Here is a 230,686-nt window from a genome sequence, read left to right on the forward strand (position 1 = left end):
ACTTTCCGCAAGGAAAGTGCAGCGTCGAAAGCATAAACTTGGCACTTTCCGTGGGGGAAAGTGCAGCGTCGAAAGCATAAACTTGGCACTTTCCGCAAGGAAAGTGCAGCGTCGAAAGCATAAACTTGGCACTTTCCGTGGGGGAAAGTGCAGCGTCGAAAGCATAAACTTGGCACTTTCCGTGGAGGAAAGTGCAGCGTCGAAAGCATAAACTTGGCACTTTCCGTGGGGGAAAGTGCAGCGTCGAAAGCATAAACTTTGGCACTTCCCGCAATAGAAGGGCAGCGTCATAAGTAAACAACAAGTTTCGCCTCGTGCGAAACGGAGTTGATTGGCGGCATGCACAATGGCAAAGAAGCGACCGTTGCCGGCTGCTCTTACTACCGTATGCAGGGCGGCTCGGCCAACATGACGCGTATTTTACAGGACATTCCAATTTATGGTGGGAGATGATGAAATGAACCGGCTTTTTAGTAGACGCATCACCTCAGAATATGCAGTAATGAGTCTAATTTTGCTCACCGGGGCGGTGTTGCTCCTATTTGCCATGGGAGAGACGAAGCAAAACGATGAGCCGGATTGGGTCAATATCGAGGAAGAAGTAGAGTCCACGTTGACCATGCTGGCAGCAGCTGATTCGGAATCCGGTGCGGATCATGCGGCATCTAGCCAAATAGACACGCAAGAAGCCAAGGGTACAACCGTCTCGGCAGATACGGCGGGACAGGACGCTGCCACCACCGTTTCGGCTGTTGCTCCCGAGCCAACGACAGCCGCTTCCGCTAATCCTGCTACCGTCACGGAGGCTGCGGATCAACGGATTGATATCAATCGCGCGACTGCCGAAGAACTTGACACGCTGCCGGGCATCGGCGCGGCCAAGGCGCAAGCGATTGTGGAGGACCGGACGAGCAACGGTGCCTATCGGAAGGTGGAGGATCTGCTGCGCGTCAAAGGCATCGGCGATAAAATGCTTGAGAAAATAAAGCCGCTCATTGTCGCATTGCCGTAATTGTGCGACAATAAGTAGATTAGAATGGACCAGGACGCAGAATAACTCGACTAACAAGCAGACGAGAAGATTTGTGAAGGTTAGCAGAAGGAGAACGACAGATGGTTACGATCGCCCACGAACAGGTTCGCAAAGATTGGGACACTTACTTTATGGATATCGCTTATATGGTTTCAACCCGGTCACGCTGTCCGAGAAGACATGTCGGTTCTGTGCTAGTCCAGGGCAAGAAGCTGCTGGGTACAGCCTATAACGGGGCTCCTATGGGTGTCTCTGATTGCTCGGAAGCAGGCTGCATGATAGTCGAGGAGTTCGAGCTGAAGATAGTGGATGACGTGGAGCAGGTCACGAAGAAGCAGCGCTGCATTCGGACGATCCATGCGGAGCAGAATCTGCTGCTCTTCACCGACCGGATCGATCGTGAAGGATCGACGGTCTATGTCACGGATCAGCCATGTTGGACTTGCGCGAACATGCTGGCTAATAGCGGCGTGCGGGAGATTGTGTTCCACCGCTCCTACCCGAAGGATAGCGAGAAGGTCATCACATTGATGGCGCAGAAAGGCATCACCTTCCGTCAACTGGATGGTTATTCGCCTCCGGAACAAGCAGGCGTCAGCGTTATTTCTTAAATGAGATTAGAATCGATTCGAAGCGAGGAAGAACCTCCGGACAATCCGCCTGAGACGGCGATGTTCGGAGGTTTTTTTGTTTGCGGGAAAGGAGGGAGTCCGATGTTGAATCGGCCGATCGTCATCGTCACCCTATGTTGGATTCTCGGCAGCGCCGCCGCCGCTTATCTGACGCAGGCAGGACGGATTGCTGCAGGCGTATCGCTTGTTCTGCTCCTTCTGGTGCTCGTCTTGCGGGAGCGGAGAGGGCGTTGGACAGCGGCGATTTGCCTGGCAGCATTCTGCCTGGCCATGGGGCAGCGCGCCTGGACCGATATGCAGAACGCGACAAGACTTACGGATTTGCTGACGGAATCAGAGCGAGATTCGGCTTATGAAGCTCCTTTTTCAAGCGCGGCAGGAACGATTGTTTCGCCTGTTGAGGTCGATGGTGACCGTGCTCAGTTCAAGATTGCCGTGGAATCGATAACGATAGACGGACAAGATGAGACAAGCCAGCTTTCGGGCGAGCGGATGCTCGTACAATTGAAGCTCACGGAACAGCCGCAGCAGGAGGTTGCGGCACATTGGGAGCGAGGCAATCGGGTGCAGATCCGAGAGGGAGTGTTGGAGCGTCCCAGTACGGCTACCAATTTCGACGGTTTCGATTATCGCGCTTATCTCGTCAATCAGCGGATCCATTGGCTGCTAGCGGCGACGGATACTTCTTCTGTTCACGTAAGCGATACTCAGGGATACGATACAGTAAGGCTGCTAGGGATGATCGATCGATGGCGGGAAGAGCTGGGTGACCGCGTCGATATGCTGTATCCCGAAGATCAATCCGGCTATATGAAAGGGCTCGTTCTTGGTATTACGGATGATCTGGATCCCGACCGGTACAGGCAGTTCTCTCAACTCGGACTCACGCATATTCTGGCGATTTCCGGGCTCCATGTAGCCGTATTCCTGTTTATTGTCGGTCTTCTGCTGAAGCTGCTTCGTCTGCCTAGGGAGAAGATTACGGTGCTGCTCATTGCCGCAGTCCCCTTCTACGTGCTTATCTCCGGCGGGTCGCCGTCTGTTATTCGCGCAGGGCTGATGGCAATGCTCGGGTTAGCTGCGGCAAGGCTTGGCCGTCTGAAGGACGGGCTTCATCTGCTTGCCGCCGCTGCTTTGCTGATGCTTATGTGGAATCCCTATATGCTGCACGACGTCGGATTTCAGCTTTCGTTTCTCGTAACAGCGGGTCTGATTCTTGGCGTGCCGCCTGCGCGCAAGCTGCTCCCTCAGAGCAAGCGTCTGCAATGGCTCTATGATTCCATTACCGTTACGGTCGTCGCGCAGCTGGCGTCCTTCCCGTTGACGATCTTTTACTTCAACCAATTTAATCTCTTATCGCTGCCGGCCAATCTTGTCCTGGTCTCGTTTATCAGCTTTATCGTTATGCCTCTTGGCGGGGCTTCGCTCGTGCTTCATACATGCTGGGCTCCTGCCGGGAAACTGGTTGCCCAAGCGGCCATTCTCATGAATGAAGGGACATTCAAATTGATCGACGGCCTAAGCACCATACCGTTCGGCCGTACAATTTGGGCAACGCCGCCAGTTGGCTGGATTGTCCTGTACTATGCCGGTATTCTTCTGTTTCTAGTGGTGGCCGGACGGAGAGCGGAGCGTCGGCGTGCCGACAAGGTTACCGTCGATTCGCAAGAGGAAATTACGATCCCGCTCGATGGGCGGCAGGCCGCTCCCTCAAATGACAGCCGGACGGAAGGCTCTCGATCGCGCGGCTCGCTGGCTGCTGGCGGACTATCTCTGGTTGGTGTCTTGAGCTTGCTAGTCTGGGCGTATCACCCAGATGCGCTGGACCGCAACGGGAAGGTGAGTTTTCTGGATGTCGGGCAAGGCGACTCCGTCTTGATCCGATCGCCGGAGGGGCGCCATATCCTTGTTGACGGCGGCGGTTCCGTCAGCTTCCGGAAGGTGGACGAATCATGGCGCAATCGTCGCGATCCATATGAGGTCGGGCTGAAGACCGTCGTGCCGTTGTTGCTGAAGCGAGGCGTTCAGGAGATCGACATGCTGGTTCTGTCCCATTTGGACACCGATCATATTAAAGGACTGCAAGCGGTTGTCAAAGGGATCCCCGTGAAGCAGGTGCTATGGAACGGAACGTTGAAAGACTCGGATGATGCGATTGCCTTAATGAGCCTGCTTGTCGAGCGGAACATCCCGATGTATGAAGCTCGGATGGGGGCGTCATGGCAGATTGATTCGCGCACCCGGATGACGGTGCTGTCGAGTACCGCTGATAAGTCGTCGGGCGACGAGCACGCACATGAACATGAACCCGAGTCTGAGTCTGTGCCTCTGGTCGATGATCAGAATGGGGAAAGCGTCGCTTTCCTGCTGACGATGAACAAGCGCTCGTTCTTGTTCGCCGGCGATGCGGATGCCAAGGAGGAAGAACGGATTATCGGGCAGCTCCAATCCACTACGGAAGGCGCAGCTGCTCTTACTGGCGCAGCAGCGGGGATGAATGGCGGAGGAACGAGCATAGGCGTCGATGTGATGAAAGTTAGCCATCACGGGTCCAAAACCTCTTCAACCGAAGGCTGGCTTCATTATTGGAAACCGCGGATAGCGGTGATTTCCGTAGGGCGCAACAATACATACGGGCATCCGAATGCAGGTGTTCTGGATCGTCTTGATCAGGCGGAGGCTCATGTGCTGCGGACAGATGACGACGGTGAAGTGCAGCTAAATGCGGATGCGGAGGGAATACTGACGTACAGGGCCAAACTTGAAGCTTCCAATCTGCAGAATTGACATGGCTTCGACCGGAATGGTACGATTTTCCTATCTGTGTGAAAACTTAAGCAAAGGTTGCCAAGGCCGATCTGCATGAACCTGGCTGCCGAACATAATGAGCTTACATACTTACCGTGGGAGAGGATGGAAGGTATGGACAAAATCGTAGTCGTCAATCCTGTTAAAGATCATCATCTGGATCAGATTAGAGCTGCCGCGCCTGCATTTGAGCTAGTCGCGAGCGATGTTCGTTTCTCGGAGCAAGAGCTGCTGCACCATTTGGAAGACGCTACGGTTGTAGTAGGCTGGAATGCGGTAACCGCAAGCTTCCTGCGCCAGCCGAATGCCCGCGTACGATGGATTCAGCATTGGGGAGCAGGCGTGGAGCATTTGCCTCTAGCGGATATTCAGGCGCGGGATATCGTGTTAACCAATGCGACCGGCGTGCACGCGGCGCCGATCTCGGAGACGATATTCGCCATGCTGCTTGCGTTCACCCGTCAGCTGCATACCGCGATTCGCAGCCAGCAGGAGCGCAGTTGGGGCAAATACGGCGAGCTTGGCGAGCTGCATGGCCGTACGCTCGGCATTATCGGAGTCGGTGCGATCGGCGAAGAGACGGCAAGGATCGCCAAGGCGTTCGATATGCGCGTCCTCGGCGTTCGCAGATCTGGCCTGGCAACGCCGAATGTGGACCGGATGTACGATATGCCGCAGCTTCACGAGCTGCTGAGCGAGAGCGATTTTGTCGTCAATTGCTTGCCGCATACGGCGGAAACCAAGCACATAATGGACAAGGCGGCCTTCGACGCCATGAAAGATGCGTCCTACTACATTAATATTGGCCGCGGCGCAACAACCGATACCGCAGCGCTCCTGCAGGCTTTAACGGACGGCAAACTAGCCGGAGCGGGCCTCGACGTGTTCGAGGAGGAGCCCCTGCCGGCGGATCATCCGCTATGGCAGATGGAGAACGTCATCGTGACGCCGCATAATGCGGGCAGTACATATCGCTACACCGATCGGCTGATCGATATATTCACGGCCAACCTGGAGCAGTATGCGGCAGGTATTACGCCATCGATCAACCGGGTTGAACTGAAGCTTGGTTATTGACCTAACCTAAGTCCGATGCGCTGACGCGGCTCAAAGATTCGTCTCCGCTACCGTTCATACGCAGCGGCGGACCTAATCTATACGGTTATTTCTTTTTTTGTTATTCTAAAGGTTGGGAAAACGGTCTTTACCTCACCGTCTAGCCCAACCTTAAATTTTTTCAAAGATTTTTTATTTGAACCTGCAACATAACGGCGTGCCTTCGCGTCTGTAAGGTTGCAAGAGAGGGGGATCCTTCGTGGTAGAGCCCGGCCTCATAAAAGCTGCACAAGCAGGCGACAGCGATGCTCTTATTTCTCTATTGCGAGAGATTGAAAACCATGTTTACCGGACAGCCTACTATATACTAAACAACGAGCAGGATGCGATGGATGCCGCGCAAGAAGCGCTCATCCGTATATATACAAAGATCGGTTCGTATGAAGAGAAGGCCCAATTCAAAACATGGGTGCAGCGGATCGTAACGAATATTTGTATCGATAAATTCCGCCGCAGCAAGCCGACCATATCGATTGACGAGCATGAGATGGTATTCCGCGATACGCATAGTGTTGAAGAGGAAGTGCTGGCAACCTACGCCAGCGAAGATATCCGCAAAGCCATTGACAAGCTTCCAGAGCACCATCGAGCAGTCGTCGTGCTGCGGTATCTGCAGGATTTCTCTTACAACGAGATCGCCGATTCGCTTGACCTGCCGTTAAACACGGTCAAATCCTATTTATTCCGGGCAAGACAACAGCTGCAAACTTACTTACATGATTATCAGAAAGGTGGTGTCCGAGGATGATGTGTCAAGAGGTGATGGATGATATGCAAAGACAGCTTGACGGCGATCTTGATGATCAAGAAAGCGAAGCCTTGATGACTCATTTGCGGCATTGCCCAGAATGTGCAGAGATGTTTGACCGGCTGCAGCTGCTTTCAAGCGGGCTGGAAAATTTGCCGAAGGTCACACCGCCGTACAGCCTGGTTGACGCGATTCTGCCACGGCTTGCCGAACTGACTCCGGAAACGAACACCGACATGGACAATACCGCTGCAGCACCGTTGCTGCCGCTTGCCGATACAGACAAGGCGCCGATCGAACGACGCGTGCAACGCCCAAGACGATGGTTCGACCGCTTCTCCATGCGGGCGCTCGGCGGCGTCGTGGCCGCTGGACTCGTAGCCGGGTTGTTCCTCGTCACGTACAATGCGGGCAATACCGGAGACGGGCTGAGCACGGCGCAAGAATCGGCGTCCTCGTCGACCGATGACGCCGCTGCAGATACTGGAGCGGCCACGTTCAAAAGCAACCTGGTAACGGAAAGCGCGACGTCGGAGCCGATGGCCAAAGAGCTTGCTTCAGATGAGGAAGTGAGCACATCCTCGGCAGATAACGACAAGCCGGCCACAGATGAACCGAAGGAGCCGGAAGATATCTACCGCAATGCAGAGCAACCGAGCACATCCCAAGCTGAACGGTCGGATGGCAGCAATAGCGGCGGCCAGGCACAGACGGACAGCGCGGATGAGGTAGCCGATGGCGCGGGCAATTCGCCGAACCAGAGCTTCACCGCCCAGCCGGATCCGGCCATGCAAGCCGATTCCGTCGACCCGGCGGATAAGGAAGTGAAGAGCTTCGGGGCTTCGAGTTCAGACGAGGAGCAAGTGCAAGATAATAAAGCTCAAATTAACGGCATTACGCAGATCGCCAACGATTTCGTGTCGCCCGATGGCCACTACAAGGCTTCGATCGACCCCGATGCCAATATACTGAACATCTATGTACAAGCGGATATGATGTTTGTGCTTCATACCGAACCTGCTCCAGGCGGAATCGGATCCATTGTATGGTCAGAAGACAGCAAATCGTTGACCTATGAGGCCATTGCCGAAGATGGAACAAGCACCTCGTACCGGATCGATGTAGAGGCAGGTACGATTACTCCGCTGCAAAATACGCCATAATATGACGGGAAAGATGCACACTTAGTGGGATACCTGCGTATACTGTATTATCGATACAACGTGAGAAGGCGCAGCCTTTACGTCGTATGACCATTCGCAGCACAGTACCATGGGCTGCCTGCTGTTGAATGTTTATATAGATGTTTAGGGACAGAGGGATGAAGCGATCAGCTTCATCCCTCTGTTTGTTTTCATCCGCGGGCGGCGTAGTTGTCAGAAGCGCTGGTGCCAAGCCTGTGCGGGACATGGTATGATAGGACAAGTGAATTCGCTGCTAAGGGGGAGACGGGAATCGAACTAAGGGATGCAATGAAAGAATGGAAATCCGGGACATTCCGGCCGGTATATGTCTTGTATGGTCAAGATCGTTACCGGATGCGCCAATTCGTCGCAGGACTGACGGAGAAGCTGCTGCCGGAGGAAGAACGTGAGCTGGGGCTCGTGAAATTCGATATGTCGGAGACGCCGGTCGAGGAAGCCGTTGCAGAGGCCGATACGCTGCCATTCTTCGCTTCGCGTAAGCTGGTCATCATTCGGGACCAATCGGTGCTTACCGCGGCCGCAAGCGCCAAGGAAGGCGGCAAGATCGATCATCAGACGGCAAGCCTGATTGAGTATATCAACAACCCTTGCGACACATCCGTGATTGTCTTCCAAGTTATGGCGGAGAAGATGGATGAGCGGCGCAAGGTCGTGAAGCTGCTGAAGGAGAAAGGCGCCTGTATCGCGTTCGCGGAGTTGAACGAGCATGAACTGCTGCAGTGGACGATGAAGCGGGCGGAGGAACAGAAGCGGACGATGCGCCGGGAGGCGGCAGAGCTATTGCTTGCCCGGACCGGCAAAAACATGCAGCAGCTGGCGCAGGAAGTGGACAAGCTGTGTCTGCATGCAGGCGAAGGCGGTGCCATTGACGAATTAACCGTCGAGAAGCTGATTGCGACGACGGTGGAAGAGGACGTCTTTGCGCTGATCGATGCCATGGCTTCCCTTCAGGTTGACCGCGCGCTCAAGCTGTATGCCGACTTACTGTTGCGCCGTGAGGAGCCGATCAAGATCGCTGCCCTCATCGCCAGTCAGCTGCGCATTATGCTGCAGGTGAAGGAGCTTGAACAGCAGAGCTACTCGCCGCAGCAGATGGCCGGCCAAATCGGCATACATCCGTTCCGGGTCAAGCTGGCTTCTGAGAAGGCCCGCAAGTTCAAGGTAGCTACGTTAGGCAAGCATCTGAATGCCATTGCCGATCTCGACTACCGAATGAAGACCGGTCAAGTGGATAAGACGCTTGGACTGGAGTTGTTCCTGTTATCGCTTGCGGCTTCTTAAGTAGGCTGCGCCGCAAGCGCATACTCCGGATCGCAACCGGCCTCACAACAAAAAAGTCCTGCCATTCTCGCAAGGAGAGGGCAGGACTTTAATTCATTTATTAAGCTTGCGCTACCAGAGCGTTCAGCTTTTTAGCAAGACGAGACTTTTTGCGGGCAGCCGCATTTTTATGGATCAGGCCTTTAGTCACTGCTTTGTCCAGCTTTTTCGTAGCAGTGATCAGAGCTGCTTTAGCAGCATCTACATCAGTAGCTACAACAGCTTGGTCAGCAGCTTTAACAGCCGTGCGGAGCGCGGATTTCTGCGAAGCGTTCAAAGCGCGGCGTTTCTCGATCGTTTTGACGCGTTTCACAGCGGACTTAATGTTTGGCATTGCATTCACCTCCCGTAAAAGGAACAACCTTTGTAACAACATAACTTTAGATATTCTATCATGCACATGTCCAAATTGCAAGAGCCCAACAACGGCTTGCCGAAAGCCATCACAAGGAAGGAACGCGGGCGATTCGAATAAGATTAGGGAACATGGTCCACCCTAACCACAAACGGATATGGAAGGGGCACCTAGCGGATATGGAAGAGCTTGACCTGCAGGAGTACTCGGTTAGCATCGACTTGGCGCTTGAGGCCAAAGAATGGGCGGAATCCGGCGGCGCCGGCCCTATCCCAGGACTGGTCTCCGAATTCACCGATAACGATGGCATTAAGATTACCCGTCTGGAAGTTCAGAACGACCAAGGCTCCCGGGCGATCGGCAAAATGCCGGGACATTATATCACCTTCGAAGTCCCGGAGCTTCGCAAACAGGATACAGGACTGCAGGATCGCGTAGCTACGGCGCTTGCGCAGGAATTCTCATCGTTCCTGGAGCGGATCGGCGTAGGGAAGAATTCAAACGTGCTCATCGTGGGCCTAGGCAACTGGAATGTAACGCCGGACGCCTTGGGACCGCTCGTCGTGGAGAACGTTATGGTAACCCGCCATTACTACGAGCTGATGCCGGATCAGGTTGCGCCAGGCTACCGTAACGTGAGTGCCGTAGCGCCAGGCGTGCTCGGCATTACGGGCATCGAGTCGAGCGAGATCGTCCAAGGTATCGTTGAACGGACGAAGCCGGATGTCATTATCGCGATTGATGCGCTGGCCTCCAGAGCGCTGGAACGGGTCAATACGACGATCCAGATCGCGGATACGGGCATACATCCCGGATCCGGTATCGGGAACAAGCGCCGCGGCTTAACGAAGGAGATTCTCGGCGTGCCGGTTATTGCGATCGGCGTTCCGACGGTCGTTTATGCATCCACGATCGTGAACAACAGCATCGATCTGGTTCGCGAACATTTGCAGCAGCATACCTCCAAGACGGACTTCGGCTTACTCGATTCGATAAGCGAGCAGGAACGCCTTCAGCTTGTAAGGGAAGCTCTTGGGCCGCTCGGCCAAGATCTGCTGGTAACGCCGAAGGAAATCGACCAGTTTATCGAAGACATTGCGAACATCATCGCAAGCGGACTCAATGCCGGGCTGCACGAAGCGGTCGACTCCTCGAACGTCGCTGCGTATACGCATTGATAAGCCAAGAAAATACCTATAACGGGGCCGCTTACAGAGGGTGTCAGAATAGCGCTCCGCACACTCGTGCGGGGCGCTTTTGTGCATAGTCATGAATGAAGCGATTACATGTGGCGCAGCTATTTACATCCTTGATTCTTCTGTGCTATAAACCAAGAATCAAGCGTCATATATCGCACTATTTCTACATAATCCGCCATACGAAGGTCCTATCTTCCTAAGTCTAACGCGGTATGTAAGATCGGTGATTTGGGAGGGAAGCCTCATGAAGAGGGAGAGACGAAGCAAGTCTATAAGTTGGCTGAATCCGCTGTTTGCGCCTGGGGTAGCCGTCATGAAGCGGCTGACCTACCTGATGAAGTTTCTCTTGATCGGCATACTGCTGCTTGTCCCGCTTATCGCGGTGTCGGCTCTTTATGTGACGAATAACGGTGAGGATCGGAAGATACATCAGCAGGAGTTGGAGGGCATGGAGTACCTCGGCAAGATCGAGCCTCTGTTAACGCTTTTCGTCGAACATCGTTCATGGTTCACGGCCGATACAAGGGACGCGGAGCAGACGAAGGCGATCGAAGCCGTCCAGCAGCAGATCGCATCCGCTGTAGCGGCGGTAGATGCCTATACGGCACAATCCGGAGTCGAGATCGGCACGGACTCCGATTGGAAACGGGTCAAGCAGGGCTGGGAAGAGATCCAATCTAGCACGGCTGAGCTTTCAGCGACGGAGAGCTTAAGCTGGCATCAATCCCTAATCGAAGATACGGTTGCCATGATGACCACTGTGCGGAATAAGAAACATCTCGTGCTCGATAGCGATCTATCGAATTATTATTTGAAAAATAATGCAACCAAGCTGCTCCCTCAACTGCTCGTTCAACAAGGCGAGCTGCAGGCTTATGCGAAGTATTTGCTGTATAAAGGCGATCTGGACGATTCCGACCGCAAGTCGCTCTCGGCGCTGCTAAGCGCTATCGAGATCACTTCGCAGCAAATCGCACAAGAGACCGCCGCAGCCATAACGGAGAGGGCCGAGCTGAAGGAAGCTCTGACTACGCCGCTTAATGCGAGCACGGGAGCGACTGGCGCGATGGTGGCGTCCGTTACTTCCAGTATGGTGAATACGTTCAGCGTGACGCTGGGGGCGGAAGACCTCGATGGCTTGTTAACGAGCGCGATCGACGCCAACAAGCAATTGCTGGCCGGCGAACGGGACGCTTACACGGGAATACTCCATGAAGCCATTGACGATGCAGATCGGGAGCTGCTGCTGCTTCTTGTTGTCATGATCATGATCGTATTGATCGCGCTATACTTTTTCGTAACGTTTTATATTTCCGTTCGACGCCATGTGATCGAGCTCCGTAACGTATCCGAACGGCTCGCGGCAGGCGATCTGACCGTGCGGGCTAGCCTGGCTACGAAGGATGAGATGAAGGATATTGGCGTAGCCTTTAACGATATGGCGCAAGCCTTCCAACGCATGATTGCCGCGAGCAAACAAATGTCGGTCAAAGTTGTTGAAGCCTCTGAACAGCTGGCTGCCGCTTCGGCCGAATCTGCATCAGGCAGCGAGCGCGTTGCCAGCGTGCTGCAGGATATAGCAGGCGGCGCCGTCGAACAGAACGAGGCAGCGATGACGACATCCCGCGCTATGGAAGAGATGGCGCATGGAATCGACCAGGTTGCCGCCGCGTCGATGGCGGCTTCCGAATCGGCCGCCGATGCGGAAGGTGAGGCTGGGGGCGGCATGCAGACGGTGCGGGCAGCGGTGGCGCAGATGGGGGCGATCGGACAATCGGTCGGAGAGTCGGCAACCGTCATCGGGCAGCTAGCCGAGCAAGGCAAGCAGATCGATGCTATCGTCAAATTCATATCGGAGATCGCTTCGCAGACCTCGTTGCTTGCGCTGAATGCTTCCATCGAAGCTGCGAGAGCAGGAGAGCATGGAGCAGGGTTTATGGTGGTCGCATCCGAGGTGAAGCATCTGGCAGAGCAGACGAAGCAGTCGACCGGTCAGATCATCGGGGTCGTCCGTTCTATTCACGGGCTTAGCGAACAAGCGCTTCGCGCGATTGATCAAGGCGTAGCCGAGACGGGTAAAGGCCGAACCATGATGGAACAGACGGAATCCGCCTTCCATCGTATTCTGGAGACCGTCCGCCACGCGGCCAACCAGATGCAGGATGTATCGGCTGCGTCGCAGCAAATGTCGGCCAGCACGCAGCAGGTCGCGTCGGCTACCGGTCAGATGGTTAATGTGGCCGCATCGGCCAAGTCTCACACGCAAGAAGCTTCCGCTTTCTCGGAGGAGCAGCTTGCGATCATGGAAGAAATCTCCGCGTCCTCGGAATCGCTGCGGATGTCCGCACTTGAGCTGGAGCGCATGATCGACAGATTCAAGGTCTAATTCAATAGGTTTATTCATGAGATCGACGTGCCGTTACGGTGCGTCTTTTTCTATTTGCGGACCAGTATTGCTCCCTCCTGTTCTCTATTCTCTCAATTCAATCTATGAAAGGTTCTATTAATCGAAGATGTCCCATAGGTTAGTAGTGGCCAACAACTTGGAGGGGGCGCATGCAATGAGGAAGCAAACGATTATGACGTGGAATCTAGGAAAAGGAAGCCGGCAGCTGAAGTCGCTGCTCGTAACCGGACGGATGTTTATGCTGCTGTCACTCGGTTCGATGGTCATGGTGTTGGTTATCGGGGTAGGAGCTATCATTCAACAGAAGTCGTCGTCTTCGCCTGTCTCTTCCATGAAGGGGTTCGCAGCCTCCGTCTCGGAAGGGACATTTAACGATATACTCGCGATGGAAATGCCGGGGGCTGATGATGGCAGCACGTCTTCCTCGATCTCGACGAAACAGATGAGCGCTTTTCTGGTCCAAGTGCTGACCGATATTAACCCGAATGATCCGAAAAGCTTGCTCGCCCGGGAATATCCGGGCATGAACGCCGAAAGCGCCGTGCTTATACGTCCAGGAGAGACGGCCGGGACGACGGTTGAGCCGGAAGACAACGCGCCGATTCATGACGGCAGCGACGATCCGGTAAGCGACCCGGCGGTCGAGGGCAACAATCCTGGCGGCGACGGATCGGGCCGGCCAAGCCCGGACGCCGATGAGGATTTCAGTACGGACGGCGGCAGCGCGGCAGGCGGCGCCGGCGGGCAGACGAATACGCCGGAGACGCAGCCGGACAAGACGCCGGCGAAGCCGACGACCGGCAGCAAAAAAGTCGTGTTCATTTATCACTCGCATGCTCGCGAATCATGGAATCCGGTGCTTGGCAAGACGGTCGAGGATCCGCAGTCCACGACGAAGAATATCTCCCTGCTCGGCAAGCGGTTGGCTCAGAAGCTGGAGGAGCAAGGTATCGGGGCAATCGCTTCGGCGACGGATTACCCGACGGCGATCAAGGATTACCGCTGGGTGCTCTCCTACAAATATTCGAAGAAGACGGTAACCGAGGCGATGGCCGCTCATAGGGAACTGCAGTATTTCTTCGATATCCACCGCGATTCGCAGAAGAAAGATCTGACGACGGCCACGATTAACGGCAAGACTTATGCGCAAGTCTTTTTCATCATCGGTCACGGCAACCCGAACTGGAAGAAGAACGAGGCGTTCGCCTCCGAGATTCATACCGCGCTGGAGAAGGCCTATCCGGGTATTTCGCGCGGGGTTTGGGGCAAAACTTCTGCTAACGGCAATGGCGAATACAACCAGTCTGTCTCGCCGGACAGCGTACTGATCGAGGTCGGCGGCGTGGATAATACGCTGGAAGAATCGAATCGGACCATCGACGCGTTGGCCAAAGTAATATCGGATATGTACTGGAAAGATGAGAAAGTAAGCACGAAAGTAGCAAGTTAACGACCATAATGGTTAAAGGAGGAAGTGCGAATGCGCCGTCAACCGCTGCAATGGGCAATGCTTGGAGGAATGATCGTCTTGGTGGTCATGTTCGGAATCGATCTGGCGACTAGCGGAGTGGAGCGAATCTACGGGCCTGTCGAGCAATCGGAGGTCAAAACCATCGGAGAACAGACACCTGTTAGCCAGACACCAACCGGCCAGGCATCTGCTACGGCAGGCGGCGCGCTTTCTCTCGAGCAAACGGCGTCGTCCGCATCGGCCGAGGTGGAACAATTCCCGCAGCAAACGGGCACGGGCAGGACAGTGGGCGAAGCGCAGCGCGATCCGGAAGGGAAGCGCCGCACGGAGGTCGTGGAGGTGCCGGCAGAGAACGAGCGGCTGCCGGGCATACCGGATCTGCACGAAGATACGACGGTCAATAAACTGGCTGACGGGACGGCCGGCGTGCTGCAGACACTGTCTAATCAAGGGATACGATTCGTCGTGTCGTTATTCGAATCCGTTACGGATTGATGGTAACCACCCAAACTGATATAATATGTAGAATGGCTAGCAATATCGTAATTTTGGGGGTTTGGCATGACGGACGTTCGTGACCGACAGAAGAAGATCCGGAACTTTTCAATCATTGCCCATATTGACCACGGCAAATCGACATTGGCGGATCGTATCTTGGAATACACGGGAGCATTGACCTCCCGCGAGATGCAAGAGCAAGTGCTCGACCAGATGGACTTGGAACGGGAACGCGGCATTACCATCAAGCTGCAGGCCGTTCGCCTGAACTACAAGGCAGACGATGGCGAGACGTATATATTGAACCTGATCGACACGCCGGGACACGTCGACTTCACATACGAGGTATCCCGGAGTATGGCCGCTTGCGAAGGCGCGCTGCTCGTTGTTGACGCGGCGCAAGGTATTGAGGCTCAGACGCTTGCGAACGTTTATCTGGCGCTCGATAACAATCTTGAAGTGCTGCCGGTTATCAACAAAATCGACCTTCCGAGCGCGGAGCCTGAACGGGTGAAGCAAGAGGTCGAGGATGTCATCGGCCTGGACGCGAGCGATGCTGTACTGGCTTCCGCCAAAGCAGGCATCGGCATCAAAGAAATTTTGGAGCAGGTAGTCTCCAAGGTACCGGCGCCGACGGGCGATCCGGACCAGCCGCTTAAGGCGCTTATCTTCGACTCGCACTACGATCCGTACAAAGGCGTTATCGTCTACGTGCGCGTCGTTGACGGCAGCATCAAAGCCGGCAAGAAAATCCGCTTCATGGCGACAGGCGCCGAGTTCGAGGTAATCGAAGTAGGCGCGTTCAAGCCTCGTATGGGGATCGTGGACGAGCTTGCCGTCGGCGACGTAGGCTTTGTCGTAGCGGGTATCAAGAACGTGAAGGATACGCGCGTCGGCGATACCGTAACCGAGGCGAAGAATCCTGCGCCAGAACCGCTGCCGGGTTATCGCAAAATCAACCCGATGGTATACTGCGGTCTCTACCCGATCGAGACGCAGGATTATAACGATCTGCGCGATGCGCTCGAGAAGCTGGAGCTTAACGATGCATCGCTCAGCTATGAGCCGGAGACTTCCACGGCGCTGGGCTTCGGCTTCCGCTGCGGATTCCTGGGTCTGCTCCATATGGAGATTATCCAAGAGCGGATTGAACGTGAATTCAATATTCCGCTCATCACAACTGCGCCGAGCGTTATCTATAAAGTAACGCTGACGAACGGCGAGACGATTTCGATCGACAACCCGTCCAACTATCCGGAAGTGGGCAAGATCGATTTTGTCGAGGAGCCTTACGTCAAAGCTGGCGTCATCGTGCCGAACGATTATGTAGGCGCGATCATGGAACTGTGCCAGAATAAACGCGGCGAGTTCGTCAACATGGAATATCTCGATACGAATCGCGTAACGTTGACTTACAATATTCCACTGTCGGAGATCGTCTACGATTTCTTCGATCAGTTGAAATCGAGCACCAAGGGCTACGCTTCCTTCGATTATGAGCTGTCCGGCTACCGTCAATCGAAGCTCGTGAAGATGGACATCATGCTCAACAACGAGCAGGTCGACGCCTTGTCCGTCATCGTGCATCGCGATCGCGCTTACCAGCGTGGACGCATAATCTGTGAGAAACTGAAGGATCTTATCCCTCGCCAGATGTTCGAAGTTCCGATTCAAGCCTCGATCGGGAATAAAGTTATTGCGCGTGAGACCGTTAAAGCGATGCGCAAGAACGTCCTGGCCAAGTGTTACGGCGGTGACATCAGCCGTAAACGGAAGCTGCTCGAGAAGCAGAAGGAAGGCAAGAAGCGGATGAAGCAAGTAGGCTCCGTCGAAGTGCCGCAGGAAGCGTTCATGGCGGTATTGAAAATTGATGAATAGAGGATGAATGGTTTGTGTTCCCTTTCGGAAGAAAGGGAATACAGCATTCATCCAGCATTCGTCCAGATGATTGGTTTGCGTTCACCATCGTAAGATGGAGAATGGAGCATTCATCTCGAAATTAACTTTTGTGAGGAAGGGTCACCGCGTGTGGCCCTTTTTCAATGAATGAAAGGGGGCAGAAGGAATGCTGCTTCACTCGCCTCGCGCGTTGTATATTCACATTCCGTTTTGTACGAACAAATGTCATTATTGCGATTTCACCTCCTATGTCCTGAAGGGACAGCCGGTGGATGAATATTTGGATGCGCTCGAGCGGGAGATGGCTCGAACCGTCGCCGTCATGCCGCCTGAGGAAATTCATACCGTATTCGTGGGCGGAGGAACGCCGACCGTGCTGACCCCGCCGCAGATGGAGCGGTTCCTGGCCTCGGTCAAGCGGCACTTCCCGCTCGTCCCCGGGGTAGAGTTCTCGATGGAAGCGAACCCGGGCACGGTAGATCCCGACAAGCTCGCCGCGATGAAAGCGGGAGGCGTCAACCGGATCAGCTTCGGCGTGCAGTCGTTCGATAACGGCTTGCTGGAGCGGATCGGCCGCATTCATAACGTGGACGACGTGTACCGGAGTATCGAGAATGCCCGTGCAGCAGGCTTCAATAACCTGTCGATCGACCTCATGTTCGGCTTGCCCGGGCAATCGGTGGAGACGTTGGCGGACAGCGTGACGCGTGCGCTTGCGCTGGAACTGACGCATTATTCGCTGTACGGTCTCAAGGTCGAGGAGAACACGCTGTTCCATAAGCTGTACGAACGCAATGAACTGCCGCTTCCTCCGGAAGAGGATGAGCTTGCCATGTACATGCATCTGATCGATCGTCTGACCAGCGCCGGGTACGGCCATTACGAAATCAGTAATTTCGCGAAGCCGGGATTCGAGAGCCGACACAACATTACGTATTGGCGCAATGAGCCTTACTACGGCCTTGGTGCCGGCGCTCACGGGTATGCTCGGGGCGTGCGCCATATCAATATTAAAGGGGTTCAGCCGTACATTGATGCCACGCAAGAACGGCTGCCGCAATTAAGCAGCGGCGAGGTGGACGAGCAGGAAGCGATGGAAGACTTTATGATGGTCGGACTTCGTATGCTTAGCGGCGTATCGAATGCGGATTTCCAGCTCCAATTCAACGGGCGGTCGCTGCAGGATGTGTTCGGCGGGACGATTGACCGGTTGGTGGCAGCCGGTCTGTTAGAGACAACGGAGGGGAATGGCGGCGGCTACAAGCTATCGGCCAAAGGCATTCCGCTCGGCAATGAAGTGTTCGGCGCTTTTCTGGAAGGCTAGGAACCGATAGCGAGGCTTTTGAATAACTTGATACAAAAAATAAAGGGCCGCCTGCAATCATCCTCATAAGATGATGCAGGCGGCTTTTTGATGGCATTACGGCATGCCTTTCGCTTCATTAAAGGCAGCGGATCCTCCCTTAGGGATGCTGAGCGACTGCCAAGCGGTAGACCGGAACGCTTTGGCTACGTACACGAGCTGGCCGACATGATACCCGTAATGCGCGATTTGGCGGTGAATCGCTTGAAGGACCGTATGGCGTTCGCCGCGGATCAACACCACTCTGGTGATGTCGTCGGGCTTGAGCGCTTCCAGTGCCGTGAAGAGAGCCGACCAACCAAGCTCCCAGCGGTGCAGCAGCTCCTCCGGCGAGGCGCCGTCGTCTTCGAATTCGGCATCGCGGTTACGGCTTGCTTTTTCGCCGTCGGTAGTCAAGAAGTCGGTCCATCTCGAGATCATGTTGCCGGACAGATGGTTAATGATAATGGCGATATTGTTGGACTCGGGCTCACTTGCCCAGTGGTAGCCGGCCTCGGGGAGTTGGCTAAGAGCGCGGTCGCCCAGTTTCTTCAAGCCGCGAAAATCGGCGATCGATAGTGATAACACATGGGAAGCGAGAGTACTTACACCGGCAGTCTTATGATCATGCATCAGCGTACACCCTTTCTGTCCTTTTCCATTATCATACAGCTGCCTGGCCGGAAGGGATAGTTAATTAATTTTATCGGACCGATAAAGAAGGGAAGGAACGAGCCGGCAAGGGGCGGGAGTGGGTTCGCCCAAAATAATTCTTGTGTACTCATACGCTCTGATGTATATTTATTCATATTGAAAAGAAGACGATGACACGAGCGGAGGCGACAGACGTGAAGCAGGCAGTGGTAACTTGCAGAAAAGCGACGACAGAAGACGTCGACATGTTATATACATTAATAGAAGGTTATGCGAAGCAAGGTATTATGCTGCCCCGCTCGCGCGCTGCGCTGGAGAGACAGATCGATACGTTCATCGTAGCGGAGGTAGACGGCGAGGTAGTGGGCTGCGGTTCCTTGTTCAAGCTCGGTTCGGATCTGCTCGAGATTCGTTCGCTTGGCATGACCGACGGCTACAGAGGACTTGGGATCGGCAACAAGATCGTCGAGGCGCTGATTGAGGAAGCCAAGGAACAAGGCATTCATAAGGTTATGGCGCTGACTTACGCGGACAATTTCTTCAAGCGGAACGGATTCGAGGTCGTGGACAAAGAGATCTTCCCGGAGAAAGTATGGACCGATTGCGTCAATTGCCCGAAGCAGCATGCCTGCGATGAGATCGCTGTATTGAAGCGTATCTGACGATGGATAGAAGCCACCTGAACCGCTCGTTCTGAAGAGAACGGCAAGGACAGGTGGTTTTTTGCGAGCAAGGACCGGAGTGAAGGAATGAATTTGCGCTTCGAATTGAAAAATAGGAACGTAAAACAGAGTTCGCGGAACTACGGAGCAAGGGCGCTACGGGATAAAATTCAACGCCTAGAAATATGAAAGCTGACTTGACAATGTTCGAGGTGGTTTGGTATTTTTGTATTAGTGATTAGCACTCGACGACACTGAGTGCTAACGAAAGGAAAGACGGAAAGTCAGGATGAGGATGACAGGAGGGATTCGGATGCTAACGGAACGTCAACGAATGATTTTGAACGCGATCATAGACGATTACATCCGCTCGGCGGAGCCAGTCGGCTCTCGCAGCATTTCGAAGCGGGGCGATGTCGGGTTTAGCGCGGCAACGATACGTAACGAGATGGCTGATTTGGAAGAGCTGGGTTTTCTTGAGCAGCCGCATACCTCTGCAGGACGCGTCCCCTCCATTAAAGGCTACCGTTATTATGTCGACCATCTGGTTAAGCTGGGAGAAGTAAGCGATCAAGATCAGCAGAAGATCCGTTCGTTCTTCACCGAGAAAATGAATCAGATGGAAGAGGTCATCCAGCATGCTGCGATGATTCTTTCAAGTTTGACCAACTATACGTCAATTGTACTCGGACCGGAGTCGTTCGCGAATTCGCTCAAGCATTTCCAACTTGTGCCGATCAGCGATGACGCAGCCGTGGCGATTATCGTCACGAATACCGGCCATGTCGAGAATCGGACCGTGTCTATTCCGCCTGATATGTCGATGTCGGATATCGAGCGTGCGGTCAACATCTTGAATACGAAGCTGACCGGCGTGCCGATCTCGCGCCTGAAGTCGAAGGTGCATACGGAAGTCGGCCAAGAGCTTGGCCGCTATGTCGACCAATGCGAACGGCTGTTGGCCGTGCTCGACGAGGCGTTCAAGACCGACGACGAGAACCGCGTCTACCTGAGCGGGACGACTAATATGCTGACGCAGCCCGAATTCAAGGATGTTGACAAGGTCAAGACGCTGCTCGATTTGTTCGAGGAGACGCCAACGCTGATGCGGATGTTCGCTTCCCAATCGCATGCGAACGGCATACAGGTCAAGATCGGCACGGAAAACTCGCATGAGGCAATCAGCAATTGCAGTTTGATTACGGCGACGTATTCGTTAGACGGCGTATCGGCCGGCACGATCGGCATTCTCGGACCGACCAGGATGGATTACGCCAAGGTGATCGGGTTGCTCGATCTGCTGTCCAAGGATATGGCTGTGCTGCTTGGCCGCTGGTACAAATGACCCTTATATTCGAAGCAGGAGGTGCGATCGTCACGTGAGCACGAATGAACAACCGGTTACTGAAGAACAGATCCAGGAAGAGACGCTAGAAACCGCTGAGCCGGTTTCCGCTGATGAAGCACAGGCTGAGCAAGGCGACCTTGCGGAAGACTCGCGCATCGCCGAGCTGACGAAGCTTGCTGAGGAGAATCAGCAGCGGTACTTACGCGCACAAGCGGATTTCGATAACTTCCGCCGCCGCACGCAGAAAGAAAAGGAAGAGCTTGCGCAGTACGCTTCGATGAAGCTGATCACGCAGCTGCTGCCGGTTGTCGACAACTTCGGCCGCGCGCTCGAAGCGGCGAAGAACGGCGGAGATACGGAATCTTTCTCCAAAGGCGTCGATATGATTTTCCGCCAGCTGGAGCAAGTGCTGGATCAAGAAGGGCTGAAGGCGATGGATACAGTCGGCCAGCCGTTCAACCCTGATTTCCATCAAGCGATTATGCAGGTGGAATCCGACGATCACGAAGAAGGCGTCGTGGTTGAGGAAGTTCAGAAGGGGTATACATTGAAGGACAAAGTGCTTCGCCCCGCAATGGTTAAAGTAAGCGGCTAACAGTCGCTGAACATACACAATAACGAATCGATAACGAACCGATATTTAAGGAGGATCATCCCATGAGTAAAGTAATTGGTATTGACCTTGGTACAACTAACTCCTGCGTCGCTGTTATGGAAGGCGGCGAGGCTGTCGTAATTCCGAATCCGGAAGGCAACCGCACGACACCATCCGTCGTAGGTTTCAAAAAAGACGGCGAGCGTATCGTCGGTGAATCCGCGAAACGTCAAGCGATCACGAATCCTGATCGTACGATCATGTCGATCAAGCGCCACATGGGCACGAACCATAAAGAAGTGATTGACGGCAAAGAATACTCGGCGCAAGAAATCTCGGCCATCATTCTGCAAAAACTGAAATCCGATGCTGAAGCTTACCTCGGCCAAACGGTAACGCAAGCAGTTATCACCGTGCCGGCTTACTTTAACGACAGCCAACGTCAAGCAACGAAGGATGCGGGCAAGATCGCAGGCCTGGAAGTGCTGCGTATCGTCAACGAGCCGACGGCTGCGGCGCTTGCTTACGGCCTTGAGAAGTCCGAAGACCAAACGATCCTCGTCTATGACCTGGGCGGCGGTACGTTCGACGTATCGATCCTGGAACTGGGCGACGGCTTCTTCGAAGTTAAAGCAACTAGCGGCGACAACCACCTGGGCGGCGACGACTTCGACCAAGTGATCATCGACCACCTGGCAATCGAATTCAACAAAGAGCATGGCATCGACCTGCGTAAAGATAAAGCGGCTGTACAACGTCTGAAGGATGCTGCCGAGAAAGCGAAGAAAGAATTGTCCGGCGTGCTGACATCGACAATCTCGCTTCCGTTCATCACCATGGTTGACGGCGTGCCTCAGCACTTGGAGACAACTCTTACTCGCGCGAAATTCGAAGAACTGTCCGCAACATTGGTTGAGCGTACACTGGCGCCAACGCGCCAAGCGCTGAGCGATGCAGGTATGACGGCTTCCGATATCGACAAAATCGTTCTTGTCGGCGGTTCGACTCGTATCCCGGCCGTACAAGACGCGATCAAGAAGCTGACAGGCAAAGAGCCGCACAAAGGCGTTAACCCGGACGAAGTGGTTGCCCTTGGCGCAGCAGTTCAAGCGGGTGTCCTGACAGGCGACGTGAAAGACGTAGTCCTGCTCGACGTTACTCCACTGTCGCTCGGTATCGAGACGGCTGGCGGCGTATTCACGAAAATGATCGACCGCAACACGACGATCCCTACAAGCAAATCGCAAGTGTACTCCACTTATGCGGATAACCAGCCTAGCGTAGAGATCCACGTCCTGCAAGGCGAGCGCCAAATGGCTGCTGGCAACAAAACGCTCGGCCGCTTCACGCTTGGCGACATCCCGCTCGCACCGCGCGGCGTACCGCAAATCGAAGTTACTTTCGATATCGATGCGAACGGTATCGTTAACGTATCGGCGTTGGATAAAGGGACTGGCAAGAGCCAGAAAATCACGATCACATCTTCGAGCGGTCTGTCCGACGAAGAGATTGAGCGCATGATGAAAGACGCGGAGCTTAACGCGGAAGAAGACCGCAAGCGCCGTGAACTGGTTGAAGCGAAGAACAGCGCCGACCAACTCGTCTACTCCGTGGACAAAACGATCAAAGACCTAGGCGATAAAGTAGACGCCGGCGAGATCGCAAAAGCGGAAGAAGCGAAAGAAAAAGTGAAAAAAGCGCTGGAGTCCGACGACCTGGAAGTGATTAACGCAGCGACTGCGGAGCTGACGGAGATCGTCCAACAGCTGTCCGTGAAGCTCTATGAGCAAGCGCAAGCAGGTCAAGCAGCGGAAGGCGCTGGCGAAGCGTCCGAAGCGAAAGGCAAAGATAATGTTGTAGACGCCGACTACGAGGTTGTTGACGACAAGAAATAAGGAACGCTGATAAACGGTGCGTCGTCTCTTCAAAAATGAAGGACGGCGCAGCCGTTTTTCCTGTGTCTATGGTCAGAGAGGCCGGCGGGGTTAAACAAATGGACGGGGTGAACGGGTTTTGGCAGATAAGCGGGATTATTATGAGGTACTAGGACTTGGCAAGGATGCTTCAGGGGAAGACGTTAAGAAGGCATACCGTAAATTGGCTCGTCAATATCATCCGGACGTAAACAAAGCGGAGGATGCGGAAACGAAGTTCAAAGAAGTGAAGGAAGCTTACGACGTCCTTAGCGATGACGGCAAACGCGCAACCTATGATCAATACGGCCATGTCGATCCGAACCAAGGCTTCGGCGGCGGCGGACAAGGCGATTTCAACGGCTTCGGCGATATCTTCGATATGTTCTTCGGCGGTGGCGGCGGACGTCGCGATCCGAATGCGCCGCAGCGCGGTAACGACCTGCAATATACAATGACGATCGAGTTCAAGGAAGCGGTATTCGGCAAAGAAACGGAAATTACGATTCCGCGGACGGAATCTTGCGATACTTGCCACGGCTCGGGCGCGAAGGCTGGAACGAAGCCAGAGACTTGCTCGGTATGTAAAGGCTCCGGCCAACAGGAAGTCGTGCAGAATACGCCGTTCGGACGTATGGTTAACCGTCGGGCATGCTCGAACTGCAGCGGCACGGGTAAAATCATTAAGGAAAAATGCGGTACCTGCCATGGCGCAGGCAAAGTGAAGCGTCAGCGTAAGCTAAATGTCCGCATTCCTGCTGGCGTGGACGACGGCGCACAAATCCGTCTGAGCGGCGAAGGCGAATCCGGTCTGCGCGGCGGTCCGTCCGGCGATTTGTATATCGTCATTCGCGTCAAATCGCATGAATTCTTCGAACGCGAAGGCGACGATATCTACTGCGAGGTTCCGCTTACGTTCGCGCAAGCGGCGCTCGGCGACGAGATCGAGATCCCGACATTGACGGAGAAAGTGAAACTGAAGATTCCTGCGGGCACGCAGACGGGCACCTATTTCCGCCTCAAGGGCAAAGGCGTACCGCGTCTGCGCGGCTACGGCCAAGGCGATCAGCACGTGAAGGTAACGGTTGTGACGCCGACGAATCTGACCGACGAGCAGAAGGATCTGCTGCGTCAGCTGGCCGGGGTAAGCGGCGGTCAGACCCAAGAGCATCATGAATCGATCTTCGACAAGATGAAGAAGGCGTTCCGCGGCGACTAGCGTTTATCGCGTAAGCATAGTTTCGGCTTTGCTTGCCCATCCTAATCGAGGTGCTCGTATTATACGGCAATCGCTAGGAAGGGGCTTTCGCGATGACAGAACAAGAAAAGAACCACCTCAATCACAGCAATCTACCGATCGGCAAGAACGAGGATGTGGAGTTCTCCGAGGAGCTTGCGGATGAGGCGGACCGTGAAGCGATGAAGCGAGCAGAAGCTGCTGACGCTCGCGCCGAACAGGCATAAGGGAGCGTGAATGAGGTGCCAACCCGCATTCATGCGACCTTCCCGGCCGGAACGGGCACGAGGGAAGCGGAACTAAAGCTTCAGGCGCTTCGCGCTCTGGATGTACAAGGCAGCGGCGACGGTTCGTTGTCGGCGACCGTCGGCGACGAGTCCGTCGACCTCGCCTTGCATGTCATTCAAGAAATCGGCGGTACGACCGAGACGGAATGAGATTCGCTTAACTAGCCGGCAAGTGGCCGGTTGCTTAAGGTAAAAGGCTGTGTGCGTTATAACCGTGCAGAGAAAGCCGGGTATGCGTACACGGCCTTTTTTTGTGCGTGCAGCCCGATCTGTTGTAATATAGAGATTATGAGCGAAATGAACTATAGCGCAGGAGGAATTACATACATGAAGTGGCATGAAATTACGATTGAGACGATGGAAGAAGCACAAGAAATGATCTCCAATTTCCTGCATGAGCTGGATGCGGGAGGCGTATCCATTGAAGAATCGGGTACGCTGAACAAACAGCGCGACACGTCGCTGGGCCAATGGTATGAGCACCCGCTCAACGATATTCCGGAAGGTCATGCGATTATTAAGGCCTATTTCTCCGAGACGGTCGATCCGGACGGAATCATCGCCACGATTCGCCCGCGGATCGAGGAGCTGCGCCAGTACGACATAAACCCTGGCGATTTCGTCATCACCAAGGCGTTGGTGGACGACGAAGACTGGGCAACGGCGTGGAAGCAATATTTCAAGCCGATTCGGGTTTCCGAGCGGTTGACGATCAAGCCGACGTGGGAAGAATACACGCCTGCTCCGGATGAACGCATCATTGAGTTGGACCCAGGAATGGCGTTTGGAACGGGGACGCACCCGACGACCGCACTTTGCCTGCGCACGTTGGAATCCGTTATACGCGGGGATGAAGAAGTCATCGACGTCGGCACGGGATCCGGCATTCTGGCAATCGGCGCGATGAAGCTTGGCGCGAGACGTGTATTGGCACTTGATCTCGATCCAGTAGCCGTATCGTCTGCGACCGAGAATACGCGCCTGAACGGACTGGAAGCCGACATTCAAGTCTACTTGAGCGACCTGCTCGGCATTCTGGAGAGCAACAATGGGCAGCAGGCGGAGATTCAAGTTTCCGTACCGGTCGATGTTGTCGTGGCGAATATTCTGGCCGAGATCATTTTGCTGTTCATCGACGATGTATACGCGGCGTTGAAACCGGGCGGTACCTATATCGCTTCGGGTATCTGGAAGAACAAAGAAGAAGACGTTGAAGCAGGTCTCATCGCGGCTGGCTTCACGATCAAGGACCGCCAGCGTGACCAGGACTGGATTGCGTTCGTGGCGGTTAAGCCGGAATAGTCTTACAAGGGAACGATATTACAAGGACGAGGGCGCAGGAGTCTTCGTCCAATTAGCTGGGGGGCAAAGGAAAAGGTGAATTTTCTTTGGTATCCGCTTCAGGATCTGCCATTTATCTTTATCGTACTCGTCATGTCATTCACGATTCACGAGTTCGCGCATGCCTACAGCGCCTATAAATTCGGAGACCGAACGGCTTATGATGCCGGCCGGGTCACGCTTGATCCACGCTCCCATCTCGATATATTCGGTACGATCCTGATCTTAATTGCCGGATTCGGCTGGGCTAAGCCGGTACCGGTCAATCGGGGCAGATTCAAGTATCCTCGATTGATGGGAATCATTGTATCGGCTGTTGGTCCTCTGAGTAATTTATTGTTGGCCGTAATTGGAATGCTGTTGGTTTACACCCTGAACCAGACAGGTGTATTAGGTTCGGTGTCGCATGGCACGTTACAGGCGATCTCTCATTTTACTTACTATTTGATCAGTACGAACCTCCTTCTGTTCCTCTTTAACTTTATCCCGCTGCCGCCGCTGGACGGATACCGAATTATCGAAGATCTGGTTCCGCTGAGCGTGCGCCATAAGATGGATCAGAACACGCAGTGGGGGATGTTCATCTTCCTGCTTCTTGTGTTTATCCCTCCGTTAAGACAGCAGACATTGGACCCGTATCTGGGCTTATGGCCGGACATTTGGGCCTTTATAGCCATTAACTTACAGTCGATTTTCGATCCGGTGGAATGGAGCGTCTTCTGGCGGGACTTCTAGACGTATGACGATCGTGTGATGAGATGCGATCCATATTCCCCCAAACGTTTAAACATGTAGCGTCACGGGAATAAAACGTGTATGATGTAGGTTGAGATTTTTCACAGTTTACGATGAAGGGTTCACACAGATATGCAGCGATATTTTGTAGCGCCGGAGGATATGAGCGAACATTCGGTCGTGCTGACCGGCGAAGATGCCCACCATGCGGCCCGCGTTATGCGGATGGAGACCGGCGAGGAATTCCTCGTCAGCGATGGCACCAACCGTACGGCCAGAGCGGAGGTAACCTCCATTTCGCCATCCCGCGTTGAAGCGAAGATTGTCGAGTGGCTGCCAATGAGCGGTGAGCCGAAGTGGTCGGTGACCGTGGCGCAGAGCTTGCCGAAGGGTGATAAAATGGAACTTGTCATTCAAAAAGGTACGGAGATCGGCGCGGTACGATTCGTTCCGTTCGAATCGGAGCGAATTATCGTTCAATATGATGCGAAGAAGGAAGCGAAGCGGCTGGAACGTTGGAGCAAGATTGCCAAGGAAGCAGCCGAGCAGGCGCACCGCAGCCGGATTCCGTCCGTTGAAGCGGTACAGTCATGGAAGGAACTTATCGCTTCGATCGCAACATATGATGTAGCATTGTTTTGTTATGAGAAGGAAGGCGGATCTAGCAGCGCAGGGCTTCGGACTGCCCTTCGTGCAGAGATAGAGCGTCATGGGGATGCGGAGCAGCTGAAAGTACTGCTGATCGTAGGTCCGGAAGGCGGCTTTACCGAGCGCGAAGCGGCGGAGGCGGAGGAGGCTGGCGCAGCTGTCATCGGTCTTGGATCGCGTATTCTGCGTACCGAGACTGCAGCAATGGTCGGACTTTCCTGCTTGATGTATGAATCCGGAGAAATGGGAGGCGTTTGACGACATGCCGTCAGTTGCTTTTTACACACTGGGCTGCAAAGTTAACTTCTATGATACAGAGGCGATCTGGCAGCTGTTTAAGAACGAGGGTTACGAACAGGTTGATTTTGAGACGACGACAGCCGATGTATACCTCATTAATACGTGTACGGTGACGAACACGGGCGACAAGAAGAGCCGCCAGATTATTCGCCGTGCGATCCGTCGCAATCCGGACGCGATCGTTGCGGTAACGGGCTGTTACGCGCAGACATCGCCAGCCGAGATTATGGCGATCGAAGGGGTCGACCTTGTTATCGGCACGCAGGACCGGGACAAGCTGATGGACTACGTGACGCAGCTGCAGAATGAACGCAAACCGGTCAATGCGGTCCGCAACATTATGAAGACGCGTGAATTCGAGGAGCTGGACGTACCGGACTTTGCGGATCGGACGCGCGCATTCCTGAAGATTCAAGAAGGCTGCAACAACTTCTGCACGTTCTGCATTATTCCTTGGTCCCGCGGTCTCTCCCGCAGCCGTGAAGCGGAGAGCGTCCTTAATCAAGCGAGACAGCTCGTCGCTGCCGGTTACAAGGAAATTGTCCTGACGGGTATTCATACGGGCGGATACGGCGATGATCTGGAGAACTATAAGCTGTCGGATCTGCTGACTGACCTGGACCAAATCGATGGTCTGGAGCGTATCCGCATCAGTTCGATCGAAGCGAGCCAGATTGACGCGGACATGATCGAAGTGCTGAATCGTTCGACCAAAATGTGCCGCCACCTGCACATTCCGCTCCAAGCCGGCGATGACACCGTGCTGAAACGGATGCGCCGCAAGTATACGACCGCGGAGTTCGCGGAGAAGATCCGTTTGCTGCATGAGGCTATGCCTGGCGTGGCGATCACGACGGACATCATTGTAGGCTTCCCGGGCGAAACGGACGAAATGTTCGAAGCCGGCTACCGCTTCATGGAAGAACTCAAGTTCGCCGAGATGCATGTCTTCCCATACTCGAAGCGTACGGGTACTCCGGCTGCGCGTATGGAAGATCAAGTGGATGAAGAAATTAAGAATGAACGCGTACATCGCCTGATCGATCTGTCCGAACGGATGCAGCTGGAGTATGCGCAGCAATTCGTCGGCGAAGTGGTCGATGTCATTCCTGAGCGTGACTACAAAGGCGCGCCGGGCAGTGGCAAGATTATGGGTTACTCCGGTAACTATATTCAAGTCGTATTCGAAGGTTCCGAATCGCTCATCGGCCAGCTGTGCCGCGTGAAGATTACGGAAGCGGGCGTGAACGAATGCCAAGGCCAGCTCGTCCGCGTGATGGATGCGGCATCCGCTACGGTTCGCGGCAACGAGACGAACACGTTCGTTTATCCTAAAGCGCAGTAATGCCTTGAACGGGCAATGTATAAATAGACATGGATTCTTGCGAGGATTCTGCCTAAGGCCCGGTAAGTTCGGATCTTACGGTAGAATCCTTGCTCTACATTTACGTCCTTTACGAAGTTACATAGCAAGGAGGGAGACTTACGATGAAGGAGATATCGGCTGGCGGCGTCGTCTACCGCAAAGTGGACGGCAAGCTGCAGATTCAGCTCATTCAGGATCGTTACGGCAAGATTTCCTTACCTAAAGGCAAGATGGAGCCCGGCGAAACGGTGGAGCAGACCGCATTGCGCGAGATTGTCGAGGAGACCGGGATGGAAGGTATGATAATCGCGCCGATCGATCAAATTAAATATAAGTATAATCATGAATCCAAAGGTTCCGTCGACAAAGAAGTTCACTACTATCTGGTCGAAGCCATCGGCGGGAAGCTGCAAGCTCAAGTCGAAGAAATTCGCGGGGTGGAATGGTTCGAGCCGATGGAAGCGTGGCGCAGGCAGCGCCAGTCCGGATATAGTAATAACGACCAAATTTTGTCGGGCGCGCTCAAGCTGCTCGGCTTGGAGGTTCAAGGCTAATGGCTGAAAGTTGGGTACCGGGAACTCCGATTGCCAAGTTTATTGACCACACGCTGCTGAAGCCTGGGGCAACGGAGAAATATATCGTCAGATTGTGTGAGGAAGCAGCTCAGCATCAGTTTTACAGCGTATGCGTGAATGGCTCCTGGGTATCGCTCTGCCGCGATCAGCTGGCGGGTACCGGTGTCCATATTGCGGCCGTAGTCGGCTTTCCTTTAGGAGCGATGGCGACGAAAGCGAAAGTATACGAGGCGCAAACGGCTGTAGAAGACGGCGCGACGGAGATCGATATGGTATTGCCGATCGGAGCGGTCATCGATGGGCGTTACGGGGTAGTGTCGCATGATATCGCGTCCGTGGTGCGTGCCGTTGAAGGCTCAGCTATCGTGAAGGTCATTCTGGAGACCGGCATGCTGAACGCCGAGCAAAAAGCGGAAGCTTGCCGCGTAGCCGAAGCCGCGGGGGCCCATTACGTGAAAACATCCACCGGATTCGGCACCGGCGGCGCAACCGAAGCGGATATTAAGCTGATGCGGGCTTCGGTCACATCCTCCATTGGGGTCAAAGCTTCCGGCGGCATCCGGGACGCGGAGACGGCGATCAAGATGCTGCAGGCCGGGGCCAACCGGCTCGGCACGAGCGCTGGCGTAGCGATCGTTACTGGACTTTCATCCGTCTCAGCTTCGGAAGGTAACAGAGCGGAAGGGCAAGAAGAGAGCACGCAATATTAAATATGGTCTGCGCGTGCGCGATCTGAGCGGCTGGTGACGTCGTCATCATCGCAACAACCGCTTGCAGCTCTCTGGTGAACGGCGCGAACAGGACGGCGCCGCCGACATTGAGCACGACATGCGACCACGCGACGAATCGGCCGGCCTTGGAGCCGCTGTAGGATACGAGCAAAGCGGTGACGCAGGTACCGATATTGGCGCCTAGGACGATCGCAATGCCGATCGGGACTGGCATGGCGGACACGGCTGCGAGTCCCATAATAATGGCGATTACGGCCGCGCCGCTGTGCACGGCTGCGGTAAGCACCGCTCCGGCGGCAATCCCCCAGATGACGCTTCCTTCAGCGCGTCCGAGGAAGGCGCTGAAGAAGGAGCTGGCTTCGACAGCCGGAGCGACGGATTGCATGAGCGCCATGCCGATGAGGAGCAGGGCGAATCCGCCGACCACGACGGACGTGCTGCGGACAGGCGGCCAGAATCGGCTGCCGGATGGTCTGAGCCCGGCTTGGCTGAATGAGAGTTTGGTTCTTCTTAAGGTGCCTAGCCCCAGCTCGCCGGCCAAGACGGTTACGAACCAACAGCCGAGCGAGATGAGGAGCAGCGGCCAGCCGAGTTTGCTGATGTTGAGACCGATCAGTTCGGTAGTCAGACAGGTGCCGATGTTGGTGCCAAGGATGATGCCGAGCGTCCGCGGAAAGGTAAGCAGCCCCGCATTGACCAAGCCGATCGTCATGACGGTAACGGCCGTACTGCTCTGCAGCACGGCCGTTGTTGCTGTTCCGATGAGCAGCCCGTGCAGCGGCGTGGCGGTCATTTGTTCGAGAACGGTCTGCAAGTGATGGCCGACGGAGCGATGAAGCGTCAGCTCCATCGCTTTTAGTCCAAGCATGAAAATCATGAAGCCGAGAACCATCGGAACAACGATGGAGTTAAGCATGGGGCAGGACTCCTTTGTTTGGCGGAATCGGAGCATTCGTAACGATACATATGCCAATTCAGGTACAAGCATGACAAGCATATTAGTAGGTGAGGCATGAGGAGAGGGCGGTAGAAGAGGAATGGAACGTGTTAGAGCGGTATTGAAGAAGGAACGCAGGAAGAGGCTGGAGAGCGGACATCCGTGGGTATTCGCTAATGAGATCGACCGGTTGGAAGGGGAAACGACGCCGGGATCGCTTGTGGACGTTTTCAGTCATCAAGGCCGCTATCTGGCGACTGGGTATTGGAACCCCAAGTCGCAGATTCAGGTTCGGATCGTAAGCTATAAGCCGATTGAAGCGATGGATACGGTATTCTTCCGCGAGCGGTTTAAGCAATGCGCCCAGCATCGCCGCCGTTTCGTGAACGGGGAAGACTGCCGGCTCGTTTATGGGGAAGGCGATTTTCTGCCAGGGTTGACGGTGGATCGCTTCGGCGGTGTGCTTGTCTTGCAGCTGCTCACCCTCGGCATGGAGATATGCAAGGATGCGATCGTGGAGGCGCTAATCGACGTATTCGCGCCGCAAGGCATCTATGAACGCAGCGATGTCGGCGTGCGAGCGCTGGAAGGGCTTGAGGAACGCACCGGGGTCCTATACGGCGACTGCCCGCGAATCGTGGATATACAAGAGAACGGACTTCATCTGGAAGTCGATATCGTAGAAGGCCAGAAAACCGGTTATTTCTTCGATCAGCGTGAAAATCGGGATTCGATCGGACCGCTTATGCTTGGATGGGGCGAACGCAGCGGCATCGGGCTGCAAGAACGCAAGCGCGAAGAAGTACCTGCTGAAACGCCGATGATTCCGGTCGAATCGCCGGCGTTGGCTGGCGACGACACCGGCGTCATGCAGGACGCCGCATCGAACGTGCTCGTGCCGGTGAACGCGAACGGCAAAGTCGTTACCTTCCCATATTGGGATGGCGCTACGGTGCTGGAATGCTTCGCGCATACGGGCAGCTTCACGCTCCATGCATGCAAGTATGGTGCGAAGAAAGTCACCTGCCTTGATGTGTCCGAGCATGCGATCGAGACGGCAAGAAGGAACGTCGAGCGCAATGGCTTCACCGATCGCGTAGAGTTCGTCGTCGCCGATGCGTTCGATTACTTGCGCACCCAAGTGAAGGGGCTCGAGGAGCGGGCTGAGCGTGCGCGCGCGGCAGCAGGCGGCAAGGCGGATACGTCCAAAGCTTTGTCCGGGGCCGGGCGCACATGGGATGTCGTCATTCTCGATCCGCCAGCCTTCGCCAAGACGAAGCAAGCCGTACCAGGCGCCATCCGCGGTTACAAGGATATTAACCTGCAAGGGCTGAAACTGGTGAATGAAGGCGGTTATCTCATCACCGCGAGCTGCTCGTACCACATGAAGCCGGATCTGTTCTTGGAGACGATTCAGGCGGCTGCTGCAGACGCAGGCAAGATTCTTCGTTTGATCGAGTGGCGCGCGGCGGGTAAGGATCATCCGCAGGTCGTCGGCGTAACCGAGGGGCACTACTTGAAATTCGGAATTTTCGAAGTGCGGAGCCGTTCGTAACCGAACGTATTCGCCTGTAGCAAGGAGACACGGTTGGCGTCGTCCTCCGGCGGCCAGCGCGCGTATACTTTCCTTAATATGTTGAAAAAGGCTTCCTGCCTGATGAGCTCTTCATGAGCTTGCATCTGGCAGGAAGCCTTTTTGGTTATTAGTAAGCGCCTTGCGCGCTGGATGTCTGTTTATGGTGACGCATCTTGACGATGATCTTGCGGATGCTCTCGCCCGAGAGATGGAACTTGCGTTCAAGCTCGGTTACGGTCGATCCGTCCGTAAAGCAGCGGTAAATCTCTTGATTGCGGATGGTCAGCTGTTCGCGTGAGCCGCTCTTCTCGCCCCAGGCGGCACGCTGTTCTTGCGGTTTTGGAATATAGATCAATTCGCCCTGAATATAGCTCTGAAGCTCCTTGAGCAGGCTAGGGGGCAGCACATCTTTTCCATTTTTGTAATTCACGGTAAAGCTCCTCCTCGGATGGGTATTGAACGTAGTTACCTGCAAGCATCGTTACAGTCCATACCATGCTTAGCCGCCTCCTTTCAGATGTTGAAATACAAAAATCACGATACGTAGCCGGTATCGTGTCCAAGCTGCGGGCGCTAACTCTTGCCCGAGTCAAACGAGGAATCGTGTATGAAGAGAGGCGGTCTCCCGCCTCCCCGTAAGACTTCCGCTGATTAAGCGGAAATCACCTCAGCGCTTTTCAATGCAATCAGCTCCTTTCGCGCAATATTTCGTCGGCCCGACATCTATATTAACTCATTTTTTCCAGGAACCTGCAAGCGAAAAAACAATTATAACCATTCTGTGCGGCGGGGCGGAAGCATGTCCTGCTTTCCTTGACACCTTTCGTAAAACGATGAACGATTTACCTCCGCGAGAATCGAACGTTTGTTTGCATATTCGGATGAAATGGGAGGCCCGCTATGATAGAATAGGAGAATCGAAAACTAGACAATGAGGTGATCGCATGGCACTCCGATTCGTAATCGGCCGATCCGGCGCGGGGAAGACGCATCATTGCCTGCAGGAAATATCCCGCAGGATGCAGGAGCAGCCGGACGGGCCGCCGCTCATCATGCTCGTGCCCGAGCAGGCGACGTTCCAGACCGAATACGCGCTGCTAGGCGGAGATCAACGCGGGACGATCCGCGCGCAGGCGCTGAGCTTCCGGCGGCTGTCGTTCCGGATTATGCAGGAGACGGGCGGAACGGCTCTCGTCCCGATTAACGAGAGCGGCAAGAACATGCTTTTATATAAAATCGTGAACCGGTTGCGCAGCGATCTGTTGCTCTATCAGGGCAGCGAATCGCAGCACGGCTTTATCGAGCGTCTCGGCGAGCTGATGACGGAATGGAAGCGGTATGGCGTCGACGGGGAGATGTTGGAGCGGTTCGCGGCGGAAGGCTACGCAGGCGCTTCCAGCTCGTTGCTCAGCCGCAAGATGCATGATCTTCAGAAGATGAACCAGGCACTGGAGCAGGAGCTGGCAGGACTGTACGTGGATGCCGAAGATTATTTGAGCTGGCTCGTCAAGGGACTAGGCGATGCGCCTTCGATGCGGGAAGCGCAAATCTGGATCGACGGATTCCATGGCTTTACGCCGAAGGAATACGAGGCGCTGGCCGCGATCATCCGCCATGGCGCCGAAGTGACGGTTACGCTCAATCTGAATCGTCTGTACGCCCAAGGCGAGCAGCCGCATGAGCTGGACATGTTCCGTTCGACCGCGGAGACCTACTTGAAGTTATGCGAGCTTGCGGAACAAGCCGGAATCGAGCTCTTGCCGCCGATTATGCTGGCAGGCGATCCGCCCTACCGATTCCGCGGCCGGCAGATGCTGGCCCATCTGGAGCGGCATTACGAGGACCGCCGTACGCTGCGGCTGCCGGAAGGCGAGCGTTATGACGACACCGTCTCGCTCTTCGCCGCCGCTAACCGGCGTGCCGAAGTCGAGGCGGTTGCGCGCGATATAACGAAACGCGTTCGGACCGAAGGGTTGCGTTATCGGGATATTGCGGTCATGGTGCGCAATGCGCCGGATTACGGCGACTATCTGAAATCAGTATTTGCAGATTACGATATTCCATTCTTCATGGACCAGAAGGAAGCGGCGCTTCATCATCCGTTGTCCGAGTTTATCCGTTCGGTGCTCGAGATTGCCGTTCGCGGGTGGCGCTACGAGGCCGTATTCCGCTGCATCAAGACGGAGCTGCTCATACCGGACAATGACGGGTCTATTAATCGCGAGACGTTCGATCTGCTGGAGAATTACGCGCTTGCGGCAGGCATCGACGGCTATCGCTGGCTGAATCCGGATAAGTGGCGGCCCGTCGTCCGCGATACGCTTGAGGGCGACCCTGTCGCCGCGGGCATTCAGGAACAGCAAATTTTCAGCGCGGTTCTGACGGCGCGCAACGCGGTCGTGCCGCCGATCGAGGGTTTTATCCGCAAGCTGAAGAAGGCTGCGGCCGTTAGACAGATGTGCGAGGCATTATACGAGCTCTTATACGATATCGGAGCGCCTGACCGACTGGAGCGCTGGAGCAGGCAGGCCGCTGCGAGCGGCGATATGAAGAAGGCCAGAGAACATCGGCAGCTGTGGGATGCCGTCTTGGATTTGCTCGACCAATTGACCGAGATGACAGGCGATCAGGCGCTTCCGTCCGAGTTATTCGCCGGCATGGTGGAGACAGGCCTGGAAGGGTTGAAGTTGGCGTCCGTTCCGCCGTCTCTCGATCAAGTGCTGATCGGCAGCATGGACCGGACCCGCTCAGGGAAGGTCCGTTTCTGTTATTTGCTCGGCGCGAACGATGGCGTTATGCCGCAGCGCATCCAAGAAGATGGCGTGCTTACCGAGCAGGAGCGCGAGACGCTGGGACAAGCAGGGCTGGTGATGGCGCCGAGCGTCCGCAGAAGGCTGTTGGATGAACGTTTCTTGATCTATAACGCCTTATCGACGCCAAGCGAGCACCTTTGGGTGAGCTATCCGATGGCTGATGAAGAAGGCAAGAGCCTGCATCCGTCCGAGGTTATTCGTCATATCAAGCAGATGTTCCCGGGGATTCCGGAGCGCCTGCTTGCCATCGAGCCGGTGAGCGGCATGGATGAAGCGGATCAACTGGGCTTCGTATCGCATCCCGAGCGCACGCTCTCGTATTTGATCAGTCAACTGCGCAGCTGGCGTCAAGGCTTGCAGATTGCCCCGGTTTGGTGGGAGGCATTCAACTGGTATGCCGTAAGGCCCGAGTGGCAGAATCGCTTGCAGCGGCTCATCGCGTCGCTCGATTATGAGAACCAGGAGGCCTTTCTCTCCAGCGAAACGGCGGACCTGCTATATGGCCGCGTGTTGCGGGGCAGCGTGTCGCGGATGGAGCGGTTCGTATCTTGTCCGTTCCAACATTTTGCCATCCATGGCCTGCGCCTGAAGGAACGCGAGGTATTCAGGCTTGCGGCGCCGGATATCGGACAGCTGTTCCATGCGGCGCTGAGCCGTCTGACCGAGACGCTCGGCGACAACTTCGGACAGTTAAGCGTGGAGGAAATCCGGGCGGCAGCGGCCGGAGTCGTGGAGGAACTGGCCCAGCGGCTTCAATCGCAAATTCTGTTCAGCAGCAGCCGCCATCAATATGTGGCAAGGAAGCTGCGCGACATTATCGCTCAGGCGGCCGTTATTCTAAGCGAACATGCCCGCCGGGCGGAATTCAAACCGATCGGGCTCGAGATCGGCTTCGGACCTGAAGGTCCGCTGCCGTCGGTGCGCATTCCGCTGAAGGAAGACCGCACCCTCGAGATGGTCGGACGGATCGACCGGGTCGACGCGGCCAAGACCGAAGACGGCCTGCTGCTGCGCGTCATCGATTACAAGTCCAGCGCCAAACAGCTGAAGCTCGAAGAAGTGGCCTACGGGCTGGCGCTTCAGATGCTTACGTACTTGGACGTTCTCGTCTCTTCCGCGCCTACATGGCTCGGAGAGCCAGCCAAAGCTGCAGGCGCGCTCTATTTCCATGTGCATAATCCGATGCTCTCGGGCTCGAATGCGATCTCAAGGGAGAAGGCGCAGCTTGACATTCTCAAGCGCTTCAAGCTCAAGGGGCTTGTTCTTGCGGACGAAGAGACCGTGCGGAAGATGGACGGCAGCTTAACGACCGGCTACTCCGATTTGCTGCCGCTCGCGATGAAGAAGGACGGCGGTTTCTACAGCACCTCGTCCGTCGCCACTGAGGACCAATGGGCGACGCTGCGCCAATCCGTCCGTTCGACGCTCAAGCGGATCGGCAACCGTATCGTGGAGGGCGACGTCTCCATCGCGCCTTATCGCCTCGGACCGCGGACGCCGTGCCAATTCTGTTCGTACAAGCCGGTCTGCCAGTTCGATCCGCTTATCGAAGGCAACACGTATGCCAAGCTGTACAAGCCGAAGAAGGACGAGGTATGGGGTCTGCTGGCTGCAGGTAGCGAAGAAGCGGTTGAGGCTGAAGGTTCGCTTACCGACGGCTATACATCTACCCGAGAGGAGGAACGGCGCTAATGGTTCAGACATCGCTAAGCAAGCCCGCGGGCAGTACGTGGACCGATGATCAGTGGAAGGCGATCGTGACGAGCGGCAGCAATATTCTTGTTGCCGCCGCGGCAGGGTCGGGTAAGACGGCCGTCCTGGTCGAACGCATTATACGCAAAATATCCGCCGATACCGATGTTGACCGTTTGCTCGTAGCAACGTTCACGAAAGCCGCTGCCGCCGAAATGAAGGAGCGGATCCGGATCGCGCTCGAGAAGGAACTGGTCGCTAATCCCGGTTCGGAGCATCTGCGCAAACAGCTGGCTTTGATGGGGCGGGCTTCGATCACGACGCTGCATTCCTTCTGTCTTGATGTCATTCGCAGGTACTACAGCCTGATCGGATTGGATCCCGGCTTCCGGATTGCGAACGAGACGGAGGCGGAACTGCTGCGCATCGATGTGCTCGATACCTTGTTCGAAGAACGGTATGTCAACGCGGAGGCGGGCGGAGCGGGCGGCGTTGCTTTCGCGGAGCTGGTAGACCGCTTCGGCGGGGAGCGCGGAGACGAGCCGGTCTACGGGCTCGTCATGAAGCTGTATCATTTTGCGCAGAGCAATCCGTGGCCTGGGGCCTGGCTGCGCGATACGGCCGAATCGTTCCGCATAGCGGATGCGGTTTCGCTCGGCGCTTCGCACTGGGTGCAAGGACTGAGGGAAGTAGTGGCGCTCGAGCTCGAAGGTTCGCTCAGCCTGCTGCAGCAAGCGCTGGACGTGACCCGTATGCCGGCTGGGCCGCATGCGTACGCGGCGTCCTTCGACGAGGATCGTGGCGTCGTGGAAGCTTTGCTCGCTAAGGTGAGGAACCAGCCATGGGAGACCTGGCATGAAGCGTTCGGCAATTTCGCATTCGGCAAACTGAAGAGCCAGCGCGGCGACGATATCGACAAAGCGCTGCAAGAGCAAGCAAAGGAACTGCGGGAAGCGGCCAAAACGATCGTCGGCGACTTGAAGGACAAGTTCTTCGTCCGTACGCCGGAGGAGTTCGCGGCCGAACTGCAGGAATTGGCCCCGCTTATGAGCACGCTCTCGGATCTGGTCATCGAATTCGGCGCCCGTTTCGAGGCGGCCAAGCAGGAGCGCGGCCTGATCGACTTCGGGGATATGGAGCACTACTGTCTGCGCATCCTGCGCGATCCTTCGTCTACGCCGGCTCGCACGGTGCCCTCTTCCGCCGCGCTCGAATACCAGCGCCAGTTCGATGAGATTCTGTTGGACGAATACCAAGATACCAATATGGTGCAGGAAGCCATTGTCGATCTCATCGCGAAGCCGGGCAAAGGCAACCGGTTCATGGTCGGTGACGTGAAGCAGAGCATCTACCGGTTCCGGCTCGCCGAGCCCAACTTGTTCCTGCAGAAGTATAAAGCATACGGAAGCACGGATGGTTCGGTAGATGTCGAAGAATTCGAAGCCGACGATTCATCGCGCGTAAGCGCGGAGGAAGTTGGAGGGGGTCAGCCGAAAGAGGAAGCTAAGGCGCCGCATCGCGGCATCCGTATCGACCTTGCACGCAACTTCCGCAGCCGGCAAGAGGTCGTGGACGGGGTGAACAGCGTCTTCCGCGCCATCATGCGCGAGAAGGTCGCGGAGATGGACTACGACGAACGGGCCGAACTGGTCTGCGGCGCGTCCTATCCCTCTGCGAGCGATGGCGGATCTCCGCAGCGGTATGCGATCGAATTCGCGCTGCTAGACCGCGGCAGCGGCAGCGATGATGCGGATGAGAAGCAGGCCGAATCTTCCGAGCCAAGCGAAGAGCAGGAGGGCGGCACGACCGGCGAACCGGCCGAGGACCTGCAAGTGGTGCAGCTCGAGGCGCGTTATATCGCACAGCAGATTCTTCGTCTGAAAGGACTGGGTCCGGAAGTCGAGGGCGAGCAGAACGCGTTCCGTCCATTCGATGGACGCAAAGGGAGCAAGCGTCCTCTTGCGTGGCGCGATATCGTTATTTTGCTGCGCGCGGATAAGCAGTGGGCGCCGGTCATTATTGAAGAGCTGCAAGCGATGGGCATTCCTGCTTACGCGGAACTGGGCAGCGGGTATTTCGAAGCGACGGAAGTGGAAACGGTACTCTCGTTGCTGCGCGTGATCGACAACCCGTATCAGGATATTCCGCTGGCAGGCGCGCTCCGGTCGCCTATCGTCGGTCTTCATGCCGAAGATCTGGCGCGCATACGGATATCTGCCGGCCGCGTCTCTTATTTCGATGCGGTCCGCCATGCGGAATCGGATGAATCGCTGCCGGCTGCGCTGCGGGGCAAGCTGACGGAGTTTCTCGTCGCGCTCGAACGCTGGCGGGAGGAAGCGCGCTCCGGCGCGCTGGCCGAGCTGATCTGGCGCATTTATCGCGAGACGGGCTATTACGATCTTGTGGGCGGCATGCCGGGCGGCCTCCAGCGCCAAGCCAATCTTCGCGCCTTGTACGACCGGGCTAGGCAGTATGAAGCGACTTCCTTCAGAGGATTGTTCCGCTTCCTGCGGTTCGTCGACCGGATGCGCGAGAACGGCGGCGATCTGGGGACGGCCCGGGCGCTCGGCGAGCAAGAGGATGTCGTTCGGATCATGTCGATCCATAAGAGTAAAGGCTTGGAATTCCCGGTCGTGTTCGTCGCAGGGCTTGGCAAGCAGTTCAACAAACAGGATTTGAACGCTTCCTTCCTGATGCATAAGCAGCTGGGGTTCGGGCCCAAATTCGTGGATATCGACCTGCGCGTCACGTATCCGACGTTGCCGTTCCTGTCCATTCGGGAGCAGATGCGCAAAGAAACGTTGGCCGAAGAGATGCGGATTCTCTATGTTGCGCTCACCCGCCCGAAAGAAAAGATGTTCCTCGTCGGCACGACCTCTGATGCGGCAAGCCTGCTCGAGAGGTGGGAAGGCGCTTTGGACATGAACCGGGAGCTTCCGGATTTCCGGCTGTCCCAAGCCAAACGGTTCATCGACTGGGTCGGTCCGCTCGCGATGTATGGCGGCGCGGAGGTGAAGGTTTATCAAGCTGACAGCAGCATGGAGCTGCATGAACTGCCCGCGAGCGAGGGAGCAGGCAGTTCCGGTAGCGAATTAGATTCAGTTTTATCGGTAGCGGAAGTTGTACCACTACCCGAACGTCGCAGCGGTGCTTCCTTCGAAAGCTGGACGACGGGCATCGTGCCGGCTTCTGCGTTAGGCCAAGAAGCGGCAGCGGCTGTCGAGGAAGACGAAGCGGCGGCAGCCGAGTACGAAGCAAGGCTGCAAGCGGTCCGTGAGCTGATTCCGATCTCGGAGTCGCCCGAGACGGCCGAAGAAATCGACGAACGGCTAAGCTTCCAGTACCCGTTCCGCAATGCGACCGTCGTAGCGGCCAAAACGTCCGTTACCGAGATGAAGCGGATGCACGCAGAGGTGGAGGCAGATGAGGATTCGGCGCGATTCCCGTTTGTCGATGATGCACCTGTAGGAGCAGACGGGGCTGCGGAATCGGAAGGATTAACGGCGGGGTCAACGCAAACGGCCGACGAACCGACGGAAGAACGGTTCGGGCAAGTGGAGCTGTTCTTCGGCGACGCGGCGGAGTTTACGTTGCAGGAGTTGGCGGTAGGTGCGGAAGCGCAGATCGCGGTACCGTTCGCATCGGCAGACGCGGCAAACGATTATACGTTCCGGCTTCGCAGGCCGAAGTTCATGGAAGAGGCGAAGCTTACGGCGGCAGAACGGGGAACCGTCAGCCACTTGGTCATGCAGCATATGCCGCTGGACCGGGAAGTCGATGAGCCATGCGTGCAGGCGACGATCGAATCGTTGATCGAACGAAGCATGCTGACAGCCAAACAGGCCGAAGCCGTTGATGTAACCGCGGTGGCTTCCTTCTTCCGGGAGCCGGTTGGCCAGCGCATGCAGCGAGCGGGATGGGTTCGGCGGGAGACGCCGTTCAGCTGCACCTTCCCGGCAGGCAAGGTGTATCCGCATGCGGAGGCTTCCTCGTCGGAGGAGCCGATTCTGATCCAAGGGGTTATCGACTGTCTGTTCGAGGACGAAGAAGGCTTGGTCCTGCTCGACTACAAGACGGATCGAATCGCGGGCAAGGACCCTGAATTAGCGGCAGAGCGGCATCGGTTCCAATTGACCTTGTACGCGGATGCCATTCGGACCATTCTAGGCAAGCCCGTCGATGCTTGCTATGTCTATTTTCTCGATGGGGGCAAGGCGGTTCGGTTGTTCTAGAGAGAGGCTCTTGCGCGTGTTGGACGCGGAAGACCAGAGATGAACGGAGGAGAAACATTGCGTATATTGCATACCGCGGATTGGCATTTCGGGCGAACGCTCGAAGGCCGCAGCCGCTTGGAGGAACAGGCGGCGTTCGTCGACGAGCTGGCGAAGCTCGTTCAGGAGGAAGCGATCGATCTGGTGCTGCTGGCTGGGGACGTGTATGACTCGGTCAACCCGCCGGCCGCGGCGGAGCAGCTCTTCTATGAGGCGCTGTCGCGTATATCCGATGGCGGGAAACGCACGGTGGCCGTCATTGCAGGCAATCACGATCACCCGGAGCGAGTATCGGCTTCGGCGCCGCTCGCGGCGAAGAGCGCGATTCATTTGGCAGGAATGCCGACCGGCGAGCCGATTCTCGTCGATGTCAGCCGGACGGGGGAGCGGGCGGTAATCGCCGCGCTGCCATATCCATCGGAGTCGCGGCTGCGCGAGTTGCTGAGCGAGGAGACGGACGAGACGGCGCTGCGAAGCGCCTATTCCGAGCGAGTAGGCCGTCTCATGACGCGCCTGGCTTCCCATTACAGACCGGACACGGTCAATCTGGCAATGAGCCATATCTACGTGCTTGGCGGACTGGAGACGGATTCCGAGCGTCCGATACAAGTCGGCGGCGCATATACCGTAGACCCAAGCGCGCTGCAAGCGGGCGCCCAGTACGTGGCGCTCGGACATCTTCATCGCCCTCAGCGCGTTGCTGGCGATGAACGGATGCGCTATAGCGGATCCCCGCTCGCGTACAGCTTCTCCGAAGCCGGACAAGCCAAGTCCGTAACCGTATTCGACGCGAGCCCAGGTGCCATCATTCAGCCGCAAGAGATTCTGCTGAGCTGCGGCAGGCCGCTCGTCAAGTGGCAGGCGAAGGGCGGCCTGGCCGAAGTGCATAGCTGGCTGGACGAAGGCAGAGACCTCCGCGCCTGGATCGATCTGGATATCTGGATGAATGAAGCGATGACGATTACCCAGATCCAGCAGCTGCGCAAGCAGCATGAAGGCTTGGTCCACATCCGGCCGATTTATCCCGAGATGGAGGCGTCCTCGGCCGAGGATAGCCGCAGCCGCGAGCAGCTGCCTGCAGAGGAGCTGTTCCGGCGTTTCTTCGCCAAGCAGACCGGCGGCGCGGAGCCGGATTCGGAGACGATTCAAGTGTTCCTGGAGCTTATTGCAGAAGACGACTCGGATCCGCAAGGCGCGATTGCTGAAGGAGGCGAATCTGCATGAAGCCGATATTATTAAGACTCAGCGGACTGCAAAGTTACCGCGAAATGCAGGAGGTCGATTTCGCGCGGCTATGCGAGGCGGGCGTATTCGGCATCTTCGGCAATACGGGGAGCGGCAAATCGAGCATTCTCGATGCGGTGACCCTTGCGCTGTATGGTAAAGTCGAGCGTGCGGCCAATGGAACGCAAGGCATTATGAACCAATCGGAGAAGCAGCTGTCGGTCGCGTTCACCTTCGAGCTCGCCGGCGGGGGAGAGCAGCGCCGTTACCGAGTAGAACGCCAGTTCAAGCGGGGCGGCGAAGTTTCTGTCAGTAATACGCTCAGTCGGTTCATCGAGTTGACGGACGATGGAGAGATCGTGCATGCCGATAAACTGGCGGACGTCACGCGTATGGTCGAGCTGCATATTGGACTTAGCATGCAAGACTTTACCCGCGCGGTCGTGCTTCCGCAAGGCAAGTTCGCGGAGTTTCTGTCGCTGACAGGCAAGGACCGTCGCCAGATGTTGCAGCGGTTATTCCGTCTCGAGCGGTTCGGCGACGGTCTGGCCCTGAAGCTGTCTCAGCGAATGAAAGTGGCAGAAGCGGCGCTTAACGAAGCGGCTGCCGAGCAACTGGGTCTCGGCGATGCTTCAGATGGCGCGATCGAAGCGGCTTCGGAGCGCCAGCAGGAAGCGTCCGTGCTGTCCGGGCAAGCTCGATCCAAGCTTACTGCCGCTGAGCAGCTTCATGCGCAGCAGCTGCAGATCAGGCAGCGTCAGGACGAGCTTCGGAAGGTGGAAGCCAAACAGAACGCCCTGCAGGCCAGTTCGGCCCAAGTGGCTGCGTTGGAAGAGGAACTGAAGCGTCTTGCGGCAGCGGAGAAACTCATTCCGTTTCTCGACGCGCTTCAAGCCGCCGAGGCAGCTTCCGTAACTGCTCGGCAGCGTCTTGCGGCTGCCGAACAAGCTTATGTCGCGGCTGAAGCCTCTGAGCAGGCCGCAGCTGCGCAGGCAGCTTCGGCAGAGCTTGAGGCAGCGGCCGCCGAGCCGCGTCTCGCCCAACGTCTGGAGCAGCTGGCCGGCGCTCAGCGACTGGAAGCCGAGACGCAAGCGTTGGCGGCAGCCGAGCAAGATATCTCGGCGCGTCATAACCAGGCGGCCGAACAACAGCGGAATTATGCCGAGCAAGCGTTGAAGGCGGAAGATCTGCTCGCCCGCGCTCAGCAGAGACAGCAGGAAGTCAAGCTGGAGTTGAAGCAGACCGAACTTACGGCGGACGAACGTAATACACGAAGTCTAATGGCCAAACGGCTTATGCAGCTGCAAACGGTGCAAGGGCAGCTTGACTCTGCCCGCCGGGAAGAGAGTAGCCAACGCGCCGCGCTCAAACAAGTCGAAGATAGGAAAATGGCTGCGCAAGCGGCCGTCGCTACCGGCATGGCTTCCCTGCGCGCGGCAGCGAATGCTTTGAACCCGATCGTACAACAGCTTAGCAAGCAGGAAGATGTCCTTCAAGCTTTGCTTGATCAACTGCCCGAACGGATGGAGCGGGTCAAGAGCGAATACCTCGCGCAGCAGCGCCTGCAGCTGGCCGCTCAGCTCTCGGAAGGGTTAAAGGCAGGCGAGCCATGCCTCGTATGCGGCTCTTGCACGCATCCAAGTCCGAACGCCGGCGATCATGAGCATAAGGGAGCGATCGCAGAACTCGAGCTTGAGATCGCGGGATGGGAACGCCTCTCCCAGCACGGGCAGCAGCTTAAGTTCAAGCTGGCGACGGCACGGGGGAAAACGGAGCATGCGCTTGAAAGGCTGCAGGAGTCTTTATTGTCCGCTGATTCCGTTAGCGGCGATCAGGCTGCGTCAGCAAGTGCAGACGCTGCTCAATCTTACGGTATGCTGGAAGCTGCGGCAACGGCTGAGCTTCGGCTTGCCTCCGAGCCACGGTCGTCCGTACCGCTGTCGGAGCTGGAGGCTTATATTCGCCAGGCAAGGGAGTGGCTGGTGAAGCTGGAGAACAGCATGACGCAAGAAGAGAACAACTGGAGTCGTCTTCGCAGCCAAGTGCTTGAGGCACGGCGTGCAGCGGACGCGATTGCGGTAGAACAACGTTCCTTGCAAGCGGTCGGGGATGCCGCGGCTGCCAAAGCTAACGAGTTGGCCAAGCAGCTCGAAGAAGAGACGACCGTATGGCTAGAGCAATTCCATAATCCGTTCGTCCCTGAACAGGCGCAAGCGGACATCGATGCTTATGAGCAACGCGAGAAGCAAGCCGAGGAGCTCAGAGGCAAGCTGGACGTCAGCGTCACTTTCATCGAAGACAAGACGAAAGCACGGGAGACGCTCCGCCAATCCGAACAGCAGGCGAGGCTTGCGATGGTCGAGCTTGGCGCACGTCTGGAAGGGCAGCGCCAACAGCTGGCGGAGAAGAGTGAGCAGCTTCATGCGATTACTGGCGGCGTGCAGACGGCCGTTCTTATTGCGGCCTCCGAGCAGGAGCTCACCCTGCTCCGCACTAAGCTCACGGCGTTGAAACAGGCAAGCGTACGGGCGCAACGGCTGCTGCAGCAAGCCGCAGAGGAGCGGAGCGCCGCGCAGGAAGGCGAGAAGTCGACGAAGAACCGCGGTCAGGAATGCCGATCAGCCTGGGAAGCGGCGCTTACGGAATCGCCGTTCACTGGACCGGATGATCTGCAGCAGCTTCGGCCGCTGCTGAAGCAGCAGGCGACGATCGCTTCCCAGATCGAGCAATACCGCAAGACCGAGCGAGAGCTGACAGGGCAGATCGCTATGCTTCAAGAGCAGTTGGACGGTCGGTCGGTAACAGATGAGGCTTGGGAGGCTTGCATCGCTGATTTGGCTCAAGCGCGAGCTGCCGGTGAAGAGACGCTGCAGCAACTAGCCAAGGCCCAGCGGGATCTGGAAGACTTGCAGAGCAAGCGCGAACGGTGGCTGGCACTGGAGCAGAAGCGCTCCGCGATGGAGTCGCTATGCGGCAGATTGAAGTCGCTGCAGACCGTATTCCGCGGCAACGCCTTCGTGGAATACGTGGCGGAGGAGCAGCTTGTCCAGGTATGCCGCGCGGCTTCCGAACGGCTTGGGTACTTGACGAAGCGCCGTTATGCGCTCGAGGTTGACTCCGGCGGCGGGTTCGTCATCCGCGATGATGCGAGCGGCGGAATTCGCCGGCCGGTATCGACGCTTAGCGGCGGCGAGACGTTCCTGGCCTCGCTTGCGCTCGCATTGGCTCTATCCGGCCAAATCCAGCTTCGGGGCAAATACCCGCTGCAGTTCTTCTTCCTGGATGAGGGTTTCGGCACGCTGGATCCCGAGCTGCTCGATACCGTCATTACTGCGCTGGAGAAGCTGCAGAATGACAAATTATCGGTTGGCGTGATCTCGCACGTTCCGGAGCTTAGAGCGAGGTTGCCTAGAAGGCTCATCGTGACCGCAGCGGAACCTTCCGGCCGCGGCAGTCTGGTCGCGCTGGAGACGATGTAGCCATCTTGTGAACTTTCCTTGTCAGCGGTTGCATCCCTAGGCAGAAACAGGTAACTTAGGCTGTAAGCGAAGCATACGAGCAATCGATGACGGCGCAAGTTTACTTGTGGGGGTTAATCGTTGTGACTGAACAGGACAAGCCGAAACGTTCCTATTTCGTACCGGCGCTGCTGCTGATTATCGTCATCAGCTTAACGGGCAATATTGTTCTTTATACGAAGACGATGCTGAATAATCAGGATGATTGGGCAAGGCGCGGGCATACGATCATCCATTCCGGCGTCCAGCTGCAGCAGCATATCGATAAGGTACTCTCGACGATACAGTCGCTCGAGACTGCTTCCGATGTTCCAAGCCGACTGGAGGCCAAGAGCAGCGTATCTTCCGCCTTTGACAGCCTCAATGCGGTCGAAACGTTCTTCGCGGAGGCCGAAACGTCGAACGGCGCGCCGCTCCAAGCAGAACGCCGCACAGCGTCCGAGTTTCTCGTGCAAGCCGAGCAATCGCTCGTCGACCTGGGCAACCACGAAGGAACGCTTACGGCAGAGGAGAAGGCGTACTTAGCTATGCTAAAGTCGACGTACACGAAGTTGAAGGAGAAAGCAGACGGCTTTATTTATACCGATGATGCCACGCGTGAGGAAGCATTGACCGCTCGCGCGGATAAGCGTTGGGTCACCATGGCCTCAGAGCTTCAGACGATCATGAACGAACCGGAGCAGATGGTCTTCGGCGGATCGAAATAATGCCGGCAAAACGCCAAAAAACCTTGGTATCTATAATCGATACCAAGGTTTTTTGTTGTGCGATATAACACGCGTTCCGCTCTTTGAAGGGCGCGCCTAACAATTGCCGATCGTCTTATTCGTGAATGGCAGTCAGCAGCTTGCCGAGTGCTTCCATAGCCTGTTCTTCTTGCTCGCCGTCGATTTCAAGCGTCACTTCGTCATGTTGGGCGATGCCGAGAGTCAGCATGGCGATCGAGCTTTTGCCGTTTACTTTCTTCCCTTTGCTGAGGACATCCACTTTGCAAGGGAATGTGCTCGCGGTCTGAACGAAGGTTTTGGTCGGACGGACGTGGAATCCGGTAGGGTTCGTGATAACAAAGTTTTGAGTTAACATACAGTTTTCGCTCCTTTTACATGCTCTTGTACATGTTGAATCACTTCTTCTTGGGTTTGCATTAGGATGGCTTCTTCAGCAATCTTCGCCCATTCCGCTTGGGACAGTTGGCCGATCAGCTCGCGAGTCGCAAGAATCGATCCTGCGCTCATGCTGAACTCATGAAGGCCAAGGCCGAGCAGCAGCGGCACCGCATTCGGGTCGCCGGCCATCTCGCCGCACATGCCGACCCACTTGCCTTCCGCTTCCGCGGCACGGATAACCATGCGCACAAGCCGCAAGATGACAGGGTGGCAGGGCTGATACAGATAAGACACGGTGTCGTTCATCCGGTCGGCTGCCATCGTATATTGAATGAGGTCATTGGTGCCGATGCTGAAGAAATCGACTTCCTTCGCGAAGAGGTCGGCCGCGATCGCCGCCGCCGGCACTTCGATCATCATGCCAACTTCGATGTTCTCCGCGATCTCGACGCCTTCAGCCACCAGCTTGCTGCGTTCTTCTTCAAGCAATCGTTTTGCTTCACGCAGTTCGGATAAGACGGCAATCATCGGGAACATGATTTTCAGGTTGCCGTACCGGCTTGCCCGCAGCAAAGCGCGCAGCTGCGTGCGGAAGAGGTCTTCGCGAGTCAGGCAGAACCGCAGCGCACGCAGACCGAGGAAAGGATTGCTTTCTTTCGGAAGTTCCAAGTAAGGCAATTCCTTATCCCCGCCGATATCCATCGTCCGGATGACGACCGGTTTGCCTTTCATGCTCTCGAGCACATATTTATAGCTCTCGGTCTGTTCGGCTTCGGAAGGGAAGCTGTCCCGGCCCATATAGAGGAACTCGGTCCGGAAGAGGCCGATGCCCTCCGCGCCGTTCTCGATGGCTTTGACCACATCGACCGTCTGGCCGATGTTGGCTGCCAGCTCGACGCGCGCGCCATCGGAAGCGATGGTAGGCATTTCCTTGAGCTTCGCCAGTTCCGTTTTACGCGACTCATATTGTTGCTTCTTCGATTCATAAGCTTGTAGTTGCTCCGAAGTCGGATCAATAATAATAAGTCCTTCAATCGCATCCATAATGACGTTCGTGCCGCTCGGGATATTCAGTACTTCTGCGCCTACGCCTACGATCGCCGAGACATCGAGCGAGCGCGCCATGATCGCGGAGTGGGAGGTGCGGCTGCCGATTGCCGTAACGAAGCCTTGCACCGCATCTAAGTTCAGCTGCGCGGTATCCGATGGCGCCAGATCCTCGGCAATGATGATACACGTGTCGTGAATTTGCGATAAATCCTGATGCGGTTCGCCTAACAGATGGCTCGTGACGCGGCCCGCGATATCGCGAATATCAGCCGCGCGCCCGCGCAGAAGTTCATTGTCCATCGACTCCAGAACTTCGATGAAAGTTCCGGCTACTTCATGCAACGCATATTCGGCATTGATGAATTCGTCGGCGATTTTCTCAATCGCGGCGTCGATAAGCTCCGGATCTTCAAGCAGCATCAGATGCCCTTCGAAAATCTCCGCTTTATCCGCGCCGAGGCGCTGTTCGGTCATCGCACGGATCGCTTCCAGCTCTACCTTCGATCGTTCAACCGCCTGCCGGAAGCGTTCCTGTTCTTCTGCGGCATTCGTCACGGATACGCGGGTTGGAGCGGGTCTAGCTCCTTTTAACGTGATTACTTTGGCAATGGCATACCCGGGTGACGCGGCGATACCTTTTAATTGTCGGCTCATTGATTCATACCTCCATGCGTGCGTTAAGCTTGCTGCTTGACCTGGTTATATGCGGCTTCCAGCGCTTGGTGGAGCGGATGGTCGGCAGCAAGGCCCGTATAGCGGGTAATGGTGCTGCTAAGACCGCTCTCCTTCAGCGACGATTGAATTTCAACGGCCTCGGGATCGTCTGCGTAATCAAAATGCAGCGCTGCAGCCATTCCTTGAACAAGATGTTCGGTCTTCAAGCCGTACTCGGCGGCAAGCATTGCCGGACGGACCAAGCGATCGCTCGGGGACAGCTTCCGGATCGGCGAACGGCCGACGCGCTCGACTTCATCGCTGAGGTAAGGGTTCGTGAAGCGTCCGAGAATTTTTTCGATATATTGGTCATGCTGAGCGGAATCAAAATCGTATTTATGAATAAGGACGGCGCCGGTCTCTTGCAAGGCAGCGCGAACCTCCGCGCGGATCGCTTCTTGTGCCATGGCCTCTTGAATCGTCGAGCATCCGCGAAGGTAACCATGATAAGCCGCGACGCAGTGGCCGGTGTTGACGGTGAACAGCTTCCGTTCGATGAAAGGCTCGAGACCTTCTACGTAGTGCACGCCTTCTATCTCTTGGAAGCCCGGCAGCGTCGCGGAACGGTCAACGACCCATTCGTAGAAAGGCTCGACAGTCACGTGAAGCGGATCTTCGTGATGCTGAAGCGGAACGATCCGGTCCACGGCGGCGTCCGGGAAAGCGATGCTGCGGTCGGCTACGGCATGAAGCTCTGCAGGCAGATGGCCGTATACGAGTTCCTTCAGCTGGGTGCTGCCGCCGATGGCATTCTCGCATGCAATGACATGAAGAGGGGCGGTAACGGACGCGGTAAGTCGCTTCTCGATGCCTTGCGCGATGGTACCGGCGATATGCTTCAGAATATGGACGCCTACAGCCGTTGTAACAAGGTCGGCTCCAGCGATGGCTTCGGCGACGAGCGCCGAGTTCTTGCCGTCGATGGCGTTCACGTTATGGACCTCGATCATTCGGCCGCTGCCATCCGCAAGCTCGACGGTATAGCTGCCTTTAGCTTGAATGGCCCCTACGAGAACGTCGCTGACATCGACGAACGTGAGCTCATAACCAGCCTGCGACAGCAGCAAGCCGATAAAACCGCGGCCGATATTGCCGGCCCCGAAGTGGATGGCTTTCATTTACTCCATCCCCTTTTCGAAAATCTCGATCAGGGCTTGCTCAGATTTGGCGCCGATGATGTCAGCCATGTTGTCTTCGTCCGATACGAGCATCGCTACGCTAGTGAGCAGGTCGAGATGGTCATCGCCGACGGCCGCAATGCCGATCACGAGATGAGCGGGTTCGCCTTCACCGAAATCGACGCCTTCCGGAAGCACGACAACGGATAGGCCAGTCGAACGAACCAGGCTTTTTGCTTCATTCGTGCCGTGGGGAATCGCCAGACCGCCGCCCATGTATGTGGAGAGGGAGTTTTCGCGCTCGATCATTTTGTCGACATATTCGCTTGGGACATGGTCAGCTTCGACGAGCAGATTGCCGGCGATGCGGATCGCCTCATATTTGTCTTTCACCTGTACATTCAATTTCACTTTGTTTACGGACAGTATGCTCATGTTAAACTCTCCAATCCAATGTGGTTTTTAATTAACTTCTCCAATTCGGTTGCTATGTAGTGACGTATCGTGCCCGCGTCACTTTCTCTTAAGTGCATCATCATCTCCGGCGACAGCAGCATCGCGCTAATTTCGCTTAAGATAGCTAATCCCGGCTTACTCAATTGTTTGGGGGCAAGCATGAGCAGCAGATGTCTGACCTGATCTTCGGGTTGGCTGCCGAGCGCAAGCGGCTCCTCCAGTCTAAACAACAACAGTAAGGGAAAAATAACCTCGTCGCTCCGGGTATGAAGCAGCGCCAGATCGGTATCCGGAATGCGCTGGCTGCCATGCTGTTCGCGTTCGAGCAGCAATCGGGCAACGGCCTTCGCGTTGCGAATTGCGCCGCACTCGTAAGCGATCCCGGTTACGCGTTCGAATACCGATTCCATTCCGTTAATCCCGGCACGGCTTAACATCGTTACGTCAAAACGCTCTAGCAGCGAGATCGTCTCTTGCGCTTGATCCCGCATGAGAGCAAGACGCGTGGTTGCCCCTTCAGGAGGGGGTGGAGATAGCATGGCGGCAGGCTGCAGCGCTGCCGGTTCATGATGAGGCAGGTGCCGAATGAATTGCCGCAATCGCTCGGTTTCTTCTTGGGTAAGAAGCGGGCTGAGCTTGATATAACGGCTGCGTTCAATCGGCAAGTCGACCGTCGATATAATCAAATCGTACTTTTCCTCCGCAATGCGAGAGGCTTCGAACCAGGATACCCGGCCGATCAGATCGATCTGCGGCAGCTCTTTCGTGATCCGGACGGCGAGCATCTGGGAAGACCCGATTCCGCTCGTACAGACGAGCAGGGCCCGAACATGCCGGGTGACAAGCGTTGCACGTTCCAGAGAAGCGCCAAAATGCATGACGAGGAAGCCGATTTCCTCTTCCTGAACCGAGAGTTGAATGACCTCGGAGGCCGCATGGCGGACCGTCTCGAACAGATCGCTATAATCCCGTTTGATCTGGGGCAGGAGAGGGTTGCGTATTTTTTGCCCGCTGGCGATTCGTGCTAGCGCAGGTTCCAGATGATGCAGCAGTCCTTCAATAAGCGAGCGGTCGCGGATCAGGGGCATGAACAGCTTCTCTTCCACATAACGGACGAGCCGTATGACCGTATCCATCAACTCCAAGTGAGCGGGCAGCGGCAGTTCGGTTGGCAAACGCACATCCCAGTGATGAAGCAGGCCGGAGAGATAAACCATTTCCTGCTCCGGCAGCTGCATATCCAGATATCCGCAGAATAGCTGCAGTTTCTCTTGCGCGAGCGTATCATCCAACGAGACGAGCGGAGTGGTCCCTGCCACAAGTCGCCCATTCTGAATGCGGGTAATCGCAACGGCAAGCTGAATGACCAGCTGCGTGTAGCTTTCCTCCGACAGCACGGTCGGGTACAGCTCCTCCAGACGCCATAGCGCCTTCTCGACTAGAAGGAAGTTCGAGCGGTTGATAAGCTCGAGCAGCCGTCCTTTCACAATAGAAACAGGCGCTTGACCGGACTGATCGAATAGATCCGCGTCATCCAGCTGCATCTGAGCGAGCTTCACAATCACTCGCCGAAAATCTTTCTCAGGCCCCGTCAATGCCACGCCATAACCGCGCCGTCGTTCCAGCGTAAGACCGGATTCGCCTAGCATAAGCTCGATTTCGTCCAGGTCATGGCTGATCGTCGGAATCGCCACTTGGAGCTCATGCGCCAGCGTGAATAGTTTGGTCGGTTCCGTATCTTCGATTAAGCGGCAGAGGATATACGTTTTGCGGTCCTCGGCGGAATAGCCCGTTGTGAACATCGCCTCCAGCGTTTTGCGAAAAAGCTCGATCTCTTCGGGATTGGCTTTCACTTGAATGCCCGATCCGGATTTCTTCACGAGCTTGATCTGGGCGGAGGCGAGGATGGTTTCTGTTTCTTGCAGCTCACGATGTACGGTGCGAGGACTGACTTTAATCTCCTCTGCAATCTCCGCGACAGTCATGCCGTCGACCCTGCTAAGCAGCAACTCGACGATTTGCCGTTGTCTGGTTGATACTTTCATCGCATACCACCCTCGTGGCTCGAAATGAAATGGACGTAACGCTTTTGGCCGCAGCCAAAAGCGTTACGTCGAGTACATGAATGTTAGCTAAGACGTTTCACAAGCTCGTCGTACTCCGGACTCTTCAAGAAGTTGTCGATCGAGATATGCTCAGCGGATGGAGCCTTTGATTTAGCGCGATCCGTCAATGTCTTATGCGTGATGACGATGTCGGCGTCTGCCGGAATATCGCTGATCGCCGTGTTGGTGACCGTCACCGGAAGACCGGCGGTCGTCATTTTCTTGCGCAGGATCGATGCTCCCATTGCGCTGGAGCCCATGCCGGCGTCGCAAGAGAAGACGATTTTGCGAACTTCTGCTTTCGTCTTTTGGCCGGTAGCAGTTTCCGGAGCAGCGTTAATCTCTACGTTGACTGCCGTAGCTGCCGCTGTTGGGGATGCAGCTGCGTTGCCGGCATTTTTCATCTGCTTCATTTTCGCGGATGCTTGTTCCAATTCGTCTTCTTCGGACTCCGTCTTGCGTGTCGTCTTCAGAAGCAGGGCAGCGACGAGGAACGATACGACAGCCGCTACAAGGACGCCGGCGAACATGCCGAGATAGCCGCCTTTAGGCGCCATGGCAATGTAAGCGAAGATACTGCCCGGCGATGGTGCCGCAACCAGGCCTGCGTCAAACAGGGAGAAGGTTGCCGTACCTGCGACGCCGCCTGCGATCGCAGCGAGCAGCAGACGCGGGTTCATAAGAATGTACGGGAAGTAAATTTCGTGAATACCGCCGAAGAAATGGATGATCGCGGCCCCTGGAGCCGATTGCTTCGCCGAACCGCGGCCGAAGAAGCAGTACGCCAGCAGAATGCCAAGACCAGGGCCTGGGTTCGATTCGAGCATGAAGATGATGGATTGACCGGTCTTGGCCGCTTGATCCAGGGCGATCGGGCTAAGTACCCCATGGTTGATCGCATTGTTCAGGAACAATATTTTGCCCGGCTCGATCAGAATGTTCGCCAGCGGCAGCAGGTGATTGTCGATCAGGAAGTCGACCCCGTGCGCAAGCCCTTTGCTGATCGCCTGTACGACAGGCCCGATTGCTTTGAAGGCGATAATAGCGAGAATACCGCCGATAATACCGGACGAGAAGTTGTTGACGAGCATTTCGAAGCCGGATTTGATCTTGCCTTCGACCGACTTATCGAACTTCTTCAGTACCCAGGCTGCCGCAGGACCGACGATCATGGCGCCCAGGAACATCGGAATTTCCGAGCCGATAATAACGCCCATTGTCGTTACGGCGCCGATGACGCCGCCTCGCGTGCCGTGAATCATCGTACCGCCGGTGTAACCGATCAAGAGCGGCAGCAAATACTTAATCATCGGATCGACGAGTTTAGCGAGCTCCTCGTTCGGGATCCAGCCGGTCGGGATGAAGAGGGCTGTAATAAGACCCCAAGCGATGAATGCGCCGATATTCGGCATTACCATTCCGCTTAAGAAACGCCCAAACTTTTGCACTCCAACGCGAAGTCCTTCTTTACGTGATTGTGCGGACACTTCATTCATCAGGTAATCCTCCTTGTTCTATGTCCCCGTATCCTTATCGTGTGGCATTAGGTGATGACGTAATCGTACTGGAAACGCTTTTACGCATCAATCAAAGGAAAAGGAGGTTTCGTCATGAACGCTGTTGCCAACATTTTTGTCGGGCGGACGCCATGAAAAAGGCCAGCGAAACCGAAGCTTTCGCAGCTTTAGTCCACTGGCCCTTTGCGCCTGTAGGCGGCAGGCGTATTCCCGTAATGTTCCTTAAATACCTCAATAAAGTAGCTCAAATTGTTAAACCCGACGTCAAGCGCCACTTCCATCATTTTCTTATCGGTCTCGCGAAGCAGGATGGCGGCTTGCTGCATCCGGTATTGGTTCAAATATTCCATTGGGCTCTTAGCCGTTATTTCTTTGAAGAATCGGCAAAAATAAGCTTCGCTCATGGATACGAGGCCGGCGAGTTGGCTTAGCTTGATCGGCTCGCTGAAGTGCTCATGCATGTAATGCAGCACCGACTTCAATCGCTCGATCCGGTAATCGTCCGTGCTTCGCTGTCTCTGGGCAGGAGCAGGGCCTTCAGTGAGCATGTAGAGCTTGGCCATGATGAGCAGCAGCATTCCTCTTGTCGTCAGTTCGTAAACCGGCGGCTTCTGGACATTAAGCTCAATTAACGTTTCGAGGAGCGTAAGCAGCTCCGCGGCATGGGGCACGGCATGCGTCAGATGGACCGGCGCTATTCGCTTCTTCTGCACGATCGGCTGTATGTAATGCTCCAAGGTCAAATCGATCGCACCGCTGCCGAGCAGCTCCGGATGGAACACGACGGCGATGAAGGAGCAAGGCTCGCTTCCGAGGACGGATCCGGAATGGAGATCGCCCGAAGCGACGAAGATCGCTTCCCCTGCGGCTACCTCGTAGTCTGTGGCATCGACCCGGAAGACGGCTTGGCCGGCAGTAACTAGGAGCAGCTCCATTTCGTCGTGCCAATGCAGATCGAGCAGCGGTTCGTCAGGCGGGCAGACGATCGGATAGATACTGATCGGATAACGCGCGTTGCCGTGGATGCGGGCTTCCTTCAGCGTCGCTTTATTCATAGGTGACACTCCTTACAAGGTCAAAATATTGATATTATTGAGCAAAATCTATAAAGAATTTCAATCCAAAGGTCAATATTATTATAGTATAAGAAACGGAGGGATTCGACTTGAAATTTACCGACGGTTACTGGATGACCAAAGAAGGCATTACGATGCACAACCCGGTCGAAATTCGCGATTTGCAGGTGGAAGGGCAGTCGATCTCCATCGATGCCGCTTGCAAAAACGTTCGCATAAAAGGCGATACGCTCAACGCGCCGCTGCTTCACGTTGACTTAAGCTCCCCAAGGAAAGATATCATACGCGTACGCTGGACGCACCATGCCGGCGAACAGGCGAAGGGGCCTCATTTCGATATTTTCCCCGAGCATGGATTTAGCCCGGAAGTGAAGGACGAAGAGGCGGCGATCACGCTCACGAGCGGCGGCCTAAGCGTTAAGGTGGACAAGCAAGGGCCATGGAATCTTGCGTTCACGAACTACGGTAAATACGCGACGGGATCGAGAAGCAAACGCACGGCATACTTAAGAACGCAGGAGAAAGAAGCGTTCTTCCGCGAGCAGCTTGACCTCGGCGTCAGCGAGCGGATCTACGGTCTTGGCGAGCGTTTCACGCCGTTCGTGAAGAACGGCCAAGTGGTCGACATCTGGAACGAGGATGGCGGCACGAGCAGCGAGCAAGCGTATAAGAACGTACCTTTCTATCTGTCGAGCGAAGGCTACGGCGTATTCGTTAACCACCCGGAGCGCGTCTCCTTCGAGATCGCGTCCGAGAACGTATCCAAGGTGCAATTCAGCGTACCGGGCGAGACGCTCGAGTACTTTATCGTCGGCGGCGAGACGCTTAAGGATGTGCTCGCGAACTACACGGCGCTGACCGGCAAGCCTGCGCTTCCGCCAGCTTGGTCGTTCGGCCTGTGGCTGACGACTTCCTTCACGACTGATTACGATGAAGCGACCGTGAACAGCTTCATTCAAGGGATGGCAGACCGCGATTTGCCGCTGCATGTCTTCCACTTCGACTGTTTCTGGATGAAAGAGTACCAGTGGTGCGACTTCGAGTGGGATCCAGCCGTATTCCCGGATCCGGTCGGCATGCTGAAGCGCCTGAAGGACCGCGGGCTCAAAATCTGCGTATGGATCAACTCCTACATTGCGCAGAAGTCGCCGCTGTTCAAGGAAGGCAAGGAAAAGGGATACCTCGTCAAGCGTCCGAACGGCGACGTATGGCAGTGGGATATGTGGCAGGCCGGCATGGGTCTGGTCGACTTCACGAACCCGCATGCGGTCCGTTGGTACCAAGATCATCTGCGCCGCCTGGTCGATATGGGCGTCGATTGCTTCAAGACCGACTTCGGCGAGCGCATCCCGACGGATGTCGTCTACTTCGATGGCTCCGATCCGGTCAAAATGCACAACTTCTACACGCAACTGTACAACAAAGCGGTCTTCGAAGTGCTCGAAGAGAAGCTTGGCAAGAACGAAGCGATGCTGTTCGCGCGTTCCGCTACGGCCGGCGGCCAGCAATATCCGGTTCACTGGGGCGGCGACTGCTCGGCGACGTACGAGTCGATGGCAGAAACGGTCCGCGGCGGCCTGTCCCTGGGCCTGTCGGGCTTCGGGTTCTGGAGTCATGACATCAGCGGCTTCGAGAGCACGGCTCCGCCGGATATCTACAAGCGTTGGGTAGCGTTCGGCCTGCTGTCCTCGCACAGCCGCCTGCACGGCAACGAATCGTACCGGGTGCCTTGGCTGTTCGACGAAGAGGCGGTAGACGTGTTGCGCCATTTCACGAAGCTGAAGAGCCGCCTGATGCCTTACCTGTTCGACAAAGCGGTAGAAGCGTCCCAGAAAGGGCTTCCGGTCATGCGTGCCATGGTGCTCGAGTATCCGGAAGATCCGACTACGCACTCGCTCGATCTGCAATATATGCTCGGCGATAAGCTGCTCGTCGCGCCGATCTTCCGCCCTGACGGCCGCGTTCAATACTATGCGCCTGAGGGCCGCTGGACGAATTTCTTCACCGGCGGAGCGATTGAAGGCGGCAAATGGCATACGGAGAACCATGACTACATGAGCCTGCCTCTGCTTGTCGCGCCTAATACGCTGCTGGCTGTTGGCGCGAACGACCAGAAGCCGGACTATGACTATCAAGACGGCATTACGTTCCAGTTGTTCGAGCTTGCGGATGGCGCTACTGCGACTGCGCCGGTCTATACACTTGGCGGGGAACTGGTCTACGAGGCCAAAGCCGAACGTACTGGCGGCACGATTATCGTAACGGCAGAAGGAGCCTCCAAGACTTGGTCCGTGCAGCTGCGCGGCATCTCTTCGGTAGCTGCAGTGGAAGGCGCAACCGTCACGGCGAACGAGCAGGGCGTCCTGCTGACCGCTTCCGAAGGCTCTCAACGCATCGTCATTACGCTGTAAGAGCGCTGAACAATAGAAGAAGGGTGCTCGCTTCCGATCTAGCGGAAGCGGCACCCTTATTTGTGTATATTTTATGATCTTGGCATGAAACTAGCGCCGCCTTAACAGGCGGCGCTAGTTGTTCTATTTCGTATATAAGCTATGTATGGGATTAGATTTTGACGCGGCGAGCCGTGACATAGTTCTTCGTCCAATAGCTGGTGTTCAGACTGCTGATCGTTACGCCCTTGCTGCTGGAGCTATGGAGCATTTTGTTGTTGCCTGCATAGATGCCGACGTGGCTGATGCTCTTGCCGTTCGTCTTGAAGAACACGAGATCGCCTACGCTTAATGAGCCTTTATCGACCTTGGTGCCGACCTTGGCTTGTGCGGCAGAGGAGCGGGGGAGCGCGATGCCGCTATCCTTGAATACGTATTGAATGAAGGACGAGCAGTCGAATGCACTTGTGATGCCGCTTTTGACGCCGAATTGATAAGGGGTTCCGATATATTCCTTGCCAAAGTCGATTAACGCGAGCGATTCTTCCGTAGCGGCCTTGGAATGGCCGGGTGCCGCGATCGAGATGAAGACAAAACCTGCTGCGGTCAGCAGAGCTATATGAACCAGTTTCAGAAGTTTCCAAGTTCCATGAGTGTTAGGCATTGTTCTTGTTGTCCCTCCGTTTTGTTAATCTTTGTTCATCTTCGGTCTTGTTAATCTTTGGTGTTGTGATTCCCAGTATAGCACCAAAAAATATGACTGATTTTTCCATAAACGGCGCAAACCAAAGGCTGGCTTCGATTCTGAGCCCTTTATGAGATTTCCGTGAGAATTCTCTCATAATAGATTCATTGAATCTAAAGAAGGTTTAATAATTTGGCCAAGCTCTATGGACATAAGGGATCTTGTCTATATACTGGGCTCTTGGAGTTTCCGCCAATGCCCATTTTCTCCCTGTTCAGTAGCCTCTCGCCTACAGGCGAATATCATGAGACTATAGCAACGCAATCGACCTGGGAGGGACGTAAACGAATATGGAAAATGCAGGTTCCGTATCACCGATGACAACCGCGCCAGCGAAAACGCCGACTGGTCCGGTTATGACAGCACCGGCTGGCAAGGCGCCTACAGCGCCAATTACGATGGAGATGCCGCAAATGACATCGGCACCAGTGCCGGCAATGCCGATCATGCAGCTGCCGATCTCGGCGCCTGTGGTGACGATGGAGAAACACGAGATGAAGAAGTTCTGCAAAGAACATATGCATCGCTACGTGCTTGTCCACACGAAAGACGGCTGGTGCGTCGACGGCTTCGTCGAGCATATTGACGAAGAAGTCGTATGCATCGCCGTACCGCATAACAGCATCGGAATGGATCCGCGGGCTTTCCTGCCTTATCCTCCGGGCTACCCGTATCCGCCGCTCTACCCGTATCCGTATTATCCGCGCCGCCGGTTCTTCCGCCAGATTTTCCCGCTCACCGCTCTGCTTGGCCTTTCGCTGCTGCCCTATTATTAATGGCCCGTTAGCGGAGAAACATGCTGTGCCGGCAGCCCCTCGTGGCTGCCGGAATTTACAGATTGGACGAGCCACCCATTTTTCGCTATTATGTAAGGAGTAGTCAAAAGAAGGCCATCGCTTGCGCATTGGCGGATTCGGTGCTGGGCTACGGAGAGGGGGCGTATAAGATGGATTGTATATTTTGCAAAATAGTCGAAGGCAGCATTCCTTCCACCAAAGTGTTCGAGAATGATCGAATCGTTGCGTTTAACGATATCCAACCGGCCGCTCCCGTACACGTGCTCATTATTCCGAAGAAGCATATTCCGACGATGAACGACGTCACGGAGGAAGATGATGCATTGATGGCGGAGATTTTCGCTGCCGGCAGGCAAATTGCCAAGGAACTTGGTGTCGATGAATCGGGCTATCGCCTAGTAAACAACTGTAATCCCGACAGCGGACAGCTTGTTTATCATCTGCATATTCATTTGCTCGGTGGGAAGCCGCTTGGCCCGCTTATTGGATAATGTGACGAATCACATAACAATATAGAAGTCCAAGTTGACATAGGCTTCTGCTATAGCCTATAATGTAGTTTGATAAACCGTGTATGTTCTTCTTGGACGGTCTGTTTCGGAGGGAGGGAAAACTGGTGTCTGAAACTAAAGTTCGCAAAAACGAGACAATTGATGCTGCACTTCGCCGCTTCAAACGTTCCATCGCTAAAGATGGCGTATTGGCAGAGGTAAAGAAACGCAAGCATTATGAGAAGCCTAGTGTAAAGCGCAAGAAAAAGTCCGAGGCTGCGCGTAAGAGAAAGTTTTAGGAGGATCCTTCCACAATGAACCTTAGCGAACGACTGAACGACGATATGAAACAAGCTATGAAGGCTCAAGAGAAATTTAAGCTGACAACGATTCGTATGGTGCGTGCATCCATTAAGAATCAGGAGATCGAGCTTAAGCGTCCTCTTGAAGATGCCGAAGTGCTTGACATTCTAAGCCGTGAGGTCAAACAACGTAAAGATTCCCTCCAAGAATTTGAGAAAGCCGGCCGCGATGATCTTGCCAAAGACCTCGCAGCAGAAATTGAAATTATTAGTGCATACCTGCCCACGCAGCTCACCGAAGAAGAAATCAAAGTGATTGTTCAACAGACCATCCAGGAAACCGGTGCTTCTTCGAAAGCCGAAATGGGGAAAGTCATGACCGCCCTGATGCCGAAAGTCAAAGGGCTTGCAGACGGTAAACTAGTAAACTCGCTTGTGCAGCAATTTCTGCAATAACATAGGCTGAACGCCAAACACTCCCCGCAAGGGGAGTGTTTTTTCGTCTTATGGACTAAAATGAAACGAAATTGACACATTTAACGTATAGTGTCACACATCAGTCAAGGGGGGACGGTATGGTTCAACGTACAATAAGGCCGCCAGCACGATGGCTGCCGATGTTCCTGTTGATGCTTATCAGCTGCATGCTGGCGCTGACGGGCGCAGCCGCCGCTGAGAGCGCTTCATCGGCGGGACCGGCAGTATATGTCGTCAAGGCGGAGCAGACCGTAGAGACAGGGCTGGAGTCGTTCCTGGAACGGGCGTATAAGGAGGCGGAGGAAGCGCGAGCCGACCAGGTGATCCTTATCCTGAACACATTCGGCGGACGCGTGGACAGTGCGGAAGCAATCGGGCATCTCGTACGAACGAGCAAGGTGCCGACGACCGCATTCGTGCAAGGCAAGGCCGTATCGGCAGGAACTTATATCGCGCTGAATGCCAAGTCGCTTGTCATGCAGCCAGGCAGTACGATCGGGGCAGCTGCGGTGGTCGATGGTTCAGGCGATCTGATCGACAATCCGAAGACGGTATCGTTCTGGACGAGTGTGATGATGGAGGCAGCCCGTCAAAACGGACGCAATCCGGATATCGCGGCTGCGATGGTCGACCCTGGCATGCAGCTTACGCTAGACGAAATCGGCAAGACAAAGAAAAAAGGCGATATTCTGACGCTCACGGCAAGTGAAGCGATTAAAGTCGGTTATGCGGAATACACAGCTGCAACGCTAGAGGAAGTGCTGCAGCACAATCAGTGGGAGCAGAGAACGATCGTGGAGGTAGAGCCAACAGGCGCCGAACGCCTTGCCGAATTCCTCACATCGCCGCTCCTGATGACCTTACTGCTCATTATCGGGATCGCGGGAGTCGCGATCGAGCTGTTCGTACCTGGCTTCGGCTTCCCGGGGATCATCGGGACATTGGCGTTTGCCCTTTATTTCTTCGGACATTACGTAGCCGGATTCGCCGGGATGGAGGATGTCGTGCTGTTCGTCATCGGCGTTGCGCTGCTGATCAGCGAGGTGTTCGTGCCAAGCTTCGGCATATTGGGCATTCTCGGTTCAGCTGCAATCGTAGCCGGCGTGTTGATGGCCTCGGCCGATGTGGAGACCGCACTACTGTCTTTGGCGGTTGCGCTTGTGGCGGCAACGGTTATTGTGGTCCTGATCGCGAAACGGTTCAAGCATCGAGGGGTGTGGAATCGCTTCATACTAAGCGATAAGCTGACGACCGAGGAAGGGTATGTCTCGAATATCAATCGGGTGGAGCTGATCGGGCGCACAGGCGAGACGCTCACGCCGCTTCGTCCATCGGGAACGGTGGTTATTGACGGCAGCCGGGTAGATGTCGTCACTTCGGGCGAATTTATTCCGGCAGGGTCGCGTATTGTTGTGCTGAAGGTGGAAGGGACGCGTGTCGTCGTGGCGACAGATACGAAGTCGAATCTGCTGTAAATTGAATACATCTAGGAGGCGGTACATTTGGATCCAATCGTAAGTATTATCATCATCGCGGTAATCGCGATCATTGTTCTATCGGTGTTCTTGAGTTTCTTCCCGATCATGCTCTGGATCTCGGCGCTCGCTTCGGGCGTGCGGATCTCGATCATCACGCTCGTCGCGATGCGGCTGCGCCGCGTCATTCCAAGCCGGATCGTCAATCCGTTGATCAAGGCAACGAAGGCGGGACTTGGCTTAACGATCAATCAGCTGGAAAGCCACTTCCTGGCAGGCGGTAACGTAGACCGAGTTGTCAACGCGCTTATCGCTGCGCAGCGCGCGAATATCGAGCTGGTCTTCGAGCGTGCGGCTGCGATCGACCTGGCCGGACGAGACGTGCTTCAGGCCGTTCAGATGAGCGTTAATCCGCGCGTCATCGAGACGCCGATCGTTGCTGCAGTCGCGAAGGACGGCATCGAAGTAAAAGTTAAAGCGCGCGTAACGGTTCGCGCGAACATTGAACGCCTCGTCGGCGGCGCCGGAGAAGAAACGATCATCGCCCGCGTCGGCGAAGGTATCGTCACGACGGTCGGCTCCTCCAACTCGCACAAAGACGTTTTGGAGAATCCGGATTTGATCTCACGTACCGTACTTGGCAAAGGGCTCGACGCGGGCACGGCCTTCGAGATTCTATCCATCGATATCGCGGACGTGGACGTAGGCAAGAACATCGGGGCGCACTTGCAGACCGAGCAAGCCGAAGCGGACAAACGGATTGCCCAAGCGAAAGCGGAAGAGCGCCGTGCAATGGCCGTCGCGCAGGAGCAAGAGATGAAGGCTCGCGTCGTCGAGATGAGAGCGCGCGTCGTTGAGTCGGAATCGCAAGTACCGCTGGCAATGGCGGATGCCCTTCGTACGGGCAAGATCGGCGTGATGGATTACATGAACCTGAAGAATTTAGAAGCGGATACCCAGATGCGCAATTCCATCGGGAAACCGGACGCATCTTCATCCGATAAAGATGAACACTAGATTTCTATGGACGAAATAGACGGTTCAATCACCGTAGGAGGTGAGTAACGCTTGAACCAGCTCATTCAACTGCTGCTTGAGAATATTTATGTAGTCGTTATTGCTGCAGGTTTTCTCCTTTCGCTGTTGTCCAAGGCCCGCAAGTCCGGCAGGTCCCCCGTAAGAATGCCGAGCTTCGGGGGAAATCCTGGATCCGATTCGACGAGGCATCATGATCGGTCTGATGAAGCAATGGAAGATCATTCCGATGGAATGAATCGCCCGCAAACTTGGGATCAGGTGCCGGGAGAAAACTCAGCCATGGCTTCCGAATACGGCGCCAGGCACGAGCGGCGGCCTTCGCCTTTCCAATCGGGAAGCGCATCTTCTTACGACGGATCTTCGTCCCGAATTAAGAGAGGAGCCGCGCCAGCTTCATCGTCAACTGAGCCGAAGGTCGAAGAGCCTGCCTTCCGCATGCCGGAACGCGATGAATTGCGCAAAGCGATCATCATGGCCGAAGTACTCGGTCCGCCGCGCTCTAAGCGCCCTATACGCCGCTGATTCGGCTGCGGCATTCCTGTGAATAGATGAACGTCTTCTTGGCCTTTGGGCGCTTACAGCGCCTCTTAAGGTCCTAAGAAGGCGTTCTTTTTGTTTTGGGCCAAAAGCGTCATGAAACCGCCTCTGAGCGCATAGGTTGGTACAGTACGGGAAGGGGGCAATGAGCCAACTATGGGCCGCTTTAACCGCAAACTCCGCAAAATGGCCGCCGATCTGCTGGATTTGCCACAGGACGTCGTATTCGACCTGCCCCGGGTGACAATGATCGGAGACCGCCAATTGTATATCGAGAACCATCGCGGTGTGCTTCATTTCTCAAGCGATAAATTACGGCTTGCGCTCAGCAAAGGCGAGCTTGAAGTTACAGGGGACGGATTGGTCATTCGTACGATCTGGACCGAAGAAGTATTCATAGAGGGTCAAATCAAGCATATCGCCGTTCATGAATAGCCCTCGGCAATAAGAACAGGTCAAAGGAGGAGAAGAGATGAATGCCTCGTGGTTGCAATGGGTGCGCGGAATCGTAACGGTTCGGCTTCGCGGAAATCAGCTCGAAACACTCGTCAACCGCGCGCTGGCGAGCGGACTACAATTGTGGTCCATTAGCCGGACAAGCGGGGGGGAGCTTGTATGCAATGTGACGGTCGGGGATTTCTTCAGACTCCGTCCGTTGCTGAAGGAGACCGGATGCCGCATGCATGTCACGACGCGCAAAGGGATGCCCTTCTGGCTGAAGCGGGCGGAGAAACGCATTTTTTTTGGCGTAGGGCTTGTCTTGTTTTTCATCGGCATGTTCTTGCTCTCTTCTTTGATCTGGACGATTGAGGTAAAGGGCAATGACAAAATCTCCGAGGAGCATATCCTTGAAGTGGCCAAGCAGGAGGGGCTGTACCCGTTCCAATGGTCGTTCAAGCTGCCGGAAATCAGCGATCTGCAGAAGTCGATGACACGCGATCTGCCCGGCGCCGCATGGGTAGGCGTGGAGAAGCGGGGAACGAAGATTACGATTCAGGTCGTGGAGACGAAGACGCCGGATACGACGCCTCCGGTCGATCCGAGGCACATTATCGCTTCCGCCGATGCGGTCATAACCGATATTCAGGCGGAGACAGGCCGTCCGGTCGTCAAACGCAACGAGAAGGTCAAGAAAGGCGACATCCTGATATCCGGCATTCTCGGCGATGAGAATAATACGAAGAACGTGCCAGCGCAAGGGGAAGTAAGAGGGCTCGTGTGGCATGAATACAATATCACTTCCCCGTTGATTCGGAAGGTACAAGTCTATACAGGCGAGACGAAGACCCGGTGGTACGGGATTGCATTCGGACGGGCATTGAAGGTAAGCGGCTTCGGCAAGGTGCCGTATCAATTCTACGAGACGATCCAGCATGTCGAGCAGGCGGCATGGCGGACATGGGAGCTGCCGTTCGGACGTATGAAAGAGACGATCCGGGAGGTGCGCATCGACAAGGTGCCCGTCACTTTGGCGGAAGCCAAGAGCACCGGAATCACGCAAGCCAAAGCCGATATTCTGTCGAAATCAGGAGCCGATGCGGTTGTCAAATCGGAAAACATTTTGCATGAAAAGACGGAGAATGGTAAAGTTTATATGAAAGTGCTTTTTGAAGTCGAACAGTCCATCGTGGCGGAGCAGCCGTTAGTTCAGATGCAAGGAGAATGAGTATTTTTGCAGAATGAGACGAAGGTAGTGAAGATTCCGCTTGCCAATGCAGCGGAGGGGCTTGCACTTTTCGGCCCGCAGGACAAGTTTTTGAGAGTTGTCCAAGAGCAAGTCAGCGCGGATATCATGTCCCGCGAAGCGGAGATTTCCATTACTGGACCGTCAGCTGAAGTCGATCAGCTGGAACAACTGTACACCGTGCTGCAGCAGTTGTTCAGAGGCGGATACACGCCTTCGGAACGGGATATTGTGTATGCGCTTGAGCTTGCAAGGACGCTGCAGGCAGACCAGCTGCTGGATCTGTTCAAGGCCGAGATCACGACGACTTTCCGAGGCAAACCGATTCGTGTCAAGACGATCGGGCAGCGCCACTACGTGAAGACCATTAAGAAAAAAGACATCGTCTTCGGAGTCGGTCCCGCAGGTACGGGCAAGACGTATCTGGCCGTCGTATTGGCCGTCGCCGCACTGAAGGAAGGTTCCGTCAAACGGATTATGCTGACGCGCCCAGCGGTTGAAGCGGGCGAGAATCTCGGCTTCCTCCCAGGCGATCTGCAAGAGAAGGTCGATCCTTACTTAAGGCCGCTGTACGACGCGCTCCATGATGTGCTCGGTCCGGACCAGACAGCGAAGGCTTTCGAACGTGGGCTGATCGAGGTTGCGCCGCTAGCCTATATGCGCGGCCGTACATTGGATGATTCGTTTATTATTTTGGATGAGGCCCAGAACACGACCCCGGAGCAGATGAAGATGTTCTTGACCCGTCTTGGCTTCGGCTCTAAGATGGTAGTCACCGGTGACGTTACGCAGATCGACTTGCCTCGCGGCAAGAAATCCGGGTTGAATGAAGCGACGCGCATTCTTAACAACATCGACGAAATTGGCTTCATTTATTTCTCCGAGCAGGACGTCGTCCGCCATTCGCTCGTCCAAAAGATTATTATGGCTTACAACGAAGACGCGGAAGAATAGGCCGTACGCGGTACATAGACCTCGCGTCTCGCACGAATTTTATAGTTGCCGCGCGGATCCCTTCGGGTTCATGAGTAAACTTACCGCGGTATAAATAAAGGGATAAGGGGCCTCTATGGGGCCCCTCAAAAGTTCCCTAGCAGGGGGATGTCCATCGCAGGAGGAGATCACCATGTTGAGCAGCTGGAAGCACAGCCCGGCAATCCGCTCGGTACTGCTGCTTCTGTTTGTCGTATTATTTTATTTTTGTCTGGCTCCGCACGTGCTGCCGACGACCTATGACATTGAGCCGGGCAAGCGCAGCGACCGGAATATCGAAGCGCCCGGTCCGATCGAAGATAAGAAAGCCACGCTTGAGGCGCAGGAGAAAGCGGCAGAGCTTGTAGAGCCGATTTACTCCATCGTTGCGCTTCGCGGGGAAGCGATGCTGGAGCAAATATTCACCCGGCTGGAGCAGCTGAATCAGGATGATCAGGTGACCGAGCAGAATAAGGTGAATATCTATCGCAGCGAGATTCCGCAATTCTATAACGACTACGTCGACAAGTTCGTCAGCAGTAACCGTGGTAATGAAATTTATAACGATACGCTGCTCGATGAGATGTCGCAGGTCGTAAAGGCGCAAGCTTATCGTCTGCCGGAAGAGACGTTCTACAAGCTTCCGAGCTTAACGGCGGCGCAATTGACGGAGATGCGCGCCGTAGCGATCGATATCGTCAAGAAATTGCTGCTCGATTCGCTTCGCGAAGCGGAGACGGCGCGCACGAAGGTAGCGGAATTGGTTAACGCGAGCACGTTGAGCGAACGCAAGACCAGGGAGATCGTCCAGGAGCTGGCGCGGTTCTCCATCATGCCGAACAAGTTCCTTGATACCGAGGCGACGAATAAAGCAAAAGTGAAGGCCAAGGAAGATACGCCGCCCGTCATGATCAAGCAGGGCGATATCGTCGTGCACAAAGGCGAGATGGTCACCCAGGAGCTGTATGACCGCCTGTCGACCTTCGGTTGGCTGCAGGATGAGAAGAACTATTGGCCGCAGTTCGGCCTCTTGCTCTTATCGCTTTTATTCGTGCTCGTCATCTACAGTTATTTGGAGAAGTATTCCAGCCTGAACCGCAAAGGCGGGCACTATAATAACTCCCAGCTGGCGATGCTCGGCCTTATCTTCCTGCTGAATCTGCTCGCCATGGAGATCGTGCAGCTCACGCAGACGGACACGATGCCTTATGTCGGCTACCTGGCCCCGACGGCCATGGGCGCGATGCTGATCGCTATTCTCCTAGATGCGCAGCTGGCGATAATGAGCACCTTTTTGTTCGCCATCGCGGCGAGCGTTATTTTCAACAATCAGTCCAACACGATCTTCGACTTCAACTTCGGGCTGGTTACGGCGGTCGTCTCGTTCGCGGCGATCTTCGCCATCCATCGCGCAGGTCAGCGATCTACCATCCTGAAGGCGGGGATTATGGCCAGCCTGTTCGGTTCGGCTACCGTATTATCCATCATGATGCTCGGCGAGTTCCCTGCCAAGGAAGAGTTGATATTGACGGTGGCCTTTGCATTCGCGAGCGGATTAGTGACAGCTATCCTGGTTATTGGGCTTATGCCGTTCTTCGAGGTGACCTTCGGCATTCTATCTGCGCTGAAGCTGGTAGAGCTGTCGAACCCGAATCATCCGCTGCTGCGCAAGCTGTTAACGGAGACGCCGGGGACGTACCATCACAGCGTCATGGTCGGCAACCTCTCGGAGGCTGCCGCCGAGGCGATCGGAGCCAACGGTCTGTTGTGCCGCGTCGGTTCGTTCTATCATGATATCGGTAAGACGAAGCGCCCGAGCTATTTTATCGAGAATCAGACGAACATGGAGAATCCGCATGACCATATCGAGCCTAAGTTGAGCAAATCCATTATCATCGCCCACGCCCGCGACGGGGTGGAGATGCTCAAGTCCTACAATCTTCCGAAGCCGATCCGGGATATCGCGGAGCAGCATCACGGCACGACGTTTTTGGCCTTCTTTTACCATAAAGCAATGAAGCAGGCGGAAGAGGAAGGCGTGGAGATCGACTTCACGGAGGACGATTTCCGCTACCCTGGCCCGAAGGCGCAATCGAAGGAAGCGGCCATTGTCGGCATAGCCGACTCGGTCGAAGCGGCGGTACGCTCGCTGCGCAACCCTTCGGTAGAGCAAGTTGAATCGATGATCAACAAAATTATTAAAGGGCGCCTGGATGATGGTCAGCTCAGTGACTGCGACTTGACGCTGAAGGAGCTGGACACCATTGCCCAGACGCTGAAGGAAGCGGTTATCGGGATTTTCCACTCCCGCATTGAATACCCGGACGATGTGAAGTCAAAGGAGAAGCTAGCATGAGTATACAGTTGGATTGGAGCAACGACCAGGAGAAGGTCGAGATTACCGAATCGTTCATCTCGACCCTAGAGAAGGCGCTCGCGCTTGCTGCGGAAGCAGAGGGCATCGAACAGGGCGAAGTATCGCTCACCTTCGTCACCGATGAAGAAATTCATAGCTTGAACCGGGAATATCGCGGCATCGACCGTCCGACGGACGTGTTGTCCTTTGCCATTCAAGAGTCCACGGATGAGGAACTCGATATCATTTACGAGGTCGAGAGCGAAGACGAGGCAATCCCGTTCGAAGGGATGCTCGGCGACATCATCATCTCGACGGAGCGCGCGGTCGTGCAGGCTGAGGAATACGGCCATAGCCTCGAGCGTGAACTCGGCTTCCTGTTCGTGCACGGATTCTTGCATCTGATCGGTTACGACCATCAGGACGACGAGAGTGAAGCGGTCATGACCCAGAAGCAGGAAGCGGTGCTCAGTCAGGTTGGTCTGAAGCGTTAATGCGCCAGTTTCTGCGCAATCTTGGCTATGCATTGGAAGGCGTGGGGTATGCAGCGCGTACGCAGCGGCATATGCGGTTCCATCTGTTTGCCGCTGCCGCGGTGATCGTACTAGGGAGCTGGCTCGGGTTGTCGCCCGGCGAGTGGATCGTGGTGGTTCTGCTAATCGCTGCCGTCTTGTCGGCCGAATTGATCAATACGGCCATCGAATGCGTCGTGGATCTGGTCAGCCCCGATTATCATAAGCTAGCCAAAGCGGCCAAGGATACTGCAGCCGCCGCTGTTCTTATAACAGCGGCGGCCGCCGTCGTTGTCGGGGCTATTCTATTTATCCCGCATCTGATGGACAAGCTGGGCCTATAATTTGGACTTATACGTAATTTTCGGGGAGTGAAGGATATGCTAAGCAAAGGAACGAAGGATACGCTGCCGCAAGAGTGGCAGGAACTGGCACAAGCCGCTATCGAAGCGAGCAAAAGAGCGTATGTGCCTTACTCGAATTTTCAGGTAGGCGCCGCGCTGCTCGACAGTACCGGGAATATCCACTTCGGCTGCAACGTCGAGAACGGGGCCTACAGCCCGTCGAACTGCGCAGAGCGTACGGCGCTCTTCCGGGCGATTGCCGATGGGCATAAAGCGCGCTCGTTCAAGGCGATTGCCGTGACAGGCGATACCGCGGAACCGATCACGCCTTGCGGCGTATGCAGACAAGTGCTGTCCGAGCTGTGCGAACCGCATATGCCGGTATTATTGACCAATCTTAAAGGCGACTGGCAGTTGACCAACATGGTGGAACTGCTGCCTGGCGCTTTTTCATTGATAGACGAAAGGAATATGGAGAATACATGACGCACGCAAACAAAAAAGAGCCTTTCCGTTCCGGCTTTGTCGCGATTATCGGACGGCCTAACGTAGGGAAATCGACGCTCATTAACGAAATGATCGGCCAGAAGATCGCGATTATGTCGGACAAGCCCCAGACAACGCGCAACAAAATCCACGGCGTATATACCGGGGATAACTATCAGATCGTATTCCTGGATACGCCGGGCATTCATAAGCCGCAGCATAAGCTAGGCGACTTTATGAACAAATCGGCGGTCGGGACGCTTGGCGAGGTCGATGCAGCCCTTTTTCTCATCGATGCGGCTGAAGGGCTTGGCGGCGGCGACCGATTCATTATCGAGCAGCTGAAGAAAGTGAATACGCCAGTCTTCCTTGTCATGAACAAAATTGACAAGATTCATCCGGAGGCGCTGCTGCCGCTCATTACGCAGTATAAGGAATTGCATGATTTTGCGGAGATTATTCCGATCTCTGCGCTGCAAGGGAACAATATCTCTACCCTGCTCACGGTTCTGACGCGTTACCTGCCGGAAGGACCGCAATATTATCCGGCCGATCAAGTGACCGACCATCCGGAGCAGTTCGTCGTCGCCGAGCTTGTTCGCGAGAAAATCCTTCATCTTACGCGCGAGGAGATTCCGCATTCGATTGCGGTCGCGATCGAGGATATGCGCGTTCAGGAGAACGGAGTCGTCTATATCGGCGCCGTGATCTTCGTGGAGCGGGATTCGCAGAAGGGAATCGTCATCGGCAAGCAAGGATCGCTATTGAAGGAAGTCGGCAAGCAGGCGCGCCGCGATATTGAGTTGCTGCTCGGTTCGAAGACGTTCCTGGAGCTATGGGTGAAGGTGAAGAAGGACTGGCGCAACCAGGACCGGATGCTGAAGGACCTCGGTTTCCGCAACGACTAATGGTATAACGGCTTCTCGCATCCAATTTATGCTTGGCATAGGCTAAGGCGGATTATCCCATCCTAAGACCCTAGACAAGTTCCAATGACGGAGGGGAATACGGGTGCGAGATTTTTCGTGGAAGTATTTTACACTGACCGGAGATGTGGATGCCTTTTTGCTCTATAAGGAAATGGATCAGTTCGCGTCCACTGAGGATGGCGTTACCTTAGATGAGGCTATCGAGTCAGCTGAACTGTCAGAGGGAGACGCGCTAACCTGAAGTAAGACGGCGCTTGTTGTAAGGGGAGAGGAACATGCAGTACCGTGTCGAAGGCCTGGTCATTCGGAGTACGGATTATGGGGAAGGCAACAAGATCGTCACCTTGCTGACGAATACGCATGGCAAGGTAGGCATTATCATTCGCGGAGCAAAAAAAGCGAAGAGCAGGCATGGCTCTCTGGCACAGCTCTTCACGCATGGCGAATTTATTTATTTCCGTAATACCGGGCTGGGCACGCTGACGCATGGTGAGATTATTGAATCTCACCATGTTTTACGTGAGGGGCTGGAGCTGGCCGCCTATGCTTCCTATGCTGCGGAGCTTACGGATCGCGCGCTGCAGGAAGATGAGGCGACCGCGTACATATTCGAGCAGCTCAAAGGTTTTTTCACCGCATTGGAAGAGGGCAAGGATCCTGAAGTGACGACGTATATCTATGAGCTTAAGATGCTTCAGGCAGCCGGCTATGCGCCGGATTTCGATACCTGCATGTCATGCGGGAATGTCGTGGGATCGATGGTGTTAAGCGCCCGCGGCGGCGGCGTGCTCTGCAGCAGATGCAGCTATCGTGATCCGCAAGCATTAGCGCTTAGCGATGGCGCGCTTAAGTTGCTTCGCGTGTTCCGGCAGATGGATCTCAGGCGATTAGGACAGATCCAGGTGAAGCCGGAGACGAAGAAATTGCTCAAGCAGGGCATGCGTCAATTGATGGATCAGCATATCGGACTGCAGCTCAAGTCGCGCGCCTTCCTGGATCAGTTGGACAAATATAATCTGGAATGACGAAAGCCAGGCAGCAAGTTGACAGCTATGCCCAACATTGCTATGATAAACAATTATGAATACGGACAATGATAGAGAAAGTAATTAATCGCATCGCAGTCGAAGCGAGCCGGGGACAGTGAGAGCCCGGACCGATGGATTAATGAAGGGCACTCTGGAGTTCGAGTTACGATTGAAAGCGGGTTTTCTTTTCCACGAGAAGACCAAGTAGGGTGGAACCGCGGGAGATATGCTCTCGTCCCTATGTCTGATTCTGTACAGGCATAGGGGCGGGAGCTTTTTTGCATGCTGTCCGTATGCCTCAATTGAAACGGGAGTAATCCGTCCCGTAAACAAATTCACGAAAATGTCCGTAAAGGAGAGTCGAGCAGCACATGAATTTTCAGAACATGATATTAACCCTGCAGCAGTTCTGGGCCGAGCAAAACTGTATTCTCGTTCAGCCCTATGACACGGAGAAGGGTGCGGGTACGATGAACCCGATGACCTTCCTGCGTACCATTGGACCCGAGCCATGGAATGTCGCGTATGTTGAACCGTCCCGCCGTCCGGCGGATGGCCGTTATGGCGAGAATCCGAACCGACTGTATCAGCACCATCAGTTCCAGGTTATCCTCAAGCCGTCCCCGGACAACATTCAAGAGCTCTACTTGGAGAGCTTGAAGCGTCTTGGCGTCGATCCTCTTCACCACGATATCCGGTTCGTCGAAGATAACTGGGAATCCCCGACGCTAGGCGCATGGGGCCTTGGCTGGGAAGTATGGCTTGACGGCATGGAGATCACGCAGTTCACGTATTTCCAACAGGTCGGCGGTATTGACGCGAACCCGGTTGCCGTGGAAATTACATATGGTATGGAGCGGCTGGCTTCCTACATTCAAGACAAAGAAAACGTATTCGACCTTGAATGGGTAGACGGCGTAACCTATGGCGACGTATTCTTGCAGCCGGAGTATGAGCATTCGAAGTATACGTTCGAGGTATCGGATGCTGCGATGCTGTTCCAGCTGTTCAGCATGTACGAAGAAGAAGCGAAGAAAACGATGGAGCAGAAACTGGTGTTCCCTGCGTATGACTACGTACTCAAGTGCTCGCATACGTTCAACCTGCTTGACGCCCGCGGCGCGATCAGCGTTACGGAGCGGACAGGCTATATTACCCGCGTGCGCAATCTGGCGCGCGCATGTGCAGCGACCTACCTGGAAGAGCGCGAGCGTCTTGGCTTCCCGCTGCTGAAGAAAGGAGAGAACGCGAATGGCTAAGGATCTGCTGCTAGAGATTGGCCTGGAGGAAGTGCCATCCCGTTTCGTACGGGGCGCAATGAATCAGTTGAAGGAAAAAATGGTGAAGTGGCTCGAGGCGTCAAGAATCTCGCACGGCGAGGTTAAAGCCTACGCCACGCCTCGTCGTCTTGCTGTCCTTGTCACTAATGTAGAAGAGAAGCAAGCGGACGTGAACGAGGAAGTCAAAGGTCCATCGCGCAAGATTGCGCTGGATGCTGAAGGAAACTGGAGCAAGGCGGCGCTTGGATTCGCACGCAGTCAAGGCGTGGAGCCGGAGGCGTTCTTCTTCAAGGAGCTTGGCGGCGTGGAATACATCTATGCGAACAAGAGCAGCGTTGGTGCGGTCACTGCGGACGTGCTTCCGGAAGGCTTGCCTTCGCTCATCACATCGATGTCGTTCCCTAAAAATATGCGTTGGGGCGCCTACGATTTGAAGTTCGTCCGTCCGATTAAATGGATGGTGGCCCTGTTCGGCAACGACGTGATTCCTTTCGAGATTACAGGCGTACAGACCGGTAACGTTACGCGCGGACACCGTTTCCTAGGAACGGATACGACGGTGGCCGAGCCAAACCAGTATGTGCAGAAGCTTCGCGAAGAACATGTCCTTGTGGACGTGACTGAGCGTGAACAGCTCATTCTGGAGCAGATCAACGGACTTGCTGCCGACAAGGGCTGGCATATCGGGATCAAGGACGATCTTCTTGAGGAAGTCCTGTTCCTGGTCGAATATCCGAACGTTCTCTCCGGTACGTTTGACGCTTCCTTCTTGAACATCCCGCAGGACGTGCTGATTACTTCCATGCGCGAGCATCAACGCTACTTCCCGGTGCTTGACGGCAACGGCAAGCTGCTCCCTTATTTCGTCACCGTTCGCAACGGCGACCGGACGTCGATCGAGCGGGTAGCCAAGGGTAATGAGAAGGTACTGCGCGCTCGTCTATCGGATGCGAAGTTCTTCTATCAAGAGGATCAGAAGCTGCCCATCGCGGATGCGCTCGCGAAGTTGGAGACCATCGTCTACCATGAGGAACTTGGCTCGGTGGCAGATAAAGTCCGCCGCATTCAAGTGACGGCCAGCAAGCTCGCCGCTGCGCTTAACGCGGACAATCGTGTGCTGGATGACATTAACCGTACCGCTGCTATCTGCAAATTCGACCTCGTTACGCAAATGGTCTACGAGTTCCCGGAACTGCAAGGCGTGATGGGCGAAGATTACGCGCGCAAGGCAGGCGAACGCGAGGAAGTTGCCGTCGCCATTAACGAACACTACCAGCCGCGCTTTGCAGGCGATCGCGCGCCGGCGTCGCTTGTCGGTGCCGTCGTTAGTATCGCGGACAAAATCGATACCATTGTCGGCTGTTTCTCGATCGGCATTATTCCGACAGGTTCGCAGGATCCGTATGCACTGCGCCGTCAGGCAGCGGGCATCGTTCAGATCGTGCTGGCGCATAACTTGAAGCTGCCGCTCGACGTGCTGTTCGATTTGGCGCTCGACGTTCACGCGGCTCGTCAGCTGAAACGCGATACAGCCGAGATTCGCAAGGAGCTATTCGATTTCTTCGGCCTGCGCGTGAAAAACGTTCTGTCTGAGCAAGGTATTCGATATGATGTAGTCGATGCCGTCATGGCGCCTGGATTTAGCGATCTTCGCCAAACGGTTGAGCGTGCGGCGGCGGTGACAGCGGCGGCAGCCGGCGAACGTCAAGCGGAATTCAAGCTAGTGGTTGACGCGCTGACCCGGGTGTCCAACTTGGCAGCTAAAGCGACAACGAATCAGGTGAATCCGGATCTGTTCGCCGATGATGCGGAGAATGCGCTCTATGCGGCATGGCAGTCGGTCAGCTCGCAAGTAGCCCAAGCGCTCGAATCCGGCGATGCAGCGTACGCGATCTCGCATCTTGCGAGTTTGAAATCCGCGATTAACGGTTATTTCGACCGTGTAATGGTAATGGCTGAAGATGAGGCGATTCGCGCGAACCGTCTGGCTACGCTGGCCGTTATTGCCGAGCAAGCTTCCAAAGTCGCGGATTTATCCAAATTGGTCTGGTAGGAGGAATTGCCATGGCAGCGAGTACGCAGCCTGAAGTGATCATCTATGTCGTTTCGGATTCCGCCGGAGATACCGGCGAGCTCGTCGTACGTGCAGCCGTTGCCCAGTTTCATCCGATCTTCGCCGATATCCGCAGAGCGCCCTTCGTCCAGGACGAAGCGGCGGCTGCGCGTATCGTCGAATTGGCGAAGGAAGCGGGGGCCATTATCCTATACACGCTTGTCCTCCCTCATCTTCGTGATCACCTGAACAATCTGGCGCGGGAGCAAGGGGTCATCGCGATCGATCTGCTCGGTTCGCTCGTCGCGAGCCTCGAGGAGAAGACCGGGCGCAAATCCCGGCAAGAGCCAGGCCTCAATCATGTGCTGGACGAGGATTATTTCCGTAAGGTAGATGCGGTCGAGTTCGCCGTTAAGTACGATGACATGCGCGATACGACGGGGATTACGAAGGCGGATATCGTGCTGGTCGGAGTCTCGCGGACATCCAAGACGCCGCTGTCGATGTATTTGGCCCATAAGAAATTCAAGGTGGCCAACGTGCCGCTCATGCCGGAGCTGACACCGCCTGAGGAATTGTTCAAGATTCCGAAGGAGAAAGTAATCGGACTCACGATCGGCGTTCACTACTTGAATATCATCCGGAAGGAACGGTTGAAGGCATTAGGGCTGCCCGATAGCGCAGCCTATGCGACGACCGCTCGAATCGAACGTGAGCTTGAGCATGCCAATGCGATCATGAAGCGTTTGAATTGTGTCGTTATTGATGTGTCTCACCGCGCGGTGGAAGAGACGGCGAGCTTGATTATGGAGTATGTGACGAAAAAGGAATAGCTGATCGTTTGATTGCGAAACAGCAAAGAAAAAGTTTCTGCTTAGCACTTGACAAGCAGGATTTTTTCGTTCTTTGCCGTATATAATAGTACGGTACTTTACCAGAAAATGCGGTGAACGTAAGAGTGGATAAGGCAAAACCCCGAATTGTCGTTGATGCCGATGCTTGTCCGGTCAAGAGGGAAATCATCGAGACGGCTCATTTATTCCAGACCGCGGTTCTTATGGTAGCTTCGTATGATCATCGGATTACGCCTGAGCCGGGTATAGAGGTGGTGCAGGTTGATCGCAGCGATCAATCTGTGGATCTCTATATCGCGAATCATATTCGATCCGGCGATATTGTCATCACACAGGATTTTGGGCTGGCTACCGTATCGCTTGCCAAAGGAGCCATTACGTTATCCCCAAGAGGCCAAGAGTACGATGATGGCAATATCGATTTTCTGATGGAGCGGCGCCATGAACTCGCCAAACAACGCCGAAGCGGGGGAAGAACGAAAGGTCCAAAAGCGATGACAGCCGACGACCGTCTCCGTTTTCAGCAAAAGCTGACAAAAGTTTTAAGAAGTCGGCAGGAGAATGGTGAACCATAGCGAATAGTATTAGGTGTTAATAGGATGAAGGTGACGTTCATTGAGTTATGAGAAAATCCCGGATTCCGTCTACGCAGCGGTGCTTCGGCATTATGATATCGTTGATACGGTAGGCAAATACGTTCAGCTGTCCAAGAGCGGAAAGTATTTGAAGGGCCTATGCCCGTTTCATTCGGAGCGGACACCGTCCTTTACCGTAACGCCGGAGAAACAAATTTTTTATTGTTATGGGTGCGGAAAAACCGGAAACTCCATCAAGTTTATTGAGGAGATCGAAGAGTATTCCCACGTCGAGGCCATTCGTCATATGGTGGCCGAAGCGGGTTTAGTACTGGATTGGCAATCCCAGAACTACAAGCCAAGAACGGAAGATACGGAACGGGATAAGCTCATTGAGGCACATGAGCTTACGGCCAAATTGTATCATTATCTGCTCATGAATACGACACATGGCCAGCAGGCCTTATCGTATTTGCGTGGCAGAGGCGTGACCGACAAGCAGATCGAGCAGTTCAATATCGGCTACGCTCCGCCTGAGTGGGATACGCTCACCCGATTCCTGGAGAAGCGAGAATTCGACTTGTCCAAGATGGAGAAGGGCGGATTGTTGACGGCAAGGAACGAAGGCAACGGTTACTATGATAAATTCAGGGATCGCATCATGTTCCCGATCTGGAACCGTGATGGCAAAGTGATCGCTTTTGCCGGCCGGTTGCTGGGCGAAGGCGTGCCGAAGTATCTGAACACGCCGGAGACGAAGCTGTTCACCAAGGGCAGAGTGCTCTATAACTTTCATGGAGCGCGGGTAGCCATGCGCAAGAGTCGGAATGTCGTCTTGTTCGAAGGCTACATGGACGTGATAAAGTCTTGGAGCGCTGGCGTGCACAACGGTATCGCTTCCATGGGAACCGCCCTAACCGACGAGCAAATTGCTCTTCTGCAGCGTAATGCCGATGATGCCATTATCTGCTATGACGGCGACAATGCCGGAATGGCCGCGGCAATGAAGACGATCCCGCTGCTAGAGAAGGCGGGGATGCGGGTGCAGGTGGCCATGCTACCGCAAGGCATGGACCCGGACGAGTACATCGAGAAGTTCGGCGCACAATCGTTTATGCGCGAAATCATCGAGCATCCGGCGTCGGCCACGAAATTTAGACTAATATATGCCAAGAAAAACCATATACTCCTAGAAGAAGAAGGACGCAAGAATTACCTGCTTGAAGCAGCAGGCATTATTGCCGCGCTCGATTCGCCTATTGAACGTGAAATCTACCTCAAAGATTTGTCCCGGGAGTTCGATATTTCCCTTGATGTACTGAAACAGGACGTCTTCGCCCACCGGGAGAAGTCGTACAAAATGAAGCCGCAAAGGGATAATAACGATAATTGGTGGAATAATGGTAGGAATGAAAACCGTCGTATGCCGGTTACACCCGCGCCAACGTCAGCTCCGAAAGTGCTGCCTGCTTACCAGGTGGCAGAGCGAAGGTTGCTTGCGCTAATGCTGCAAGATGCGGATGTAGCGCAGACGGTGCACGACAAGCTCGGCGAGGCTTTTAACGTAGAGGATCACGCAGCGCTTGCTGCTTATTTATACGCTTATTATGCGCAAGGTCATGATCCCGATGTTAGCCGGTTTATCGCATCGCTCCAAGACGACCGTCTGGAACGGACAGCCGCTTCGATCTTAATGACAGAGGATCAAATTCCATACGACGAGCAACTGCTGGAGGACTATGTGAGAGAAATCCGGAAAGTGCCGCTGTTTCGGGAGATCGAACGGAAAAGAGAAGATATGGTGCGAGCAGAGCGGTCCGGCGACATCTTGTTGGCTGCAAGAATTGGAATTGAGATCAATACCCTAGAAAGACAGCTTAAGAATCGGTAGGGTGGACATTTCTAGGGGGGAGGGAGTCGTAAAATGGCGAACGATCAACATACTGAATTGGATGCCGAACAAAAGCTGGATCTTGTCAAAGAACAGCTGATTGAACAAGGGAAGAAAAGATCCTCCTTGACGTACAAAGAGATTATGGAGAAGCTTTCCCCATTTGATCAGGATCCGGAGCAAATCGACGAGTTTTTCGAGCAGCTCGACGATCACGGCATTGAAGTGGTGAATGAGCGTGATGAGGATCACAACCCGATCGGGGGGGATGATCAGGATCGCGAGCATGACGACTTCAATTTCGATGATGATTTGGCACTCCCGCCAGGCATAAAAATAAACGACCCGGTCCGGATGTATCTGAAGGAAATCGGTCGTGTACCACTTTTATCGGCTGACGATGAGGTTGAACTGGCTAAACGGATTGAACACGGGGATGAAGAAGCGAAGCGCCGTCTAGCTGAAGCGAACCTGCGTCTCGTTGTAAGTATCGCCAAGCGTTATGTTGGACGCGGAATGTTGTTCCTGGACTTGATTCAAGAGGGCAACATGGGTCTGATCAAAGCGGTAGAAAAGTTCGACCACACCAAAGGCTATAAATTTAGTACGTATGCTACCTGGTGGATCCGTCAAGCGATTACGCGTGCGATTGCGGACCAAGCTCGGACGATTCGGATTCCAGTACACATGGTCGAGACGATCAACAAACTGGTACGTGTCTCGAGACAGCTGCTTCAGGAGCTCGGTCGTGAGCCAAGCCCTGAGGAAATCGCGCAAGAGATGGATTTATCGACGGAGAAAGTTCGGGAAATCATGAAAATTGCACAAGAGCCGGTATCGCTCGAGACACCGATTGGTGAAGAGGACGATTCGCACTTGGGAGATTTCATCGAAGACCAAGAGGCACTCGCGCCGGCCGACGCGGCGGCATACGAGCTTCTGAAGGAACAGCTGGAAGACGTGCTGGATACGTTGACGGAGCGCGAGGAGAATGTGCTGCGTCTGCGGTTCGGATTGGACGACGGCAGAACGCGTACGCTCGAGGAAGTGGGTAAAGTGTTCGGCGTTACTCGTGAACGGATTCGTCAGATCGAAGCCAAAGCGCTTCGTAAGCTGCGCCACCCGAGCAGAAGCAAACGTTTGAAAGATTTTCTGGAATAGACGAGAGGGACCTTTCTGCATGATGCAGCGAGGTCTTTTTTCCATCAAAGACCTTCACACTAGCGCATCTGAAAGGATCGGCTGATATGGATCAGGAACGTCGTAAAGTCATCATCAAAGAGATTGAGCATTGGCAGCGGAGCAAATTATTGCCGGATCAGTATTGCGACTTCCTGCTGAATCTGTATCTCGACGCGGGAGAGGTACGCGAGCCGTTGCACCTGTCCGGGAAAGCGGCCAAAGCGATTAAGACCGCATCATGGCAAAGCTGGTTTCTTACATTTGGAATTTTTTCCTTGATCTGTTTCGTTGTACTTCATTTTAACGCTTTTCACCCGCTATTGCAAATTGGGGTCACGCTCTCCGGCGTGCTCATTCTCCTGCTGATCGGGCAGCGTTATCGGTTGAAGAATGAGGCTTTGGGACTAGGTTTGGTCGGCGTTGCGATGCTGCTGATGCTTGGGGCAGGGATGTATATGCTGCAGCTGCATGGACTAGAGGCATGGGGCTGGCAGGTTGGCTGGCTGGGTATTTGTTCCTTGTTCTGGGTGGCGTTCGGGATTACGGCGCGTATACCGGTTCTCCATTTATCTGGCTGGGTAGCGTCATTCCTCGTCTACGGTCTCTTGCTCTCCCGCAATGCGGAGTCGCCGGATTGGTATGAGGTGCAGCTCTACTGGCTGCCGGCTTCATTCGTATTTGCCTGGTGCAGCTGGTTCTTCCATCGTTGGTCGAGACCGGTGGCCGCCGTGCTGTTCATTGCCGGTACGCTCATCTGGCTCATGCCCGAACTGTATACCGCAGTCTTCGTCGACAACCGGGATTGGTTTCAGCTTCAATTAATTGTTAAGATAGTAGCGGAAGGTTTGTTGCTGTTCTTGCTTCGAAAAAAATGGATTGCGTGGGTTGCCTAAACAATGATTAAGTTATCACAACGATTACAAACCATTGCAGACCGGGTAACGCCGGGTTCACGGGTCGCGGATATCGGCTCTGACCATGCGTTATTGCCGGTCTATCTTGTGCAAAGCGGCCGATCGCCAGGTGCGATCGCCGGAGAATTAAATACAGGACCCTTCCAAGCCGCCCAGAAACAGGTGGCAAGCGCAGGGCTTAAATCGGCCATTACCGTGCGCCAAGGGAATGGACTCGCCGTACTGGAAGCCGGTGAAGCCGATACGGTTACGATTGCCGGCATGGGCGGCGTGCTGATGGCCGAGATTCTGGAGTGGGGCGCTCAGAACGGGAAGCTCAGCGATGTGAAGGAGCTTGTCCTGCAGCCGAATGTGGGTGAAGATGTCGTCCGTCAATGGTTGACTAACCATGGTTGGCTGCTTCAGGGAGAGACTATCCTGGAGGAAGACGGCCGATTCTACGAGGTGCTTCACGCGCAGCGAACCGATGATTTCGCGAGGGCGAATGAAGCGCTGTACGACCCTGCGTTTTTAAGACGCGACGCTCAGGAAGTTGAATTGTGGCGGGGCTGGCTGTATCGCATGGGACCGTATTCGCTGCGCAGCCCGTCGCCGCTGCTCCATCGCAAATGGGCGTTCGAGCTTCAGAAGCTGGAGCGGATCACGGCCCAGGTAGCAAGCTCCGATCAGCCGGAAGCGATCGTCAAGGCAGAGGAGTTCCGCAAAGAAATACGCGAAATTCAGGAGGTGCTGGCATGTACGCCAACGGACAGACCGTCATTCAACTGATGGAACAGCTTGCGCCGAAGCACTATGCGGTCGAGAATGACCGCATCGGCCTGCAGCTGGGGACGCTCCAGAAGGAAATCACCAAAGTATTGGTTGCCCTTGACGTAACCGATGAAGTGGTGGATGAAGCGATTCGGGAAGGCGCGGAACTGATCATCGCGCATCATGCGATCATCTTCAGGCCGCTTGCGAAGATCGATACTTCGACGCCCGCAGGTAAGTTGTACGAGAAGCTGATCAAGAACGATATCGCTGTCTATATTGCCCACACGAATCTCGATGTCACCGAAGGCGGCATCAATGATTGGATGGCCGATCTATTAGGCATTCCGCAAGAGAAACGAGCTTCCCTCGAAGACATACATACCGATAAGCTGTCCAAGCTCGTTGTTTTTGTTCCGCAAGGGCATCACGAGAAGGTGCTGGAAGCGATCTGGAATGCCGGCGGCGGCCATATCGGCAACTACAGCTGCTGCAGCTTTAATATTGAAGGAACCGGCACGTTCCTGCCAGGCGAGGGGACAAATCCGTTCATCGGCAAGAGCGGCAAGCTTGAGAAGGTGGCGGAGATGCGTATCGAGATTATCGTACCGCAAAACGTACAGCGGCGCGTGGTGACCGCTATGCTCAAGGCGCACCCGTACGAAGAGGTTGCCTACGATTTGTACCCGATGGACTTGAAGGGGCGTTCCTTCGGTCTGGGGAGGGTCGGCAAATTGGCCGAACCGATCCGGCTTGGCGATCTCGCGGACAAGGTGAAGGAAGTATTCGAAGTTCCGGCAGCTCGCTTGGTGGGCGATCCGGAGCGGATGGTCCGCAAGGTAGCCGTGCTCGGCGGTTCCGGTGCCAGATATGTCCGCCATTCCTTGTTTGCCGGTGCGGATGTGCTCGTAACGGGCGATATCGATTACCATACGGCTCATGACGCGCTCGTGGCCGGGCTTGCCATTATCGATCCTGGCCATAACATCGAGAAGATTATGAAACCTCGTGTCGCCGATTGGCTGAATGAACAACTGGCCGAACGCAAGTATGCAACCACCGCGGTCGCATCTACGATTTCGACCGAAGTATTCCAATTCGTCTAAGCTTGGAAGATGGACCAGCCTGAGGGGTGATTCCCAAGCCATGAAAAGGGAATGCGAAAGACTTGAGCTTTTGATGCATTCTTAGTATACTAGCTAAGCACCGGAAAGTTTGACAGACAATCGCTGGCGTTTCGCGAGAAGCGCGAGAGGAAAGTCCGGGCTCCATAGGGCAGGATGCTGGATAACGTCCAGTCGGCGCGAGCCGAAGGATAGTGCCACAGAAATGGACCGCCGATGGCTGGCCGCAAGGCTAGCACAGGCAAGGGTGGAACCGTGGTGTAAGAGACCACGAGGACCGTTGGTGACAACGGTGCTGGTAAACCCCATCTGGAGCAAGACCGAGAGAACGCAGCGCTTCATGCGCACCCTAGCCCGGGGCGCGTTCGGGTGTGTCGCTGGAGCCTGTTAGCAATAGCAGGCCTAGATAGATGATTGTCGCTTCAATGGTGGGAGGGTCGTTCCCGTTATGACCACTGGAAGTACAGAACCCGGCTTACGGCAAACTTTCCGTCACGATTATCCTTAAGTAACGTTGTCCTGTTGGGACGATTAAAAGGCTGCATGATCTCATCCGTTAGGATGAAGGATCATGCAGCCTTTGTTGCGTTTCGGCATTTCGTTTATTTTGCTTTATTCAACGGCCATCACTCGTATTTTGCCGCAATCTGGTCGAGCCTCCGCTTCGTCTGCGCCGGATAATTCTGCAGCGTGACTTTGGACTGTCTAGCCGCTTCCAAGGCGCGGACGACATCAATTTGGCCGTAGCCAAAATATTTGTCTTTGCCTTTGTCGCCAAGATCCTGCGCCGATTGCCGGATCAGATCCATGACCTCTACATTGGTGAGGTCCGGATTGATCGAGCGGATGAGCCCGGCCAGCGCTGCCACATGCGGACTCGCCATCGAGGTGCCGGACAACGCGGCATACTGACTGCCAGGATAGGTGCTGGCGATGCTCGCGCCTGGAGCGGCGACGCCGATGTAATCGCCGTAGTTGGAGAACGACGATTTTGCGCCATCCGGATCGGTTGAAGCTACGGCCAATACTTCCGGGTAAGCAGCCGGGTAGCCAGGGCGCTCCGTGTTGTCATTGCCGCTGGCCGCGATCAACACCACATCATGGTCATACGCATATTTGATGGCGTCATGCAGGAATTCAGCTTCTGCATAGTTGCCCAGGCTCATATTGATGACTTTGGCACCTTGATCCGTCGCCCAGATCAAACCTTCGGCTACGGAATACGTCGATCCAGCGCCGCTGGAATCAAGCACTTTGACCGGCAGCACTTTGTTATACCAAGACAGCCCGGCTACGCCTTCGCTGTTATTGACATTCGCCGCGATGATCCCGGCAACATGCGTACCGTGACCGACATCGTCATCAGGCGGCGAGTCAGGCGAAACGATATTTTTACCGTCAGCGAGCTTCCCAATAAGGTCGGGATGATCCAATTGAACGCCGGTATCCAATACGCCGATCGTGACGGTGCCATTCCCTTTGGAGACGCTCCAACCCTTCTCGGTTTCAATGATCGGCAAGTTCCATTGATAATCGGAATACAGGACATCGTTGGGCACAATGGAACGAATCGCCGCAGGATCCGCCGTATCGTTCGTCATGTACAGATAATGCGGCTCGGCATATTCGACATCCCACTTGGTTTTCAAATAGGCCATCATGTTCTCCGCCGTTTCGTGCGCGGAATGGACGACGTACGTGTAGCCAAGCTTCCGGACATGTTCGGCATGCAGGTCGGATTTGATTTTTTCCAGATCCGCATCGGTTGGCGTCTGGCGGAATTTAACGACGACTTCATTAATGTGATAATGGCTGGCATTGGCGTTGTCTTCGCCTGTATTCACCGTCGTATCCTGCAGCGTATTCGGCACAACGGATTCGATCTTGTATTTGCCTTCGGCCGGATAAGGAACGAGTCTTAAGTTACGGCGCTGATGGTGGGCGACGTTGTTCACGATGTCTTGACGGACGACGCCGACGATGCCGTCGCCTTTCATCCGGTAGCTTGGAATCGCCATGACCATGTAACGATGGCCCGCGGGCTCAATCGTATTCGAATGATAGGTCTTCCCTTGTTTAAGCTGGGTTCTTGCTTCCGCCAAGGCTTCTTTCATGCCGGGGAAATTCGCATAAGGTACGATGCCCCGCGTTATGGCATCGCCTTTGTTCCACCATTGCACGTACACCATCTGTTTATGCATGTCCATCATATGGGCGAGATGGTCGGATCTGTTCTCTTCGGTCGTCGCGGTTGTCATCAGTTTACGGAAATTAATGCTGCATTCGGTTGTGCAGAGCAGCGCCGTTGCTTGCATATCTTGCTGGACCATCCGCATTTTGGCGGTGTGCTCTTTGTGGGAGGACAGTGTTTTTACTTTGTCGGCCTGCAGGTTCTGGATATGATTCTGAGAAGGTTCGGGGGCACCGAACCATGGTGTCAGCGGGATGAGAAAAGCGCCGCATGCCGCCACGGCGAACCAGCCTATCCATTTGCGTCGCATTGCGTATCAAGCTCCTTCTTGGCTCATTTACGCTTAAGATTAGGTGTGGCTCGTCAAATTATACGGCAAGCGGATGCAAAGGATAGTACCATCGTCAAGCATTTTGTGGTACGATATTGTTGCCGTGAAGTTTTGTTTTGGAGAAATGAAAGGGGATCTACCTATGCCGTCGACAAACGTGAAACCGCTCAGCGAATCAACCAGGGAAAAACTAAAACAAGCGATTGGCCAACTGGAAACGTTCTTGAATGCCCATGCGCTTCCACAGCTTGCCGCAGAAGATCAAAGTGATGAAGCGGAGCTTTTCTATAAAGGTTTGCTGTCCGATCTTCGCCATCTTCTTGTATTCTCGGAAGTTGGTATGGAGAAACTCGGCGTTGCGCTGAGACGTCCAACGTTTGATATCGAATTCGCTGAACGTGCACTTTATGAAGTGTATCATCAATCCGTGAACGCATTTTTCTATCCAAAGAACGAATGTTACTCCGAAGATGGCCGTTATGCATATACAGGTCAGGATGCCATTCGCTTCCGCAGCAAACCGGTTCGTCCGGCGCGCGACATCGTGCTTGGCGTATCGAAGATTTTCGAAGAACTGCGCGACGACCTCGCTTATTATGAGAACGACTACATGACCCAGCGCAGAATGCAAGGACAAAAATAAGGCAGCATAACGCACCCCCGAATCAGGGCAACTTGATTACGGGGGTGATTTCATTATGCCGAATGGCGTAAGCTGCAGCGTATCCAATTGCTCGTTCTGGGGTCAAGGCAACCAATGCAACGCCAAAGAAATCCATGTCGAGATCGATCGTCATGCCCATTCCGATTTTGGTTCCGAGATGGCAGAGGAGGGTTTCCTGCACAAGGACAAAGCGCAGGATTCAGCAACGACTTGCTGTCATACGTTCAAACCAAAGGGGGAATAAGCGATGGAGCGCGATCGGGATTACAGTCCCTACGACGATTCGGAAACTTGTCCGCATATGAACAGCCGCGATTGCCAGGAGTTTAAGGAGGAAATGGCAGCTGAGATCGCTATTCCTGCCACGTATTCCGGATTAAGCCGTACCCGCAGCCGCGAAGATGAAAGCAAGAAAGCGATGCGATCTGCCGGCCGGGCAGCCGGTTGGGCGGGGCTCGTCATCGCGATCATGTCTTGGTTCGTATGGCCGGTATTGCTGGGGTTATCCGCGGCATTCATCGGATATGTCGCATTCCGTCAAGGAAGTCGTGGACTTGGCATCTGGTCGATGACGCTAGGTCTGATCGCCGCAGTCACTTATCTCGTCCTTATTCCGCTTTATTATGCTTATGCCGTAACCTAGAGAAAGCCGGTGGGGGAACCCGCCGGCTTTTCCATTTAATTAATTGGCCAATGAACTGGCGGAAGTACATAAAACGATGTAAAATGAAAACATAGTTTGTCCTAGTGGCACTGATAATTGTACATCCCTAATCGCTTAACGGCTAACATGAGGAGGCGAATAATGAGTATCGACCCGCGGGTACTGAAGACGCTGCTGCAACTGCAGCTGACTTCGAACTTGGATATGTCCGGCAACTCGACAACGGCAACTAGCGGCGACAGTGACGTATTCGGCGCGTTGCTGCAACAAATGATGTCAGGATCCGGCAATAGTACAGGCTTAAGCGCCGTGGCTGATGCGTTATCGAATTCCGGTGCGGTAGACAGTGGTTCGTCCTCGTCCGCAGCGATGTTCCTGCAGCCGCTGGTAGCTGCTTCTTATGGCAGCGCGGCGCAAGTGCAACCGGCAACGGAAACCGCGAATATGACGCAAGTATCGGGCGGTTCGAATTCCGATTATGACACGCTGATTAATGAGGCCGGTGCCAAGTACGGCGTATCGCCAACCCTTATCAAAGCGGTCATTCAGACGGAGTCGTCCTTTAATCCGAATGCGGAATCGCACGCCGGCGCCAAAGGGCTCATGCAGCTCATGGATGGAACCGCGAGCGGCCTTGGCGTAACGGATTCATTTGATCCGAAGCAGAATATAGAAGGCGGTACGAAGTTTCTATCGTACCTGCTTGAGAAATATAACGGCAACGAAGCAGCTGCGCTTGCAGCTTATAATGCAGGACCAGGCCGGGTAGACCGCGCCGGCATTAAGACGAACGAAGATTTCGCGGAGAAGATCAGCAATCTTCCGAAGGAAACGCAGAAGTACGTGGGCAAGGTGCTTAGCGCACAGAGCCAGTACGTCTGACGACCGCAAGTAGACGATACGATGAAGCGACAGACCACGTCTATAGGAGCGCTGCGCGCCATGCCGCGTATGTGCTTCATGAGGCGGGTCTTCTTTTTGTTACCCTCAGTTGAGAGGAGATGCGTAAGATGTATTATTTTGACCATTCTGCTTCTTCTCCGCCTCATGAAGAAGTGGTTCGAACGTTAACCGAAGTCATGGTGCAGCATTATGCCAATCCATCGTCACTGCATCGCGGCGGCCAAGAGGCCAGCAAGCTGCTGGAGCGCGCGCGAGTGGTCATTGCCAAGCAGTTCGGCACGTCGCCGAGCGAATGGGTGTTCACTTCGGGAGGGACGGAGAGCAACAATGCGGCGATTCTGGGAGCGGCCAGACAATACCGGGGTCGCGGAAGGCATCTCATTACTACCCAGATCGAGCATCCTTCCGTGTATGATACCTTCAAGAAACTCGAACACGAGGGCTTCCGCGTAACGTATTTGCCGGTAGATCGTGAAGGGCGGATTACCGCTGACCAAGTGGAGCAAGCGTTAACGGCCGAGACGATACTAGTTAGCGTTATGCATGTCAATAATGAGACGGGTGCCATACAGCCGATCCATGAGGTTGGGCGATTGCTGAAAGGCCGTCCACGCATTCTGTTCCATGTCGATGGCGTGCAGAGCGTAGGCAAACTGCCGGTATCGCTGCAGGAGAGCGGAATCGACCTATTCAGTGCCTCAGCTCACAAAATACGCGGCCCGCGCGGAGTCGGCCTGCTGTATGTACGTCAAGGGATTGAATTGCAGCCCATCCTTGCCGGCGGCGGCCAAGAGAATGGACTTCGCCCGGGGACCGAGAACGTCGCTGCGATCGTCGCGGCTGCGAAGGCGTTCCGGCTTGCGATAGAGTCTCAACCCGCTCGCCATTCGCAGATGAGCAAGCTGCGCCGTCGGTTGGCCGAGTGGCTCGAGTCGAAGCCGCAGTTGTTCGTCAATGGCGGCGGCAAGGAGGCTGCAGGCAACGGCAAGAACGGGACAGTTGCTCCTCATATCATCAATTTCTCGTATCCGGGCATGAAGCCGGAAGTGGTCGTCCATATGCTGGAAGAGCACGGTATTCTCGCTTCTACCAAATCGGCCTGCTCTTCGAAGGACAGCAAGCCAAGCCGCATTCTTGAGGCGATGGGCTGCGACAACGCTCGGGCATCGAGCGGAATTCGAATCAGCTTCGGCGATGAGCATGACGAGAAGGCGATCGATTGGCTCTGCGCCCAGTTGGAGCTGGTTACAACCAAGCTTGCTCGGTTAGAAAGAAAGGAAGAACGTTCGTGATGACGATAAAACCGGATCTTATACTCATTCGCTTTGGCGAATTTACGATCAAAGGCAGGAACCGCAAGCAGTTTGAACGGCGTCTGGTGGAGCAGGTACGGAGAGTCGTATCCCCATTCAAGACGGTAAAGCTGATTCAGACGTTCGGCAGGCTGTATATTGAATTGAATGAAGAATCATACGAAGCGATCGCCAAAGAGCTCAAGCACGTCTTCGGCATCGTCTCCTTCTCGCCCGTGCTGCGTGCGGAGATGGAGCTGGAATCGATTCGCGAGAGAGCCCTTGAGCTTATGCTGTCTTGCGTTCCGTCGCCTCGCACCTTCAAAGTATCGGTCCGCCGGGTGGTGAAGTCGTTCCCGCACGAATCGCAGGCGATGAATCATCTCGTAGGCGGGCATGTGCTTCGGGCGATGCCGGAATTGAAGGTAGACGTGCGGAATCCGGAAGTGGAGCTCCGCCTCGAGCTGCAGCCGGAAGGCGCCTTCTTGTTTACGGATGTTGTGCCGGCAGCCGGCGGATTCCCGTATGGCACGAACGGCAAGGCAATGCTCATGTTATCCGGCGGCATCGACAGTCCGGTAGCTGGCTATTTGGCGATGCGCAAAGGACTGGAGATTGAAGCGATTCACTTCCACAGCTATCCGTTCACCAGCGATCAGGCGAAGGAGAAGGTCATTACGCTTGCACGCCGATTGTGCGAGATTAGCGGAGTGCCGATGAAGCTGCATCTGGTGTCGTTTACCGAGATCCAGACTTCGTTCACGCAATGCAATCAGGATCACTTGATCATCACGTTGATGCGTCGTTCGATGATGCGCATTGCTCAGAAGTTAGCGGAGAAATCAGGGGCTCTTGGCATCGTGACAGGCGATAGCCTGGGTCAGGTTGCCAGTCAGACGCTTAGCAGCATGAACGTTATCGGCCGAACTGTCGATCTGCCGTTGCTGCGCCCGCTCATTATGTCGGATAAACAGGAAATAATTAATTTGGCCGAAGAGATCGGTACGTTCGCGACGTCCATTCTACCATATGAAGACTGTTGTACGCTTTTCGTGCCGAAATCGCCGAGCACGAATCCGAATCTGAACGTGGTGATGAAGGTGGAATCGTTCATCCCGAGATTAGATGAGATGATTGCCGAAGCTGTCGCAACGACGGAGGAGATCGTGCTGCGTCCAGGCGAGCAGCATGAAGCGGAACAAGCGGGGCAGGACGATTGGTTCTAGACCGTTGGCGTTTGATTCTTCTAGTCTGACCCAATGAAGAAAAGCAGGGATCCCTTAATGGGTTTCCCTGCTTTTTTCGGTTGTTGGGGCTTGTTTGGCGCGGGAAGCATTCTTCCAGAGTCCGCCTACGATAATGATGACGATCATGAGAAGAAGGAACGACCAGCGAATGACCGGATTCTCATCGAAGAAAGTTTCCAACTTCGGTTCGTGCGTGATCATCTTGGCCGCTGTGTAAGCGAGTACCCCGGATCCGAGGTAGACAATCCACGGGAAGCGATTGATGACTTTGATGAAGAGCGTGCTGCCCCATACGACAATCGGGATACTAATGATGAGACCTAGAATCACGAGGCGATAGTCCCCGTGAGCCGCACCCGCTACCGCGATGACATTGTCCAGACCCATGGCCGCATCGGCGATGATGATCGTCCGGACAGAAGCCCACAACGTATTGCCTGCTTTAATGTCGCCATGGTCGTTCTCGTCGACGAGCAGCTTATACGCGATCCACAGCAGCAGAATACCACCCGCAAGAAGCAGCCATGGGATATCGAGCAAGTAAACGACGAGAACCGTAGCAAGCGCCCGAATGCCGACTGCGCCTACCGTCCCCCAGATAATCGCGCCTTTCTGTTGATTCTTCGGCAAATTGCGTGCAGCAAGCCCGATTACAATTGCATTATCGCCAGCGAGGATCAGGTCGATAAACACGATGGTAATCAGCGCAGACAGGAATTCCAAAGAAAAAATGTCCAACCTAATGTTCCCCTTTCGCTCGAGTATCTACTTTGACTACATTACTTACGCTGCTCGTGCCGATTGGATGCAAAAATAAAATTGGACATAACCTCCCTATTATGAACATACATCATTCATATAAGTCATTTGGACAGGAGGGTATCATTGGACAGCCTCATAACTTTTATCGAAATCGTCTTTATTAACATTCTGCTGAGCGGGGATAACGCTGTCGTTATTGCGCTGGCTGCACAGCAGCTTCCGAAGGAACAACGCAAGAAGGCGGTATGGTGGGGAGCGGGAGCGGCCGTTGGGCTGCGCTGCTTGCTGACGTTTATTGCGATTACGCTGCTCGAGCTTCCTTTCATTCAGATTGCGGGCGCGCTTATGCTGTTCATCATTGCGGTGAAGCTGGTTACCGATGCGGCCGGGGGAGACGCCTTAGATGACTCCAAACACGTCCGCAAAGCCGGTTCGCTCGGACAGGCTGTCAGGACCATCATTGCGGCGGACTTCATTATGAGTCTGGATAATGTGCTGGCCATTGCCGCCATCGCAGAAGGGGAACCGATTCTCATTTTCCTCGGGATCGCGATCAGCATTCCGATGATTATCTGGGGAAGCCAGCTGCTCAGCAAACTTCTGCTCAAATATCCGGTGCTTGTCTATCTCGGCGGGGGGTTATTAGGCTTTGCCGCCGGCGAAATGTTCGTTCACGACCCGGTGCTTAGCCGAGTTACCTTCTCCGGCATGAATACTCTAACGGAAGCGCTGCCCGTATTATGCGTGCCGCTGGTCATCGTTGTCGCATTGCTTCGTCTTCGAAGATGAGGCCATGCGGCTTTTTTTTATATGTAAAAATGAAAAGCGTACTGGTTTTTTATCTGTCGTTCCATTACACTATAATAATGACAAGAAGAAACAAATTACGCTTGTTGATTAGCTCGCGTTACCAATCGCAAGGTTGGGAATGCAACACTCATTAAGCGTTGAGAGAAGGGAAGCTTGCATGCCTGGAAATAAATCTGCGATCGGCATCTTATTTTTATTTGCCGGAGCGGTTATATTGCTCGGGAAGCTGGGTCTGTTCGCCTTTATCGGAACGAATTTCTGGCCGTTGTTCGTCCTGATCCCCGGCATTCTGCTGCATGTTCTGTTTTTTGGACGGCTGCTGCCGACGGTAGTGCTCGTGCCGGGAGCGATTTTGACGGTCAGTGCCGTAATCTTTTTCTTCTGCATAGCATTCGGGTGGAATAACATGCAGTACCTGTGGCCGCTCTTTATCTTGGGGCTTGCGATCGGATTGTATGAATATCATCTGTTCGAGATGTCTCATCCGAAAGTGGCGATGACGGCGGCAATCATACTGGCGCTCATAGCGGCATCATTCTTCGTCATGATGTTATTCTGGGGCTTCGGTCTATACCTGATCGCAATTGCATTCCTTGCTGTTGGAGCGTGGCTGGTTACCGGCAGAAAATCCTACTGGTAGTCGCCGCTTAATACTTGCATCAGGCGCAAGAGGTAAGTAAACAAAATAGAATTTGGAGTGGATAAGAACATGCAAGCAAGACAAAACATTCGGAACATCGCGATCATTGCCCACGTTGACCATGGCAAAACGACCCTCGTAGACAAGCTGCTGCAGCAATCGGGTACGTTCCGTGAGAACGAGGCTGTACAAGAAAGAGCGATGGACTCGAATGATCTGGAACGCGAACGCGGCATTACGATTCTCGCGAAGAACACAGCCATCACGTACAAAGACTATCTGATCAACATCGTCGATACACCGGGACACGCCGACTTCGGCGGCGAGGTTGAGCGGATTATGAAAATGGTTGACGGCGTATTGCTCGTCGTAGACGCGTTCGAAGGCTGTATGCCGCAAACGAAGTTCGTGCTTCGCAAGGCGCTGGAACATCAATTGACGCCGATCGTAGTATTGAACAAAATCGACCGTCCTAACGCACGTCCTTCCGAAGTTGTCGATGAGGTTCTTGACCTGTTCATCGAGCTGGGTGCGAATGACGAACAACTCGAATTCCCTGTCGTATACGCGTCCGCGCTGATGGGTACTTCCAGTAAAGAACCAGAGACGCAAGACGAGAACATGGAAGCGATCTATGAGACGATCGTGAGCCACATTCCTTCGCCAACGGAGAGCGTGGAAGATCCGCTTCAATTCCTCGTTACGCTGCTCGATTATAACGAATATCTCGGCCGCATTGCGATCGGCCGCGTCAACCGCGGTATCATCCGCCAAGGGCAACCGGTTGCGGTTATGACACGCGAAGGCGCAACGAAGCAAGCGCGGATCGAGAAGCTGTTCGGCTTCCAAGGTCTGAAGCGCGTTGAAGTTGAAGAAGCGGGCGCAGGCGATATCGTGGCGATTGCCGGTATTAAAGAAATCAACATCGGCGAGACGATTGCAGATCCAGCGAACCCAGAAGCGCTGCCGGTTCTGAAGATTGACGAGCCTACGCTCCAGATGACGTTCCTCGTCAACAACAGCCCGTTCGCGGGCCGCGAAGGCAAGTGGGTTACTTCCCGCAAGCTGCGTGAGCGTCTGTACAAGGAGTTGGAAACTGACGTTGCGCTGCGCGTCGAAGAGACCGACAGCCCGGATGCTTTCGTCGTATCCGGACGCGGCGAGCTTCACCTCGGCATCCTGATCGAGAATATGCGCCGTGAAGGTTACGAGCTTCAAGTTTCCAAGCCTGAAGTTATCATTAAAGAAATCGACGGCTCCAAAATGGAACCGTACGAGCGTCTTATCATCGACGTACCGGAAGAAAGCACAGGCGCTGTTATGGAGAGCCTTGGAACACGCAAAGCCGAGATGGTGAACATGGTCAACAACGGAACGGGCCAAGTTCGTCTGGAGTTCATCATTCCTGCGCGCGGCCTGATCGGCTACCGCACGCACTTCCTGACGCTGACGCGCGGCTACGGCATCATGAACCATGCGTTCGACAGCTACGGTCCTCTTGCGGGCGCATCTGTCGGCGGCCGTCACCAAGGCGTTCTGGTCTCGAGCGAGAACGGAACATCGACGTTCTACGGCATGATGTCCGTTGAAGACCGCGGCCTGCTGTTCATGGAGCCGGGTACGGAAGTATATGAAGGCATGATCGTCGGTGAGCATAACCGCGATACCGATATTATCGTCAACATCTGCAAAGAGAAGCAGCTGACCAACATCCGTTCGGCGACGAAGGACGATACCGTTCGTCTGAAAACGCCAGTGCTGTTCTCCCTGGAGCAGGCGCTCGAATACTTGAACGATGATGAATATTGCGAAGTGACGCCAAAATCGATTCGTCTTCGCAAAAAAATCTTGAACAAGAGCGAGCGGGAACGTGCCGAGAAACAACGTAAAATGGCACAAGCAAACGCATAAGCGAAAAACTTTTGGCCTCGAGCTGTCGTCTATTAAATTAGACGCGCATCTCGAGGCTAATGACGTTCTAACGCGATGAAGGAGCCCATTACACTTCGCCCTGAGAGGAGCTATCAACCGTGCAAAGCTGGTTACACGACCATCCGGTTATCTCGTATATCCTCATATTAGCTTTTGTCATCTATATTTTTAACAATGTGTTTCGGGTGCAGCGTCTGCCCATTCTGAAGGAAATTCTGGTTCATCTGATCATGGCGATCGGATCTTTCGTCCTCTGGATACTGCAGTATGACTTGCTTCCGATCGTGCAATGTATGGCCGTCGCTGTGGGCATGATGATGATGCTTCGTGGTCGTCAGCTATATGACAAGTGGAAGAACAAGAAGAACCCGGTCCAGCCGGAGCAGGAGAGCAACAAGGCGGTATTCGAGAACAAGTAATGCACCTTACGGTCAGACATGTAAACGCTTCTAGAGGAAAGGATGCGGGTAGCGATGCGTCTGGAGGATGCTTTGTTTAATTGGCTGCAAATTACGGTCGTAGCAGAAGCAAGACCCGATGATCGCGCGGCGGTTGATACTTGCGCCTTCTTCAGTCAGCTGCTTCATGAGGATCATGCCATTACAGAGCTGCGGGTTGAACGGACGGATGAGACGATGATTCATATCCGATACGTGCAAGGCGGCCGCTCTAAACTTCACATGTTCGACAGGGAGGCTGGCGAGCAGCTGCTGGCCGACATTAACTCGAATCCGAAATACAATGAATAAAGGTGGATATGATGAGCAATCAGACATCGATGACATCCCGAAGCAAGCGCTCAGGATCACCTAAGCGTCCCAAGCGAGGCGTGATTTGGTTTCGCCGGTTTATGGTTCTGCTGCTAGTCTTATTGATCGGTATCGCCGGTTACCTCGGATTTCTGTACAAGAAATCAAAGGATGCGCTGCTGGTTGCCACAGCCGATGCAGAGCCGGGGATCGTCGTCCCAGCCGATCAATCGGTTAAGGTAAAGCCGGTGGGGATCTTGCTGCTGGGCATGGATACGCGCAAGGAGACGGGCAGCCTAAATACGGATGTCATGATGGTCGCCGTATTGAATCCGAAGACGAAGACCTCTGCGGTCGTTTCCATCCCGCGCGATACGAAGATCGAGCTCGATGGCTATAAGAGCCGCAAAGCCAACGCGTACTATGCCAAGTTCCGCGCTCAAGGTACGGCGGACGGCATGAGCGTCAAGGAAGCGGATAAATACGCCAAGCAGGAAGTGCGCGAGATGCTCGGCAAATATTTTGGCATCGATATCACCTATACGGCAACAATCAACTTTCAAGGCTTCGTCGACGTGGTCGATGCGCTTGGCGGAGTGCCCGTTGATGTCGACATGGATATGCACTACATAGACAATGCCGACGGTACGGAGATCGACTTGGATAAGGGGCACCAGACGCTCGATGGCGATCAGGCGCTTGATTTTGTCCGTTACCGGAAGTCCAACGACGGAACGAACATGTCCAGCGATTTTGACCGCAACAAGCGTCAAAGCGAAGTGCTCGGGGCGATTGCCGATAAGATGAAGTCGCTCTCCGGCGTCGCTAAGCTCGGCAATGTCATCGAGGCGGTCGGCAACAATATGCGCATGGATCTTCCGGCGAGTGAAGTGGAGAATCTGATGAAGACCTACTTCCAGATGGGCAAATCGGATATTCAATTCAGCGCGCTGGAGGGAACATGGCGCAGTCCGTACGTTCGCGTGAACGAGGACAGTTTACAAAAAGCCAAAGAGATTCTGCAGGCAAAACTGGCTGAATGACGGTGGTAGATGTTCCCTTGCTTGTGCTATAATAAATGCACCGTAGTATCCATGATACTTTGTACAAGGAGGCCATGCGGATGACAGAATTCATCGCAGCTCGTTCCGACAATACATTGAATCCGTGGTCGACCTCTTCCATGTCGCTGCTTCGTCTATTCAAGGGCGCTGGCGGTGGTTCGAATGGCCTTGCGAAGACATGGATGGATACGGTGAAGGCAGGCAAGCTGCGTTTCATGTTGCCGGCGTTCGATCACCTGAAATTCGGTGCAATGCTACCTCTGGTTGCGGGCGGGCTGTGCTTGTCCCAACTGCCTGAAGATGGACAATTGGATACCAAATCGGCCGCAGACAAGCAAGAAGGACAAGTGTGCCGCTATATGAGAAAAGCCTAGTGATTGGATCACTAGGCTTTTTGTGTCTCAAGCGGCATGCAAGCATGCTCTATAAATGGGTATTCATTTGCTTCGGCTTATCGTCCACCGATCTGGTCTTCTCGGGAACGGTGTCGCGAGGCAGTTGCGGCACGATGCGACCGATGATGTCCGCCATTTCTTCAGCGAAGCCGGCCATCGGACGACCGCGGCGCATATCGGCCTGAATCTCGCGAAGGCGGTCGGCCAAATCCATATCAGCCGTTACGATGGCATCTACGCCGTAAGGATCCTTCCGGAATGCTTCGGCGACTGCATACTTAATTGTGCCGACGCGGGAACGCTCCAGCTTGCCGTCCACATCGATCCCGACGACTGCCGTATTTTTAAACACAACGCAGTGAGCACCTTTTACACCTGGTATTTGCGTAGCTAATTGCTCAAGATGCAATGCAACTTGTTTCGAACTGCTGATCACCTTTTCGCGCGGCGCACTTTGCTGCGCACGGATGCGGTTATCATTTTGCGGAGAGGGTGATGTCTTATTGCGGGCGACTGTACCGCAGCCTGTCGCCAGCAAGCAAAGGACCATAGCCGACACCAGCCATTTGCCCATGTTCGCCACCTGACCTTTCCTTTCCTAGTCGCGTTTCGTCTGTTCAAGCATAGTTTGCCGCATGGCAGGTACCGCTATGTATTCCTTTGAAACGAAATTCCAACGCCAGGAGGGCTCACGATGAAAAAAATATTCGTGCTCGATACCAACGTGCTGTTGCACGATCCGCAAGCGATCTACGCTTTTGACGATAATGAAGTGGTTATCCCCGCGGTGGTGTTGGAAGAGATTGATTCGAAGAAAAGGCTAGCCGATGAGCTTGGCCGCAATGCCCGCTCTGTCTCCCGCTTGCTGGACGGCATGCGCGAGAATGGGCATTTGCACGAAGGCATAGAGCTCCGGGGCGGCGGGATCTTGAAGGTGGAACTGAACCACCGCAGCTTCGTCCGGGTACAGGAGATGTTCGGGGAGATGACCAACGACAACCGGATTCTGGCGGTCGCCCTGAATTATTATATCGAAGAGCAGGAGAAGACGGATCCGCGCGAGGTTGTGCTGGTTAGCAAGGACGTGCTGGTGCGGATTAAGGCTGACGTGCTGGGACTGGTCGCGCAAGATTATTTGTCCGATCGAGTCGTGCAGTCATCCGAAGTGTACGGCGGATATGTAACGCTGTTCGTGCACCCTTCGGTGATCGATGAATTCTACACCTACCGGTTCTTGACGATCAAATCGCTGCAGTTAACGACGCGGCTGCATCCCAACGAATTCATCATTCTCCGCGATGAGATGGGCACGTCGAAGTCGGCGCTCTTGAAGGTCAGTCAAGACGGCGCAAGACTGGAGCCGCTCTACCTGAGCAATGACCCGGTATGGGGGATAACGGCGCGTAATGCGCAGCAACGGATGGCGCTTGAGCTTCTGCTCAACGATGATATCCCGCTCGTTACGTTGACGGGCAAAGCCGGCACGGGCAAGACGCTGCTTGCGCTAGCGGCAGGGCTGTTGAAGGTGGAGGATGAGCACAAGTACAAGAAGCTGTTGATCGCGCGGCCGGTCGTGCCGATGGGCAAGGATATCGGGTATTTGCCGGGTGAGAAGGAAGAGAAGTTACGGCCTTGGATGCAACCGATCTATGATAATCTGGAGTATTTGTTCGACACGAAGAAGTCAGGCGATATCGACAAAATTTTGATGGGTCTGGGCAGCATTCAGGTGGAAGCACTCACGTATATTCGCGGACGCTCCATCCCGGGACAATTCATCATTATCGATGAAGCGCAGAACTTGACGCGGCATGAAGTCAAGACGATCGTATCGCGCGTGGGCGAAGGCAGTAAGATCGTGCTCATGGGGGATCCTGAGCAGATCGACCATCCTTACCTGGACGCCGTCAGCAACGGCCTGACGCATATCGTCGAGCGCTTCAAGCAAGAGAGCATCAGCGGCCATATGACATTGGAAAAAGGCGAACGCTCGAAGCTCGCCCAATTGGCTGCCGATCTGTTATAGCCCTTATAACCTTCATCTGGAGAGCGGGATCAATCGGTCCATGCCGCCTGCCAAGTCTATAGACTTGAAACGGCAGACCAATGACCCGGAGCCCCACCTGCATCTTTACCCGAATCGGATAGCGCTGAATCGACAGCAGCTTATCCCGTTCGACTTTTCTGCCAGAAGAGCCGACAGTTATAGACTGTTGGCTCTTCTTCTGCTGTACCTCTGTAACAAAACGATAGGCGACAAGCCGGCTTCATCTTTGCTACAATACGGATAAACCAGTTGTGGGAAAGGGAGGAAGAAGTGGATCGCAGAAGAGTGGTTGTTGTCCTGTTAGGCGTGTTTACCGCATCTGTGGCACTTTTATTTCCGCTGTTTGCCGGAAATGGCCTGGTTGAGGAACCTTCCGAAGGCCGGACGAATGCCCAGCGACCTACCCAAGTGAACGAGGTTGACCAGCATATTGCGGTTCTTCACGTTACGCTCGCCGTCAATCCGTCGGAGTTTGACCATTGGACGGCGCGAACGGAGCTGTTCATGCAGCGCAATCCGGATGTGCAGGTGGTTCTTCGCAACGAGCAGCCAGAGGCAGCGGAACTTTGGTCCGATCAAGCGCAGCTAGGTTTAGCGAGTGATATTTATTTAATGGAGAATGAACGCATCATTGATTTCGCCGTGAAAGGCTATTTGCGGCAGATGGATGACTTCTATACCGGCGACCGTCTTAACGAACAGTTGAAAGCGTTAACAGAATCTTTGAAATGGAACAATTCCATATGGGGCGTTCCGGTGGATGCGGACCCGTCCATTATCGTATGGCATAACGGGCTGCTTGCCCGAGCGGGGCTGAACCGTCCTCCGCGGAGCTATGAGGAATTGGTTGCGGTGACAGAGAAGCTGCTAACGGAAGATCCCTCCATCTCGCCCGTCGGAGTGGAGCTTCAGGATGGCCGAGCTGTTCAGACGTGGCTGGGGGCTTTTGCCGAGATAGGGGGTACCGTAAGGGACTTGGAGGCGTTGGACGGGAACGCGGTGAAACGGCTGCAGTACTTGACTACGAACAGCAACGGCGCGGATTCCAATCGCCAGCTGGAAGAACGGCTACATACAGGGAAGCTGCTGTCCGCTGTGATGCCATGGTCGGAATACGTCCGGCTGTCGGCGGAACTTCACGCCCAATTGCGTATTGACGAAGAAGCGTCCCATTATATATGGACGGGAGGTCGCAGCTTTGTGGTGTCGTCGCAATCGGAGGAACAGGAGGCGGCGCTGCGGTGGCTCGGGGCGATGACGGAATCGATCGAACAGCAGAGCCGCTATAGCGTAACGGGAAGGCTGCCGGCTCTTAATGCGATCTACCGTAACCAGTATGACCGGGGGGACGTAGTGCTGCGCCCACCTTATACGATGTTGGCAGTGATGACGAAGGCTGCGTATTCGCCGGTACCGGACTGGTGGGCAAAATGGCAGCGCTGGTCATCCATGTGGCATCAGGTGGACAACAGCGGTCTGACTGAGGAAGGGGTGCAACGAATCGTTGCGCAATGGAATCAGTTCCTGGCTAAGTCTTAACCTACAGATTAATCGCGAACTTAATGATAAGCCGGCCGTCCTCGACTTGGACGCTCTTGGCTTTCAGGAAGGAGACGATCTTCTGCGGATAGAACCCTAGATCGAATTCCTGCTCCAGCGATTGGCGCGTCGTATCCGGAAGGGCGAGCCCGTTGAAGAGTAGCTCATCCACATGAAAATAGATCCCGTGTTTCGGTTCATCCTCCACGGTATAGTGGCCGGATATCGAGAGCGTCATGCCGTCGCGCTGGCCTGCGACCGTTACGCGATTCTCCGCAAACGTAAAGTCGAGCGTCTCGAACAGTTCGTTCTGCTCGCGAAGGAACGAATTAAAGGTCTGTTCGGGAATATCGAGCGTGTAATTGAAGCCGTCAATCGCAAGCAGCTCCTTATGGTCCTGCAGCCAGTCGGGAATATTCTTCATCGCCTGGGATAACGCCTTGAAGTACCGCTTCACTTCCGTAAGCCCGGCTGTCTCCCAGTAATTCGTCATCTCTTCGATCATCAGGCGTAGCTTCTCTTCATCCGAACGGCCGCTCAGCTGCTCATTCACGTCCGCTTCCAGCGCGACAACGCGAGCGCGCTGGGCCTGTAGCTGCTGCTCGATGACGGTAAGCTGCTGCGTCTCTTCCTCTAAGCCGGTGATCGATTGCTTCAAGTCACGGTAAGCGGTCAGATAGCCGTCCAGCGTCTGTCTGTCGCTCGAGAATAGGACATCGATATAGTCCAGCATGGAGAGCAGCTTGTCCAAGGATTGAGAGGATATAAGGGCAGTGAGCAGGATGTTGCGTTCACCCATGTAATAGGCGCGGAGCACCTTGCCGGCTTCCGCCTGGTGGGACTTAATGTTCTGCTCCTGGACGTCAAGCGCTTGGCGGGATTGCTGCAGGGATCGGGAGGCAGCTTCCTTTTGCAAGGTGATCCGATTAATTTCTTTATCGAGCTCTACGACGGAGAGACTCTTCTCGAGTATGGACTGAATCTCGTCATCGCTTGGTACAGCGGCGAAGGCCGGGCTGATGGTTAACCAGACGGCGATTGCGCCCGCTAGGACCGCTCCTGCTCGGCGACGTTTCATGCCTGTTCGCACGATGCAGCACTCCTTCCTTGCCTATGTGCTTGTTACTGTTTCGTGTGATGACAATACTGAACTACTATATGCGGATAAGCAATCTATTATATCTGGCGGCTAGTCTTCAATGCTTACGACGGGAGGGGAATCAGCTGGCGGCATCGATCTATGAGCGGATTGGCGAGCGGATCGCTAGCAGTAAGATTGAAGGGACGGTATGGCAAGAAGGGGCAGGAATCCTGCTGTCATGCATCACGTTCCGCGACTATATGGAGATCTGCCTCTATGATCCGAATTATGGCTATTACCGGTCAGGTTCCGTTCGTGTCGGCAAGTCAGGTGACTTCTATACGAGCTCTGCTATTGGCAGCGTCATGGGGGAGAAGGTGGCCTTGTGCATGCGAGAATGGATCGACCGTTTCGATGGCGGCGCAGACGCGGCGGAATGGGCAGCGGGTACAGGTAGGCTGTCCGAACAAATTCTATCAAGCTGGGAGGGATCGTCGTGGCCGGGTCTTCGCGATATGGCCTATGCGATTGTGGACAATCATCCGGAGCATCTGGCGACGGCTCGGCAATCGATCGAGACGTCGCGATTCACCCCGTTCATTACCCTGCTTAGCGAGGAAGAGGCGTCTCAAGAGTCGTGGCGGCGCCATAAGGCTATCGTCATGGTGGCTAACGAGCTGCTCGATGCGTTCCCCGTTCATCTGATCGAACGGAACCAGGGGGAACTGTGGGAGATTGGCGTAGCGTTACGCGCAGATGAGCAGCATCAGCTGCAGGAAGTGCGAATTCCGCTTCGCAATGCGGAGATCATCCACTATTTGCAGACGAACAAGATGAAGCTCCGGGAAGGGCAGCGGATTGAAGTCAACCTCGATGCAGCAAGCTGGCTGCACCGGATATCGAATCTGATTGAAGCCGGCGCGCTCATTCTGATCGACTACGGCCACGAAACGGATGAGTTGTTGGGCGCGCATCGGCATTGCGGCACACTAATGTGTTACAGTGGGCATGTCGCGCATGACAATCCATATATCCGGCCAGGCAAGCAAGACATTACAGCCCATGTCAACTTTAGCGCGATCCGCAGCTGTGCGGAATCGGCCGGGTTCGTTCAGGCTTATTATGCCACTCAAAAGCAGTTCCTCATCGACTACGGCGTGTTATCCGACCTGCATAATCATGGGAGCACGGACCCATTCAGCGAGCGAGCCAGGCGCAATCGCAGCATCAGACAGCTGCTGCTAAGCGACGGGATGAGCGAAACGTTCAAGGTGCTTATTCTGACCAAAGGCGCGAGTCCCGTTTTGACCCAATGAAAAAAGGCTGTTCCCGCAGAGCTTGTCTGCCGGCACAGCCTTTCTTCATGCTGCTGAGGATGGTGCTTAGAACGGGTTGCCCATTACGAAGATGGTCCAATAGGAGAATCCGCAGAATGTAATAACCATATATCCCCAGAACATCAATATGTATGTTCTCTCGGAAAAATTCAAGTAGCCTAACAGGACGAAAACAGCTGTTTGCAGGAAGAACAGAAGCGCCATCTCGACCATATCGCCCGCAAATGCCATTAAGCCGATAACTAGCGTCCAGAATCCGAGCACCCGGAACATGCGTGCCATGTGTATAATCCTCCTCTCGTGGAGTTTCGACCAGATTTCTATTGCCCATTATAACGGTTCAAGAAAGCGCTGTAAACGCATATCCTCGAATATGTGGCAAATTTTTCACAAACTCTGGTCTGCTGACAGTCTAAGTTTGCACACCTTGTGACGAAAATATGTATGAGCCTTCATAAAAATGGATATACAAATTAGTATCCAATAGATTCTATGAACTCTACCAAGGGCATAGAGATAAAGTAAGCGCCTAACGTTAGGAGGTTTTCGTTGCATGACAGCAGTGAGACAAGATGCGTGGAGCCCGGATGACGACCTCATTCTCGCCGAGGTGACATTAAGGCATATCCGTGAAGGCAGCACCCAGCTCGCCGCATTCGAGGAGGTCGGCGAACGGATTGGCCGCACTTCCGCCGCTTGCGGATTCCGCTGGAATAGCTGTGTTCGCAAGCGCTACGAGGATGCCATTCAAATAGCCAAACAACAGCGGCAGAAACGAAATTATATGAAGAAACAATCGTTTGCGGCCACCTCGCATGTTTCGTCCCTCGGCACGATCGAGACGGAAGAGAGGTCTTATAAGAATGATCCGGTTACCGAAGAATCGCTTTCCGTCGATTCGGTTATCCGTTTCTTGCGTCAATGGAAGACGACTTATCAAGAGCTGAACCGGCAAATTAAAACGCTTGAGCGCGATCTGCGGGAGCGCGAGGAAGAGCTCTATATCCTTCGCGAACAGAACGAGAAACTCTCCCATGAAGTGAACAATGTACAGACCGATTACCGTGCCGTGAATGATGATTACAAGACGCTCATCCAAATTATGGATCGGGCCCGCCGGCTTACCGTACTTACCGAGGAAGACGAAGCGAAACCGCGTTTCAAAATGGATGCGAACGGCAATCTCGAACGCATCGAATAGCAGGTCAGCCTTCCATTTGCGGGATGCTGGCTCCAAGAAGTGTCCCGCTGCCTGAAGTAGGCGAAGCGGGATATTTTATTTTCGTCCAATCTAAGCGTGTATCGTTTCATCGCCTTGGCTAGTTTGAACTTGTTTTTCAATAGAAGGCTGATTCTGTTACCATAGACAAGTAGAACTGCGAGAAAGAAGGCTAGGGTTATGGGACGAATCTATATCGTAGGCGCGGGGGCGCTTGGCTTAATGTATGGGCTTCGGCTTGCATCCGCAGGTGTCCTGGTCACGTTGGTGACCCGTACGAGCGCGCAGGCGGAACTGCTCCGGGCACAAGGGGGCAGGCTGGAGCAGCAAGGGCAATGGCGGCACATGCCGGTCAGCGCGTATTCGATCGACGAGCTAGCCGAGTTGGACAAGCATGATCTGCCGCTTAGGGAAGATTGGGTCTGGTACACGGTGAAGCAGCCGCAGATGACACGAGAATTGCTGGCTCAGACGGACAAGCTTGTCGCCTCGAAGCCTTCTATATTATGTCTTCAGAACGGGATCGGCCATCTTGAACTGTTCGAGGCCTTATACCCGGAGCTCCATGTATACGCGGGGGTCACGACGGAGGGCGCTATGCGAACTTCATTAACCGAGGTGCGGCATACCGGGGAGGGCAGCCTCGTGTTCGGGGCCATCGAATCGGAGCGTGAACCGGATCCGGAAGGCGATGAGGCGCAAAAAATGTTGCTTCACCTGCTGCGAATGGCAGGAATTGCCGCCTCCCTGTCGAATGAGATGAGGAATCGCATCTATGAGAAGCTTCTCATTAATGCTGTCATTAACCCGCTGACGGCCATCTTCGGCGTATCGAACGGTGAACTTCCGGCCCATCCGCACCGCAGGAAGATGATGCGCGCGCTGCATCAAGAGAGCGAACGGCTGTTGCGGCAGGCGGGTCTTGCTCCCTTACCGGAAGCTTGGGAACGGCTGCTTGCCGTCTGTGAGGCAACCGCGGCCAACGAATCTTCCATGCTGCGGGATGTGCGGGCAGGACGGGGAACCGAGATTGACTGGATTAACGGCGGGATCTCCGCCTTGGCGAAGAGAATGGGCCATGCGGCGCCGCTTAACGATGCGGTTACGGCCATGGTGAAGGCGCTACACTAATTGACCATCCGTGAGAGGAGCAGTCTGGCGTGCAGTGGATTTGGGAGAGCTTCAAGCATGTCTATGCGGTACTGGCCGTAGTTCCAATCGTACCCTTCCTCTTGGTATATTTCGGCTTGGGTGCTTACACCGGAGACCGGAAGCGAGCATTCCGTACCGCCATGGACGTCACGACTGCGCTTCTGATCGGTTGTGTGACCGTCCTGTTCAATACGATATTCAACAGTACATTCGGTTTCTTCGGCATTATGCTGTTGCTTTTGCTCGGCGGCGGCTTGCTCGGGAACATCCAATATCGGTCCAAAGGCTTGATCGATATGAAACGGTTGGCCAGAGCCGTATGGCGGATCGGATTTTTTGTTATCAGCGTCTTCTATATTCTTCTGATGTGCATCGGCATCGGCAAAAGCCTGTTTACGATGTAATCAAAGCGCTTCTATACGGTACATTTGCTGCAATCGGTTCTCCGCACGGGGAGCCGATTGCTTGTCGTTTGGTTAACTTGTCGTGTAAAATGAGAAAAAACTCCACTTGGAAGCTTAAGAGGCGAAAAAGCTTATGACTATGGGGATTGAAACTTATCCATTGCCTTCGAGTCAATCATTGACTGAGGCTTATATCCATCAGACTGATCCGAAGCTGGCCGAGCGCATCGGCAAGCATTCGAGTCGGGCAGCCGACTGGCAGACGCGCATGGCATACCTGGATGCGTCAAAGGAAGCTCGCGTGCCTGCCTCCGAGCTGTCAGCCGTACTATCGGCTTATAATGAACGATTCAACTCCCATGAGGCAGTTAAGCGGGGGATTGAATTGATTCAAGAAGGGGCTCCCGTAATCGTAGGCGGACAGCAAGCCGGTCTATGGACGGGACCCATGTTGGTTATTCACAAGGCGGTCTCGGTCATTCAGGCGGCGAAAGAAGCTGCCGGGCATGTAGGCAGGCCGGTCGTGCCCGTCTTCTGGATCGCGGGCGAAGATCATGATTGGGAAGAAGCCAATCATGCCTATATCGTTACGGAGCAGGTTCGTTTAAGGAAGATTGCCGTTAAGCGGGATGCGGGATTGCGCACCTCCGTCAGCCGGACCAAACTAGACTTGGCTGTGTTGCAGACGGCGATGGACGAGCTGGCCGCTAACTTGCCGGATACGCCGCACAAGCAAGAATTGCTTAGCGTCTTGCAAGGTTACATGGAGCAGTCTGCCACGCTCAGTGATTGGTTTGCCTATGTGATCGGCCATCTGTTCGGCGAGTACGGACTTGTGATGATGGATGCGGACGACCCGTCACTGCGCAAGCTGGAAGGACCGATGTTCCGCCAGATGATTACGCATAACGATGAATTGAGAGCTGCATATGCGCGCGGAGCTGCCGCCGTCAGCGAACTGGGTTACCCGGTGCAGGCCGAAGCCACTGAGGGCTGCGCGAATATATTTCTTTTTCAAGAAGAGGACGGCAAATTGGCCGGCGAGCGGACGCTGCTCTACAAACGCAAAGGTAAGATGGAGAACCGCAAGGGCACCTGGAGCCTCGACGCCGAGGAACTGCTGCGCATGTCCGACCAATCGCCGGAGCGGCTAAGCAACAATGTGCTGACAAGGCCGATCATGCAAGACTACGTGCTGCCTGTGCTCGGCGCAGTGCTCGGTCCAGGCGAGATCGCGTATTGGGCGCTAACGGTTGAAGGCTTCGCCGCGATGGGCATGCAGATGCCGCTGCTCGTGCCGCGGATGTCGTTTACGCTTGTAGAGCCGCAGATCGCAAGCCTGATGACCAAATTTGAGCTCACCTTTGACGATACGGTTCATCGTTTGGCCGATAAGAAACAAGCTTGGCTGGACCAGCAGGATGAACTGCGGATTCATGAGCAATTCGAAGAGGCGAAGCGTCAATTCGCGCAATTGTATGAGCCGCTGTTGGCAATGGCTTCGTCCGTGCAACCCGCCCTTGCTGAGCTTGGCGACAAGAATCGCGGCCGCATCCTGGATCAGATCGATTATATGGCGATGCGCACGAGAGAAGCCCATGACAAGCGATACGACGCCGTGACGCATCAGTTGGACCGCATCGCGATTGCGCTCAGGCCGAATGGACAGCCGCAAGAGCGGGTGCTGAACGTGGTGCATTATTGGAATCAATATGGCACGGGTTGGCTGAAGCAGCTGCTCGACGTGCCGTTTGACGCTTTGGGTAATCATCGACTTGTCTATATATAATCATCGTTGTCGAACATATACTAAAGCTTTACCACGCTCCTATAGCGTTGGACGAAATGGAGGAAATTGAACGTGAGTGCAAGAGAAAATAGCATCGTAGCAGATATGTCGCTAGCTCCGGCCGGACATTTGAAGATTGATTGGGCTTCGGCGCATATGCCGGTGCTTAACCGCATTCGGAAGCAATTCGAACAGGAGCAGCCATTCAAGGGGCTTAAGGTTTCGATTTGTCTTCACTTGGAGGCCAAGACGGCTTATCTGGCGAAAGTTGTTCAAGCCGGCGGTGCGGAAGTGACCATTACGGGTAGCAATCCGCTCTCCACGCAAGACGATGTGTGTGCCGCGCTGGTCGAAGACGGCATCACCGTATTCGCGAAGTACAATCCGGATCCGGAGGAATTCAAGTCGCTGATCGTCCGTGCGCTCGAGTCGAAGCCGGATCTTATCATCGATGACGGCAGCGACTTCGCGACGATTCTACACGGCGAACGACCGGATCTGCTCGTTAATATTCGCGGCGGGGCAGAGGAGACGACGACCGGCATTACCCGTCTGAAGGCGCTCGAGAAGGAAGGAACGCTCAAGCTGCCGATGGTGGCGGTGAATGATGCATATTGCAAATATTTGTTCGACAACCGCTACGGAACGGGTCAATCGGCGTTCGACGGCATTATGCGTACGACGAACCTGATGATCGCCGGCAAGAATGTCGTTATCGTCGGTTACGGTTGGTGCGGCAAGGGACTCGCGATGCGCGCGAAAGGGTTGGGCGCGAACGTGATCGTAACCGAGGTAGATGCGATCAAAGCGGTCGAGGCGCATATGGACGGCTTTACGGTGCTGCCGATGATCGAAGCGGCGAAGATTGGCGAAATCTTCGTCACCGTTACGGGAAATAAAGACGTCATTCGCGGCGAGCATTACGACGTCATCCGCGACGGCGCAATCCTCTGCAATGCTGGTCACTTCGACGTTGAGGTCAACAAGCCGGAGCTGGCTGAACGTTCGACGGGCAAGCGGACGGTTCGCCACAATATTGAAGAGTATCAGTTGAAGGATGGCCGCAAAGTGTACCTGCTGGCCGAAGGCCGACTGGTGAATCTGGCAGCCGGCGACGGTCACCCGGCTGAGATTATGGATACGACTTTCGCATTGCAGGCGTTGTCGCTCAAGTATGTGAATGACAACTACCAGTCGATGGGCGCGAAAGTTGCGAACGTTCCTTATGAGCTGGACGAGCAAGTTGCCCGTTACAAGCTGGAATCGCTCGGCATCGGCATCGATACGCTGACGGAAGCACAGAAGAAATATCAAGACAGCTGGTCGTAGGCTAGCTACTCAGCCTGTCTTGCCGAATAACCGTTTCGCTGAATGGCTCCTTGGGGCATTCGGTAGAAACGGTTTTTTTTGTGCGCGGATGGCATTTTCGTCCGCAATGCGTGGCAGTTGTCGGCTTGATCTGGAACATTTTTCTAATTCAATGCGTCAGGAGGGTGCAGGCCATATAAAAGAAGGGGGTCAGATCGATGAGGGGACGAAATTTGCGCATCTATGCATTGCTCGCGCTGCTGGTGATCGGTATCGGTGCTGTTCTGGCAGGCTGCTCTGCAGCGAATGAGGACAGTCTGAGCAGCGCGTCGTTCAGCAACTCGGACGGCGAGGCGCAGTCTTCAGCTACGGACGATGCTGGAGTGGAGGTTGGAAGGGCAGAGGGCACTGCGAACGACGAGGGAGGAGCGGGAGATTCAGCCCCTTCGGGTAGTTCCGGTACCGCAGACAGCATCTCGTCCGAAGCCGGCAATGAAGGGACTGGCATAATCGGCAATGTCGCCGACGATGCGGGTTTCAATCGCAAGCTGGTCTATCGGGCGAACGTCGCCATGCAAGTGGAGGATTATGGGGCGGCACAGTCACAGATCAGCAATGCGATTACGTTATCCGGCGGGTATATCGTTAAATTCTCGGATCAGCAGACGGCACACGAGCTGGGCGGGACGTATACGATCAAGGTGCCGGCCAAAGGATTCATGTCGTTCCTTGCCGGGATCGAGAACATCGAACATAAAGCGCTCGAGAAAAGTCTTCAGGGCACGGACGTAACGGAGGAATATGTCGATCTGGAGGCGAGATTGAAAGCGAGGCAAGTTGTTGAAGCGAGACTGCTAAGTTTCATGGATAAAGCGACGAAAGCGGATGATCTGCTCAAGTTCTCCACCGAGTTGGGAGAGGTGCAGACCGAGATTGAACGGATTAAAGGGAGAATGCGGTATTTGGATCAAAATGTCGCGTTCTCGACCGTCGAGCTGCGCGTCTATCAGCAATCGGTCACTCCGATCCAGGAGGCGAAGGAAGAATCGGGCTTCGGACAGCGGCTGAGCGAACGCATGGAACGGCGGGTTGTCCTTTATCGCGAATGCCGCGCAAGGGACTGCGATCGTGATGGCTGCGTTAATTCCGATCCTTGTCGTGCTTGCGGTGATCGGCGGGACCGTCTATTGGATCTACCGAAGCCGAAGGAGAGAGAAGCAAGCGGCGCTGCCGATGCCTACTTCCAACCATGCGGCCGACCGGCTTAAGGATTCCGCGGAAGATAGCCAGGCGCCGACTATTGAGGATCACGACCGAGCCTAAACAAATAGAGCAGGATTAAAGCCGCTGCAGCGAGCTTTGATCCTGCTCTATTTTTATGGCTTTGGCCCGCGAGAGCGAGCAGCGAATAGCGGTGTCTTTGGCTAACCGATGGAGTTCCTCCTCGGTCAGCGATTTCAAGCAAGGCTTGCGGTACATCGCCAGCAGCGCCTCTTCGCTGGCTGCCGCAGCATCTGCGGCGTTACCAAGCAGGTAGTAGGCAACCTGGTAGCACAGCACTTCGACGGGGCGCAGCAATTCTATTGTCCGGTCGGCAACACCGTTCATAAGTTCTCTCCCTACTTTCATCAACAAAAGCAGGCCGCGTACGGCAATAAAGCGCGCTTCTTGGGGCATGCTTGAAGGTATGGTTGGTTCTTCCTGTTTTTAGCTTACACGAATGAAGATGAGAAAAGGTTTCAAAAGTGTAACAAAGTTTTTACAAGGTTAATCCCATAAAATATTTTAAAATCGGCGGAAGCAGGCAGGAATTGCTTTTCTTGCGGCGAATAGAACATTCCAAGTGGTGAAAAGTGGTGTTAAGTGGAGGTTTTGGGGGAAGGAGTGGAGCGGCCGGATGTTCATGGGGGAATATCAACACAGCATCGATGACAAAGGCCGTATCATAATCCCAGCCAAATTCCGCGAAGCGCTTGGCGACAAGTTCGTCGCCACCCGAGGACTGGACAATTGTCTGTTCGTCTACCCGATGAGCGAATGGCATGTGCTTGAGCAGAAGCTGAAGTCCCTGCCCCTCATGAAGTCGGACGCCCGAGCATTCTCGCGCTTCTTCTTCTCTGGCGCCACGGAATGCGAGCTCGACAAACAGGGAAGGGTAAATTTGCCGAATAACCTGTGCGAATATGCCAAACTAGATAAGGATTGTATCGTACTTGGCGTTTCCAATCGAGTGGAAATATGGTCCAAATCGATTTGGGAAGGCTATTTCCAGCAGTCGGAAGAGACATTCAACGAAATCGCGGAGAAACTGGTCGATTTCGATTTTAATTTTTAAGGTGGACCGCTTAGCATGGACGTTCGGACCAGCGGCATGTGAAACCTTAGAGCCGGGAGGGCAACAACTTGTTTCAACATATAACAGTGCTCAAGGAAGAAGCAGTCGATGGCTTGGCGATCAAAGATGATGGCATCTACGTCGATTGCACGCTCGGAGGAGCCGGTCACAGCGAGCTCATCGCATCGCGACTTGGCCCCAAGGGGCGGCTGATTGCTTTCGACCAGGATGAATGGGCACATGAGAATGCGCGGGTACGCCTTGCTCCTTATTGGGACAGGGTCACCCTTGTGAAGAATAACTTCCGCCATCTTGAAGCGGAGCTGGCGAATCTCGGCATCGACGGCGTCGACGGCGTACTGTTCGACCTTGGCGTATCGAGTCCTCAGCTAGACGAGGCGGACCGCGGATTCAGCTACAATCATGACGCGCCGCTCGATATGAGAATGGATCAACAAGGGCTGCTGACGGCGGAAGACATCGTCAATACGTGGGACGAGCGGGAGATCTCCCGCATTCTGGCGGATTACGGGGAAGAGCGCTTCGCTAGACAGATCGCCAAGAAGATTGTTGCGGCCCGTGAAGCGAAGCCGATTGAGACGACGGGGGAACTCGTGGAACTCATCAAGATGGGCATCCCTGCCGCGGCAAGACGTACGGGACCGCATCCGGCCAAACGTTCGTTTCAGGCGCTGCGCATTGCGGTGAATGACGAGCTGGGTGCCGAAGAGACGGCGCTCGAGCAGACAGTGCGGGTTCTTAATCCGGGCGGCAGAGCGTCGGTCATTACGTTCCACTCGCTCGAAGACCGGATCTGCAAGCAGCTGTTCGCCAAGTACGTGGAACGCTGTACATGCCCTCCCGATTTCCCGATGTGCGTATGCAGCGGGAACGGCAAGCTGAAGCTGGTCAACCGGAAGCCGATCGTGCCAAGCGAAGAGGAATTGGCATTGAACAAGCGCTCCAGATCGGCGAAGCTTCGAGTCGCAGAGAAACTATAATACTTTCAACATACAAACAATCGTACCAACATTCGTTCATGGGAGGGGAATTTAATTGGCTTATACGAATGGGAATTTGGCACTTCAGCCGAAGCGTAAGCCGGAACAGCAGCAACAGCCGCAGTATCGGGAGAAGCGGACGACAGTCACGAAGCGCAAGCCGCTTCCGACGCGCGACAAGATGGTTGTGCTCTTCACGATTTTAATGCTGGTGGTAACAGGCTTCTATATTCTGTACCGCGACATTCAAATCTACCAGATCAATCTGGCTGCGAAGGAAGCGACCGCGTCACTCGACAAGATGAACAAAGAGATTCAAGAGATGACCAAGACGGTAGAGATCGAGAGCAGTCCCGAGCGCATCAAGGAGAAGGCTGAAGCAGAAGGACTAATCCAAGATGATGGGAACAACGACATTATTATCGGCGAGACGTCCTCCACATCGGATACACAGGAATAGGTGAGAAGATGACAAGACGAATCAAATTACGGACACTAGTAGTCGGAGGGGTTATTACCCTCCTTTTTGTTGTCCTGCTTTCCAAAGTCTACTGGGAACAGGTCGTCCGAGCTGATTTTTGGTCTGATAAAGCTAGAGAGATTTGGTCCAGGTCAGAGACGCTGGATCCGGTGCGGGGCACGATAACCGACCGGGACGGCAACATATTGGCCATGGATGTCGCAGCCTATACGGTCGCGGTCAATCCGAAGGTTATCCATGAGCTGGGACTCGAGGATATTATAGTGAGCAAGCTACACAACGTGTTGGGCAAATCCGAAACGGAGCTTCGCAAACTGGTAACCGCGAAGAAAAGCGACGGCACTTACTATCAGCAGCGTGAAGTGCGCCCTGAAGGGTGGAAGATTGACACCGCGTTGTACGACAGGCTTATTCGCTTCCGTGAAGAGCTGCGTGAGCAGGCCGGATCGAATGATGTGGGGCTGTCCTTCATCGAAGATACGAAACGTTTCTATCCGAAGCAGACGATGGCTGCGCAGATTCTCGGGTATACGAACCGGGATGGCGCGGCAGTCGGCGGCTTGGAGTCCTACTTGAATAAAGAACTGAGCGGCGAGGCCGGGAAGATTACGTATGAGCGTGACGGCAATGGGGTCATCCTCGAGAATGGCACCGTGGAATTCAAGCCATCCCGCGACGGCAGTAATGTACAGCTGACGATCGATACCGAAATTCAGCATTACGTGGAAGAAGCGATCCAAGAGGTCTATGAACAATACCAGCCGAAGAGCATTACGGCCATTGCTGCGGATCCGCAGACGATGGAGATTCTCGGCATGGCGAATCTGCCTTCCTACAATCCGAATGAATACTGGGATTCTTCGGCGGCCGGATTCTACAACCATGTAATCCAGTCGCAATACGAGCCTGGCTCGACGTTCAAAATCGTAACGTTGGCCGCCGCCGTTCAAGAAGGGCTGTTCAATCCGAACGCAACCTATAAATCCGGTAGCATCCGGGTAGCAGACAGTACGCTCCGCGATATCAAGCGTGAAGGTTGGGGCGAGATTACGTATCTCGAAGGCTTGAAGCGTTCCAGTAACGTTGCCTTCGTCAAGCTGGGCTATGAGATGCTTAAGGCCGATAAGCTGGTGCAATATATCGAGAACTTCGGCTTCGGGGTAAAGACGGGTATCGAGCTTCCCGGCGAGATAAACGGACGTATCGCCATTCGCAAAAACTACGCTACCGAAGTAGCGACTGCTGCATTCGGTCAAGGCCGCGTCTCGGTTACTCCGATTCAGCAGGTCGCCGCGGTAGCGGCGGTAGCGAACGGCGGGAAGTTGCTGCAGCCGCACATCATCAAGGAAATCGATGATCCGGTGACCAGCAAGAAGACGGTGACGCAGCCGAAGGTGGTTCGTCAGGTTATATCCGCCGAAACGTCGAAGAAAACAAGCGAATACCTCGAGCAGGTTGTCGCCGACCAAGAAATCGGTACGGGCAAGAAGGCGTACATTCCCGGCTATCGGGTAGCCGGTAAGACGGGTACGGCGCAGAAGGTTGGAAGCAACGGCGAATATTCCGACGACAAGTATGTCGTCTCCTTTATCGGTTTTGCTCCTGTCGGCAATCCGAAGATTATCGTCTATGTCGTCGTCGATGAACCGAACGATAAGTATGCCGGCGGTGGTTCGGTTGCCGCACCGGTCTTCAAGAAAATCGTGGAGCAAAGCTTAAAGCATATGGGCGTATCCCCCGCGCTTCCGGAAGGTCAGAAGACTACCGCAGCAGAGCAGAAGGAAGTCACGATCAAGGTGCCGGATATGAAGGACAATCAGGTGGCGAATGCCAAGCAGAAGCTAGTCTCCCGTTCGTTAAGCGTCGAAGTGCTCGGTACGGGCAAGACCGTCAAGCAGCAGATTCCGGCGGCAGGGACGCAAGTAAGCCCGACGCAGAAGATCTACCTGTTGACCGAGGAGCGGGATAAGCTATCGCTTCCGAATCTGATCGGGTTGTCGCTCCGCGATGCGCTGGAGATGTGTTCCCTGCTCGGCATCCGGGCAGTCACCGCTGGCGAAGGTTTCGTCTCCAACCAAATGTTGGCGAAACTGAACGGCGAGCGGGTGGTTAAGCTTACGCTATCGCCGCCTGGACCGGACGACGGGACGGAAGAATCGACGGCAGGCAGCGGAGACGCAGGCGCCGACACAACGACAGAGACAAGCGAGTAGGCTTGTTCTAACCCCCTTAGCATACGAATAGGCTTGGAATAGGATAAGCATGTACTGCTGCCTGTTCGAAGCCTATCGTAAGGGGGATGTGCTCTTGAAAGTGTCGAATGTCACGGTCCGCCGAAGACTGTTCATCGCGCTGATCGTATCTATTTTGTCGTTCTCGCTGCTCGGGGGCCGGCTTGGCTATGTTCAGCTCGTCAAAGGCGAGGAGCTGGCGGCCAAGGCGGAGGATTCATGGCGCCGCGAAATTCCGTACACGGCCAAGCGCGGCGAGATTTGGGACCGAAACGGCGAGAAGCTTGCGTATAATATCAGTTCGCCGACGGTGATGGCGATTCCGGTGCAGGTGAAAGATAAGGAAGAGACGGCGGCCAAACTTGCCAATGAGCTGGGCATGACCAAGGAGAAAGTGCTTGGGTTCCTCAAGAAGAAGCAAATGATCGTCAATATCCAGCCGGGCGGCCGTAAGATTACGACCGAGAAAGCGCAGAAGATCAAGGATATGAACTTGCCGGGCATCGTCGTAGCCGAGGATAACAAGCGTTATTATCCTTATGAAGACCTGGCCTCGCATATTTTGGGCATCGTCGGGATGGATGGCGGATTAACCGGCGTAGAAGCGAAATACAATAAGTATTTGCAGGGCATGAACGGCAATGTATCTTTCCTCTCCGATGCCGCCGGCAAGATTATGCCAGGCTCATCGGATGTCTACGAGGAGCCCAAAGACGGCCTCAATATGAAGCTGACGATTGACAAGCATATCCAGACGATTATGGAACGCGAGCTCGATCAGGCGATGGTGAAATTCCAAGCCGACGATATCATCGCGATCGCAATGAACCCGAAAAACGGCGAGATTCTAGGGATGGCGAGCCGACCGGCTTTTGAACCGGACAAATTCCGGGACTACGAAGGTTCGGTCTATAACCGCAATCTTCCGATCTGGATGACGTACGAGCCAGGTTCGACGTTCAAGATCATAACGCTGGCTGCCGCATTGGAGGAGAAGAAGGTCGATTTGAAGAAGGAGACCTTCTTTGATCCCGGAGCGGTAGAGGTTGGCGGAGCAAGATTGCGTTGCTGGAAGAAGGGCGGCCATGGCAGCCAGACATTCCTGGAAGTCGTGCAGAATTCGTGTAACCCGGGCTTTGTCGCACTCGGCAACCGGCTAGGTAAGGAGAAACTATTCGAGTATATCCGCAATTTCGGCTTCGGCAAGAAGACCGGAATCGATCTGGGCGGCGAGGAGAACGGGATCCTGTTCAAACTCAATCAGGTCGGACCGGTCGAGCTGGCGACCACGGCGTTCGGCCAAGGGGTCTCGGTTACGCCGATCCAACAGATTACGGCCGTTTCAGCCGCGATTAACGGGGGAACGCTCTATAAACCTCACGTGGCCAAAGCTTGGGTGAATCCCGAAACGGGCGAGACCGTGGAAGAAGTGAAGGCGGAAGCGGTCAGGCAAGTCGTCTCCAAAGAGACAAGCGCGCAAGTGCGCGAAGCGCTGGAGAGCGTCGTCGCGCAGGGCACAGGGAAGAACGCCTTCTTGGACGGCTACCGTGTCGGAGGCAAGACCGGTACCGCGCAAAAGGTCATCAACGGCCGTTATTCCTCGAACGAGCATATCGTATCTTTCGTCGGCTTCGCGCCGGCGGACGATCCGCAGATCGTCGTTTATGTCGCGGTCGATAATCCGCAGGGCATTCAATTCGGCGGCGTCGTTGCTGCGCCGATCGTTCATAATATTTTGGCCGATGCGCTCCCATATATGGGCATCGAGCCGCGCAAGGATCAGATTGAGCGGACGTACAAATACGGAGAACTCGCGCAACCGATCGTCGAAGTGCCGAATCTGATCGGCAAGACCGTAACCGAGATCTATGAAGACTTGAATATGAACTTCAATCTATCCTCGGCAGGTTCCGGGAATACCGTTATCCGGCAGGCGCCTGCGGCGGGAACCCGGGTCGAGAAGGGATCTACGATCCGGATTTATCTAGCCAAGGAAGAGGAATGAAGAAAGTTTCGCAATGATGTCGATAATGGTACAAGAACATAACATCCGCACCGTCCTTGCGCCGCGTCGTTACGACAGCGGAGCTTGGATTGGTGCGGTTTACACAAGCGTGAGGGGGAATCGCAGGATGCGATTAGAACAACTGGCAGCATTACTTCGTGTCGCACAGCTGCAGGGTGACGGCACAATCGAAATACAAGGAGTTCAGACGGACTCGCGGCAGGTTGCCGCAGGCGACTTGTTTATCTGCTTGCCGGGCCATACGCAGGACGGTCATGCGTACGCGCCACAGGCGGTGGACAAAGGAGCAGTAGCGCTCGTCGTTGAGCGACCGCTTGAACTTCCGGTACCGCAGTTGGTCGTCAAGGATGCCAGACTCGCTATGGCCGTTATTGCCGATCGTTTCTTCGGACAACCGAGCCAACAAATGAAGTTGATCGGCGTTACCGGGACGAACGGTAAGACGACGACAACCTATTTGATCGAGCGCATACTTGCGGATGCCGGCCATCATCCGGGCGTGATCGGGACGGTTGAACGGCGCTTCGCAGGGCAATCGTTCCCGATGTCGGGGACGACGCCGGAAGCGCTCGAGCTGCAGCGGTATCTGGCGCAGATGCATGCGGAAGGAACCGACTGCGTTGCGATGGAAGTCTCCTCGCATGCGCTGGAACAAGGGCGCGTCAAAGGATGCCGTTTCCGTACGGCGATCTTCACGAACCTGACACAGGATCATCTGGATTACCATGGGACGATGGAGCACTATGCCGGGGCAAAAGGGCTGCTGTTCTCGCGGCTTGGCAACGAGTATGCCGCAGACGAGAGCGAACGTGCTTATGCCGTGCTGAACGGGGATGATCCCGCCTCCGAGATGTTCGCGAGGATGACGGCGGCCGAAGTAATCACGTATGGCGTCGACAAGCCGGCGGATGTTCAAGCTTCCGATATTCATATTACGGCGCACGGTACTTCCTTCCATGTGAAGACGCCGGTTGGAGAGGCGGATATTACGCTGCGCATGGCCGGGAAGTTCAACGTTTATAATGCACTGGGGGCATTGACTGCCGGTCTTATCGAGCATATTCCGCTTGCGCAAATCAAGGCGAGTCTCGAAGCGGTTCCGGGCGTACCTGGGCGCGTCGAAGCGGTTAACGCCGGACAGCCGTTTGCGGTAGTCGTCGATTATGCGCATACCCCGGACGGACTCGACAACGTGCTCAAGGCCGTAAAGGAATTTGCCGTTGGCCGTGTGATCTGCGTATTCGGCTGCGGCGGTGACCGCGACCGGACCAAGCGTCCGATTATGGGCCAGATCGCGGCGCGCTATTCGGACTACGTGCTCGTCACTTCGGATAATCCGCGTACGGAAGATCCGCTTGCCATCTTGGCGGATATCGAGGCTGGCCTCACCGCGGATCACGTGCCGGCAGAGCGATACGAGCTGCAGGTAGACCGCCGCGTCGCGATACAAAAAGCGGTTGAAATGGCCAGCCCCGACGATGTAGTATTGATTGCGGGGAAAGGCCATGAAACCTATCAGCTGATCGGCGGAGTCACCTATGATTTCGATGATCGCAAAGTGGCCGAAGAAGCGATAAGGAGTCTTGTCTAGTGTATAATCGAAAGTTTACCGACACGAAGAATAACCACCGGCATCCACGGCATGCGTCCGGGGCCGTTACCGCGGCTTGCAGCCGTATAGACATGAAAGGCGCGCGCAGCGTGGGCATGGACGAGTTCGTTCGTGCTCTGCCGTGCGGTTAAGAGGTGGGTAACGTTATGGACATCAAGGTCATTTTATTGTCGATCGGCGCCTCCTTCCTGCTTGCGGTTTTGCTTGGACCTTTGTTCATTCCGCTGCTTAGACGGTTGAAATTCGGCCAGCATATCCGAACCGAAGGGCCGCAAAGCCATTTGAAGAAGAAGGGCACCCCAACCATGGGCGGCATTATCATTATGCTGGCCGTTCTGCTGGCGTTCCTGAAGTTCTCGGATAAGACCGCTGAATTCTGGGTGCTGCTCATTTCATCGCTCGGTTTTGGACTTGTTGGTTTCTTGGATGATTATATTAAAATCGTATTTAAGCGTTCGCTCGGATTGACGGCCAAGCAGAAGCTGATCGGCCAATTCATCATTGCCATCGTCGTCTGCGTGCTGCTCTACCAGATGGACCATAGCACGGCGATCTCGATTCCGGGCACGACGGCTTCGCTGGAGCTCAGCTGGTTCTACTACGTGCTTGTCGTCATCATGTTGTTCGGCACGACGAACGCGGTCAACTTCACCGATGGCGTGGACGGCCTGCTCGCGGGTACGGGCGCCGTTGCTTTCGGAGCCTTCACGCTGCTTGCCATGCATGCGAGCGAGCATGAATCCGCGGTATTCTCCGCTGCCATGATCGGCGGCCTGCTCGGCTTCCTCGTTTTTAACGCCCATCCGGCGAAAGTATTCATGGGCGATACCGGCTCGCTTGGCATCGGCGGGGGAATGGCGGCCGTGGCGATTCTGACCAAGACGGAGCTCTTGCTCGTGATCATTGGCGGCGTATTCGTGCTCGAGATGCTCTCCGTTATTTTGCAGGTCGGCTCCTTCAAGCTAAGAGGGAAGCGGATCTTCAAGATGAGCCCGATCCATCATCACTTCGAACTATCGGGCTGGACGGAATGGCGCGTCGTGGCAACGTTCTGGGCCGTTGGCATCGTATTTGCGGCAATAGGCGTTATTCTCGGCCGATAATGGCCGGATAAAGGTGTTTAATAGAGAGGCAGTGCGGGTTAATATATAGAGGCTATTTTTTAGGAAGCCTCTTGACTCGCGGCCTCTTAAGTTTTGTATGAGTATTCTATGCGGCTGCTAACGGGAGGGCCGCAATCACAAATAAGCAGTCATGGAGGTAGTAGCAGCATGGAGCATCCATCAGCATACAAAGGCCGGCAGGTCGTCGTCCTAGGCCTGGCCAAAAGCGGAGTAAGCGTCGCAAAGCTGTTCCATAAGCTTGGCGCTAACGTAACGGTGAACGATCAGAAGGAACGCCATTTGAGCCCCGAAGCGGACGAGCTGGACGCTTTGGGTGTTTCTGTTATATGCGGAGGTCATCCGGACGATCTCATTACGAAGGATACGGCGCTCGTCGTCAAGAATCCGGGTATTCCCTATAAGGCTAAGCCGGTTCAGCAGGCGCTTGCGCTCGGATTGGACGTCGTGACGGAGGTAGAAGTCGCATACCGCCTCGCGGTTGCGCAGATGATCGGCATCACGGGGTCCAACGGCAAGACGACAACGACGACATGGATCGGCGACATGCTCGAAGCGGCTGAGTTGAACGCGATCGTTGCGGGCAACATCGGCACGCCGCTGTGCGATGTGGCGCAGACCGCCCGTCCGGACGATTGGATCGTCGCAGAGCTCAGCTCCTTCCAGCTGAAGGGGACGCAGTCGTTCCGTCCGCATGTGTCGGTGCTGCTGAACCTTGCGGAGACGCATCTCGATTATCATGGCGATATGGACGACTATGTGGCTTCCAAGGCCAAACTGTTCGCCAATCAGACGTTCAAAGATACCGCTGTGCTGAATGCGGACGATCCGATATGCCGCAAGCTGATGGAATCTGGCACGATTCAAGCCTCTATTCTGCCGTTCTCGATTTCGCAAGAGCTTCCTTACGGCGTGTTCATTCAGCCGCCTTATCCCGCAGAACTGTCAGATCCGGCAGGCGAACAGGAACGCGTCATTCAATATGTGTCCCGTGATGGAGAAGTGCATGAAGTACTGCCGGTTGCGGAGCTTGGCATTCCTGGCAGACATAATGCTGCCAATGCGGCAGCCGCTGTTGCGGCATGCATCGCGGCGGGAGCCGAGATCGATCTGCTGGCGGCGCCGCTTAGAAGCTTCCGCGGCGTTGAACATCGGCTGGAGTTCGTGTGCGAGCGCGGCGGGGTCAAGTACTACAACAACTCCAAGGCGACGAATGCTACGGCAACGGTCATCTCGCTTCATTCTTTCCCGGGAAATATTGTTCTGATCGCTGGCGGCCTTGATCGCGGATCCGACTATATGGAACTGCTGCCGCATCTCAAAGATAAAGTGAAGGCCATCGTCACGTTAGGGCAGACAAGGGAGAAGCTCGCTCACGTTGCGGAGCTTGCGGGTTTAACGAAGATCAAAACCGTCGAACCTGTGGAGGACGCCGAAGCGACCTTGCAGCAGGCTGTCCGTGAGGCTGCAGCTCTGGCTGAGCCCGGGGATATCGTACTTCTCTCCCCGGCATGCGCGAGCTGGGACATGTTTGCATCTTACGAGCAGCGGGGGAGCATTTTTAAGCAATCGGCGCATACCTTGTAAGTAGGGGGCTTGTCCCTACTTACGCATGCAGAGGTGTTTGCGCTATGGCAAAAGCCAGGTCCGCACCGGACGTCTGGATGATCGTCTCCATCTTCCTCATTCTCGCCATCGGACTTATTATGGTCTACAGTGCCAGCGCGGTGCTTGCCTTCCATGAGTTCGGCGACAGGTTCTACTTTGTCAAACGGCAGTCGCTGTTCGCCTTGTTGGGCATCGGGGCGATGTTCGTCACGATGAATGCCGACTACTGGATGTGGAAGAAGTATTCCAAGGCAGGGCTCATCTTGTGTTTCGTCCTGCTCATCATCGTCTTGATCCCGGGAGTTGGCGTCGTGCGCGGCGGTGCGCGGAGCTGGCTGGGCATCAGCTCGTTCGGCATCCAGCCCTCGGAGTTCATGAAGCTTGCGATGGTGTTGTTCATGGCGAAGCTATTATCCGACAGGCAGCAGATGGTGACGCATTTCACGAAAGGCCTGCTGCCGCCGCTCGGCATTCTGGGCTTGGCATTCGGATTGATCATGCTGCAGCCGGACTTGGGCTCCGCGGCGGTTATGATCGGCGCATCCTTGATCGTCATCTATACGTCAGGCGCGCGGATTGCCCATCTAGGGTCGCTCGCGATGATCGGCGTGCTTGGGCTCGTGGGTCTGATTCTCGCTGCCCCGTACCGGATGAAGCGGATTACGGGCTTCCTGGACCCATGGTCGGACCCGCTTGGCACGGGCTATCAGATCATTCAGTCGTTGTACGCCATCGGACCAGGCGGGCTGGTTGGTCTGGGACTTGGAATGAGCCGGCAAAAGTACAGCTATTTGCCTGAGCCGCAGACGGATTTTATTTTCGCCATCGTGGCGGAAGAACTCGGTTTTATCGGTGGGACAGCGATTATTGCTCTGTTCGCGATCCTCGTGTGGCGAGGCATGCGAACGGCGATGGCGGCTCCGGATACGTTCGGCAGTCTTCTCGCAGTCGGTATCGTAGGCATCGTGGCCGTTCAGGTGTTCATTAACATTGGCGTCGTCATCGGCATGATGCCGGTTACCGGTATTACGCTGCCGCTGGTCAGCTACGGCGGATCATCGCTTACCCTGCTGCTAACGGCGCTAGGTATTTTGCTCAACATATCCCGTTATTCGAGGTGACGCGTATGCGGATCGTACTGACCGGCGGTGGAACAGGCGGGCATATCTATCCTGCGCTTGCGATTGGCAGGCAGATGCAGGCGGAGGAGAAGGCTTGCGACATTCTCTATATCGGATCGCCCAAGGGGCTGGAAGCGAGAATCGTGCCTGAGAAGGGGATCAAGTTCGAGCCGGTCGAAATAACGGGATTTCGCCGCAAATTGTCCGTCGATAATATCCGGACGATCATGAAGTTTCTTAAAGGCGTTAAACGTGCCAAGCGGCTGCTTCGCTCATTTAAGCCTGATGTCGTCGTAGGGACAGGCGGATACGTGTGCGGCCCTGTCGTCTACGCGGCAGCAAAGCTGGGCATTCCGACGCTCATCCATGAGCAGAATGCAGAACCGGGTTTAACGAACAAATTTCTATCCCGATATACCGATACGGTTGCAGTCAGTTTTAAGGAATCGATTCCGCAGTTCGGCAAGGCCAAACATGTCTTAATGACCGGCAATCCTTGCGCGACGAACGTCGTGCAGGCGAACCGGGATCGCGGCTTTGCCTCGCTCGGCCTCCCAAAGGGCAGCAAGATCGTGCTCATGTTCGGGGGGAGCCGGGGAGCCAAAGCCATCAATGACGCAATGGTGGACATGGCACCGCTGGTGAAGCGGCTGCCTGGCGTCCACTTTGTGTTTGTTACGGGAGAAAGCTACTATGACAGCACCGAATCTCGCATCAAGAAGGCTTTGAAGAAATCCTCCCATGCGATTCATGTGCTGCCATATTTGCATAATATGCCGGAAGTTCTAGCTGCCTCCACCATTGCCGTCTGCCGATCGGGGGCTTCCTCGCTGGCTGAGCTTACTGCGCTGGGGATTCCATCGATTCTTATTCCGTCGCCTAATGTGACGAATAACCATCAGGAGGCCAATGCATTAAGTCTCGTAGAGGCAGGGGCGGCAGAGATGCTGCTGGAGCGGGACTTAAGCGGAGTTACGCTTTTCGAGCGCATCGAACGGCTGATCAAGGACGAGGAACGGATCTCCCGGATGGGGGCTGCCGCGCTCGACTTAGGGCTGCCCCGTTCTGCTGAAGTGATCGTCAGCGAGCTGCGCAGATTGGCCCGCAAGCCATCGAAGGGATAGGCGATTGTCACACACCTGTGTGAGAGGGCATAGTATACACCATAATCGTGACCGTCACCCGGCGGGTTCGCACAAGTGCTCACCAATCACTTGGGCAGCACGCGGTCCTAAGGATTGGGTTGATGCGTTCGCGGGAGTTCTCCACAATCGCTGCAGCAGAAGGAGGTACGACAGATGGAGCAATTCATAGCGGAACTGAGAGAGACGGAAGCTGGAGAGGTTTGCTATAACCAGCCGCTAGCGGGTTACACAACCTGGAAAATCGGGGGACCGGCGGATATTCTCATCGTTCCGAGCAGCCAAGATCAGCTGGTGAACGTCGTCAAGCTGCTTCGCAAGCACAATATGACTTGGACCAACCTGGGTCGAGGCTCCAACATGCTCGTCAGCGACAAAGGGATCCGCGGCGTAGTTATCCAACCGGGCAAAGCGTTCGATTATGCTAAGTTTAATGGGACCACGGTACATGCAGGCGCGGCGCATTCCTTCATTAAATTGTCGGTATTGGCGACGAAAGAAGGGCTCTCCGGACTGGAATTTGCAGGGGGCATTCCAGGGTCGGTCGGCGGTGCCGTCTACATGAACGCAGGCGCCCACGGGTCGGATGTGTCTCGTATATTCAAATCTGCTGAAGTTGTGCTCGAAACAGGGGAATTGGTTGAATTACAAGCGGAAGACATGGTTTTTACGTATCGACATTCCGTACTTCAAGAACGTCCGGGCATTGTAGTCTCGGCCACGTTCGAGTTGACGCCGGGAAACCGAGAAGAGATCATCGCACGACATGCTTCCTATAAGGATCGCAGGCGCACCACGCAGCCGCTGCAGTTGCCATGCGCGGGCAGCGTATTCCGTAACCCGCCGAATGATTATGCAGCGAGACTGATCCAGGAAGCAGGACTGAAGGGATATCGGATCGGCGGCGCCGAAGTATCGACGCAGCACGCCAATTTTATCGTCAATGTCGGGCAGGCGACGGCGAATGACGTTCTCACCCTCATGAAGGAAATTCAGAGCACCGTCCAAGAGCGTTATGGCGTTGAGTTGGTGCCGGAAGTATTGGTGGTGGGTGAGCGGTAACTCGGAGGTGATAAATTGGACAAATTGGTGATTGAAGGCGGGAAACCTCTCTCAGGATCCATTGTTATCCAAGGGGCGAAGAATGCCGCATTGCCGATTTTGGCTGCCAGCATGCTGGTGGAAGGGAATGTGACGCTGGATCAGGTACCGAACTTGCTTGATATCGAGGTCATGCTCAATATTTTGCGTGATCTGGGATGTAAGGCAGAGCATAAGAATCAGACGGTATGGCTGGATACGACCGGCGTGCAATCCTCGCATATTCCGGAATCGCTGATGCGGCAAATGCGTTCCTCGATTTTTCTAATGGGGCCGCTGCTTGCACGATTCGGTGAAGTGACGATCTATCAGCCTGGCGGCTGCGCGATCGGTGAAAGAAAGATTGATTTGCATCTGCGCGGATTGATGTCGCTTGGCGCGCAGATAGAAGAGGAAGGCAGCCGCGTCGTATGTTATGCGAAGAAGCTGCGGGGAGCGGAGATTCACCTAGATTTCCCGAGTGTCGGAGCGACGGAGAACATTATGATGGCCGCTGTGTTGGCCGATGGCTTAACGACGATCAGCAATGCGGCGCGTGAGCCTGAGATTCAAGACCTTCAGAACTTCCTTAATGCCATGGGCGCCAAGATTATTGGGGCGGGGACCGATACGATTACGATCGAAGGGGTAGAAAAACTTACGCCTTGCAGGTATCCGGTCATCCCGGACCGAATTGTAACAGGAACCATCATGGTAGCCGCCGCGGCGACAAGAGGTTCGGTGACGATGCATAATACATGTCCGTCCCATCTGACTTCGCTCATCCATGTGCTCAGGCGGGCAGGTGTTCAAATTACGGTCGACGGTGATATAATTAAAGTCGGCAGCGCCAATCGTCCCAAATCGATAGACCGGATCGTAACTTCGCCTTACCCTGCTTTCCCGACCGATCTGCAGTCGCAGGTCATGGTGCTTCTCGCGCTGGCTGACGGCGTTAGCATCATGAAGGAAACGATCTTCGAAGGCCGTTTCAAGCATGTGGATGAACTTTGCCGCATGGGTGCTGACATTCGTGTCGATCTGAACTCGGCGTTCATCCGCGGCGTACCGCGCTTGTATGGGGCAACCGTTGAGGCAACCGATCTTCGTGCGGGAGCAGCCTTGGTTATTGCCGGGTTGGCTGCGCAAGGCAAGACGGTCGTGGAGCAGATCCATCATATCGACCGGGGCTACGATCGAATCGAGACCATGCTAGAACACCTGGGGGCCAGAATCAAGAGGGTTTCTTCCCCGGTGAACAATCTAATTCAGCCTTAGAATCGTCATATAGATTGAAGACCGCTTACGGCAATGGCTAGCCGCTTGCACCGTTTCCATGGAGAGGAAGATCGGTGTTCGTGCTACCACGCCGTTTGCGTTTGTACGAAATGAGGACAAGCCGATGCAAGATAACAAGATTCCCGTCTTACGGGAGCCCGTCCGCAAGCGCAAAGGCGGGAAGAAACTGATTACCGTTCTTGTGCTCCTTTTTATAGTTATATTAAGCGTGTTGTTCTTTAATTCCTCCATCAGCAAGATCTCCGCAATAACGGTCGAGGGGGAGCGGTTCAATACGGCTCAAGCATTGATCCTAACGGCGGGCATTGCACAAGGCGATACCTTTTTCGGCACGACCGAGAAGGTCGTTGAGGAGCGGCTGAAGAAGCTTCCGACGGTAGAGTCGGCAGTGGTAACCAAATCGTTTCCCGGCAAAGTGAACATTGTCGTCAAAGAATTCGCTCCGGTTGCTTATGAACTCTCGGCACAGGGCGAACTGACTGCGATCTTGTCGAATGGATCTAGTATTTCGGCAGGATCCGACAACGTCGTCGACAAACCGATACTTTCCGGCTGGAAAAAGGATGATCCGATTAAGGCCAAACTGGGCATGGAGCTTGCCCAAATTCCGCCTGATTTGCTGACTGACTTCTCTGAGATAATTCCTTCCCCCTCCAAGGCTTACCCTGACCGGATCAAAATTTACACTCGCACGCATTTTGAAGTCATCACCGCTGTGTCCCTATTAAAGGATAAGGTATCAACTTTGGATGCCGTCGTGGAGACGCAGAACCCGGGTACCATTACTATGCTACTCGCAGACAGCTATGTTTCGTTCGATCCGGAAGAGCCAGAAAATGAGGAGTAAGGCCAAAAAGAGACTACTCAATAGCTTGAAAGAGTGATAGAATTTAAATTACGCATTCTTAACAGAATAATAACGGAGTGATCCAATTAAAGGACAAGCTGTTGGAAATCGGATATTGTTGGAAACAATTGCATATACCGAAAAAAATGTAGAAAAAAGAGGGAAAATATAAATTGCGTTGAATATGATAGAAAGCAATTTACGCGGCTTTCTTATCAAACGCAACAAATTCTTTTTGAAACGGAGGTGCCATGGGTTGAGCAGCAACGACATCATCGTCAGTTTGGACATCGGTACATCCAAGGTTCGTGCTATTATTGGTGAAGTAACGAACGGTTCCATTAATATTATTGGAGTAGGATCTGCCGACTCGGAAGGAATTCGAAAGGGCGCAATCGTTGATATTGACCAGACTGTGCAGTCGATTCGCAATGCTGTCGAGCACGCGGAGCGCATGGTAGGTATTGAGATAAACGATGTGTATGTAGGTATTCAAGGCAATCATATCGGACTTCAGACGAATCACGGCGTTGTCGCGGTTTCCAATGAAGACCGCGAGATAGGCGACGATGACATCGACCGGGTGCTGCAAGCGGCTAAGGTAGTTGCGCTTCCGCCTGAGCGCGAGATCATCCATCTGGTGCCGAAGCAGTTTCTCGTAGATGGGCTAGAAGGAATATCTGACCCGAGCGGCATGATTGGCGTCCGCCTCGAGGTAGAAGCGACTGTAGTAACAGGGACGAAGACGGCCATACATAACCTTGTACGGTGCGTCGAGAAGGCGGACCTCAAGATTTCCGGTGTCGTCCTCATGTCTTTGGCTTCCGGTCAGATGTCATTGACCAAGGATGAGAAAAATATGGGTACTGTACTGGTGGATGTAGGTGCAGGCTCTTGTTCTATTGCGGTATTCGAGCAAGGCAATCTTGTGGCGACATCCACGCTGCCGATCGGCGGGGAATATGTGACGAGCGATATCTCCTATGGCTTGCGCACACAGACCGAATACGCCGAGAAGATCAAGCTTAAATATGGCTGTTCGCTCATCGATGATGCTGCTGAAGATCAGAAGTTCAAAGTGATGCGCATGGGAAGCAATGTAGAGAAGGAATTTACACAGGTGGATCTCGCGAATATCATTGAACCTCGGATGCAGGAGATCTTCCACCTCATTCGGATGGAAGTACACCGCCTCGGTTACAGCGATAAGGTTAACGGCTATGTGCTGACGGGTGGTTCCGTTACGATGCCAGGTACGTTAGCGCTGGCCCAGAGCGAACTGGAATCATCCGTCCGTATAGCAGTTCCCGATTATATCGGCGTTCGAGACCCAGCATACACAAGCGGCGTAGGCATGATTCAATACGTCTCCAAGTTTATGCGGAACCGTCCTGTGAGTTCGCCTAAGAAAGCGGTGGCGCGCAGCAAGGCAGGTTCTACTACGGCACCTGCTAACAAATCCGGACTGTTCGAACGACTGAAAAATATGTTTAGTGAATTCATTTGATCGGGGGAAGTAATAGAATGTTGGAGTTTGACTTTGAGAATGAACAGCTCGCCCAGATAAAAGTAATCGGTGTAGGCGGCGGCGGCAGTAACGCAGTAAACCGAATGATCGAGAATGGGGTTAAAGGCGTTGAGTTTATTACCGTGAATACGGATGCTCAAGCGCTTCATATGGCTCGTTCCGAGCAAAAGCTGCAAATCGGCGACAAGCTGACGCGCGGACTTGGTGCAGGCGCGAATCCGGAAGTCGGCAAGAAGGCGGCTGAAGAATCCCGCGAGGCGATCAGCAACACGCTTAAAGGCGCTGACATGGTATTCGTAACAGCTGGCATGGGCGGCGGTACGGGAACAGGCGCTGCTCCTGTAATCGCTGAGATCGCACGCGAATGCGGCGCGCTGACTGTCGGCGTCGTCACACGCCCGTTCACGTTCGAGGGCCGCAAACGTTCCGGACAAGCCGAGCTTGGCATCGAAGCGTTGAAAGAAAAGGTAGACACGCTGATCGTTATTCCGAACGACCGTCTCCTCGAGATCGTCGATAAGAAGACGCCAATGCTGGAAGCGTTCCGTGAAGCTGACAACGTGCTTCGCCAAGCGGTACAAGGCATCTCCGACCTGATCGCGGTCCCTGGTCTCATCAACCTTGACTTTGCGGACGTGAAGACGATTATGACGGAACGCGGATCCGCTCTGATGGGTATCGGCGCAGCAACTGGCGAGAACCGCGCGGCTGAAGCGGCACGCAAAGCGATTCAGAGCCCGTTGCTCGAGACGTCCATCGATGGTGCGCGCGGCATTATCATGAACATTACAGGCGGCGCGAATCTGTCCCTGTACGAGGTTAACGAGGCAGCTGAGATCGTAATCTCCGCTTCCGATCCGGAAGTTAACATGATCTTCGGCGCGAGCATCGATGAGAGCCTGAAGGAAGATATTAAGGTAACGGTTATCGCAACAGGGTTCGAGCATCGCAACCCAACCCCGGCTATTCGCCGCAATCCGGCAGCCCAACCGGCCGCTGAGCCTGCTCCTGAATCGCGCACTACGACGACACAAAGCGGAAGCGCCCGTCAGCCGTTCACGGCGAATCAAGGCAATGTTTCCAGCGACCAGCTTGATATTCCGGCATTCTTGCGCAATCGTCGCAACAATGACCGCTAAGGCATAGAGCTACCCGATATTTAACGGGATTATATGTAAACGAGGTTGACCGTTCCACGGAAGTGGGGCGGTCATTTTTTTTGCTTTCCGCGCGATTCTAGCAGTTGGACGGGGAAGAGAGTTCCCGCGGCGAAACAAGCGCTAATTCGGCCTGAAAGTGTCACAATTACATAGCTGGCGTCCTGCATGTTCCGAGCCTACAAGACAGAATGTGAGGGGACTTCCATAGATGAGAGAGGTTCATACAACGGATTCGAAATCAGGCGGGGCCGGACTTTACAGCCTATGAGAGCATCTTGCAGCACCCGGCAGTCTCGACAAAAAAAGATCGCTCCTGACGGCATGTTTAGACAGACATTGTAATAGGATTTAACTATACTAGACACAAGCGAAAAAGGGCACTACACACCACGCGGCATCTTGCAGCAAGCGCCAATCAAGCAGGAAGGTGAATGCGCTGGCCCCTGTCTACATCGATGTTTATTTCATGGTTAACCTCTTTTTCAACGGCGCTGCACTGCTTATGACAGCTTGGATCCGCGGTGTCAGACTACGTTGGTGGCGCACCTTGCTCGCAGCTTCGACAGGCGCCTTATACGCGGTCGTTGTCATCTTTCCGCAATTGAGTATGATGCTGTCGGTTCCGGTTAAAGTGCTGTTCTCACTCGTCATGCTGCTGATCGGGTTCGGATTCGGGAGTATCCAGCTGTTCATTCGCTTAATTGGCTCATTCTATATGGTTAATTTTGCTGCAGGCGGTGCGGTCTACGGGTTTCATTATCTGTTTATGGACGCAGCGGACAGTTATGACGGAGTACTACGTTTCATCGCGGGAACAGCCGTACCTGAGATTAAGGTGGCTGCTGTTTTTGTCTTTAGTATCGCTTGTGTGGGCCTTTACATTTTGCGTTCCGTCCTGACCTTTCGTAAAGAGCGTTCGATTGTCCAGAATCATCTTGCGGAGGTGAAAGTGACGATCGGGGACAGCGTACACACTTGCACAGGTCTGATCGATACAGGCAACCAGCTCTATGAGCCGCTTACGAGGACGCCTGTAATGGTGATGGAAGCTGCTATCTGGCAAGACGAACTGCCGCCTTCGTGGTTGAAAGGTATCAAGGAAGCGCAAGTGGATAGGCTGATCGCACACATGAGCGGAGAGTCTTTCGCATGGCAGGATCGACTGCGGCTCGTGCCATTTCGCGGAGTTAACCGAGGCGCACAGTTTATGCTGGCGATCAAACCCGATCAGGTAGCGATTACACGAGAAGGAGAAACATTTGTCACGACAAAGGTGTTAGTCGGCCTGGATGCCGGCAAGTTAGTCGCAGATGGGGCCTACCAGGCAATAATCCATCCGTCACTGCTCGTTAAAGCGGGCGCGTCTTCGTAAAGCCACAGTTCTTCGTAGGAGGGATGGAGCACCATGCTCGTCAAATGGAAATTGATCCTGCAGTTATATTATTATCGTGTTTTGTTTTTATTCGGCCTAAAGAGCGAAGAAATTTATTATATCGGCGGAAGCGAGGCGCTGCCCCCGCCGCTTACGAGAGAAGAAGAGGAATATCTGCTTGAGAAGCTGCCTTCCGGCGATACGGCCATCAGGGCAATGCTGATCGAACGCAACCTAAGGCTCGTCGTGTACATTGCCAGGAAGTTCGAGAATACAGGAATCCATATCGAGGACCTGGTGTCCATCGGTGCGATCGGGCTCATTAAAGCGGTGAATACGTTCGATCCGGAGAAGAAGATCAAACTGGCCACCTATGCATCCAGATGTATCGAGAATGAGATTCTGATGTATCTGCGGCGCAATAGCAAGACGCGCACCGAGGTGTCATTCGACGAACCGCTCAATATCGACTGGGATGGCAACGAACTGCTCCTCTCCGATGTACTCGGAACCGAGAATGATACGATCTACCGGAATATCGAAGAAGAGGTAGACCGGAAGCTGCTGCACAAAGCGCTCGACAAGCTGACGGAACGAGAGAGAATCATTATGGAACTGCGCTTCGGACTGGCCGACGGCGAAGAGAAGACGCAGAAAGACGTAGCGGATCTGCTCGGCATCTCCCAATCCTACATATCCAGACTCGAGAAGCGGATCATCAAACGGCTGCGGAAAGAGTTCAATAAAATGGTCTAGTCGCTGGCGAGTTAGTGAGAACGACTGAAAATATTTTGTCAAGAAATGGACCGCCATAAGGGGGAATATCGCGCTCAATCGCAGATAAAATACGGCTTCGCGCCATCTTCGGATGGCGGCGGGGCCGTTTTTGCGTTCGGAATAAATTGGGGGGGCGGGGAGATAATGAACATTAATGTTTCTCCTTGGGAGGTAATCACGTTGACCCGAAACAAAGTCGAGATTTGTGGAGTGGATACCGCGAAACTGCCCGTCCTGACCAATGCCGAGATGCGCGAGCTGTTCACGGCATTGCAGACGAATAATGAATGGGCAGCAAGAGAGAAATTGGTGAATGGCAATCTGAGGCTGGTACTCAGTGTCATCCAACGCTTTAACAATCGCGGTGAATTCGTCGACGACCTGTTCCAGGTCGGCTGCATTGGACTGATGAAGGCGATCGACAACTTTGATTTGAGTCAGAACGTCAAGTTTTCCACGTATGCAGTACCCATGATCATCGGTGAAATTCGCCGATACTTGCGTGACAACAACCCGATTCGGGTATCGCGCAGCTTGCGTGACATTGCCTATAAGGCACTGCAGGTTAGAGATAGCTTAACGAATAAAAATTCGCGCGAACCAACGATTTTTGAAATTTCCGAAGCGCTCAACGTTCCCAAAGAGGACGTCGTGTTTGCGCTCGACGCGATTCAAGATCCGGTCTCATTGTTCGAACCGATTTATCACGACGGGGGCGACCCCATCTATGTCATGGATCAAATCAGTGACGACAAAAACAAAGATGTGTCATGGATAGAGGAAATCGCGCTTAGGGAAGCGATGCACAAGCTCAACGAGCGGGAAAAGATGATTTTATCGATGCGGTTTTTCGAAGGCAAGACGCAGATGGAGGTCGCAGACGAGATCGGCATCTCGCAGGCTCAGGTGTCAAGGTTAGAGAAGTCGGCGATCCAACAAATGCAGAAGCATGTCAAGACTTGAGCGGCGCAGCTAGCGCCGTTTTTTATTTGGGCGCAAGCAGGACATTTTGCCCAAAACCAACATATAGTAATAACAAGGCGGTACAGGCGAGATACTCCCCTTGGAAGCGTGGTGACAGGTGAGTGAAGATATCGGATTTTCAGACGAAAGATGTTATCAATATCGTAGATGGCCGGAAGCTGGGGCAGGTCAGCGATCTGGAGCTCGACCTCCGGCAGGGCAGGATCGATGCGATCGTCGTGCCAAGTTACACGAAGTTCTTCGGCTTGTTCGGCGGGAATGGGACGGATATGGTCATTCCGTGGCGCAATATTGTGAAGATCGGGACCGATGTTGTGCTCGTTCGTGTCGATGACGCGAAGACCTACCGGGTAGAGGAAGAGGAGCAGGCTGCCCGGTAAAGGGCAAGTCTGCTCTACTCCGCAAACCTCCGCGTATGGTACACTTGGCAAGAGGTGATCGTGGATGAGAGAACCATTCGAACAATCGGCAGCGAAGGAACCTTCGCTTTTTTTAATATCGTCCTGGATGAAGGACATCGAAGGATTGACGGCCGGCTTTACCGGAAGAGAAGGCGGTGTGAGCGCTGCGCCGTGGACGGGATTGAATTGCGGGCTGCACGTAGGGGATGCGAACGAGGATGTCATCCGCAACCGCCAGTTGCTCGTACAGGCGCTCGGATGGTCTTTCGAAGCCTGGACCTGTGCCGAGCAGGTGCATGGCAACCGGGTCGTTCAAGTGACGCATGCTGACCGTGGCAAAGGCAATGACAGCAGGCAGAACGCGGTCGCTGAGGCGGATGCGCTCATGACCAATGAGGAAGATGTCCTTCTGACCTCCTTCTACGCGGATTGTGTACCGCTGTATTTTGTCGATCCGGTGAAGAAGGCGGTCGCGCTTGCCCATGCAGGCTGGAAAGGAACGGTTCAAGAGATTGCCCGTATGACCGTTGAGGCTATGGCGGTTGCTTACGGAAGCGATCCTGCTGATATCCACGGTGCGATTGGCCCTTCAATCGGGGGCTGCTGCTATGAAGTGGATGAGACGGTGCTGAAGCGGGTCGAGCCTCTTCTTGAGGCCCTTAACGTCGAGGCGGCGGCGCAAGCGGAGATCATCGTTCCGACAACCGGCGGCAAGGCCACGATTAACTTGAAAGAAATAAACCGACAGATTATGATAAAAGCAGGAATTTTGCCGACGAATATCGAAATAACGAGTTGGTGTACCGGCTGCCGCACGGACCTATTCTTCTCCCATCGCATGGAGCAAGGGAAGACGGGGCGAATGGTCAGCTGGATAGGAATAGGAAGAGGTGCTGCACAAGCATGACATTATCAGAGCGGATCGATTCCGTCGAGCAGCGTCTGCTCGCGGCTTGCGCTAGAAGCGGAAGGAAGCGCGAGGAGATTCAGCTGATTGCGGTTACGAAATATGTCGGTATTGAGGAAACACGCAATGTTCTTGCGCATGGGCTGGTCCATATGGGCGAGAATCGCTGGCAGGATGCCGCGGCCAAATGGAATGCAATCAGCGGCGAGACAGCAGGCCAACCAGATGATGCCGTATGGCATTTTATCGGCTCGCTCCAGACGAACAAGGTCAAAGAAGTCGTCGGCAGGTTTACATACATTCATTCGCTCGACCGGACCTCACTGGCTGAGGCCATTAACAAACGAGCTGAGCAGTTGGGGATTACGGTTCCATGTTTCATTCAGGTCAATGTGTCTGGCGAAGAGAGCAAACACGGCCTCACTCCCGACGGATTATGGGATTTTGCGCGCGAGCTTCCGTCTTACTCCCATATTCAACCGGTTGGACTCATGACGATGGCTCCGCTTGAGGGCGAGGCTGAGGAATCGAGGCCGTACTTCCGGGGGCTCAGGCAGCTGCGTGACGAACTTAATGAGCGGGCGATACTTCGCGAGCCGATCCAAGGGTTGTCGATGGGCATGTCCGGTGATTTTGAGGTCGCCGTGGAAGAAGGCGCGAACTGGCTCAGACTTGGTACGATCCTCGTAGGTAAGGGGTAATAATCGTAAATAGGACAAGCTCGAGAGCAACTTCCGTAAGTATGAAGGAGGAGTAAGAATGAGCGTTATTAACCGGTTTATGAATTTTCTCGGCCTGCAGGAGGATGAGGAATTCGTAGAGAAGGAAAAAATCGAACCGGCCCGTATGGATCAGGAGGATCAGGATGTTGAAACCACTCCATTCGAAGCGCGTAAACATACAACAAGAGCGGGTAACGTAGTCAGCATCCATTCCCAGAAGAATGTCCGTGTCGTACTGAACGAGCCAAGATCCTATGACGAAGCGCAGGAGATCGCTGATCACTTAAGGAATCGGCGTTCGGTTGTCGTCAACCTGCAGCGCGTCCGTACCGATATCGCCCTGCGGATCGTGGATTTTCTCGGGGGAACCGTATATGCCCTGAACGGAAGCATCTCCAAGCTGGGTCCGAATATTTTCCTGTGCACACCGGACACCGTTGATATTCAAGGCACCATATCGGAAATGCTGACAGAAGAGGCCGACTACAAAAAAATGAGGTGACCTTGATTTGAATGAAATCGCAGGCGTAATCTACACACTTGAGAATATTTACCGGTATATGATCATCGGCTATATTTTGCTTTCCTGGCTGCCCAATGCACGCGAGAGTTTCATCGGCGAATGGCTGTCGAAGCTGGTAGAGCCGTATCTCACGCCGTTCCGCCGCATTATCCCGCCCATCGGCGGCATGCTTGACCTATCGCCGATCGTAGCGCTGTTCGCCCTGCATTTTGTTACGATGGGGATCGTGGCGATTATTGATTTCTTCGTATGAAGCATGAAACGTACGTTCATTTTCATCCGGACGAGCGGCCGTTCGTGGACCGGGCAGTGGAATGGGTGGAGCGGGCAGCTTACGCCCATGAGCTGAGACGGACGGATTTTCTGGACCCGCGCCAGCTTGAGATCTTGACGAGCATCGCGAACCGCTATGATGTCCAGCTCATGCTGTCCGGCGGATACGAGGAAGCAGAACGCAAGCGCGCGATCATTGCCCCTGATTACAGAGTGATTGACGATGAGCCGGCAGGTATTGCCTTGCTTGCGGTCACTGCCGGCAGTCAGGGGCATCTGGAGCTCGACCATGGCGATTTCCTCGGCGCCCTTCTCGGTCTTGGCATCAAGCGGGACCGGATCGGTGACTTACATATTCATCCGGAGTTGGCGCATTGTCTTGTAGCTGAAGAAATTGCCGAGTACTTGAACATTCATCTGCGGCAGGTCCACCGGGTTCATGTCCTTACGGACATCCTTCCACTATCTGAGCTGCGAGTAGCCGGAGTGGAATTGGAAATGATGAACTTATCGGTGGCTTCTTTGCGTCTTGACGGCATCGCGAGCGATGTACACCGGATCAGCCGGGCCAAGATCGTCGATCCGATCCGGGCAGGGAGATGCCGCGTGAACTGGAAGGTGGAAGAAGATCCTTCCGCGCAGCTTAAGGCTGGCGATGTCATTTCGATACAGGGACTTGGCAGATTTAAGGTGATAACTATCGAAGGAATGACCAAAAAAGGCAGGCTCCGCGTGAATGTCGGCAAATATAGTTGAGTGCAGTGCAGGAATTTGGGTAAATCTGTCGAATTTGAGTCAGTAAATTCGGATGAACCCATTAGATCTAGGAGGTGCGCCAATGCCGCTTACGCCATTGGACATACATAATAAGGAATTCGGCAGACGACTTCGCGGTTACGATGAAGATGAAGTGAATGAGTTTCTCGACCAAGTCATTAAAGATTACGAGGCGCTCATTCGCGAGAACAAAGAACTGCAGAATCAGGCGCTTAGTCTTCAAGAGAAGCTGAACCACTTCTCGAATATCGAAGAGACATTGAGCAAGACGATTATCGTCGCGCAGGAAGCCGCCGATGAAGTGAAGAACAACGCGAAGAAGGAAGCGCAGCTGATCGTGAAGGAAGCGGAGAAGAACGCAGACCGCATTATTAACGAATCGCTGTCCAAGTCGCGTAAGGTATCGCTCGAGGTGGAAGAGCTGAAGAAGCAAGCTTCGATCTATCGCGCGCGTTTCCGTACGTTGGTTGAAGCACAGTTAGACTTGCTTAGCCAAGAAGGTTGGGATACGCTGGACAACCACAGCCATCAGCTACCGGCAGAAGTGAACCGCGAATCTTAAGGTAGACCGCGTAGGCGCGTTGACTTTTCATGAAGAATGGCGTATAACTAGTAATAATTATTGGAATCACAATTGTGAACATTGATGACGAGAACGAGTACGCCAATTGGTTTGTTCCCCAGAGAGCCGGTATTTGCTGCAAGCCGGTGTTCAGGCCGTGGCTGAAGATCCTCTCCGAGATGCGCCGCCGAACTATGAGTTGCATAGCTAAGCGACGCCGGGTGTCCGCCGTTACAAGGAACATCAGACCACAGGTTTGGTGACTAAGGTGCCGTATTATTCGAATGGCGAGTTCTTCTAGCGAAGAGGCTGATTTCATTCGACGGATGCGGAACAAGGGTGGTAACGCGAGCATAAGCCTCGTCCCTTTTCGGGATGGGCTTTTTTTTATTTTTATTCAAGATGACTGAAGAAGGGGTAGTGCGCATGCAACGCGTAGACGTCAAAGAGAAAGCAAGAGCCCGTGAACTGCGGGTGTTAGGTAAGTGGCAGGCTGAAGATACATTCAAGAAGTCGATCGAGAATCGGGAAGGCGCCCAAAACTTCGTATTCTACGAAGGGCCTCCGACAGCGAATGGCGCGCCTCATATCGGGCACGTACTGGGCCGCGTCATCAAGGACTTCATCTGTCGTTACAAAACGATGTCCGGCTATCGCGTCGTCCGCAAGGCGGGCTGGGATACGCACGGTCTGCCGGTCGAGCTAGGCGTCGAGAAGCAGCTTGGCATCTCGGGCAAGCAGGAGATCGAAAAGTACGGCATTGAAGCGTTCATCAAGAAGTGCAAAGACAGCGTGTTCGAATACGAACGGCAGTGGCGCGATCTGACCGAAGCGATCGCTTACTGGACCGACATGGACGATCCATACATCACGCTTAATAACGACTACATCCAGTCCGTATGGAATATTCTCTCTACGATTCATGGCAAAGGGCTGCTCTACAGAGGGCACCGCGTAAGTCCATACTGCCCTTGCTGCCAGACGACGCTCAGCTCGCATGAGGTTGCCCAAGGCTACGAAGACGTGAAGGATCTTAGCGCTACGGTCAAATTCAAGCTTGCGGATCAGGACGCATTCGTCCTTGCCTGGACGACGACGCCTTGGACTTTGCCGGCAAATGTAGCGCTAGCTGTTAATCCGGAGCTGACTTACGTTTATGTGACAGCTTCGAACGAAACGTATATCGTCGCCGAAGATTTGGTCGAGAGCGTGTTCAAGGGCGAGCATGAAGTTGGCAACAAGATCAAAGGCGCCGAACTTGTCGGCCTTTCGTACCTGCCTCCTTTCCGTTATGCAACGGTTGAGAATGGCCATCAGATCATCCCAGGCGATTTCGTCACGGCGTCGAGCGGTACGGGTATCGTTCATATCGCGCCGGCACACGGGGATGACGACTACAAGGTTTCGCGCGCGAACAATGTAGGGTTCCTCAATGTCATCGATAACGCGGGCAAATATACGGATGTCGTATCCGATCTCGCAGGCCGATTCGTCAAGGATCCGCAAACCGATATCGAGATCGTCAAAATGCTGAGCGAACGTGCGCTCTTGTTCTCCAAAGAGCGTTACGAGCACAGCTATCCTTTCTGCTGGCGTTGTAAGACACCGCTCATCTACTATGCGACCGAAAGTTGGTTCATCGAGACGACGAAGGTGAAAGATCAGCTGATCGCCAACAACAACAGCGTGGAATGGTATCCAGGCCATCTGCGAGAGGGTCGTTTCGGCAAATTCCTCGAGGATCTCGTGGATTGGAATATCAGCCGTAACCGTTACTGGGGCACGCCGCTGAACGTCTGGGTATGCGAAAGCTGCGACGGTCAGTACGCGCCGAACAGCCGTGCAGATCTCGTGTCCAAATCGATTGCGCCAATCTCGGAAGATATTGAACTGCACAAGCCGTATGTGGATGAAGTGAAGCTGCATTGCCCGCATTGCGAAGGCGGCGTCATGACGCGTACGTCCGAAGTGATCGACGTCTGGTTCGATAGCGGCTCGATGCCGTTCGCGCAGCAGTTCTATCCATTCGGCGATACGGCGAAGTTCGAAGAGCAATATCCGGCGGACATCATCTGCGAAGGCATCGACCAGACGCGCGGTTGGTTCTTCAGCTTGCTCGCGGTATCGACCTTGTATAACGGCAAAGCGCCGTACAAAGCGGTATTATCGACGGGCCATATTCTCGATGAGAACGGACAGAAGATGTCCAAGTCGAAAGGGAATGTTATCGATCCTTGGGAAATCATCAACGAGTACGGCACGGATGCATTCCGTTGGGCGCTTCTGTCCGACAGCGCGCCATGGAACAGCAAACGTTTCTCGCGCGGCATCGTAGGCGATGCCAAATCCAAAGTTATCGATACGATCGTCAATACGCATGCCTTCTTCGCGCTGTATGCATCTATCGATGGCTATGATCCAGCGACGGCTGCGCCTCGCGTATCCGATGTGAAGCTCGACCGCTGGATTGTTTCCCGTCTGAACAGCTTGATCAAAGTCGTGGAGAAAGGCCTCGCGGTCAACGACTTCCTGAATCCTGCCAAGGCGATCGAAGCATTCGTCGACGAGCTTAGCAACTGGTATATCCGCCGTTCCCGCGACCGTTTCTGGGGCAGCGGATTGACGGATGATAAGCTAGACGCATACGGTACGCTGCAGCAAGTGCTGGTTACTCTCGCGAAGCTAATCGCGCCATTCGCGCCGCTGCTTGCTGACGATGTATATGGTAATCTGAGCGGAGATACGAACAGCGTTCATCTGGCCGATTACCCGAAAGCCGACGATTCGGCCATCGACGAGGTGCTTGAGCGTGACATGGAGACGGCCCGCCAGATCGTCGAGCTAGCGCGCAACGTCCGCAACGAGAACAGCCTGAAGACGCGGCAACCGCTCTCCGAGCTGATCGTTGCCCTCGACCGTGATTTCGATCTGTCCGATTACGAAGCGATCATTCAGGATGAGATCAACGTCAAGTCGATCAAGATCGCAAGCGGCGACAGCGGATTCGTTGATTTTACGTTCAAGCTCAACCTGAAGGTTGCAGGCAAGAAGTACGGCAAGCATGTCGGTCCGATCCAAGGCTATCTGAAGTCGCTTACCCCTGAGCAGACGAGCGAAGCGGTGCGTGCAGGCGAGTTGACTTTCACGAGCGGCGAAGGCGAGACGCTGACGATCACGCAAGATGAGCTGCTCGTGGAGAAGCAGGCTAAGGCAGGGTTTGCATCGGCTTCCGGATACCAGTTGACGGTGGCGCTGAATACCGACATCACGCCGGAGCTTGTTCAGGAAGGCTGGGTCCGTGAAGTGATTCGTGCCGTTCAGGATACGCGCAAGAAGCTGGATTTGCCGATCGAGAAACGGATTCATCTCGTGCTCGACGTCGATCAGGAGCTTCGCGAAGCGCTCGCTGCGTTCGAATCGGTGTTGTTCGACAGCGTCCTCGTCAGCAAAGTCGAGTACGGAACGGCAGAGCAGATGGAACGGGTATCGCTCGGCGAAAAAGAAATCGGGATACAAATTGTGTAAGTTAGGACATATTAAATAGCGACAACAAAGCGAACGCCCATGCAGACGATGATGGGGACGGCTGAGGCCGTCTCCGGTCATCGCGTGCATGGGCGTTCTTATGCAACTTTAGCGAGAGGGGAATTGGAGCTTGAGCGAAGAGGTCAAAGATATGAGCGCGATCAGACGATCGATGGATTTGCTCGATCGGCGGTTAATGAAGGTAGCTGAAGATATGGAACGGTCGCAAATGGCGGAGTATGTCGAATTGCTGAACCGGCCCTTATCCTTAATTTGGCGCAACCTTCTGGCTGGAACGGCCAGAGGCGTCGGCATTGCCGTCGGTTTTACCTTTTTCGCGGCAACGATCGTATATGTGCTCCAGATGCTCGGCGCGCTCAATCTTCCAATTATCGGCGATTACATCGCGGACATCGTCCGGATCGTTCAACACCAATTGGATGTAAAGACGTATTAGCTGCCGCTAACGCGCATTACATTAACTCAAGCTCGTGATCGCCTTCGTCATTGTCCAAATAATTGTAGTATTCCTTGTTACGGACGACGCTGACATGGCTGCCCGTAATATCGGTAGCCAGGAAGCTCTCGATCGCTTCGACATAGCCGTCATGCTCGCCTGCCTCGATCCCGACGCTGTCATAGGAGTCGACATCGCGGTTCTCTGAATAGGCAGGGGAGTCGGAGTTGCCCCAACTCTCGACGATCTGCCAGGCATCTTCGCCGTCGAATCCGTTGTATTCATGTTCATCCAAGCTAGAACGTCCGAACGGCGGGGATAGAAATTCCTCTTCGACGGGGCGATTCGACGATAATTCTTGTCTCGGCGCGAATTCGACCGCATAGAGCGATTCGGGCAAAGCTTGGAGACGTTCGTAAGGAATCGGCTGTCCGGAAGCTTGGCAAATGCCGTATGTTCCGTTATCCATGGCGTCGAGCGCTGCGGTAATACGGGCAAGGTGCAGATCCTCTTGCTCCAGCAGCGCGATATCTTTCGCACGCTCGAAGGTTTCGGTCGCGACATCCGCAGGGTGATTGTCAATGGTCGACAGTTCGCCGGTCTCGTCACGTTCCGAACCTGCAAGCCCGTAATGCTCGTTATTGGCTAGTCGTTCCTCAATAAGCTGCTTCTCGGCTTCAAGGACGCCTCTTAGTTCGCCCAGCTGTTGTTGTGTCAGATGACTCATGCAATCGCACATCCTTCGAATGGAATCAGATAACGGCAGATGAAGATAACGCTGTTAGTTTGGTCCTCGCGGGCTCTTTTTAGAAGGGGCGGCGCATTCAAGTTCCCGGCAGTATTGGCAGCATTGGCCTTGCATAAGACAAGCCTGTCGGGATGCTTGGTATTCGCTGGTTAGCGGCAGGCTAATATGCTACAATGTTTGGGACGAGGGGGAGTGGTGACTTGCGATTATACTACTATTGGATCGCGCTATTCGTATTTGTAATTGATTTGATCACGAAAAAAATCGTGGAGTACCAGATGGAAATTGGCGATATCATTCCGGTGATCGGCGATTTCTTCGTTATTACGTCCCTTCGGAACAAGGGCGCGGCATTCGGTATTTTGCAAAACCAACGGTTCTTATTTATTATCATTACGCTGGTTGTCGTCTCGGCAATTGTTTGGTATATACAGCGCAATAAACACGGGCAGAAACTTCTGCTGACGGGGCTTGGACTTGTATTGGGCGGTGCGGTCGGCAACTTCCTGGATCGCGCGTTGTACGGGGAAGTCGTCGATTTCTTGCAGTTCACTTTCGGTACGTACGTCTTCCCGATCTTTAACCTGGCGGATACCGCGATCTGTATCGGTGTCGGACTGATCCTGCTTGATTCGGTACTGAACATGAAGAATGAGAATAAAGAAACGAGTGAAACAAATGGACAACCTGATGGAAACCAGCCAGAACGACCACTTCATTAATGAAGAGAACGGCGACGAACCGATCGAATTCGTCGTTCGCGCAGATGAAGCGGGGGAACGTCTGGACAAGTTCGTAACGGAAAATATGTATGATGAATCCATTTCGCGCACGCAGGTGCAGGATTGGATCAAGAACGCTGCCGTATTGGTGAACGGTCGTACCGTCAAGCCGAATTACAAGCTGGCAGACGGGGATACGATTGTGGTGACGGTTCCAGAACCGGAGAGCGCGACGATTGATCCCGAGAATATTCCGCTCGATATCATTTATGAAGATTCGGACGTCATCGTCATCAATAAGCCAAGAGGCATGGTGGTGCATCCGGCGCCGGGGCATCCTTCCGGTACGGTCGTTAACGCGCTGATGTATCATTGCAAGGATCTCTCGGGCATTAACGGCGTCATGCGTCCCGGCATCGTGCACCGGATCGATAAGGATACATCGGGCCTGCTCATGATCGCGAAGAACGATCTGGCGCACGCTTCCTTGGCGGCGCAGTTGAAGGTTCACTCCGTTAACCGCCGATACGTTGCGCTTGTTCACGGCAATGTTCCGCACGACAACGGAACAATCGATGCGCCGATCGGTCGGGACCCGAAGGACCGCAAGTTGTTCACCGTAACGGAGAAAGGCAGCAAGCATGCGGTGACGCATTTTACGGTCATGGAGAGATTCGGCGATTATACGCTTATGGAGCTCCAGCTTGAAACCGGCCGCACGCACCAGATTCGCGTACATATGAAATATATCGGGCATCCGCTCGCCGGCGACCCCGTGTACGGCCGCAGCAAGACGATTGCCTTGAAGGGCCAAGCGCTTCATGCGCAAGTACTCGGATTCACCCATCCTCGCTCGGGCGAAGAGAAGTTGTTCGAGGCGCCGATTCCGGCAGATATGATGCATGAGATTACGCTGCTGCGTCAGAGCTAGCATTCCGCGTCTGCCGATGAAGAATAGTGCAAACTTTTCACCAAAAAATTTATTATGTTCACCTGTCAAGTACGCTATGATTGTAGCGATTAAGCATGTATACTGCGATACGATGAAAGGTGAGTGAATCGACGAATGACACAAATTAATCACAATTATACGGAGCTGCAAGGCAGCTACCTTTTCGCTGAGATCGCCAAGCGCCGCACGAAGTTTATCCAAGACAACCCGGACGCGCAAATTATTAGCCTCGGGATTGGCGACGTTACGCGCGGCCTTCCAGACGCGATAACGAAAGCGATGCACGCGGCTGTGGACGAGCTTGCAGAAGCGAGCTCCTTCCGCGGTTACGGCCCAGAGCAGGGCTATGATTTCCTGATCAATGCCATCATCGAGAATGATTACAAAGCGCGCGGCATCGACATCGCAGCGAACGAAGTATTCGTCAGCGACGGTTCGAAGTGCGACGTGGGCAACATCCAGGAGATCTTCAGCCAAGATTCCGTTGTCGCGGTACAAGACCCGGTATACCCGGTGTACGTGGATACGAACGTCATGGCTGGCCGTTCGGGCAAGTTCAACAAGGAGAAAGGCCAATACGAGAACATCGTATACCTGCCGACAAGCGCAGAGAACGATTTCACGCCAAGCCTGCCTGACCGCAAAGTTGACCTGATCTACCTCTGCTACCCGAACAATCCGACAGGGATGACACTGTCCAAAGAGCAGCTTAAAGTATGGGTCGACTATGCCAAAGCGAACGACTGCATCATCTTGTACGATTCCGCTTATGAAGCATTCATTCAAGAGGAAGGCGTACCGCGCAGCATCTATGAGATCGAAGGCGCGAAGGAAGTAGCGATCGAATTCCGCAGTTTCTCGAAGACTGCAGGCTTCACGGGCGTTCGTTGCGCGTACACGGTCGTTCCTCGCGAGCTGAAAGGCAAAGACGAGAACGGCAACATCGTGCTGATCAACGATATGTGGAACCGTCGCCACACGACGAAATTCAACGGCGTGTCTTATGTGACACAGCGCGGCGCAGCTGCGATCTATTCGGAAGAAGGCAAAGAGCAAATCAAATCGCTGATCGATTACTACATGACGAACGCAAGCATCATCCGCGAAGGCTTGGCTTCGATCGGTCTTGAAGTATTCGGCGGCGTGAACGCTCCTTACATTTGGCTCAAGACGCCGAACGGTCTTGATTCGTGGGCATTCTTCGATAAGCTGCTGTCGGAAGCGCATATCGTAGGTACGCCGGGCGTTGGCTTCGGCCAAAGCGGCCAAGGCTACTTCCGCCTGACGGCATTCGGCAGCCGTGAGAATACGGAGAAAGCCGTAGAGCGTATCAAAAAGCTGAGTCTGTAACAGAATATAAGCAGTGGACGAAAGCCCGCGCTCATTCGACAATGTTTTTGAATGAGTTCGGGCTTGTCTATTGACATATATATCACGTCATGGCATAATTCCTGTAATGAACAACAGTACCTTTAAGATCAGTCCAGAGAGGCTGGCAAGGTAGCGTGAATAGTTGAATCGTTACGGTGAATGGGCGGAATCTATGCGTATGTACATAGGGGCTGTCTATATCTATGCATCTGACGAGTCGAATAACTACCGCACTCCTTGCGCACTACGCAAGGAGTTTTTTTGTTAGCCGGATTTAGAACATGAAGGTGGAATCCAAGATGAGTGAAGAGCGCATCCTGATGGATGAAACAGCAATACGGCGGGCGTTGACTCGGATTGCCCACGAGATTGTGGAGAAGAACAAAGGGATCGAAGGCTGCCTGCTGGTCGGGATTCGGACAAGAGGCATTTACCTTGCGGAGCGAATTGCCGAGCGGATCCAAGAAATCGAAGGCATGCCGATCGAAGTGTGCGAACTCGACATTACCTCTTATCGCGACGACCGCCAATCGGGCAAGAACGCAGGTGCAGAGGGTGAGAGTGCCGCATCGGACTGCAACGCGCCGCTCCTTCAGGTGCAGGACAAGCGGGTTATCTTGTTCGACGATGTGCTCTACACAGGGCGTACGATCCGAGCGGCGATGGACGCAGTGATGGATTGTGGCAGGCCGCAGACCATACAGCTGGCGGTACTGGTCGACCGGGGACATCGGGAACTGCCGATCCGGCCGGATTATGTGGGCAAGAATGTGCCGACATCCAAACAAGAAGAAATTGAAGTTTCCCTTATCGAAATCGATAACGAAGATAAAGTAACCATACTCCATTAGAGGGGGCAAGCTAAAGATGACCATGACAACCTTGCGACAACGCAGCCTACTCGGTTTGAAAGAGCTTGATAAAGAAGAAATCGTCTCGATTCTTGACCGAGCTGCCTACTGGGAGGCTCAACCCGAGAAAGTAAACGGCGTACTGAACGGCAAATTCGTAGCGAACATGTTCTTCGAGAACAGCACGAGAACAAGGTTCTCCTTCGAAGTGGCGGAGAAGCGGCTTGGGGCGGAAGTGCTGAACTTCTCGGCTGCGGTATCGAGCGTACAGAAGGGCGAATCGATCTACGATACGGTGCGCACGTTGGAGTCGATGGGCATTGACGCAGGCGTAATCCGGCTGAAGCCGATCGGCGTGCTGGCCGATATCGCAACGAAGATTAAAGTGCCCCTGATCAATGCGGGCGATGGCAACAACGAACATCCGACGCAAGCGCTTCTGGATCTGTACACCATGCGCAAGCAATTCGGTGAACTGCGCGGCCTGAACGTGTCGATCATCGGCGACGTCATGCACAGCCGGGTTGCACGCTCCAACCTCTGGGCGCTGAAGAAACTTGGCGCGAACGTGAAGTTCTGCGCGCCGGCGAACATGACGGCCCCTGAGCTGGATGTGGAGCACATTGCGATCGATGAGGCGCTGAAAGCGGATGTCGTCATGATGCTGCGGGTACAACTGGAACGCCATGAAGGCGGGATAATCAAGTCGGCCGAGGATTACAGGACGCAGTATGGACTGACGGTCGAGCGTGCCAAGCGAATGGCTCCGCACGCGATCATCATGCACCCTGCCCCGATCAACCGCGGCGTCGAGATTGACGATGAGCTGGTGGAATGTCCGCAATCGCGCATTTTTCCACAGATGCAGAATGGCGTGCCGATCCGGATGGCGGTTATCGAGCGGGCACTAAGCTAGATCAAGTTACGGTTCATAAGCGAAGGGAGAACATAGAGCAATGGCAACTTGGATATTGAACGGCAATGTATGGAACGAGTCGGAAGGCAAGCTGTCCCTGAAGCACATTCGTCTCGAAGGCAGCATGATCGAAACGGTCATCGACGCGGGATCGGGACTGCCTGAGCTGGAAGGGCATGAGAGCATCGACGCTGCGGGCAAACTCGTATCGGCAGGCTTCATCGATATGCACGTCCATCTTCGCGAGCCAGGATTCGAATATAAAGAAGATATCGCAAGCGGCACGCAATCGGCAGCCAAAGGCGGATTCACGACTATCGCCTGCATGCCGAATACGAGACCGGTTATCGACACGCCTGAGACGATCCGCTACATATTGGATAAGACGGCTGAAGTCGGTATCGTCAAAGTGCTGCCTTACGCAGCGATCACGAAGAACGAACTCGGTCGCGAGCTGACCGACTTCGCGGCGCTGAAAGAAGCGGGCGCAATCGGCTTTACCGATGACGGCGTCGGCGTGCAGAACGCGCAAATGATGAAGAACGCGATGGCGATGGCGCAATCGCTCGGCATGCCGGTCATCGCCCACTGCGAAGACGACTCGCTTGTCGAAGGCGCAGCGGTTACCGAAGGCAAGTTCGCCAAGGAGAACGGATTGAAGGGCATTCCGAACGAGTCGGAAGCGATCCACGTCGGCCGTGACATCCTGCTTGCCGAAGCAACGGGCGTACACTACCATGTGTGCCATGTGAGCACGGAGCAGTCGGTTCGCTTGATCCGCCTCGCGAAGCAGATCGGCATCAAGGTTACTGCAGAGGTTTGTCCGCATCACCTGATCCTTTCGGATGAGGATATCCCGAGCATGGACGCGAATTGGAAAATGAACCCTCCGCTTCGCACGCCGCGCGATGTGCAAGCGGTCATCGAAGGATTGGAAGACGGCACGCTCGACATCGTCGTCACGGACCATGCGCCGCACAGCGCGGAAGAGAAGGCCCGCGGCATGCAGCTCGCTCCATTCGGCATCACGGGCTTCGAGACGGCGTTCCCGCTGCTCTACACGAAGTTCGTCGCAACCGGCAAGTGGACGCTCGGCTTCCTGCTGAAGCGGATGACGCAAGACCCGGCCCGCGTTTTCGGCCTTGCCGAAGGCAAGCTTGAAGCCGGCGCGCCAGCGGATCTGACGATCGTAGATCTTGAGCGCGAACAAGAAGTGGATCCAAGCACATTCCTCTCCAAAGGCAAGAATACGCCGTTCACCGGTTGGAAGCTGCAAGGCTGGCCGGTAACGACGATCGTGAATGGTAAAGTGGTCTGGTCCGAGTAGTCGGACCAAGGCGTTTGGCGATATAGCTTCTCGAAGAATATATTACGCACATACGACTGCAAGGTAGGTCACGGCGATAGTAAACGTACGCTGCATGGCGAGTTGTCTGCTCGCTCAAGAACGAAAGTACTAACGTGAACCAAGGCAGAGAACTTATAAGGAGTGATACGAATGCAAGCAAGACTGCTGCTCGAAGACGGCACATTGTTCACAGGCTTGAGCTTTGGCGCCGAGGGTCAATCCGCTGGCGAAGTGGTATTCAATACAGGGATTACAGGTTACCAAGAGGTATTGTCGGATCCGTCCTACTGCGGACAGATCGTAACGATGACTTACCCGCTGATCGGCAACTACGGCATTACGCGCGATGACTTCGAGGCGGTTCGCCCTTACATCCACGGTTTCGTCGTACGCCGTCACGAACCGGTGCCAAGTAACTGGCGTGCAGAATACACGCTTGATCGCCTGCTCAAAGAATACGGCATCCCAGGCATCAGCGACATCGACACGCGGATGCTGACGCGCAAACTGCGTCACTACGGTACGATGAAAGGCCTGCTCACGACTGGCAACGAGCGCATTGAAGAGCTTCAAGAACGACTTCTCGGCACGACGCTCATGCGCGATCAAGTGGCTCGCACTTCGACGAACAGCATCTTCTCGAGCCCTGGCGACCGCGAACGGATCGTACTGGTTGACTTCGGCGCGAAGAGCGGCATTCTGCGTGAACTGACGAAGCGCGGCTGCGACGTAGTGGTTGTGCCTCATGATACGACAGCGGACCAGATCCGCCGCCTGAAGCCAGACGGCATTCAGCTCTCGAACGGCCCTGGGGATCCGAAGGATGTACCGCAAGCAGTCACAATGATCCAAGAGCTGCTGGGCGAATATCCGATCTTCGGTATCTGCCTTGGCCACCAACTCTTCGCTCTGGCTTGCGGCGCAGATACAGCGAAGCTGAAATTCGGCCACCGCGGCGGTAACCACCCAGTTAAAGAACTCGCTACGAACCGCTGCTACATCACTTCCCAGAACCACGGTTATACCGTACTGGACGACACCGTAGCCGGAACGAAGCTGGAAGTCACGCATATCAACAACAATGACCGTACGATCGAAGGACTTAAACATACGGAATTCCCGGCCTTCTCGGTGCAGTACCATCCGGAAGCAGCGCCCGGTCCGTTCGATTCGAGCTACCTGTTCGACGAATTCCTGGATATGATCCGCGCTCATAAGAAGAATAACCCGCAGAAACCGCGCCAAGCACAGCTTGCGGAGGCATTGAGAGGAGAGCTGCAATATGCCCAAAAATAAAGAACTGAAGAAGATTCTCGTTATCGGCTCCGGCCCGATCGTCATTGGCCAGGCAGCAGAGTTCGACTATGCAGGTACGCAAGCCTGCCAAGCGCTCAAGGAAGAAGGCTACGAGGTTGTTCTGATCAACAGCAACCCGGCAACAATCATGACGGACACGAACATGGCTGACCGTGTCTATATCGAACCAATCACGCTCGACTTCGTAACGCAAATCATTCGCCAAGAGCGTCCGGACGGCCTGCTCCCGACGCTTGGCGGTCAGACTGGCCTCAACATGGCAGTCGAACTGGCACGTGCTGGCGTACTGGAACGCGAGAACGTGAAGTTGCTCGGAACGCAGCTTACGGCGATCGAGAAAGCGGAAGACCGTGACCTGTTCCGCGACCTGATGCGTGAACTGGAGCAACCTGTACCAGAGAGCACGATCGTTACGACGGTTGAAGCAGCAGTTGACTTCGCTAACGAGATCGGCTACCCGATCATCGTTCGCCCCGCATACACGCTCGGCGGTACAGGCGGCGGTATCTGCGCCAACGAAGAAGAGTTGCTGGAGACGGTTGCTTCCGGTATCCGTTACAGCCCGATCAGCCAGTGCTTGATCGAGAAATCGATCGCCGGCATGAAAGAAGTCGAATACGAAGTTATGCGAGATGCGAACGATAACTGTATCGTCGTATGTAACATGGAGAACTTCGACCCGGTTGGCGTTCATACAGGCGACTCCATCGTCGTAGCGCCAAGCCAGACGCTGTCTGACCGCGAGTATCAAATGCTCCGTTCGGCGTCACTCAAAATTATCCGTGCGCTGAATATCGAAGGCGGTTGTAACGTTCAGTTCGCCCTAGATCCGTTCAGCTACCAATACTATGTCATCGAGGTTAACCCTCGTGTAAGCCGCTCGTCCGCGCTTGCTTCCAAAGCGACAGGCTACCCGATCGCGAAGATGGCTGCGAAGATCGCTGTAGGTTACACGCTCGACGAACTTGTGAACCCGGTAACGGGCCAGACTTACGCATGCTTCGAGCCAACACTCGACTACATCGTATCGAAAATCCCGCGTTGGCCGTTCGACAAGTTCACTTCGGCGAACCGTAAACTCGGAACGCAGATGAAAGCGACCGGCGAAGTCATGGCAATCGGACGTACGTTCGAAGAGTCCATGCACAAAGCGGTCCGTTCCCTGGAGATCGGCGCACACCGTATCCACCTGAAGGACGCAGCCGATCTGCATGACGACGTGCTGCGCTTGCGCCTCCAGAAGCCTGACGACGAGCGGATGTTCCTCGTAGCGGAAGGATTCCGCCGCGGTTACACGCTTCAAGATATTCAGGACCTGACGAATATCGACTGGTGGTTCCTTGATAAGATCGAAGGCATCGTGAAGTTCGAAGACCAACTGCGCGCAGCGCCAGCGCTGACGCAAGAGCTTCTCTATGCAGCGAAGCGCAAAGGCTTCTCGGACCGTTCGATCGCAGAGATCCGCACAGAAGGCGGCAATGCTGCAAACGAGTTCGACATCCGCGAACTGCGTCTGTCCCAAGGCCTGAAGCCGGTCTACAAAATGGTTGATACGTGCGCGGCAGAATTCGAAGCGACAACGCCGTACTACTACTCGACTTACGAGACAGAGAACGAAGTGACCGAAACGACGAAGGAGAAGGTACTGGTGCTTGGCTCCGGTCCGATCCGGATCGGCCAAGGGATCGAGTTCGACTACTCGACGGTACATGCCGTATGGGCGATCCAGAACGCTGGATACGAAGCGGTTATCATTAATAACAACCCGGAGACAGTCTCGACAGACTTCTCCACAAGTGACCGCCTTTACTTCGAACCGCTGTTCTTCGAGGACGTCATGAACGTCATCGAGCAAGAGAAGCCAATCGGCGTTATCGTGCAGTTCGGCGGACAGACGGCCATCAACCTGGCAGCACCGCTGACCAAAGCAGGCGTACGCATCTTGGGCTCGGATCTGGAGAGCATCGACGCTGCCGAGGACCGCAAGAAGTTCGAAGCGCTTCTGCGCAAGCTGGACATCGCTCAGCCGGAAGGCAAGACCGTAACATCTGTCGACGAAGCGGTAGGAACGGCTCAAGGGCTTGGATATCCGGTGCTGGTACGTCCATCGTACGTCCTTGGCGGACGCGCAATGGAAATCGTCTACTCCGACGAAGAGCTGTTGAACTACATGGTGCAAGCAGTTAAAATCAATCCGGAGCATCCGGTTCTGATCGACCGCTACATGCTCGGCAAAGAAGCGGAAGTCGACGCGATCTGCGACGGCGAGACGGTTCTCATCCCAGGCATCATGGAGCATGTCGAGCGCGCGGGCGTTCACTCCGGCGACTCGATCGCGGTGTACCCGCCGCAACATCTCTCGGATGATCTGAAGCAGCAAATGGTCGATATTACGATCAAGATTGCCAAAGAACTGCGCGTCATCGGTCTGGTCAACATCCAGTTCGTTATCTTCCAGGAGAAAGTGTACGTCATTGAGGTTAACCCTCGTTCGTCGCGTACCGTGCCGTTCCTGAGCAAAGTAACGAACATTCCGATGGCGAATCTGGCGACCAAAGCGATCCTTGGCCAGAAGCTGGCTGACCTGGGCTACCAAGAAGGTTTGGCGCCGGAAGATGACTACGTATCCGTGAAAGTGCCGGTATTCTCCTTCGCGAAACTTCGCCGCGTTGACCCTACGCTGACGCCTGAGATGAAATCGACGGGTGAAGTTATGGGCCGCGACCAACAGTATGCAAAAGCACTGTATAAAGGCCTCATCGGCGCAGGTATGAAAATCCCGCCGACTGGCGCGATTATCGCAACTGTAGCAGACAAAGATAAGCCGGAAGCGATCGAGATTCTGCGCGGCTTCTACGAACTGGGCTACAACATTATCGCAACAGGCGGAACGGCTACAGCGCTGGAAGCAGCGGGTATTCGCGTGAAGCATGTGAACAAGTTGACAGAAGGAACGCCGAACATTCTGGATCTGATCCGCGATGGGCAAGCACACTTCGTCGTCAATACGCTCACGAAAGGTAAAACACCAGAGCGTGACGGCTTCCGGATTCGCCGCGAAGCGGTTGAGAACGGCGTCGTATGTATGACAAGCCTCGATACGGTTCGCGCGCTCCTGAACATGCTGGAGACGATCAACTTCTCGTCCAAAGCCATGCCAGTCGTGCAAGCTTAATCGACTAATAAGATGATTCCTGGCCATTTAAGGCCGCGAAAGCCTGCCCACAAGCAGGCTTTCGCCATGCAATAAAACGAAAATGGCAGACGTTATTGACAAGTTGTAGAATTACAGGAGGCGATGAGGATGGCAACGCTGACACGAGAATCGGCAGCAGGGAAGATCATGGTTGCGCTCGATTATCCGGACGCGCAAGCTGCGGAGACGCTGCTGAAGAGCCTGGACGGAATTCCATGTTATATGAAGGTGGGCCTCCAACTCTTCTATGCGGCGGGTCTAGGGTTCGTAGCAAGCTTGAAGGAACGCGGCTATAAAGTGTTCCTGGACGTCAAGATGCACGACATCCCGAATACGGTGAAGGGCGGAGCGAACAGCGTAACGAAGCTTGGCGTCGACGTCTTCAATGTCCATGCAGCTGGCGGCCGTCACATGATGGAAGCCGCTCTTGAAGGTGTGGATGCCGCCATCGCTGGTGGCAGCGGCCTCACGCGTCCGCTTGTAATCGCGGTGACGCAGTTGACCAGCACGAGCCAAGCTGTCCTGAATGACGAGATCGGCATCGGCGGATCGGTCGAGGATTCGGTTATCCGCTACGCGCAATTGGCCAAGCAGGCCGGTTTGGATGGCGTCGTTTCCTCTCCGCAGGAAGTCGTGCAGATCAAGGCGGCTTGCGGCGCCAGCTTCCAGACCATTACACCTGGCATCAGGCCGATCGGAGCCGCGGTGAATGACCAATCCCGTATTCTTACGCCGTCCGAGGCGCTGGCGCAAGGTACGGATTATATGGTCATCGGCAGACCGATTACGGCAGCAGCAGATCCTCGCGCATCGATCGAATCAATCATTCAGGAGCTGATGAATCATGACAACGAATAATCTCGAACAATTACCGCAGCAAATCGCAGGCAGCTTGCTTACGATCGGAGCGGTAGCGCTTCGTCCGAACGAGCCGTTCACGTGGTCGTCGGGCATGAAATCCCCGATCTACTGCGATAATCGCCTGACGATGTCTTACCCGAACGTACGCGATGTGATCGCCGAAGGGTTCGCAGCCGTTATCCGCGAGCGGTTCCCGGACTGCGAGGCGGTAGCGGGTATCGCAACTGGCGGCATTCCGCATGCCGCATGGGTGGCGCAGAAGCTGAACCTGCCGATGCTGTATGTGCGCGACAAGGCCAAAGGCCATGGCAAAACGAATCAAATCGAAGGTCACTTCACGCCTGGCCAAAAAGTCGTCCTGATCGAAGACCTCGTCTCCACAGGCGGCAGTTCCCTGAAAGCGGCTGTGGCTGTCCGTGAGGCAGGCTGCGTCGTTCAAGGTACGGTCGCAATCTTCACCTACGAATTCCCGCAAGCTGCGCAAGCGTTCGCGGAGCAAGAGATTCCGCTCTTTACGCTCTCGAACTACTCGGCATTGATTGAAACCGCGTTGGAGCTTGGCAAAATCGAAGAAGCCGATGTAGCGCTCCTTCGTTCGTGGAAAGAAGATCCGCAAGCATTCGGCAAATAGATTCCATACGCTTGAGCGTAAAAGACTCATGCCTCTACCTGATGGTGGGCATGAGTCTTTTTTATTTCAAAACAAATACGACAAATAATATCACAATTCGTCAAACTCATCTTACGTTTGCGAGGCGAACTGCCGATGATAGAAGTAGTAGCTCTATGCTGCGACATGATGATGACGAAGAGGATGATGCCTGATGAAGAAGCGCCGTATTTCCTTCAATCTGAAAGTGAAGCTGATACTGCTTCTCTCCCTGCCCGTATTGGCGTACATAGGGAGCAATTTTTACTGGCTCAACAAGTATGACCAGGATATGAGCGCAATCACGCAATCCTTATTTCATACAACGCACAATGTGAACACGTTGGTGCTCAATGCAGACCGAGACTTGTATCAAGCGCTGTCTGCCTATGAACAACTGAAATTGAAGCAGCTTGGCGGAGCGGATGCATCCGCCGAACTATCGGATATGCAGACCAACGCGGAGCAGGCGGCCGAACGTATGGCTCAGGCTGACGAAATTCTGCAAGCGGCAGGTATGACCGAGTTAGTCAAGAAGGATGACAGCACCACGATTAATACCGTGTTCGAGCGTTTCACATCCGACTATCCTGCATGGAAAACAGCGATGGAAGCTGCGGCTGCTCAAGAAACAGCAGTATTGCCGTCAGAGTTGCTCGAACAATTCGAATCTTTGCGTGGAGGTTTGAATCTGGTCGGCGAAATTCTCGATGAGTATGCGGCCAATCAGACAGCCGTCTACGCGGAGCAGCTGAAGAGCGAGAAAGTGAGTGCCTACAGCGGCATGGGGGCATGTACGATACTGATCGCGTTAGTCGGCTTCTTCCTCATCCGGAACATGTCGCGAGTCGTGGATTACATGAAACGATTGACCGATGCGGTATCCGCTGGCGATCTTCGCGAGCACCCTGCGATCAAACGCGGGGATGACGAGCTTGGCCAGATTGCGGGATCGATCGAAGCGATGACGAATAACTTGCGCCATTTGATCGGAACGATCTCCTTCAATGCGAACCAAGTAAAACGCTCCTCCGAGCAGATGCAAGTCGCATCGCAGCAGTCGTCAGAAGCGGGATCGAGCGTCGCGGTTGAGATTCAAGACGTCAGCGACGGCATGGAGACGCAGACGAAGGCGGCTGAGGAGTCGGCGCGCGCGATGGTGGAGATGGCCGTCGGAATCGGACGGGTCGCGGAGAACACCTCCGCTATATCCGAATACTCTTCGTCCACAACGCAGATGACGAACAGCGGCAAGCAGCAGATTGAGCACCTCGTTAAGCAGATGATCGGCATCAAAACGATTCTTGCGGATTTGTCCCGGATTGTCGCGAATTTGAACGGCCGTTCACGGGAGATTGGCCAGATTGCGGTACAGATTACTTCCTTCTCGAATCAGACGAATATTCTCTCGCTTAACGCTTCCATTGAGGCGGCGCGAGCAGGCGAGCATGGCCGCGGTTTTACCGTCGTAGCTGAAGAGATCCGCAAGCTTGCGGCAGGGTCATTGCAATCCGCCGATGTCATTAACCAGCTGGTTGCAGCTACTCAAGACGAGGTCAGCAGCGCTTCAGGCGTAATGGATCGAACGCTGGTCGAGGTAGAGCAGGGGAATCAATTGCTGAATGAAGTAACGGAAAGCTTCACGCGTATCCAAAGCTCGATCATGAATATCGCTTCTCAGATTCATGACAATTCAGCGATCACGGAGCAAATGTCGGCAAGCGCGGAGCAGGTCAGCGCAACGATGGAACAATCCGCTCACACCGCGCAGATGACGCTCGATTCGACGCGAAGCGTCGCTGCAGCAACGGAGGAACAGCTCGCGCTCATGGAGGACATTACGCTGGCAGCCGATCAGCTCCGTTCCATCGTGGACGCGTTGACCGATTCTGTAGCTTCATTCAAGGTTTAACCGATAGTTTGAGAGGAAGGGCTTCTGAAGTGATGTTGTCGCTTGCGCAATATTCACGGTCAGAAGCCTTTTTGTATGTGCATAAATCGATTTTGTTTCGGACTTTAATGAAACTTTATAAAACTTCGTCGAAATTAGCGTAACTTTTTACGCGGATCCACCGTCTATAGGGTAGTTTTTAAATTATGAAAAATTTTTAATGGGGAAGGGGGTCTCGGGAAACGCCATGGCATGGTGGAAACGAAGCAAGACCCAGATGGCAGTCGAAGAGGCCACTGAAGCGCAATCGGAGGTGCCGCTAGCAGTGGAAGAGACCGCCGCAGCGATGGCCGTACCGACAATTACAGCAGCTGAGCCGGTGGACGAAGAGCCGATTCTGGTCGTGGAATCGGTCGAGCGGACGTTTCAGGTTGGCGGATCGCCGCTTCATGTGCTTAAGGGAATTAATATGGAGCTGCATCCAACATCGCTTGTCATGCTGCGCGGCAGGTCCGGTTCAGGCAAGACGACATTGCTTAATATGATCGGCGGCCTCGATCAGCCGACGAAAGGACATATATTTTTTCGCGGAATGCCTTTTCATGCGATGAATGACGATGACCGAACGATAGTGCGGCGCAAGCAGATGGGATTTATTTTTCAGGCGTTCGCATTGATGCCGCTGCTGTCCGCTTATGAGAATGTCGAGCTGTCTCTGAGGATGGCAGGTGTGCCGAGCAGTCAATGGAAGGAACGGGTTACGCACTGTCTCGATCTAGTGGGGCTGTCCAAGCGGATGCACCACAGGCCGTTCGAACTGTCAGGCGGCGAGCAGCAGCGGGTGGCGATTGCCAAGGCGATTGCCCACAAGCCGCGTCTTCTGCTGGCCGATGAGCCCACTGCCGAGCTGGATTCGCAGATGTCGGCACAGATTATGGCGGTGTTTAGAACGATTATTCAGACCGAGCAGGTTACGATTTGTATGACCACGCACGATCCTACGATTTTGGAGGTTGCCGATCATGTTTACGAAATGGTTGACGGAAAATTCATTTAAGCGGACTGCAGCTGTCATGCTCAGCGCCTCGCTGCTCATGAGCGGATGCTCGCTGCTGCCGAAGGAAGCGGAGGAGGAAGTGCTTCCGAGCATTACGCCGCCCGCCATTTCCAAGAAACCGGAATACGAGGTTACGACAACCACGCTGGAGACGAAGATACAAGGCGTCGGCAAACTGATCTCGATGAAAGAAGAGACGTTGTATTTTACTTTGGATGGCAAACGGCTGAAAGAACTGAATATTAAGGTCGGCGATAAGGTAACGGCAGGACAGGTCATCGGTACGCTGGATGTCGACGATCTGAAGAAGGCGCTCCGCAAGGCGCAACTGTCCTTTCAACGCGACGAAGCAACCATGAAGGATACGCTCAAGAAGAAAGATACGATGTCTGAAGTCGACTTCCAGATGGCTGTCATCGCGTTCGAAGAGGCGCGGCAGGCGCTGGTCGACCAGCAAGACGAGATTAACAAAGCATCGATTACGGCTCCATTCTCCGGTACTGTCGTACAGTTGAACGTGATGAAGGGCGACCTGATTAAGGCGTATGACCCGATTGCCATCATTGCTGACAGTTCGAGCTTGGTTGCGGCTGCGACGATGACGCAAGATGAGTTGAAGGGCGTATCGGTTGGAATGCCGGTCCAAGTGGACATCAATAACGGCGGATCGGTAACGGGCAAGGTGAAGCAGCTGCCGGTCATTAAGGACGATCAGAATGGCAACGGGAATGGGAACGGCAATGGCAATGGCGGCGCTAACGGCGGCCAGAACATTGAACGTCCGGAGGACTTCCTGCTCGTCGAGTTGTCCAAATTGCCGCAAGGCGCCGTACGCGGAACGCCATTATCCGTTAATATCATTACCCAGCGCAAAGAAAACGCGATCGTCATTCCGCCATCTGCATTGCGGACGATCGGTTCACGTACTTATGTTCAAGTGGTAGACGCGGAAGGCAAACGCGAAGTGGATGTCGAGGTGGGTCAACAGACGGCCACCCAAATCGAAATCGTTAAGGGACTGCAACCGGGACAGAAAGTCGTAGGTCGATAAACGATGGGCATCCCGTTATTTCGATTCCTGTTCCGCAAGATGTGGAACACCCGCTGGCTGACGCTCAGCTCGCTTGCCGGACTCATCATCGCGGTGGCGTTCGCAACGAGTATCCCGATGTATGCGGACGGCGCTCTGAAGCGGGTCGTCGGCGAGTCGCTGAAGGAGGAAAGTGACGGTCTGCCGGCAGGCTCATTGCTTATGCGCTATCAGGCTGTCGGCGGCGCGAAGACCGATCCTGCATCGCTGACGGAGGTTACCCGCTATATCCAAGAGGACGTACCGGGATTGATCGGATTCCCGCATACCACCTTCGTGCAGAATATGCTCCTGCGCAGCACGGAGATTAGTCCCGAGGATCCGACAAAGGTCGATGCCAGCCGGGTCCGCCAGATGTCGCTCATGACGATGTCCGGTCTGGAACAAAAAGGAGAGCTGACGCAGGGACGTTGGTTCGCGGATGCGATCGGCTCGGATGAGACCGTCGAAGCGGTCATGATGGAAGAGGCGATGTACCGCAGCGATATGCATGTCGGCGATGTGTTCTACTACCCGATCTATGGCGGCCTTAACCTGAATCTTCGCGTCAAGATCGTCGGTACTTACAAGCCGCTCAGCGATACGGACCCGTACTGGTACCAAGGCCTGGAAGGGATTATGAATACGCTGGTCATCGGCGAGAAGGCGTTCACGCAGGGGCTTGTGAAAGACCGCGGCGTGCCCGTCCATACGGCCAATTGGTACTACGCTTTTGACCTCAAAGAAATTCAGACCAGCCAGCTGTCGCCGCTCGGCCGTACGCTTGACCGTCTGAACGTCGAGCTGTATCAGAAGCTGAAGGACACGAAGGTCGAGATTTCCTTCGCGAAGCTGCTCGGCCAGTTCCGTACGCAGAGCTTGCAGCTGCAAGCGCTGTTGTTTACTCTCGCAGCGCCGATGATCGCGATGGTGTTCTATTTTATCGCGATGAATGCCCGCCAATCCCTCGACAAGCAGCGAAGCGACATTGCCGTGCTGCGAAGCCGCGGGGCCGGTACGGGGCAGATCATACGTATCTATGTTATTGAAGGACTCATACTCGGCATCATAGCGCTCGTCATAGGTCCGATGCTCGGTTGGTTTATGGCCAAAAGCATTGGCTCGGCGAACGGTTTCCTGGAATTCGTCGACCGCAAATCGATTCCGATCGGTTTCGGGATCGAAGGGATACTGGCAGGCGTCGGCGCGGTGCTGCTAGCGCTATTGGCCACGGTTATTCCTGCCGTCATCTATGCCAGATCGTCGATCGTCGGCTATAAGCAGGCGCTCGCCCGTTCGGATAAGAAGCCGGCTTGGCAGCGATGGTTCCTGGATGTGCTGCTGCTCGGCGTGGCCGGTTACGGCTGGTATCTGTTTAACGAACGGCAGATGATTTCCTTCAAGAGCGGCATGACGACAGACCAATTGAATGTGCAGCCATTCTTGTTCTTCGTGCCGGCGATTGCGATCTTCGCGCTCGGACTGTTCTTCCTGCGCGTGTTCCCATGGCTGCTGAAGCTGTTCAATTGGATCGGGCGGCGCTGGCTGCCGGTTCCGCTGTATTTGACGCTATCGCAGCTGTCCCGCTCGTCCAAAGGCTATTATCCGCTTATGATTCTGCTTATTCTGACGCTAGGCTTGGGCGTCTATAATGCCTCGGCGGCACGTACGATCGATCTGAACTCCACGGAGCGAACGTTATACAAGTTCGGCACCGACGTCGTCGTTCAGACCGTCTGGGAAGGAACGACCGAGATTGAGCAGCCGCAAGGCGGAGGGCAGAACGGCGGCAATGGCGGGGGCCAAGGCAATAATGGCGGCCAGGGCAACAACGGCGGTCAAGGCAATGGCTCCGGCGGTAACGGCGGCGGCCAAGGCGGTGGGGGCGGACAGGGAGGCGGATCGGTGCCGACCAAGACGATCTATACCGAACCGCCATTCGAGATTTTCCGCCAGTTGGAAGGCGTCGAGGCGGCCGCAAGAGTGCTGCAGGCCAAAGGCAATCTGATCGTCAGCGGACGCTCGGCAGGGCAAGGGACGCTGGTGGGGATCGACAATGTCGACTTTTCCAAGGTCGCATGGTTCCGCAACGACCTGTTCCCGACGCATCCTTTTAACTACTTGAATAACTTGGGCCTGTATGAGCAAGCGGCCATCATTCCGACGAAGATCGCGGAGAAATATCAGTTGAAGCTTGGCGATATCGTCTCGGTCGGACTGACGGACGGCATGATCGAGTTTGTCGTGGTCGGCATCGTGCCTTATTGGCCGAGTCAGTATCCGGACAGCTCGCCGTTCATCATTGCGAACCTGGACTACATTTATGACCAAGTACCGATGATGCAGTACGATGTGTGGCTGAAGATGAAGCCGGACGCGAAGACCGCTCCGATCATTACAGGTCTGCAAGCCAAAGGCATCGAGATTGCTTCGGTGAGCGATGTGCGCCAAGAGCTGCTCGTTCAATCGAAGCTGCCTACGCGCGGCGGCGTATTCGGCATTCTGAGTTTAGGGTTCCTCGTATCGATTATCGTCTCTCTTGTCGGCTATATTCTGTACTGGTTCTTCAATTTGTCAGGCCGTATCGTGCAGTTCGGCGTGCTGCGGGCGATGGGGCTATCCCGCAAACAATTGACCGGCATGCTGTTGCTCGAACAAATCTTCACCGCGGGACTATCGATTGTGCTCGGGATCGTGATCGGCAAAATTACCAGCTTGCTGTTCCTGCCTTTCCTGCAGACAGCCGAGAACGTCGCGAACTCCGTGCCTCCATTCCGGGTGGTGTTCGACTCGCAGGATACGAATCAGCTGTATGTCGTCGTCGCTTGCATGATGCTCATGGGCGCTTCGCTCTTGCTCATTCATATCCGCAGACTGCGCGTGCACCAAGCCGTCAAAATGGGAGAGGAGCGTTAACCGTCCATGATCGAATGCGAAGGACTCGTCAAAATTTACAAATCCGATGATCTCGAGGTTGTCGCTCTGCAAGGCTTGAACCTCAATGTGCAAGACGGCGAAATGATGGCGATCATCGGCAACAGCGGCAGCGGCAAGTCCACCTTGCTGAATATATTGGGCGGTCTCGACCGCCCGTCTGCCGGATCGGTTAAAGTCGGTCCGTGGGATCTGCTGAAGATCACCGATGATCAGCTCGTCGAATACAAGCGCGACACGGTTGGGTTCATCTGGCAGAACAATGCCCGCAACCTGCTGCCGTACTTAAGCGCGATCGAGAATGTCGAGATGCCGATGATGCTGTCGGGCCGGCTGGACCGGGCCTATGCGAAGCAACTGCTCGAATGGGTCGGGCTGAAGGAGCGTATGCATAACAAGCTGCATCAGCTGTCAGGCGGTGAACAGCAGCGTGTCGCCATGGCGATCTCGCTTTCCAATCGCCCGAAGCTGGTGTTGGCCGACGAACCGACGGGCTCGGTCGACTCGCGCACATCGGATCTCATTATGGATATTTTCCGCCGGCTGAACCGGGAGTTAGGCATTACGATCGTCATCGTCACCCACGATCTGTCGCTCGCAGGTAAGGTCGACCGGGTGGTGGCGATCCGAGACGGATTAACCAGCACCGAGTTTATTAAGCGGAATCCGAATCTGGATGCGGCCGAGGCAGCAGTGAATAATCCGATCGGCAATGTCCACGAGGAATACGTTGTCGTCGATCGCGTCGGACGTTTGCAGATACCGAAAGCGTACTTGACGGCACTTCAAATTACAGATAAAGCATCGATGGAATTCGATGGCGAGCGGATCATAATAACGCCGCCCAAATCATTGGAGGGGTAGAACAGATGAAGAAGAGAGTTTACGGATCGATCGCGCGCAAAACGGTATTTATGGGGATTTCCATGACGTTGATGGGTTCGATGCTCGCGGCGTGCAGCAGCGGCAGCGACACATCCGCCGAGAAGCGCGTGCTTCGTATCGGATTCACGTATTCCAACGCGGACAACGAGCAATACTTGCGCCAGCAGTACACGGACAGCTTCGAGCTGCTGCATCCGGAACTGGAGATCGAGGTTGTCGGTGCGATCAATTACGACGATATGCGCTACCAGGACTACACGCAGGAGGGCTATCAGCAGAATCAGCCGGACCCTTACGAGAAGCTGAAAGAAATGCTCAATGGCAGCAATCCGGTAGACGTCGTCGTATTGGATGGCGGAACATCCTACCTGAAGCGTCTTGTGCAGGATAATATGCTCAAGCAGCTGGATCCGGTCATTCAGGAGAATGAATTCGATATCGAGGATTATGTGCCATCCGTCATCGAAGGGATCAAAGATGCGGGCGATGGTTCGATCTATGCGCTGACGCCGACTTTCAACTCCTCTGCCCTCTATTATAATAAGAAGATGTTCGCCGATGCCGGTATTGAGGTTCCGACCGACAACATGACATGGGACGATGTCATCACTCTTGCCAAACGCATTGCCAAAGGCAATGGTCAGGAGCGGACCTTCGGTCTCCAGATGAGCCGGTGGGGCGGGGATGCCTTCAACGATATGCAGCAATACTATCTGCCTGCGCTTCAACTGAAGATGTTCGACGATAATGCGGAGAAGATGACCGTCGAAGGACCAGGCTGGGAGAAAGTGTTCACGACGATGGCGAGCCTGTACAAGGACAAAATCGTGCCGAGCCAGCAAGACATCTATCCGGAGAATGGCGGCGGCGTGGTTAACGGCAAGGCCGTATTCAATCCGTTCCAGGGTGATCTCTTCCTTAGCAATCGCGTAGCCATGACGCTGGCTGGTTATGACTATGTCATGGAATTGTCCCGTGCGAAGGATCAAAGCGCGAAGAATCCGCAGATTACAGCCGTTGACTGGGGTGTCGTCACGATGCCGCAGCATGCCGAGAATCCGGGCATCGGCAGCGCGATTACGCTGACCGCGCCGATGGCGATCAACGCCAAGGCAGCTAACCCTGAGGACGCGTGGACATTCATCGAATTCAACAACAGCAAAGAGTGGGCGAAGCTGAAATCCCGCAGCACCTACGAGCTGATCGCACGCAAATCGATGCTCAAGCCTAGAGAAGGCCAAGACTACAACATCGAGTCCTTCTACACGCTGAAGCCAGTTCCGCCAAGCACGCTCGACATGGATAAACTGAACCGTGAGAAGCCAGGTATCTGGGAAGTTCAGTCCTTCGGCCAGCAGGCTATGATGGACGTTGTGCAAGGGAAGAAGACGGCTGCCGATGCCTTGAAGGAATGGCAGACCAAAGGCGACGCGACGCTGAAGAAGCTTAAGGAAAATCCGACAGGCGGCGTAACAGGCGACGTCTACGCCCAGTAATAGGTAGAGGAGGAGGAACGCCGTTCATGGCGTTCCTTTTTTATGTCCGTAATGCTTGTTTTTCCTGCAGGCAGGGTAATCTAAGCAAAACGGGTGTGGAGGGATTATCATGAGATGGGTATATTGGGTACGCTTATATGAGACGAAATTTCAAGCGGGCTGCCTCGTCAGACGCATGGAGAATGACTGGTGGGTCTACGGTTATGATTGCCCGCGCGAGATCGAGGTGTTCCAATCCACGAAGGGCCGGTATGGCGTACGTTTTGTACCTTAAAATTTTCTTATAAAATGGTTGACTTATGATTGCTTAGTATAGTATATTTATTTTTGTCGCCGTAAGACGTTCTGGCGAATTGAATGAAATGGCGCGGGGTGGAGCAGCCCGGTAGCTCGTCGGGCTCATAACCCGAAGGCCGCAGGTTCAAATCCTGCCCCCGCAACCAACCTTACGATGGATCATCGCGAGGGCCCTTAGCTCAGTTGGTTAGAGCGGTCGGCTCATAACCGATTGGTCGGGGGTTCGAGTCCCTCAGGGCCCACCATTTTACGAACGTCTTTATATCATGCCGGGGTGGCGGAATTGGCAGACGCACAGGACTTAAAATCCTGCGGTGGGTGACCACCGTACGGGTTCGACCCCCGTCCTCGGCATCACAAGAAAACCTTGAGAAATCAAGGTTTTTTTCTAAGCCTATAGTTTTGTTCTGCTTTCGAATGTGCAAGGTTCTGTGTGTTTAATCGGAGATGTTTTCATGCACAGGATTTCATGATAATACCTCTTTTAGCATTTGTTATTTAACAAATGGAAGGGGTATTTTTTTATGGCTAGAGTAGGGAAAATTAAACAAACAGTTGAGTTCAAATGGCAAGAAGCCTTAGAACAATTCATGTTCTTTAAGAAAGCACAGGGCATTAGTCAACAAACAATTAGTGATTACAAACAGCATGTAAATCAATTTTTCAACCGATACCCTAACGCGTCATCCTCAGAGGAGCTACTTAAAGTTGGTTTGTACGAGTATTTTGCTCAAGATGATATTAAAGCGGCGACCTTCAATAACAGACTCGTGTATATAAGGACTTTTCTTAATTGGTGTTATTCAGAAAACATGATTTCAGAAAATCCATTACGTGGCTTTAAGAAGCGGAAAGACTCAGGACGGGTAGTCAACATTGATCTCGATACTTTAAGAAAGTTGTTATCTCTGCCTGATAAAAATACTTATGCCGGTCTTCGCGATTACACCTTAATGCTTTTAACACTGGATTCTGGGATACGTCCTAAGGAAGCTTTTAGTTTAGTGATTGATGACTTTAATCCCGTTTCTCATGAAATTTACATTAGATCAGAACATGCAAAAACTAGAGTATCTAGAACACTTCCAATATCCGTACAAACGGTTAAAGCAATAAAGTCATTGGTTCAAGCTAGGTCAACTGATTGGGATCAAATTCATGTTCCGCTCTTTTGCACATTTGAGGGCAAAAAAATGAATCGACATAACTGGGGCGACCGCTTAGAAGTATACAGCAAGGTGCTTGGAGTACACATCCGTCCATACGATTTAAGACATGTATTTGCTCTTGAGTTTATTCGTAACGGAGCAAATGCACTTATGCTGCAAAAGACATTAGGTCATAGCGATTTATCCATGACCAAAAGATATGTAGCTTTAACAAATAACGATTTAAAAGAAGGACATTCAATTTCAACCCCATTGAAAAACTTGCTATCGAATACAAGTCGAGTTAGAAAACTTGATAAATGAGTGGTATAGCCTAAACTTTGTATTGTATTAGCCACTAGATTTGCTTCTAAGAGATCGTAATTAGATTCGGTATTAGTGTGTCCATGGATTTTGAGACGCCTCTTATGGTATTCTGGAGGGTTTGAAGACCGTCTAAGGCTGTATGGGAGAATATTCAATACTTAATGCTCATCATTTAGTCCTTAATTATCTTGTAAGACTTGTGTTACTCTAATATAATATTAGAATGGAACATACGTTTGATAGGAGGTGTGCTCGTGACTAGGGTTCTAACATCACTAGAGATTTGTGCAGGTGCTGGCGGGCAGGCCATTGGTATAGAACAAGCTGGGTTTGAACACGTAGCATTAGTAGAGATCGATAAATTTGCATGCGATACACTTGAGAAAAATAGACCTGGTTGGAATGTTATTCCTACTGATTTAAGGCTCTTTAGTGCTAAAGAATACAAAGGCGTTGATTTGCTTGCTGGAGGACCGCCGTGTCAACCATTCTCAACTGGTGGAAATCAACTCGGTGAACTAGACGATCGCAATTTGCTGCCCGAAGTGCCGCGTTTAGTAAAAGAGTGCTCTCCAAATGCCATTATGATTGAAAATGTGGCAGGACTTATGGCTTCTGGGTTCAGCGAGTACAGGGCGGCTTTCACCAATGCAATTGAGTCTCTTGGTTATAAAGGGGAATGGAGACTTTATAATGCTTCAGACTTTGGTGTTCCTCAATTAAGGCCACGAGTAGTTTTTGTAGCTTTAAAGAAAAAATATGCCAAGTATTTTCAATGGCCTATCCCATTAGAAACTCCAGCCCCTTCTGTTGGGGAGGTATTGTATGAAGAGATGGCAAGTCAAGGATGGCTTGGTGTAGATGAATGGAAGGAAAAAGCCAATACAATTGCCCCGACTTTAGTAGGTGGTTCAAAAAAACACGGTGGCCCGGATCTAGGGCCAACAAGGGCGAAAAAGGCTTGGGAAGCTCTAGGGGTAAATGGACATACCCTTGCCAATGAACCTCCTGAAGCAGATTTTATTGGAATGCCTAGATTAACTGTTAAAATGGCAGCTTTAATACAAGGATTCCCTCCCGAGTGGGAGATCACCGGAAAGAAAACCAATGCTTATCGACAAGTTGGGAATGCTTTCCCGCCACCGGTTGCTAAAGCAATAGGCGATGCGATTGCAAAAGCGATAAGTACAGCTGAAGCTAAATCGAGGGTGATAGCATGAAGAAATCAGCAAGAGGGCAAGGAGCAAAAGCGAAGTTAAGAGAATACTTTATCGCAAATGTCGGCCAAATCCTTGAGTCAACTACACTTCAACAGGTTGCAGGTGGGAGTAGTGAATGGGCGCGTAGGATTCGAGAGCTTCGTAATGAACAAGGGATGAATATCAAGACACATAATGACTTAAGTGAATTGAAACCAGGTCAATATATTCTCGTTAATCTAAAACCAATTCCCTCCTTTGAAAGAGCTATATCCAAAGAGACTCGGGCTTTTGTATTAGATCGAAACGGTTTTACTTGTCAAATGTGCGGTGCTGTTGCTGGTGAACCACATCCATATGATTCTTCACGAAAAACTAGACTTCATATCGGGCATATTATAGACAAATCCCAAGGTGGAACGGATGACGCGTCTAATTTAAGGGCGCTATGTTCAGTTTGTAATGAAGGAGCCGCTAACATTACTCTTGAGCGACCTTCCTCTGAAAAGTTATTAGCTCAAATTAGAAGGTCCTCAGGTTCTGATCAACTAAAAGTACTTCAATGGCTAGTTGGCAAATTCCCCAAACAAACAAGTGACTTCCTTGTTAAAACAAAAGAAATATAATAAAAGGCCTTTCACTGACTTACTATAGGAGTGAAGGGCCTTTGTTTAAGATATTAAATTGTAAATAAGCTAAGGGGACTTAAGATGAAAAAATTAATGATCTTAATTGGTAATGGGTTTACAATTGATTTCTTACGATCTATTGGAAATTCAACAATAAATGTTCGTAATCTGTTCAAAGATGGGAATTGCGTCCCTTGGCCAGTGGATAGTGAACCTGGTTTTTTGTCATATAAGTATTGCCCGAACTTATGGAATTTAGGTGTTCGCCCTTATATAGAAGATAATGAATCTTTGCAATTGATTGAGGAAATAATAACTTGTGCTAACATCACTGATTCTGTTGAAGGTAGCTCCTCACGAATTGATCAGGATAATATTTACATTAAGGCTTACAAAGAACTTGCTATTTATCTAAAGCATCTGTTTATTTATTATGATTCTATGATTGACTTGAAGGATGAAAATATAAAAGCCCATATTGAATCATGGGGATGGTGTAAGTATTTTCGAAAACTGGCTTCTTCAGAAGAATATAAATCAGTAACGATTGTTACATATAATTATGATGTTTGGTTGGAACGTATTTTGACATTGATTGGAGTGAAATATAGAGTTTTGGGTGTTCAAAGATCAAGTAGTAATGTTAAATTTAACTTAATTAAACCTCATGGATCAATTAGTTTTGTGCATAAGAATAAGTTAGATAGAGCTTCATTCCGCATCCCATACAACAAAAGTTTATCAGAAGGTAGAGTTAGTGATTTTCAGATCTCCTATACAAATCTAAACGATAACTATCTAATAAATGCTTTAATTCCTCCAGCTGGAGATTCAAGTAGATTGAAATATGGGTGGGCGGGTCAACTAAGGCAACTTGCGTTGGGAGCAGCAAAGTCTTTAACGGCTCAGGATGAAGTTATTTTATGTGGGATATCGTATTGGCATGTAGATCGATTAGAGCTTGATGGGTTATTCACATCTTTTGATCCTGAGATAAATATAAAGCTCATCAATCCAAATCCTCCGAGAGCATTGAATGGCATATTGACGAGTCTTTTTAGGAACTATATTTGTTATACGAATTCTAATATCTTAGGAGGTGTTAGTTAACTATGCAGATTCAGAGACAGTCAACAAAAATAACGGTTTCAGAATTTTATGAAAACTATTTGCTTAAAAAGTATAATTTTGATCCTCGCTACCAGCGAAAAGACAAAGTGTGGGGAGTTGAAAAACAATCATTTCTTATTGATACAATCTTTAAGAATTACCCAATACCACCTATTTTTCTCCATCAACGTGTAGATACAAAAACCGGAAAAACAAGATACGATGTGATCGACGGCAAACAAAGATTAACTGCTATTATCGAATTTATTGGAAATATGATCCCAATTCCTGAAGACTTCAGCGAAGGGGATGAAAGTAAGTCTGTATTAAATGGGAAATACTTCAAAGATATTGAGGGTGATGTTTTCTCAGACTTTCGCGAACAATTTTGGACTTATATTATTCCAGTTGAGTACTTAGACAAAGTTACAGAAGAAATGGTTGATAATATTTTTGATAGGTTAAATCGGAATGGTGTTCCTCTAAATCCTCAAGAATTGAGAAAAGCAAAGTATCATAATTCTCACCTTTTACAGGTTATCGAACATTTATTGAAAATTGACTTTTGGATTGAAAGAACAAAGGGATTAGATTTAGCACGAATGGAAGACCAAGAATTTATTTCGGAAATTCTTTTTACTGTTCTAGAAAATACATTGTTTGATTCAAATCAAACCGTTTTAGATACTTTGTATGAGAAGTGGACTAAGGATAAAATTACTGAAGACGACCTTGAGACATTCGAAAGAGTAACTGAATTCTTGAAAGATCTCGACTTGGACTACGAGAAATATAAAATAACCGGGGTTAGTCATATTTATGGTTTATGGTGTTTTGCTAACTATTGTATCTTAAACGATGTGGACGTTCATGCGGTGAAAGATAAGATACATAATATGTATAAAAGATTAAGATCTAAGAAGACGGATGATCCTTTTACACAACAATACAAGAAAAGCATGGAGAGTCGCACAAAGTCTCGTTCACAAAGGGTAAATCGTTTAAATGCACTATTAGGTTTTTGTGATCTGAATATTAGTTCAACAGATTAATTACATTCAAATTATACATTGACACTTAATTGGGTTTTGTTTATAATCATTTCGCTCTGGTGCAAGTAAATTTGAGTCAAAGAAAGGTAAGAAGAATTATTTGAATTTTGTAGGGATTATAAAAGCAGGTTATGTAAATTTTTGTAGCTTTCTTTCTAAAGAAGGCTCTGTTTTCAGAAAAATGTTCGATGGACGCTACAAAGTGAATGGATTAGATGAAATCTGTAGCCAAAAGAATTGGTACAGAAACGAAGTGAAAGAGCAGTATGGGGATGTTATCTCACTTTATCAGAATGAGCTGGGGATGAGTTCAGAAGAGTCTGTAGTTAAGTTGTTGAGTTTCATTGGTAAAATTGAGGTACACAACTAGTTGAGTTTGATTAATCTAAGAAATAATGTTACCAATGATCTAGAACAGATATACTTGCCAAATGAAATCTTTGATGATTTAAAGATGAATTTGGATAGAACAAGTTCATCACACTTAGGATTTGCTTATTGCTACTACTTGTTGATCAGCTATCTCTACAGATATTGTAAGTATGAAACTGATGGGGTCTTGCTAAAACAAGACGATCTGAAAGAGCTACTTGGTTACGCTCGCAAGAATAAGGGTATTGATTACATTATCAAAGATGGCGGCTTGCTGGATAATATCGGGTATACAGAATCTACCTCAGATTACCCCATAGCTTGGGAGTTCGCTGAGGATGTAACTGAACTGAGTTTTTATACTATAAAAGATTTAAAACTATCCCAAGCAATGAGTGTTTCAATTAACATGAGAAACTATAAGATAAAACGTCCAGTTAAGGCATTTAAGCGTTACTCTTTCGATGAATTGCTAACTGGTACTTTCTATGATATAAGTAACACGCATTGTCATAATATGGAGTTATTCTTCAAAGCACTTGAAAGTGGCATAGGTGTGATTGGTTATTATATCTATTCCTACTTAATGCGAATGAATAGCATGTATGTTAATGGTTATGATGAAGCATGGGACGCTCTGTGTATAAAGACTGGTATACCTAGCAATACATTAAATCGATATATTCATAAGCTTGAAGAGAACAGATTCATAACAGTAACACGGCACACTGCTTTCAGCTTAAAGAATAAAGGCAAAAAAAATCTTGCTAATAGCTACTACACCTCCTCGCCTGAAGAAATTTTACTGTGGCTAAAGACAGGAATTGAACCAAGTTCTAGACCGTTAAGTAAGATAAGCGCAAAGTTATTAGATAGTAAGCCCGATCCTTACGAGAATTATGAATTTCCATATTAATCGTGTCTTAACCCTTTTGCATTATTAGATGCTTAAGGGTTTTTTACTTATAAAAGTGTAATAAAGATTAAAAGGTTAGCTTTTGGCAGTATATTAAATATATAGTTCATCTTATTAGAGTATGTAAACTGGTGTGATTATTTATTTATAAATTAATAGATCATTAACCCCAGGACAGGAAGCCACTATTACTACATCATCGTTAAGGTATATACATTAACTCTTCACTATATATAGTGTGTTACCAAAAACTAACCTTTTTAGTATACTTCGACTATAATCGGCGTTGTAATTTCTGATATAGTTAAGGGTGGTGTGTAATCCTTTGAAAAGAATGGTGTAAACAATGCCCAATTACTACACAAGCAAGATGAGCAGCAGAGGGTGGCTGACTATTCATAATGAGTTTAGCAGTCTATGGGGATTTGAAGTGGGAGACAGACTCATTTTTGAGATCGATGAGCAAACAGTAGTAGTAAAGGAAGTCAAGCCAGTCAAGATATCTGCTCTTAATCTGTTTGGTACGTTGTCTAAACCAGTTTTTGAAACGTGAGCCAGCGAATCCATAAGATTATTAATAAAAAGCGGCAAATCATATAATCTCCGAGGGGATTAGTGGAAATTAGTTAGTCTATGGATGCGGTTGAAAGTAGGCCTACAAATAAAAACATGCTTTTAATAAGTGTTACATTTCGCTAATTATAATTGACCGTTACTGCTAACGGACTTTTTCTATTTACAAACTTCAATTAAATGATTGGACTTGGTTTGTTTCTGTTATAATTCATTTATCTTGTAAGGCTTTTTTAAACTCAAATTTAATTAAGGAGTTAATTATGTCAGATGTTCTTTATCACTATTGTAGTGTTGATACTTTTTTAAGCATTATACGGCATAAAACCATCAGAATGTCGGATATCTGTAAATCTAATGACTCAATGGAGACGAAGTGGCTATTTACATTTGCGGAAGACGAAGTGCTTCGTCAATATAGTGAAGATCCATTTATGCAATCGAATAATGTTATATACGGGCTTAATGAAAAAGAGACTTTGAAGTATCTACTTGATATTGAAAAGGGACGGATTTTAAAGCGGAACGATGATTTATTCTATGTAGCTTGTTTTACAGAGGAGCGTGATAAATTAAGTCAATGGAGAGGATATGCAGATGATGGAAATGGATTAGCAATTGGATTTGATGCAAATGTCTTAAAGAGAATTGCTGAAAAAGAAGATTTACTCAAATTACAAAAGGTAAAGTATTCAAATGAAACTGTTCCAGAGATTGTTAAACAGTTTTCTCGTGACTTCTTGGAGGGTATTGAAGATGCGCTATATAAAGGTGAGATGCAAAAAATTCTTTTTGACGATAGTCCAATGAATTTTATTTACTCATTGAGTACTAGATTATTAATACAAGAATCACTTTTTTATAAGAATCCTGCATTTATTGAAGAACAGGAATGGCGATTAGTATTGAATGAGAGCGATTTTGAGTTAGATAAATATACTACAGATTGGGATGATTGGTATTCTTGCTCAGATGAAAAGCCAGTTACATCTGGCTACTTTGGAGAAAGATTCCCGAGTGGTTTGCAGTTTAGAAGTGATGGAAAAAAAATAATCTCTTTCTTGGATTTAAGTTATAAGGGACTGGAAAGTGATATTATTAAACGAATCAGTATTGGCCCACGCTCTCATGTTGAAGCAAGTGATATATATCACTTGTTGAAATATTATGGATACGAAAATTGCGATGATATTATTATTGATAAATCTGATGCGACATACAGATAGTCATTTGTTATAACGTTATATAGTCGAGGCCGCTAAAATTAAGCGGTCTATTTTTATGTCTAAAAATGTTGAAACTAACAGGTTATATTGTGAAAACCAACTATTAACAATTCATTTTTGCTAATATATAATATTAATGGTCTAAACAATAGGTAAATCTAGGTAGGAAGTTGGGGAGCTGGGGATACTGGCCTATTGCTTTGAGAAAAAAATGCATATGGGGAGATAAGTATGAATCTATTATCAAAAGTGATGAAAATAATGCTTGCTGTAAGTTTAACGTTTGGGATAATTTTAACAGATATTGTATTTCAACAAAAAAGTGCTTTCGCTGAAGAAACTAATGTTGAATATGGCAATCCATTCTTTTCTGGAATATCAGGCGGTCAAATTACATTACCAAACGGAAATATACAAATTCTACGCACTGATTTAAGTCCGACAATTTACGATCCATATCAAAAAGTTTTTAAATTTGGTGGAGAAATACCGGATATCAGGAGTGGTTTTAGTTCTAGTTTACTCCTTAGTGGAAAAGTATTAGTTGTTGGGGGGATTATTTCAGGCCAATCAACATATACCAAAACCAATTTTATCTATGATCCTAATACTAGAACCTCCACCATGGTTGCTTCCTCTGTCAATAATTATTCTGGTAGGGCGCAAAGTACACTTGCTGATGGTAAAGTCATGGTAACAGGAGGATACGGTTCGAGTTATTATTCAACTGTCGAAATTTATGATCCTGTTAGTAACACCTGGAGTACTGGTCAAGCACTACCTGCTTCTTTAGCATTTCATTCACAGCTAACATTACCAGACGGTAGAGTAATAGTTACTGGCGGGAAATTATCTAGTAGCGTTAGAAATAGTGTAATTTATATTTTTGATCCATCTAGTGGAACATGGACTAATGGTGGTAATCTACCAGTTGCAGTTTCGAGTAACAATCTAAGTTTGTTGCAGGATGGGACTGTATTTATTACAGGCGGAGCTGATTCGACAGATGCTAAAAAGAACTCAGCTATTGCTTACGATCCCAATACGCGGCAAATACGAACATTAGCTAATTTACCTGAGGTTATTAGTGGGCATAAACAAAGTACTCTGGCAAACGGAGATGTGATGATAACCGGTAATAAGGTTTATTACATTTATGACTATAAACTAGACAAATGGACTAAAGGCCACCCAAATAGTTACCCTGCTCATAAAAATATTAGCAGTTTACCAGATGGGAATCTTTTAATGACTGGTGGAACAAGTAATAAAAGCTACTCTTACAATCCAATAAACGGGACTTATGTTGAAAAAGCTGCTTTTCCAACAACATTAAATTCGTATGGACAAAGTACACTTCAAAATGGAAAGGTTTTTGTAACAGGTGGCGAAAATGGTTCTGTATTTACAAATACATACCTATATGATTTGACTGCTAATACCTGGACAGCGGCAGCTAGCCTTCCAATACCATTAATGTCTCACGCTCAAACTACATTATCTGATGGTAGAGTTATTGTAACAGGGGGATATAGAGGAGATACGAAAGTTAATTCTAATAAGACTTATATCTATAACCCTGCCAATAATACTTGGGCTGTAGCTAGTGATATTCCAAGCACCTTAATTAAACATACTCAAAGTGTTCTAAGTGACGGTAGATTAATGGTAACATCAACAAACAAAATTTGTTACATATATGATGTGAAATTGAATACTTGGCTTCAAATTGCTAGCGTACCTCAGACATTTACACTTAAACATACACAAGTAACACTTGAATCTGGTGAAGTAATCGTAATTCAGAGATCAGCATATCAGTATAATCCCAGTACTAATCAATGGGTAACTTTACCAAATTACGATGCGATTTTGGCAACTAATACAATGATTAATTTAGGTGACGGGCGCTTAAGAGTATTTGGAGACGATAGTGACGTTCAAACTATGCGGGAACTTATCTTCAAACAAACACCTGAGATCTCTCCAAATATTGTTCAAGTGAATGTAAGCGGAGCGCAGACAACTTTCAAGATTACAGGTAAAGCTAGAAGTAAATACATGAATACAACTGCAATTAGTGCTACTATCGACGGTGTTACGAAGACAACTACAGTTGCAAAAACGCCAATGGCTTATCCTGCTTCTGACAACTGGGAGCTAGTGTGGGATGTCGAAAAGGATAACATAGCACCTGGTAAATATACAAACTTTGATGTGGTTGCGAAGAACAGTTATAACGACACGATGACCGTTCCTTATGTAGGTGTTATTAATGTCGATCAGGAATCACCACAGATTGCAGAAACTACAATTACAGTTAATAACCAGAAGCCTACATACATTAATGCAGGTGACGTGATTACTCTTATGTTCAAAGCAAATGAAGAGATACAATTGCCTACAGTTAAAATTCAAGGCAACGCTGCCGCTGTCACTTTGGCGGGGCAGAATGCATATAGGGCCGTATATCAGTTGAAAGCCACTGATTCGGAAGGGCCTATTTTATTTGAAATTAATTATTTCGATGCTACAGGAAATGCTGGATATCCTATAACAACAACTACAGATGGCTACACTCCTTTTTATTCCAGATCTGTACTGTCTCCAACTGATCTTGTAGCACAGTCTAAAACAGATACTCAGGTAGTTTTAACCTGGAAAGCCCCTGTAAAGATAGATGGGATTTCTGGATATGACGTTTATCAAGACGATGTAAAGATTGGTAGCGTTACTAGCGTGAGCACGGTGACATATACAGCCAAATTACTTAAACCGAGCACAACATATCGTTTTAATGTCAAGGCAAAGACTGCTCAAGGGAAAGAATCGGAAACAAGCAATATCTTGATTGTAACGACTACCTCTGACCTGACTGAGCTTGATGATTCATTTGCTGGAGCAATAATGATTCGTGAAAATCTTACGTACACAGCTTACATTAACAAAGAAACTGACGTGGATTATTATCGGTATACCGCTTCTTCAAGTGGAATTGATCAAATTAATCTAAGTATGCTTGCGGCAAGTGATTTCAATGTCTATGTATATGACCAAAATATGCGACCACTTAATGCTGGTATTAGTGCCACTGGTGTAAAAGAAGAAGTCCTCTTCAAAGTTACGCAAGGAAGTATTTACTACATTAAAGTGGAAAGAGCTGGTGGAACCTTTTCAGCCGCACCATACACATTACAAGTAAATAATCCAGTAGTTCAATATCAAACAACCTACGAGTACGACAAAAACGGAAACATAAAGAAAAAAACAACTACGGTTGTTGGGGGTTAAGCCGTGAAGTTACGTCTAAAAAAGGTACTAACATATATATTAATTGCATCTACATTCCTTCTTAATTTTGAACAGAATGTGTGGGCTGTGAACGAGAATAAACAGAATGAAGCTACCAAAGAGTATCTTGTTCAATTTGCCGATGTAGAAAAAGGTAAGGAAAAACTAGGGAAAAGGGAAAAGAAAATTAAACTATTCAACCATTCTAAAGCTATGAAGGTTGAATTAACTGAAAATGAAGTCGAAGAATTGAGCATTGACTCCAATATACAATATATTGAAGCCAACCAAACCGTTCAACTTGCAGGTGAGGTAATTCCATCTAACCTAACCCAGATAAAAGCAACACCTGATAGCAATAGGACAGGGAAAGGCGTAAAGGTTGCATTACTTGATACGGGGATTGACTTAGAATCTACGGAATTATCTGTAGCCGGTGGTGCTTCATTCATTTCCAGTGAACCGACTTATGATGACCTTAATGGGCATGGTACACATCTTGCTGGTGTCATTGCTGCAGCAGATAATGATGAAAGTATTGTTGGTATTGCTCCAAATGTAGAACTCTATGCTTTGAAAGTGTTAAACAAAGATGGAGTAGGAACTTACGGTCAAGTAATTGAGGCAATAGAATGGTCAATTGACAATGACATTGATATCATATCAATGAGTTTCTCCAGTGATCAATTTTCTGCTATTCTTCAAGATGTCATGAAGGAAGCAAGTGACAAGGGGATATTGTTGATCGCAGCATCGGGCAACGATGGGATGAGTGCAATTAGCTACCCTGCTAAATATCCTTCTGTAATGGCAGTTGGTGCGGTAGATAGTTTGAATCAGAGAGCGGACTTTTCTAATTACGGTGAAGAGCTTGAAATCATGGCCCCTGGTGTAGATGTAGCTGGATTGTCTTTGGACAATGGCCAATATACAACTATTAGCGGAACTTCTGTGGCAGTTCCACATGTCGCAGGGATAGCGGCTCTTATTAAGGAAGAACATCCTAGCTATTCCGGGGAAGATATTCGTACTCTTATAGATTCAACTGCGTTGACTTTAGGAGAGAAATTAGAATACGGATACGGTCTTGCTAACCTTGAAGGTGCATTGAGTGCAACGTTTACCAGACCAGCTCGTGAAAGCTCGGATGCAACTGAAGAAATTAAAAATAAGCTATTAGAGGAAGGTCTGACAGAAGAACAAATTCAAGGTTTCTTAGATGAGGGCTACACACTTGATAATCTGACAGAGGCAATTTCATTACGCAAAAAATGGGAAATACCAATTGAGGCCGCTCTTCTAAAAGTGAAGCCTGAATTAGTAAATGACTCCCAAAAAATTGAACCTGAGCATAAAAGTGATTATAGTGCAAGAGCTTTAGCAGTTACGGAAAATGCATCGGTAACGGCCGCTGCAACAACACCTGTTGAGGGCCTAGATAAAACAAAGATTAAAACGGATGATGCTCCTTACACCGTTGGTCTAAATTATGAGACAGTATCTACGCTGTCGGGTAGCCTTTCTACTTCAGCTACCGATGCTTACTTACCAGGACGTAATGGTCTAGGTTTTTCCTTGACTCGTAGCTATGATAGCGGGTCATCTCAAAGAAACAATGGAAAAAGTACAATAAGACTTGGAGAAGGATGGTCATGGGATATCCCTTCTGTCAAAGAAGACAGGTACGTAAGTATACCAGGTGGTGGTACATACGATACCTATAAGGTCTCAGATGGTAATTTAGGTAGTAGTGATGCAGAAGGCAATATAGAATTGCCGTTAAAAAATTATCCATGGAAAGATCTTGTCTTTATTAAAGATCCAACGACCAAGACAACTAAAGGTTATAGTGCGAAGTATTTGCTGAAGAATATAGTAAGAAAGTTGAATTACTTCTTTGATACTGAAGGTCATTTGATTGAGATAGCCGATGCTTATAATAACGCTATTGTCTTTGGTTGGTCTCCATACAACCCTACAGTAGTATTTATTGGGGAAGAGAGAGAAAGCTTGTTGACTTCAATTACTGATTCTATAGGTAATTCAATAACGATTAGTTATTCAGAGGACGAAAATAAAATTGTCATTACACAAGGTCAAAAGGTAGTTACTCTTAATAAAACAACAGTCGATGGAATGGAAATTCTAGAGAGTGTGACAGATCCGTTAGGACGTAAAACAACCTATGAATATAATGTGAAAGCGGCAAAAGATAATTTGGCGGGCACTACACCTAATAATGACAATGCTTATGCACTATTAACGAAGGTTTATCATCCAACTGGAGCTGAATCATTATACACTTATGAAAGCGAGCCAGTTACTCGATTTACTAGTGAGAAAAGTGTAAATCAAGTTTATCGTCTACTTTCAACATCGATATTAATGCGTTATTCTGACGGCTCTCAGGATACAGTCAATTTGAAAACTGTCAGTTATACTGGGGATATGGGTAGCGTAAGTAACAAGACGTACAGCTATACGGTGATTATCAATAATGGACTTACTCAAACTACCTATGAAAATAAAATTGTGTACATCGATGAAAATAATCCTACGCAATACTTCAACACTAAGGTATCTTCTGTAGGGGCAGGGATCAAGCAATTAACCGAAAATACATTTGATGAGGCAAAAAGGATATCAACACCAATATCATCAACTTCAAAGAGAATTGATCTCAGAACAGGTAAGGAGTCAGAAGCATTAACTTCCTCTCAAACGTTCGATAGTTATGGTTATGTATTGACTGCGACGGATGCAATGGGTGTTAAGACAACCTATATCTATGACCCTGAGACACATTGGCTAAAGAGTGTTATAAAACCTACAAGTGAAACGCAAGCTGTTCTTACATATTACACCTATAATGACGTAGGAAGTGTAATCTCTGAGTTAGTTAAAGATAATAAAGGAAATGTTCTAAGACATGTCAAATATGAGCAGTATGACAGCTATGGGAATCCAACTACAATTAAATGGTTTGATGGGAAGAAGGATGTTGTTTCAACAACGGAATATTCCGAACAATATAAAGGAGCTTATCCTACAAGACAAAACATTCAAGTAACAGATGTTGATGGGAAGGTAACTAATATTATTACATCTGCAGAATATGATACAACTACCGGATTGCTTACTAAATATACGGATGGTAAGAAATATTCCACAATTTATGTTTATGATTTGTTAGACAGACTGACTCTAGTAACTTTCCCAACTCTGAATAGTCTTCAAATCAATTATGACGATGATAGTAATAAGACTACGGCTATTACAGAAACTGGAATTAAAACGATTACCTCTTTTAATCCGATTGGCTGGAATGTTGAGGCTGGCATTGAGGAAGATGGTATTTACAAAGCGAAGTTCAAATACAATTACGATAGTAATGGTAGGAAAATTGCTGAAGAAGATGCCTTGGGCAACAGAGTTACTTTTAAGTATGACGCATGGAATAGACTAACTAAAACAACTGATGCTAGTGGCGCAATTTCAATAAAGAAATATGATGATCTTTTAAACAATGTTATCACAACTGATGCAACAGGTAATTCAATGCGTCAAACATCTGATAAGTTCGGAAGAGTTATTTCAACTGAGGAAATTAAGCCTTCCGGGGTTAAGATGCTTAGCAAAGTGGATTATGGATATGGAGATGTCGTTTTACAGTCCAGTGACGCATTAGGAAATAAAACATCGTTTAAGTATGATGCTCTAGGTCAGCTTACAAGCGTAGTAAATGCCAACTGGGAAGAGACAAAGTATGAGTATGACCTTTCAGGAAGCCTAGTGAAAATCACCCATCCTGATAATAATACAGTCGTAAAAAAATACGACGAGTTAGGGCGATTACTACAAAAGACGAATGAAAATGGTAGTACTGAGAAATATTACTATGATGCTAATAACAATCTAGTTAAAATAATTGATAAAAATGGCGAAACTCAAACGTTTGAGTACAGTAGTAGAAATTGGTTGTTGAAAGACATTGCCGTAGATGAAACGATAGAATTTACTTACTATGAAGATGGGAAACGTAAAACCATGATGGATGGGACTGGTGTGACAAACTACCAATATAACCCCTTTACAGGTTTACTAGAGTTGGTAGTTTACCCTGATGGTAAGAGCATTCAATATACTCATAATACAATCGGTAACAGAAAATCCATGATCGATCCTTTTGGTGGTAGCTTGATATATCAATATGATGCAAACAATCATCTAAAGTCAGTCGGAGAAAACGAAGCTGTTGCAGAAGTGAAATATGATTACTATAAAAATGGGCAGTTACAAAAAGCTACAACGCGAAATGGTATTACCACTAATTATACTTATGATGGGGGGGTATTGGACACCATAACGCATAAGAAAGCAGATGGTTCAGTACTTAATGCGTATGATTACAATTACGATGCAAACCGTAATATTATTCAAATTATTGAAAACGAATCGACATCAAATTACTCTTACGATGTATTGAACAGAATCAAGACGTCCTCTCAATACAATGAAACTTATGAATACGATAGCCGAGGAAATCGAACAGTACAAAATTCCTTGCACTCATTTGAAAACACGAATTCAGAGTATGTCTACGATAAACGAAATCGTCTGACTAAGGTTACTGCCAGCAATGGGAATATAGTGACATATAAGTACAATGGCGATAATTTAATGGTTGAACGAACTGAAAATAATATTACAACCAAATTTTATTATGACGGGAAAGATATTATCGCTGAAGGAATTGTAGAAACAAATGGTTCAGTTTCGTTTAAAGCTAGGTACTTAAGAGGTACACAGTTAATAGCTCTTCAAGATAATAGCGGCAAGAGTTATTATCTCCAAAATGGTCACGGTGATATAGTTGAATTGCGTAATAATACAGGAGAGGTTCAATTAAACAAATACAAGTATGATATTTGGGGGAATCCATCTTTTGAGGAGGAAAAGGTTTACAATCCATTCCGATATTCAGGAGAAATGTGGGATACATCGACATCGCTTCAATATCTAAGAGCACGTTGGTATGATCCAAGTGAGGGAAGATTTATTAATGAAGATACTTATGAAGGGAATCTAACGAATCCGTTGAGTTTAAATCTCTATTCTTATGTTGAAAATAACCCTCTTATTAAGATTGATCCAACAGGGCATACATCCGATGGTGGAGTTGTTGGTACGCTAATCGATATTGCCAGGGAAAAAGGTGTAAACTCACAAAGTTACTGGAACATTAGGGGAAGACTTGGAGCGCAGGCTCAGAAATTCTTCCCAGATGCTATGGAAGATGGAAATAATCAGTTTAAATATTTGTATGATATGGCTACAAGTAGTCAATCAACCCCAGGGCAAGCTGAGTGGGCTAAACAACAATTGGTAGCTGCTTTCCAATTCCAGTACGAGTATGAACAGGCTGAGTTCGAAAAATATATGTCAGGTTTGTTGGTCTCTTTAGACTTAAACATTTCTTTTAACCTTTCAATTTTATCACGTTCAAGACCATGGAGCACAGTGACGCTCGGGATGTATGGTGAAATTAAACTTGGGGAGATAGTGGCAGGGGGTGTAACCAATAAGTACATGAAAACCAGTACTGGTGGAAGGTATATTGATGTTCTTTCTGATGGAGTTGCTTATGAGTCTAAAGTTGGGTTTGTTAAAAATAATAATGATCTTGCATGGAGTCAGTTATATAAGGATGCTGAACTTCTTACAACAGGACAAGTAGATCGTGTAGTTTGGTACTTTTTTAGAAGTCCAGAAACAGGACTAATAGGGGCAGATCAAAGGTTTTTAGACGCCCTTACAAAAAATAACATTGAATATATAATTTATGACTGAGGTGGGAGCGAAGAAATGTATAAAATGATTGAAACACATTTCGAGTTCGTGTCATTTGTGTTTATGACTAAAAGACAAGCGAATCAATACTTTGATTGGTTTCAAGAACAAATCCCATTGAGAATCAAAACACTGATTGATTTTTATGCAGCCTCTAAAGATAATAGAATTGAGGATCTAGATCTTTCACCTGAATCTTTAATTAAACTTTGGTCATGGTTTAGCTCTCAGGTAGAATTATCTTCGAATAAGAGTACTGAATTCGAGGAGGAAATAAATTCATTTCCGAAATGGTTGTTATATGAGGTATCACAAGGTAATAAATTCAGTGAAAAAACAAGTTCTATACTAATCGATATTGGCATGTATTTTGGGACAGTTCTTATCAATAATGCACAACCTTTGAAGTGGGGGGTAATTTATAGCCCTAAAGACTTTGTAGAAGTCAAGCAACCTGTTATTACGGGTTTTAAGTCTGATCTTGTCTTAAACCCTATCAGAATCGCAGATGTGTGTACTCGCAGAGGTCTAAGGCAAGGACATAGTAATAATAGTCTTTATGATACTTATAAAGTTTGGCAAGAATATATTTAGTTGAAATTTAATTAAAGAACCACATAGGAGCTCAAGTGCTCCATGTGGTTCTCTTTATTGTAGTTTAAAGGTAATTGAAGAAAGAACAACTTGGAAACGTGCTAGATGATATGTTGAGAGAAAGCAACATGAAGGCTAATTGCCTTACCAAGCGAGGAAAATACTTATAAGGATACAGAATTAGATCAATAAATTAAATATGTTTTCTTAATGTCGAATCGATAGCCAGCAAATCCTCGCTTCATTGATAATTCTTAATTGCAGGACATGTTTATGTTACTTTATCGATTGAAACTTGAGAGATATGTATCTTATTACTATATATCTCATTTAGGTGGATAGAGTATCCATGGAAGTTCAATTTTACGGGAGATTATAGTATAAACAATATGTTCTGATATGTAGTTTAAGCATACCGTCGAATGTGGATTCTAGGGTACGGGTGGGGGGCTGGTTTTTACCATTTTGGATATCATTTGCGCGGCTAGACAGGGTAGCACTTCCACAGACAGACCCTAAATTTTTGTATCGATTGATCTATCGCTCACACCGTTGAAAAATGCGATGTTTAGCGTCTCGAGTTCACTGATTTCTAAGCAGTTTAAGCCGTATTTCTTCTATTTTGTGACGCTGCATATGACTTCTGCGATATCGTCATTTACTCGCCTTTTGTTTTGACTCCTTTTCCCCTAAGTCACTACAGTCATCTGTATCATACCGATAATTCTCGATAACAACCGCCTTCAGATGCCAGGTTTAGTCTAACTGGATCCAGCTGGATGTAATTGCACACTTACGAACCAATGCAGATAACAATATTAGTAAATATGGTTTATAATCTACATATAAGTAGCTATCGCAATGTCATCTTCGGGATGGTGAATATCATTTACTCTAACTATAAGAAATTATGGTATAGCTGTACAAGTAACAGTCAATATAAAAAGCAACTCGAATTGCGAAAGGCCGACTTAATCGAACTTCCGTTGCGAGCTAAGAATAATGAGCCAATTCGTATTGTAATCCCTGAGTACTTCAGTGACTTATTACTTAAGATCGAAGAAAATTATCGATTAATTACAACTGAGCCTCAAGAAGATTATTTAATAAAAGAAGCGTTGAGCACATCGGTTATTGAAGGTGCTAAAGTACCGATGGTTAATACGAATAAGCTTGCCGTTGGCGAACTGCCTCAAAATAAATCCGAGCAGATGGTATGGAATAGTCTTTCTGTTCTTAGGCTTTTTCAAGATGTCAATATTATAAGTAATGGGTTTACTGAAGTCAGTCTAATTGAGCTGTGGGAAAATCTTATTCTTAATGCATGTGATAACCTGGAATTGATGGGTCTGAAGTATAGAGTTGGTGCTGTTTCAATAATAGACAGCAATCAAAGAGTAACCTTCACCGCTCCAGATCACCGACAGATTCAGACAATGATGAACGACTTTTTCACTTTCATGCAGTCACAAGATGAACTGCCCGTGTTAATTAAAGCAATAGTTATACATTACTACTTTGTATATATTCACCCCTTCCCTGATGGTAACGGCAGACTGGGAAGAATGCTTTTAAGCCAGTATCTTATATCGGCTGGCTATACAAAGTTTGCAACCATATCAATAACTACAGAAGTACTAAAGAATCTCAAGGATTACTACGCATCGTTGGAACAATCTGAGAATGATCTAAATGATGTTTCTTTCTTTATTAATTACTATCTGCAAACACTCCTTTCCGTCTTAAAAAAGGCATCACAAGGTTTAGGGGCAGGGGCACGGTTTCCAGAGATAATTAATAAACTATCTAATCATCAGGCTAAAATTGTTAGGAATCTACATAAAGATAAAGGGAAATTTATTACATCAGAGAAATATGCAGAGATTAATAGAGTGACACTTGAAGAATCTGAGTTTGATTTAGCTGAACTTGTTGTGCTGAATGTTCTTAGATTTAATGAAGAAGAAGGTTTAAAGGTGTATAAGTGGTGGGAGTATGAATTCTGATAGGCCAATATTATCCGCTGTTTAACATTTATTCGTTGTGCAACGATGCGATAGTTCGAAGGGAGCGCTTGGAGCGAGCGTTAGCTTTGGGAATTGCAACCATCCTCTAAAGAAGGGTGACGATGCTTTCTCTAGAGAAATAAACTGGTTCTCTACGTTTTGTAAAGAAAATGGAGTGATGGATTAATATGTCTAAGTGGGACAACCGGCAAGAAGTATCGGATGTGCTTCTAGCTTTTCCGGCTGACGTTACACATCTTCCTCAAACCTGGGGGGAGATTCCTGAAGAACTTAAGAAGGGCAGTGAGTATCACAAAAATTGGCATCAACTTGCTCGTGAAAATTGGATGATGAGCTTACGCCAAACTTAGAACTAAACCTAAGAGAAGATATAGACATTCATGCTCCCATTAGACATACTAGAGCATGACTGGGATCGTTTCGGGCTAACATGAACACAAAATGGCCGGTGTAGCATTTTCCTATTGAGCAAGTCTTAAAAGGACGTAGTTTTTCCTGTAAGAATAGGGATAACCGGTCTGTATATGTAAGAGTTTTATTCACTACTGATTCAATTTCGAGAGGCTGGGGATCTTGTTGTTGTCTTTCATAAAAGATAATCAGCCCACAATCGTCAAAATAGCTGGGCTGATTATTGGGGCATTATTAGCATTTTCAATCAAACTACTCTGGGCTGCCGCGCTGGTAAATCAATCCGAGATAGATAAGATTGAGCGAGAAGTTATTATGTCCCAAAAAAACATTACGACTAACCGTTTTGGGGAAAGTATCACCAATGCATATCTAGATAGAACTTGATGACGGACGGCTTATTGATTATAGAGCTAGAATGTGGCTTGGTCATGAAGATAACGTTCCTCATGGCGTGTTTGATCCCACACATTATCTCGAGGCGATCTATGAAGGTACTCACAGATATCCTGAGAGCAAAGACGTTGTGATGGCTGAGATCCTGGCTTCATTGGATGGAGTAAAGCTTAATGAATATGTCGAAGCGCTGATTGCAACTAGATAAGCTTATTGATTTAGTTGAAGATAAATATATAGGTTATCAAAATCATTAGGAGTGAATGAAAATGGAAAAGACAAAATGGATTTTTGTGTGCCCTAATTGTGAAAACGAAGAGGAAACGGAAGAAGAATATACCAAAGAAGAATTAGATAAGAAAGGCTTGCTTATAGATGCGCAAAGAAAAAGAATTATTAAACATTGTTTGCCATGCCGAACAAATGTCAATCGTAGGGACTATCCGTAATTATGGAGAAGAAAATGACGGAATATTTATATATAAATAGGCAAATTTGAAGTGAAAGAGGGAATGTGATAATGAATAAGAAAAATGTAAATGAACACGACTATTAGCTGACGTCTAGTGGAGAGATCTTTCTCAAAATTAATGTTAAGGCTGTTCAAAGTGGTATAGTTGCAAAACTAAAGCCGGAACTATGGACTACTTTGATTTGCATAGCTGTGCATATGGACGGAAACGGACAGTGCTTTCCTACTCAACAAAGAATTGCTGAAATGATGGGTATTTCAAGGACAACGGCAAATAAATATATTCAACAATTAGAAAAGATTGAGATTGATGGTGAAAAGATTATCAAGCGAGTCAAAAAGCGGAATATGATAACTGCTGCATGGGATCATACAGTCTACACAATTAATGCAAATGCAACAGGTGTCTCGATATTCGACTTAGCCGCGAGGCAAAAGAGTCAAAAGCTTCTGGATTTGAAGAACATGCCTTATGCAGAATATTTAAAAACAGCACACTGGAAGAAACTAAGGGGAACAGTCTTGAAAAGGTTTGAATACAGATGTGCTATATGTAATAGTAATGAAAGTATTGAGGTGCATCATAGAACGTATGAAAGAAGAGGAGAAGAACGTTTAACAGATCTTACAGCGCTATGTGATAAATGCCACGAGCTATATCATCAAAATCAAAGGTGAAGCTCCCCTTAATGTGGAGGGAAAAATGGACGAAGTTTTTGACAAGGATCGCAAAGTTGAGGCATCTATGCAGCTTATGAAAGAGTTCGAGTCTAAAATGATGGAATTCATAGAGGAAATGAATGCGAGATTAGATGGAATGGAGAAGAAGATTGATAGTAAGGTGAAAAAGATCCATAGGGAGATTGATGACCTTCGAGATTTGATACTTCGTTCTCCAGTCAAGCGTTATCGTATTGACCCTCGGCGACAGTTTCTTGAGTTTAAACTGATAAACGGTCGCTGGAGGTTACCGTCCGATATCTCGATTGATGAACCAAACATTAAAAGATTGCCCGAGGGCGGTTTGAGGGAAGAAGGATAGCCTTGCCTGATATTAAACTAATTCGGTATTACGATACTTGCTGTGATAGATGCGGAAACTGGGCTTCAGGACAGATTAACCCACAAGAAATGCTTGGCAATAAGATCAACGCTGAAAAGACATTATCCCGTTACGGCTGGAAAGTGATAAACGGTGAAGTGGTTTGCGATAAATGCATTATGGGACACATAAACCAGTATCGCCAAGTGGTAGGGAATATTTTTAAGTAAAATGTAATTCTTATTGAATAAGGGGATCGTTATGTTTACACTTCCTGAAGATAATCAGACTGCCAAAGTAGAAACTATAATCGATATTTACAAATCAATATTGGCAGGAAAGAGGAAGGAGTTTCCTAGAGGAACTTGGAATCCGTACAATTCAGGCTATGACAATGCGAATAGATGCATTAGATACCTCTTTGAAGAACACTTGCAATTCAGCAAAGAGCAGGTATTGGAACAATCGAATGCGTCTTTCTTTTCTAAGTGGAAGCTAAGGGGTATGCTTGATTTATTTGATGGAAGTACGCATAAGCCCATCATATCGGCTTTTCCAGAGTGGGAAATCAAACCTTGGCATTTCAAGAATACATCTAAAGGAACTTGGAACAGAGATACCATTAGAGAATACGTCAATGAAGTATTATTTTCAAACGGAGTTGAAAACAAAGAACAATTGTTGTTGAAACTTAACAAAGCATTTCTAAAACAAACTGGATTAGACAAAATCCAACTTGCATTTAGGAAGTTAAAGCTTCATGAGACGATGGGAAGGCAACAGGCGGGAATTTACGAATTTTTTCATTATTGCTGTCCTGATTGGCAGCTTAAAGTTTGGGAATTAGAGTTTGTAGATCGTTGGTATGACGAGGACGCAATTGAAGCTTTGAAATGGCTTATCGAAGATCGGCTTGGATGGAGTCCAGATTACGCCATTACAAACTTGAAAAAGCAGCATTTTAGAGATCATGGTTTGTACGGATTGTTAGTAAGAAGGTTTAATGACAGTATTAAAAATGCAGTAAAATTTGCGTATCCTGATTAAAAGGAAAGATTGATGGAGGGATATATAATGTCAAAATACGATAAGCTTTATGAATACCTGAAGCAACCTGTAGTCATCGAATTATACTTCGATGAGATTAACAGTATTATTGGTGGAAATGGATTACCAGAAAGCGCCTTTGTACCAGGTAGTGGTTTCTGGAGAAACGAAATTCATGGGCACGAAAATAATTCTCCACAAGTATCTGCCTGGTATCAAGCTGGATATGACGTAGATCAGGTGAATTATGAAGAACGGATGGTTAAGTTTCGCTTAAACCCTAATAGAGTGTCTGCTAAGAAGCAAGAGGCATAATGTCGGATGAGACGATTAATCAAGCAGACCTTCACTCTCACAGGCCAGCGGTATATGTTTACGGTTGATACTGATGGGTTTAGGCTTTACTTAAACTGCTATCATGGGAGCAGCGAGAAGAATGATAAGCCCGAATTAACAAAAGAACTTAAAGAGAAGATCTATTCAGCTATAGCTTACTCTGAAGGCTCACAATTTGCTTCAAATGCTGTTTATAGAGAAGAGAAGATCAATGATGATGTCAGAAAATACTACAAAATTCCTTACCCAGACATACCTGAGTATGAAGAAGTACTCAACTGGCTAACAATCAATGGCTCGATGAAGTTTACGGCAACGGATACGGAATCATTGTTTGAATACCTGAAGCATAAAGGGATTAACGCCATTATGTTTGAATACAAAGGCGATACATACATATTTAATGCTAATCCTGACAAAGGATATCTATGGAAGTTTGTCCAACAGATTGATAAGGAGATAGCTGAGCTGAACGAGTTGCGAAAAAAGCTATTATGGCATGTGTAATTGTCGTTGCTAGTTTTTATGAAGGAGGAAGTTATGAACGTTAGTGAATTTACTCAAGCTGCTCTTGCCTATGTAGGGGGAGGAACAGCGTTATTAGCAGTTGCGTGGGGTATATCAAAGGTTATGTCTAAATCATTTTTAGACCAGTATTTTAAGAAGAAGCTTGAGGATCATAAAGGGGAACTACAAAAATCGCTAGAAGATAAAAAACATGAATTGCAGAAAGCCCTAGAAGACAAGAAGTTTGAGTTGCAAAATTCTCTAGAGGATAAGAAGCACGATTTGCAGGCTACGCTAGAAGACAAGAAACATCTCTTAAACAAAGTTGCAGATGATAATAAGTTCGACATTCAAAGGAAGATGCAGGATTTTAACTTATACTCTGTTCAAAGACATAATATATATCCTGAAATATACGCTCTTTATCTTGACGCAGATGGTTATGCTAGAAGAATGATGGGTTATCGTGAAGTTCCAGATTATAAAAGATATAGTTCTAAGGAACTTGAGTATTCATTAAAAGCCAAAGGTATTCCAGATATTAAAGTCGAAGATTTTATCAACGATTGGGATCAAGTGCGCAGTGTGCGAATTAAAGAGCTGAACGAATATATTCGCCACTTTGAATTCCAAGAAAACATGGAGAAGTTTGTAATAGCTCGCAATAAATTTTCTCGGTCAAAGTTGTTTCTTAGCGAGGAAGTAATTTCTATTTGTGAGGAACTTAATAAAGCTATTAGGCAATATCTATACGTCACCCAGGATCTGCTTAACGGAGAGGTTGAGCCTAGAGACAGAGGGGAATTGAGACAAAAATATCTTGAAGGAGAAGAAAATATTCCGAAGATAATTATGAGCTTAGAAACGCAAATGAAGAAAGAGCTTACTGTAGGAGACTACAATAGGCTGTAAAAACGGACATCGATAGTTATTTATAGGGGACACATATGAACGATCTAATCTATAGGATAGTTGGTCAGAATGTCAGACAGCAGCGGCTATTAAAGGGGTGGACGCAGGAACAGTTAGCAAATAAGACCAAGCTAACAAGATCCTCAATGGCCAACATTGAAACCGGCAGGCAGCGTACACAAATTGAAGTAATCTATTATATATGTTTTGCTTTACAATGTGAGCTGCGCGACATTTTCCCAGATAGTATCGAAGACGCTAAGGTGAAACAAGATGAAGATCTGAGGAAATTAGAAAGTCTGCGTGAAGAGCTGGAGAAAGTGAATGAACGCAAAGCATTCCTTGAGGGCCAGATATCTGCAATTGCTCAAACATACTCTCATGAGTTTGCACAATGCAGCAATTGCAGTAGTCCGGCTGTACAGAAAGGTATGTGTCTTAGCTGTTACCACGCATCAGTATATACTCCTGTGGTGAAGCACAAGAGAATGTACGAAGGTGTTATTTGCAGCAAATGCTCCAACCCAGCGGCTGTAAAAGGAATGTGTCCAAGGTGCTATCAGCGCATTCGCAATGGCTACAAGGTTGAAGGAAACAAGGTAGGCAGAGAAAAAAGTGCAACGCCAGTTGGAACGCCAAGTACTGCCACTGATTGCGAAAAGCCATAGTGGCAAGAGGGCTTTGTATGAAGCACTATAGATCAGAGCTAAGACGGATCAAAGAGCAAGGGTGATTGTATGCTTGAAATGAGAGTTGAGGCAGTAGGTCGTAACGTTCGTATCTATAGAGTCATGAAAGGGCTAACTCAATCTGAGCTAAGCTTGTTGGTAAAGTGTAAACCATCAAGGATTAGCAGTATTGAGACGGGTAAGCATAAGGCAAGTGTTAAACTATTATGCTTAATCGCCTCAATACTTGGCGTTGGGTTAGACGATCTTATCAAGGGTGGAGTAGACGATGCGAGTTCAAACTAAGCGACAGCAGGAAATGCTTAAACGAGTATCGGTAATTGATAGCCACGTACTGAATCTGGCTAGCATTATTGAACTGTCATAAGTAAAAGGCGAAAGCCCTTGAGGGCTGCAATCATCACTTAGAGAGTAGAGAATTTGCATTCTCTCGAGAGACCAACTGGGTCTGTACGATTTGCAAAAGGGCTGGAGTGAGTAAATAATATTGATTTAAGTTCGAGAGGCTGGGGATCTTGTTGTTGCAATTCATTAAAGAGAATTTGTCCACAATCGTCAAAATCGCTGGGCCGATTATTGGGGCATTATTAGCATTTTCAATCAAACAACTCTGGTCTGCCGCGCTGGCGAATCAATCCGAGATAGATAAGATTGAACGAGATGTTATGTCACAAAAAAGCATTAATCATCCAAAGCAGATATTCTTTATCTTCTGGTTGGTTGGAATGGTTGCTGGGATTGCAGGAAGAATCTACTTCGCAGAACAAGCGCTTGTATTTTTCTTTGTTATTGCCTTCCTCAGCAGCAACCTTGCTATAAGAGACAAAAGAAATACCAATGTGTTCTTAATAGCAGCTAGCACATTCCTGGTTGCCGGAATGTCATACTGTTTGACTTATGCAATACAATCCAGTGAGGCTAATATAGCTAAAGTATTCACCTTTGCTTTTGCTTTTATCTTATTGTTCCTTGCTTCAATTATTTTATATTCATTCATTCCAGATTTCATAAAACGAAAATATACTCCAAGAGATTTAATACTAGTTTTTAGTTCTGGGGAAATCCTTCTTGTAAAATTACTCTCAATGACTAAAGATCGCGACTATATTGTGCAGATAATCAATAATTGTTCTGAAAATGTAATATATCCTACAAAATTTAGCGATGATTATATAGATGAGATAGTCGTAAACCGTAGTCAAATTCAAAAAGTAATATGCATTAAAAAAGGTGTTAGGATTGACAAAGTGTTTAGTGGTCTTGCTCCAAGTATACATTATGCTCTGCCAAGCAAGAGCAAGCCAAACAAACTCTGGGAATAATCTGTAAATAAAAAGTGAAATGAACAGAAGAGGTGAAAATAATGGAGAAACCAAAGACACCGAAAAAATCTATGAGACAGTTTATTGGTATATTGAAATCAGACATTACCTATGAGGAAGAGAAAATCAGAGATGCAGTTGGTGAGGAAGTGATTGAAAATTACTTGAAGAGCATTAAAAAATAAGGCAAGTATACAGTACAGTTATCTCGAAAGAATTTACTTTGTCTTTAATAACTTATAGTTAGTTCGGTAATTCTTTGACTTACAGAAGGAGAGAGGGGATTGAATAATCTCACTCCTATAGAGCAGCAAGCTATATATGAATTAATATCTATGCTGAAGCGGTACTTTAAAGTAAAGCAAGTAATATTGTTTGGTTGTAAGTCACGAGGAGACTACAATATTGACTCTGATATCGACGTAGTAATTATTGTAGGAGAAGAACGAACAACAGAAAATCGCTGGAAAGTATCAGACATACAGTTTGAAAATAACTTGAAATATGATGTACCGATTAGTTGTCGATATTATAGTGAGAATGATTGGAATGCAGGCGTTAATGCAAATGCGCAGTGTCAAGGTAATGTTCTTAAGGAAGGCATTAATATTAAACTCTAGCCGTCATGAATAATGGCGTGAAATTTACAATGGACAAGGTGGTATTACATGAGTGATAAAGAAAAAAGTGAATTGCCTACTCCTCCTAAATTAGACGAGATAACTCCACTTGGTAAACCAGTCGATAAGAAATTGTTAGGAAGATTTATTGGTATACTATCTGACGAGGAAGCGGAAGAACGACGTAAGGAAATAAAAAGGATGAGAGATGAAGATTGGAGAGACTAAACATATTCAGTCTCTCCTCGACTTATAGTACCAATTGATTGTAACTCATGGTATAATGTGGGTATAATAAGAAAAAGGCCGAAAGATGCTGGACACATCTTCGACCTTTTGGGTACACACCGCTTGAAGAGCGGCTTGGCTTTGACAGAGTGACACGACAGAGAAATAGACCGCATGCCTTGTCGAGAGGGCGGTCTATTTCTTTTTGTTGAAGAGTGGCTTGTGAAGATATCAATCCCGATTGAAAGGCAGCTAAAGAATTGCAATGTGATTCTTTGGCTCTACTCGTTGAAACGTTCGCCGCCGCTGAGCTTCATAATATCACTAAGCTCCAATTCAAGACCTTGCCAGCGATAGTAATCGGTTGGATCATCCATCTCATCGCCGTCATATCCTGCAAATGCTTCTTCAAATGTCTTCCATTCGTATTTAGTGCGCAGCTCCATTATTTCAGCAGCAATTTCTATTGCACGTTCTTGAGGTGTTTGCTTCCCTTTTTTCTTATCCTGTGCGAGTATTTGCATTTTAATTGTATAAACAGGATCATTAAGAAATATCTCCACAGCAAACTTAGGGATCTTGCGGTGTTTCCCGTTGTCCAGACATTCCATACCTTGCTTGATGTACTTGTTCAAAGTGACTTTCGATATTCCAAGGATGTGAGCGGCTTCGGTAGGAGTTAAAAGATAGTCTTCGACGTACACATACTCCATCATTTCTCCACCAAGCTCATAGTACCAATTTTCATAATCAATCTTTATTTTCCCGAACTCTAAATCAGATGTCGACTTATCGATTTCGGCCAAGCGATAAAGCCACTTCATCAAATTCTTTTTATGCTTATCTGTAAACAAGAATGTTGTCGGTAAATTGAAACTATGTATATCCATTTGGATACCAACGATTTTATCTGAAAAGGAAAATATGAGTGCTTTCATAATTTTGTTAAAGATAAATTCTGTTTGCTGTTCGATAAGCATAGTATTTTTTTCTTCATAACCTATATCGATCTGTAATTTAGTGAATTCCAGGAGTTTAACACTCATAGTTTCATCTCCCGATTATCTTGTTTTTATTGTCAATTCTTTTCTTTTGTGTGAAATCGATAATTAATATTATCTATAAAACGTAAACATCCTGTACTCCTAATGATATCATTAATAACTGAAAAAGACCAACAAATGATGGACTGGTTTACTTATACTAAGTAGGTATACTATGATCAAATGTAGTTACTTGCAGTTGCTGATTTTTTTGAAATGTTAAACGAGAGTACTTATTACATCTACAAATACAGTGTGAAGAATCGCAAAATATGGGGGAATATTTGTGCAAGAAGTAATGGGGAAGTCTCTTGAAGCAGTTGTTTACATAAGGAATCCCAATTTGCTAGATAATCAATTGAATGTCTGTGCAGATTTCGTTGAAGTAAATGATTTAGAAACCAAACGGATATTCATGGATAGCTCAGAAGATGAGCAAGAATGGCCACAGTTCAATGCATTGAAAGACTATATTGAAACGCATCCAAATACGGTTGTTGTGACTTCCTCAACTGGACGTATATCAAGGGATAAAACAGACATGTATAATTTATTGGATTTTCTAAAAAGTAATAAGTGTCATTTGGTTTGCATTGAAGAGAAAATGGACACTACAATCCTATGGGATGAGATTATTGAGTGAAGGATTTACGAAAATATAAGACTAAAAATATTCAAAGGGTAAGGACTGCGAAAAGTACAAAGTTAGATCGTCTTGGGAATGGAGTGGCCTAGGTTGAGTGAAAAAGCAACGAATATTGTAGAGTCTTTTCATAACGATGAAATTGGTTATAAAGAATGGTTTTATTCCAATTTGAATGGTTATATCTTCAACCACTTCGGTACAGCGGAGATGAATAAGCTGCATCATGCAAGTTGCTCGACTCTTAAAACAAAGAAATATGAGGGAAGATGGACATCTTATGAAAAATTTTGTTCTAATGATCTAAGGGCATTGGTAAAAGAAGCGGATCAAGTTACCAAAGTAGGTTGGAGTTTCTGTAAGTTATGTGAAAAGAAAGGCCTTCTGTTTCTCCGATGAATATCTAGATAACGCTATTCGAGAAAATGGCTTTTCTCCAAAGATTGAAAATACAAGCATCTACCAGTTAGTTCAAAAGATTAAGCAAGATATTGATGTAAGTTTACTGATTAATTTAGAAGTCGCTGAAGCTCAGGTGAGAGAAGCGTATAACGATGCGCAGCTTCCTTACCTCAGATATATGGCTTCTGTGACCTGGACGATGAAGGCATTTGCATTGCTATCAACTGACAATTAGCAAATTGAGTGATTAAATCACATAAACACTACTTTTAATAAGGAGACTTGAAACATGGGAATTCATAGAATCACTATAAGTCCATCTTTTGCTTTCGCTAATACTTTTAATTCGCCATCAAACACAAATTATAATGATCTAATCATAACATTTTCGAAAAATCCCCCTATTCCTTGGAATGTTAAAGTGAAAAACAATCTTGAGAGTCGAATAGGAGTTTATCAGATTATTAATTCAGAGGGAACAACTATCTATGTTGGAAAAGCAACAGGTGATATGGGGTTAAAAGGAAGGCACACGACACATGAAAAGAGAGAATATTTTCGTCTGTTTGATGCTACGACTATAACTACTTATTATGCAGAGGATCCGAACTTTAATGATCCCGGGATTCTGATTTTGTTAGAGCGAATTTTGGTGTATGGAGAACAGGCTGTCCTTAACAAAGATGTTACTGAAGGTATTCCTACGGAGTATACAGTTGCAAGTAAAATGCTAGAGAAGATTAAATGTATTAGTGATGAACTGCATTTCAAATGGGAAGCGAGTAAGGATGATGAATTTCTTGCGGAAAGCGAGGCATTTGATGATATATATCAAGAGCTAGAAAAAAATATGAATAGTACTAAAAAGGCTGAACTCGAATTCAATCACGCAATAAAGTATCATAATAGCGAAAAGAAACTAATTAGAGATAAAAAGAAGATATATAAATCTAATTTTAAACTGTTACGTCAGTCAGTGAAAAGTAGAATAAAGAGCGTTAATGATAAATATGAAGAGTTGATTTAATTGTAATGTTTCCACCCGGCAAAGCGATCTTTTGGTGCCCTTAGAGAGCAGGCGATGGTAGCTCTATCATATTGATATTGCAAATGAGCTTACGGATTCCCGAGGGAGATATGAATAAGTTGATGAAAGTCATTCCAATCTTTGAGTTTTTCTGCTTCAAGTGACATCTCATCACTAGTCCCATCCTCTCAAGCCTACCATTCTCTTAATGGAATCTATAATTTGATTTGAGAGTACACAGAATATTTACAGGCTCTATCTATGATGGGAAATGGGAGGGCAATTATTATATGTTGTCCTCCATTTGTCATACAGTATGGCTATCAATGTCATACAATTGTCATACCAATGAAGTTCTTATGAGATTGCCGATTTCAAGTCTGGCAAGATAGTAACTAAATTTCAGTTTTTTACTCATATATAAGTAAGTCTCCACGATGACAAAGGTATGCTAATGAAGGCTGTCCGATATCATTAATAATTACTTTAACTCTTGAATTAGGATATTGATATAAGACATATACCTTATCCAAGGTTAGTAGCAAATCCGATGAAAAGAATTTATTGTCCTGTGTAGCTCTCCAGTGTGTTGCAATTCTATAGTTTTTTACAGAGGAATAATCATCCTCATTATAGGGAAGTGCTTCGGGCAACTGAAGTGTTTCGGGTAGTAGCTGTAATATCTTTTGTATCTTTAGGTCATTATGTACATCAGTTATTGATTGCTCTTTTGAGCAGTCAAACATATAGTTCAATACAGCGGTTATCCCTCTTCCATTTAATTCCTCTAAAAGAGCTGTTCGCATGCTTTTGAAGATTATGCTAGTATCGTATTCTCTATTTTGATCCCTATCTAGCGCGTATCTTAACCTGTATTTGGCTTCTTCTGATAGACTCGGTACAATAACTTCAAAATTTAGATTCTCAAATTGATTATTTTGTTCGAGTACACCTTGATCTTCTTCGCTTTGTTTGTTTTTCATACTGCACACCTCTTTTACGAAATGCTGTAACTATAAAATAGTATACAATAAAATGAGACTAATGGGGATTAATCGATACAAAACAATCCTTAACGGTTAATTCTTAGCTATGTCCATATTATCTACACTCGTCTTTAGAGGTGTAGTGTATGGAAAATGTGAAGCAACGTGTAGGGAATTCTTTGAGACAAATACGAAAGGCTAAAGGCTACACACAAGAGTCGTTGGGTGAAAAAGCAGGATTCCACTTTTCTTACATTGGGAAAATAGAACGTGGAGAGAAGAATATATCTCTAGAAAACCTAGAGAGACTTGCAAAAGCGCTCGGTGTAGGGGTTCATCAGTTCTTTGGATATGCCTATGAGCTTGAAGAATTGACCGCTAAAGATCGTTTGGCTAAGGAGATTTTACACCTATTAATGAAGCAAAATGAACGAGGTCTTCGTAAGGGTTTAAGTGTATTAAAGGAAATATTTGAGGAAGATTGAATGCGTATTGACAATTAGGAAGGATTCTTATACCATTTTGTATACACAGAACCATCTCGGTTTTAATTTTTAAATATATTAAAAGTTCTGTGCATCTAACTTAATAATAAATGTTTAAAGATACGTATTATCAGCATTTTGGCGGAATTGGCAGACGCACAGGACTTAAAATCCTGCGGTGGGTGACCACCGTACGGGTTCGACCCCCGTCCTCGGCATCACAAGAAAACCTTGAGAAATCAAGGTTTTTTTTCTTTTCTATATCTAATATAAATAGAGAGAAAATGCGATTTGCGCTCAGACTCCTAATAGTGACCTTGTTTCTTCTGGTTCTAGCATATATACAAGGAGGCGACTGCACATGAACCTTCACTCAGCCCGCCAAGCCGCCCAGAACTGGGTGCACCAGGAGGCCGTTAAGCTAGACGGTTATATGGGCGCTTACTACGCCGGCTCGACGATCGGGTTACCGGATGAAGCGGCGCTTCCGGTCGGCTCGGATGTCGACATCATGGTTGTGCTGCGAACGTCTGTCCCTGCGGTGAAGTTGGGCAAATTCCGCTACGAGGGCGTATTGCTCGAAGTGACTTATCTCGAATGGGGCCAGCTCGCAGATGTCACGGGGATACTCTCATCCTATCATTTGGCCGGCAGTTTTCGCCTCAATACGATCATTCATGACCCTTCGGGGGAGCTGACAAAGGTTCAGGAGGCGGTTGCGCGCCAGTGGACCGAACGAAGCTGGGTGGAACGGCGGTGTGAAGAAGCAAGGTTGCGCGCCGAATCGGTGCTGCAATCGATCCAGCCGTCCTCGTCTTGGCCTCAGCAGGTCATGGGATGGTTGTTCGGAACCGGCGTGTTGACGCATGTGCTGTTAGTGGCGGATCTGCGCAATCCGACGGTGAGGCTGCGATACGTGGCTGTCCGACAAGTCCTGGAGAGACACGGCTACGCCGCTCTGTACGAAGGATTGCTGGATTTACTGGGTTGCCGTACGATGACGCCGGAGCGCGCAGGTGCGCAAGTCGAAGCGCTAGAGGACACCTTCGACGCCGCGGTTAAAGCCGCTAAGACGCCTTTCTTCTTCAGCTCGGATATTTCATCGGCAGCGAGGCCGATTGCGATCGATGGCAGCTACGAGCTCATTAAGGCTGGGGATCATCGGGAAGCGATCTTCTGGATCACGGCGACCTTTGCCCGCTGTCATCTGATCCTAGAGGCTGATGCGCCGGAGCTTGTCTTACGTTATCGGCCGCCTTTTGACGCCCTGCTAGCGGACTTAGGCATACAATCGAGCGAAGAACTTCTGAGACGTGCGCAGCAGGCGCTTAGCTTTATCCCTATAATCGAGACGGCTGCAGAACAGATAATGAATGCAAATCCGGACATCAAGCAGCGACGCCGGTAGCTAGAAACCAATTGACAACCGGCCGCTTTTTCGGTAATGTTACATTCGCTTTGACAGGCGGATTAATGGCATGACAAGCCTCGCAGATCTCTATTATCATGTAGACGTGAGGGAGTTTTCATAAAGGGAGAACGAGACGTATGAGCACGATATTCAAGAATGACTGGGCGTCCATTCTAGGTCCTGAACTGGAGCAGCCTTATTACCGCGAGATGCGCGCCTATCTGGCCGAGCAGTATCGGACCACGCCGATCTACCCGAGTATGCACGATATCTTCAACGCCCTTCATTATACGGCGTATGAGGAGACGCGCGTCGTTATTTTGGGCCAGGACCCTTATCACGGGCCAGGGCAGGCGCATGGCTTCAGCTTCTCGGTTCAGCCGGGGGTGAAGACGCCGCCTTCGCTGCAAAATATTTTCAAAGAGCTGCATGAAGATCTCGGTTGTCCGATTCCCGATCATGGCAATCTGCTCGCTTGGGCGAAGCAGGGCGTGCTGCTGCTTAACAACGTGCTGACCGTTCAGGCAGGACTGGCTGCATCCCACCAGGGCATCGGCTGGGAGCGGTTCACGGATCGGATCGTTGCGGCATTAAATGAACGCGAGCGTCCGCTCGTCTTCATTCTGTGGGGCAAGCATGCGCAAGAGAAGGCCGCTTCCATCGATACGGATCGCCATTGCGTAATTGCATCCCCGCATCCAAGTCCGTTCGCTGCCCATCGCGGCTTCTTCGGCAGCCGTCCGTTCTCGAGAACGAATGCGTTCTTGAAGCGAATTGGGAACCAAGAGATTGATTGGTGCGTCCCATCGTTAGCCGAGCTGGAGACAGCGGCAGGAGATTCGCAATCATCCCAGTAGTTACTATCACGAACGAAAAATAGCCCTCTATGTACCGGATCAGACTCGATCGCGAACATAGGGGGCTATTTTGCATGGCCTATAGGCTAGTAGGGCAGGCGGCCGTTATTCGTTACCTTCGGCAGTCCCGTCGTTCCCTGTGATCGACGCGCTGCTTGGGGATGTAGCGGTATCCACCTTAATAACTGGCTCATAGCTGGACGAAATATACGTGGTCACTTTCACGTCCGTGATGACTTGCGGGTACATCATGTCGGGCTTCGGATAGGTCGGCACGATGTGAATGATGGCTTGATCGCCTTCGAATTCGATCGATTCAATCTGGATGCCATACCCTGGGTTCGGAGCTTGCGCGGTGATCGTTACTTCGTTCACATCGGCATTAATCGCTTTTGTCGTCAAAGCGGGATCGTAGATCGGCGAGTTCGATTGCTCATCGTCACCAGGGGCCGTAGTCTCTTCATGCTGCTTAAGGAGCTGCAACGTGTCATGCGTCCAGGCTGCCGCTTCGCTGCGCGTTACCGCTTGCTTCGGATAGAATTTCTGGCTTGCGTCCAGTTGTACGATGTCGGAGATGAGCAGCTTCTGGATGCTATCCGCATAAGCAGCCGTTACGTCGTCAGCATCCTTATACTCCTTGTAAATTTCAATGAACGCCAAGTCTGCTTTCGTAATCATTGCCTTGAAGAGGTAGTGGGCGAATTGTTCGCGAGACATGACGGCAGACGGGTTCACATCGCGCGGAAGTCCGAGTTCGTTCACGCCGGCTAGCATGAACGCTTCCGAATACCAAGCGTCGTTGCCGATCGTTGTGAAATAATCGGATGCTTCCGGCTGTTTGACGAATACTTTATCGCCAAAGTCGAGGTCCAAAGCCTTCGCGATTAACGTGATGCCCGCCGCGAACGTCATCTTCTCTTTCGGCAGATACTTACCGTCTTGATTGCCGCTTAGAATTCCTTGCTTCTGCAGTTGTTCGATCTTCGTTACATTCGGATCGTTCGCCGTGTCGGAGAAAGCGAATGCACCGTGTGCGGATGTTAAGGCCAAAGCGGCGATTGCCGCGGTTAGTATTGTTTTCTTCATGTAAATCACTCCAGTCTATCATCTTGTGCTTATGTATCTGTATAGACGCGCTCTGTTCCCTGAATGTTGCAAATGATTTCTAGCTTAGGCAACCGGATACGTGAATATCGTAAATAACTTACCCGCCGAGGTGCAAAACAAGTCGAACGATGGGAAGTTCGCGTGGAGAATATCCTCGATTGCTTGTTTCTTCAGTCGTTATTCAGCGTCCTCTCAACCTATGCTCAGTTCCGCTTCATCTTCGATTCAGATTCCATTGGTAGGCTGTTCTTGCAGGGATAAATCCTATCGAATGGAAAGGTGGAAGATGAAGATATGAGAAGGATGACGAAAAAGATGGCAGCTGGTGTGCTGGCTGGTACGGTAATATTCGGAGCAGCGGGTTTCGCGGGAGGGTTTCAATCGAGCGCATTCGCCGCTGAGGTTACTGACAGTACTGCGGGAACTCAACCGATGAACGAAGGACGAGGTTTCGGGTTCGGCTTGAATCAGGAAGCATTGCTCGCCGTTGTCGCTGATCTGCTCTCTATTGATGAAGATACAGTTAGTGCGGCATTAAAGGAAGGGCAGACGCTGTCGGCGCTTGCGGAAGCCTATGACGTCGAAGAGGAGGAACTCGTAGAGGCGCTCGTAGAAGCGATTACGGTAACGATCGAGGAGCAGGTGACGGCGGGTACGCTAACCGAAGAGCAAGCTGAGCAGCAGTTGGACAACCTCGACGAACGCGTAACGCAGCTTGTGCAGAATAAGGGGATGCTTACGGGAGGCATAGCTGCTGGCGCTGGCGGCCAGATGTCTTACAGTGTGCTTGCGCTCAGCAGCGCAATACTGGATATCGAAGAGGAGACGCTGCAAGCTTCGCTGCGCGAAGGCCAAACCTTAGTTGAAATCGCAGAAGAAGCGGGCTTATCGGAAGAAGAGTTTTTGGCCTTGCTGCTAGCAGCGGCTGAGCAAACGATCGAAGCGGCCGTGACGGCCGGAACGTTAACCGAAGATCAAAGCGAGCAGCAGCTGGAGCAGCTGGAGGAGCGTCTGGCGCAACAGATCGAGGGTACCATGGGACAAGGAGGAGCAGGCGCTCCGGGACAAGGCGCCGGCGGCAATGGGCAGTCCTCTAATGGACAGACAGGGGGGCAGTCCACAACCAAACCGAACACGACAACCGGGACTGCGACAACGACGAACAGCTCGCCAACCCTGACGGATATATCTGGCCACTGGGCGCAAAAAAATATTCAGGCTCTGGTCGATAAAGGCATTCTGACCGGCGACGCGAACAAGAAGTTCAATCCGAACGGTACGGTCACTCGAGAGCAGATCGCCACGATGGTCGCCAAAGGCTTCGAGTTGGATAGCTCGGCAACGAGCGGCACAACAAGCTCTTTCTCGGACGTGGCTGCCAATCGCTGGTCGTCCAGTTATGTGGAAGCGACGAAGGACTATTTCACGACAAGCGGTAAATTCGAACCGACGAAGGAGGCCACACGTCTGGAAGTCGTCGTGACGCTCATTAAGGCGTATCTGGATAGCAATAGTTCGGTCGAATTGGTAAGCAGCGAGGAGGCGGAGACCATCCTGTCGGCCAAGTTCAAGGATGCGACATCGATTGCGGCGGCATCGCGTCCATATGTGGCAACGGCGGTAGAGCTTGGCGTCGTGAACGGCGACAGCGCAGGCAAGTTCAACGCCTCGAAGACGGTGACGCGCGCGGAAATCGCTTCGATGCTGAACAGCATTCTGGCGCTGGTAGACAGCGAGTAGTAGGAGGGAGGCACCTGGAGACAGGTGCTTCTTTGCGCTCTAGCAGTAACTTGCACCTGATTCCGGTATGTTTACAGGGACGTCATTTACCAGGGCGGCTTTCGTGCTTCATGCGCTATAAGCTGAGTATTAGCTTAATGTTTTCTAATCGTACTCAGTTATTCCCTTTTTCAGTGTATTCTGGAGGTTGTAGAGTTGAATCGTTGGTGAGGGGAAAACATCTTATGCGCTTCCGGCATCTTGAAGAAAAGATTGAAACCATGCGTCTCTTCATGAATATTGCAGCTGCTCATTCCACATATTCTGACGTACTAAAAATAAGCCAGCGACTGGATGAGCTTATTAATGAATTTTATAGAGATAAAGAAAGAAGTGCCGAGGCTTATCTGAAAAAGTAAAACCGCTTACCGGATCGAATCGGCAGGCGGCTTATTTGGAAAAGTACGATCAAGGTAGTGGGGGGAGTCCTGAATAGTATTAGTAAACGAGCGTTTAGAGCTAGGAAGGCAACTAGTCGACTTTCCGGAAAAATAAAAAAGCCCTTGATAATCAAGGGCTTACGTGTATGATCTGTAGTGGGCTCGAACCACTGACCCCTACCCTGTCAAGATAGTGCTCTCCCAGCTGAGCTAACAGATCATAATATGGTGATCTGTAGTGGGCTCGAACCACTGACCCCCACCCTGTCAAGATGGTGCTCTCCCAGCTGAGCTAACAGATCGTATAGAAAACGTTATTCGTTTGCAGTGACAAGTACTAATATATCAACTTGCCCACATGATGTCAACCCTATTTTTTGTTTTTATTAAAAAATCCTGAAAGCAAGCGGTGCTGCCTTCAGGATTACCTGCAGAATTACTGTTTGGCGCTTGGAATATCGCATTTGTTCGCAATGAAGTTGATCTGATTCTCCAGCCGGTTGATCTCTTCTTGCGACTCTTGCGAGGAGTTGCCGGAAGAGGTTAATGACGCTAATTGCTGCTTCAGCTGATGCAGATCGTCCGACGCATTCGAGCAGTCGTAGTTGCTCTCCAATTGATCGACCACCAAGATTCCTCCTTCTTCGGGGACAAATTTACTCGTATAGTATGGACGCAAATTGTTCAAATATGTACGTTCTAAATCCCCGTAGCCAATACTAAATGGTCCGCTTCCATCATATGGTTAACTATCGGAGCGATCGATGAGAGGCAGGTTGGTGGCGGATGATGAACGAGGCGATCTACTTAGCGGTCTGGTTGATGGGGCTATTCGGGATTGTTGGAGTCGTCAGTTGGTGCTTGGCCAGAATGGTCATTGATGACTCGATGAATTATGATGAACAGCATGTCTGGCAGCGGAAACTGCCGCAATGGGTAAAGGAAGAAAAGAAGAGGTAAGGCCAAGTTTATCCAGCTGCAAGCAAGCCGATACTATTCCCATTGCTGTTAGGAGTAGGGGGAATGTTAGTTGTTACGCGTAATTATAGGGCTGGCTTGTCTGCTGATCTGTTCCGGTTGCATAAAGGCAGGGACTAATCCGAACGAAGAGATGGAGCGTGTAATCCAATCGCCGGGCGATCGAGCGGTGTTCGGAAGCGTATATGGCGAAGGCGATGATGGCGAAGAGCAGGAGCTTGCGCCGAGGAAATTGGGTACGAACAAAGGAAACTTTCGTCCGCCGCTCGGATCCACGAAATAAATAAAAGACAAGATCCGGCCGCGATGAGGAGCAGCCGGATCTTGTCTATTCATCGTCTTCCCATTTGCGGGAGTAGGCTTTCTTGGTCACGAAGAGGAAGAGCGCGGTTAAGCCGAGCGCAATTAGAATAGCTAAGATATAAACTAAAGTCACGTTCGCGAAGACTCCTTTCAGCAGACAAGTCGTTACGTCCTATCATACTTGATCTTGGCGCATATGAGAAGCGAGGATCGGGTATCCTAGCATCATGCTCACATCGGCGGAGCATAGCAGGAAAGTAGGATTCTACAAAGGAGGACTTCGAACATGATGAACCAGAACGAAGGCCAGTATACGGAAGGACAAGCGATCGCGCAAGACAACCGTGAAACATTTGTAGCAGTCCAAAAAAACGGCGACGGCGACCTGACGGCATTCCAAACCTCGTCTGGCCGAATGCTCGATTATAATCAAGCGCTGCAGGAAGTGCAGGCCGGCCGCATTGCGGGCGTGAATGCCTTCAAAGGACGTGACGGCGAGACGTATATTCGCGGCGACGCGGACGGCGATCCAACGAACAATCTGGACAATCTGCCTATATTCTAGCCATCGTTAATGGCATAAACGAAAGGCTCGCGGAGCGATTCCGCGGGCCTTTTAGTCGATGCTATACACTTTATGCTGCTCCACGAATTGCATGGGGCCTGTCCGCCCGCGATATTGGGGCATCGTGTCATCGTAATGCATGAGCCAGATCCGTTCTTGAATCGAAGCCGGCAGCGTGAGCAACTGATCAAGCGTGGCGTGCACAGCGCCTGGCGGTTTCAACTGGCAATCGTGAAAAATCTTCGTGCATCCTTGTTCGACCAGCTGATTAAGCAGGCCCGCATCGAACTTCATGTCCGCAGAATAGAAGAACGTATCATTAATGAAGAAAGAGTAGCTCGCTTTATTCGGAATATGCTTCGTTCGAATCGGCGTTACTTCGATCCCCGGCGAGATGAACGCTCGTTCTCCTTCCTGCAGCGGATGCACCTCGAAGTAAGCATCGAGCGAGGTCAGTTCCTCTTGCATGAGCCCGCCTTTCAGGGTCGTCTCCCAGAGGGGCTCAATCAGCGGGGCAGGTATGTATAATGGGACTTTGCGTTTGTGGACGAATTTCATTTGGAAAGCGAATTCTTCCATGCCCCCGACGTGGTCGGCATGAATATGGCTAATGAGCAAAGCGTCGATCTCGCTGAAGCTCTTACCGAGCCGATGAAGCGCCAGGGGAGCCGTAATCCCGCAATCGAGCAGAACGGTCTGCCCATGGGCATGCAGAAGCGCATTATTATTGTAGTATTGCTTGGCGAACGCGCTCCCTGTGCCTAGCATTTGAATATTCAACCGCGTGTATCCCCCTTGATTGTGGGCATCTTTGATCTTAAATTTATCATCTTCGAGTTGAAATGGAAAGGGGACTTTCGCTAAAAAGTGACAATTCGTCGCAAAAATCCGAGCACGCTAAACCATTATCCTTCATAGAATACAACAGCTATTCATTGAAAAAGGGGCAGGTGTATCGGGCGTTATGAGCAAAGGCAAAGGAAAAGCGGTCAAGAAACAAAAATCCCCGTCCGAACGGAAACAGGCAGTCCTTAAAATGGTATTATCGGGAACGTGCGCAGTATGTAAAACACCTTGTGCCCGCGGAATGCGCTATCTCGAGAGTATGCAAGAGCCCGGAGCTGTCGGCAAAGGCGTTCCTTGCATTCTAACAAGAACTTATATTTAAGCAAAAAATATTTCCTGGGGAACCGCATTATGCAACATTTTTTGACAAAACCTTCATGAAATAAAATTGAATTGTGTGCGCAACTTTCAAATAAAACCCGAGTATAACCTTACATCCAGACAACCGGATGGAGGGTAACAAGCATGAAGTACAAGAGGCTGCTCATCTTGCTGCTGGTGATGTCGTTATGGGGCGGTACGATGATGTTTGCCGATTCCGCAGCCCAGAAGGTGCGGGTATTCGTCAACGGTGCAGAAGTGGAAGATGCAGGTATTATTTCAGAAGGCAAGACATATTTAGCGGTAAGACAACTGGCCAGCACGCTGCAGTCACTCGTATTCTGGGATGAGACCACGAAGAAGGTGACCGTCTTCAAGCCGAATGTCCATATGTTCTTATTCCAAGACAATACGATCTTCGGCAATGTCAACAAAGGGGGCAAATACACGTTCAAAGTGTTCGCCCAGATTGATAACTTGTTGACGGATATTGCAGCGGTGAAGGTATCCATCTTCGATCCTTCCGGAACGGAGAAAGTGATCCAGTCCCAGAACGTAACCACATCCAAGGATAACTTCTGGTTCAGGACCGAAGATGTGAAGTATAACTTTGATTCGGCTGGCAAATATTCCGTTCGTTTCTTTATGAAAGTGACTGCGAACGAAGATTGGAAGCTGGTTTCAGAGAAAACGATCACAGCGCAATAAACGGTACGAAGAGCGCCTTTGCAGCCATGCTGCAAGGGCGCTTTTGTTTGACCGGGCGATTGCTCTCATGTTACGATAAGAAGGAAAGGCAATTTCAGATTTGTGAAATGAGGGTATACCATGAGCGAGCATCAACATGATGACAACTGCGGCTGCGGCGAAGACCATGAGCATGAAGATCATGTATTCGTCGTAACGGATGAGGAAGGCAACGAGCGTGAGATGGTAATGGTCTACACGTTCGAATCCGAACAGCAAGCTTATGCTGTCTTGATCGATCGCAACGATCCGGAAGAAGACGGCGTTATTTTCCGCATTGAAGAAGAAGACGACGAGGCATTCCTCGTTGGAATCGAAGACGATGCAGAGTGGGATCGTGTTACGAAGATCTACGAAGAGATCGCACAACGCGAGAATGGCCAAGCGTAAGACTTCTTGCGTCTTACGTATAGAGATTGACTAGGAATCCGGCAGCCGCTTACGGCATGCCGGATTTTTTTAGTGCCTATTTGCGCGGATTGTAATAGATCGTTCGTCCATTGAAGAGACGAAGCTGGGCTTTTAGCTGCTTCGCCATATATTTGCAAAGCTCTAGCGCCTTGGCTTTATCGCCGTGTGTCGCGTCGTCGGGCAAGGTAACTTGTACATAATGAAAGGTTTGTTCTTCTTCCGTGCGGGAACCGACCGCGAACAGAATGTATCGATAACCCGTCTCGGTTCCTTTCAAATAAAACCATTGCTGTTCTTCCTCCGGCTTCGTCTCGACGGAGTAGGGAAATGCGGCAGAAGCGTAATTCCAGTCCAGCTGCTGTCCTGTGAGCGATGTCTGTTCACGATAGTGCGTAAGGCGTGCTTTCACGTCATCTAGTTCCATCCGATTGACCGTTGAACCCGATACTAATGTGATGTAAGCGCTTTGGCTCATCGTAAGCGTCACCCCCACCTCATCATAGCACTTCGCTCTATACTCTTACAACAATTTCCAATAATGAACGGTTTAATGAAAAAAGACCGGAAGCGAATGCTTCCGATCTTGTGATCTTGTACGGCGGTCGATTAAAATATCGCTTCTTCCTCAACGATGACCTTTACGAACTGAATGCTGCGGTCTTCAGGACCTTTGACCGGCAGGCCAACTTCGACATGGTCGACGATGTAGTCGATATTTTGTTGCGAAATAACCTCGCCCGGTAGAAGAATCGGGATGCCAGGCGGGTATACATAAATAAACTCGGCGATAATCCGTCCCGCAGATTCCTTGAACGGCACAACTTCGGTCTCGCCGTAGAAGGCTTCGCGCGGCGTAAGCGACAGCTGAGGGATCTCAGGAATTTTGACCACGAGCTCCTGGACCTCATTGCGCTCGTAATGCGTCTTCGCGAGATCGCGAAGCGCGGTTAGGAGCGTGTCCACCGAATCTTGGGTATCTCCTGGCGTAATCAGGGCGAGAATGTTGTACATATCGCTTAACTCGACTTCGAGATTGTAATGCTCGCGAAGCCAATTCTCGCACTCATAGCCGGTGATGCCCAGGTGGCGTACATGGATCGTAACTTTGGTCGGATCATAATCGAATGTTGCTTCGCCGCCGAGAATTTCTTCGCCCGGGCAATACAGACCGGGAATTTCGTTGATTGCGTTCCGTGCGCTCTGAGCAAGCTCGATTGCTTTCTCTGCGATCTCATGTCCATGAAGAGCCAGATTCCGGCGCGACGTGTCCAGGGAAGAAAGCAGAATGTAGGAAGTCGATGTCGTCGTCAACATGCTGATGATGGTCTGTACGCGATGCGGATTAACGCGACCTTTGCGCACATTGAGCACCGAGCTCTGGGTCATCGAGCCGCCCAGTTTGTGAACGCTTGTAGCAGCCATATCGGCTCCGGCTTGCATGGCTGACATCGGCAACTTCTCATGGAAGTGAATGAGCACGCCATGCGCTTCATCGACGAGAACCGGAATATCGTAGCTGTGTACGAGATCGACGATTTCCTTCAGGTTCGCGCACACGCCGAAGTAGGTCGGGTTAATAACGAGTACGGCCTTCGCATCGGGGTGCTTCTCCAACGCGCGTTTGACCGAACGGGTCGTAATGCCATGGTCGATGCCGAGATTCTCATCCCGCGCCGGCGAGATGAAGACAGGACGCGCGCCCGCAAAGATGATCGCCGACATAATCGACTTATGGACGTTGCGCGGTACCATAATCTTGTCCCCTGGCGAGCAGACCGACAGGATCATCGTCATAATCGCGCCGCTTGTTCCTTGAACGGAAAAAAGGGTATAATCGGCTCCGAATGCATCGGCTGCCAATTTCTGTGCTTCTTCAATAACGCCCGTTGGCTGATGCAGGTCATCGAGCGGAGCAATATTAATCAGGTCGATCGACAGTGCGTTGTCGCCGATAAATTCCCGGAATTCAGGATCTGAGCCTTGTCCTTTCTTATGTCCGGGGATATGGAACTGCACTGGGTTTTGTGCCGCGTGCTCGCGCAATTTGCTGAACAGCGGGGTCCGGGTATGATCCATTTCGCTTCATCCCTTACCTTTCGTCATGAATTCGATGTATTCTTCAATCAAACAAACAAGGTTGAGTATAGCAAAAACAGGGGGGATTGCAAGAAACTTTTTTGTTGAAACTAGGGTAATGATTCTTCAGGCGGCAGCTTGTCAATGTCAAGTGTTGCCAAGGGGGAATCGCATTTCTCCTAACGTACATGCAGGAAAGGAGATTTTATATGAAACTGCAATCAGGCTGGGCGGGAAAAAAAGTGCTGACCTCGCCGTTCGTCGTTCAGCTGCTCATCATTATGTTCCTTGTCGAATTCGTGAAGGGGGCGCTCATGGTCTCGATTCTCCCCGTCTATATGGGCACGGTGCTTGGTCTGTCCGCGTATGCGGTCGGATGGGCGCTTGCGCTTCAATATATTGGGGATAATGCCTTTCGCAGTCCGCTAGGCTGGATCATCGACCGTCTAGGCTATAGGATGGTTATGTTGTTCGGAGTTATACTGACTTTCGCCTCGGTTGCGATTGTTTCCAGTACCTCGGGCATGGGCTGGATCGTGTTGGCTTGCTTGCTGCTCGGCGTCGGAACATCGCCATTGTGGCCGTGCGTCATTACGGGAGCAACGGCCGTAGCTGGGAATGAAGCCAGCGGCACGATCATGAGCGTGGTGTATTTTGCCTGGCTTACCGGCGTAGGCTGCGGGCCGATCGTGATTAACTTTTTCATCGTGGAGACCTACGCGCCCGCATTCCGTATTCTCATTGCCATGATGGTCGTCGTCGTGGTCGTGGCCTTGCTGCTGCCGGGGCGGAGCAAATCGCGCGAGATTGAAGGGCGGGAAGTGACCGTCCATCAAACAGGCTCGGCTGAGCCATTCTCGGAGCGGATCAGCGAGTATTTCCGCAAGGTTCGCAGCTCCATGCATGCCAGCTGGCTCTTGTATCCCGCGATGTTTACGCAGAATTTTGCCTTGGGATTGCTCACGCCAGTCTTGACGCTGTATGCGCGAACGGTGCTCCATCTGACGCCGCAGCAATATAGTATGTATCTTGTCGCAGGCGGTGCCGTGACGGTAATAGGGCTTATTCCGGTCGGCAAGTGGGTGGATCGCGTAGGTACCAAATGGTTCCTGCATGTAGGCTTCCTAATCGCCGCCGTTTCGCTCCCGCTGCTCGGGTATACGCGCTCACTGCCGCTAGTGCTTGGAATCGTAGCGGTCGTGGGTCTGGGGTACGCGATGATTATTCCGGCATGGAATGCGCTCATTGCCGAAGCGATCCCCAAAGAAGAGCGCGGGGCGGTATGGGGATTCTTCCTCACCATTGAAGGGCTTGGCGTAGTCGTGGGCAGCATTTTATCCGGCAAGCTGTTCGATTCGCTCGGTCCGCAGGCGCCTTTCTTGGTCAGCGGGTCCGTGATGCTCCTGTTGTTTGTTCTTCATTTGTTCATAACCAGGCGCCCAACTGTTATGGTACGATGATTGGGTGGAGGAATGAACATGAAAGATAAACGTCTTGTCGTTGTCATGTTGATGCTGATGACAACCTTTATCGGGTTCGGGATTATCATCCCCGTCCTGCCGGAGCTCATTAAAGCATCCAGTCCCGGTTCATTCGAACTGCATACCGGGCTTATGCTCTCGTTGTACTCTGCGATTTCGTTCGTGCTCTCTCCGTTCTGGGGAGGATTATCGGACAAAATCGGCAGACGTCCAGTCATTATGGTTGGTATTCTCGGCTTTGCTGCCAGCTTTCTCGTATTCGGGGTCGCAGACGGCAATTTGGCCCTTATGTATGTGTCAAGGATTGTCGGCGGTTTGTTCTCGGGTGCCGTCACTTCGGTAATCGTCGCTTATGTCGCGGATATTACGCCGCCAGATCAGCGGACGAAGGGGATGGGGCTGGTCGGCATGTCGATCGGACTCGGGTTCACGATCGGTCCGGGTTTCGGCGGCCTGCTCAGCCTTGTCTCGAATAATACGCCGTTCTACGCCGCTTCGGCTCTGGCGCTCGTTACCTTCCTGCTTGCTGTTACGCAGCTGCCGGAATCGTTGCCGCCGGACAAGCGGACGCAGAAGGAGACCAAGGTATCGCGATGGACCGCATTCACCGGTTCGGTGAAGTATCTGTATGTGCTGGCATTCTTCGTCACTTTCTCGCTTGCGGGGCTGGAAGCGACGCTTCAGCTATTCGGCTGGGCCAGGTTTGAGGTGACGCCGCTGCAGGTCGGCATTATGTTCTTGATCTGCGGACTTGTAGGGGCGCTGATTCAAGGCGGTGTCGTCAGACGCATGATCCGCAAAGGGGACGAGCCCAAATACATCGCGATTGGCCTCGTCATATCCGCGATCGGCTTCTTGCTCTTGATTAGCGCGCACAGCTTATGGACGGCAACCTTATATTTGGCGATCTTCGGCATAGGCAATGCCCTTATTCGGCCTTGCGTCACGTCGCTCATCACGCAGAAAACAACGGTCTCAACGGGCGTCGCTTCCGGATTAAGCTCGTCAATGGACAGCCTGGGGAGGATCGTCGGTCCGCTGCTCGGCACGTTCCTGTTCAAGATCGATCTGCAGCTGCCTTACTTGGCCGGCGGTTTGCTGTCGTTGCTCGCATTGCTCCTGCTGTTGCGCTTCCGCTTACTGGACCGCTCAGCCGTCTCGCAGCGCGAGACTTCGGCGGCTTCCTAACCTGCCCCTTCCAACAACCGTTTTCTTATCCGGGCTTCTCGCCTGTGATCGGAAGACGGTTGTTTTGCGTTGACGAGCCTGCGGCCCGATCGCCTCCTCAGTCTGCAGACCGGGGGAAAGATTGGTCTACAGACGTTTTTGACACCTTCTGGAAACAGGTATTCTTGATCAAGGAGTTCAAGGAGAACCATGTTGAAGGGAGATTAAAGGGGATGCAAGCATTTACGAAATGGGCATTCAATAACAAGGCCGCGATGAAAATTGTCGTTCTTATGGCGTTAGTCATGGGGGTGCTCAGTTATTACAAGCTGCCGATGGAGTTTCTGCCGGAGGCGGATAACCCGCAAGTAACGGTTGCTGCGATCGGCCAAGGTTACGATGCGAAGTCGATGGAAACGCAGGTAACGAATAAGTTAGAAGAGGCGCTGCAATATACGAAAGGTAAAACGACCATGGAGTCGACGACAGGCAACGGTTTCACGCAGATCAATCTCAATTTCGATTCCAGTACCGATATGAAGGAAGCGAAGAGCGAAGTTGAACGTGCGGTAGCGGCCGTGCAGCTACCAGAGCGGGTGTCGCCGCCCTATGTCGTCCAGTTCAACACGACGATGATTCCGATCTCGTGGGTTACGTTCGCCTTCGATGACAACATGAGCGAAGTGGAGCGGGAGCAGGCGGAGAAGGAGATTCTTAGCGAGTTCAAACAAATTGAAGGCGCTGGAGAAGTCATCCTCAGCGGCAAAACGATGCCGACCGTCTCCATTATCCCGAACACGCAGAAGCTCGCTGAGAAAGGGTTGTCGGTGCATGCGCTGATGGGCCTGCTGCAGGACCGTGCAGCCTCTGCCTCGGTAGGAGAGAAGGACATCGCCGGCGCAACGAGCAACATTAGCGTCCGGGCCGACATCAGCGATATCGAAACGTTGCGGAAGCTGACTGTCGCACCGGGCGTCACAGTAGCGGATGTCGCTGAAGTGAAACTTGTGCAGCAGCAGGAGAGCATCAGCAGCCTGGGCGGCAAGGACGTCATCATGCTGACGATCTCCAAGTCGGCGAATGCCAATGCCGTTACGGTCGGCAATGGCGTAGAGGAATTGACCGAGCGTCTAAACAAGGACATGAAAGGCGTGGAAGCGACCGTGCTGCTGAGCACGTCGGAGCAGGTCGTTCACTCCGTCAACTCAATGATGCGCGAAGTGCTGATGGGCGCTTTGTTCGCAACGATCGTCATTCTCTTGTTCATGCGCAACATCCGGGCGACGCTGGTTACGATCGTATCGATTCCATTGTCGCTTGGCATTACGTTGTACCTGCTTGATCTGTCAGGCGTTACGCTCAATATTATTACGCTCGGCGGCGTAGCCGTAGCCGTTGGACGTCTAGTAGACGATAGTATCGTCGTCATCGAGAACATTTACCGCCGTCTGCAAAAAGAAACGTTCTCCCCATCCATGATCATTGATGCGACGAAGGAAGTCGCAACGGCAATTACATCATCCACGCTTGTGACGGTGGCCGTCTTTCTACCGATGGGTCTGCTTCGCGGGTCGCTGCAAGATTTTCTGCTTCCGTTCGCGTTGACGGTTACGTATTCCTTGCTGGCGTCGCTGCTCGTAGCTTTGACGGTCGTGCCGGTCTTGTGCGCGGTGTTCCTGCGGAATACGAAGCATACCGAACCTGAAGGTTCCAAACGCTTCTCGCTTTTCCTCGCCTGGAATCTGAAGCACAAATGGGTGCCGCTTCTCATTTCGGCGCTGCTCTTCTTCGGTTCGATCGGCGCGTATGTCATGATGCCGAAGGCCGCGCTTGATTCCTCCAGTGCGGAGAATCTGGATGTATCGCTCGAATACCCGGGCAATACGCCGCATGCGACTGTCGTTGAGAATGGACGCAAGCTGGAGCAATTCCTGAATGACAAGGAAGAGGTCAACTGGGTGCTCATGTCCAACGGCAACAGCTCGGATAATGCCAAATTCGGCGCGGTTTCCTCGACGACGCTCGTTACGTATATGATCGACATGAAAGAAGGCGCGGACGCCGAGAAGTTGATCGAGGAGATTAAGGCGGAACGCGGCAACTATGAAGGCGCCGAGCTGAATGCATCGGCCACCAGCATGATGGGCGGCACCAGCTCTTCGTCGGTGACGATCGATATTACCGGCGACGATCTTGAGGCCCTTACACAAGGCGCTGAGCAAGTCATGACGGCAATCAAGCCGGTGGAAGACGTATTGAAGGTCAAGTCCAATCAAGAGGAGAAAAAGTCGGTCTACACCTTCGAGCTGGATCCGCTCAAGGCGAAAGGCGCGGATGTTGCGACTCAGCTGCAAATGCTGCTTAACCCGCTGCCGATCGGTTCGGTAACGGTGGAAGGCCGCGAGACGGCCGTCATGCTGCAGCCATCGGTGAATCCGGCGACCGAAGCCGATCTGAACAATCTCACGGTGCTGACGGATAATGGTCCGGCTAAAGTGTCCCAGGTCGCTAAGCTGACGAAAGCGGAGGAGTCTACCGTCTTCTATCACAAGGACGGCAAGCCTTACGTACGAGTGACGGCTGAAGTCGAGCCGAGCCAGCTGTCCGTAGTCGGCAAGGAAATCAGCAAGAAAGTCGATGAGCTGAAAGCGCCCGAAGGGGTAGAGATCGTCGTTGGCGGAGCTTCCGTTGACCAGGCAAGCGACTTTGCCGATCTTGGCATGACAGCGCTCATCTCGATCGGAATCGTCTACCTGATCATGGTCGTAACGTTCAAGACGCTGCGTGCGCCGCTGGCGATCATGTTCTCGCTTCCGCTGGCCGCGATCGGCGCGATCGCAGGGCTCATGATCACCGGAATTTCGCCTGACTTTACCGCTATGTTCGGCGCTTTGATGCTGATCGGTATCGTCGTCACGAACGCCATTGTCTTGATTGACCGCGTGAAGCACAACGAGCAGACGATGCCGATTCGCGAGGCGCTTATCGAAGCGGCGACAACGCGGATGCGTCCGATTCTGATGACTGCGATCGCTACCGTCTGCGCCATGCTTCCGCTTGTGTTCGGCTCCTCGGAGAGCGGCAGCATCGTCTCCCAGAGCTTGGCGATCGTCGTCATCGGCGGACTGGTTGCGGCAACGGTGCTGACACTCGTAATCGTACCTTGCGTCTACGAGCTGTTCTTCTTCCGCAAGTCGAGACGGGAACGGAGAGCTGCGGCATCGATGGAGCATGCAGCATAATCGTGGCATGAAAAATACCGCCCCTTGAATCCAAGGAGGCGGTATTTCTTGACATACAAGAACGCCTATCGATCATCTAGGCGCAAGCCATTTCACCTTGTTACCACGACATTTTGTACAGCGGCAGTACGGTACGGAACGTCTCTACGGCTTTAGTCACGAACGCTTCCCCGTCGGCAAGCAGCGGATCCTGGCGGTCGAGTATGATGCCGCACAGCGCTTCCGATGCTTTCACTTTCTTCAGCCGCGTGAGCAGCGCCTTAAGCCCTTCTTCGCCGAGGTCGCCGTGCAGATCGCCGCCAGGGACCATATGATCGCCAGACCAGACGTAATGAGCGGGAATCTCGGCGAGAATGTCGTCAAGCTGACCCAGCGCATGCTCGGCGAAGACGGACTTGAGATCCGATTCGTAAATAATCGCGAACTGGACGAAGACATGAGAGCCGAACAAGCCGATCTGAAAATGCGGATAAGCTTTATACCCTCGCTTATTCGGCGCATAGGCAACCCAAGTATCGTTGGGCGGATTAATGGTCCTGCGTGCGTGCTTGGCGACATGCGGGTACATCGTTTCGCCGCACAGCTCGCTTAGCACCGGTGCAAGGCGATCGCCAAGCTCGAAAAGTTTGGGACGAATGCGTTCGATCAGCAGAGACATGCGCGGTTCAAGTCCATCTACGGCAAATACGTCAAAGTCGTCCTGGGTGAATCCGGCGAAGGGAGCAGCCGGCTTAATCTGTTCTTCGTGTGTTGCAGCCATTGTTGTCCATTCCTTTCAAAGACAATTCTATGTTTATTTAATAATAATTCTAAATATGAAATCATTATAGCATATTGGCGTAGCATTTGCTTCTCCTTTGTTCGTTTCCATTATAGCGGTTGCATTCCGATACCAGATCGTATACAGTCTAGTCTAGTTGAATGTGACAGGGATTGTCCAACTGGAGGAGAGTATCTATGTGGCAGCAATCGTGGTTTCTGATTAACATGGCGTTCGTGGCGCTTGTAATCTTTTATATGTTCGCTCATCGTTCGGTGACGATGGCCAAGATGGAGGGGGCGCAGGATCAGCTGCGCAAGGCGCTGTTGAAACGAAGAATCGCAGGCATTCTGACGATTATCGCTTTTATCGGGATGGCTGGCAGTTTCGTGATGAATATGAAGGTCAACGGCTAAATCATAATAGGTTGCCTGTTGCTAGTTGGGATTTTCAGTATGGAATGGATGTAAATTCAAAATAGTTGTGTCCATATTGTGTAACTTCCGGAACAGAGCGAAACATTTTCGCTCTGTTTTGCGTTTAAGTTGGCGTAGGTTCACAATAGGCGCACAGTTTTTGGTCAAATCAGAAAAAGGAGACGTTGCATGAAATCCATGAAGTGGTTGTTGTCGCTAGCATTACTGTTTGTACCTCTCGGAGGTGTCATTAACGCTGACCGGGCCGTTGCCGTAGGAGCAGCAAGCAATCGATTGACGCTTCAAATAAATAGCAAGGTGATGGATAAGAACGGCGTGCAGTCGCTTGCCGCGCAGCCGGTTACCGTTAAATCAGGCACTTCTTTCATTCCGCTTAAGTCGGTGGCCAACCAATATGGCTATAAAGTGGCTTATGACGTGAAGACCAAAGAAGCGGTCGTGACCACTTCGCTTCACGTGTTCCGTTTCAAGGACGGCCGCAAGACGATTACGCAGGACGGCAAGGCGGTTACAGCGCCGCTCGCGCCATATTCCCAGAACGGCTCCTTCATGGTTCCGATTCGCACATGGTCCACGCTTACGGACAGTAAGCTTGCGCTCACAGGCAAGACGATCTCGCTCACCTGGAGCACGCAGCCGACTGCGGATTTCTCGGTGCAGCCGGAGAAGATCTACGCGGGCGAGACGTTCGTGACGTATGTGGACCGCAGCACGACGACGACGGGTACGCCGTATGTGGCTGAACGTTGGGAAGGTAAGATGGATGTATTCCCTCAGGCGGGCACGTATACGATTACCCGTGTCGTCCAGGATTCATCCGGCGTCTGGAGCGATCCTTACTCCGTGACGATTCAAGTGCTTGCGCCGAACCAGGCGCCGGTAGCAGACTTCAGTACGGAGCAAGAGACGTACCGCATCGGCGAGCAAGTTATTTACACGGACCTCAGCTACGATGATGAGAACGCGATCGTTAAACGCACCTGGTCCGGCAAAGAAGACGTCTTCTTCGAGGCTGGCGTGAAGACGGTTCAGCTTGAAGTCGAAGACAGCCATGGGTTGAAAGGAACGGTCGTGAAGACGATTACCGTTACGGATGAAGTGCTGTACACGAAGAACGAGTACGACATGCTGTTCACCGAGCAAGGCAAGAAGTACACGATTAACGGGGCTTCGGTCTTGAATTACCCGGTAATCAGTTACACCTATCAATCCAATATGGCCCAGATGGTCCGCAGCAACAGCCCGGAGACGCTGATTACAGAGGGAATCGCGTATGACGATATGCTCTCCGGCGAAGTGAGCTTCATGTTCCACCATCTGAACAAGATCGGGTATCCGGTCAAAATTTATTTGCTCGCTACGAACAAGAGCGGCGTCGTTGCGAATGTAAGCACGGGCGCTTCCGGTATTGGCGGTCCCGACGTGTATATCTCCAATACGGGTAAACTGTCCACCGCACGATACTTGCAGGCTATCGCGGATAACAAAGCGCCGACCGTGACGACGATCCGCCCGAATCAGACGGTCATCCTGTACCAAGATCTGAATAAAGTGCCGGTCAAACCGGAGCAAACGGTAACCGCGTATGTGGATCTCAATTCGGATCAAGAGCTGCACTACCAAGTCGTCGTCGTAGCGGCGGATAAAGATCCGATTGCGCTGCTGCCTTCGCTTACGCTGATGGATCGTTACGATATCCATACGCGCGGCACGTTCTATAACGCCAGCCGTACGATCGACATTACCGAGCCGTTAGGCAGCACGCCGTCGAGGCTTGTACTCGGGGACGGCAAAAACGATCCTTATCTGATCGGCATGGACGCGGTTACCGGCAAGAATGAAGTCAACGTCGGCAATTTTGGCGTTATGTACAAGATGACGCTTAATCATGTCGCTCCGAATACGCTGATTGCACTGAATCCGCGCGGAGGACATTACGCAGGCGCGTTCCTTGTGAACGGGAAGCTGGTTTACGTGACCAAGGATAGCATTCTGAAGGATAATACGGAGGCGGCCGTACTTTACCGCACCGGCAGTACGGAGGAATCGGTGGAGCTTGTCTTCACGATTGCGGCCGGCGGCAACTTACCGCTCGCAATGCTGTTTCTGCCTATGCCTGGTTTGAAGTATTAAGTTAGGTTATCCGCACTTATTTCTAACATGGATACTGGCATGCTGTTCGATGGTCGAGCAGCATGCTTTTTATTTTATAGCGCAGGTTCGACGCAGGCTCGGAGATGTTTTTCGTCGCCGGATCAGGTAAACTACATCTATATGGTTAAGATGACTCGTAACGGGCAACAATGGGAGGTAACATCGCGATGCGAAAAATCGTTCAAGCGCCGATTCACGTTTATCGCAAGTTCATATCGCCGCTGAAGCCGCCGACCTGCAGATTCTATCCGACGTGCTCGGCCTATGCCTTAGAGGCGATCGAGAAGCATGGCGCGGCAAGAGGCAGCTGGCTCGCGGTGAAGCGGATTTGCCGGTGTCATCCGTTCCACCCCGGCGGAATCGATTACGTTCCGGAAAGGAAAGCTTGACCGGCGCGAATTAGCACATCTGCCGCTTGACAGTCGTTGACCGGATTCGGTATAGTTTGGAGCAAGATGGTAATTAGGAATCGAACATTCATTTCGATGAACGGATAAGTACAGAAGCAAGGCCCTTCTCAGAGAGCCGGGGGAGCTGCGAACCGGCAAGGTGCACCTTTTGGAAAATGGTCCGGGAGAATTCGCTTTCGAGCTGCTTGGCGCACTGAAGAGGCGACAGGGGTAAGAGAGCGGCGCATGAGCTGCGTTAAAGGCTGCGCTTGCCCGTCTGAACCGGGTAAGCCAATGAGCTTCCGCTTGGGCAATGAACGAGCGGAGGGAATTTGGGTGGTACCGCGTAAGCAACCGAAGCTTTCGTCCCATAGTGGATGGAGGCTTTTTTGTTTTGTTCGAACTATTAAGGAGGTTAGGAAATGAGCAAATCATTTTACATTACGACGCCAATCTATTATCCAAGCGACAAGCTGCATATCGGTCACGCGTATACGACGGTGGCGGGCGACGTCATGGCTCGTTATAAGCGCCTGCAAGGGTATAACGTCTGGTACTTGACCGGCACGGATGAACACGGTCAGAAGATTGAGCGCAAGGCGAAGGAAAGCGGCAAGAGCTCACAGCAATTCGTGGACGATATCGTCGTCGGCATTCAAGAGTTGTGGCGCAAGCTGGATATCTCGAACGATGATTTCATCCGCACGACCGAAGAGCGCCATAAGACGGCGGTGACCAAAATTTTCGATCGGCTGCTCAAGCAGGACGATATCTACAAAGGGGAGTACGAAGGCTGGTACTGTACGCCGTGCGAATCGTTCTTCCTGGAGCGTCAGCTCGTCGACGGCAACAAGTGTCCGGACTGCGGACGTCCCGTGGAACTCGTTAAGGAAGAAAGTTACTTCTTCCGGATGAGCAAATATGCGGATCGGCTGCTGCAATTCTATGAAGAGTATCCGGACTTTATTCAACCGGAATCCCGCAAGAACGAGATGATCAACAACTTCATCAAGCCGGGTCTCGAGGACCTGGCCGTATCCCGCACGACGTATGATTGGGGCGTTAAAGTCGAAGGAGATCCGAAACACGTCATCTACGTGTGGATCGACGCGCTGTGCAACTATATCACGGCGCTTGGCTACAATTCGGAGGACCCGAGCAAGTACGACCAATTCTGGCCGGCGGACGTGCATCTGGTCGGCAAAGAAATCGTGCGCTTCCACACGATCTACTGGCCGATCATGCTGATGGCGTTAGATCTTCCGCTGCCGAAGAAAGTGTTCGCGCACGGCTGGCTGCTCATGAAGGATGGCAAGATGTCCAAGTCCAAGGGCAATGTCGTGGACCCGGTTTCCCTGATCGACCGCTACGGCCTGGATGCACTGCGTTACTTCCTGCTGCGTGAGGTGCCATTCGGCTCGGACGGCCTGTTCACGCCGGAGAGCTTCGTTGAACGGGTAAACTTCGACCTGGCTAATGACCTGGGGAACTTGCTGAACCGGACCGTCGCGATGATTGACAAATATTTCGGCGGCGAGATTCCGGCTTACGACGGCAATGTCACCGCGTTCGACAGCTCGCTCAGCGAGCTTGCGACGAGCACCGTCACGCAAGTGGAAGCTTCGCTTGAACGGATGGAATTCTCGGTCGCGCTGACGCAAATCTGGCAGCTCGTGAGCCGCACGAACAAATATATCGATGAGACGCAGCCTTGGGCGCTTGCCAAGGATGAGGCCAAGAAGGGCGAGCTTGCGAGCGTGATGGTTCACTTAGCAGAGTCGCTGCGCATCACGTCGATTCTGTTGCAGCCGTTCCTCACGATTGCGCCAGGACGCATCCGTCAGCAGCTTGGCGTTGCCGATGGCGAACTGTCCAGCTGGGACAGCACGCGTTCGTTCGGCCTGCTGCCAGGCGGAACGCGCGTAACGAAGGGCGACCCGATCTTCCCGCGCCTCGATGCGGCAGAAGAAATCGCTTATATAGCTTCTACGATGAATGCGGGTTCGGCTGCTGCGCCTGAGGCTGCTGCAGCTGCTCCATCGGCTACAAATGCCGCGCCAGTAGAAGCGCCAGAACCGAAAGAAGAAATTACGATCGATGATTTCGCGAAGGTCGAGCTTCGGGTGGCGCAAGTCATTGCTGCAGAGCCCGTGAAGAAGGCCGACAAGCTGCTGAAGCTTCAGCTTGATCTTGGCTATGAACAGCGTCAGGTCGTATCCGGCATCGCCAAATTTTACACGCCGGAGCAAATGGTCGGCCGCAAGGTCATCTGCGTCGTGAACCTGAAACCGGTCACCTTGCGCGGGGAATTGTCGCAAGGCATGATTCTGGCTGCATCGCATGGCGATCAGCTGACGCTGGCGACCGTACCAGACGAAATGCCTAACGGCGCAATTGTGAAATAACGATGAACAAGCAGCGGCTGTACGCCTTCGTACAGCCGCTGCTTTCGTTGACAGGCTAGGCGGGGGCTTATATAATGTGGAACGTAAAGCTTACGATTATGGGTTCTATATTACGGCTATACTAATCTAGTAGTTATGCATGATAATGAGGTGTATGGAAGTTGTTGAAGGTACAATGGAAACAAGTGGCAGCCGTCTTCGTGATTCTGGCTGCGCTGATGGTAACGGCCGGCTGCGGGAATAGCGCCAGCGGCGCGCTCGAAGAAGGCAAGACGAATGTGGTCACGAGTTTTTACCCGGTCTATTTTCTGGCGGAGCGTATCGGCGGCGAACAAGTGAACGTAGTGAACCTGATTGCTTCGGGCGTCGAACCGCATGATTGGTCGCCGAAGAGCCAGGATCTGAACGTGGCTTCGAAGGCTCAGCTATTGCTCTACAACGGAGCGGGGCTGGAAGGTTGGGTGGATGACTTCCTGGAAGGGCTGCCCGCTGACACCCAGTTGAAGACGAAGGCCCTTAGTGACGGCATTGAACTCATCTTAGGCAATCCGGAAGAAGAACATGAGGAGCACGAGGAAGAGGGACATGAGGACGAACACGATCATGCCGGTGAATATGATCCGCATACGTGGGTGAGCCCGAAGTCGATACTGATTATGGCTGCGAACGTGAAGGACGCGCTGATCGAGGTCGACGAGGCCAACCGTGACGCGTTCGAATCCAATTATGAGAAGCTGAAGGCTGAGCTTGAAGAGTTGGACCAGAGCTATACGACGACGCTTGCGGCAACCACCAAGAAGGACATCGTCACTTCCCATCAATCTTTTGGTTATTTAGCACGGGATTACGGGCTTCATCAAGTCGCCATCATGGGTTTGACGCCCGATGCCGAGCCGAAAGCGCAGGATCTGCTGGAGATTTCCAAGTTCGTCAAGGAAAATCAGGTGAAATACATTTTCTTCGAGGAACTTGTGTCCGATGAACTGGCTAACACGTTGGCTCGCGAGACAGGCGCAGAGACGCTGGTCCTTAACCCGGTGGAAGGTTTGACGAAGAAACAGGAACAGAACGGTGACACGTACATTACGCTCATGCAGCAGAATTTGCAGAACCTCGTGAAGGCGCTGCAATAGTTTTCCTTCCCAGTTATACAATTGAACGATCAAAGGAGGCTTGCGGCACGATGAACAGCCTGCCCATGCAGCAGCCGTTTTGCCATCAGAATATTATAGAAGTAAGTAACGTTTCCTTCGCCTATCAACAGAAGCCCGTCATGGAAGATATCAGCTTCGCCGTACAGGAGCGTGATTTTGTCGGCTTGATCGGCTCGAACGGCGCGGGGAAGACGACGCTGCTGCGCATGATCGTCGGTCTGCTGAAGCCCGACAGCGGTACGATCAAGCTGTTCGGCCAGACGCAGAACGATTTTTCAGGGTGGAATAAAATCGGTTACGTGCCGCAGAAGAACTCGTTCAATCCGCTGTTTCCGGCGACGGTGCGCGAAGTTGTCATGTCCGGTTTATATAACCGCAGCAAGCTATTCAAGCGCGTATCGAAGGCGGATCAGTTGAAGTGTGAGGAAGCGCTCCATGCGATGAAAATCGAGGACCTGGCTGCCAAACGGATCGGCGAGCTCTCCGGCGGCCAACAGCAGCGGGCTTTCCTTGCCCGGGCGCTTATCAACAACCCGGCGCTGCTGATTCTTGACGAACCGACGGTCGGGATCGACGTCGAGACGCAGCAAGGATTTTTTCATTTGATCAAGCATATGCATCAACATCACAATATTACGTTCCTCATGGTATCGCATGACATGGACATGATTCGTTCCTATCTGGGTGATCGGCCAACAAGGGAGTGCGGCAAGCTGAAGCTGTATGTCAAGCACTCGCACGAGCTGGAGGATTGCAGAGAGACGAATTTGACCCATAGTCTGCGCGAACTGCGGGAGCTGTCTGACCGGGAGAAAGCGAGCGTGGCCAGTTGGAAATCTTGACGAGTGATTTTTTTCAAAGAGCTTTAATCGGAGGGATCCTCATCGGAGTTACGGCGCCGCTCATGGGGCTGTTCCTCGTCTTGCGCAGGCTGTCCATGATTGGCGACACGCTCTCGCACGTCTCAATCGCAGGCGTAGCGCTCGGCTTCATTATCGGCGTCTATCCGCTTGCCGTCGGGTTGTTGTTCGCCCTTGCCGCTACCTTCGCGATTGAGAAGCTCCGCAAAGCTTATAAGTCTTATGCGGAGCTTTCCATTGCGATCATTATGTCGGGCGGGGTGGCGCTCGCTTCCTTGTTCTTCTCCTTAGAGACAGGCCCGGGCATTAATGTGGAAGGGTATTTGTTCGGCAGCATCTATACGCTCGACGATGTCGACTTGCTGCTCATCGGTATCGTCACCTTGATCGTGCTGGTAGCTGTAGGCCTTCATGTCAAAGAGCTGTTCCTCATCACATTCGATGAGGATGCGGCAGCGGTCAGCGGTTTGCCGACGCGATATTTCAACATGATGATCAGCATTCTGACTGCCCTTGTCATTAGCGTCTCGATCAAGATCGTCGGCGCGTTGCTCGTATCGGCGCTGCTGACGATTCCGGCGGCTTGCAGCCTAGTCCTTGCGCGCAGCTTCCGGCAATCGGTGATTACTGTCGTTGTCGTCGCTGAACTCGCGGTGATTATCGGCCTTATTATGGCAGGGGTCTGGAACCTTGCGCCAGGCGGCACGATCGTATTGCTTCTGATCGCGATGCTGCTGCTCTTGCTAACATTCCGGCGCAGGGTAACTTGACGCCAGGCAAGGAGGTTATCGATAGGCATGTCCGATGTGAACATATGGATGGCATTCGGAGCGGGGATTGCTTCTTTTATCTCTCCCTGCTGCCTGCCGCTGTATCCCTCTTATCTTTCCTACATAACAGGCGTCTCCGTTACCGATCTGAAGAGCGATAAGCCGGGAGCGAGCATCCGATTCAAGACGATGACCCATACGTTGTTCTTCATTATCGGCTTCTCGGTGGTCTATTACACGCTCGGCTACGGTACCAATGCGTTCGCGGATATGTTCGCCGAGCATCAGACACTGATCCGGCAGCTGTCCGCCGTGCTTATCATCTTGATGGGACTGATTCTGACGGGCTTGATCCAACCTAGAGCGCTGCTCAGAGAGCGGAAGATGGACTTTCGAATGAAGAAGTCCGGTTACTTCGCTTCCTTCATCTTCGGGATCGGCTTCTCCGCGGGCTGGTCGCCTTGCACGGGTCCGATCCTTGCGGCCATCTTGGCGTTGGCTGCGTCCGAGCCAGGGACTTGGTTCCAGCTGACGACTGCCTATTCGCTCGGTTTCGCCATTCCGTTCTTCGTCCTGGCCTTCTTCATCGGGACTGCGCGCTGGATCGTGAGATATTCCGCCGTCATGATGAAGATTGGCGGAGCTGTTATGATTCTGATGGGCTTTATGCTCTTTACGAACCAGATGACGCAGATTACGATCTGGCTGAACTCGATCACGCCGGAATGGCTGAAGTTCTAGGTGAAATAATCGATCGTTGCATCCGGAAAATGTTCAAAGATGCGCTCCGAGATAAACATGCGGAGCGCTTCTGCTTGTTCATCGGGATAAACGTATTTGCCTTGTCCCCAGCGTCCCCACTTGTACTTCCGCTTCTCGATCTCCATCTCCAATTTCGTCTTCGGATAACGTTTCTCAATCACGTTTTTGGCCGTCTTCGTGAACCGGTGCTGGATCAGCTCGAAGGTCAAGCCGCTCGACGCATCCTTCGGCAAAGCTTCCGAAAGGGAGGCGAATAGCTCGGCATAACCTTCCTCCCAGCCGTCATGCCAGATGATCGGCGCAACGATGAAGCCGAGCGGATAGCCGGCGCGCGCGACCTTTGCCGCCGCTTCGATACGGTCCTCGAACCGTGACGTAGCAGGCTCGAAATGTTTGATCACATATTTGTCATTGACGCTAAATCGGATGCGCGTATGGCCATTGTGCTTCAGCGGAAGCAGGGAGTCCACGTGGTGAAACTTGGTGACGAAGCGAAGGCGTCCGTGCTCTTGATCGGCCATGAATTCGATGAGCTCAGCCAAGCTGCCCGTGATCGGCTCGAGCCCTACCGGGTCAGAGGTACAGGCCGCTTCGAATCGCGTAATCTCGGGGGCGCGCTCGTCTATGTACGCTTTCGCCGCATCCATAATGTCATCGGTATTCACGTAGACGCGAATATAGGGCTTGGCGCCGAGCGTGGTCTGCAGATAACAATAATGGCAGTGGCCCATGCAACCGGTGGCGATCGGAATCGCGTATTCGGCAGACGGTTTGGACGTATCGAACTTCAGCGTCTTGCGGAGGCCGACGACTAGCGTCCGTTTGGCGATTTTGTATTGCTCGAGCTCCGAGTCCCCGGGCAAGTTCGTGATCCGGTTATGGGAAGTTGTCATGCGGAAGGGAATGCCGGTTTCCTTCACCCATTCCATGATTCGCTGCCCTTTCGGATAATCGAGAGCCGCCGGTTCAAAATAGACGAGTTCGGGAATGAACGATTCGGCTTTTTTCCTTGCGGGCGGCCGTTCCAACGTTGTCTGCAAAGCGATTCGCCTCCTTGTGCGTGCTGCATCATTAAGGGGTAGTCTGCGCCCTGCATCAGCTCGCCAAACATGGAAACTTCGGTCACCTTAGGTTGCTTCCGGTGTCGATCGCAGTGTATGATACATAGAGTGATAAGAGGCCTGTCAGGTTTGTGCATGGTTGTACAAGCAGGCGGGCGATTGGGAAATAACCGCCGATCAGCGCATGTAAGGCAGATGGGTTGCGGCGCGTAAAGTTGGGACGATGGCTGAATGGGGGTTCTTTCAATGCCGACGCCAAGCATGGAAGATTACTTGGAGCGTATTTATAAACTGATTGACGAGAAGGGGTATGCCCGGGTTTCCGATATTGCAGAAGGTCTGGAAGTCCATCCCTCCTCGGTGACGAAGATGATTCAGAAGCTCGATAAGGACAACTACCTGATATATGAGAAATACCGCGGGCTGGTGCTCACGAACAAGGGCAAGAAGATGGGCAAGCGCCTCGTGGACCGCCATCAGCTTCTCGAATCCTTCCTCACCGTGATTGGGGTTCAGGACGAGAACATCTATACCGATGTCGAAGGAATCGAGCATCATCTGAGCTGGGATTCCATCACTTGTATCGAGACGCTTGTGGAATATTTCCGCCGCGATCCAAGCCGTCTTGAGGAATTAAGAGCCGTACGCTCCGATCTGGAGAATGAATAGCTTGAAGTAAGAGCCGCTTCCCGATTCTTGAAGGGAGCGGTTCTTTCTTTTATGGCGCGTGTCAGAGGCAAGCTGATTCGGCATATACATCACTTTAGCGTTCGACCCTCAGGCATCGTGAAGGGCAGCGCGTTCCCATGCGGTGGGAGGGGTGTAGATGACGAGCATTAATGCGGTATTCGAAGGCGGCGGCGTCAAAGGAATCTCGCTCGTAGGCGCGGTGAAGGCTACAGAAGAGCGCGGCATTGCGTTCAACCGGTTGGCGGGCACATCGTCCGGCGCGATAATTGCCTCCTTGCTGGCTGCAGGCTATAACGCCGACCAGCTTCGCCATGTGATCGAGGCGACCCCGTTCGAATCGTTCTTGAAGCGGGGCGGGTTGTATAAGTTGAAGATCGTCGGTCCTGCCGCAAGAATATTTATTAAAGGCGGGCTGTACAGCGGAGAAGCGCTCTTATATTGGATTACGAAGCTGCTGGAGGAGAAGGGCATCCTGACGTTTAATGATCTGCCGCACAATAAATTGAAAATCGTCGCTTCCGATATTACGAATGGCCGCTTGCTCGTGCTGCCGGACGATATCCGGCAATACGGCCTTGACCCGGGGCGGATGCCGGTTGCGGCAGCGGTGCGGATGAGTTTGAGCATTCCTTATTTTTTCGATCCGGTACGGATCCGAATGACTCGCGGCGTCAGACAGCCGGACGGCCGTCGCCGAATGTGGGCTTATGTCGTGGATGGCGGACTGCTCAGCAACTTTCCGATGTGGCTGTTCGATTCGCCGAATAAGGAGGAGGCCGACGGCTTTTCGGCCGTAGGGTATCAATTGGTGGGAAAAAACGAAACCGAACCCCGTCAAATCCGAGGTCCGGTTTCCATGTTCCAGGCGATGTTCGAGACGATGCTGCAAGCGCATGACGAACGGTATATTGAGAAGCACAATCGCGAACGTACGATCAAGATTCCTACATTAGGCGTTCGCACAACCGATTTCTCGCTGTCCAAAGCGGAGAGCGATGCGCTCTACGAGTCTGGATATAAAGCGGCGAAGGCTTATTTCGATAAGCCCGGCTGCAGAGTGTTCCAGAAGTAGTTTTAGTGATACTTCGGCAGGTTGTCGTCATCCTTGCCGCCTTCGATGACGCGGAACGGCACAGTCTTCCGCGTCTTTGGCTTGCTGCTCATCGTGTCTCTTCTTGCTTCTTGCTTCGGCCGAGGCTTAGCGCGCCGTCCTCGAATTTGAAGGAAGTAAGCCACAAAGATAGCGCCAAGAACAATCACCGGAATGAGCAGTCTTTCGGGGAAGAAATACAGCTGATAGACAAGACCCAATCCGGCGAGTGTAAGAATGACGACGAACAAAGGACTCATTTTGCGTGGCATAACCTCACCCTTTCTTCCCACTTTGGCATTTAAGCGGTTTTACTCATTTGACCCATCTCGCGGTCAATTTCCAGCATCCGATTGAAGGAAGCGATCGATACTTCGACTTGGTCATCGGTCGGTTCTTTGGTCGTCAGCTTCTGCAGCCACAGTCCCGGATAGCCAAGGAAACGCAAGACCGGAAGCTCGCGCATCGCGTTCGTCATACGAAGCGCTTCATACGACGCGCCAAGTACGACAGGGAGCAGCAGAATCCGGATGTAGATCCTCTCCCACATGTTATCCCAATGGAAGAATGAATAGACAATGACGCCCACCAGTACAGAGAAAACGATGAAACTGCTGCCGCAGCGGTAGTGTAGACGGGTGAAGCGCTGTACATTCTGAACCGTCAGCTCTACGCCAGCCTCATAGGCGCTGATCACCTTATGCTCGGCCCCATGGTATTGGAACAACCGTTTAATAAGCGGCGTCAATGAGATCAGATACAAGTAGGACAACAGGAACAGAATCTTAATTAAACCTTCAAGCAGGTTGTGTACTATTATATTCAGGTCAGCTTGTCCAAAGATCAATCCTTCGAGAACTGCAGGAACAACCGTGAATGCAAGCTTGCCGAATATAAAGGATAGCACGCCCGCGACAGCAACCCCGACGATCATGCTGAGGCTCCAACCGCTTTTCTCCTGCTTGGCAGGCTTATCCGGTTCTTCATCGGAATGATCTTCGGCATAGGCTTCCATCGAGAAGTTCAAATGCTGGGAGCCCTTCGCGCTTGATTCCAGAATGCCGACCACACCGCGCACGAGCGGAATTTTCTTTAGCTTTTGCAGCCAGGGCTGCGAGGTGCGAGGTACCTCATAGAAGACGATTTCGTTATCTTTGCGCCGTACCGCTGTTACGTTGACATGCTTGCCAGCAAACATGACACCTTCGATGACGGCTTGCCCTCCGTATATATTGCGCGATTGCTGCGACAAGGGCGAATCACCATCCTTTGTTCGTCTGGAATGTATTCTTCATTCTATTGTACTTGATTCATGAACCGAATGCGAGCGGTACCCGTTACCGACAAACTGCCAATGATGGGCCTTCGATTACAACGAAGAAAAAAGCGGCATACTAGCGGAAGACACCTATCCATGCAACGACATACAGGAGGTTTGAGAGACAGATGCGCGTATCGCACAGTCAGCAGAAAAGAAGACGCCGCCATCGGACGAACCGGCTGATGTTCGGCCTGAATCTTGGTTTTTTCGCCGGTCTGATCTTCGGAGTCGGCCGATGGATCGTGTATTATTTGCAGTACACCAGGGTGGTGCCGGGCTTCCTTATCGACAGCTTCTTCCGCATATCCTTCCTGAAGACAGGCTGGGGCCAGCTGCTCGGACTCGGAAGTTTTATCGTCTTCTCGATCGTGGCGACCTTCCTTTATATGTTCCTGCTCGGACGGTTCAAGGGGCCTTGGGCCGGCCTGATATACGGCGCAGTATGGTGGGGAGGGCTTTTCCTTGTCATAGGTCCGCTCCTTGGACTCGTCGAACCGATCAGGCAGATCGGCTATAATACGCTCTCTACAGAGTTGGCCGTATTCCTCATCTGGGGCTTGTTTATCGGCTACACGTACGCATTCGAATTCCACGATGAGGCGTCCAGAGAGCCGATGATGTCCGGGGTTGGCCGCGCCGGCGCCAGATAAGTGATGAGATACTTCTCAAAGCGCAGGACATTGTGGTAAAATGGCAATTGATCTATGCGCTGGGGAGGTTCCTTATGCTATCCATACTCGTATTGAACGGACCGAACCTGAACATGCTTGGCGTTCGTGAGCCCGGTGTTTACGGAACGACCACATTGAAGGAGATCGAATCGATGGTACAGGCCCAAGCTGCAGAGCTAGGGGTATCGATTTCGTTCTATCAATCGAATCACGAAGGTTATCTCATCGATCGTATTCATGAGGCATACGGCAACGTGGATGGAATTGTCATCAATCCCGGCGCGCTGACGCATTACAGCTATGCGCTGCGCGACGCGCTGAGTACAGTAGCCATTCCTTTCGTTGAAGTGCATCTCTCCAATATCCATAAACGTGAGCCGTTCCGGCATGTGTCCGTAACGGCTCCTGTGGCGATAGGACAGATTGCCGGCTTCGGAGCGCAGAGCTACATACTTGGCCTAAGCGGACTTGTCAGTCATCTCAAGGCTGAACAGTCTAGAAGCTGACCTAAGAATAACGGCAGGCATGGGAAAGGAAGAGGACGATGACGAACAATCGTTTATCGGGAGTCCGAAATCGGATGAGCGAGCTTGGCTTGGATGGGCTGCTCGTCACAAGTGCGGTCAATCGCCGTTACGTCAGCGGTTTTACCGGTTCTGCCGGCGTGCTGCTTATTACAGCCACGCAAAGCTTCCTCGTAACCGACTTCCGCTATCGGACGCAGGCTCCTGAACAAGCGCCAAGCTTCACGGTTGTAGAGCATGGAGTCAAGCTGATGGAGACGATTGCGGAGCTGACGGGCACGCATCACGTGAAGCGGCTGGGCTTCGAGCAGGACCATGTCGTTTTCTCGGAATACGTGGCATGGAAGCAAGACTTGGCAAGCGTGGAACTGGTGCCGGTGTCCGGCATGATCGAGAAGCTGCGAATGTTCAAGGATGAGTCGGAGCTGGCTATTATGCGTGAGGCTGCGGCGCTTGCGGACGACACGTACCGCCATATGCTGAACATCATTAAGCCTGGCATTCGCGAACTGGATCTCGCTCTGGAGATGGAGACGTTCATGCGCAAAGGCGGGGCTGCCGGGCCATCTTTCGAGACGATCGTAGCCTCCGGCGAACGGTCGGCATTGCCTCACGGTGTAGCAAGCGAACGAATTGTGGGCAATAATGAATTCGTGAAGCTGGATTTCGGCGCCTACTATAACGGTTACTGTTCCGATTTGACCCGGACAGTCGTTGTAGGCTCGCCAACCGAGAAGCACCGCGAGATCTACGCGATCGTGCTGGAAGCGCAGCTGACAGCGCTTGCCGGGATCAAGCCAGGCATGACCGGCCGTGAAGCGGATGCGCTCGCCCGCGATGTGATCACCCGCTATGGCTATGGCGATATGTTCGGCCATGGCACAGGCCACGGCTTGGGCATGGAGATCCATGAAGCGCCTCGCTTGTCGAAGATGAGCGATACGGTACTGGAGCCGGGGATGACCGTAACGGTAGAGCCGGGTATTTATTTGCCGGGCTTTGGCGGTGTGCGGATCGAGGATGATATCGTCATCACCGAGACGGGCAATACATTGCTAACCGGTTCATCAAAGGAATTACATATTTTGGGATAGTTCATGGTTTACTACCTTTAGGAGGGAAATTGCAGTGATTTCAGTCAACGATTTTAAAACAGGCCTTACCGTCGAAGTAGAAGGCGATATTTTCACAGTTATCGATTTCCAACACGTTAAGCCAGGTAAAGGCGCAGCATTCGTACGTTCGAAGCTGAAGAACCTTCGTAACGGCAACACGGTTGAGCGTACTTTCCGTGCAGGCGAGAACATCGGCCGTGCCATCATCGAGAACCGCGCGGTACAATACCTGTACAACTCGGGTAACGAATATTCGTTCATGGATAACGAAACTTACGACCAGTTCACGCTGGAGAAGAAGCAGCTGGAATGGGAAGTTAACTTCCTCAAAGAGAACATGACCGTTAACATCACGAGCTACCAAGGCGAGATTATCGGCATCAACTTGCCGAACAGCGTTGACCTTAAAGTCACCGAGACTGAGCCCGGCGTTAAAGGCAACACGGCGCAAGGCGCTACGAAGAACGCAACGGTCGAAACAGGCCTGAACGTTCAAGTTCCGCTGTTCATCAACGAAGGCGACGTGCTTCTGATCGATACGCGCGAAGGCAAATACATCTCCCGCGCTAAAGAGAACTAAGCGAGGATTTTTGGCACCGTCCGTGCATTGCACGGACGGTTTTGTCATATTCAAATAGGCAGAATTGTGCTATAATCTGATTTTGTATACGTTATAGAAATCGTTGTTGGGAGTGGATCAGCGGTGTCGTTGATTGTGATGAAGTTCGGCGGCAGCTCCGTCGGCACGACGGAACGGATGCAGCGTGTCGCCAGACGGATTGCCGATTATAAGGAAGCCGGTCATAAGGTCGTCGTCGTCGTTTCTGCCATGGGTGATACAACGGATGACTTGATCGATCAATCGAAGAAACTTAATCCGAATCCGCCGGCGCGCGAGATGGATATGCTGCTGACGACAGGCGAGCAGATCTCGGTCGCGCTTTTGTCGATGGCGATTCATGCGATTGGACATAGCGCCGTATCGTTCACAGGCTGGCAGGCCGGTATCCGTACAGAAGCTGTACACAGCAAGGCAAGAATTACGGATATTACCCCGGATCGGATTTTCGCAGCGCTTGATGCAGGCAGCGCCGTTATCGTTGCGGGCTTCCAGGGCATGACGCTTGAAGGCGAGATTACGACACTCGGCCGCGGCGGTTCGGATACGACTGCGGTTGCGCTTGCAGCTGCAATCAAGGCCGACGTGTGCGAGATTTATACGGATGTAGATGGC

214 protein-coding genes, 6 tRNA genes, 1 other RNA gene and 2 other annotated features (1 of these 223 only partly in view) are annotated in these 230,686 nt (G+C 51.8%); of the genes, 189 read left to right on the forward strand and 32 right to left on the reverse strand.

Going from position 1 to position 230,686, the window contains the following annotated elements:
- Positions 1 to 502: 502 nt before the first annotated feature.
- The 7 genes from FHS18_RS04865 to holA all read left to right on the forward strand — a co-directional run bounded on the left by FHS18_RS04865 (position 503) and on the right by holA (position 8,823).
- A complete protein-coding gene (locus FHS18_RS04865) occupies positions 503 to 1,012 on the forward strand; it encodes a ComEA family DNA-binding protein (protein ID WP_183597590.1) in 510 nt (169 codons plus the stop codon).
- A 101-nt stretch (positions 1,013 to 1,113) separates the two neighbouring features.
- Entirely contained in the window at positions 1,114 to 1,644 is a 531-nt protein-coding gene (locus FHS18_RS04870) for a deoxycytidylate deaminase (protein WP_183597592.1), read from the forward strand.
- A 102-nt stretch (positions 1,645 to 1,746) separates the two neighbouring features.
- Positions 1,747 to 4,452, forward strand: coding sequence for a ComEC/Rec2 family competence protein (locus FHS18_RS04875; RefSeq protein ID WP_183597593.1), 2,706 nt, complete (start codon positions 1,747 to 1,749; stop codon positions 4,450 to 4,452).
- A 135-nt stretch (positions 4,453 to 4,587) separates the two neighbouring features.
- Positions 4,588 to 5,550 (forward strand): D-2-hydroxyacid dehydrogenase, encoded by a 963-nt coding sequence (locus FHS18_RS04880; protein WP_183597595.1) that lies wholly within the window; start codon positions 4,588 to 4,590, stop codon positions 5,548 to 5,550.
- A 238-nt stretch (positions 5,551 to 5,788) separates the two neighbouring features.
- Positions 5,789 to 6,337, forward strand: coding sequence for a sigma-70 family RNA polymerase sigma factor (locus FHS18_RS04885; RefSeq protein WP_183597597.1), 549 nt, complete (start codon positions 5,789 to 5,791; stop codon positions 6,335 to 6,337).
- Between the two features lie 14 nt (positions 6,338 to 6,351).
- Positions 6,352 to 7,500 carry an anti-sigma factor gene (locus FHS18_RS04890; RefSeq protein ID WP_281378675.1) on the forward strand — a complete coding sequence of 383 codons (1,149 nt, stop codon included), beginning with the start codon at positions 6,352 to 6,354 and terminating at the stop codon, positions 7,498 to 7,500.
- Between the two features lie 309 nt (positions 7,501 to 7,809).
- Positions 7,810 to 8,823, forward strand: coding sequence for a DNA polymerase III subunit delta (holA, locus tag FHS18_RS04895; RefSeq protein WP_221401201.1), 1,014 nt, complete (start codon positions 7,810 to 7,812; stop codon positions 8,821 to 8,823).
- Positions 8,824 to 8,923: 100 nt separating this feature from the next.
- On the opposite strand, the gene rpsT is transcribed toward holA, so the two are convergent.
- Positions 8,924 to 9,196 (reverse strand): 30S ribosomal protein S20, encoded by a 273-nt coding sequence (gene rpsT, locus FHS18_RS04900; protein WP_183597601.1) that lies wholly within the window; start codon positions 9,194 to 9,196, stop codon positions 8,924 to 8,926.
- A gap of 200 nt (positions 9,197 to 9,396) precedes the next feature.
- Here rpsT and gpr point away from each other — a divergent pair, with 200 nt between their 5' ends.
- The 6 genes from gpr (at position 9,397) to hemW (ending at position 18,015) form a co-directional block, all read left to right on the forward strand.
- On the forward strand, positions 9,397 to 10,395 hold the full coding sequence (gene gpr, locus FHS18_RS04905; protein WP_183597603.1) for a GPR endopeptidase: 999 nt from the start codon (positions 9,397 to 9,399) through the stop codon (positions 10,393 to 10,395).
- 265 nt (positions 10,396 to 10,660) lie between these two features.
- Entirely contained in the window at positions 10,661 to 12,802 is a 2,142-nt protein-coding gene (locus FHS18_RS04910; protein ID WP_183597605.1) for a methyl-accepting chemotaxis protein, read from the forward strand.
- A gap of 175 nt (positions 12,803 to 12,977) precedes the next feature.
- On the forward strand, positions 12,978 to 14,273 hold the full coding sequence (gene spoIIP / locus FHS18_RS04915; RefSeq protein ID WP_183597607.1) for a stage II sporulation protein P: 1,296 nt from the start codon (positions 12,978 to 12,980) through the stop codon (positions 14,271 to 14,273).
- Between the two features lie 30 nt (positions 14,274 to 14,303).
- Complete coding sequence (locus FHS18_RS04920; protein ID WP_183597609.1) at positions 14,304 to 14,789, forward strand: hypothetical protein; 486 nt, start codon at positions 14,304 to 14,306, stop codon at positions 14,787 to 14,789.
- Positions 14,790 to 14,855: 66 nt separating this feature from the next.
- Positions 14,856 to 16,670, forward strand: a complete 1,815-nt coding sequence (gene lepA / locus FHS18_RS04925; protein ID WP_183597611.1) for a translation elongation factor 4 — start codon at positions 14,856 to 14,858, stop codon at positions 16,668 to 16,670.
- A 187-nt stretch (positions 16,671 to 16,857) separates the two neighbouring features.
- Positions 16,858 to 18,015 carry a radical SAM family heme chaperone HemW gene (gene hemW / locus FHS18_RS04930; protein WP_183597613.1) on the forward strand — a complete coding sequence of 386 codons (1,158 nt, stop codon included), beginning with the start codon at positions 16,858 to 16,860 and terminating at the stop codon, positions 18,013 to 18,015.
- A 96-nt stretch (positions 18,016 to 18,111) separates the two neighbouring features.
- Here hemW and FHS18_RS04935 read toward each other — a convergent pair whose 3' ends face one another.
- Positions 18,112 to 18,666, reverse strand: a complete 555-nt coding sequence (locus FHS18_RS04935) for a DUF1572 family protein (RefSeq protein ID WP_183597615.1) — start codon at positions 18,664 to 18,666, stop codon at positions 18,112 to 18,114.
- Between the two features lie 191 nt (positions 18,667 to 18,857).
- Here FHS18_RS04935 and FHS18_RS04940 point away from each other — a divergent pair, with 191 nt between their 5' ends.
- The 13 genes from FHS18_RS04940 to deoC all read left to right on the forward strand — a co-directional run bounded on the left by FHS18_RS04940 (position 18,858) and on the right by deoC (position 30,404).
- Entirely contained in the window at positions 18,858 to 19,349 is a 492-nt protein-coding gene (locus FHS18_RS04940; protein WP_183597617.1) for an N-acetyltransferase, read from the forward strand.
- A gap of 313 nt (positions 19,350 to 19,662) precedes the next feature.
- Positions 19,663 to 20,694 (forward strand): heat-inducible transcriptional repressor HrcA, encoded by a 1,032-nt coding sequence (hrcA, locus tag FHS18_RS04945; protein WP_183597619.1) that lies wholly within the window; start codon positions 19,663 to 19,665, stop codon positions 20,692 to 20,694.
- 34 nt (positions 20,695 to 20,728) lie between these two features.
- Entirely contained in the window at positions 20,729 to 21,292 is a 564-nt protein-coding gene (gene grpE, locus FHS18_RS04950; protein ID WP_183597621.1) for a nucleotide exchange factor GrpE, read from the forward strand.
- A 62-nt stretch (positions 21,293 to 21,354) separates the two neighbouring features.
- Positions 21,355 to 23,187 (forward strand): molecular chaperone DnaK, encoded by a 1,833-nt coding sequence (gene dnaK, locus FHS18_RS04955; RefSeq protein WP_183597622.1) that lies wholly within the window; start codon positions 21,355 to 21,357, stop codon positions 23,185 to 23,187.
- A 118-nt stretch (positions 23,188 to 23,305) separates the two neighbouring features.
- Positions 23,306 to 24,424, forward strand: a complete 1,119-nt coding sequence (dnaJ, locus tag FHS18_RS04960; protein ID WP_183597624.1) for a molecular chaperone DnaJ — start codon at positions 23,306 to 23,308, stop codon at positions 24,422 to 24,424.
- Between the two features lie 92 nt (positions 24,425 to 24,516).
- Complete coding sequence (locus FHS18_RS04965) at positions 24,517 to 24,669, forward strand: YfhD family protein (protein ID WP_183597627.1); 153 nt, start codon at positions 24,517 to 24,519, stop codon at positions 24,667 to 24,669.
- Positions 24,670 to 24,684: 15 nt separating this feature from the next.
- A complete protein-coding gene (locus tag FHS18_RS04970) occupies positions 24,685 to 24,879 on the forward strand; it encodes a hypothetical protein (protein ID WP_183597628.1) in 195 nt (64 codons plus the stop codon).
- Between the two features lie 177 nt (positions 24,880 to 25,056).
- Positions 25,057 to 26,031 (forward strand): 50S ribosomal protein L11 methyltransferase, encoded by a 975-nt coding sequence (gene prmA / locus FHS18_RS04975; RefSeq protein ID WP_183597630.1) that lies wholly within the window; start codon positions 25,057 to 25,059, stop codon positions 26,029 to 26,031.
- Positions 26,032 to 26,106: 75 nt separating this feature from the next.
- The gene (locus tag FHS18_RS04980; RefSeq protein ID WP_343060407.1) at positions 26,107 to 26,805 is read left to right on the forward strand and encodes a site-2 protease family protein; all 699 of its coding nucleotides are present in this window, start codon (positions 26,107 to 26,109) and stop codon (positions 26,803 to 26,805) included.
- Between the two features lie 132 nt (positions 26,806 to 26,937).
- Positions 26,938 to 27,711 carry a 16S rRNA (uracil(1498)-N(3))-methyltransferase gene (locus FHS18_RS04985; RefSeq protein WP_183597631.1) on the forward strand — a complete coding sequence of 258 codons (774 nt, stop codon included), beginning with the start codon at positions 26,938 to 26,940 and terminating at the stop codon, positions 27,709 to 27,711.
- Between the two features lie 4 nt (positions 27,712 to 27,715).
- A complete protein-coding gene (gene mtaB, locus FHS18_RS04990; RefSeq protein ID WP_183597633.1) occupies positions 27,716 to 29,098 on the forward strand; it encodes a tRNA (N(6)-L-threonylcarbamoyladenosine(37)-C(2))-methylthiotransferase MtaB in 1,383 nt (460 codons plus the stop codon).
- 143 nt (positions 29,099 to 29,241) lie between these two features.
- On the forward strand, positions 29,242 to 29,673 hold the full coding sequence (locus tag FHS18_RS04995) for an NUDIX hydrolase (protein ID WP_183597635.1): 432 nt from the start codon (positions 29,242 to 29,244) through the stop codon (positions 29,671 to 29,673).
- Complete coding sequence (deoC, locus tag FHS18_RS05000; protein ID WP_183597637.1) at positions 29,673 to 30,404, forward strand: deoxyribose-phosphate aldolase; 732 nt, start codon at positions 29,673 to 29,675, stop codon at positions 30,402 to 30,404. The genes FHS18_RS04995 and deoC overlap by 1 nt, the downstream gene beginning before the upstream one ends.
- Here deoC and FHS18_RS05005 read toward each other — a convergent pair.
- The gene (locus FHS18_RS05005) at positions 30,331 to 31,341 is read right to left on the reverse strand and encodes a Na/Pi cotransporter family protein (RefSeq protein WP_183597639.1); all 1,011 of its coding nucleotides are present in this window, start codon (positions 31,339 to 31,341) and stop codon (positions 30,331 to 30,333) included. The genes deoC and FHS18_RS05005 overlap by 74 nt on opposite strands.
- 121 nt (positions 31,342 to 31,462) lie before the next feature.
- Between FHS18_RS05005 and FHS18_RS05010 the strand changes: the two genes are divergently transcribed.
- Positions 31,463 to 32,917, forward strand: coding sequence for a class I SAM-dependent rRNA methyltransferase (locus tag FHS18_RS05010; RefSeq protein WP_183597641.1), 1,455 nt, complete (start codon positions 31,463 to 31,465; stop codon positions 32,915 to 32,917).
- A gap of 148 nt (positions 32,918 to 33,065) precedes the next feature.
- Here FHS18_RS05010 and FHS18_RS05015 read toward each other — a convergent pair whose 3' ends face one another.
- On the reverse strand, positions 33,066 to 33,368 hold the full coding sequence (locus FHS18_RS05015) for a CD3324 family protein (RefSeq protein WP_183597643.1): 303 nt from the start codon (positions 33,366 to 33,368) through the stop codon (positions 33,066 to 33,068).
- A gap of 514 nt (positions 33,369 to 33,882) precedes the next feature.
- Between FHS18_RS05015 and addB the strand changes: the two genes are divergently transcribed.
- The 5 genes from addB (at position 33,883) to FHS18_RS05040 (ending at position 47,163) form a co-directional block, all read left to right on the forward strand.
- Positions 33,883 to 37,443: a helicase-exonuclease AddAB subunit AddB gene (addB, locus tag FHS18_RS05020; protein ID WP_183597644.1), complete on the forward strand. Its 3,561-nt coding sequence runs from the start codon at positions 33,883 to 33,885 to the stop codon at positions 37,441 to 37,443.
- Entirely contained in the window at positions 37,443 to 41,675 is a 4,233-nt protein-coding gene (locus FHS18_RS05025) for a UvrD-helicase domain-containing protein (RefSeq protein ID WP_183597646.1), read from the forward strand. Before addB ends, FHS18_RS05025 begins: the two co-directional genes overlap by 1 nt.
- Before the next feature lie 57 nt (positions 41,676 to 41,732).
- Positions 41,733 to 42,938 carry an exonuclease SbcCD subunit D gene (locus FHS18_RS05030; RefSeq protein ID WP_183597648.1) on the forward strand — a complete coding sequence of 402 codons (1,206 nt, stop codon included), beginning with the start codon at positions 41,733 to 41,735 and terminating at the stop codon, positions 42,936 to 42,938.
- Positions 42,935 to 46,417: an AAA family ATPase gene (locus FHS18_RS05035; protein ID WP_183597650.1), complete on the forward strand. Its 3,483-nt coding sequence runs from the start codon at positions 42,935 to 42,937 to the stop codon at positions 46,415 to 46,417. Before FHS18_RS05030 ends, FHS18_RS05035 begins: the two co-directional genes overlap by 4 nt.
- Before the next feature lie 122 nt (positions 46,418 to 46,539).
- Positions 46,540 to 47,163, forward strand: a complete 624-nt coding sequence (locus FHS18_RS05040) for a hypothetical protein (RefSeq protein ID WP_183597652.1) — start codon at positions 46,540 to 46,542, stop codon at positions 47,161 to 47,163.
- A 115-nt stretch (positions 47,164 to 47,278) separates the two neighbouring features.
- On the opposite strand, the gene FHS18_RS05045 is transcribed toward FHS18_RS05040, so the two are convergent.
- From FHS18_RS05045 to FHS18_RS05075, 7 genes are all read right to left on the reverse strand, one after another.
- The gene (locus FHS18_RS05045; protein WP_183597653.1) at positions 47,279 to 47,539 is read right to left on the reverse strand and encodes an HPr family phosphocarrier protein; all 261 of its coding nucleotides are present in this window, start codon (positions 47,537 to 47,539) and stop codon (positions 47,279 to 47,281) included.
- A complete protein-coding gene (gene ptsP / locus FHS18_RS05050; protein ID WP_183597655.1) occupies positions 47,533 to 49,266 on the reverse strand; it encodes a phosphoenolpyruvate--protein phosphotransferase in 1,734 nt (577 codons plus the stop codon). Before ptsP ends, FHS18_RS05045 begins: the two co-directional genes overlap by 7 nt.
- A 23-nt stretch (positions 49,267 to 49,289) precedes the next feature.
- Complete coding sequence (locus FHS18_RS05055) at positions 49,290 to 50,444, reverse strand: mannitol-1-phosphate 5-dehydrogenase (RefSeq protein ID WP_183597657.1); 1,155 nt, start codon at positions 50,442 to 50,444, stop codon at positions 49,290 to 49,292.
- The gene (locus FHS18_RS05060; RefSeq protein WP_183597659.1) at positions 50,445 to 50,879 is read right to left on the reverse strand and encodes a PTS mannitol transporter subunit IIA; all 435 of its coding nucleotides are present in this window, start codon (positions 50,877 to 50,879) and stop codon (positions 50,445 to 50,447) included.
- Complete coding sequence (locus FHS18_RS05065) at positions 50,876 to 52,945, reverse strand: BglG family transcription antiterminator (protein ID WP_183597662.1); 2,070 nt, start codon at positions 52,943 to 52,945, stop codon at positions 50,876 to 50,878. Before FHS18_RS05065 ends, FHS18_RS05060 begins: the two co-directional genes overlap by 4 nt.
- Before the next feature lie 83 nt (positions 52,946 to 53,028).
- Positions 53,029 to 54,501, reverse strand: coding sequence for a PTS mannitol transporter subunit IIBC (locus FHS18_RS05070; protein WP_183597664.1), 1,473 nt, complete (start codon positions 54,499 to 54,501; stop codon positions 53,029 to 53,031).
- 188 nt (positions 54,502 to 54,689) lie between these two features.
- The gene (locus FHS18_RS05075; protein WP_183597666.1) at positions 54,690 to 55,577 is read right to left on the reverse strand and encodes a helix-turn-helix transcriptional regulator; all 888 of its coding nucleotides are present in this window, start codon (positions 55,575 to 55,577) and stop codon (positions 54,690 to 54,692) included.
- A gap of 110 nt (positions 55,578 to 55,687) precedes the next feature.
- Here FHS18_RS05075 and yicI point away from each other — a divergent pair, with 110 nt between their 5' ends.
- Positions 55,688 to 58,009, forward strand: a complete 2,322-nt coding sequence (yicI, locus tag FHS18_RS05080) for an alpha-xylosidase (protein ID WP_183597668.1) — start codon at positions 55,688 to 55,690, stop codon at positions 58,007 to 58,009.
- Positions 58,010 to 58,160: 151 nt separating this feature from the next.
- On the opposite strand, the gene FHS18_RS05085 is transcribed toward yicI, so the two are convergent.
- On the reverse strand, positions 58,161 to 58,652 hold the full coding sequence (locus FHS18_RS05085; protein WP_183597670.1) for a C40 family peptidase: 492 nt from the start codon (positions 58,650 to 58,652) through the stop codon (positions 58,161 to 58,163).
- Positions 58,653 to 59,023: 371 nt separating this feature from the next.
- Between FHS18_RS05085 and FHS18_RS05090 the strand changes: the two genes are divergently transcribed.
- The 27 genes from FHS18_RS05090 (at position 59,024) to rnpB (ending at position 83,277) form a co-directional block, all read left to right on the forward strand.
- The gene (locus FHS18_RS05090; protein ID WP_246427469.1) at positions 59,024 to 59,509 is read left to right on the forward strand and encodes a hypothetical protein; all 486 of its coding nucleotides are present in this window, start codon (positions 59,024 to 59,026) and stop codon (positions 59,507 to 59,509) included.
- Positions 59,510 to 59,679: 170 nt separating this feature from the next.
- On the forward strand, positions 59,680 to 60,021 hold the full coding sequence (locus FHS18_RS05095; RefSeq protein WP_183597672.1) for a histidine triad nucleotide-binding protein: 342 nt from the start codon (positions 59,680 to 59,682) through the stop codon (positions 60,019 to 60,021).
- 125 nt (positions 60,022 to 60,146) lie between these two features.
- Complete coding sequence (gene rpsU, locus FHS18_RS05100) at positions 60,147 to 60,320, forward strand: 30S ribosomal protein S21 (protein WP_005547957.1); 174 nt, start codon at positions 60,147 to 60,149, stop codon at positions 60,318 to 60,320.
- 15 nt (positions 60,321 to 60,335) lie between these two features.
- On the forward strand, positions 60,336 to 60,779 hold the full coding sequence (locus FHS18_RS05105) for a GatB/YqeY domain-containing protein (RefSeq protein WP_183597674.1): 444 nt from the start codon (positions 60,336 to 60,338) through the stop codon (positions 60,777 to 60,779).
- A 119-nt stretch (positions 60,780 to 60,898) separates the two neighbouring features.
- Positions 60,899 to 62,275 carry an NfeD family protein gene (locus FHS18_RS05110; RefSeq protein ID WP_183597676.1) on the forward strand — a complete coding sequence of 459 codons (1,377 nt, stop codon included), beginning with the start codon at positions 60,899 to 60,901 and terminating at the stop codon, positions 62,273 to 62,275.
- A 27-nt stretch (positions 62,276 to 62,302) separates the two neighbouring features.
- Positions 62,303 to 63,292: a flotillin-like protein FloA gene (gene floA, locus FHS18_RS05115; RefSeq protein ID WP_183597677.1), complete on the forward strand. Its 990-nt coding sequence runs from the start codon at positions 62,303 to 62,305 to the stop codon at positions 63,290 to 63,292.
- 51 nt (positions 63,293 to 63,343) lie between these two features.
- Complete coding sequence (locus FHS18_RS05120; protein ID WP_183597679.1) at positions 63,344 to 63,835, forward strand: hypothetical protein; 492 nt, start codon at positions 63,344 to 63,346, stop codon at positions 63,833 to 63,835.
- A gap of 171 nt (positions 63,836 to 64,006) precedes the next feature.
- Positions 64,007 to 64,285, forward strand: a complete 279-nt coding sequence (yqfC, locus tag FHS18_RS05125) for a sporulation protein YqfC (RefSeq protein WP_183597680.1) — start codon at positions 64,007 to 64,009, stop codon at positions 64,283 to 64,285.
- Positions 64,286 to 64,322: 37 nt separating this feature from the next.
- The gene (gene yqfD / locus FHS18_RS05130; RefSeq protein WP_183597682.1) at positions 64,323 to 65,516 is read left to right on the forward strand and encodes a sporulation protein YqfD; all 1,194 of its coding nucleotides are present in this window, start codon (positions 64,323 to 64,325) and stop codon (positions 65,514 to 65,516) included.
- Between the two features lie 6 nt (positions 65,517 to 65,522).
- A complete protein-coding gene (locus FHS18_RS05135; RefSeq protein ID WP_183597684.1) occupies positions 65,523 to 66,488 on the forward strand; it encodes a PhoH family protein in 966 nt (321 codons plus the stop codon).
- Positions 66,489 to 66,660: 172 nt separating this feature from the next.
- Positions 66,661 to 68,862, forward strand: coding sequence for an HD family phosphohydrolase (locus FHS18_RS05140; protein WP_246427470.1), 2,202 nt, complete (start codon positions 66,661 to 66,663; stop codon positions 68,860 to 68,862).
- Complete coding sequence (ybeY, locus tag FHS18_RS05145; protein WP_183597688.1) at positions 68,859 to 69,356, forward strand: rRNA maturation RNase YbeY; 498 nt, start codon at positions 68,859 to 68,861, stop codon at positions 69,354 to 69,356. Before FHS18_RS05140 ends, ybeY begins: the two co-directional genes overlap by 4 nt.
- Positions 69,356 to 69,718, forward strand: a complete 363-nt coding sequence (locus FHS18_RS05150) for a diacylglycerol kinase family protein (RefSeq protein WP_183597690.1) — start codon at positions 69,356 to 69,358, stop codon at positions 69,716 to 69,718. Before ybeY ends, FHS18_RS05150 begins: the two co-directional genes overlap by 1 nt.
- A gap of 36 nt (positions 69,719 to 69,754) precedes the next feature.
- Positions 69,755 to 70,204 (forward strand): cytidine deaminase, encoded by a 450-nt coding sequence (gene cdd, locus FHS18_RS05155; RefSeq protein ID WP_183597692.1) that lies wholly within the window; start codon positions 69,755 to 69,757, stop codon positions 70,202 to 70,204.
- Complete coding sequence (era, locus tag FHS18_RS05160; protein ID WP_183597694.1) at positions 70,201 to 71,112, forward strand: GTPase Era; 912 nt, start codon at positions 70,201 to 70,203, stop codon at positions 71,110 to 71,112. The genes cdd and era overlap by 4 nt, the downstream gene beginning before the upstream one ends.
- Before the next feature lie 103 nt (positions 71,113 to 71,215).
- Entirely contained in the window at positions 71,216 to 71,374 is a 159-nt protein-coding gene (locus FHS18_RS05165) for a YqzL family protein (protein WP_183597696.1), read from the forward strand.
- Between the two features lie 34 nt (positions 71,375 to 71,408).
- Positions 71,409 to 72,158 carry a DNA repair protein RecO gene (gene recO, locus FHS18_RS05170; protein WP_183597698.1) on the forward strand — a complete coding sequence of 250 codons (750 nt, stop codon included), beginning with the start codon at positions 71,409 to 71,411 and terminating at the stop codon, positions 72,156 to 72,158.
- A gap of 374 nt (positions 72,159 to 72,532) precedes the next feature.
- A complete protein-coding gene (gene glyQ / locus FHS18_RS05175) occupies positions 72,533 to 73,420 on the forward strand; it encodes a glycine--tRNA ligase subunit alpha (protein WP_183597701.1) in 888 nt (295 codons plus the stop codon).
- Entirely contained in the window at positions 73,413 to 75,494 is a 2,082-nt protein-coding gene (gene glyS, locus FHS18_RS05180; protein WP_183597703.1) for a glycine--tRNA ligase subunit beta, read from the forward strand. The genes glyQ and glyS overlap by 8 nt, the downstream gene beginning before the upstream one ends.
- Positions 75,495 to 75,505: 11 nt before the next feature.
- Positions 75,506 to 76,327, forward strand: coding sequence for a pyruvate, water dikinase regulatory protein (locus FHS18_RS05185; RefSeq protein WP_183597705.1), 822 nt, complete (start codon positions 75,506 to 75,508; stop codon positions 76,325 to 76,327).
- A gap of 125 nt (positions 76,328 to 76,452) precedes the next feature.
- Complete coding sequence (locus FHS18_RS05190) at positions 76,453 to 76,923, forward strand: YaiI/YqxD family protein (RefSeq protein WP_183597707.1); 471 nt, start codon at positions 76,453 to 76,455, stop codon at positions 76,921 to 76,923.
- Positions 76,924 to 76,963: 40 nt separating this feature from the next.
- Complete coding sequence (gene dnaG / locus FHS18_RS05195; RefSeq protein ID WP_183597709.1) at positions 76,964 to 78,814, forward strand: DNA primase; 1,851 nt, start codon at positions 76,964 to 76,966, stop codon at positions 78,812 to 78,814.
- Positions 78,815 to 78,847: 33 nt separating this feature from the next.
- Positions 78,848 to 79,975 carry an RNA polymerase sigma factor RpoD gene (gene rpoD, locus FHS18_RS05200; protein ID WP_183597711.1) on the forward strand — a complete coding sequence of 376 codons (1,128 nt, stop codon included), beginning with the start codon at positions 78,848 to 78,850 and terminating at the stop codon, positions 79,973 to 79,975.
- 86 nt (positions 79,976 to 80,061) lie between these two features.
- The gene (locus tag FHS18_RS05205) at positions 80,062 to 80,889 is read left to right on the forward strand and encodes a hypothetical protein (RefSeq protein ID WP_183597713.1); all 828 of its coding nucleotides are present in this window, start codon (positions 80,062 to 80,064) and stop codon (positions 80,887 to 80,889) included.
- 3 nt (positions 80,890 to 80,892) lie between these two features.
- Positions 80,893 to 81,678, forward strand: a complete 786-nt coding sequence (locus FHS18_RS05210; protein WP_183597715.1) for a tRNA (adenine(22)-N(1))-methyltransferase — start codon at positions 80,893 to 80,895, stop codon at positions 81,676 to 81,678.
- Positions 81,645 to 82,766, forward strand: coding sequence for a Nif3-like dinuclear metal center hexameric protein (locus FHS18_RS05215; protein ID WP_183597717.1), 1,122 nt, complete (start codon positions 81,645 to 81,647; stop codon positions 82,764 to 82,766). The genes FHS18_RS05210 and FHS18_RS05215 overlap by 34 nt, the downstream gene beginning before the upstream one ends.
- 104 nt (positions 82,767 to 82,870) lie before the next feature.
- Positions 82,871 to 83,277, forward strand: an RNA gene (gene rnpB / locus FHS18_RS05220) — RNase P RNA component class A.
- Between the two features lie 133 nt (positions 83,278 to 83,410).
- Here rnpB and FHS18_RS05225 read toward each other — a convergent pair.
- Positions 83,411 to 85,285, reverse strand: coding sequence for a S8 family peptidase (locus FHS18_RS05225; protein WP_183597719.1), 1,875 nt, complete (start codon positions 85,283 to 85,285; stop codon positions 83,411 to 83,413).
- A gap of 163 nt (positions 85,286 to 85,448) precedes the next feature.
- Between FHS18_RS05225 and FHS18_RS05230 the strand changes: the two genes are divergently transcribed.
- The 6 genes from FHS18_RS05230 (at position 85,449) to thiI (ending at position 90,055) form a co-directional block, all read left to right on the forward strand.
- Positions 85,449 to 85,949, forward strand: coding sequence for a YpuI family protein (locus FHS18_RS05230; RefSeq protein ID WP_183597721.1), 501 nt, complete (start codon positions 85,449 to 85,451; stop codon positions 85,947 to 85,949).
- Positions 85,950 to 86,004: 55 nt separating this feature from the next.
- Positions 86,005 to 86,214, forward strand: a complete 210-nt coding sequence (locus tag FHS18_RS05235; RefSeq protein ID WP_183597723.1) for a DUF1540 domain-containing protein — start codon at positions 86,005 to 86,007, stop codon at positions 86,212 to 86,214.
- A 3-nt stretch (positions 86,215 to 86,217) separates the two neighbouring features.
- Positions 86,218 to 86,613 carry a hypothetical protein gene (locus tag FHS18_RS05240; protein WP_183597725.1) on the forward strand — a complete coding sequence of 132 codons (396 nt, stop codon included), beginning with the start codon at positions 86,218 to 86,220 and terminating at the stop codon, positions 86,611 to 86,613.
- Positions 86,614 to 86,775: 162 nt separating this feature from the next.
- A complete protein-coding gene (locus tag FHS18_RS05245) occupies positions 86,776 to 87,516 on the forward strand; it encodes a lytic transglycosylase domain-containing protein (protein ID WP_281378654.1) in 741 nt (246 codons plus the stop codon).
- 128 nt (positions 87,517 to 87,644) lie between these two features.
- Positions 87,645 to 88,829, forward strand: coding sequence for a cysteine desulfurase family protein (locus FHS18_RS05250; protein WP_183597727.1), 1,185 nt, complete (start codon positions 87,645 to 87,647; stop codon positions 88,827 to 88,829).
- A 5-nt stretch (positions 88,830 to 88,834) separates the two neighbouring features.
- Positions 88,835 to 90,055, forward strand: coding sequence for a tRNA uracil 4-sulfurtransferase ThiI (thiI, locus tag FHS18_RS05255; RefSeq protein WP_183598669.1), 1,221 nt, complete (start codon positions 88,835 to 88,837; stop codon positions 90,053 to 90,055).
- Positions 90,056 to 90,109: 54 nt separating this feature from the next.
- On the opposite strand, the gene FHS18_RS05260 is transcribed toward thiI, so the two are convergent.
- Positions 90,110 to 90,814 carry a TerC family protein gene (locus tag FHS18_RS05260; RefSeq protein WP_183597729.1) on the reverse strand — a complete coding sequence of 235 codons (705 nt, stop codon included), beginning with the start codon at positions 90,812 to 90,814 and terminating at the stop codon, positions 90,110 to 90,112.
- Between the two features lie 147 nt (positions 90,815 to 90,961).
- On the opposite strand from FHS18_RS05260, the gene FHS18_RS05265 reads away from it, so the two are divergent.
- The 7 genes from FHS18_RS05265 to FHS18_RS05295 all read left to right on the forward strand — a co-directional run bounded on the left by FHS18_RS05265 (position 90,962) and on the right by FHS18_RS05295 (position 96,407).
- Positions 90,962 to 91,627 carry a YjbE family putative metal transport protein gene (locus tag FHS18_RS05265; protein WP_183597731.1) on the forward strand — a complete coding sequence of 222 codons (666 nt, stop codon included), beginning with the start codon at positions 90,962 to 90,964 and terminating at the stop codon, positions 91,625 to 91,627.
- A gap of 178 nt (positions 91,628 to 91,805) precedes the next feature.
- Entirely contained in the window at positions 91,806 to 92,288 is a 483-nt protein-coding gene (locus tag FHS18_RS05270) for a hypothetical protein (RefSeq protein WP_183597733.1), read from the forward strand.
- A 69-nt stretch (positions 92,289 to 92,357) separates the two neighbouring features.
- Complete coding sequence (typA, locus tag FHS18_RS05275) at positions 92,358 to 94,199, forward strand: translational GTPase TypA (protein ID WP_183597735.1); 1,842 nt, start codon at positions 92,358 to 92,360, stop codon at positions 94,197 to 94,199.
- Between the two features lie 119 nt (positions 94,200 to 94,318).
- Complete coding sequence (locus tag FHS18_RS05280; RefSeq protein ID WP_183597737.1) at positions 94,319 to 94,639, forward strand: YlaH-like family protein; 321 nt, start codon at positions 94,319 to 94,321, stop codon at positions 94,637 to 94,639.
- Between the two features lie 54 nt (positions 94,640 to 94,693).
- Entirely contained in the window at positions 94,694 to 94,969 is a 276-nt protein-coding gene (locus FHS18_RS05285) for a hypothetical protein (protein WP_183597739.1), read from the forward strand.
- A 101-nt stretch (positions 94,970 to 95,070) separates the two neighbouring features.
- Positions 95,071 to 96,012, forward strand: a complete 942-nt coding sequence (locus FHS18_RS05290) for an LCP family protein (RefSeq protein ID WP_183597741.1) — start codon at positions 95,071 to 95,073, stop codon at positions 96,010 to 96,012.
- Between the two features lie 80 nt (positions 96,013 to 96,092).
- Entirely contained in the window at positions 96,093 to 96,407 is a 315-nt protein-coding gene (locus FHS18_RS05295; RefSeq protein ID WP_183597743.1) for a hypothetical protein, read from the forward strand.
- Between the two features lie 49 nt (positions 96,408 to 96,456).
- Here the strand turns inward: FHS18_RS05295 and FHS18_RS05300 are convergent, their stop codons facing one another.
- The gene (locus FHS18_RS05300) at positions 96,457 to 97,002 is read right to left on the reverse strand and encodes a YhcN/YlaJ family sporulation lipoprotein (RefSeq protein ID WP_183597745.1); all 546 of its coding nucleotides are present in this window, start codon (positions 97,000 to 97,002) and stop codon (positions 96,457 to 96,459) included.
- Positions 97,003 to 97,122: 120 nt separating this feature from the next.
- Between FHS18_RS05300 and FHS18_RS05305 the strand changes: the two genes are divergently transcribed.
- Both FHS18_RS05305 and FHS18_RS05310 read left to right on the forward strand, forming a co-directional pair.
- Positions 97,123 to 98,454, forward strand: coding sequence for a PhoH family protein (locus FHS18_RS05305; RefSeq protein ID WP_183597747.1), 1,332 nt, complete (start codon positions 97,123 to 97,125; stop codon positions 98,452 to 98,454).
- A 291-nt stretch (positions 98,455 to 98,745) separates the two neighbouring features.
- Positions 98,746 to 100,014, forward strand: coding sequence for an extracellular solute-binding protein (locus FHS18_RS05310; protein ID WP_183597749.1), 1,269 nt, complete (start codon positions 98,746 to 98,748; stop codon positions 100,012 to 100,014).
- A 1-nt stretch (position 100,015) separates the two neighbouring features.
- On the opposite strand, the gene FHS18_RS05315 is transcribed toward FHS18_RS05310, so the two are convergent.
- The gene (locus FHS18_RS05315) at positions 100,016 to 101,104 is read right to left on the reverse strand and encodes a coiled-coil domain-containing protein (RefSeq protein WP_183597751.1); all 1,089 of its coding nucleotides are present in this window, start codon (positions 101,102 to 101,104) and stop codon (positions 100,016 to 100,018) included.
- Between the two features lie 47 nt (positions 101,105 to 101,151).
- Here FHS18_RS05315 and FHS18_RS05320 point away from each other — a divergent pair, with 47 nt between their 5' ends.
- Positions 101,152 to 102,411 carry a class I SAM-dependent methyltransferase gene (locus FHS18_RS05320; protein ID WP_246427506.1) on the forward strand — a complete coding sequence of 420 codons (1,260 nt, stop codon included), beginning with the start codon at positions 101,152 to 101,154 and terminating at the stop codon, positions 102,409 to 102,411.
- Positions 102,412 to 102,477: 66 nt separating this feature from the next.
- Here FHS18_RS05320 and FHS18_RS05325 read toward each other — a convergent pair whose 3' ends face one another.
- On the reverse strand, positions 102,478 to 102,714 hold the full coding sequence (locus FHS18_RS05325) for a DUF2626 domain-containing protein (RefSeq protein WP_183597755.1): 237 nt from the start codon (positions 102,712 to 102,714) through the stop codon (positions 102,478 to 102,480).
- Positions 102,715 to 102,985: 271 nt separating this feature from the next.
- Between FHS18_RS05325 and FHS18_RS05330 the strand changes: the two genes are divergently transcribed.
- From FHS18_RS05330 to FHS18_RS05355, 6 genes are all read left to right on the forward strand, one after another.
- Positions 102,986 to 103,633: an RsfA family transcriptional regulator gene (locus FHS18_RS05330; RefSeq protein ID WP_183597757.1), complete on the forward strand. Its 648-nt coding sequence runs from the start codon at positions 102,986 to 102,988 to the stop codon at positions 103,631 to 103,633.
- A 198-nt stretch (positions 103,634 to 103,831) separates the two neighbouring features.
- The gene (locus FHS18_RS05335; protein WP_183597759.1) at positions 103,832 to 104,782 is read left to right on the forward strand and encodes a ketopantoate reductase family protein; all 951 of its coding nucleotides are present in this window, start codon (positions 103,832 to 103,834) and stop codon (positions 104,780 to 104,782) included.
- A 29-nt stretch (positions 104,783 to 104,811) separates the two neighbouring features.
- Positions 104,812 to 105,207, forward strand: coding sequence for a DUF3397 family protein (locus FHS18_RS05340; protein ID WP_183597761.1), 396 nt, complete (start codon positions 104,812 to 104,814; stop codon positions 105,205 to 105,207).
- A 133-nt stretch (positions 105,208 to 105,340) separates the two neighbouring features.
- The gene (bshC, locus tag FHS18_RS05345; protein ID WP_246427471.1) at positions 105,341 to 106,996 is read left to right on the forward strand and encodes a bacillithiol biosynthesis cysteine-adding enzyme BshC; all 1,656 of its coding nucleotides are present in this window, start codon (positions 105,341 to 105,343) and stop codon (positions 106,994 to 106,996) included.
- A 72-nt stretch (positions 106,997 to 107,068) separates the two neighbouring features.
- Positions 107,069 to 108,325, forward strand: a complete 1,257-nt coding sequence (locus FHS18_RS05350; RefSeq protein WP_409348537.1) for an adenosylhomocysteinase — start codon at positions 107,069 to 107,071, stop codon at positions 108,323 to 108,325.
- 197 nt (positions 108,326 to 108,522) lie between these two features.
- Complete coding sequence (locus FHS18_RS05355; RefSeq protein ID WP_183597765.1) at positions 108,523 to 109,572, forward strand: DUF4349 domain-containing protein; 1,050 nt, start codon at positions 108,523 to 108,525, stop codon at positions 109,570 to 109,572.
- A gap of 70 nt (positions 109,573 to 109,642) precedes the next feature.
- Here the strand turns inward: FHS18_RS05355 and FHS18_RS05360 are convergent, their stop codons facing one another.
- Complete coding sequence (locus tag FHS18_RS05360) at positions 109,643 to 109,912, reverse strand: hypothetical protein (RefSeq protein WP_183597767.1); 270 nt, start codon at positions 109,910 to 109,912, stop codon at positions 109,643 to 109,645.
- Positions 109,913 to 110,201: 289 nt separating this feature from the next.
- Here FHS18_RS05360 and mraZ point away from each other — a divergent pair, with 289 nt between their 5' ends.
- From mraZ to FHS18_RS05500, 28 genes are all read left to right on the forward strand, one after another.
- On the forward strand, positions 110,202 to 110,639 hold the full coding sequence (mraZ, locus tag FHS18_RS05365) for a division/cell wall cluster transcriptional repressor MraZ (RefSeq protein ID WP_183597769.1): 438 nt from the start codon (positions 110,202 to 110,204) through the stop codon (positions 110,637 to 110,639).
- A 68-nt stretch (positions 110,640 to 110,707) separates the two neighbouring features.
- The gene (rsmH, locus tag FHS18_RS05370; RefSeq protein ID WP_183597770.1) at positions 110,708 to 111,640 is read left to right on the forward strand and encodes a 16S rRNA (cytosine(1402)-N(4))-methyltransferase RsmH; all 933 of its coding nucleotides are present in this window, start codon (positions 110,708 to 110,710) and stop codon (positions 111,638 to 111,640) included.
- A gap of 55 nt (positions 111,641 to 111,695) precedes the next feature.
- Positions 111,696 to 112,100, forward strand: a complete 405-nt coding sequence (locus FHS18_RS05375; RefSeq protein WP_183597772.1) for a cell division initiation protein — start codon at positions 111,696 to 111,698, stop codon at positions 112,098 to 112,100.
- 8 nt (positions 112,101 to 112,108) lie between these two features.
- Positions 112,109 to 114,334 (forward strand): penicillin-binding transpeptidase domain-containing protein, encoded by a 2,226-nt coding sequence (locus FHS18_RS05380; RefSeq protein WP_183597774.1) that lies wholly within the window; start codon positions 112,109 to 112,111, stop codon positions 114,332 to 114,334.
- A 94-nt stretch (positions 114,335 to 114,428) separates the two neighbouring features.
- Complete coding sequence (locus tag FHS18_RS05385) at positions 114,429 to 116,357, forward strand: stage V sporulation protein D (protein ID WP_183597776.1); 1,929 nt, start codon at positions 114,429 to 114,431, stop codon at positions 116,355 to 116,357.
- Positions 116,358 to 116,484: 127 nt separating this feature from the next.
- Complete coding sequence (locus FHS18_RS05390; protein ID WP_183597778.1) at positions 116,485 to 117,969, forward strand: UDP-N-acetylmuramoyl-L-alanyl-D-glutamate--2,6-diaminopimelate ligase; 1,485 nt, start codon at positions 116,485 to 116,487, stop codon at positions 117,967 to 117,969.
- Entirely contained in the window at positions 117,969 to 118,121 is a 153-nt protein-coding gene (locus tag FHS18_RS05395) for a hypothetical protein (RefSeq protein ID WP_183597780.1), read from the forward strand. The genes FHS18_RS05390 and FHS18_RS05395 overlap by 1 nt, the downstream gene beginning before the upstream one ends.
- A gap of 15 nt (positions 118,122 to 118,136) precedes the next feature.
- Positions 118,137 to 119,093, forward strand: coding sequence for a phospho-N-acetylmuramoyl-pentapeptide-transferase (gene mraY / locus FHS18_RS05400; protein WP_183597782.1), 957 nt, complete (start codon positions 118,137 to 118,139; stop codon positions 119,091 to 119,093).
- A 168-nt stretch (positions 119,094 to 119,261) separates the two neighbouring features.
- Positions 119,262 to 120,698, forward strand: a complete 1,437-nt coding sequence (gene murD, locus FHS18_RS05405; protein WP_183597784.1) for a UDP-N-acetylmuramoyl-L-alanine--D-glutamate ligase — start codon at positions 119,262 to 119,264, stop codon at positions 120,696 to 120,698.
- A 44-nt stretch (positions 120,699 to 120,742) separates the two neighbouring features.
- On the forward strand, positions 120,743 to 121,840 hold the full coding sequence (gene spoVE / locus FHS18_RS05410; RefSeq protein WP_183597786.1) for a stage V sporulation protein E: 1,098 nt from the start codon (positions 120,743 to 120,745) through the stop codon (positions 121,838 to 121,840).
- Between the two features lie 5 nt (positions 121,841 to 121,845).
- Positions 121,846 to 122,964, forward strand: coding sequence for an undecaprenyldiphospho-muramoylpentapeptide beta-N-acetylglucosaminyltransferase (gene murG, locus FHS18_RS05415; RefSeq protein WP_183597788.1), 1,119 nt, complete (start codon positions 121,846 to 121,848; stop codon positions 122,962 to 122,964).
- Between the two features lie 174 nt (positions 122,965 to 123,138).
- A complete protein-coding gene (gene murB, locus FHS18_RS05420) occupies positions 123,139 to 124,044 on the forward strand; it encodes a UDP-N-acetylmuramate dehydrogenase (RefSeq protein WP_183597790.1) in 906 nt (301 codons plus the stop codon).
- Between the two features lie 15 nt (positions 124,045 to 124,059).
- The gene (gene murA, locus FHS18_RS05425; protein WP_183597792.1) at positions 124,060 to 125,340 is read left to right on the forward strand and encodes a UDP-N-acetylglucosamine 1-carboxyvinyltransferase; all 1,281 of its coding nucleotides are present in this window, start codon (positions 124,060 to 124,062) and stop codon (positions 125,338 to 125,340) included.
- Between the two features lie 124 nt (positions 125,341 to 125,464).
- Positions 125,465 to 126,208 carry a cell division protein FtsQ/DivIB gene (locus tag FHS18_RS05430; protein WP_183597794.1) on the forward strand — a complete coding sequence of 248 codons (744 nt, stop codon included), beginning with the start codon at positions 125,465 to 125,467 and terminating at the stop codon, positions 126,206 to 126,208.
- 256 nt (positions 126,209 to 126,464) lie between these two features.
- Positions 126,465 to 127,715 carry a cell division protein FtsA gene (gene ftsA / locus FHS18_RS05435; protein ID WP_183597796.1) on the forward strand — a complete coding sequence of 417 codons (1,251 nt, stop codon included), beginning with the start codon at positions 126,465 to 126,467 and terminating at the stop codon, positions 127,713 to 127,715.
- A gap of 17 nt (positions 127,716 to 127,732) precedes the next feature.
- Positions 127,733 to 128,875: a cell division protein FtsZ gene (ftsZ, locus tag FHS18_RS05440; RefSeq protein ID WP_183597798.1), complete on the forward strand. Its 1,143-nt coding sequence runs from the start codon at positions 127,733 to 127,735 to the stop codon at positions 128,873 to 128,875.
- A gap of 448 nt (positions 128,876 to 129,323) precedes the next feature.
- Positions 129,324 to 130,268 carry a sigma-E processing peptidase SpoIIGA gene (gene spoIIGA, locus FHS18_RS05445; RefSeq protein ID WP_183597800.1) on the forward strand — a complete coding sequence of 315 codons (945 nt, stop codon included), beginning with the start codon at positions 129,324 to 129,326 and terminating at the stop codon, positions 130,266 to 130,268.
- Between the two features lie 33 nt (positions 130,269 to 130,301).
- A complete protein-coding gene (gene sigE / locus FHS18_RS05450; RefSeq protein WP_183597802.1) occupies positions 130,302 to 131,024 on the forward strand; it encodes an RNA polymerase sporulation sigma factor SigE in 723 nt (240 codons plus the stop codon).
- A gap of 201 nt (positions 131,025 to 131,225) precedes the next feature.
- Complete coding sequence (sigG, locus tag FHS18_RS05455; RefSeq protein WP_183597804.1) at positions 131,226 to 132,008, forward strand: RNA polymerase sporulation sigma factor SigG; 783 nt, start codon at positions 131,226 to 131,228, stop codon at positions 132,006 to 132,008.
- A gap of 122 nt (positions 132,009 to 132,130) precedes the next feature.
- Entirely contained in the window at positions 132,131 to 132,409 is a 279-nt protein-coding gene (locus FHS18_RS05460; RefSeq protein ID WP_183597806.1) for a YlmC/YmxH family sporulation protein, read from the forward strand.
- A 64-nt stretch (positions 132,410 to 132,473) separates the two neighbouring features.
- On the forward strand, positions 132,474 to 133,337 hold the full coding sequence (gene pgeF, locus FHS18_RS05465; protein WP_183597808.1) for a peptidoglycan editing factor PgeF: 864 nt from the start codon (positions 132,474 to 132,476) through the stop codon (positions 133,335 to 133,337).
- A complete protein-coding gene (locus FHS18_RS05470; RefSeq protein WP_183597810.1) occupies positions 133,334 to 134,038 on the forward strand; it encodes a YggS family pyridoxal phosphate-dependent enzyme in 705 nt (234 codons plus the stop codon). Before pgeF ends, FHS18_RS05470 begins: the two co-directional genes overlap by 4 nt.
- Before the next feature lie 58 nt (positions 134,039 to 134,096).
- Complete coding sequence (locus tag FHS18_RS05475; RefSeq protein ID WP_183597812.1) at positions 134,097 to 134,561, forward strand: cell division protein SepF; 465 nt, start codon at positions 134,097 to 134,099, stop codon at positions 134,559 to 134,561.
- A 16-nt stretch (positions 134,562 to 134,577) separates the two neighbouring features.
- Positions 134,578 to 134,835 (forward strand): YggT family protein, encoded by a 258-nt coding sequence (locus FHS18_RS05480; protein ID WP_409348540.1) that lies wholly within the window; start codon positions 134,578 to 134,580, stop codon positions 134,833 to 134,835.
- The gene (locus tag FHS18_RS05485; RefSeq protein ID WP_183597815.1) at positions 134,832 to 135,611 is read left to right on the forward strand and encodes a YlmH family RNA-binding protein; all 780 of its coding nucleotides are present in this window, start codon (positions 134,832 to 134,834) and stop codon (positions 135,609 to 135,611) included. The genes FHS18_RS05480 and FHS18_RS05485 overlap by 4 nt, the downstream gene beginning before the upstream one ends.
- 82 nt (positions 135,612 to 135,693) lie before the next feature.
- Positions 135,694 to 136,194 (forward strand): DivIVA domain-containing protein, encoded by a 501-nt coding sequence (locus FHS18_RS05490; protein ID WP_183597816.1) that lies wholly within the window; start codon positions 135,694 to 135,696, stop codon positions 136,192 to 136,194.
- Positions 136,195 to 136,269: 75 nt separating this feature from the next.
- Positions 136,270 to 136,565, forward strand: a binding site (T-box leader).
- A 55-nt stretch (positions 136,566 to 136,620) separates the two neighbouring features.
- Entirely contained in the window at positions 136,621 to 139,719 is a 3,099-nt protein-coding gene (gene ileS / locus FHS18_RS05495; RefSeq protein WP_183597818.1) for an isoleucine--tRNA ligase, read from the forward strand.
- 172 nt (positions 139,720 to 139,891) lie between these two features.
- Positions 139,892 to 140,176 carry a DUF5665 domain-containing protein gene (locus FHS18_RS05500; protein WP_246427512.1) on the forward strand — a complete coding sequence of 95 codons (285 nt, stop codon included), beginning with the start codon at positions 139,892 to 139,894 and terminating at the stop codon, positions 140,174 to 140,176.
- Between the two features lie 16 nt (positions 140,177 to 140,192).
- Here the strand turns inward: FHS18_RS05500 and FHS18_RS05505 are convergent, their stop codons facing one another.
- On the reverse strand, positions 140,193 to 140,903 hold the full coding sequence (locus FHS18_RS05505) for a TraR/DksA C4-type zinc finger protein (protein WP_183597820.1): 711 nt from the start codon (positions 140,901 to 140,903) through the stop codon (positions 140,193 to 140,195).
- Positions 140,904 to 141,124: 221 nt separating this feature from the next.
- On the opposite strand from FHS18_RS05505, the gene lspA reads away from it, so the two are divergent.
- From lspA to FHS18_RS05735, 46 genes are all read left to right on the forward strand, one after another.
- Entirely contained in the window at positions 141,125 to 141,646 is a 522-nt protein-coding gene (lspA, locus tag FHS18_RS05510) for a signal peptidase II (protein ID WP_246427472.1), read from the forward strand.
- Positions 141,603 to 142,577 (forward strand): RluA family pseudouridine synthase, encoded by a 975-nt coding sequence (locus tag FHS18_RS05515; protein WP_183597824.1) that lies wholly within the window; start codon positions 141,603 to 141,605, stop codon positions 142,575 to 142,577. Before lspA ends, FHS18_RS05515 begins: the two co-directional genes overlap by 44 nt.
- A 135-nt stretch (positions 142,578 to 142,712) precedes the next feature.
- Positions 142,713 to 143,948, forward strand: coding sequence for an LL-diaminopimelate aminotransferase (locus tag FHS18_RS05520; RefSeq protein WP_183597826.1), 1,236 nt, complete (start codon positions 142,713 to 142,715; stop codon positions 143,946 to 143,948).
- A 320-nt stretch (positions 143,949 to 144,268) separates the two neighbouring features.
- A complete protein-coding gene (gene pyrR, locus FHS18_RS05525) occupies positions 144,269 to 144,820 on the forward strand; it encodes a bifunctional pyr operon transcriptional regulator/uracil phosphoribosyltransferase PyrR (RefSeq protein WP_183597828.1) in 552 nt (183 codons plus the stop codon).
- 16 nt (positions 144,821 to 144,836) lie between these two features.
- Positions 144,837 to 145,736, forward strand: coding sequence for an aspartate carbamoyltransferase catalytic subunit (locus FHS18_RS05530; RefSeq protein WP_183597830.1), 900 nt, complete (start codon positions 144,837 to 144,839; stop codon positions 145,734 to 145,736).
- Positions 145,737 to 145,776: 40 nt separating this feature from the next.
- A complete protein-coding gene (locus FHS18_RS05535; RefSeq protein WP_183597832.1) occupies positions 145,777 to 147,063 on the forward strand; it encodes a dihydroorotase in 1,287 nt (428 codons plus the stop codon).
- 171 nt (positions 147,064 to 147,234) lie between these two features.
- Positions 147,235 to 148,380 (forward strand): carbamoyl phosphate synthase small subunit, encoded by a 1,146-nt coding sequence (locus FHS18_RS05540; RefSeq protein ID WP_183597834.1) that lies wholly within the window; start codon positions 147,235 to 147,237, stop codon positions 148,378 to 148,380.
- On the forward strand, positions 148,367 to 151,576 hold the full coding sequence (gene carB, locus FHS18_RS05545; RefSeq protein WP_183597836.1) for a carbamoyl-phosphate synthase large subunit: 3,210 nt from the start codon (positions 148,367 to 148,369) through the stop codon (positions 151,574 to 151,576). The genes FHS18_RS05540 and carB overlap by 14 nt, the downstream gene beginning before the upstream one ends.
- 129 nt (positions 151,577 to 151,705) lie before the next feature.
- Positions 151,706 to 152,455 carry an orotidine-5'-phosphate decarboxylase gene (pyrF, locus tag FHS18_RS05550; protein WP_183597838.1) on the forward strand — a complete coding sequence of 250 codons (750 nt, stop codon included), beginning with the start codon at positions 151,706 to 151,708 and terminating at the stop codon, positions 152,453 to 152,455.
- Complete coding sequence (gene pyrE / locus FHS18_RS05555) at positions 152,442 to 153,089, forward strand: orotate phosphoribosyltransferase (RefSeq protein ID WP_183597840.1); 648 nt, start codon at positions 152,442 to 152,444, stop codon at positions 153,087 to 153,089. Before pyrF ends, pyrE begins: the two co-directional genes overlap by 14 nt.
- Positions 153,090 to 153,282: 193 nt before the next feature.
- Positions 153,283 to 155,019: a methyl-accepting chemotaxis protein gene (locus tag FHS18_RS05560; RefSeq protein ID WP_183597842.1), complete on the forward strand. Its 1,737-nt coding sequence runs from the start codon at positions 153,283 to 153,285 to the stop codon at positions 155,017 to 155,019.
- A gap of 325 nt (positions 155,020 to 155,344) precedes the next feature.
- Positions 155,345 to 156,055, forward strand: coding sequence for an ABC transporter ATP-binding protein (locus FHS18_RS05565; protein ID WP_246427513.1), 711 nt, complete (start codon positions 155,345 to 155,347; stop codon positions 156,053 to 156,055).
- Positions 156,021 to 157,106, forward strand: a complete 1,086-nt coding sequence (locus FHS18_RS05570; RefSeq protein WP_183597846.1) for an efflux RND transporter periplasmic adaptor subunit — start codon at positions 156,021 to 156,023, stop codon at positions 157,104 to 157,106. Before FHS18_RS05565 ends, FHS18_RS05570 begins: the two co-directional genes overlap by 35 nt.
- 3 nt (positions 157,107 to 157,109) lie before the next feature.
- Positions 157,110 to 160,040, forward strand: a complete 2,931-nt coding sequence (locus tag FHS18_RS05575; protein ID WP_183597848.1) for an ABC transporter permease — start codon at positions 157,110 to 157,112, stop codon at positions 160,038 to 160,040.
- 6 nt (positions 160,041 to 160,046) lie between these two features.
- Positions 160,047 to 160,922, forward strand: coding sequence for an ABC transporter ATP-binding protein (locus tag FHS18_RS05580; protein ID WP_183597850.1), 876 nt, complete (start codon positions 160,047 to 160,049; stop codon positions 160,920 to 160,922).
- Between the two features lie 5 nt (positions 160,923 to 160,927).
- A complete protein-coding gene (locus tag FHS18_RS05585; RefSeq protein WP_183597852.1) occupies positions 160,928 to 162,439 on the forward strand; it encodes an ABC transporter substrate-binding protein in 1,512 nt (503 codons plus the stop codon).
- A gap of 109 nt (positions 162,440 to 162,548) precedes the next feature.
- Complete coding sequence (locus FHS18_RS05590) at positions 162,549 to 162,713, forward strand: hypothetical protein (protein ID WP_183597854.1); 165 nt, start codon at positions 162,549 to 162,551, stop codon at positions 162,711 to 162,713.
- Between the two features lie 92 nt (positions 162,714 to 162,805).
- Positions 162,806 to 162,882, forward strand: a tRNA-Met gene (locus FHS18_RS05595).
- Between the two features lie 22 nt (positions 162,883 to 162,904).
- A tRNA-Ile gene (locus tag FHS18_RS05600) sits at positions 162,905 to 162,981 on the forward strand.
- A gap of 23 nt (positions 162,982 to 163,004) precedes the next feature.
- Positions 163,005 to 163,090: transfer RNA gene (locus FHS18_RS05605), tRNA-Leu, on the forward strand.
- 170 nt (positions 163,091 to 163,260) lie between these two features.
- Positions 163,261 to 164,208 (forward strand): tyrosine-type recombinase/integrase, encoded by a 948-nt coding sequence (locus FHS18_RS05610; protein ID WP_183597856.1) that lies wholly within the window; start codon positions 163,261 to 163,263, stop codon positions 164,206 to 164,208.
- 257 nt (positions 164,209 to 164,465) lie between these two features.
- Positions 164,466 to 165,431 carry a DNA (cytosine-5-)-methyltransferase gene (locus tag FHS18_RS05615; protein ID WP_183597858.1) on the forward strand — a complete coding sequence of 322 codons (966 nt, stop codon included), beginning with the start codon at positions 164,466 to 164,468 and terminating at the stop codon, positions 165,429 to 165,431.
- Positions 165,428 to 166,036, forward strand: a complete 609-nt coding sequence (locus FHS18_RS05620) for an HNH endonuclease (protein ID WP_183597860.1) — start codon at positions 165,428 to 165,430, stop codon at positions 166,034 to 166,036. The genes FHS18_RS05615 and FHS18_RS05620 overlap by 4 nt, the downstream gene beginning before the upstream one ends.
- 84 nt (positions 166,037 to 166,120) lie before the next feature.
- A complete protein-coding gene (locus FHS18_RS05625; protein ID WP_183597862.1) occupies positions 166,121 to 167,149 on the forward strand; it encodes an SIR2 family protein in 1,029 nt (342 codons plus the stop codon).
- A gap of 2 nt (positions 167,150 to 167,151) precedes the next feature.
- Positions 167,152 to 168,201 (forward strand): DUF262 domain-containing protein, encoded by a 1,050-nt coding sequence (locus FHS18_RS05630; protein ID WP_183597864.1) that lies wholly within the window; start codon positions 167,152 to 167,154, stop codon positions 168,199 to 168,201.
- Between the two features lie 100 nt (positions 168,202 to 168,301).
- A complete protein-coding gene (locus FHS18_RS05635) occupies positions 168,302 to 168,571 on the forward strand; it encodes a hypothetical protein (protein ID WP_183597866.1) in 270 nt (89 codons plus the stop codon).
- Positions 168,572 to 169,489: a hypothetical protein gene (locus tag FHS18_RS05640; RefSeq protein WP_183597868.1), complete on the forward strand. Its 918-nt coding sequence runs from the start codon at positions 168,572 to 168,574 to the stop codon at positions 169,487 to 169,489.
- Positions 169,490 to 170,325: 836 nt separating this feature from the next.
- Positions 170,326 to 171,288: a DUF2971 domain-containing protein gene (locus tag FHS18_RS05645; RefSeq protein ID WP_183597870.1), complete on the forward strand. Its 963-nt coding sequence runs from the start codon at positions 170,326 to 170,328 to the stop codon at positions 171,286 to 171,288.
- A gap of 231 nt (positions 171,289 to 171,519) precedes the next feature.
- On the forward strand, positions 171,520 to 174,579 hold the full coding sequence (locus FHS18_RS05650) for a Kelch repeat-containing protein (RefSeq protein WP_183597872.1): 3,060 nt from the start codon (positions 171,520 to 171,522) through the stop codon (positions 174,577 to 174,579).
- A 3-nt stretch (positions 174,580 to 174,582) separates the two neighbouring features.
- Positions 174,583 to 180,429 (forward strand): S8 family serine peptidase, encoded by a 5,847-nt coding sequence (locus FHS18_RS05655; protein WP_183597874.1) that lies wholly within the window; start codon positions 174,583 to 174,585, stop codon positions 180,427 to 180,429.
- Positions 180,430 to 180,444: 15 nt separating this feature from the next.
- The gene (locus tag FHS18_RS05660) at positions 180,445 to 181,023 is read left to right on the forward strand and encodes a hypothetical protein (protein ID WP_183597876.1); all 579 of its coding nucleotides are present in this window, start codon (positions 180,445 to 180,447) and stop codon (positions 181,021 to 181,023) included.
- Between the two features lie 956 nt (positions 181,024 to 181,979).
- On the forward strand, positions 181,980 to 183,029 hold the full coding sequence (locus FHS18_RS05665) for a Fic family protein (protein WP_183597878.1): 1,050 nt from the start codon (positions 181,980 to 181,982) through the stop codon (positions 183,027 to 183,029).
- A 188-nt stretch (positions 183,030 to 183,217) separates the two neighbouring features.
- Positions 183,218 to 183,400, forward strand: a complete 183-nt coding sequence (locus tag FHS18_RS05670; protein ID WP_183597880.1) for a hypothetical protein — start codon at positions 183,218 to 183,220, stop codon at positions 183,398 to 183,400.
- A gap of 726 nt (positions 183,401 to 184,126) precedes the next feature.
- Positions 184,127 to 184,306 carry a hypothetical protein gene (locus FHS18_RS05675; protein ID WP_183597882.1) on the forward strand — a complete coding sequence of 60 codons (180 nt, stop codon included), beginning with the start codon at positions 184,127 to 184,129 and terminating at the stop codon, positions 184,304 to 184,306.
- Between the two features lie 164 nt (positions 184,307 to 184,470).
- Positions 184,471 to 185,007: a helix-turn-helix domain-containing protein gene (locus FHS18_RS05680; RefSeq protein WP_343060446.1), complete on the forward strand. Its 537-nt coding sequence runs from the start codon at positions 184,471 to 184,473 to the stop codon at positions 185,005 to 185,007.
- A 25-nt stretch (positions 185,008 to 185,032) separates the two neighbouring features.
- Entirely contained in the window at positions 185,033 to 185,371 is a 339-nt protein-coding gene (locus FHS18_RS05685) for a hypothetical protein (protein ID WP_183597886.1), read from the forward strand.
- Between the two features lie 261 nt (positions 185,372 to 185,632).
- Positions 185,633 to 186,418 carry a DUF4046 domain-containing protein gene (locus FHS18_RS05690; RefSeq protein WP_183597888.1) on the forward strand — a complete coding sequence of 262 codons (786 nt, stop codon included), beginning with the start codon at positions 185,633 to 185,635 and terminating at the stop codon, positions 186,416 to 186,418.
- A 27-nt stretch (positions 186,419 to 186,445) separates the two neighbouring features.
- Entirely contained in the window at positions 186,446 to 186,733 is a 288-nt protein-coding gene (locus tag FHS18_RS05695) for a DUF7662 domain-containing protein (RefSeq protein WP_183597890.1), read from the forward strand.
- Positions 186,734 to 186,739: 6 nt separating this feature from the next.
- Complete coding sequence (locus FHS18_RS05700; protein WP_183597892.1) at positions 186,740 to 187,261, forward strand: hypothetical protein; 522 nt, start codon at positions 186,740 to 186,742, stop codon at positions 187,259 to 187,261.
- Positions 187,262 to 187,294: 33 nt separating this feature from the next.
- The gene (locus FHS18_RS05705) at positions 187,295 to 188,173 is read left to right on the forward strand and encodes a coiled-coil domain-containing protein (protein ID WP_183597894.1); all 879 of its coding nucleotides are present in this window, start codon (positions 187,295 to 187,297) and stop codon (positions 188,171 to 188,173) included.
- Between the two features lie 35 nt (positions 188,174 to 188,208).
- Positions 188,209 to 188,841 (forward strand): helix-turn-helix transcriptional regulator, encoded by a 633-nt coding sequence (locus FHS18_RS05710; protein WP_183597896.1) that lies wholly within the window; start codon positions 188,209 to 188,211, stop codon positions 188,839 to 188,841.
- 78 nt (positions 188,842 to 188,919) lie between these two features.
- Positions 188,920 to 189,147 carry a helix-turn-helix transcriptional regulator gene (locus FHS18_RS35345; protein WP_425497309.1) on the forward strand — a complete coding sequence of 76 codons (228 nt, stop codon included), beginning with the start codon at positions 188,920 to 188,922 and terminating at the stop codon, positions 189,145 to 189,147.
- A 230-nt stretch (positions 189,148 to 189,377) separates the two neighbouring features.
- Positions 189,378 to 190,184: a hypothetical protein gene (locus FHS18_RS05720; RefSeq protein WP_183597900.1), complete on the forward strand. Its 807-nt coding sequence runs from the start codon at positions 189,378 to 189,380 to the stop codon at positions 190,182 to 190,184.
- Positions 190,185 to 190,225: 41 nt separating this feature from the next.
- Positions 190,226 to 190,369, forward strand: a complete 144-nt coding sequence (locus tag FHS18_RS05725; RefSeq protein WP_183597902.1) for a hypothetical protein — start codon at positions 190,226 to 190,228, stop codon at positions 190,367 to 190,369.
- 99 nt (positions 190,370 to 190,468) lie between these two features.
- Entirely contained in the window at positions 190,469 to 190,804 is a 336-nt protein-coding gene (locus FHS18_RS05730) for a nucleotidyltransferase domain-containing protein (protein WP_183597904.1), read from the forward strand.
- Positions 190,805 to 190,852: 48 nt separating this feature from the next.
- Positions 190,853 to 191,032: a hypothetical protein gene (locus tag FHS18_RS05735; protein ID WP_183597906.1), complete on the forward strand. Its 180-nt coding sequence runs from the start codon at positions 190,853 to 190,855 to the stop codon at positions 191,030 to 191,032.
- Positions 191,033 to 191,313: 281 nt separating this feature from the next.
- Here the strand turns inward: FHS18_RS05735 and FHS18_RS05740 are convergent, their stop codons facing one another.
- On the reverse strand, positions 191,314 to 192,078 hold the full coding sequence (locus FHS18_RS05740) for a helix-turn-helix domain-containing protein (protein ID WP_183597908.1): 765 nt from the start codon (positions 192,076 to 192,078) through the stop codon (positions 191,314 to 191,316).
- A gap of 283 nt (positions 192,079 to 192,361) precedes the next feature.
- Here FHS18_RS05740 and FHS18_RS05745 point away from each other — a divergent pair, with 283 nt between their 5' ends.
- The 3 genes from FHS18_RS05745 (at position 192,362) to FHS18_RS05755 (ending at position 194,147) form a co-directional block, all read left to right on the forward strand.
- Complete coding sequence (locus FHS18_RS05745) at positions 192,362 to 192,718, forward strand: recombinase family protein (RefSeq protein WP_183597910.1); 357 nt, start codon at positions 192,362 to 192,364, stop codon at positions 192,716 to 192,718.
- Positions 192,719 to 193,085: 367 nt separating this feature from the next.
- The gene (locus FHS18_RS05750) at positions 193,086 to 193,355 is read left to right on the forward strand and encodes a hypothetical protein (RefSeq protein WP_183597912.1); all 270 of its coding nucleotides are present in this window, start codon (positions 193,086 to 193,088) and stop codon (positions 193,353 to 193,355) included.
- 54 nt (positions 193,356 to 193,409) lie between these two features.
- On the forward strand, positions 193,410 to 194,147 hold the full coding sequence (locus FHS18_RS05755) for a hypothetical protein (RefSeq protein WP_183597914.1): 738 nt from the start codon (positions 193,410 to 193,412) through the stop codon (positions 194,145 to 194,147).
- Between the two features lie 410 nt (positions 194,148 to 194,557).
- Here the strand turns inward: FHS18_RS05755 and FHS18_RS05760 are convergent, their stop codons facing one another.
- On the reverse strand, positions 194,558 to 195,130 hold the full coding sequence (locus FHS18_RS05760; protein ID WP_183597916.1) for a hypothetical protein: 573 nt from the start codon (positions 195,128 to 195,130) through the stop codon (positions 194,558 to 194,560).
- Positions 195,131 to 195,279: 149 nt separating this feature from the next.
- Between FHS18_RS05760 and FHS18_RS05765 the strand changes: the two genes are divergently transcribed.
- The 4 genes from FHS18_RS05765 (at position 195,280) to FHS18_RS05780 (ending at position 197,886) form a co-directional block, all read left to right on the forward strand.
- A complete protein-coding gene (locus FHS18_RS05765; protein WP_183597918.1) occupies positions 195,280 to 195,618 on the forward strand; it encodes a helix-turn-helix domain-containing protein in 339 nt (112 codons plus the stop codon).
- Between the two features lie 140 nt (positions 195,619 to 195,758).
- A tRNA-Leu gene (locus FHS18_RS05770) sits at positions 195,759 to 195,833 on the forward strand.
- A gap of 146 nt (positions 195,834 to 195,979) precedes the next feature.
- Positions 195,980 to 197,026: a hypothetical protein gene (locus FHS18_RS05775; RefSeq protein WP_183597919.1), complete on the forward strand. Its 1,047-nt coding sequence runs from the start codon at positions 195,980 to 195,982 to the stop codon at positions 197,024 to 197,026.
- A gap of 140 nt (positions 197,027 to 197,166) precedes the next feature.
- On the forward strand, positions 197,167 to 197,886 hold the full coding sequence (locus FHS18_RS05780) for a uracil-DNA glycosylase (RefSeq protein ID WP_183597921.1): 720 nt from the start codon (positions 197,167 to 197,169) through the stop codon (positions 197,884 to 197,886).
- 105 nt (positions 197,887 to 197,991) lie between these two features.
- On the opposite strand, the gene FHS18_RS05785 is transcribed toward FHS18_RS05780, so the two are convergent.
- Positions 197,992 to 198,972, reverse strand: a complete 981-nt coding sequence (locus FHS18_RS05785) for an S-layer homology domain-containing protein (protein ID WP_183597923.1) — start codon at positions 198,970 to 198,972, stop codon at positions 197,992 to 197,994.
- A gap of 315 nt (positions 198,973 to 199,287) precedes the next feature.
- Between FHS18_RS05785 and FHS18_RS05790 the strand changes: the two genes are divergently transcribed.
- Together FHS18_RS05790 and FHS18_RS05795 are read left to right on the forward strand one after the other, a co-directional pair.
- Complete coding sequence (locus FHS18_RS05790) at positions 199,288 to 200,733, forward strand: S-layer homology domain-containing protein (protein WP_183597925.1); 1,446 nt, start codon at positions 199,288 to 199,290, stop codon at positions 200,731 to 200,733.
- A gap of 224 nt (positions 200,734 to 200,957) precedes the next feature.
- A complete protein-coding gene (locus FHS18_RS05795; RefSeq protein WP_183597928.1) occupies positions 200,958 to 201,131 on the forward strand; it encodes an aspartyl-phosphate phosphatase Spo0E family protein in 174 nt (57 codons plus the stop codon).
- A 168-nt stretch (positions 201,132 to 201,299) separates the two neighbouring features.
- Here FHS18_RS05795 and FHS18_RS05800 read toward each other — a convergent pair.
- The 3 genes from FHS18_RS05800 to FHS18_RS05810 all read right to left on the reverse strand — a co-directional run bounded on the left by FHS18_RS05800 (position 201,300) and on the right by FHS18_RS05810 (position 201,780).
- A tRNA-Val gene (locus FHS18_RS05800) sits at positions 201,300 to 201,372 on the reverse strand.
- A gap of 6 nt (positions 201,373 to 201,378) precedes the next feature.
- Positions 201,379 to 201,454: transfer RNA gene (locus tag FHS18_RS05805), tRNA-Val, on the reverse strand.
- Between the two features lie 134 nt (positions 201,455 to 201,588).
- Positions 201,589 to 201,780, reverse strand: coding sequence for a DUF2524 domain-containing protein (locus FHS18_RS05810; protein ID WP_183597929.1), 192 nt, complete (start codon positions 201,778 to 201,780; stop codon positions 201,589 to 201,591).
- 158 nt (positions 201,781 to 201,938) lie between these two features.
- On the opposite strand from FHS18_RS05810, the gene FHS18_RS05815 reads away from it, so the two are divergent.
- The 3 genes from FHS18_RS05815 (at position 201,939) to FHS18_RS05825 (ending at position 202,998) form a co-directional block, all read left to right on the forward strand.
- Positions 201,939 to 202,112 (forward strand): hypothetical protein, encoded by a 174-nt coding sequence (locus FHS18_RS05815; RefSeq protein ID WP_183597931.1) that lies wholly within the window; start codon positions 201,939 to 201,941, stop codon positions 202,110 to 202,112.
- A 70-nt stretch (positions 202,113 to 202,182) separates the two neighbouring features.
- Positions 202,183 to 202,413 (forward strand): hypothetical protein, encoded by a 231-nt coding sequence (locus FHS18_RS05820; RefSeq protein WP_183597933.1) that lies wholly within the window; start codon positions 202,183 to 202,185, stop codon positions 202,411 to 202,413.
- A gap of 306 nt (positions 202,414 to 202,719) precedes the next feature.
- Positions 202,720 to 202,998 (forward strand): DUF3892 domain-containing protein, encoded by a 279-nt coding sequence (locus tag FHS18_RS05825; protein WP_246427475.1) that lies wholly within the window; start codon positions 202,720 to 202,722, stop codon positions 202,996 to 202,998.
- Between the two features lie 51 nt (positions 202,999 to 203,049).
- On the opposite strand, the gene FHS18_RS05830 is transcribed toward FHS18_RS05825, so the two are convergent.
- Positions 203,050 to 203,766 (reverse strand): MBL fold metallo-hydrolase, encoded by a 717-nt coding sequence (locus tag FHS18_RS05830; RefSeq protein WP_183598677.1) that lies wholly within the window; start codon positions 203,764 to 203,766, stop codon positions 203,050 to 203,052.
- Between the two features lie 196 nt (positions 203,767 to 203,962).
- Here FHS18_RS05830 and FHS18_RS34255 point away from each other — a divergent pair, with 196 nt between their 5' ends.
- The 3 genes from FHS18_RS34255 (at position 203,963) to FHS18_RS05840 (ending at position 205,302) form a co-directional block, all read left to right on the forward strand.
- Positions 203,963 to 204,166 carry a hypothetical protein gene (locus tag FHS18_RS34255; protein WP_246427476.1) on the forward strand — a complete coding sequence of 68 codons (204 nt, stop codon included), beginning with the start codon at positions 203,963 to 203,965 and terminating at the stop codon, positions 204,164 to 204,166.
- A 143-nt stretch (positions 204,167 to 204,309) separates the two neighbouring features.
- Positions 204,310 to 204,873, forward strand: coding sequence for a stalk domain-containing protein (locus tag FHS18_RS05835; protein WP_183597935.1), 564 nt, complete (start codon positions 204,310 to 204,312; stop codon positions 204,871 to 204,873).
- A 120-nt stretch (positions 204,874 to 204,993) separates the two neighbouring features.
- On the forward strand, positions 204,994 to 205,302 hold the full coding sequence (locus FHS18_RS05840; RefSeq protein WP_183597937.1) for a DUF1292 domain-containing protein: 309 nt from the start codon (positions 204,994 to 204,996) through the stop codon (positions 205,300 to 205,302).
- 76 nt (positions 205,303 to 205,378) lie between these two features.
- Here the strand turns inward: FHS18_RS05840 and FHS18_RS05845 are convergent, their stop codons facing one another.
- Together FHS18_RS05845 and FHS18_RS05850 are read right to left on the reverse strand one after the other, a co-directional pair.
- Positions 205,379 to 205,798, reverse strand: coding sequence for a DUF1885 family protein (locus tag FHS18_RS05845; protein ID WP_183597939.1), 420 nt, complete (start codon positions 205,796 to 205,798; stop codon positions 205,379 to 205,381).
- Between the two features lie 131 nt (positions 205,799 to 205,929).
- On the reverse strand, positions 205,930 to 207,399 hold the full coding sequence (locus FHS18_RS05850) for an aminotransferase class I/II-fold pyridoxal phosphate-dependent enzyme (RefSeq protein WP_183597941.1): 1,470 nt from the start codon (positions 207,397 to 207,399) through the stop codon (positions 205,930 to 205,932).
- A 209-nt stretch (positions 207,400 to 207,608) separates the two neighbouring features.
- Here FHS18_RS05850 and FHS18_RS05855 point away from each other — a divergent pair, with 209 nt between their 5' ends.
- The 3 genes from FHS18_RS05855 (at position 207,609) to FHS18_RS05865 (ending at position 213,289) form a co-directional block, all read left to right on the forward strand.
- Positions 207,609 to 208,859, forward strand: coding sequence for an MFS transporter (locus FHS18_RS05855; RefSeq protein ID WP_183597943.1), 1,251 nt, complete (start codon positions 207,609 to 207,611; stop codon positions 208,857 to 208,859).
- 18 nt (positions 208,860 to 208,877) lie between these two features.
- Positions 208,878 to 210,068 carry an MFS transporter gene (locus FHS18_RS05860; RefSeq protein ID WP_183597946.1) on the forward strand — a complete coding sequence of 397 codons (1,191 nt, stop codon included), beginning with the start codon at positions 208,878 to 208,880 and terminating at the stop codon, positions 210,066 to 210,068.
- 212 nt (positions 210,069 to 210,280) lie between these two features.
- Positions 210,281 to 213,289: an efflux RND transporter permease subunit gene (locus FHS18_RS05865; RefSeq protein WP_183597948.1), complete on the forward strand. Its 3,009-nt coding sequence runs from the start codon at positions 210,281 to 210,283 to the stop codon at positions 213,287 to 213,289.
- Positions 213,290 to 213,389: 100 nt separating this feature from the next.
- Here FHS18_RS05865 and FHS18_RS05870 read toward each other — a convergent pair whose 3' ends face one another.
- Complete coding sequence (locus FHS18_RS05870; RefSeq protein WP_183597950.1) at positions 213,390 to 214,049, reverse strand: YktB family protein; 660 nt, start codon at positions 214,047 to 214,049, stop codon at positions 213,390 to 213,392.
- Between the two features lie 197 nt (positions 214,050 to 214,246).
- Between FHS18_RS05870 and FHS18_RS05875 the strand changes: the two genes are divergently transcribed.
- The 8 genes from FHS18_RS05875 (at position 214,247) to FHS18_RS05910 (ending at position 222,959) form a co-directional block, all read left to right on the forward strand.
- On the forward strand, positions 214,247 to 214,465 hold the full coding sequence (locus FHS18_RS05875) for a hypothetical protein (protein ID WP_183597952.1): 219 nt from the start codon (positions 214,247 to 214,249) through the stop codon (positions 214,463 to 214,465).
- A 189-nt stretch (positions 214,466 to 214,654) separates the two neighbouring features.
- Positions 214,655 to 216,619 (forward strand): stalk domain-containing protein, encoded by a 1,965-nt coding sequence (locus tag FHS18_RS05880; protein WP_183597954.1) that lies wholly within the window; start codon positions 214,655 to 214,657, stop codon positions 216,617 to 216,619.
- A 188-nt stretch (positions 216,620 to 216,807) separates the two neighbouring features.
- Positions 216,808 to 217,029 (forward strand): membrane protein insertion efficiency factor YidD, encoded by a 222-nt coding sequence (yidD, locus tag FHS18_RS05885; RefSeq protein WP_183597956.1) that lies wholly within the window; start codon positions 216,808 to 216,810, stop codon positions 217,027 to 217,029.
- A gap of 87 nt (positions 217,030 to 217,116) precedes the next feature.
- Positions 217,117 to 217,403: a binding site (T-box leader), on the forward strand.
- 48 nt (positions 217,404 to 217,451) lie between these two features.
- On the forward strand, positions 217,452 to 219,434 hold the full coding sequence (metG, locus tag FHS18_RS05890; RefSeq protein ID WP_183597958.1) for a methionine--tRNA ligase: 1,983 nt from the start codon (positions 217,452 to 217,454) through the stop codon (positions 219,432 to 219,434).
- A 161-nt stretch (positions 219,435 to 219,595) separates the two neighbouring features.
- Positions 219,596 to 220,567 carry a metal ABC transporter solute-binding protein, Zn/Mn family gene (locus tag FHS18_RS05895; RefSeq protein ID WP_409348536.1) on the forward strand — a complete coding sequence of 324 codons (972 nt, stop codon included), beginning with the start codon at positions 219,596 to 219,598 and terminating at the stop codon, positions 220,565 to 220,567.
- Positions 220,568 to 220,617: 50 nt separating this feature from the next.
- Positions 220,618 to 221,430 (forward strand): metal ABC transporter ATP-binding protein, encoded by an 813-nt coding sequence (locus FHS18_RS05900; protein ID WP_246427477.1) that lies wholly within the window; start codon positions 220,618 to 220,620, stop codon positions 221,428 to 221,430.
- On the forward strand, positions 221,418 to 222,218 hold the full coding sequence (locus FHS18_RS05905; protein WP_183597960.1) for a metal ABC transporter permease: 801 nt from the start codon (positions 221,418 to 221,420) through the stop codon (positions 222,216 to 222,218). The genes FHS18_RS05900 and FHS18_RS05905 overlap by 13 nt, the downstream gene beginning before the upstream one ends.
- A 27-nt stretch (positions 222,219 to 222,245) precedes the next feature.
- Positions 222,246 to 222,959 carry a cytochrome c biogenesis CcdA family protein gene (locus FHS18_RS05910; protein ID WP_183597962.1) on the forward strand — a complete coding sequence of 238 codons (714 nt, stop codon included), beginning with the start codon at positions 222,246 to 222,248 and terminating at the stop codon, positions 222,957 to 222,959.
- Here the strand turns inward: FHS18_RS05910 and splB are convergent.
- A complete protein-coding gene (splB, locus tag FHS18_RS05915; protein ID WP_183597964.1) occupies positions 222,956 to 224,020 on the reverse strand; it encodes a spore photoproduct lyase in 1,065 nt (354 codons plus the stop codon). The two genes, FHS18_RS05910 and splB, sit on opposite strands and share 4 nt — an antisense overlap.
- A 267-nt stretch (positions 224,021 to 224,287) precedes the next feature.
- Here splB and mntR point away from each other — a divergent pair, with 267 nt between their 5' ends.
- Positions 224,288 to 224,710, forward strand: coding sequence for a transcriptional regulator MntR (gene mntR / locus FHS18_RS05920; RefSeq protein WP_183597966.1), 423 nt, complete (start codon positions 224,288 to 224,290; stop codon positions 224,708 to 224,710).
- A gap of 157 nt (positions 224,711 to 224,867) precedes the next feature.
- Positions 224,868 to 225,803: a patatin-like phospholipase family protein gene (locus FHS18_RS05925; protein ID WP_183597968.1), complete on the forward strand. Its 936-nt coding sequence runs from the start codon at positions 224,868 to 224,870 to the stop codon at positions 225,801 to 225,803.
- Between the two features lie 2 nt (positions 225,804 to 225,805).
- On the opposite strand, the gene FHS18_RS05930 is transcribed toward FHS18_RS05925, so the two are convergent.
- Entirely contained in the window at positions 225,806 to 226,093 is a 288-nt protein-coding gene (locus tag FHS18_RS05930; RefSeq protein WP_183597970.1) for a transporter permease, read from the reverse strand.
- Between the two features lie 29 nt (positions 226,094 to 226,122).
- Positions 226,123 to 227,073, reverse strand: a complete 951-nt coding sequence (locus FHS18_RS05935) for a DUF1385 domain-containing protein (protein WP_246427478.1) — start codon at positions 227,071 to 227,073, stop codon at positions 226,123 to 226,125.
- A gap of 194 nt (positions 227,074 to 227,267) precedes the next feature.
- On the opposite strand from FHS18_RS05935, the gene FHS18_RS05940 reads away from it, so the two are divergent.
- The 5 genes from FHS18_RS05940 to FHS18_RS05960 form a co-directional block, all read left to right on the forward strand.
- Entirely contained in the window at positions 227,268 to 227,792 is a 525-nt protein-coding gene (locus FHS18_RS05940) for a YqhR family membrane protein (protein ID WP_183597972.1), read from the forward strand.
- A 74-nt stretch (positions 227,793 to 227,866) separates the two neighbouring features.
- On the forward strand, positions 227,867 to 228,319 hold the full coding sequence (aroQ, locus tag FHS18_RS05945; protein WP_183597974.1) for a type II 3-dehydroquinate dehydratase: 453 nt from the start codon (positions 227,867 to 227,869) through the stop codon (positions 228,317 to 228,319).
- A 38-nt stretch (positions 228,320 to 228,357) separates the two neighbouring features.
- On the forward strand, positions 228,358 to 229,431 hold the full coding sequence (locus FHS18_RS05950) for a M24 family metallopeptidase (RefSeq protein ID WP_183597976.1): 1,074 nt from the start codon (positions 228,358 to 228,360) through the stop codon (positions 229,429 to 229,431).
- Between the two features lie 34 nt (positions 229,432 to 229,465).
- Positions 229,466 to 230,032 carry an elongation factor P gene (gene efp / locus FHS18_RS05955; RefSeq protein ID WP_183597978.1) on the forward strand — a complete coding sequence of 189 codons (567 nt, stop codon included), beginning with the start codon at positions 229,466 to 229,468 and terminating at the stop codon, positions 230,030 to 230,032.
- A gap of 123 nt (positions 230,033 to 230,155) precedes the next feature.
- Positions 230,156 to 230,686, forward strand: partial view of an aspartate kinase gene (locus FHS18_RS05960; protein ID WP_183597980.1) — the 5' end (the start) only. Its footprint extends 723 nt past the window's final position; the window shows 531 of its 1,254 coding nt (coding positions 1–531); its start codon is at positions 230,156 to 230,158; its stop codon lies beyond the right edge, outside the window.

Source organism: Paenibacillus phyllosphaerae, assembly GCF_014192105.1.
In the GTDB taxonomy this organism is placed as follows: Bacteria; Bacillota; Bacilli; order Paenibacillales; family Paenibacillaceae; genus Paenibacillus_Z; species Paenibacillus_Z phyllosphaerae.

Excerpts from the sequence above, each read along its gene's own strand:
- FHS18_RS04865 (WP_183597590.1), top strand. The coding sequence starts at position 503 with ATGAGTCTAATTTTGCTCACCGGGGCGGTGTTGCTCCTATTTGCCATG.
- FHS18_RS04870 (WP_183597592.1), top strand. The coding sequence starts at position 1,114 with ATGGTTACGATCGCCCACGAACAGGTTCGCAAAGATTGGGACACTTAC.
- FHS18_RS04875 (WP_183597593.1), top strand. The coding sequence starts at position 1,747 with ATGTTGAATCGGCCGATCGTCATCGTCACCCTATGTTGGATTCTCGGC.
- FHS18_RS04880 (WP_183597595.1), top strand. The coding sequence starts at position 4,588 with ATGGACAAAATCGTAGTCGTCAATCCTGTTAAAGATCATCATCTGGAT.
- FHS18_RS04890 (WP_281378675.1), top strand. The coding sequence starts at position 6,352 with ATGGATGATATGCAAAGACAGCTTGACGGCGATCTTGATGATCAAGAA.
- holA (WP_221401201.1), top strand. The coding sequence starts at position 7,810 with ATGAAAGAATGGAAATCCGGGACATTCCGGCCGGTATATGTCTTGTAT.
- rpsT (WP_183597601.1), bottom strand. The coding sequence starts at position 9,196 with ATGCCAAACATTAAGTCCGCTGTGAAACGCGTCAAAACGATCGAGAAA.
- gpr (WP_183597603.1), top strand. The coding sequence starts at position 9,397 with ATGGAAGAGCTTGACCTGCAGGAGTACTCGGTTAGCATCGACTTGGCG.
- FHS18_RS04910 (WP_183597605.1), top strand. The coding sequence starts at position 10,661 with ATGAAGAGGGAGAGACGAAGCAAGTCTATAAGTTGGCTGAATCCGCTG.
- spoIIP (WP_183597607.1), top strand. The coding sequence starts at position 12,978 with ATGAGGAAGCAAACGATTATGACGTGGAATCTAGGAAAAGGAAGCCGG.
- FHS18_RS04920 (WP_183597609.1), top strand. The coding sequence starts at position 14,304 with ATGCGCCGTCAACCGCTGCAATGGGCAATGCTTGGAGGAATGATCGTC.
- lepA (WP_183597611.1), top strand. The coding sequence starts at position 14,856 with ATGACGGACGTTCGTGACCGACAGAAGAAGATCCGGAACTTTTCAATC.
- hemW (WP_183597613.1), top strand. The coding sequence starts at position 16,858 with ATGCTGCTTCACTCGCCTCGCGCGTTGTATATTCACATTCCGTTTTGT.
- FHS18_RS04935 (WP_183597615.1), bottom strand. The coding sequence starts at position 18,666 with ATGCATGATCATAAGACTGCCGGTGTAAGTACTCTCGCTTCCCATGTG.
- FHS18_RS04940 (WP_183597617.1), top strand. The coding sequence starts at position 18,858 with ATGACACGAGCGGAGGCGACAGACGTGAAGCAGGCAGTGGTAACTTGC.
- hrcA (WP_183597619.1), top strand. The coding sequence starts at position 19,663 with ATGCTAACGGAACGTCAACGAATGATTTTGAACGCGATCATAGACGAT.
- dnaK (WP_183597622.1), top strand. The coding sequence starts at position 21,355 with ATGAGTAAAGTAATTGGTATTGACCTTGGTACAACTAACTCCTGCGTC.
- FHS18_RS04965 (WP_183597627.1), top strand. The coding sequence starts at position 24,517 with ATGACAGAACAAGAAAAGAACCACCTCAATCACAGCAATCTACCGATC.
- prmA (WP_183597630.1), top strand. The coding sequence starts at position 25,057 with ATGAAGTGGCATGAAATTACGATTGAGACGATGGAAGAAGCACAAGAA.
- FHS18_RS04985 (WP_183597631.1), top strand. The coding sequence starts at position 26,938 with ATGCAGCGATATTTTGTAGCGCCGGAGGATATGAGCGAACATTCGGTC.
- mtaB (WP_183597633.1), top strand. The coding sequence starts at position 27,716 with ATGCCGTCAGTTGCTTTTTACACACTGGGCTGCAAAGTTAACTTCTAT.
- FHS18_RS04995 (WP_183597635.1), top strand. The coding sequence starts at position 29,242 with ATGAAGGAGATATCGGCTGGCGGCGTCGTCTACCGCAAAGTGGACGGC.
- deoC (WP_183597637.1), top strand. The coding sequence starts at position 29,673 with ATGGCTGAAAGTTGGGTACCGGGAACTCCGATTGCCAAGTTTATTGAC.
- FHS18_RS05005 (WP_183597639.1), bottom strand. The coding sequence starts at position 31,341 with ATGCTTAACTCCATCGTTGTTCCGATGGTTCTCGGCTTCATGATTTTC.
- FHS18_RS05010 (WP_183597641.1), top strand. The coding sequence starts at position 31,463 with ATGGAACGTGTTAGAGCGGTATTGAAGAAGGAACGCAGGAAGAGGCTG.
- addB (WP_183597644.1), top strand. The coding sequence starts at position 33,883 with ATGGCACTCCGATTCGTAATCGGCCGATCCGGCGCGGGGAAGACGCAT.
- FHS18_RS05025 (WP_183597646.1), top strand. The coding sequence starts at position 37,443 with ATGGTTCAGACATCGCTAAGCAAGCCCGCGGGCAGTACGTGGACCGAT.
- FHS18_RS05035 (WP_183597650.1), top strand. The coding sequence starts at position 42,935 with ATGAAGCCGATATTATTAAGACTCAGCGGACTGCAAAGTTACCGCGAA.
- FHS18_RS05045 (WP_183597653.1), bottom strand. The coding sequence starts at position 47,539 with ATGTTAACTCAAAACTTTGTTATCACGAACCCTACCGGATTCCACGTC.
- ptsP (WP_183597655.1), bottom strand. The coding sequence starts at position 49,266 with ATGAGCCGACAATTAAAAGGTATCGCCGCGTCACCCGGGTATGCCATT.
- FHS18_RS05055 (WP_183597657.1), bottom strand. The coding sequence starts at position 50,444 with ATGAAAGCCATCCACTTCGGGGCCGGCAATATCGGCCGCGGTTTTATC.
- FHS18_RS05060 (WP_183597659.1), bottom strand. The coding sequence starts at position 50,879 with ATGAGCATACTGTCCGTAAACAAAGTGAAATTGAATGTACAGGTGAAA.
- FHS18_RS05065 (WP_183597662.1), bottom strand. The coding sequence starts at position 52,945 with ATGAAAGTATCAACCAGACAACGGCAAATCGTCGAGTTGCTGCTTAGC.
- FHS18_RS05070 (WP_183597664.1), bottom strand. The coding sequence starts at position 54,501 with ATGAATGAAGTGTCCGCACAATCACGTAAAGAAGGACTTCGCGTTGGA.
- FHS18_RS05075 (WP_183597666.1), bottom strand. The coding sequence starts at position 55,577 with ATGAATAAAGCGACGCTGAAGGAAGCCCGCATCCACGGCAACGCGCGT.
- FHS18_RS05085 (WP_183597670.1), bottom strand. The coding sequence starts at position 58,652 with ATGCCTAACACTCATGGAACTTGGAAACTTCTGAAACTGGTTCATATA.
- FHS18_RS05090 (WP_246427469.1), top strand. The coding sequence starts at position 59,024 with ATGGAAAATGCAGGTTCCGTATCACCGATGACAACCGCGCCAGCGAAA.
- FHS18_RS05095 (WP_183597672.1), top strand. The coding sequence starts at position 59,680 with ATGGATTGTATATTTTGCAAAATAGTCGAAGGCAGCATTCCTTCCACC.
- FHS18_RS05105 (WP_183597674.1), top strand. The coding sequence starts at position 60,336 with ATGAACCTTAGCGAACGACTGAACGACGATATGAAACAAGCTATGAAG.
- FHS18_RS05110 (WP_183597676.1), top strand. The coding sequence starts at position 60,899 with ATGGTTCAACGTACAATAAGGCCGCCAGCACGATGGCTGCCGATGTTC.
- yqfC (WP_183597680.1), top strand. The coding sequence starts at position 64,007 with ATGGGCCGCTTTAACCGCAAACTCCGCAAAATGGCCGCCGATCTGCTG.
- yqfD (WP_183597682.1), top strand. The coding sequence starts at position 64,323 with ATGAATGCCTCGTGGTTGCAATGGGTGCGCGGAATCGTAACGGTTCGG.
- FHS18_RS05140 (WP_246427470.1), top strand. The coding sequence starts at position 66,661 with ATGTTGAGCAGCTGGAAGCACAGCCCGGCAATCCGCTCGGTACTGCTG.
- ybeY (WP_183597688.1), top strand. The coding sequence starts at position 68,859 with ATGAGTATACAGTTGGATTGGAGCAACGACCAGGAGAAGGTCGAGATT.
- FHS18_RS05150 (WP_183597690.1), top strand. The coding sequence starts at position 69,356 with ATGCGCCAGTTTCTGCGCAATCTTGGCTATGCATTGGAAGGCGTGGGG.
- cdd (WP_183597692.1), top strand. The coding sequence starts at position 69,755 with ATGCTAAGCAAAGGAACGAAGGATACGCTGCCGCAAGAGTGGCAGGAA.
- era (WP_183597694.1), top strand. The coding sequence starts at position 70,201 with ATGACGCACGCAAACAAAAAAGAGCCTTTCCGTTCCGGCTTTGTCGCG.
- recO (WP_183597698.1), top strand. The coding sequence starts at position 71,409 with ATGCAGTACCGTGTCGAAGGCCTGGTCATTCGGAGTACGGATTATGGG.
- glyQ (WP_183597701.1), top strand. The coding sequence starts at position 72,533 with ATGAATTTTCAGAACATGATATTAACCCTGCAGCAGTTCTGGGCCGAG.
- glyS (WP_183597703.1), top strand. The coding sequence starts at position 73,413 with ATGGCTAAGGATCTGCTGCTAGAGATTGGCCTGGAGGAAGTGCCATCC.
- FHS18_RS05185 (WP_183597705.1), top strand. The coding sequence starts at position 75,506 with ATGGCAGCGAGTACGCAGCCTGAAGTGATCATCTATGTCGTTTCGGAT.
- rpoD (WP_183597711.1), top strand. The coding sequence starts at position 78,848 with ATGGCGAACGATCAACATACTGAATTGGATGCCGAACAAAAGCTGGAT.
- FHS18_RS05205 (WP_183597713.1), top strand. The coding sequence starts at position 80,062 with ATGGATCAGGAACGTCGTAAAGTCATCATCAAAGAGATTGAGCATTGG.
- FHS18_RS05210 (WP_183597715.1), top strand. The coding sequence starts at position 80,893 with ATGATTAAGTTATCACAACGATTACAAACCATTGCAGACCGGGTAACG.
- FHS18_RS05215 (WP_183597717.1), top strand. The coding sequence starts at position 81,645 with ATGTACGCCAACGGACAGACCGTCATTCAACTGATGGAACAGCTTGCG.
- FHS18_RS05225 (WP_183597719.1), bottom strand. The coding sequence starts at position 85,285 with ATGCGACGCAAATGGATAGGCTGGTTCGCCGTGGCGGCATGCGGCGCT.
- FHS18_RS05230 (WP_183597721.1), top strand. The coding sequence starts at position 85,449 with ATGCCGTCGACAAACGTGAAACCGCTCAGCGAATCAACCAGGGAAAAA.
- FHS18_RS05235 (WP_183597723.1), top strand. The coding sequence starts at position 86,005 with ATGCCGAATGGCGTAAGCTGCAGCGTATCCAATTGCTCGTTCTGGGGT.
- FHS18_RS05240 (WP_183597725.1), top strand. The coding sequence starts at position 86,218 with ATGGAGCGCGATCGGGATTACAGTCCCTACGACGATTCGGAAACTTGT.
- FHS18_RS05245 (WP_281378654.1), top strand. The coding sequence starts at position 86,776 with ATGAGTATCGACCCGCGGGTACTGAAGACGCTGCTGCAACTGCAGCTG.
- FHS18_RS05250 (WP_183597727.1), top strand. The coding sequence starts at position 87,645 with ATGTATTATTTTGACCATTCTGCTTCTTCTCCGCCTCATGAAGAAGTG.
- FHS18_RS05270 (WP_183597733.1), top strand. The coding sequence starts at position 91,806 with ATGCCTGGAAATAAATCTGCGATCGGCATCTTATTTTTATTTGCCGGA.
- typA (WP_183597735.1), top strand. The coding sequence starts at position 92,358 with ATGCAAGCAAGACAAAACATTCGGAACATCGCGATCATTGCCCACGTT.
- FHS18_RS05285 (WP_183597739.1), top strand. The coding sequence starts at position 94,694 with ATGCGTCTGGAGGATGCTTTGTTTAATTGGCTGCAAATTACGGTCGTA.
- FHS18_RS05290 (WP_183597741.1), top strand. The coding sequence starts at position 95,071 with ATGGTTCTGCTGCTAGTCTTATTGATCGGTATCGCCGGTTACCTCGGA.
- FHS18_RS05295 (WP_183597743.1), top strand. The coding sequence starts at position 96,093 with ATGACAGAATTCATCGCAGCTCGTTCCGACAATACATTGAATCCGTGG.
- FHS18_RS05300 (WP_183597745.1), bottom strand. The coding sequence starts at position 97,002 with ATGGGCAAATGGCTGGTGTCGGCTATGGTCCTTTGCTTGCTGGCGACA.
- FHS18_RS05305 (WP_183597747.1), top strand. The coding sequence starts at position 97,123 with ATGAAAAAAATATTCGTGCTCGATACCAACGTGCTGTTGCACGATCCG.
- FHS18_RS05320 (WP_246427506.1), top strand. The coding sequence starts at position 101,152 with ATGACAATACTGAACTACTATATGCGGATAAGCAATCTATTATATCTG.
- FHS18_RS05325 (WP_183597755.1), bottom strand. The coding sequence starts at position 102,714 with ATGGCACGCATGTTCCGGGTGCTCGGATTCTGGACGCTAGTTATCGGC.
- FHS18_RS05330 (WP_183597757.1), top strand. The coding sequence starts at position 102,986 with ATGACAGCAGTGAGACAAGATGCGTGGAGCCCGGATGACGACCTCATT.
- FHS18_RS05335 (WP_183597759.1), top strand. The coding sequence starts at position 103,832 with ATGGGACGAATCTATATCGTAGGCGCGGGGGCGCTTGGCTTAATGTAT.
- bshC (WP_246427471.1), top strand. The coding sequence starts at position 105,341 with ATGACTATGGGGATTGAAACTTATCCATTGCCTTCGAGTCAATCATTG.
- FHS18_RS05355 (WP_183597765.1), top strand. The coding sequence starts at position 108,523 with ATGAGGGGACGAAATTTGCGCATCTATGCATTGCTCGCGCTGCTGGTG.
- FHS18_RS05360 (WP_183597767.1), bottom strand. The coding sequence starts at position 109,912 with ATGAACGGTGTTGCCGACCGGACAATAGAATTGCTGCGCCCCGTCGAA.
- mraZ (WP_183597769.1), top strand. The coding sequence starts at position 110,202 with ATGTTCATGGGGGAATATCAACACAGCATCGATGACAAAGGCCGTATC.
- FHS18_RS05380 (WP_183597774.1), top strand. The coding sequence starts at position 112,109 with ATGACAAGACGAATCAAATTACGGACACTAGTAGTCGGAGGGGTTATT.
- FHS18_RS05390 (WP_183597778.1), top strand. The coding sequence starts at position 116,485 with ATGCGATTAGAACAACTGGCAGCATTACTTCGTGTCGCACAGCTGCAG.
- mraY (WP_183597782.1), top strand. The coding sequence starts at position 118,137 with ATGGACATCAAGGTCATTTTATTGTCGATCGGCGCCTCCTTCCTGCTT.
- murD (WP_183597784.1), top strand. The coding sequence starts at position 119,262 with ATGGAGCATCCATCAGCATACAAAGGCCGGCAGGTCGTCGTCCTAGGC.
- spoVE (WP_183597786.1), top strand. The coding sequence starts at position 120,743 with ATGGCAAAAGCCAGGTCCGCACCGGACGTCTGGATGATCGTCTCCATC.
- murG (WP_183597788.1), top strand. The coding sequence starts at position 121,846 with ATGCGGATCGTACTGACCGGCGGTGGAACAGGCGGGCATATCTATCCT.
- murB (WP_183597790.1), top strand. The coding sequence starts at position 123,139 with ATGGAGCAATTCATAGCGGAACTGAGAGAGACGGAAGCTGGAGAGGTT.
- FHS18_RS05430 (WP_183597794.1), top strand. The coding sequence starts at position 125,465 with ATGCAAGATAACAAGATTCCCGTCTTACGGGAGCCCGTCCGCAAGCGC.
- ftsZ (WP_183597798.1), top strand. The coding sequence starts at position 127,733 with ATGTTGGAGTTTGACTTTGAGAATGAACAGCTCGCCCAGATAAAAGTA.
- sigE (WP_183597802.1), top strand. The coding sequence starts at position 130,302 with ATGCTCGTCAAATGGAAATTGATCCTGCAGTTATATTATTATCGTGTT.
- pgeF (WP_183597808.1), top strand. The coding sequence starts at position 132,474 with ATGAGAGAACCATTCGAACAATCGGCAGCGAAGGAACCTTCGCTTTTT.
- FHS18_RS05470 (WP_183597810.1), top strand. The coding sequence starts at position 133,334 with ATGACATTATCAGAGCGGATCGATTCCGTCGAGCAGCGTCTGCTCGCG.
- FHS18_RS05475 (WP_183597812.1), top strand. The coding sequence starts at position 134,097 with ATGAGCGTTATTAACCGGTTTATGAATTTTCTCGGCCTGCAGGAGGAT.
- FHS18_RS05485 (WP_183597815.1), top strand. The coding sequence starts at position 134,832 with ATGAAGCATGAAACGTACGTTCATTTTCATCCGGACGAGCGGCCGTTC.
- FHS18_RS05490 (WP_183597816.1), top strand. The coding sequence starts at position 135,694 with ATGCCGCTTACGCCATTGGACATACATAATAAGGAATTCGGCAGACGA.
- ileS (WP_183597818.1), top strand. The coding sequence starts at position 136,621 with ATGCAACGCGTAGACGTCAAAGAGAAAGCAAGAGCCCGTGAACTGCGG.
- FHS18_RS05500 (WP_246427512.1), top strand. The coding sequence starts at position 139,892 with ATGGATTTGCTCGATCGGCGGTTAATGAAGGTAGCTGAAGATATGGAA.
- FHS18_RS05505 (WP_183597820.1), bottom strand. The coding sequence starts at position 140,903 with ATGAGTCATCTGACACAACAACAGCTGGGCGAACTAAGAGGCGTCCTT.
- FHS18_RS05515 (WP_183597824.1), top strand. The coding sequence starts at position 141,603 with ATGGACAACCTGATGGAAACCAGCCAGAACGACCACTTCATTAATGAA.
- FHS18_RS05520 (WP_183597826.1), top strand. The coding sequence starts at position 142,713 with ATGACACAAATTAATCACAATTATACGGAGCTGCAAGGCAGCTACCTT.
- pyrR (WP_183597828.1), top strand. The coding sequence starts at position 144,269 with ATGAGTGAAGAGCGCATCCTGATGGATGAAACAGCAATACGGCGGGCG.
- FHS18_RS05530 (WP_183597830.1), top strand. The coding sequence starts at position 144,837 with ATGACCATGACAACCTTGCGACAACGCAGCCTACTCGGTTTGAAAGAG.
- FHS18_RS05535 (WP_183597832.1), top strand. The coding sequence starts at position 145,777 with ATGGCAACTTGGATATTGAACGGCAATGTATGGAACGAGTCGGAAGGC.
- FHS18_RS05540 (WP_183597834.1), top strand. The coding sequence starts at position 147,235 with ATGCAAGCAAGACTGCTGCTCGAAGACGGCACATTGTTCACAGGCTTG.
- carB (WP_183597836.1), top strand. The coding sequence starts at position 148,367 with ATGCCCAAAAATAAAGAACTGAAGAAGATTCTCGTTATCGGCTCCGGC.
- pyrF (WP_183597838.1), top strand. The coding sequence starts at position 151,706 with ATGGCAACGCTGACACGAGAATCGGCAGCAGGGAAGATCATGGTTGCG.
- pyrE (WP_183597840.1), top strand. The coding sequence starts at position 152,442 with ATGACAACGAATAATCTCGAACAATTACCGCAGCAAATCGCAGGCAGC.
- FHS18_RS05560 (WP_183597842.1), top strand. The coding sequence starts at position 153,283 with ATGAAGAAGCGCCGTATTTCCTTCAATCTGAAAGTGAAGCTGATACTG.
- FHS18_RS05565 (WP_246427513.1), top strand. The coding sequence starts at position 155,345 with ATGGCCGTACCGACAATTACAGCAGCTGAGCCGGTGGACGAAGAGCCG.
- FHS18_RS05570 (WP_183597846.1), top strand. The coding sequence starts at position 156,021 with ATGTTTACGAAATGGTTGACGGAAAATTCATTTAAGCGGACTGCAGCT.
- FHS18_RS05575 (WP_183597848.1), top strand. The coding sequence starts at position 157,110 with ATGGGCATCCCGTTATTTCGATTCCTGTTCCGCAAGATGTGGAACACC.
- FHS18_RS05580 (WP_183597850.1), top strand. The coding sequence starts at position 160,047 with ATGATCGAATGCGAAGGACTCGTCAAAATTTACAAATCCGATGATCTC.
- FHS18_RS05585 (WP_183597852.1), top strand. The coding sequence starts at position 160,928 with ATGAAGAAGAGAGTTTACGGATCGATCGCGCGCAAAACGGTATTTATG.
- FHS18_RS05590 (WP_183597854.1), top strand. The coding sequence starts at position 162,549 with ATGAGATGGGTATATTGGGTACGCTTATATGAGACGAAATTTCAAGCG.
- FHS18_RS05610 (WP_183597856.1), top strand. The coding sequence starts at position 163,261 with ATGGCTAGAGTAGGGAAAATTAAACAAACAGTTGAGTTCAAATGGCAA.
- FHS18_RS05620 (WP_183597860.1), top strand. The coding sequence starts at position 165,428 with ATGAAGAAATCAGCAAGAGGGCAAGGAGCAAAAGCGAAGTTAAGAGAA.
- FHS18_RS05625 (WP_183597862.1), top strand. The coding sequence starts at position 166,121 with ATGAAAAAATTAATGATCTTAATTGGTAATGGGTTTACAATTGATTTC.
- FHS18_RS05630 (WP_183597864.1), top strand. The coding sequence starts at position 167,152 with ATGCAGATTCAGAGACAGTCAACAAAAATAACGGTTTCAGAATTTTAT.
- FHS18_RS05645 (WP_183597870.1), top strand. The coding sequence starts at position 170,326 with ATGTCAGATGTTCTTTATCACTATTGTAGTGTTGATACTTTTTTAAGC.
- FHS18_RS05650 (WP_183597872.1), top strand. The coding sequence starts at position 171,520 with ATGAATCTATTATCAAAAGTGATGAAAATAATGCTTGCTGTAAGTTTA.
- FHS18_RS05660 (WP_183597876.1), top strand. The coding sequence starts at position 180,445 with ATGTATAAAATGATTGAAACACATTTCGAGTTCGTGTCATTTGTGTTT.
- FHS18_RS05670 (WP_183597880.1), top strand. The coding sequence starts at position 183,218 with ATGTCTAAGTGGGACAACCGGCAAGAAGTATCGGATGTGCTTCTAGCT.
- FHS18_RS05675 (WP_183597882.1), top strand. The coding sequence starts at position 184,127 with ATGGAAAAGACAAAATGGATTTTTGTGTGCCCTAATTGTGAAAACGAA.
- FHS18_RS05685 (WP_183597886.1), top strand. The coding sequence starts at position 185,033 with ATGGACGAAGTTTTTGACAAGGATCGCAAAGTTGAGGCATCTATGCAG.
- FHS18_RS05690 (WP_183597888.1), top strand. The coding sequence starts at position 185,633 with ATGTTTACACTTCCTGAAGATAATCAGACTGCCAAAGTAGAAACTATA.
- FHS18_RS05695 (WP_183597890.1), top strand. The coding sequence starts at position 186,446 with ATGTCAAAATACGATAAGCTTTATGAATACCTGAAGCAACCTGTAGTC.
- FHS18_RS05700 (WP_183597892.1), top strand. The coding sequence starts at position 186,740 with ATGAGACGATTAATCAAGCAGACCTTCACTCTCACAGGCCAGCGGTAT.
- FHS18_RS05705 (WP_183597894.1), top strand. The coding sequence starts at position 187,295 with ATGAACGTTAGTGAATTTACTCAAGCTGCTCTTGCCTATGTAGGGGGA.
- FHS18_RS05710 (WP_183597896.1), top strand. The coding sequence starts at position 188,209 with ATGAACGATCTAATCTATAGGATAGTTGGTCAGAATGTCAGACAGCAG.
- FHS18_RS35345 (WP_425497309.1), top strand. The coding sequence starts at position 188,920 with ATGAGAGTTGAGGCAGTAGGTCGTAACGTTCGTATCTATAGAGTCATG.
- FHS18_RS05725 (WP_183597902.1), top strand. The coding sequence starts at position 190,226 with ATGGAGAAACCAAAGACACCGAAAAAATCTATGAGACAGTTTATTGGT.
- FHS18_RS05735 (WP_183597906.1), top strand. The coding sequence starts at position 190,853 with ATGAGTGATAAAGAAAAAAGTGAATTGCCTACTCCTCCTAAATTAGAC.
- FHS18_RS05740 (WP_183597908.1), bottom strand. The coding sequence starts at position 192,078 with ATGAGTGTTAAACTCCTGGAATTCACTAAATTACAGATCGATATAGGT.
- FHS18_RS05755 (WP_183597914.1), top strand. The coding sequence starts at position 193,410 with ATGGGAATTCATAGAATCACTATAAGTCCATCTTTTGCTTTCGCTAAT.
- FHS18_RS05760 (WP_183597916.1), bottom strand. The coding sequence starts at position 195,130 with ATGAAAAACAAACAAAGCGAAGAAGATCAAGGTGTACTCGAACAAAAT.
- FHS18_RS05765 (WP_183597918.1), top strand. The coding sequence starts at position 195,280 with ATGGAAAATGTGAAGCAACGTGTAGGGAATTCTTTGAGACAAATACGA.
- FHS18_RS05775 (WP_183597919.1), top strand. The coding sequence starts at position 195,980 with ATGAACCTTCACTCAGCCCGCCAAGCCGCCCAGAACTGGGTGCACCAG.
- FHS18_RS05780 (WP_183597921.1), top strand. The coding sequence starts at position 197,167 with ATGAGCACGATATTCAAGAATGACTGGGCGTCCATTCTAGGTCCTGAA.
- FHS18_RS05785 (WP_183597923.1), bottom strand. The coding sequence starts at position 198,972 with ATGAAGAAAACAATACTAACCGCGGCAATCGCCGCTTTGGCCTTAACA.
- FHS18_RS05790 (WP_183597925.1), top strand. The coding sequence starts at position 199,288 with ATGAGAAGGATGACGAAAAAGATGGCAGCTGGTGTGCTGGCTGGTACG.
- FHS18_RS05795 (WP_183597928.1), top strand. The coding sequence starts at position 200,958 with ATGCGCTTCCGGCATCTTGAAGAAAAGATTGAAACCATGCGTCTCTTC.
- FHS18_RS05815 (WP_183597931.1), top strand. The coding sequence starts at position 201,939 with ATGATGAACGAGGCGATCTACTTAGCGGTCTGGTTGATGGGGCTATTC.
- FHS18_RS05825 (WP_246427475.1), top strand. The coding sequence starts at position 202,720 with ATGATGAACCAGAACGAAGGCCAGTATACGGAAGGACAAGCGATCGCG.
- FHS18_RS05830 (WP_183598677.1), bottom strand. The coding sequence starts at position 203,766 with ATGCTAGGCACAGGGAGCGCGTTCGCCAAGCAATACTACAATAATAAT.
- FHS18_RS34255 (WP_246427476.1), top strand. The coding sequence starts at position 203,963 with ATGAGCAAAGGCAAAGGAAAAGCGGTCAAGAAACAAAAATCCCCGTCC.
- FHS18_RS05835 (WP_183597935.1), top strand. The coding sequence starts at position 204,310 with ATGAAGTACAAGAGGCTGCTCATCTTGCTGCTGGTGATGTCGTTATGG.
- FHS18_RS05840 (WP_183597937.1), top strand. The coding sequence starts at position 204,994 with ATGAGCGAGCATCAACATGATGACAACTGCGGCTGCGGCGAAGACCAT.
- FHS18_RS05845 (WP_183597939.1), bottom strand. The coding sequence starts at position 205,798 with ATGAGCCAAAGCGCTTACATCACATTAGTATCGGGTTCAACGGTCAAT.
- FHS18_RS05850 (WP_183597941.1), bottom strand. The coding sequence starts at position 207,399 with ATGGATCATACCCGGACCCCGCTGTTCAGCAAATTGCGCGAGCACGCG.
- FHS18_RS05855 (WP_183597943.1), top strand. The coding sequence starts at position 207,609 with ATGAAACTGCAATCAGGCTGGGCGGGAAAAAAAGTGCTGACCTCGCCG.
- FHS18_RS05860 (WP_183597946.1), top strand. The coding sequence starts at position 208,878 with ATGAAAGATAAACGTCTTGTCGTTGTCATGTTGATGCTGATGACAACC.
- FHS18_RS05865 (WP_183597948.1), top strand. The coding sequence starts at position 210,281 with ATGCAAGCATTTACGAAATGGGCATTCAATAACAAGGCCGCGATGAAA.
- FHS18_RS05870 (WP_183597950.1), bottom strand. The coding sequence starts at position 214,049 with ATGGCTGCAACACACGAAGAACAGATTAAGCCGGCTGCTCCCTTCGCC.
- FHS18_RS05875 (WP_183597952.1), top strand. The coding sequence starts at position 214,247 with ATGTGGCAGCAATCGTGGTTTCTGATTAACATGGCGTTCGTGGCGCTT.
- FHS18_RS05880 (WP_183597954.1), top strand. The coding sequence starts at position 214,655 with ATGAAATCCATGAAGTGGTTGTTGTCGCTAGCATTACTGTTTGTACCT.
- yidD (WP_183597956.1), top strand. The coding sequence starts at position 216,808 with ATGCGAAAAATCGTTCAAGCGCCGATTCACGTTTATCGCAAGTTCATA.
- metG (WP_183597958.1), top strand. The coding sequence starts at position 217,452 with ATGAGCAAATCATTTTACATTACGACGCCAATCTATTATCCAAGCGAC.
- FHS18_RS05900 (WP_246427477.1), top strand. The coding sequence starts at position 220,618 with ATGAACAGCCTGCCCATGCAGCAGCCGTTTTGCCATCAGAATATTATA.
- FHS18_RS05910 (WP_183597962.1), top strand. The coding sequence starts at position 222,246 with ATGTCCGATGTGAACATATGGATGGCATTCGGAGCGGGGATTGCTTCT.
- mntR (WP_183597966.1), top strand. The coding sequence starts at position 224,288 with ATGCCGACGCCAAGCATGGAAGATTACTTGGAGCGTATTTATAAACTG.
- FHS18_RS05925 (WP_183597968.1), top strand. The coding sequence starts at position 224,868 with ATGACGAGCATTAATGCGGTATTCGAAGGCGGCGGCGTCAAAGGAATC.
- FHS18_RS05930 (WP_183597970.1), bottom strand. The coding sequence starts at position 226,093 with ATGCCACGCAAAATGAGTCCTTTGTTCGTCGTCATTCTTACACTCGCC.
- FHS18_RS05940 (WP_183597972.1), top strand. The coding sequence starts at position 227,268 with ATGCGCGTATCGCACAGTCAGCAGAAAAGAAGACGCCGCCATCGGACG.
- aroQ (WP_183597974.1), top strand. The coding sequence starts at position 227,867 with ATGCTATCCATACTCGTATTGAACGGACCGAACCTGAACATGCTTGGC.
- FHS18_RS05950 (WP_183597976.1), top strand. The coding sequence starts at position 228,358 with ATGACGAACAATCGTTTATCGGGAGTCCGAAATCGGATGAGCGAGCTT.